The sequence below is a fragment of the Alphaproteobacteria bacterium genome, assembly GCA_016699305.1.
Classification (GTDB): Bacteria; Pseudomonadota; Alphaproteobacteria.
On the sequence record CP064970.1, the window covers coordinates 1,267,207 to 1,495,447 of the forward strand.

The 228,241-nt window shown below is 59.0% G+C and carries 214 protein-coding genes, 4 tRNA genes and 2 pseudogenes (2 of these 220 running past the window's edge); 92 read left to right on the forward strand and 128 right to left on the reverse strand.

Annotated features, from left to right (window positions below; all coding sequences use genetic code 11):
• From IPI58_05965 to IPI58_06050, 18 genes and pseudogenes are all read right to left on the reverse strand, one after another.
• A pseudogene (locus IPI58_05965) lies at nt 1-104 on the reverse strand (site-specific DNA-methyltransferase) (it extends 202 nt beyond the left edge of the window).
• Between the two features lie 117 nt (nt 105-221).
• Entirely contained in the window at nt 222-968 is a 747-nt protein-coding gene (locus tag IPI58_05970; protein QQR68401.1) for a hypothetical protein, read from the reverse strand.
• Between the two features lie 87 nt (nt 969-1,055).
• Complete coding sequence (locus tag IPI58_05975) at nt 1,056-2,279, reverse strand: site-specific DNA-methyltransferase (GenBank protein QQR70058.1); 1,224 nt, start codon at nt 2,277-2,279, stop codon at nt 1,056-1,058.
• A gap of 461 nt (nt 2,280-2,740) precedes the next feature.
• Nucleotides 2,741-3,196 (reverse strand): hypothetical protein, encoded by a 456-nt coding sequence (locus tag IPI58_05980; protein QQR68402.1) that lies wholly within the window; start codon nt 3,194-3,196, stop codon nt 2,741-2,743.
• On the reverse strand, nt 3,189-3,386 hold the full coding sequence (locus IPI58_05985; GenBank protein ID QQR70059.1) for a hypothetical protein: 198 nt from the start codon (nt 3,384-3,386) through the stop codon (nt 3,189-3,191). Before IPI58_05985 ends, IPI58_05980 begins: the two co-directional genes overlap by 8 nt.
• 5 nt (nt 3,387-3,391) lie before the next feature.
• Nucleotides 3,392-3,865 carry a hypothetical protein gene (locus tag IPI58_05990; GenBank protein ID QQR68403.1) on the reverse strand — a complete coding sequence of 158 codons (474 nt, stop codon included), beginning with the start codon at nt 3,863-3,865 and terminating at the stop codon, nt 3,392-3,394.
• Entirely contained in the window at nt 3,862-4,170 is a 309-nt protein-coding gene (locus IPI58_05995) for a hypothetical protein (protein ID QQR68404.1), read from the reverse strand. The genes IPI58_05990 and IPI58_05995 overlap by 4 nt, the downstream gene beginning before the upstream one ends.
• Complete coding sequence (locus IPI58_06000; protein ID QQR70060.1) at nt 4,170-6,326, reverse strand: AAA family ATPase; 2,157 nt, start codon at nt 6,324-6,326, stop codon at nt 4,170-4,172. The genes IPI58_05995 and IPI58_06000 overlap by 1 nt, the downstream gene beginning before the upstream one ends.
• The gene (locus IPI58_06005) at nt 6,323-7,075 is read right to left on the reverse strand and encodes a PD-(D/E)XK nuclease family protein (protein ID QQR68405.1); all 753 of its coding nucleotides are present in this window, start codon (nt 7,073-7,075) and stop codon (nt 6,323-6,325) included. The genes IPI58_06000 and IPI58_06005 overlap by 4 nt, the downstream gene beginning before the upstream one ends.
• A complete protein-coding gene (locus IPI58_06010) occupies nt 7,075-7,275 on the reverse strand; it encodes a hypothetical protein (GenBank protein ID QQR68406.1) in 201 nt (66 codons plus the stop codon). The genes IPI58_06005 and IPI58_06010 overlap by 1 nt, the downstream gene beginning before the upstream one ends.
• Nucleotides 7,272-8,933 carry a DEAD/DEAH box helicase gene (locus IPI58_06015; GenBank protein ID QQR68407.1) on the reverse strand — a complete coding sequence of 554 codons (1,662 nt, stop codon included), beginning with the start codon at nt 8,931-8,933 and terminating at the stop codon, nt 7,272-7,274. The genes IPI58_06010 and IPI58_06015 overlap by 4 nt, the downstream gene beginning before the upstream one ends.
• 8 nt (nt 8,934-8,941) lie before the next feature.
• On the reverse strand, nt 8,942-9,532 hold the full coding sequence (locus IPI58_06020; protein QQR68408.1) for a hypothetical protein: 591 nt from the start codon (nt 9,530-9,532) through the stop codon (nt 8,942-8,944).
• A 3-nt stretch (nt 9,533-9,535) separates the two neighbouring features.
• The gene (locus tag IPI58_06025; GenBank protein QQR68409.1) at nt 9,536-10,432 is read right to left on the reverse strand and encodes an ATP-binding protein; all 897 of its coding nucleotides are present in this window, start codon (nt 10,430-10,432) and stop codon (nt 9,536-9,538) included.
• Nucleotides 10,429-10,722, reverse strand: a complete 294-nt coding sequence (locus IPI58_06030) for a hypothetical protein (protein QQR68410.1) — start codon at nt 10,720-10,722, stop codon at nt 10,429-10,431. The genes IPI58_06025 and IPI58_06030 overlap by 4 nt, the downstream gene beginning before the upstream one ends.
• Nucleotides 10,719-10,895 carry a hypothetical protein gene (locus tag IPI58_06035; protein ID QQR68411.1) on the reverse strand — a complete coding sequence of 59 codons (177 nt, stop codon included), beginning with the start codon at nt 10,893-10,895 and terminating at the stop codon, nt 10,719-10,721. Before IPI58_06035 ends, IPI58_06030 begins: the two co-directional genes overlap by 4 nt.
• Nucleotides 10,888-11,109: a helix-turn-helix domain-containing protein gene (locus IPI58_06040; protein QQR68412.1), complete on the reverse strand. Its 222-nt coding sequence runs from the start codon at nt 11,107-11,109 to the stop codon at nt 10,888-10,890. The genes IPI58_06035 and IPI58_06040 overlap by 8 nt, the downstream gene beginning before the upstream one ends.
• Nucleotides 11,110-11,212: 103 nt before the next feature.
• A complete protein-coding gene (locus tag IPI58_06045; GenBank protein QQR68413.1) occupies nt 11,213-12,118 on the reverse strand; it encodes a hypothetical protein in 906 nt (301 codons plus the stop codon).
• Entirely contained in the window at nt 12,111-13,364 is a 1,254-nt protein-coding gene (locus tag IPI58_06050; GenBank protein QQR68414.1) for a hypothetical protein, read from the reverse strand. Before IPI58_06050 ends, IPI58_06045 begins: the two co-directional genes overlap by 8 nt.
• A gap of 141 nt (nt 13,365-13,505) precedes the next feature.
• Here IPI58_06050 and IPI58_06055 point away from each other — a divergent pair, with 141 nt between their 5' ends.
• Nucleotides 13,506-13,625 carry a hypothetical protein gene (locus IPI58_06055; protein ID QQR68415.1) on the forward strand — a complete coding sequence of 40 codons (120 nt, stop codon included), beginning with the start codon at nt 13,506-13,508 and terminating at the stop codon, nt 13,623-13,625.
• 104 nt (nt 13,626-13,729) lie between these two features.
• Here the strand turns inward: IPI58_06055 and IPI58_06060 are convergent, their stop codons facing one another.
• The 7 genes from IPI58_06060 to IPI58_06090 form a co-directional block, all read right to left on the reverse strand.
• Nucleotides 13,730-14,152 (reverse strand): hypothetical protein, encoded by a 423-nt coding sequence (locus IPI58_06060; GenBank protein QQR68416.1) that lies wholly within the window; start codon nt 14,150-14,152, stop codon nt 13,730-13,732.
• A complete protein-coding gene (locus IPI58_06065) occupies nt 14,149-15,642 on the reverse strand; it encodes a recombinase family protein (protein QQR68417.1) in 1,494 nt (497 codons plus the stop codon). Before IPI58_06065 ends, IPI58_06060 begins: the two co-directional genes overlap by 4 nt.
• Before the next feature lie 290 nt (nt 15,643-15,932).
• Complete coding sequence (locus IPI58_06070) at nt 15,933-16,130, reverse strand: hypothetical protein (protein QQR68418.1); 198 nt, start codon at nt 16,128-16,130, stop codon at nt 15,933-15,935.
• Between the two features lie 332 nt (nt 16,131-16,462).
• Nucleotides 16,463-16,556, reverse strand: a tRNA-Ser gene (locus tag IPI58_06075).
• A 514-nt stretch (nt 16,557-17,070) separates the two neighbouring features.
• On the reverse strand, nt 17,071-18,567 hold the full coding sequence (gene rfaE2 / locus IPI58_06080) for a D-glycero-beta-D-manno-heptose 1-phosphate adenylyltransferase (protein QQR68419.1): 1,497 nt from the start codon (nt 18,565-18,567) through the stop codon (nt 17,071-17,073).
• 74 nt (nt 18,568-18,641) lie between these two features.
• Nucleotides 18,642-19,436: a hypothetical protein gene (locus tag IPI58_06085; protein ID QQR68420.1), complete on the reverse strand. Its 795-nt coding sequence runs from the start codon at nt 19,434-19,436 to the stop codon at nt 18,642-18,644.
• 435 nt (nt 19,437-19,871) lie between these two features.
• Nucleotides 19,872-20,297 carry a hypothetical protein gene (locus tag IPI58_06090; GenBank protein QQR68421.1) on the reverse strand — a complete coding sequence of 142 codons (426 nt, stop codon included), beginning with the start codon at nt 20,295-20,297 and terminating at the stop codon, nt 19,872-19,874.
• 213 nt (nt 20,298-20,510) lie between these two features.
• Here IPI58_06090 and IPI58_06095 point away from each other — a divergent pair, with 213 nt between their 5' ends.
• Both IPI58_06095 and IPI58_06100 read left to right on the forward strand, forming a co-directional pair.
• Nucleotides 20,511-21,200, forward strand: coding sequence for a helix-turn-helix transcriptional regulator (locus IPI58_06095; GenBank protein QQR68422.1), 690 nt, complete (start codon nt 20,511-20,513; stop codon nt 21,198-21,200).
• Nucleotides 21,201-21,398: 198 nt separating this feature from the next.
• Nucleotides 21,399-22,271 (forward strand): L-histidine N(alpha)-methyltransferase, encoded by an 873-nt coding sequence (locus IPI58_06100; GenBank protein ID QQR68423.1) that lies wholly within the window; start codon nt 21,399-21,401, stop codon nt 22,269-22,271.
• 219 nt (nt 22,272-22,490) lie between these two features.
• Here IPI58_06100 and IPI58_06105 read toward each other — a convergent pair whose 3' ends face one another.
• Nucleotides 22,491-23,471, reverse strand: coding sequence for an acetyl-CoA carboxylase carboxyltransferase subunit alpha (locus IPI58_06105; GenBank protein ID QQR68424.1), 981 nt, complete (start codon nt 23,469-23,471; stop codon nt 22,491-22,493).
• A gap of 183 nt (nt 23,472-23,654) precedes the next feature.
• Between IPI58_06105 and IPI58_06110 the strand changes: the two genes are divergently transcribed.
• The 3 genes from IPI58_06110 to IPI58_06120 all read left to right on the forward strand — a co-directional run bounded on the left by IPI58_06110 (nt 23,655) and on the right by IPI58_06120 (nt 26,236).
• Nucleotides 23,655-23,731: transfer RNA gene (locus tag IPI58_06110), tRNA-Pro, on the forward strand.
• A 284-nt stretch (nt 23,732-24,015) separates the two neighbouring features.
• Nucleotides 24,016-24,465, forward strand: coding sequence for a cache domain-containing protein (locus IPI58_06115; protein ID QQR68425.1), 450 nt, complete (start codon nt 24,016-24,018; stop codon nt 24,463-24,465).
• An 82-nt stretch (nt 24,466-24,547) separates the two neighbouring features.
• Nucleotides 24,548-26,236, forward strand: coding sequence for a HAMP domain-containing protein (locus IPI58_06120; protein ID QQR68426.1), 1,689 nt, complete (start codon nt 24,548-24,550; stop codon nt 26,234-26,236).
• Nucleotides 26,237-26,320: 84 nt separating this feature from the next.
• On the opposite strand, the gene IPI58_06125 is transcribed toward IPI58_06120, so the two are convergent.
• The 4 genes from IPI58_06125 to secF form a co-directional block, all read right to left on the reverse strand.
• Nucleotides 26,321-28,009, reverse strand: coding sequence for a hypothetical protein (locus tag IPI58_06125; GenBank protein ID QQR68427.1), 1,689 nt, complete (start codon nt 28,007-28,009; stop codon nt 26,321-26,323).
• Nucleotides 28,010-28,136: 127 nt separating this feature from the next.
• The gene (locus IPI58_06130; protein QQR68428.1) at nt 28,137-28,715 is read right to left on the reverse strand and encodes a hypothetical protein; all 579 of its coding nucleotides are present in this window, start codon (nt 28,713-28,715) and stop codon (nt 28,137-28,139) included.
• A 72-nt stretch (nt 28,716-28,787) separates the two neighbouring features.
• Nucleotides 28,788-29,018: a twin-arginine translocase TatA/TatE family subunit gene (locus IPI58_06135; GenBank protein ID QQR68429.1), complete on the reverse strand. Its 231-nt coding sequence runs from the start codon at nt 29,016-29,018 to the stop codon at nt 28,788-28,790.
• A 5-nt stretch (nt 29,019-29,023) separates the two neighbouring features.
• Nucleotides 29,024-29,956 carry a protein translocase subunit SecF gene (secF, locus tag IPI58_06140; GenBank protein QQR68430.1) on the reverse strand — a complete coding sequence of 311 codons (933 nt, stop codon included), beginning with the start codon at nt 29,954-29,956 and terminating at the stop codon, nt 29,024-29,026.
• 78 nt (nt 29,957-30,034) lie between these two features.
• Here secF and IPI58_06145 point away from each other — a divergent pair.
• From IPI58_06145 to IPI58_06155, 3 genes and pseudogenes are all read left to right on the forward strand, one after another.
• A pseudogene (locus IPI58_06145) lies at nt 30,035-30,978 on the forward strand (methionyl-tRNA formyltransferase).
• 150 nt (nt 30,979-31,128) lie between these two features.
• On the forward strand, nt 31,129-32,532 hold the full coding sequence (locus IPI58_06150; GenBank protein QQR68431.1) for a bifunctional diguanylate cyclase/phosphodiesterase: 1,404 nt from the start codon (nt 31,129-31,131) through the stop codon (nt 32,530-32,532).
• 157 nt (nt 32,533-32,689) lie between these two features.
• Nucleotides 32,690-33,025, forward strand: a complete 336-nt coding sequence (locus tag IPI58_06155) for a hypothetical protein (protein QQR68432.1) — start codon at nt 32,690-32,692, stop codon at nt 33,023-33,025.
• Between the two features lie 66 nt (nt 33,026-33,091).
• On the opposite strand, the gene IPI58_06160 is transcribed toward IPI58_06155, so the two are convergent.
• Nucleotides 33,092-33,832: a class I SAM-dependent methyltransferase gene (locus tag IPI58_06160; GenBank protein ID QQR68433.1), complete on the reverse strand. Its 741-nt coding sequence runs from the start codon at nt 33,830-33,832 to the stop codon at nt 33,092-33,094.
• Nucleotides 33,833-34,133: 301 nt separating this feature from the next.
• Here IPI58_06160 and IPI58_06165 point away from each other — a divergent pair, with 301 nt between their 5' ends.
• From IPI58_06165 to ftsH, 4 genes are all read left to right on the forward strand, one after another.
• The gene (locus IPI58_06165) at nt 34,134-35,144 is read left to right on the forward strand and encodes a tetratricopeptide repeat protein (GenBank protein QQR68434.1); all 1,011 of its coding nucleotides are present in this window, start codon (nt 34,134-34,136) and stop codon (nt 35,142-35,144) included.
• Nucleotides 35,145-35,203: 59 nt separating this feature from the next.
• On the forward strand, nt 35,204-36,481 hold the full coding sequence (gene tilS, locus IPI58_06170) for a tRNA lysidine(34) synthetase TilS (protein QQR68435.1): 1,278 nt from the start codon (nt 35,204-35,206) through the stop codon (nt 36,479-36,481).
• Between the two features lie 51 nt (nt 36,482-36,532).
• A complete protein-coding gene (locus IPI58_06175) occupies nt 36,533-36,766 on the forward strand; it encodes a hypothetical protein (protein ID QQR68436.1) in 234 nt (77 codons plus the stop codon).
• A 134-nt stretch (nt 36,767-36,900) separates the two neighbouring features.
• Entirely contained in the window at nt 36,901-38,820 is a 1,920-nt protein-coding gene (ftsH, locus tag IPI58_06180) for an ATP-dependent zinc metalloprotease FtsH (protein QQR70061.1), read from the forward strand.
• A 691-nt stretch (nt 38,821-39,511) separates the two neighbouring features.
• Here the strand turns inward: ftsH and IPI58_06185 are convergent.
• From IPI58_06185 to IPI58_06200, 4 genes are read right to left on the reverse strand one after another with little or no spacing between them, the layout of a single operon-like run.
• Entirely contained in the window at nt 39,512-39,826 is a 315-nt protein-coding gene (locus tag IPI58_06185; protein ID QQR68437.1) for a 2Fe-2S iron-sulfur cluster binding domain-containing protein, read from the reverse strand.
• 44 nt (nt 39,827-39,870) lie between these two features.
• Nucleotides 39,871-40,545, reverse strand: a complete 675-nt coding sequence (locus tag IPI58_06190) for a hypothetical protein (GenBank protein QQR68438.1) — start codon at nt 40,543-40,545, stop codon at nt 39,871-39,873.
• Nucleotides 40,545-41,657 carry a cysteine desulfurase gene (locus tag IPI58_06195; GenBank protein QQR68439.1) on the reverse strand — a complete coding sequence of 371 codons (1,113 nt, stop codon included), beginning with the start codon at nt 41,655-41,657 and terminating at the stop codon, nt 40,545-40,547. Before IPI58_06195 ends, IPI58_06190 begins: the two co-directional genes overlap by 1 nt.
• Before the next feature lie 8 nt (nt 41,658-41,665).
• Nucleotides 41,666-42,115 carry an outer membrane protein assembly factor BamE gene (locus IPI58_06200; GenBank protein QQR68440.1) on the reverse strand — a complete coding sequence of 150 codons (450 nt, stop codon included), beginning with the start codon at nt 42,113-42,115 and terminating at the stop codon, nt 41,666-41,668.
• 139 nt (nt 42,116-42,254) lie between these two features.
• Here IPI58_06200 and IPI58_06205 point away from each other — a divergent pair, with 139 nt between their 5' ends.
• The 3 genes from IPI58_06205 to IPI58_06215 are packed head-to-tail and all read left to right on the forward strand — an operon-like array spanning nt 42,255 to nt 44,264.
• Entirely contained in the window at nt 42,255-42,791 is a 537-nt protein-coding gene (locus tag IPI58_06205) for a DUF177 domain-containing protein (GenBank protein QQR68441.1), read from the forward strand.
• 2 nt (nt 42,792-42,793) lie between these two features.
• Complete coding sequence (locus IPI58_06210) at nt 42,794-43,498, forward strand: SURF1 family protein (GenBank protein QQR68442.1); 705 nt, start codon at nt 42,794-42,796, stop codon at nt 43,496-43,498.
• Nucleotides 43,491-44,264 (forward strand): SDR family NAD(P)-dependent oxidoreductase, encoded by a 774-nt coding sequence (locus IPI58_06215; protein QQR68443.1) that lies wholly within the window; start codon nt 43,491-43,493, stop codon nt 44,262-44,264. Before IPI58_06210 ends, IPI58_06215 begins: the two co-directional genes overlap by 8 nt.
• 223 nt (nt 44,265-44,487) lie before the next feature.
• On the opposite strand, the gene IPI58_06220 is transcribed toward IPI58_06215, so the two are convergent.
• Nucleotides 44,488-45,123, reverse strand: a complete 636-nt coding sequence (locus IPI58_06220) for an HAD family hydrolase (GenBank protein QQR68444.1) — start codon at nt 45,121-45,123, stop codon at nt 44,488-44,490.
• A gap of 216 nt (nt 45,124-45,339) precedes the next feature.
• On the opposite strand from IPI58_06220, the gene IPI58_06225 reads away from it, so the two are divergent.
• Nucleotides 45,340-46,017, forward strand: coding sequence for a class I SAM-dependent methyltransferase (locus tag IPI58_06225; protein ID QQR68445.1), 678 nt, complete (start codon nt 45,340-45,342; stop codon nt 46,015-46,017).
• Nucleotides 46,018-46,099: 82 nt separating this feature from the next.
• Here IPI58_06225 and mutM read toward each other — a convergent pair whose 3' ends face one another.
• The 3 genes from mutM to IPI58_06240 form a co-directional block, all read right to left on the reverse strand.
• Nucleotides 46,100-46,915: a bifunctional DNA-formamidopyrimidine glycosylase/DNA-(apurinic or apyrimidinic site) lyase gene (mutM, locus tag IPI58_06230; protein QQR68446.1), complete on the reverse strand. Its 816-nt coding sequence runs from the start codon at nt 46,913-46,915 to the stop codon at nt 46,100-46,102.
• A 107-nt stretch (nt 46,916-47,022) separates the two neighbouring features.
• The gene (locus IPI58_06235; protein QQR70062.1) at nt 47,023-47,454 is read right to left on the reverse strand and encodes an NUDIX hydrolase; all 432 of its coding nucleotides are present in this window, start codon (nt 47,452-47,454) and stop codon (nt 47,023-47,025) included.
• Nucleotides 47,455-47,567: 113 nt separating this feature from the next.
• A complete protein-coding gene (locus IPI58_06240; protein ID QQR68447.1) occupies nt 47,568-47,714 on the reverse strand; it encodes a hypothetical protein in 147 nt (48 codons plus the stop codon).
• A gap of 167 nt (nt 47,715-47,881) precedes the next feature.
• Between IPI58_06240 and IPI58_06245 the strand changes: the two genes are divergently transcribed.
• Complete coding sequence (locus tag IPI58_06245; GenBank protein QQR68448.1) at nt 47,882-48,562, forward strand: histidine phosphatase family protein; 681 nt, start codon at nt 47,882-47,884, stop codon at nt 48,560-48,562.
• 160 nt (nt 48,563-48,722) lie between these two features.
• Here IPI58_06245 and infB read toward each other — a convergent pair whose 3' ends face one another.
• Genes infB through IPI58_06265 form a run of 4 tightly spaced genes read right to left on the reverse strand, consistent with a single transcriptional unit; the run spans nt 48,723 to nt 54,251 of the window.
• Nucleotides 48,723-51,401: a translation initiation factor IF-2 gene (infB, locus tag IPI58_06250; protein ID QQR68449.1), complete on the reverse strand. Its 2,679-nt coding sequence runs from the start codon at nt 51,399-51,401 to the stop codon at nt 48,723-48,725.
• Nucleotides 51,398-52,090, reverse strand: a complete 693-nt coding sequence (locus tag IPI58_06255) for a DUF448 domain-containing protein (GenBank protein ID QQR68450.1) — start codon at nt 52,088-52,090, stop codon at nt 51,398-51,400. The genes infB and IPI58_06255 overlap by 4 nt, the downstream gene beginning before the upstream one ends.
• Before the next feature lie 35 nt (nt 52,091-52,125).
• Entirely contained in the window at nt 52,126-53,637 is a 1,512-nt protein-coding gene (nusA, locus tag IPI58_06260) for a transcription termination/antitermination protein NusA (GenBank protein QQR68451.1), read from the reverse strand.
• Nucleotides 53,638-53,639: 2 nt separating this feature from the next.
• Complete coding sequence (locus IPI58_06265; GenBank protein QQR68452.1) at nt 53,640-54,251, reverse strand: ribosome maturation factor RimP; 612 nt, start codon at nt 54,249-54,251, stop codon at nt 53,640-53,642.
• A gap of 226 nt (nt 54,252-54,477) precedes the next feature.
• On the opposite strand from IPI58_06265, the gene IPI58_06270 reads away from it, so the two are divergent.
• From IPI58_06270 to IPI58_06280, 3 genes are all read left to right on the forward strand, one after another.
• A complete protein-coding gene (locus IPI58_06270) occupies nt 54,478-55,119 on the forward strand; it encodes a hypothetical protein (GenBank protein ID QQR68453.1) in 642 nt (213 codons plus the stop codon).
• A 180-nt stretch (nt 55,120-55,299) separates the two neighbouring features.
• A complete protein-coding gene (locus IPI58_06275) occupies nt 55,300-55,935 on the forward strand; it encodes a hypothetical protein (GenBank protein ID QQR68454.1) in 636 nt (211 codons plus the stop codon).
• Between the two features lie 122 nt (nt 55,936-56,057).
• Nucleotides 56,058-57,272: a hypothetical protein gene (locus IPI58_06280; protein QQR68455.1), complete on the forward strand. Its 1,215-nt coding sequence runs from the start codon at nt 56,058-56,060 to the stop codon at nt 57,270-57,272.
• 5 nt (nt 57,273-57,277) lie between these two features.
• On the opposite strand, the gene IPI58_06285 is transcribed toward IPI58_06280, so the two are convergent.
• From IPI58_06285 to IPI58_06370, 18 genes are all read right to left on the reverse strand, one after another.
• Nucleotides 57,278-57,856 carry an RDD family protein gene (locus tag IPI58_06285; protein ID QQR68456.1) on the reverse strand — a complete coding sequence of 193 codons (579 nt, stop codon included), beginning with the start codon at nt 57,854-57,856 and terminating at the stop codon, nt 57,278-57,280.
• Between the two features lie 160 nt (nt 57,857-58,016).
• The gene (locus tag IPI58_06290; GenBank protein ID QQR68457.1) at nt 58,017-58,583 is read right to left on the reverse strand and encodes an RDD family protein; all 567 of its coding nucleotides are present in this window, start codon (nt 58,581-58,583) and stop codon (nt 58,017-58,019) included.
• 35 nt (nt 58,584-58,618) lie between these two features.
• The gene (locus IPI58_06295) at nt 58,619-59,305 is read right to left on the reverse strand and encodes a phosphatase PAP2 family protein (GenBank protein QQR68458.1); all 687 of its coding nucleotides are present in this window, start codon (nt 59,303-59,305) and stop codon (nt 58,619-58,621) included.
• Nucleotides 59,302-61,011 carry a glycosyltransferase family 39 protein gene (locus IPI58_06300; GenBank protein ID QQR68459.1) on the reverse strand — a complete coding sequence of 570 codons (1,710 nt, stop codon included), beginning with the start codon at nt 61,009-61,011 and terminating at the stop codon, nt 59,302-59,304. Before IPI58_06300 ends, IPI58_06295 begins: the two co-directional genes overlap by 4 nt.
• Nucleotides 61,008-61,328, reverse strand: a complete 321-nt coding sequence (locus IPI58_06305) for a lipid-A-disaccharide synthase N-terminal domain-containing protein (protein ID QQR68460.1) — start codon at nt 61,326-61,328, stop codon at nt 61,008-61,010. The genes IPI58_06300 and IPI58_06305 overlap by 4 nt, the downstream gene beginning before the upstream one ends.
• A 7-nt stretch (nt 61,329-61,335) precedes the next feature.
• Complete coding sequence (locus IPI58_06310; GenBank protein ID QQR68461.1) at nt 61,336-62,121, reverse strand: class I SAM-dependent methyltransferase; 786 nt, start codon at nt 62,119-62,121, stop codon at nt 61,336-61,338.
• A 51-nt stretch (nt 62,122-62,172) separates the two neighbouring features.
• Complete coding sequence (locus IPI58_06315) at nt 62,173-62,760, reverse strand: uracil-DNA glycosylase (GenBank protein ID QQR70063.1); 588 nt, start codon at nt 62,758-62,760, stop codon at nt 62,173-62,175.
• Nucleotides 62,761-62,819: 59 nt separating this feature from the next.
• The gene (locus tag IPI58_06320; protein QQR68462.1) at nt 62,820-63,734 is read right to left on the reverse strand and encodes a glycosyltransferase family 9 protein; all 915 of its coding nucleotides are present in this window, start codon (nt 63,732-63,734) and stop codon (nt 62,820-62,822) included.
• Entirely contained in the window at nt 63,731-64,864 is a 1,134-nt protein-coding gene (locus IPI58_06325; protein ID QQR68463.1) for a glycosyltransferase family 4 protein, read from the reverse strand. Before IPI58_06325 ends, IPI58_06320 begins: the two co-directional genes overlap by 4 nt.
• Nucleotides 64,861-66,036 carry a lipid-A-disaccharide synthase gene (gene lpxB, locus IPI58_06330; protein ID QQR68464.1) on the reverse strand — a complete coding sequence of 392 codons (1,176 nt, stop codon included), beginning with the start codon at nt 66,034-66,036 and terminating at the stop codon, nt 64,861-64,863. Before lpxB ends, IPI58_06325 begins: the two co-directional genes overlap by 4 nt.
• A complete protein-coding gene (lpxI, locus tag IPI58_06335; GenBank protein ID QQR68465.1) occupies nt 66,033-66,869 on the reverse strand; it encodes a UDP-2,3-diacylglucosamine diphosphatase LpxI in 837 nt (278 codons plus the stop codon). The genes lpxB and lpxI overlap by 4 nt, the downstream gene beginning before the upstream one ends.
• Nucleotides 66,862-67,674 carry an acyl-ACP--UDP-N-acetylglucosamine O-acyltransferase gene (gene lpxA / locus IPI58_06340; protein QQR68466.1) on the reverse strand — a complete coding sequence of 271 codons (813 nt, stop codon included), beginning with the start codon at nt 67,672-67,674 and terminating at the stop codon, nt 66,862-66,864. The genes lpxI and lpxA overlap by 8 nt, the downstream gene beginning before the upstream one ends.
• 15 nt (nt 67,675-67,689) lie before the next feature.
• Complete coding sequence (fabZ, locus tag IPI58_06345; GenBank protein QQR70064.1) at nt 67,690-68,214, reverse strand: 3-hydroxyacyl-ACP dehydratase FabZ; 525 nt, start codon at nt 68,212-68,214, stop codon at nt 67,690-67,692.
• A complete protein-coding gene (locus IPI58_06350) occupies nt 68,177-68,905 on the reverse strand; it encodes an OmpH family outer membrane protein (protein QQR68467.1) in 729 nt (242 codons plus the stop codon). The genes fabZ and IPI58_06350 overlap by 38 nt, the downstream gene beginning before the upstream one ends.
• Nucleotides 68,906-69,123: 218 nt before the next feature.
• Nucleotides 69,124-71,418: an outer membrane protein assembly factor BamA gene (gene bamA / locus IPI58_06355; protein QQR68468.1), complete on the reverse strand. Its 2,295-nt coding sequence runs from the start codon at nt 71,416-71,418 to the stop codon at nt 69,124-69,126.
• A gap of 19 nt (nt 71,419-71,437) precedes the next feature.
• Entirely contained in the window at nt 71,438-72,619 is a 1,182-nt protein-coding gene (gene rseP / locus IPI58_06360; GenBank protein QQR68469.1) for an RIP metalloprotease RseP, read from the reverse strand.
• A 33-nt stretch (nt 72,620-72,652) separates the two neighbouring features.
• Nucleotides 72,653-73,834: a 1-deoxy-D-xylulose-5-phosphate reductoisomerase gene (locus IPI58_06365; protein QQR68470.1), complete on the reverse strand. Its 1,182-nt coding sequence runs from the start codon at nt 73,832-73,834 to the stop codon at nt 72,653-72,655.
• Between the two features lie 32 nt (nt 73,835-73,866).
• A complete protein-coding gene (locus IPI58_06370; protein QQR68471.1) occupies nt 73,867-74,643 on the reverse strand; it encodes a ComF family protein in 777 nt (258 codons plus the stop codon).
• Here IPI58_06370 and IPI58_06375 point away from each other — a divergent pair.
• Nucleotides 74,642-75,244 (forward strand): NUDIX domain-containing protein, encoded by a 603-nt coding sequence (locus IPI58_06375; protein ID QQR68472.1) that lies wholly within the window; start codon nt 74,642-74,644, stop codon nt 75,242-75,244. The two genes, IPI58_06370 and IPI58_06375, sit on opposite strands and share 2 nt — an antisense overlap.
• Nucleotides 75,245-75,457: 213 nt before the next feature.
• On the opposite strand, the gene IPI58_06380 is transcribed toward IPI58_06375, so the two are convergent.
• Nucleotides 75,458-76,078 (reverse strand): hypothetical protein, encoded by a 621-nt coding sequence (locus IPI58_06380; GenBank protein ID QQR68473.1) that lies wholly within the window; start codon nt 76,076-76,078, stop codon nt 75,458-75,460.
• Nucleotides 76,079-76,189: 111 nt separating this feature from the next.
• Entirely contained in the window at nt 76,190-76,822 is a 633-nt protein-coding gene (locus IPI58_06385; protein ID QQR68474.1) for a hypothetical protein, read from the reverse strand.
• Between the two features lie 346 nt (nt 76,823-77,168).
• Here IPI58_06385 and IPI58_06390 point away from each other — a divergent pair, with 346 nt between their 5' ends.
• The gene (locus IPI58_06390) at nt 77,169-77,657 is read left to right on the forward strand and encodes a hypothetical protein (GenBank protein ID QQR68475.1); all 489 of its coding nucleotides are present in this window, start codon (nt 77,169-77,171) and stop codon (nt 77,655-77,657) included.
• Here the strand turns inward: IPI58_06390 and IPI58_06395 are convergent.
• The 5 genes from IPI58_06395 to IPI58_06415 all read right to left on the reverse strand — a co-directional run bounded on the left by IPI58_06395 (nt 77,629) and on the right by IPI58_06415 (nt 82,803).
• Nucleotides 77,629-78,948 carry an isoprenylcysteine carboxyl methyltransferase gene (locus tag IPI58_06395; GenBank protein ID QQR68476.1) on the reverse strand — a complete coding sequence of 440 codons (1,320 nt, stop codon included), beginning with the start codon at nt 78,946-78,948 and terminating at the stop codon, nt 77,629-77,631. The genes IPI58_06390 and IPI58_06395 overlap by 29 nt on opposite strands.
• Nucleotides 78,948-80,045: a quinone-dependent dihydroorotate dehydrogenase gene (locus tag IPI58_06400; protein QQR70065.1), complete on the reverse strand. Its 1,098-nt coding sequence runs from the start codon at nt 80,043-80,045 to the stop codon at nt 78,948-78,950. The genes IPI58_06395 and IPI58_06400 overlap by 1 nt, the downstream gene beginning before the upstream one ends.
• 338 nt (nt 80,046-80,383) lie before the next feature.
• The gene (hemJ, locus tag IPI58_06405; GenBank protein QQR68477.1) at nt 80,384-80,809 is read right to left on the reverse strand and encodes a protoporphyrinogen oxidase HemJ; all 426 of its coding nucleotides are present in this window, start codon (nt 80,807-80,809) and stop codon (nt 80,384-80,386) included.
• Nucleotides 80,802-81,788 (reverse strand): ferrochelatase, encoded by a 987-nt coding sequence (gene hemH, locus IPI58_06410; GenBank protein ID QQR68478.1) that lies wholly within the window; start codon nt 81,786-81,788, stop codon nt 80,802-80,804. Before hemH ends, hemJ begins: the two co-directional genes overlap by 8 nt.
• Nucleotides 81,781-82,803, reverse strand: coding sequence for a uroporphyrinogen decarboxylase (locus tag IPI58_06415; GenBank protein QQR68479.1), 1,023 nt, complete (start codon nt 82,801-82,803; stop codon nt 81,781-81,783). The genes hemH and IPI58_06415 overlap by 8 nt, the downstream gene beginning before the upstream one ends.
• 342 nt (nt 82,804-83,145) lie before the next feature.
• Between IPI58_06415 and IPI58_06420 the strand changes: the two genes are divergently transcribed.
• The 4 genes from IPI58_06420 (at nt 83,146) to IPI58_06435 (ending at nt 85,725) form a co-directional block, all read left to right on the forward strand.
• Entirely contained in the window at nt 83,146-83,730 is a 585-nt protein-coding gene (locus IPI58_06420; GenBank protein ID QQR68480.1) for a dephospho-CoA kinase, read from the forward strand.
• Complete coding sequence (gene dnaQ / locus IPI58_06425; GenBank protein ID QQR68481.1) at nt 83,727-84,434, forward strand: DNA polymerase III subunit epsilon; 708 nt, start codon at nt 83,727-83,729, stop codon at nt 84,432-84,434. Before IPI58_06420 ends, dnaQ begins: the two co-directional genes overlap by 4 nt.
• 152 nt (nt 84,435-84,586) lie before the next feature.
• A complete protein-coding gene (locus IPI58_06430) occupies nt 84,587-84,979 on the forward strand; it encodes a hypothetical protein (protein QQR68482.1) in 393 nt (130 codons plus the stop codon).
• Between the two features lie 74 nt (nt 84,980-85,053).
• Nucleotides 85,054-85,725: a type IV secretion protein DotN gene (locus IPI58_06435; protein ID QQR68483.1), complete on the forward strand. Its 672-nt coding sequence runs from the start codon at nt 85,054-85,056 to the stop codon at nt 85,723-85,725.
• Between the two features lie 285 nt (nt 85,726-86,010).
• Here IPI58_06435 and IPI58_06440 read toward each other — a convergent pair whose 3' ends face one another.
• The 5 genes from IPI58_06440 to IPI58_06460 all read right to left on the reverse strand — a co-directional run bounded on the left by IPI58_06440 (nt 86,011) and on the right by IPI58_06460 (nt 93,701).
• Entirely contained in the window at nt 86,011-90,216 is a 4,206-nt protein-coding gene (locus IPI58_06440; protein QQR68484.1) for a hypothetical protein, read from the reverse strand.
• Nucleotides 90,217-90,286: 70 nt separating this feature from the next.
• Nucleotides 90,287-91,156, reverse strand: a complete 870-nt coding sequence (locus IPI58_06445; protein QQR68485.1) for a ChbG/HpnK family deacetylase — start codon at nt 91,154-91,156, stop codon at nt 90,287-90,289.
• 13 nt (nt 91,157-91,169) lie between these two features.
• On the reverse strand, nt 91,170-91,784 hold the full coding sequence (locus IPI58_06450) for a DedA family protein (GenBank protein ID QQR68486.1): 615 nt from the start codon (nt 91,782-91,784) through the stop codon (nt 91,170-91,172).
• 131 nt (nt 91,785-91,915) lie between these two features.
• Nucleotides 91,916-92,824 (reverse strand): peptidylprolyl isomerase, encoded by a 909-nt coding sequence (locus tag IPI58_06455; protein QQR68487.1) that lies wholly within the window; start codon nt 92,822-92,824, stop codon nt 91,916-91,918.
• A gap of 145 nt (nt 92,825-92,969) precedes the next feature.
• On the reverse strand, nt 92,970-93,701 hold the full coding sequence (locus tag IPI58_06460) for an N-acetylmuramoyl-L-alanine amidase (GenBank protein QQR68488.1): 732 nt from the start codon (nt 93,699-93,701) through the stop codon (nt 92,970-92,972).
• Nucleotides 93,702-93,864: 163 nt separating this feature from the next.
• Between IPI58_06460 and IPI58_06465 the strand changes: the two genes are divergently transcribed.
• Nucleotides 93,865-94,515, forward strand: a complete 651-nt coding sequence (locus tag IPI58_06465; GenBank protein QQR68489.1) for a hypothetical protein — start codon at nt 93,865-93,867, stop codon at nt 94,513-94,515.
• Nucleotides 94,516-94,631: 116 nt separating this feature from the next.
• Here IPI58_06465 and IPI58_06470 read toward each other — a convergent pair whose 3' ends face one another.
• Nucleotides 94,632-95,396 carry a hypothetical protein gene (locus tag IPI58_06470; GenBank protein ID QQR68490.1) on the reverse strand — a complete coding sequence of 255 codons (765 nt, stop codon included), beginning with the start codon at nt 95,394-95,396 and terminating at the stop codon, nt 94,632-94,634.
• A 353-nt stretch (nt 95,397-95,749) separates the two neighbouring features.
• Here IPI58_06470 and mnmG point away from each other — a divergent pair, with 353 nt between their 5' ends.
• A complete protein-coding gene (gene mnmG, locus IPI58_06475; protein ID QQR68491.1) occupies nt 95,750-97,606 on the forward strand; it encodes a tRNA uridine-5-carboxymethylaminomethyl(34) synthesis enzyme MnmG in 1,857 nt (618 codons plus the stop codon).
• 27 nt (nt 97,607-97,633) lie between these two features.
• Here mnmG and IPI58_06480 read toward each other — a convergent pair whose 3' ends face one another.
• The gene (locus IPI58_06480; GenBank protein QQR68492.1) at nt 97,634-98,932 is read right to left on the reverse strand and encodes a hypothetical protein; all 1,299 of its coding nucleotides are present in this window, start codon (nt 98,930-98,932) and stop codon (nt 97,634-97,636) included.
• Nucleotides 98,933-99,127: 195 nt separating this feature from the next.
• Between IPI58_06480 and rsmG the strand changes: the two genes are divergently transcribed.
• The 4 genes from rsmG to IPI58_06500 are packed head-to-tail and all read left to right on the forward strand — an operon-like array spanning nt 99,128 to nt 102,579.
• Entirely contained in the window at nt 99,128-99,721 is a 594-nt protein-coding gene (gene rsmG, locus IPI58_06485; protein ID QQR70066.1) for a 16S rRNA (guanine(527)-N(7))-methyltransferase RsmG, read from the forward strand.
• Nucleotides 99,714-100,538 (forward strand): ParA family protein, encoded by an 825-nt coding sequence (locus tag IPI58_06490; GenBank protein QQR68493.1) that lies wholly within the window; start codon nt 99,714-99,716, stop codon nt 100,536-100,538. The genes rsmG and IPI58_06490 overlap by 8 nt, the downstream gene beginning before the upstream one ends.
• Nucleotides 100,539-100,576: 38 nt before the next feature.
• Entirely contained in the window at nt 100,577-101,527 is a 951-nt protein-coding gene (locus tag IPI58_06495) for a ParB/RepB/Spo0J family partition protein (protein ID QQR68494.1), read from the forward strand.
• 14 nt (nt 101,528-101,541) lie between these two features.
• Complete coding sequence (locus IPI58_06500) at nt 101,542-102,579, forward strand: DNA polymerase III subunit delta (protein QQR68495.1); 1,038 nt, start codon at nt 101,542-101,544, stop codon at nt 102,577-102,579.
• A 154-nt stretch (nt 102,580-102,733) separates the two neighbouring features.
• On the opposite strand, the gene IPI58_06505 is transcribed toward IPI58_06500, so the two are convergent.
• Both IPI58_06505 and IPI58_06510 read right to left on the reverse strand, forming a co-directional pair.
• Nucleotides 102,734-103,108 carry a hypothetical protein gene (locus tag IPI58_06505; GenBank protein ID QQR68496.1) on the reverse strand — a complete coding sequence of 125 codons (375 nt, stop codon included), beginning with the start codon at nt 103,106-103,108 and terminating at the stop codon, nt 102,734-102,736.
• Between the two features lie 163 nt (nt 103,109-103,271).
• Nucleotides 103,272-103,349: transfer RNA gene (locus tag IPI58_06510), tRNA-Pro, on the reverse strand.
• Between the two features lie 160 nt (nt 103,350-103,509).
• Here IPI58_06510 and IPI58_06515 point away from each other — a divergent pair.
• Nucleotides 103,510-104,304, forward strand: coding sequence for a hypothetical protein (locus tag IPI58_06515; GenBank protein QQR68497.1), 795 nt, complete (start codon nt 103,510-103,512; stop codon nt 104,302-104,304).
• Nucleotides 104,305-104,317: 13 nt separating this feature from the next.
• On the opposite strand, the gene IPI58_06520 is transcribed toward IPI58_06515, so the two are convergent.
• The 3 genes from IPI58_06520 to IPI58_06530 all read right to left on the reverse strand — a co-directional run bounded on the left by IPI58_06520 (nt 104,318) and on the right by IPI58_06530 (nt 108,947).
• Nucleotides 104,318-104,803, reverse strand: coding sequence for a DUF192 domain-containing protein (locus IPI58_06520; GenBank protein QQR70067.1), 486 nt, complete (start codon nt 104,801-104,803; stop codon nt 104,318-104,320).
• Between the two features lie 89 nt (nt 104,804-104,892).
• The gene (locus IPI58_06525) at nt 104,893-107,238 is read right to left on the reverse strand and encodes an AAA family ATPase (GenBank protein ID QQR68498.1); all 2,346 of its coding nucleotides are present in this window, start codon (nt 107,236-107,238) and stop codon (nt 104,893-104,895) included.
• Entirely contained in the window at nt 107,235-108,947 is a 1,713-nt protein-coding gene (locus IPI58_06530; protein QQR68499.1) for a long-chain fatty acid--CoA ligase, read from the reverse strand. The genes IPI58_06525 and IPI58_06530 overlap by 4 nt, the downstream gene beginning before the upstream one ends.
• Before the next feature lie 106 nt (nt 108,948-109,053).
• On the opposite strand from IPI58_06530, the gene IPI58_06535 reads away from it, so the two are divergent.
• A complete protein-coding gene (locus IPI58_06535) occupies nt 109,054-109,749 on the forward strand; it encodes a cold shock domain-containing protein (protein QQR68500.1) in 696 nt (231 codons plus the stop codon).
• A gap of 156 nt (nt 109,750-109,905) precedes the next feature.
• On the opposite strand, the gene IPI58_06540 is transcribed toward IPI58_06535, so the two are convergent.
• The 3 genes from IPI58_06540 to ndk are packed head-to-tail and all read right to left on the reverse strand — an operon-like array spanning nt 109,906 to nt 112,189.
• Complete coding sequence (locus IPI58_06540) at nt 109,906-110,604, reverse strand: DNA replication protein (GenBank protein QQR68501.1); 699 nt, start codon at nt 110,602-110,604, stop codon at nt 109,906-109,908.
• Nucleotides 110,601-111,737: a DUF2066 domain-containing protein gene (locus IPI58_06545; GenBank protein QQR68502.1), complete on the reverse strand. Its 1,137-nt coding sequence runs from the start codon at nt 111,735-111,737 to the stop codon at nt 110,601-110,603. The genes IPI58_06540 and IPI58_06545 overlap by 4 nt, the downstream gene beginning before the upstream one ends.
• Before the next feature lie 29 nt (nt 111,738-111,766).
• A complete protein-coding gene (ndk, locus tag IPI58_06550; GenBank protein QQR68503.1) occupies nt 111,767-112,189 on the reverse strand; it encodes a nucleoside-diphosphate kinase in 423 nt (140 codons plus the stop codon).
• A 250-nt stretch (nt 112,190-112,439) separates the two neighbouring features.
• Here ndk and IPI58_06555 point away from each other — a divergent pair, with 250 nt between their 5' ends.
• From IPI58_06555 to IPI58_06570, 4 genes are all read left to right on the forward strand, one after another.
• Nucleotides 112,440-112,985, forward strand: a complete 546-nt coding sequence (locus IPI58_06555; GenBank protein ID QQR68504.1) for an NUDIX hydrolase — start codon at nt 112,440-112,442, stop codon at nt 112,983-112,985.
• A 149-nt stretch (nt 112,986-113,134) separates the two neighbouring features.
• Nucleotides 113,135-114,271, forward strand: a complete 1,137-nt coding sequence (locus IPI58_06560; GenBank protein ID QQR68505.1) for a D-alanyl-D-alanine carboxypeptidase — start codon at nt 113,135-113,137, stop codon at nt 114,269-114,271.
• 5 nt (nt 114,272-114,276) lie between these two features.
• The gene (locus IPI58_06565; GenBank protein ID QQR68506.1) at nt 114,277-114,930 is read left to right on the forward strand and encodes a dTMP kinase; all 654 of its coding nucleotides are present in this window, start codon (nt 114,277-114,279) and stop codon (nt 114,928-114,930) included.
• A complete protein-coding gene (locus IPI58_06570; protein ID QQR68507.1) occupies nt 114,927-115,970 on the forward strand; it encodes a DNA polymerase III subunit delta' in 1,044 nt (347 codons plus the stop codon). Before IPI58_06565 ends, IPI58_06570 begins: the two co-directional genes overlap by 4 nt.
• Here the strand turns inward: IPI58_06570 and IPI58_06575 are convergent.
• The 4 genes from IPI58_06575 to IPI58_06590 form a co-directional block, all read right to left on the reverse strand.
• Nucleotides 115,967-116,710 carry a hypothetical protein gene (locus IPI58_06575; GenBank protein QQR68508.1) on the reverse strand — a complete coding sequence of 248 codons (744 nt, stop codon included), beginning with the start codon at nt 116,708-116,710 and terminating at the stop codon, nt 115,967-115,969. The genes IPI58_06570 and IPI58_06575 overlap by 4 nt on opposite strands.
• Before the next feature lie 160 nt (nt 116,711-116,870).
• A tRNA-Leu gene (locus IPI58_06580) sits at nt 116,871-116,955 on the reverse strand.
• A gap of 248 nt (nt 116,956-117,203) precedes the next feature.
• Complete coding sequence (locus tag IPI58_06585; protein ID QQR68509.1) at nt 117,204-117,806, reverse strand: hypothetical protein; 603 nt, start codon at nt 117,804-117,806, stop codon at nt 117,204-117,206.
• 118 nt (nt 117,807-117,924) lie between these two features.
• Entirely contained in the window at nt 117,925-118,332 is a 408-nt protein-coding gene (locus IPI58_06590) for a hypothetical protein (GenBank protein ID QQR68510.1), read from the reverse strand.
• 174 nt (nt 118,333-118,506) lie between these two features.
• On the opposite strand from IPI58_06590, the gene IPI58_06595 reads away from it, so the two are divergent.
• The 10 genes from IPI58_06595 (at nt 118,507) to IPI58_06640 (ending at nt 130,136) form a co-directional block, all read left to right on the forward strand.
• The gene (locus IPI58_06595; GenBank protein ID QQR68511.1) at nt 118,507-119,175 is read left to right on the forward strand and encodes a helix-turn-helix domain-containing protein; all 669 of its coding nucleotides are present in this window, start codon (nt 118,507-118,509) and stop codon (nt 119,173-119,175) included.
• 1 nt (nt 119,176) lies between these two features.
• Nucleotides 119,177-119,878 (forward strand): hypothetical protein, encoded by a 702-nt coding sequence (locus tag IPI58_06600; GenBank protein QQR68512.1) that lies wholly within the window; start codon nt 119,177-119,179, stop codon nt 119,876-119,878.
• Nucleotides 119,879-119,992: 114 nt separating this feature from the next.
• Complete coding sequence (locus tag IPI58_06605; GenBank protein QQR68513.1) at nt 119,993-120,925, forward strand: DUF58 domain-containing protein; 933 nt, start codon at nt 119,993-119,995, stop codon at nt 120,923-120,925.
• The gene (locus IPI58_06610; GenBank protein QQR68514.1) at nt 120,925-123,567 is read left to right on the forward strand and encodes a DUF4159 domain-containing protein; all 2,643 of its coding nucleotides are present in this window, start codon (nt 120,925-120,927) and stop codon (nt 123,565-123,567) included. The genes IPI58_06605 and IPI58_06610 overlap by 1 nt, the downstream gene beginning before the upstream one ends.
• Nucleotides 123,564-125,633: a hypothetical protein gene (locus tag IPI58_06615; protein QQR68515.1), complete on the forward strand. Its 2,070-nt coding sequence runs from the start codon at nt 123,564-123,566 to the stop codon at nt 125,631-125,633. The genes IPI58_06610 and IPI58_06615 overlap by 4 nt, the downstream gene beginning before the upstream one ends.
• Nucleotides 125,634-125,843: 210 nt before the next feature.
• The gene (locus IPI58_06620; GenBank protein ID QQR68516.1) at nt 125,844-126,833 is read left to right on the forward strand and encodes a DUF2793 domain-containing protein; all 990 of its coding nucleotides are present in this window, start codon (nt 125,844-125,846) and stop codon (nt 126,831-126,833) included.
• Between the two features lies 1 nt (nt 126,834).
• Entirely contained in the window at nt 126,835-127,191 is a 357-nt protein-coding gene (locus IPI58_06625) for a hypothetical protein (GenBank protein ID QQR68517.1), read from the forward strand.
• 19 nt (nt 127,192-127,210) lie between these two features.
• Nucleotides 127,211-127,423 (forward strand): hypothetical protein, encoded by a 213-nt coding sequence (locus tag IPI58_06630; GenBank protein ID QQR68518.1) that lies wholly within the window; start codon nt 127,211-127,213, stop codon nt 127,421-127,423.
• Between the two features lie 141 nt (nt 127,424-127,564).
• Nucleotides 127,565-128,788 carry an ankyrin repeat domain-containing protein gene (locus IPI58_06635; GenBank protein QQR68519.1) on the forward strand — a complete coding sequence of 408 codons (1,224 nt, stop codon included), beginning with the start codon at nt 127,565-127,567 and terminating at the stop codon, nt 128,786-128,788.
• A gap of 217 nt (nt 128,789-129,005) precedes the next feature.
• Nucleotides 129,006-130,136 (forward strand): hypothetical protein, encoded by a 1,131-nt coding sequence (locus IPI58_06640; GenBank protein QQR68520.1) that lies wholly within the window; start codon nt 129,006-129,008, stop codon nt 130,134-130,136.
• Between the two features lie 17 nt (nt 130,137-130,153).
• On the opposite strand, the gene IPI58_06645 is transcribed toward IPI58_06640, so the two are convergent.
• Nucleotides 130,154-130,672 carry a DUF3576 domain-containing protein gene (locus IPI58_06645; GenBank protein ID QQR68521.1) on the reverse strand — a complete coding sequence of 173 codons (519 nt, stop codon included), beginning with the start codon at nt 130,670-130,672 and terminating at the stop codon, nt 130,154-130,156.
• Nucleotides 130,673-130,918: 246 nt separating this feature from the next.
• On the opposite strand from IPI58_06645, the gene IPI58_06650 reads away from it, so the two are divergent.
• Nucleotides 130,919-132,211: a porin gene (locus IPI58_06650; GenBank protein QQR68522.1), complete on the forward strand. Its 1,293-nt coding sequence runs from the start codon at nt 130,919-130,921 to the stop codon at nt 132,209-132,211.
• 503 nt (nt 132,212-132,714) lie between these two features.
• Nucleotides 132,715-133,632, forward strand: a complete 918-nt coding sequence (locus IPI58_06655) for a hypothetical protein (GenBank protein ID QQR68523.1) — start codon at nt 132,715-132,717, stop codon at nt 133,630-133,632.
• Here IPI58_06655 and prfB read toward each other — a convergent pair.
• Nucleotides 133,607-134,723, reverse strand: a protein-coding gene (gene prfB, locus IPI58_06660) for a peptide chain release factor 2 (protein QQR68524.1) whose coding sequence is annotated in 2 segments (ribosomal slippage) — nt 133,607-134,653 and nt 134,655-134,723 — 1,116 coding nt in all. Because the reading frame shifts where the segments join, the coding sequence is not laid out codon by codon here. The two genes, IPI58_06655 and prfB, sit on opposite strands and share 26 nt — an antisense overlap.
• 205 nt (nt 134,724-134,928) lie before the next feature.
• Between prfB and IPI58_06665 the strand changes: the two genes are divergently transcribed.
• A complete protein-coding gene (locus IPI58_06665) occupies nt 134,929-135,726 on the forward strand; it encodes a hypothetical protein (protein QQR68525.1) in 798 nt (265 codons plus the stop codon).
• A 19-nt stretch (nt 135,727-135,745) separates the two neighbouring features.
• On the opposite strand, the gene murJ is transcribed toward IPI58_06665, so the two are convergent.
• The gene (gene murJ, locus IPI58_06670) at nt 135,746-137,293 is read right to left on the reverse strand and encodes a murein biosynthesis integral membrane protein MurJ (protein ID QQR68526.1); all 1,548 of its coding nucleotides are present in this window, start codon (nt 137,291-137,293) and stop codon (nt 135,746-135,748) included.
• 251 nt (nt 137,294-137,544) lie between these two features.
• Entirely contained in the window at nt 137,545-138,135 is a 591-nt protein-coding gene (locus IPI58_06675; GenBank protein ID QQR68527.1) for a hypothetical protein, read from the reverse strand.
• Nucleotides 138,136-138,521: 386 nt separating this feature from the next.
• Here IPI58_06675 and IPI58_06680 point away from each other — a divergent pair, with 386 nt between their 5' ends.
• Entirely contained in the window at nt 138,522-139,772 is a 1,251-nt protein-coding gene (locus IPI58_06680) for a hypothetical protein (protein QQR68528.1), read from the forward strand.
• A 136-nt stretch (nt 139,773-139,908) separates the two neighbouring features.
• Here the strand turns inward: IPI58_06680 and IPI58_06685 are convergent, their stop codons facing one another.
• The 13 genes from IPI58_06685 to IPI58_06745 all read right to left on the reverse strand — a co-directional run bounded on the left by IPI58_06685 (nt 139,909) and on the right by IPI58_06745 (nt 153,672).
• The gene (locus IPI58_06685) at nt 139,909-141,519 is read right to left on the reverse strand and encodes a hypothetical protein (GenBank protein QQR68529.1); all 1,611 of its coding nucleotides are present in this window, start codon (nt 141,517-141,519) and stop codon (nt 139,909-139,911) included.
• Nucleotides 141,520-141,525: 6 nt separating this feature from the next.
• Entirely contained in the window at nt 141,526-142,323 is a 798-nt protein-coding gene (locus IPI58_06690) for a MinD/ParA family protein (GenBank protein ID QQR68530.1), read from the reverse strand.
• Nucleotides 142,320-143,294, reverse strand: a complete 975-nt coding sequence (locus IPI58_06695; GenBank protein QQR68531.1) for a hypothetical protein — start codon at nt 143,292-143,294, stop codon at nt 142,320-142,322. The genes IPI58_06690 and IPI58_06695 overlap by 4 nt, the downstream gene beginning before the upstream one ends.
• Nucleotides 143,295-143,312: 18 nt before the next feature.
• Nucleotides 143,313-145,412 (reverse strand): flagellar biosynthesis protein FlhA, encoded by a 2,100-nt coding sequence (flhA, locus tag IPI58_06700; protein QQR68532.1) that lies wholly within the window; start codon nt 145,410-145,412, stop codon nt 143,313-143,315.
• A 3-nt stretch (nt 145,413-145,415) separates the two neighbouring features.
• Nucleotides 145,416-146,765 (reverse strand): sigma-54-dependent Fis family transcriptional regulator, encoded by a 1,350-nt coding sequence (locus tag IPI58_06705; protein QQR68533.1) that lies wholly within the window; start codon nt 146,763-146,765, stop codon nt 145,416-145,418.
• A 17-nt stretch (nt 146,766-146,782) separates the two neighbouring features.
• Nucleotides 146,783-147,103 (reverse strand): flagellar motor switch protein FliN, encoded by a 321-nt coding sequence (gene fliN / locus IPI58_06710; GenBank protein ID QQR68534.1) that lies wholly within the window; start codon nt 147,101-147,103, stop codon nt 146,783-146,785.
• Nucleotides 147,104-147,118: 15 nt separating this feature from the next.
• The gene (locus IPI58_06715; GenBank protein ID QQR68535.1) at nt 147,119-147,808 is read right to left on the reverse strand and encodes a hypothetical protein; all 690 of its coding nucleotides are present in this window, start codon (nt 147,806-147,808) and stop codon (nt 147,119-147,121) included.
• 14 nt (nt 147,809-147,822) lie between these two features.
• Nucleotides 147,823-148,845: a flagellar motor switch protein FliG gene (fliG, locus tag IPI58_06720; GenBank protein QQR68536.1), complete on the reverse strand. Its 1,023-nt coding sequence runs from the start codon at nt 148,843-148,845 to the stop codon at nt 147,823-147,825.
• Between the two features lie 15 nt (nt 148,846-148,860).
• A complete protein-coding gene (gene fliF, locus IPI58_06725; protein QQR68537.1) occupies nt 148,861-150,540 on the reverse strand; it encodes a flagellar M-ring protein FliF in 1,680 nt (559 codons plus the stop codon).
• A 98-nt stretch (nt 150,541-150,638) separates the two neighbouring features.
• On the reverse strand, nt 150,639-151,208 hold the full coding sequence (locus tag IPI58_06730; GenBank protein ID QQR68538.1) for a hypothetical protein: 570 nt from the start codon (nt 151,206-151,208) through the stop codon (nt 150,639-150,641).
• 50 nt (nt 151,209-151,258) lie between these two features.
• Nucleotides 151,259-152,440: a DNA-protecting protein DprA gene (dprA, locus tag IPI58_06735; protein QQR68539.1), complete on the reverse strand. Its 1,182-nt coding sequence runs from the start codon at nt 152,438-152,440 to the stop codon at nt 151,259-151,261.
• Between the two features lie 10 nt (nt 152,441-152,450).
• Entirely contained in the window at nt 152,451-153,083 is a 633-nt protein-coding gene (gene plsY / locus IPI58_06740) for a glycerol-3-phosphate 1-O-acyltransferase PlsY (protein QQR68540.1), read from the reverse strand.
• 85 nt (nt 153,084-153,168) lie between these two features.
• Complete coding sequence (locus tag IPI58_06745; protein ID QQR68541.1) at nt 153,169-153,672, reverse strand: hypothetical protein; 504 nt, start codon at nt 153,670-153,672, stop codon at nt 153,169-153,171.
• Nucleotides 153,673-153,975: 303 nt separating this feature from the next.
• Here IPI58_06745 and IPI58_06750 point away from each other — a divergent pair, with 303 nt between their 5' ends.
• From IPI58_06750 to IPI58_06780, 7 genes are all read left to right on the forward strand, one after another.
• Nucleotides 153,976-154,713, forward strand: a complete 738-nt coding sequence (locus IPI58_06750; protein ID QQR70068.1) for an isoprenyl transferase — start codon at nt 153,976-153,978, stop codon at nt 154,711-154,713.
• Entirely contained in the window at nt 154,706-155,554 is an 849-nt protein-coding gene (locus tag IPI58_06755; GenBank protein QQR68542.1) for a phosphatidate cytidylyltransferase, read from the forward strand. The genes IPI58_06750 and IPI58_06755 overlap by 8 nt, the downstream gene beginning before the upstream one ends.
• Before the next feature lie 332 nt (nt 155,555-155,886).
• Nucleotides 155,887-156,924, forward strand: a complete 1,038-nt coding sequence (locus IPI58_06760; GenBank protein ID QQR68543.1) for a TcpQ domain-containing protein — start codon at nt 155,887-155,889, stop codon at nt 156,922-156,924.
• 5 nt (nt 156,925-156,929) lie between these two features.
• Nucleotides 156,930-158,501: a hypothetical protein gene (locus IPI58_06765; GenBank protein QQR68544.1), complete on the forward strand. Its 1,572-nt coding sequence runs from the start codon at nt 156,930-156,932 to the stop codon at nt 158,499-158,501.
• Nucleotides 158,501-159,766 (forward strand): type 4b pilus protein PilO2, encoded by a 1,266-nt coding sequence (pilO2, locus tag IPI58_06770; GenBank protein QQR68545.1) that lies wholly within the window; start codon nt 158,501-158,503, stop codon nt 159,764-159,766. Before IPI58_06765 ends, pilO2 begins: the two co-directional genes overlap by 1 nt.
• Nucleotides 159,756-160,607, forward strand: a complete 852-nt coding sequence (pilP, locus tag IPI58_06775; protein ID QQR68546.1) for a type IV pilus biogenesis protein PilP — start codon at nt 159,756-159,758, stop codon at nt 160,605-160,607. Before pilO2 ends, pilP begins: the two co-directional genes overlap by 11 nt.
• A gap of 322 nt (nt 160,608-160,929) precedes the next feature.
• Nucleotides 160,930-161,808 (forward strand): hypothetical protein, encoded by an 879-nt coding sequence (locus tag IPI58_06780; protein QQR68547.1) that lies wholly within the window; start codon nt 160,930-160,932, stop codon nt 161,806-161,808.
• Nucleotides 161,809-161,831: 23 nt separating this feature from the next.
• On the opposite strand, the gene IPI58_06785 is transcribed toward IPI58_06780, so the two are convergent.
• From IPI58_06785 to IPI58_06795, 3 genes are all read right to left on the reverse strand, one after another.
• A complete protein-coding gene (locus tag IPI58_06785) occupies nt 161,832-162,182 on the reverse strand; it encodes an IS1 family transposase (GenBank protein QQR68548.1) in 351 nt (116 codons plus the stop codon).
• Nucleotides 162,080-162,394, reverse strand: coding sequence for a hypothetical protein (locus IPI58_06790; GenBank protein QQR68549.1), 315 nt, complete (start codon nt 162,392-162,394; stop codon nt 162,080-162,082). Before IPI58_06790 ends, IPI58_06785 begins: the two co-directional genes overlap by 103 nt.
• A gap of 374 nt (nt 162,395-162,768) precedes the next feature.
• The gene (locus IPI58_06795) at nt 162,769-163,512 is read right to left on the reverse strand and encodes a hypothetical protein (protein QQR68550.1); all 744 of its coding nucleotides are present in this window, start codon (nt 163,510-163,512) and stop codon (nt 162,769-162,771) included.
• 647 nt (nt 163,513-164,159) lie between these two features.
• Here IPI58_06795 and pdhA point away from each other — a divergent pair.
• The 10 genes from pdhA to IPI58_06845 all read left to right on the forward strand — a co-directional run bounded on the left by pdhA (nt 164,160) and on the right by IPI58_06845 (nt 173,721).
• Nucleotides 164,160-165,182 carry a pyruvate dehydrogenase (acetyl-transferring) E1 component subunit alpha gene (gene pdhA / locus IPI58_06800; protein ID QQR68551.1) on the forward strand — a complete coding sequence of 341 codons (1,023 nt, stop codon included), beginning with the start codon at nt 164,160-164,162 and terminating at the stop codon, nt 165,180-165,182.
• Between the two features lie 37 nt (nt 165,183-165,219).
• Nucleotides 165,220-166,356, forward strand: a complete 1,137-nt coding sequence (locus IPI58_06805; GenBank protein QQR68552.1) for a pyruvate dehydrogenase complex E1 component subunit beta — start codon at nt 165,220-165,222, stop codon at nt 166,354-166,356.
• A 71-nt stretch (nt 166,357-166,427) separates the two neighbouring features.
• Complete coding sequence (locus IPI58_06810; GenBank protein ID QQR68553.1) at nt 166,428-167,606, forward strand: pentapeptide repeat-containing protein; 1,179 nt, start codon at nt 166,428-166,430, stop codon at nt 167,604-167,606.
• A gap of 53 nt (nt 167,607-167,659) precedes the next feature.
• Nucleotides 167,660-168,913 carry a pyruvate dehydrogenase complex dihydrolipoamide acetyltransferase gene (locus IPI58_06815; GenBank protein QQR68554.1) on the forward strand — a complete coding sequence of 418 codons (1,254 nt, stop codon included), beginning with the start codon at nt 167,660-167,662 and terminating at the stop codon, nt 168,911-168,913.
• A gap of 10 nt (nt 168,914-168,923) precedes the next feature.
• The gene (gene lpdA, locus IPI58_06820; GenBank protein ID QQR70069.1) at nt 168,924-170,318 is read left to right on the forward strand and encodes a dihydrolipoyl dehydrogenase; all 1,395 of its coding nucleotides are present in this window, start codon (nt 168,924-168,926) and stop codon (nt 170,316-170,318) included.
• Nucleotides 170,319-170,716: 398 nt separating this feature from the next.
• The gene (locus IPI58_06825; GenBank protein ID QQR68555.1) at nt 170,717-171,589 is read left to right on the forward strand and encodes a hypothetical protein; all 873 of its coding nucleotides are present in this window, start codon (nt 170,717-170,719) and stop codon (nt 171,587-171,589) included.
• 308 nt (nt 171,590-171,897) lie between these two features.
• On the forward strand, nt 171,898-172,440 hold the full coding sequence (locus IPI58_06830; GenBank protein ID QQR68556.1) for a hypothetical protein: 543 nt from the start codon (nt 171,898-171,900) through the stop codon (nt 172,438-172,440).
• Nucleotides 172,441-172,587: 147 nt separating this feature from the next.
• Complete coding sequence (locus IPI58_06835; GenBank protein ID QQR68557.1) at nt 172,588-172,848, forward strand: hypothetical protein; 261 nt, start codon at nt 172,588-172,590, stop codon at nt 172,846-172,848.
• 22 nt (nt 172,849-172,870) lie between these two features.
• Complete coding sequence (locus tag IPI58_06840; protein QQR68558.1) at nt 172,871-173,182, forward strand: transposase; 312 nt, start codon at nt 172,871-172,873, stop codon at nt 173,180-173,182.
• Nucleotides 173,179-173,721, forward strand: a complete 543-nt coding sequence (locus tag IPI58_06845) for an IS630 family transposase (protein QQR70070.1) — start codon at nt 173,179-173,181, stop codon at nt 173,719-173,721. The genes IPI58_06840 and IPI58_06845 overlap by 4 nt, the downstream gene beginning before the upstream one ends.
• 1,141 nt (nt 173,722-174,862) lie before the next feature.
• On the opposite strand, the gene IPI58_06850 is transcribed toward IPI58_06845, so the two are convergent.
• Together IPI58_06850 and IPI58_06855 are read right to left on the reverse strand one after the other, a co-directional pair.
• Entirely contained in the window at nt 174,863-177,571 is a 2,709-nt protein-coding gene (locus tag IPI58_06850) for a sensor histidine kinase KdpD (GenBank protein QQR68559.1), read from the reverse strand.
• Between the two features lie 39 nt (nt 177,572-177,610).
• Nucleotides 177,611-178,168: a hypothetical protein gene (locus tag IPI58_06855; GenBank protein ID QQR68560.1), complete on the reverse strand. Its 558-nt coding sequence runs from the start codon at nt 178,166-178,168 to the stop codon at nt 177,611-177,613.
• A gap of 184 nt (nt 178,169-178,352) precedes the next feature.
• Between IPI58_06855 and IPI58_06860 the strand changes: the two genes are divergently transcribed.
• Nucleotides 178,353-179,864 (forward strand): hypothetical protein, encoded by a 1,512-nt coding sequence (locus tag IPI58_06860; GenBank protein ID QQR68561.1) that lies wholly within the window; start codon nt 178,353-178,355, stop codon nt 179,862-179,864.
• Between the two features lie 12 nt (nt 179,865-179,876).
• Nucleotides 179,877-181,418 (forward strand): glycosyltransferase family protein, encoded by a 1,542-nt coding sequence (locus tag IPI58_06865; GenBank protein ID QQR68562.1) that lies wholly within the window; start codon nt 179,877-179,879, stop codon nt 181,416-181,418.
• Here the strand turns inward: IPI58_06865 and IPI58_06870 are convergent.
• Together IPI58_06870 and IPI58_06875 are read right to left on the reverse strand one after the other, a co-directional pair.
• Complete coding sequence (locus IPI58_06870; GenBank protein ID QQR68563.1) at nt 181,378-182,424, reverse strand: lytic murein transglycosylase; 1,047 nt, start codon at nt 182,422-182,424, stop codon at nt 181,378-181,380. The genes IPI58_06865 and IPI58_06870 overlap by 41 nt on opposite strands.
• A gap of 53 nt (nt 182,425-182,477) precedes the next feature.
• Complete coding sequence (locus tag IPI58_06875) at nt 182,478-183,344, reverse strand: diguanylate cyclase (protein QQR68564.1); 867 nt, start codon at nt 183,342-183,344, stop codon at nt 182,478-182,480.
• A gap of 77 nt (nt 183,345-183,421) precedes the next feature.
• On the opposite strand from IPI58_06875, the gene IPI58_06880 reads away from it, so the two are divergent.
• From IPI58_06880 to IPI58_06905, 6 genes are read left to right on the forward strand one after another with little or no spacing between them, the layout of a single operon-like run.
• The gene (locus tag IPI58_06880; protein ID QQR68565.1) at nt 183,422-184,177 is read left to right on the forward strand and encodes a methyltransferase domain-containing protein; all 756 of its coding nucleotides are present in this window, start codon (nt 183,422-183,424) and stop codon (nt 184,175-184,177) included.
• Nucleotides 184,174-184,908 (forward strand): type II secretion system protein, encoded by a 735-nt coding sequence (locus tag IPI58_06885; GenBank protein ID QQR68566.1) that lies wholly within the window; start codon nt 184,174-184,176, stop codon nt 184,906-184,908. The genes IPI58_06880 and IPI58_06885 overlap by 4 nt, the downstream gene beginning before the upstream one ends.
• 30 nt (nt 184,909-184,938) lie before the next feature.
• A complete protein-coding gene (locus IPI58_06890; protein ID QQR68567.1) occupies nt 184,939-186,069 on the forward strand; it encodes a type II/IV secretion system protein in 1,131 nt (376 codons plus the stop codon).
• Nucleotides 186,066-187,139, forward strand: a complete 1,074-nt coding sequence (locus IPI58_06895; GenBank protein QQR68568.1) for a type II secretion system F family protein — start codon at nt 186,066-186,068, stop codon at nt 187,137-187,139. Before IPI58_06890 ends, IPI58_06895 begins: the two co-directional genes overlap by 4 nt.
• Entirely contained in the window at nt 187,139-188,194 is a 1,056-nt protein-coding gene (locus IPI58_06900; protein ID QQR68569.1) for a hypothetical protein, read from the forward strand. The genes IPI58_06895 and IPI58_06900 overlap by 1 nt, the downstream gene beginning before the upstream one ends.
• Entirely contained in the window at nt 188,187-189,233 is a 1,047-nt protein-coding gene (locus tag IPI58_06905) for a PilT/PilU family type 4a pilus ATPase (GenBank protein ID QQR68570.1), read from the forward strand. Before IPI58_06900 ends, IPI58_06905 begins: the two co-directional genes overlap by 8 nt.
• A gap of 1 nt (nt 189,234) precedes the next feature.
• Here the strand turns inward: IPI58_06905 and sppA are convergent, their stop codons facing one another.
• A complete protein-coding gene (sppA, locus tag IPI58_06910) occupies nt 189,235-191,226 on the reverse strand; it encodes a signal peptide peptidase SppA (GenBank protein ID QQR68571.1) in 1,992 nt (663 codons plus the stop codon).
• A 143-nt stretch (nt 191,227-191,369) separates the two neighbouring features.
• Between sppA and IPI58_06915 the strand changes: the two genes are divergently transcribed.
• Together IPI58_06915 and IPI58_06920 are read left to right on the forward strand one after the other, a co-directional pair.
• Nucleotides 191,370-191,957: a DnaJ domain-containing protein gene (locus tag IPI58_06915; GenBank protein ID QQR68572.1), complete on the forward strand. Its 588-nt coding sequence runs from the start codon at nt 191,370-191,372 to the stop codon at nt 191,955-191,957.
• Nucleotides 191,954-192,928 carry an AAA family ATPase gene (locus tag IPI58_06920; GenBank protein QQR68573.1) on the forward strand — a complete coding sequence of 325 codons (975 nt, stop codon included), beginning with the start codon at nt 191,954-191,956 and terminating at the stop codon, nt 192,926-192,928. Before IPI58_06915 ends, IPI58_06920 begins: the two co-directional genes overlap by 4 nt.
• 10 nt (nt 192,929-192,938) lie before the next feature.
• Here the strand turns inward: IPI58_06920 and IPI58_06925 are convergent, their stop codons facing one another.
• The 5 genes from IPI58_06925 to IPI58_06945 all read right to left on the reverse strand — a co-directional run bounded on the left by IPI58_06925 (nt 192,939) and on the right by IPI58_06945 (nt 199,273).
• The gene (locus IPI58_06925) at nt 192,939-193,724 is read right to left on the reverse strand and encodes a hypothetical protein (protein ID QQR68574.1); all 786 of its coding nucleotides are present in this window, start codon (nt 193,722-193,724) and stop codon (nt 192,939-192,941) included.
• Nucleotides 193,693-195,804: a polysaccharide biosynthesis tyrosine autokinase gene (locus IPI58_06930; GenBank protein ID QQR68575.1), complete on the reverse strand. Its 2,112-nt coding sequence runs from the start codon at nt 195,802-195,804 to the stop codon at nt 193,693-193,695. Before IPI58_06930 ends, IPI58_06925 begins: the two co-directional genes overlap by 32 nt.
• A 274-nt stretch (nt 195,805-196,078) precedes the next feature.
• Entirely contained in the window at nt 196,079-196,750 is a 672-nt protein-coding gene (locus tag IPI58_06935; GenBank protein QQR68576.1) for a polysaccharide export protein, read from the reverse strand.
• A gap of 135 nt (nt 196,751-196,885) precedes the next feature.
• Nucleotides 196,886-198,220, reverse strand: a complete 1,335-nt coding sequence (locus tag IPI58_06940) for an outer membrane beta-barrel protein (GenBank protein QQR68577.1) — start codon at nt 198,218-198,220, stop codon at nt 196,886-196,888.
• A 228-nt stretch (nt 198,221-198,448) separates the two neighbouring features.
• Nucleotides 198,449-199,273: a carbonic anhydrase gene (locus IPI58_06945; protein QQR68578.1), complete on the reverse strand. Its 825-nt coding sequence runs from the start codon at nt 199,271-199,273 to the stop codon at nt 198,449-198,451.
• A gap of 169 nt (nt 199,274-199,442) precedes the next feature.
• Between IPI58_06945 and IPI58_06950 the strand changes: the two genes are divergently transcribed.
• The 4 genes from IPI58_06950 to IPI58_06965 all read left to right on the forward strand — a co-directional run bounded on the left by IPI58_06950 (nt 199,443) and on the right by IPI58_06965 (nt 204,250).
• Entirely contained in the window at nt 199,443-200,144 is a 702-nt protein-coding gene (locus tag IPI58_06950; protein QQR68579.1) for a glutathione S-transferase family protein, read from the forward strand.
• A gap of 61 nt (nt 200,145-200,205) precedes the next feature.
• Entirely contained in the window at nt 200,206-201,741 is a 1,536-nt protein-coding gene (locus tag IPI58_06955) for a leucyl aminopeptidase (protein QQR68580.1), read from the forward strand.
• A gap of 170 nt (nt 201,742-201,911) precedes the next feature.
• Nucleotides 201,912-203,324 carry a hypothetical protein gene (locus IPI58_06960; GenBank protein ID QQR68581.1) on the forward strand — a complete coding sequence of 471 codons (1,413 nt, stop codon included), beginning with the start codon at nt 201,912-201,914 and terminating at the stop codon, nt 203,322-203,324.
• Nucleotides 203,325-203,461: 137 nt separating this feature from the next.
• Entirely contained in the window at nt 203,462-204,250 is a 789-nt protein-coding gene (locus IPI58_06965) for an MBL fold metallo-hydrolase (GenBank protein QQR68582.1), read from the forward strand.
• Nucleotides 204,251-204,269: 19 nt separating this feature from the next.
• Here IPI58_06965 and IPI58_06970 read toward each other — a convergent pair whose 3' ends face one another.
• The 9 genes from IPI58_06970 to IPI58_07010 all read right to left on the reverse strand — a co-directional run bounded on the left by IPI58_06970 (nt 204,270) and on the right by IPI58_07010 (nt 212,695).
• Nucleotides 204,270-205,172: a succinylglutamate desuccinylase/aspartoacylase family protein gene (locus tag IPI58_06970; GenBank protein QQR68583.1), complete on the reverse strand. Its 903-nt coding sequence runs from the start codon at nt 205,170-205,172 to the stop codon at nt 204,270-204,272.
• Nucleotides 205,173-205,183: 11 nt separating this feature from the next.
• Nucleotides 205,184-205,918 carry a hypothetical protein gene (locus tag IPI58_06975; protein ID QQR68584.1) on the reverse strand — a complete coding sequence of 245 codons (735 nt, stop codon included), beginning with the start codon at nt 205,916-205,918 and terminating at the stop codon, nt 205,184-205,186.
• Nucleotides 205,919-206,198: 280 nt separating this feature from the next.
• On the reverse strand, nt 206,199-206,651 hold the full coding sequence (locus tag IPI58_06980) for a GNAT family N-acetyltransferase (protein QQR68585.1): 453 nt from the start codon (nt 206,649-206,651) through the stop codon (nt 206,199-206,201).
• Between the two features lie 14 nt (nt 206,652-206,665).
• Nucleotides 206,666-207,277: a Type 1 glutamine amidotransferase-like domain-containing protein gene (locus IPI58_06985; protein QQR68586.1), complete on the reverse strand. Its 612-nt coding sequence runs from the start codon at nt 207,275-207,277 to the stop codon at nt 206,666-206,668.
• Between the two features lie 42 nt (nt 207,278-207,319).
• A complete protein-coding gene (locus tag IPI58_06990; protein QQR68587.1) occupies nt 207,320-208,618 on the reverse strand; it encodes an FAD-dependent oxidoreductase in 1,299 nt (432 codons plus the stop codon).
• Nucleotides 208,615-209,478 (reverse strand): presqualene diphosphate synthase HpnD, encoded by an 864-nt coding sequence (hpnD, locus tag IPI58_06995; protein ID QQR68588.1) that lies wholly within the window; start codon nt 209,476-209,478, stop codon nt 208,615-208,617. The genes IPI58_06990 and hpnD overlap by 4 nt, the downstream gene beginning before the upstream one ends.
• The gene (gene hpnC / locus IPI58_07000) at nt 209,475-210,314 is read right to left on the reverse strand and encodes a squalene synthase HpnC (protein QQR68589.1); all 840 of its coding nucleotides are present in this window, start codon (nt 210,312-210,314) and stop codon (nt 209,475-209,477) included. Before hpnC ends, hpnD begins: the two co-directional genes overlap by 4 nt.
• Nucleotides 210,311-211,672 carry a glycosyltransferase gene (locus tag IPI58_07005; protein ID QQR68590.1) on the reverse strand — a complete coding sequence of 454 codons (1,362 nt, stop codon included), beginning with the start codon at nt 211,670-211,672 and terminating at the stop codon, nt 210,311-210,313. The genes hpnC and IPI58_07005 overlap by 4 nt, the downstream gene beginning before the upstream one ends.
• An 18-nt stretch (nt 211,673-211,690) precedes the next feature.
• The gene (locus IPI58_07010; protein ID QQR68591.1) at nt 211,691-212,695 is read right to left on the reverse strand and encodes an NAD-dependent epimerase/dehydratase family protein; all 1,005 of its coding nucleotides are present in this window, start codon (nt 212,693-212,695) and stop codon (nt 211,691-211,693) included.
• A gap of 125 nt (nt 212,696-212,820) precedes the next feature.
• On the opposite strand from IPI58_07010, the gene IPI58_07015 reads away from it, so the two are divergent.
• Complete coding sequence (locus IPI58_07015; protein ID QQR68592.1) at nt 212,821-218,178, forward strand: alpha-2-macroglobulin family protein; 5,358 nt, start codon at nt 212,821-212,823, stop codon at nt 218,176-218,178.
• Nucleotides 218,179-218,195: 17 nt separating this feature from the next.
• A complete protein-coding gene (locus IPI58_07020; protein QQR68593.1) occupies nt 218,196-219,053 on the forward strand; it encodes a hypothetical protein in 858 nt (285 codons plus the stop codon).
• Here IPI58_07020 and IPI58_07025 read toward each other — a convergent pair.
• A complete protein-coding gene (locus IPI58_07025; GenBank protein ID QQR68594.1) occupies nt 219,034-219,567 on the reverse strand; it encodes a methylated-DNA--[protein]-cysteine S-methyltransferase in 534 nt (177 codons plus the stop codon). The two genes, IPI58_07020 and IPI58_07025, sit on opposite strands and share 20 nt — an antisense overlap.
• Before the next feature lie 211 nt (nt 219,568-219,778).
• On the opposite strand from IPI58_07025, the gene IPI58_07030 reads away from it, so the two are divergent.
• From IPI58_07030 to IPI58_07055, 6 genes are all read left to right on the forward strand, one after another.
• On the forward strand, nt 219,779-221,812 hold the full coding sequence (locus IPI58_07030; protein QQR68595.1) for a HAMP domain-containing protein: 2,034 nt from the start codon (nt 219,779-219,781) through the stop codon (nt 221,810-221,812).
• Between the two features lie 172 nt (nt 221,813-221,984).
• Nucleotides 221,985-223,949, forward strand: coding sequence for a 1-deoxy-D-xylulose-5-phosphate synthase (gene dxs / locus IPI58_07035; GenBank protein QQR68596.1), 1,965 nt, complete (start codon nt 221,985-221,987; stop codon nt 223,947-223,949).
• A 43-nt stretch (nt 223,950-223,992) separates the two neighbouring features.
• The gene (locus tag IPI58_07040) at nt 223,993-224,679 is read left to right on the forward strand and encodes an ABC transporter substrate-binding protein (GenBank protein ID QQR68597.1); all 687 of its coding nucleotides are present in this window, start codon (nt 223,993-223,995) and stop codon (nt 224,677-224,679) included.
• Nucleotides 224,676-225,281, forward strand: a complete 606-nt coding sequence (locus IPI58_07045) for a DUF882 domain-containing protein (GenBank protein ID QQR68598.1) — start codon at nt 224,676-224,678, stop codon at nt 225,279-225,281. Before IPI58_07040 ends, IPI58_07045 begins: the two co-directional genes overlap by 4 nt.
• A 138-nt stretch (nt 225,282-225,419) precedes the next feature.
• On the forward strand, nt 225,420-226,361 hold the full coding sequence (locus IPI58_07050) for a hypothetical protein (protein ID QQR68599.1): 942 nt from the start codon (nt 225,420-225,422) through the stop codon (nt 226,359-226,361).
• Between the two features lie 212 nt (nt 226,362-226,573).
• On the forward strand, nt 226,574-227,152 hold the full coding sequence (locus tag IPI58_07055) for a hypothetical protein (GenBank protein QQR68600.1): 579 nt from the start codon (nt 226,574-226,576) through the stop codon (nt 227,150-227,152).
• 6 nt (nt 227,153-227,158) lie between these two features.
• Here IPI58_07055 and IPI58_07060 read toward each other — a convergent pair whose 3' ends face one another.
• Nucleotides 227,159-228,241: the 3' portion of an AsmA family protein gene (locus IPI58_07060; protein ID QQR68601.1), read on the reverse strand. It continues 828 nt past the right edge of the window; the window shows 1,083 of its 1,911 coding nt (coding positions 829-1,911); the start codon falls outside the window, past its right edge — the gene reads right to left on this strand; it ends in the stop codon at nt 227,159-227,161.

Sequence of the window (228,241 nt, forward strand, 5' to 3'; positions counted from 1 at the left end):
CTGCTGTTGCCAATCGCGCGTTCCACCAGCTCCACGGGCTTCATGGTCGGGTGCAGATCGTTGACGCGCTGCTTGTTCACGAACCACACATCGCCCTGGTCGCGCGGTCGACCAATTTGCCTTTGATCTTTTGCAGTTTGACGCAGCGTCCTTGCTCCTTCAGAACTTCATTCGCCATGCAGGCTTGAACAAAAATAGTGCCGCCGCGTGTTAGGGAATTATCAAAACCTTTCGAACCAATTGAAAGTTTCCTGCAACATTGATTCTAGCGAGTTTCCTTTCGTAAAGTTGTGATCTGAATTCGGAATGACGGCTCTGCAATTGTCTTTATGCCCAGCGCTATGCCAGGATTTACCGTCTATTTTATAAACTTCAAATTCCTCGCCCTCCGAAGCGCTTATGACTTTTACCGGACAGCCGATGCTTTCTGAAAGCGCGAGGCATTCATCTGTTTTGTAGCGGGTTCGGCCTTCTTTGGCCATTTCGAGACCCGCTACAACTTCATTTCCCCCAAAATTCAAAACACAGAAATCGTCATAGTCCTGACACTCCATGATCTTCCATAGCTCAGGAAGATTAAATGACGGATCCCACAAGGCAATGGCCGCGATGTTCTGCGGCTGCGCAACCATGATAGTCGGGCCACCATAGCTATGACCGGATAAATAGACCTTTTTATAGGAACGGCAGTGTTCTTTCAAAACGGACAGCAAGTAATGCGCGTGCGTTTGAAGCGTGCAGTCGCGCAATTTATGTTCTTGGCTTTGCAGGTTAAACCGGACGACGTCATATCCGCGCTCGACGAAGAAGCGGGTCGTTGCTTCGTGAAGATGCTCATTCATGGTGCCGCAGTAGCCATGCACAATGACGAAACACCTGTTGAGAGAATTCTTTTCTGCGAAGTCCGTTCTGCCATCAATTTCATACCCTTTTGCAGAAGTAAAACTCCATTCCTCAAATTTTCTCATCTCGTTCATCCTTTAGCGTCAACGAACCGTGCCTAAGCCGTGCACTTACGCTAATATGCTGCCAACCAATTGTAAAGGAAGTGCAATCTACGTCCTCTCATCTCGTGAAGAAGCCGAAGCCAGTTCCGCCTTCTTGCCGGTGAACTCTTCCCATCTTCGGACGATCACATCGCAGTATTTGGGATCAAGCTCGATCAGCCGCGCTTGCCGCCCAGCTTTCTCGCAAGCGATCAGCGTGGTGCCGGAGCCGCCGAAGCCATCCAGCACGATGTCGCGGCTCTTGCTGCTGTTGTGGATGGCGCGTTCCACCAGCTCGACCGGCTTCATAGTCGGGTGCAAATCGTTGACGCGCGGCTTGTTCATGAACCACACATCGCCCTGGTCGCGCGCGCCGCACCAGAAGTGATCCGTGCCTTGCTTCCAGCCATACAGGATCGGCTCGTATTGACGCTGATAATCGGCGCGGCCCAGGGTGAAGGTGTTCTTCGCCCAGATGACGAAAGTCGACCATTTGCCGCCCGCCGCGACGAACGCCTTTTGCAGCGTGTGCAACTCGCTCGAGGACATGCAGACATAGACCGCGCCCTTGCAGACCGTCAGCATATTCACACAGGCATCGTACAAAAACGCTTCAAAGCCTTCGCCGAGATTGTCGTTCAGGATGGCGCGATTATTCCCGCGCAGCTTGTCCTTGGCCGTGTTGGCATAATTCACGTTGTAGGGCGGGTCGGTGAACACCATGTCGGCCAGCGCGCCGTCGAGAACCTTTTCGACATTCGCCAGCACGGTGCTGTCGCCGCACAGCAGTCGATGATTGCCGAGAACATAAACATCGCCCGGCTTGGTGACGGGATTCTCCGGCGCTTCCGGCACCGCGTCCTCGTCCATGTTGCCAGATCCAGACTCGGGGTCGGCCAGCAAATCCGCCAATTCCTCGTCGGAAAAGCCGATAACGGGCAGATCGAAACTCTCTTTCTCCAGAGCGGCAAGCTCGGCACGCAACAAATCCTCGTCCCAGCCCGCATTGAGTGCCAGCTTATTGTCGGCGATGACATAGGCGCGTTTTTGCGTCTCGGTCAGATGATCCAGCACGACCACGGGGACTTGCGCAAGGCCGAGTTGCTTCGCCGCCTGCAGGCGACCATGGCCCGCGATGATGCCGGCATCCGTATCCACGAGGATCGGATTGAGGAACCCGAACTCCACGATGCTGGCCGCGATCTGGCTCACCTGTTCTGGCGAATGGGTGCGCGGGTTCCTGTCATAGGGGATAAGCTTTTCCACGGGCCAAACCTCGATGCGGTCAGCCATGCGTGTGTTCAAATCAGACATGCGGTCGCATCCGGCGGCAGATACAGCCAAACCATCCAATCAGAAACTCCCGTCTCGTAGGGAAGCGTGGCCATGTAACCGGATGGGCCGGTTACATGGGGCGGTTACAGGGCGCGGTTACATGGAAGAAAACCGCAAAACGCATGGGAAACACGCGGCTTTGGGCGCGATGCGGGGCGCATGTAACCGCCCGGCCTGTAACCCGTTTTTATCGCCTGACGCTAGCAAACTCGCGCGCTGGGCCCGCCCATATAGGTTTTCCGCCAGGAAGGACCCAAGATTTCAAATACCTAGCAGCACGAGCGAAGCTTTCTCACATTCACTCACACCATCTCACATAGGCAGAGGACCGGAACGCGCCCATCTCTTGCGAGCATGACGGGATTTTGCCTCAAATCGGCGTCTTTTGTCTGCATCAAAAATGTCTGCCAGACACTTTTCTATCCAGCCCGCACAAACACGCCGTCGCGTTCCAAGGCGATGAAGCGACGCCGCGCCCAATTTTTTGGGACGGGCTTGTTGTTCAATCGCCAAGCGATGACGCATAGGCCGTACAACCAACGCTCATGGACGGCGGCGCGGGCAAGCCCGACAGTGCCACAGATGCGCTTCCAGCGTTCGCCCTGGGCGCGCAGCCAGATGATCTTGGCGTCGATCGGATCAAGCCCGATCGTCCAGCCGAGAGTCTGCTCCATGCGGCTGATGGCGGCGGCGGACGGATACGGACGCTTGAAGCGCGGCGCCTCTTGCCCCACCAGATCGCCGAAATCGTGAACGATGCTGGGCCAGACGTTGAAATACCCCCGCACCGCGACAGGCGGCATGCCCTTGAGGATGTCGGCGGCCTCGGCCAGGCGTTCTTCCACCAGTAACGGCGTCCAACCTGTGTCAGTCATGGTGCTCTCCTTGGGGCTGCCGCTTGCCGTAAAGTTTTTCGCCAAGCTGGCGGATCAGTTCCCGTTCGGGCCATGACAGACGCTGGTCATCCGCCTTGACGACGAGGATGCCTTCGCTGTTCCAGCCCATTCGTTTGACGTCTTCCGGATCGGAGCGTTCCCCTCCAAACCCGCGCGGTGTCCATTTCATGCCCTTCATGCCGCACCGCCTTGTTGCCGTATGGCCCAGTAGAGCAAGGCCAGGGCATCGGCCTCGTTGTCGTCTTCGGGCGCGTGGCCGCGCGCCTTGATCGCGGCGATTACGGCGTCCTTGTCGGCGTTGCCTCTGCCCGCGATGAAGCGTTTGATCGTGCCGACCGGAACGCCCTCATAGGGGATGGCGTGGTGTTCGCACCATGCGGTCAGGTGCGCGAGAAACCCGCCATAGGCATGGGCGGCGTCCACGCCGACATGGCGACGCACCTCTTCAAAATACACGGCGTCAATCTGGCCGGAGACGCTCTTGGTTTCCGTGAGCCAATGCTTGAAGCGCAAATAGCGCATCCCCCCGCCCTCGAACCGGCGCGGCTTGAAATGTGCCGTCCCGCTGATGATCGAGCCGTATTCGTTTCGGAGCGCCCAGCCGGTCGCGGTGCCAAGGTCGAGGCAAAGGAGTGTCGGTGTGGTCATGGGCATCCTCCGGTCAGGGTGAAAGCGAAACCCTTTCGACCGAGGATGAGAGAGCCAACCAAAAGGTGGCTCTCTCTCCCGTAGGGAGAGAGAGGGTTTTCCGTGAATCTGGGAATTGGAGTAAGAGCTTGAAAAAGCTGGATGTTTGTCCAGATTTTCAGAATGCCATCCAGAATGCGCGTCATTCTGGAATTGCGATGCAAGCCCATGAGAACAAAGGTGTATTCCAGATTTCCAGAATGCAGGGCGTTCCAGAATTCTGTCATTCTGGCCAGAATGACAGAGATGTTTTTGACGAAAATCATCACCCGATGTCCTCCGGATAGACCCAGACGGAGGGATTTTCGACGGGCAAGATCGCCCCGTTTCCAGACTGCTTGGAATGTGTCGGCAAGAGCGATTTCATGGCGGGAGAAATCTCGCCCGTCGCCTGATCGACGACTTCCTCTCCGGTGGGGACTTCCATGCCTTCGACGCACATCACGCCGTATTTGCTCTTGACCGTTCCTTCCTTGTTGAACTTGATGTAGCCCTTGGTGGCCAGAACATCGATGCGATCGCGGATGGAGTGATTGCCGCCGAGACCGCCTTTGTTCTCGAAGGCTTGGCAGAACTGCGTTGGGGTATAGAGATTGCCCTTGCGGCCTTCGTCAAACAGCAATTGCAGGATGACGTCATGACGGCGGCGACGCTCGTTATCGAGCCGCTCGCCGTAATCCTTATTCACCAGACGCGCGGAATACTGTTCCATCTCGCGCCAACGACCGTCGATCTTATCGACCCATTTGGAAGGGACGCCTTCGCCGTTGCGCAACTCATAAATCAGCTGCCGAAGGCTCTGCTGCTCGTCGGAACGGAACAGAATGATGCCGGTGGTGTAAAAGCTGCGCAGGCTTCCAGCACCGCTCAAAGCCTGAAAAGGATCGTCCTCCAGCATCTTCTTGGTGATCTTCTTCGTATGGTGGGCGAGGATGACGCCTGCATCCGGATTGACCAGAAAGCGCAGCTTCTCCACGCGATCCTGCAAGAACGCGAGCATGGCCGTGTTGTCGTTCTCGCTGCCGTTCTCCCCGGCGTCGAACACATTGCGCAGCGGGTCGATGGCGATGACATCCAGCAGATTCGGATCGAAGAAGCGCGTGATGGCGTCGCGCACCATCTCAACGCCTTTATCGTCAAGCAGCATCCGCACCTGCGGCGTGACCACAAGATTCCGGCGGACGAGCGGCAAGAAATTGGGATCAATGCGCAGATTTCGCAACCGTTCACGCAGATAGTGGTAGCCGATCTCCGCTTGCAGATAGAAGATCTTAAGCGGCTTGGCTGGCTTCATGCCGAGAAACGGCAGTCCCGCAGCCATATGGGCCATCCAGCTTATCAGCAGATCGGTCTTGCCGACCTTGGGCGCGCCGCCGAACACCAGAAGCCCGCCCGGCGTAAGAATGCGCGGCCCGACGAGATCGTCCGGCATGGGGCTGTCGTCGTCCAGCAAATGCCCAACCGTGAAGGCCGGAAGCGCGGATGCTGGCGGAATCGTGATGCGATAGGCGGATGCCAGAAACGCTGGGACGTCCATCCCTTCAATGACGGCATCGGCCACGTCCCAGCCCTGGGGTTTGTCTTCGGGCGGGATCAGGATGGAAAGCGACGCCACGCCCAGCGTGCGTAGCTTGCCGATCACGGCATCGGCGTAACGCTTTCCGGCATCGTCGTTGTCCGGCCAGATACCGACCTGCTTGCCGATTAACGGCGACCAGTCGGTTTTATCCACGGGCGCGTTGGCCCCGTTCATGGACGTGGTGGCGCAAATGCCTTTACCGATTAGGGCTTCAGCGCATTTCTCGCCTTCGACCAGAACGACAGCAGGTGAACTCATTATGCCGGGTTGGTTATAGAGCGGGCGCGGTTCCGGGGCTTTGTGTTTGCGCGTTTTGACATTCCACGGACGAAACTCCTTTCCGTCCGGCGTGTCGTAGCGATAGACGCAGGCGATGAGATTGCCTTGGGCATCGTGGTAATCCCATTTGCCGGTGTACGGGCCAAGGTCGTCGGCTTCCTCTTGCGGTACAGTTTTCGGAACAGGACGCGCGGGCATGCCGAGCCATTCCTGCGCCGAGCACATGATCGCCGGGAATTGCGTCTGATGATCCCAGCCGTGAACAGCACCCCACAACGTAAGGATGTCGCCGCCGTCGCCCGTGGCGAAGTCGTGCCACATGCCGATCTTCGCGCCGGACAATTCCACACAAAGGCTGTCACCCTTGTTGCCTTGGACGTCGCCCACGGTGAATTTTCCGTTGCGGACTTTGCCCTGCGGCAACAGATGGAACAGCGCCTCGCGCAAACGCCCGTGCAACCGCTCCTTCAGATCGTCCATCGTCAGCCGCTCTTCGGGCTTTGGGCGGGTCTGCCCATGCAGATCATCCGGGGCGTCGTTGAAATCCTGCCACGCCCCCGTCATGCCGCCACCTGCCAACACCGTCCGCGATGCGGACAGAAGGTGCATTCGTAGTGGTCGTCGCTGGCGGCAATGCGCGGCAGTAATTCTCCGGCCTCGGTGGCGCGGATGACATTGACGCCGCGATCGCTGGCCTGTTGTGCTAAAGCTGCGTCGAACGGAACCAGCTCGTGATATATCTCCGCCGTGTCCTTGTTGACGGCGGTGAACAGTGCGGGGTTGGCGGAGATGCCAGGGACGCTGCCCTCCATATACGCCTGATAGGTGGCGACCTGCACGGCATAGACGGGCTTTGACTTCTTCAGGCCGTGTTTGACGGTGTCGCGCCACGATTTGGCGTTAAGCGACTTACATTCCCAAATGGCGGGAAAGCTCATGCCGAGATCGGCTGGTGCGGCGTTGATGATGCCGTCCACATGGCCGCGAATTCTGCCGCCTGCGACGGAAAAGCCGAAAGGCTTGCCATCCGGCTTCTGTGTGAACACGGTAAATCCGGCCTGACGCAGCCAATCGAGCGCAAGCGCCTCGAACACATGGCCGATCTCGAAGATGCGTAGCGTCTGGCCAGAGAAATCCTCGTCCTTGGGCGTCTTTGTATAATCGTATTGCAATGCGCGGGCGCAGGACACGCCAAGGCGGCTTGCGCCCAGATAATCGCGCTCCGGCTGTTGGACGCGTGCCGATTGGATTGCGGCGTCGATATACGCGTTGATCGTGTCCGCGATCGTCGGGCGGTGATTAAAATCCAACATCAGAACGGACATCCTTCCTGCGGCTTGAGGCGAAGGAGCGCGTCCTGATAGGCTGTGACGACGACTTCGATCAGCGTCAGAACCTGCGCGCGGCTGTAGGCGGACAAAGGCTTGTCCATGCCGATCTCGGCCACGCATTCGCCCAGCAAGGGCAAGACGGCGGCAAGCGCGGCCTCTTCATGGGGAAGCTTGTCGATCATGCATGGCCTCGTGCGGACTGGATGGCACGCTGGATGCCATCGCGGTTGAAGCGCGCCGTCATCAGGGCCGACGCCTTGTAACGGGTTATGCCGAAGTCGTTGCGATGGTCGGGCAGATATTGGAGCTGCTTATCCGTGGCGGGTTGATGTACCCAGGAGCGTGTCTTGTGCGCGGACTCGTCGGTTTCGTTCGCGTTGAGCCAATCATCCGCCGCCGCGAAACAGACGATGCGCTCACCCGCCGCCAGCAGCCTGGGCGGATGGTTTCTCATGCCGCCCACGGCGTGCCATTCGCCGTCCTTGAAGAACACGCCGCCCCAGGCGTTGAATCCCGTGGCGAGGAAGTATTTGTCGTTCTGTTGCAAGTCGACCCAGAGGAAGCTGGAGCGTTTGAGCAGATCGATCTCGGCCATGACGAAGCTGTTCTCCGCCAGTTCCTTCGTGGCGGCCTGCGCTTGCCATTCGTAGCCGCAAAGCGGGCATTCCTTGACGGCGGCGGGAACCTCCGCGCCGCATTCGGGACATTCCTTGAAGGGCGCATCGCCATCGCCGATCCGGTCGTCGAGATTGACGTCTTGCTCCAGCGACCCGTGCAACAGCGTGGACGTGCCGAAATCGAGGACGACGCAATCCTTCTTATGGATGTTCGGATGCTCGGCGGGATCGAGGGTACGCAGGCCGCGCCCGATCATCTGGATCATGGTGGATTTATACGAGCTGGGGCGTAGCAGCACGACGCAGGATGTCGGCGGGTGATCCCAGCCTTCCGTCAGCACCGCGACGTTGACGATGACTTGTGCGCGGCCTTCGGTATATTCGGCAAGGACGGCGCTGCGCTCGGCGTCCGACATTTGCCCATGGACGAAGACGGTGGGGATTCCTGCGGCGTTGAAACTGCCTGCCACGGCCTCCGCATGTTCAATGGTCGAGCAGAAGACGACGGTTTTGCGGCCTCCGGCTTTTTCATGCCAATGCTTGACGACAGCATCATTGATGGGGCGCGTGTTCATGATCGCGGCAACCGCACCCATGTCGTAATCGCTGGCCGTTTTCTTGACGTGGCGTAATTCGTCCTGCACACCCACATCCATGACGAAGCTGCGCGGCGGGACAAGATGGCCGGATGCGATCAGTTCTTTAACCGTGATCTGGTCGGCTACGTTCGAAAAGATCGGGCGCAACCCTTTCTTGTCGCCACGATTGGGCGTGGCGGTCATGCCCAGCAGCTTCAGGCTCGCATTCGCAGCCTTGGCGCGATCAATCACCCGCATATAGCTGTCGGCACGGGCGTGGTGCGCTTCGTCGATCACCAGCATGTCGATGGGCGGCATGGCCGAAAGGTTGTTCTCGCGGGAGAGCGTCTGCACCATGGCGAAGGTCACGTCCCCGCGCCATGATTTGACCGAAGCGTCGAACACGCCGGTGCCAAGGTCCGGATTGACGCGCCGGAACTTATCCTCGTTCTGGAACGTCAGCTCGTCGCGGTGCGCCAGCACACAAGCCTTGCCGGACGATGATTTGAACATCTCTCCGATGATCGCGGAGAGCATGATCGACTTTCCCGCGCCGGTGGGCGCGACGGCCAGCGTGTTGCCATGCCTGCGCAAAGCCTCCACGGCGCGGCTGACGAGTTCCCTTTGTCTCGGCCTGAGCAACATGCCGCACCTCACCGCGCCCAGGAGGGAAGATTGCTGGCGGGGGCAGCGGACTGCGCTTGCGGTGCGGAATGCTGTTGAGACTGCGGCGGCGCATAGGTCGTTTGGCCGGTGGGATAGCTTTTGTGATCCTTCGTGATCGCCGTCTTGATGACGTTCTTGTCATCGCCGCTGCGCGAATCCTTTTCCACATCGATGCGGGCGGTGAATTCGATGCCGTCCAGATCGCCGATGCCGTTGATACGGCGGGCGGCCATGGCCTGCGGGCTGTCGTCCTTGGCGGAAAACCCGCGCGCAGAATTGAGGATTGCTTTAACGAAGGAGCGCCCCATATTGGCGTAGGTCGGCCCCTTCGGGCTGTGCAGGCCGATCAGGCTCCAGACCTTGCGCCGCGCGAACGGCCCTTCGAGGACGACGAATTCGCAGTTGAGATAGACCGCGCCGCTGTCGCCGAGCGTGGCGTAACTACCCGTCCAGCCCTGGTCGGGATCGTTGTGTCCGCCTGGTTTGATCGTCATGCGCAGGCGGGCGATGGTGCCTCTGGGGATAAGGTCGAATGTTTGTTGGTCTTCGGCGCTGCCGAAATCTTTCCATACGGACATGGCTTATTCTCCCTGCGTGGATTGTTGGCCGGTTTGTTCAGGGGGGGCGTAGGTCAGGCGTTCCGGTGTGGGCTTTAACGCGCCAGCAATCTTCGCCATCAGCCTGCCGAGATGCGGTTCTTCGATCATGTCGAGGCGACCGGATCGATCTTTGGCCGGATATCCGAGCGGATTGAGCGTGTGGCAGACAAAGGCGCGGTACGGCGTGCCATCATCCGACTTCAGCTCGGCCCCCTCGCGCGCAGGCGCGCGCAACTCACACATCGTGATGACCTGATCGACGATCCCAGGCAGCTCTAGCTCCGTCTTCGAGCCTTCGATCTGCGGCTGGAAGAAGCGACGGTTGAAGTCGTCCAGCTTCTCGTCGAGGATGCCGACGAACCAGATGTTCTTACCGCGCGTATGCTGCAGATGCGTAAGCCAGCCGATCATCTCCTGGCCGTGAAGGCCGTATGCGCCGCGCGTGTCCGGCTTTCCGGTCTTGTCGCTGAAGGCTTGCGGCTGGCCCTTGCACCATTGGAAACAAAGGCGTCCGGCGACGGTAATGGAATCCACGAACACCGTGTCGTATTTGTTGAGCGCGGCGGGATCACCAAAGCGTTCGCACACGGCGTCATAGTGGGCTTGGCTGTATGGCTGATCCTCGCGCAGCGCCGGGTTCGGCCCGCCGATGAACACCGCGAAGTCACGGCATTCTTGCCATGTACGCGGGCGCACCGTGTCGCCAGCCCAGCCTTCGATGGCAAGGTCTCCGGCCTCAAGGTCGAAGAACAGCGTTTTTTCGGGCGGTAGCGTCCAGAGCAAGGACGTTTTACCGATGCCGGACTTGCCGAAGATGCAGCCCTTGATGCCGCGCTTTTCCGCCAACCGTTCGTCGGCGGAGATGATGGGGAACGTCATTGCGCGCCCCCGATCTTGCGCGTGACCGCCTCGACGATGTTGTCCCTGCCGAGCGCACCTTTTGCGCGGGCTTCTCTGTAAAGGCGTTGCAGGGCATAAAGTCCGTCCCGCAGCGCATCGATCTTCTCGTCGAGGGCTTGCGCGGCGAAGGCGATGTCGTCCAAGGTCGCGTGTTCGATCGGCTTGACGATGTCCGTCATATTCTCGCCAAGGGACGGGATATGAACGGTCTCCGGCACGTTACGCGCCAGAAAATCGTCGCCGAGAAGTTTTCCAATATTTTTGCTCATGTCTTTGCTCCTTTTTGGGTTTTCAGTCGCAGCGCGCCGCGCAGCCAGCGGCAGACCAATTCGGCCTTGGCCATCAATCGGCGCAGTTCGGTTTCATCCATCTCCAGCAACTGCCCGACGGGCGTGCCGAAGACGGCGTCGATGGAATCTTTCTGGGAACGGGGATCAGACATTCGCGCCTCCCTCGGCCTGGGCGGCGAGTTGGCGCATTGCGCCTTCGTCGTGCGTGGCTTCGTATGCCTCGACTTCGTCAAACCGATAGCGAATACGTCCGCCGATTTTTACGAAGTTCGGACCAACGCCAAGCCACCGCCAGCGCTCAAGAGTGCTTGGCGATAGCTTCCAGCGCTGGGCCAGTTCCTTAGCCTTAAGGAATGTTCCATTCATCGAGGCTTCTCCTTGGTTTGTTGCCGTTACCAAGGAGAATTTCGCAGGTGACTGGTGAGGGATTAGAGCCGGTGCTTGTTAGGAAACTGGTGAGGAATGCGTCCTAATTCACCAGAAGGCGGCATGTGCCACGCGGATTGCCGTATCCGATCAGGCTTTCCCATGTCTGGTGGCCGTTGAATAGGTTGGCGATGCGGCGGGTGCCTTCCACGCCGATGGCGCTCATCACTTCGGAGGTTTTAGCGGACATCTGGCCTTTTCTATAAAGCTCAATGAGATGCCGAACGAAGGCGCGCTGTAAATCGCCAGGAAAATGGTGTGTCGTGCCGTTCAACGTCACGGTGCGGTAATCTGCGGAATGGGTGAGCTGGCCGTTTTGGGCGGGCTGGTTGTTCCACATGCGCTCCAGCACGTCCGCGCTAAGAAGGCTCTTGTCCGGCTTGTCGCCCAGGCATGCGGCCATGGAAACGGCGCGGTGCGCGGCGATTTTCTCTGGGTTCTGCCGGTGAGGGGAGGTGAGGAGAATCATGCCCGTGTCGTCGGCGAGCGCCGCGATGCCGTTATCAACGACCTGCTTCGATGAAGCATAGCCACGGCACAGGTAAATGGGGCGGAGCTTCTTCGCCAGCCGTGCCGATCCGATTTTCCAGCATGTGTCGACGACGACGTCCTTGATTTTTTCGTTCGCGGCGACGCCGAGGGATTTTCGGGCGGCCTCAATCAGCCACGCTTGAGATGCCTGATATTGCATCACCTGCTTGGCATCGAATGAAACATGGCCAGCGTCTACGCAGTAGCCTTTGAAGGTGGTTGGATGAACGGGGATATCGTGAGGTTCGTCGCATTGTGGGCACAGGAGGCTGCTGACATTACCGGAATGCACAAGCGCCTTTTCCTTCACCAGCGCGTCAAACCATATTTGCCTGTCCTGCAGGGCGGCATCGGCGCGAGTGACGTGTTCGCCGTTTTCAAAGAGGTGGATCAGCCATTCATGACGGTCCTCAGGCATATTTCTTCAGTTCTTCCTCTTCGAATTCAGGATCGAGTTCGAGCGTTTGTTCCGGCGCAATATCCTCAAGGATTCCCCATTGCTTTAGATAGCCTTCGATCATCTGGCGATCGTCTTCCTTCAAGGATTTGAGGTCAGACCCGTCCTTCTTGAGCGAGATGTGTATGACCCGACCGTACCCGCCTTCTTTTTTTGGCCGAAAATGAAAACTCAACACGACATGGAGCAGCGTGTATTTGGCGCGTAACTTTCCGTCTTCATCGAAATAGGTGCGAATCGCATACATATCCGAACCCTTGCCCTGCGGCATGGTGTCCACCGTGACGATATGCTTGCAGGGCGCGCCGCAGGAGAGGTCGAGCTTCCGCACGCGCACAACGTCAATGTTGTCCTCAGGCTTCGTTCGCAGCATCGGAGCTATGGGGCGGGACTTGAATTTATCGATGGCGAAGCAGACAGGTTCGGTGGGAGTGAATTCGGCGGCATCCCGTTTCAGGATGGCTTTGGCGAAAGCCTGTCGAACCCGTTCGTGATTGTCCTTGCCGCCACCCACCACGGTGCATAGCTGCTTGGTCTGTGGGTCATACACGACAGCCGCGACAATCGCCTTCTTGGTGTTCACACGGTGGAGCTGCTTGTCCTTGACCTGGATGTCGCTGTTCGGGAAATCGTTCACATAGACGCTGATCTGGCGCGTGCCGTCCGAATAACGCTTGTAGACCTCGCCGCAGCATTCACGGCGGTCGTTGAAATTGTGGTGGATGATCTTGGCGACCTCGAAGGCGAATTCGTTCGCGTCGTCTTCGGTGATGTCGTCGAGCGCGCCGTCCATTTTGATGGCGCAGTGCTGCCACGATCTGCCTTCGGCCCTGAAATCGACGAACAGAAGCTCTTCCGCGATTTTGAACAGGTCGTTGTCTTCAAGAAAAACGGCCATGGCGCGGTGGTGGCTGTTTTCCATGGCCTTGAGCCTCTTTTCCATCTCCGCAGGCTTGTCGCTGGCGTTGATCAACGCCCTGATGCCACGGTCGCTGGCGACCACGTTGATGCGTTCGAGATGAGAGTGAAGCGGATCGTAATCGGATTTGGGAAGAGCGTTGATCGCCTCTTCGAGCGCGGAAGCGACGGCCTTGTCGTCCTGCGTCCAGTCAATCGGGGTAGCGAAGGGAACCTGATGGAAGTCGCAGTACTTCTTGAGCACCGCTTTCGGGATGTGGTTTACCACCGTCCTGATCGATACTGCCATGTCGATTTTCCTGCATGATCAGTTGCCTTATGATTATCGTTGCATTAATCTATCGTGTCAACGATCTTGCAATCATAGCGCGAGTTGAACCATGCCAAAAGGTGGCACGCGCGCCAGAGCGTTCAGGCCACCGGAGAATCCATGATAAAGGCGGGGATTGAGCCGGATGACCTGCTGGTCGTCGATGCCGGTCTTGAGCCAAAAAACGGCAGCATCGTGGTCGCAGAGGCGGATGGGGATTTAACTCAAGAGGTTGCATAAGACGAAGAGCGGGTTATCGCTCATGCCGGAAAATGACCCCTACCGCCCCATAAGAATTACCGCCGAAACAGGGTTGCGGATATGGAGCGTGGGAACCAAGGTTATCAAGGCCGTGGGGGCGTAAATCCAAACCAGCCACGTTGCTCTTGCCAAATTTCAGGAAAAGGCTTCAGAACGTCGGTGACCGTCATCATGCGCGGCTGCGTACCGTTCAGGATGGATTCCTTGATGTCGGGAGCCAGCAGGTTCACCCGCATCACCCGCGCCAGATAGGATTTGTTGACATCCAGCTTCTCGGCCAGCGCGTCCAGCGACGTGAATCCGCCGTCCTCATAACGCTCGCGCCATTTATAGGCACGAACCAACACCTTCAAAAGCGCGTTGTCCTGCCGTGGCTTTGCCTCGAAGACGGGGTCGTCGCCGTCCGGCGAGAGGATGAGCTTCCTGCCGCCGCGCCGTTTCACCGCGAAGGGAATATGAATGTTGATGACCCCGTTGCCCAGATGCTCCACGCGCTTTTGCATCATACGGTCTCCTTCTGTGGTTGCAGGGAGCGGATATGATTGACCAGCGAGCCGATGCCTCCGGCGCGGATGCGGATGTCCACGCTGTTTTTGGCGACGATCACCCCCTCGACCAGCAGCTTGACGATGCGCTCCTGTTCGCGTGGGAACAGCTCGTCCCATACCTGGTCGATGTCGGCAAAAGCATTGCGGATGTGGAACTCCTTGATGTTCGGATCATGCTCGCGCGCCTGTTCCCAGACCCGCACGATCATCTCCGGCGTCTTGAACAGCGCCTTAAGCTGACCGAAGACGATGCCTTCGATTTCACCGGCTGGGATGTTGCCGACCGGACAGGACATACAGGATTTCTTTATCGTCGCGTTCGGCGTGTAATAGCGGTACTGCTTGCCGTTCTTTCGGCAATGGGTCGGCGTCATGCTGGAGTCGCAGCCTGAGCAACGAATGACGCTCTTGAGCAACCCGGATGGCACATGGCGGTTTCTCGCCGTGCGCACCTTTGGATTGATCGACAGAATCTCCTGCGCTTTGTCCCAGATTGCCCGCTCGACGATTGGCTCGTGAAGCCCAGGGTAGTATTGCCCCTTATGGCCGATCTCGCCGATGTAAATATGGTTGCGGAGCAGCTTGTAGACCGAGCCTTTATCGAAGAAACGCCCCTCGCGCATGCGCCCGCTTTTCTGGCCCCGGTAGGTCTTGCCACGATATCCGGCTTTTCTGAGATCGAGCGTCAGGTCGGTGGTGGAGCCGATCTCCATGAATCGCTGAAAGATGAAGCGCACCACCTTTGCTTCAGCCTCGTTGACAAGCAGCTTGCGGTCGACCACGTCATACCCCATGGGCGGCACGCCGCCCATCCACATGCCCTTGCGTTTGGAAGCGGCCAGCTTGTCGCGGATGCGCTCGCCCGTGACCTCGCGCTCGAACTGCGCGAAGGACAGCAGGACGTTCAGCATCAGCCGTCCCATGGACGTGGTGGTGTTGAATTGCTGGGTGACGGAGACGAAGGAAACCGATTTGCGCTCGAACACCTCGACGAGCTTCGAGAAGTCTGTGAGCGAGCGCGTGAGGCGGTCGATCTTATAGACCACCACCACGTCGATCTTTCCGTCCTCGATGTCGCGCATCATGCGCTTGAGCGCGGGCCGCTCCAGACTTCCGCCGCTGAAGCCGCCGTCGTCGTAATTATCGGCGACCAGCGTCCAGCCTTCATGCCTCTGGGAGACCACGAAGGCTTCTCCCGCCTCGCGCTGGGCGTCGAGGCTGTTGAATTCCTGCTCCAGTCCTTCCTCGTGGGATTTTCTGGTATAGACCGCCGCGCGGATTTTGCGTTTCGCCTCAGGCACGGCGGTAGTCCTCCATGCGCTTGAGGCCGAAGAACACAAGGCCGTTCCAGCGCACGTCTGTAATCTTTCGGGCGATGGCCGAAAGGCTGGTGTAACGCTGGCCACGATATTCAAAACCGTCTTCCAGAACCGTGACGTGGTGTTCATGGCCTTGCCATTCGCGCATCAACCGCGTTCCGGTCACGGGGCGATGTACCTCCAGCCGCTTGCGCGCCTTGTCCGGTTTGTCGAGGTCGCGTTCGCAAAGCGCCGAGAGGCGTTTATCGACACGGCTGCCGTCCACGCCGTAGGCGACTTCCTGAATGCGATAGGCCAGCCGCTTCACGTAATACTGCTTATTGAAGTGCGGTGGGTCGGCGCGGAAGACGTCCTTCCAGAGCTTCTTCAATTCGGCGGTCTTCATGTTCGGCAGGGCCGCCACCTGCGCCAGCACATTGTTATTCATGGCATTTCTCCGTCTTTGGTACGGACACACACATGCTTCCGGCGGGCGGTAAGTCCAGTGGAATGTCTCCGGTGCGCGAAGAAAGTCCTTGTTTTTCCTTGGCCTTAAGGCGCAGAACGCCTGCGGCGAGAATGGCGGCAATCTCGTTTATGCGCTGTTCATCGGCGATATGTTCAACATCGTGTTCCATGCTGTCAGAATATTGCTGGGCGCTTTAACCAACAATCCGGCACACGTTGGAAAATGCCCGCATATCTATGAACGGACGTGACAAATCGGAGATGCGCGGCGTTGCCGGAATCCGCCAAACCGAAAATAAGCAATTACAGGCATTTCGCCGTGCATCTTTGGGGTGACGAGTCCACAGCCTGCAGAGAAAACTGGGGCGGAGAGAAAGCTTCTTCGGGCTATTTCAGGGATGGCGGCAAACGGGCGATGCCACACTTTGAGCGCAGAAAGCTGGCTAGGCGTGTGGTTTTTACGCTCCGGTGCGGGAAACGGAGAATTTCAAAAACAAGATAATGGCGGAGTGGGGGGGATTCGAACCCCCGGTACGGCTTTTCAACCGTACAACGGTTTAGCAAACCGCCGCCTTCAGCCGCTCGGCCACCACTCCTTACCTTTCACCTTCGCGCCTGACGGCTGAAGGCTTTACAATACTTGTCCGCCTGCGCGGACGGGGCAGCCGCTCGGCCACCACTCCTTACCTTTCACCTTCGCGCCTGACGGCTGAAGGCTTTACAATACTTGTCCGCCTGCGCGGACGGGGCAGCCGCTCGGCCACCACTCCTTACCTTTCACCTTCGCGCCTGACGGCTGAAGGCTTTACAATACTTGTCCGCCTGCGCGGACGGGGCAGCCGCTCGGCCACCACTCCTTACCTTTCACCTTCGCGCCTGACGGCTGAAGGCTTTACAATACTTGTCCGCCTGCGCGGACGGGGCAGCCGCTCGGCCACCACTCCTTACCTTTCACCTTCGCGCCTGACGGCTGAAGGCTTTACAATACTTGTCCGCCTGCGCGGACGGGGCAGCCTCGGGGGCTGCCATTTTCTACTCTGGACCTGCCCGCATGCAAGCGGGGCCAGAGCAACCAGATACCAGAAACCGGGGGGCAGATGAAGCAAAACTTCAAGGGCTGCCCGAAGTATTGGCTTTGGCGCGGGCGATCATCGATGTGGTGCTTTGGCCCTGCTTCAAATCGGCCAAAATCACTTGGCCGCCCCAGCCTTGGACGATATCGGCCCCCACGACCTTATCAATGGTATAATCCGAACCCTTGACCAGAACATCCGGACGCAACAGGCGGATAATCTCGAACGGCGTGTCCTGTTCAAAAATGACCACGCGATCGACATCGCGCATCGAGGCCAGCACCAAAGCGCGGGACAATTCGTTTTGCACCGGGCGGGTGGGGCCTTTCAGGCGGCGGGTCGAGGCATCGCTGTTCAACCCGATGAACAACCGGTCACAGGCCGCGCGCGCCTGGCCGATCAGCGACACATGCCCCGGATGCAGCAAGTCGAACACGCCATTGGTAAAGCCGACCTTCAGGCCCTGTTGCCGCCATTGCGCGGCCTGGGCCGCCGCTTGTTCCCAACTGAGGATTTTATCTTCGCGTCCCCGCACATCCTGGGCGCGCAGGTCTTGCAAAATCTCGGCCGTGGTGACCGTGGCGGTGCCGGCCTTGCCCACCACCAGCGAGGCGGCGCGATTGGCCAACAATGCCGCCCGCGCCAAAGGCGCGCCCGCCGCAAGAGCCAGGGCCAACACGGCATCCACCGTATCCCCGGCACCCGACACGTCGAAAACATCCCGCTTATAACCGGGCACATGCACCACTCCCGCCTCGTCGGCGACCAGCATGCCCTCGCCGCCCAAAGTGGCGACTACCGCCCCCACTTTGGCCTGAAGGCGCAAGGCCTTGGCCGCCGCCGCCGCCTGTTCGATATCAAACACCGGCAAACCGCTGGCCGCCGCCAACTCGCCGCGATTGGGCTTGAGCACATCGGCCCCGGCATAGGCCGACAGGTCCGAAAGCTTGCTATCAACAATGCACGGCGCGCGGTTGCCATGCGCGGCGGCGATCAGGGCCTGAGTGACCTGCGCCGTCATCAGCACGCCTTTGCCGTAATCGGCCGCCACCACGGCGCGACAACCATGGGCCATGTCTTGGACCGCATCGATCACCTTGGCGCAAATATCGGACGACAAGGCCCGCACATCCTCACCATCGGCGCGCAGCATTTGTTGAGCGCCCGCGATAAAGCGGGTCTTGGTGGTGGTGGCACGGGAGGCATCCTCGACCAGGCGAGTCGTGCTGCTGGGCCAGTTTGCGAACATGCGCTCCATCTCATAACCCGGCTCATCGGCACCGCGCACGCCAACCAAGGCGACATGGGCGCCCAATTCCGCCAAGTTGCGGGCTACATTGCCCGCCCCGCCAGGCATCGTGGTCTGATGCTGGATATGCAACACAGGCACCGGAGCCTCAGGCGAGACGCGACTGACCGAGCCGTAAATAAAGCGGTCCAACATCACATCGCCCACGCACAAGACGGCCAAGCCCCGCCAGGATTCAGCCAGTTGCTCCAATTCGGCCCGATCTTCGGATGCCAGCGCGATCATGTCTGATTACCTCTGCCGTCGATTGTCAGAATGATCTTGAATTAGCCCCACATGGTTGTCTAGAAGACCATTCATCAGGTCGGCTCATAGCAGGGTTGTTGGACCGCTTGCTTTTTGTTCAGCGGCACTCGGCCTAAACCGGCACTAGCCTCATGGACCGCTTGTCCAATCGCTTCTGCAACACGAAAAGGCACCACAGACGTATGAAGAATGATCTGAAGAATGGGCTTCCCCTGTGAAGGACCATGCACTGTTCGCACATCTCGTCTATCAAGGGGAGAGATGTAAATCTCAAACGCGCTGGCCGCTCTGGTTGTTCCATCCGGGCTGGATATTGCAGGATATCCATGCGGAATCTCTCGCATCCCCAGATCAAGACCAAACTTCTTCTGGAAAAAAGAACGTCTACGATGCAAGGGTTGTAGCTTGCAGGCTCCCTGAGCTAGGTCATAAGCCCTGCAAGTCATTACAAGCATCATTAGAGGGTTGCACTTTGTATGTCCTGATGACTGAAAAAACAGTCCAAATCTTTCTTTGAACGTCATTCTGTATAATGGTGTAGTCACGATCTCTAAATTTTCAAGAAAAACCTTTTTTACATCCAAGATTCTTTCTGCCAAAGCCGGCGTCTTCTCTAACGCAGAAGAATTACCCAAAAATTCTTGGATCATCTCTTGTGCTTCATTTAGGTCCGAGCAACCACATGTGTAACCGGCACTTATCTTCCCAACCATGCAGTCCGATAAGTCAGAGTTCCGAAGTGAGTACCTTTCTTCTTGTGTTGGCCAAAAAAAGAATTGTGATAAGCCTATAGAATTATTTTCGATCCAAAAAGATTGCTCTTTTTTATCTAGATTCACATCTGACATGATATCCCTCTGCCGAAAGAAAAATCTCTTCCCAGAATACTCGTCCACTGACGATCAGACAACAATGAAATAGCTGATGAGTAACACTGAACACCGTCTAATTTTGCCATTTCCACCAGCGTAACCTAATGCCATTCGGGCGCAGCTGTCTTGCTGAATGGCCCCAATTCGGCACGGCCTTCGGACGCCAGCGCGATCATGATTGATGGTCTCCCCTAGCATTCAATGATGGGCATCCTGCACGATGCCATATAGATTGGCTAGATAGGAAACAGGGCTCCACTTACCGCCCCATAATTTTAGAGGGCAATGGGTATTTTACAGACCAAAGCCACAGCTTTTATAAGCCGAGAACAAAATTATCGCCCACCACGGCACCTTATTGACACAGGCGCATCGGTGCCAGTTATCACTCGGTATGGGATGGGATAAGGGCTATCGCCGACGGGAAAAGAAATAGGCCATGGCGTCGAATCCTTGGTCGTTGGAAGCCGCCGGGACGGTCTGTTGAGGGGCGGATTCAGAGGCCGCCGCATCGCTCTCGCTCTCGCGCGCGATCCGCAACGCATCCATCAGCAGGCTACGCGCCCCCTCATAACGTTGACGCAGCATGTCCACATAAAGGCTGCGGGCCTCGCCCAGCTGTTTGTTGATATAGGGGTTGTCCTCGTGCAGGTACATGTCGGACCAGTGGTGCTGAACCGTCGTTTGCAGCACGCCGATCAATTCCGGCAAAGATTGTGTTGGCTGCCCTTGTTGACGCAAGACGCAGCGCAGGCGCTGTGCCACATTCCCATCTTGCGCTTCTACGAAACGCAAGAAAGCATCGACCGGCAATGCAGGCAACGCAACAGGACCCATGATGGGATCATGAGGAGCGTCCAGACGCCTGTGAGTAGCTTGTCTATTTTGCATGTGATCACCGCCTGAATTTGAAAGTAGCACTTGCATTTATAGATGGCAATTCTTAATAAATCGTTAAGACAGCGTATCGCCGGTTGAAACTGACAGAGGCCGTATCAAACACTTGCAAAAAACAGCGGTTTCATGGATCATGGTCGCCACCGAAAGATCATGATTACTGCGATGCAAATACGCGCCGCGCGCGCGATGCTGGACTGGAGCCGCGAGGATCTGGCCGAGAAGGCTGCCGTCTCGACCACGGCCCTGCGCTCCATTGAAATCGGCGCTTCCGAGCCGCGCGACAGCACATTGTTGCGTATCCGCGATGTTTTTGAGAAATCGGGCATCGATTTTCAATCCGACGGGGGCATCCGTCCCCGTCAGCATGAAATGCTGGCTTTTGAAGGCAGCGAAGGCGTGTGCCGTTTCTATGACTTGGTATATGAAACTATCTTACGCGAAGGTAAGGGCGAAATAGATGCCTGCGGTGCCATGGAAGAAACGGTTGTGCGTCTGATGGGCGATTACACGGATATTCATGTGCGCCGGATGGTGCATGTCGCGCATGTGATGCGTGTGCGACATTTGATCCGCGAGGGGGATTTCTGTGCACCGGGAAGCAGGTATTGTACCTATCGTTGGACTGCCCGCGACCAATACGAGCCGATACCATTTTATGTATTTAACGACAATCTGGCCATCATGTTGCTGAACGCCATGCCCAAGGCTAAGATATTCGTGTTACGCTCGGCCGCCGTGGCCAAAGCCTTTCGTCAGCAGTTTAAGATCATGTGGAATATGGCGCGCCCCATCCCCGGCATCCCAGAACCAGAGGGTGTGGCGGATTTTGGAGGGGAATGAGTCCGGCCCATTAGGCCTCACCAAAGAATGAGAGAATCCTGCATGTCCGTTGTCACCCCGTTCAAAATGCCTTTACCGCCCCCAATGAGCCAGGAAACCTTGGGATTCTGGCGTGACATTCATGATTGGTTCAAGGGACAAGCCGCAGGACATCTCATTCACTATTTATATAGCGATCCAATTCATGAAACTGACCCCGTGAGGGGAACACATTTCTTCGGCCGCTTTATGGCGCGACACACAAGTTATTACATTTATCCCAATGAAGTGGAGATGATCGCACGGCATGCCGCCGATATTTCGCGTATTGTGGGTGCGAATCCAAGCGTTATCGAGCTTGGTCCTGGTTCGGAATTGTCCGTCAGTCAAAAAACCCTGCCGCTTTTGCGCGTTTTGAATCCGGTATCGTATATCCCAGTTGATTGTGCGGAGTCCTATCTTGATGGCGCGGTCGTGACCGTACGCCGCATCTTGCCGGATATCAAAATTATGCCGGAATGCTGCAATTTCTACGATACTTATTTTGCCTTCGAGCATTTAGAAAACCCCCTGGGTTGTATGTGGTCGAGCACGATTTCCAATGCGCCGCTGGATGGAACTTTGCTGGCTCTGCCACGCGCCCATATCATCCATATGCTACGGTGCTTTCGGGTATTATTAGGGTCGAAATCCTGGCTGACTTTAACTGTGGATTCCAACCAGGATGAGGACTCCATCTTAGGGTCTTATGACTCTCAAGACCTGGCGGATTTCATGCAAAACCTAATTCATCTCATCATCCGCGATCTGCCCACGACCGGCCTGGACCCAAATTGTTTTGTGTATGAGCCGGTCTGGCATGCCGAGCATCATTTGTTGGCGCATACGCTGCGCGTCTTGAAGGACCATAGCTTCCTGATCGGCGCTCAGTCTTATTCCGTGCAAAAAGGCCAGAGTCTGTGCCTCGCCACATCTTTCAAATACCCTCTGTCCTTATTCTGCTCGATGGCGCGCGAGGCGGGATTTGAAAGCCGGGAGGTATTCCCGGACGATCAGAATCGCGTGTCTTTACATCTGTTGCGGGCCATCTAGCCGACGGACGCAAAGACCGGATTCGTGCGGGTGCTTATTCTAAACCGAAATGCCTTCGGCCAGTGCCGGTGATGGACTCCCGCCTTCGGGCGGGGGCATTCACACCACCTTCAACGAGAAACCAAAGAGGATGGCCAGGAACTCTCAAGGCCATGGCGTAGCGTGATGAAGTCTAAAGAGTGTGGGTTCTTGTTTGATGGTTCTGACTTCGGCTGATCATCACGAAGCCCTTGCAGGCAAGGCGCGACCCATTTGAATGAATTTCTCGCGGCGCTGGCAACGGAGGCCGGCACCATCTTTGTCGCCGATTTCGGCCAAAGCATTGGCAACGGCGTCACCCATGGCACTGATCGCCGCGCGCGGGTCACGATGCGCCCCACCCACCGGTTCAGGGACCACGGTGTCCACAAGCCCAAGGCCCTTCAGGTCTTGGGCCGTCAGCTTCAAGGCGGCAGCGGCCTCAGGGGCCTGGGCAGGACTGCGCCATAGAATCGAAGCGCAGCCTTCGGGCGAGATGACCGAATAGATGCTGTGCTCCATCATCAAAATGCGGTCGGCGGCGGCAATGGCGATAGCCCCGCCCGAACCGCCCTCGCCGATCACGCAAGCCACCAGCGGCGTGGTGATGTCCAGGCACACTTCGATGGAACGGGCGATGGCCTCGGCCTGGCCGCGCGCTTCGGCATCCACGCCGGGAAAAGCCCCCGCCGTATCCACGAAAGTGATGACTGGTAAATCAAAGCGTTCGGCCAGACGCATCAAGCGCTGTGCCTTGCGATAGCCTTCGGGCTTGGCCATGCCGAAATTGTGCCGCAACCTCGTTTCGGTATCATGACCTCTTTCTTGGCCCATCACGATGCAAGGATTGCCGCGAAAGCGGCCGATGCCGCCCACCAGGGCCGGATCGTCCCCAAACTGCCGGTCGCCCGCCAGAGGGACAAAACCGTCGATCAAAGCATGGATATAAGCCAAAGCATGGGGCCGCGCCGCGTGGCGCGCCACTTGAACCTTCTGAGCCGGGGTAAGCTTGGTATAAATCTGGCGCAATTGCCGGTCGATCTTGTTCTGCAAGCGTCCGACTTCCTCGCCGATATTCACCTGCCCATCGGCGGCCAGAGGACGCAGCTCCATCAGCTTGGCTTCAAGCTCGGCAATCGGCTTTTCAAAATCTAGAAAGACATGCGAGTTGGTCACGGTCATCGCCTTCTGGTCAACACGTCATCACTTGTCCGGTATCGTCTGGCGGGGATGCCCCGCCCTTGCGCTGCGCCGGGTCTTGAGGATAGCACAAACCACTCCCCGGCATGAACCCCCCTGCCCCATAAAAAAGAATCACGCGGGAATTGCTATCGGGGCCACTCCATGCCTATAAAGGCGCCGGGACGGAGTGTAGCTCAGCCTGGTAGAGCACTGCTTTCGGGAGGCAGGGGCCGGAGGTTCGAATCCTCTCACTCCGACCAGTCCCCAAACAAGCATTAAACAGCCATTTTTCCGGCCGGATATGGGGGCATGTCACAGGAATCAACCTGCGTCCAAGCCCTCGTTCCTCTTTGCCGTCTAAAATCATGGGGTAGCAAATCAACCCATTGAATTTAGATGTTCTCAATGAGCCGAGCACCATGATCTTTCAAGAAATTTTAACGCTTTTTAATTAGAGATAGATAGCGCGATAGGTGCGTTTGTCGCGCAAATCGTGGATGGGGCAAGGCCTCATCATGAGAATCCCCGAGAAAAGGAGGTCCCCATGCATCGATTATTGGCAACCGCACTGGTTATGTTGGGTTTGCTGGCCAGCACTTCCATGCCCGCAACGGCGGGGGAATTCGGAACCCGCGAAGAAGCACAAGCCATGACCGAAAAAGCCGCCGCCTTGCTCAAGGCCGAAGGCGACAAGGCGTTTCCCAAACTGCAAGACCCCAAAGGGGAATTTATAGATCGTGATCTATATGTCTTCGTTTTCGACTCGAAAGGCACTTTCCTGGTTCACGGTGCCAAGCAAGCCTTAGTGGGCAAAGAAGGTCTCCCCATCCGGGATCCGAATGGCTTTCCGATCATCGCCGAGTTCCTTAAGGTCAAGGACACAGCCTGGGTGGATTACCACTGGCTGCACCCCAAGACCAACAAGATCCAGCCTAAATCCGCCTATATCATCAACACGGGCACGTATTGGGTGGGCGTCGGCTATTACAAATAACCGACTCTGTCGCGTGGTCGCCGCCTTCGTGCGGCGACCATTCTTACCAAGATTTATGCGCACTTAGCCAGGAGAGCCGATCATGATCAAATTGGGAAATATGTCGATCGCCGTGAAGAGCCAGATAGCGCCGTTTATAGGCACCTTCGCCCTGATCATCATCGGCGCTTGCTTTTGGTTTGTAACGTCCCAGACATCCCAGGCGATTTCCCATACCAAGGATATCAGCTCCATCGGCACGACATTGAATGAAAGCCGTATCGCGCTCTATAAGGCGCACACAGCCTTATATAAAGCTTCGGATATGACTCTTAATAAACTTGACGAAGCCACGATCGCCAAGGTCACTCAATCGGCTTTGGACCATATTGTGATTTCCCAAGACCAATTGAAGATCGTGCAAAGCGCGAATATGCAGGGCATAGATCAAAAGGAAGTGGATACAGCCAAAGCCGCGTTGGTTTCGTATCAAAAGATGGCAAAAGACTTTAAGGATCTTGTCTCCACGGATGCGACGCTGGCCAGCATCATGCTGAACACCGCGCAGGGACGCTATGAATTGGTGGAGAAATCTTTGGGAAAACTGGAGTCCCAGATCGATGGATTGACAGATCTGGCCAACAAAGAACTGGCCCACGATCTGGAAAGCAGCAAATCTCTGGCAACCGTGGCCATTCTGGTCATTGTGCTGTTCAATATCACACTGGGCCAGTTGATCGGACGCGCCATTTCCCGTCCCATTCAAGCCATCACACGGGTGATGCAGGCTTTGGCCGCCCATGATACCAGCGTGACCGTGCCGCATCAGGACCGACGGGATGAGATCGGTGGCATGGCCCATGCCGTGCTGGTGTTCAAAGAAAGCATGATCCGCAGCGACGAGATGGCGGCCGAGACGGCGCGTCAGCAGGAAGAGAGGGCCAGACGCGCCGAGCATATGGCCCAATTGGCGCGGAATTTCGACTCGCATGCCGGGACATTGCTGGGCGAGGTGGGCAAGGCATCCGAACACATGCACAGCATCGCCGGAACCGTGGCCGATGCCGCGCGGCGTTCGGGCCAGCAAGCGGACTCGGTGGCCCATTCGGCGCAAAACGCTTCGGGCAACGTGCAGACGGTGGCGGCGGCGACCGAGGAATTGGCCAGCTCGAGCGCCGAGATCGGCCGCCAGGTCGAGCATTCCTCCACCATCGCCAATAAGGCGGTGCATCAGGCCGAACAGACCAGCGCCCATATGCGCGCCTTGGCCGATAACGCGGCGCGTATCGGCGCGGTCGTCCAGCTCATCAGCGAAATCGCCAGCCAGACAAATCTGCTGGCATTAAACGCCACCATCGAAGCGGCGCGAGCGGGCGAAGCCGGCAAGGGCTTTGCCGTCGTGGCCGGCGAGGTTAAGAGCTTGGCCGCCCAAACGGCCAAAGCCACGGAAGACATCACCAGCCAGGTCATGGGAATCCAAGATTCCACCAAGACCGCCGTTGATGCGATAGGCGCCATCAGCGGCACGATACAAGAGCTTAGTGCGATCTCGACGGCCATCGCCTCGGCGGTGGAAGAGCAAAACGCCGCGACGGGAGAAATTACCCGCAGCGTCGAAGAGGCGGCGCGCAGCACCAGCGATGTCTCGACCGACATAGCCCAAGTGCGCGGCATGGCCAGCGATACCGAAAAAGCCGCCAGCGACGTGCAAGACGCCTACCGCGTCCTGGCCCGCCATTCCGACGAACTGCGCCAAACCGTCAACACCTTCCTTGAAGGCGTGCGCACCTAGGCTAGGCCAAGATATTGCGGGGCGTCCACAAGGAATCCTAACGGCGTATTTCGACGCCAATCAACCCAGGGAAGGCGCGTTAGATTATGTGGCCGCCGGATTCTTGAGCGCAGCCAACCGCGCGCGCAAGATGTCGGGCACCGTTGGATAGGTGGGGCGTTGAGGCGGTTGTGGAGCCAGAATCGCAAAAGAGAGAAGCGGCGCAAAAAGGGGCGGCACCCATGCGGTGAGAACCCGCTCCATATCCTGGCCTGGACCTTGCGAAGCAGGCCCAGCGCCCATCATCGCCGTGCGCCAATTCGTCACTTCCTGCACGGCATCGCGGAATGCCGTAGGGATATCCCGGGGAGGCTGCTCCAGAAAATCTTCGGGAGAGTTCGCGCGAGGGGGCAAGCCCAGAACACGGCCTTGCGCCGGCAATTGCGGATAATGGCATCCCGCGCGACGGACAACATAGACCCGCGGTCTGGAGGTCGGCGAGCGTCCGGGCACACCCTTGGCAACAATATGCGATTCTGTATCCAGAACCTGTTGAGGCAATTCAGGAAGAATCAAACCGGCCTTGGCCATCCGATACACCAAGGCATCTTCAAGCGACTCACGCAGATCGGCGCTGAATATCTGTCCCAGCAACTGCCAGGCCACCAATGCCGATTTGGCCTTGACCGCCGGAGAGCAATTCGAACCCTCCTGCAGCTCGGGAGTCAGCACCATCTTCACCCAGTAATCATTGCAACGAGATTGAGGATTAAGAGACATCTTCGCCCGGCAATCCAGCACAGCCATATCCAATTGATCGCGCCGAGAATCCTGTTCAGGCAACAGATGCTGAATCTGCTTGACCGCCTTGTATGCCCCGTCCCACGCAGAAGTTTGGTTGCCATCATTGGGTGCAGGCAGGAATTCCGGAAGATCGACGCCGCTTATGGCCATCTGCTGCAAAGCCGATAGAACCCCGTCCACGCAATGGCCGATAATGCTGTCCGCCTTGCCCTGATGATCCTTGGTCCAATCCCTTGGCAGGGCTTGAGTTGCCGACACGGCCGATTGAGCCACGGCTTTCAAACACCTGATATGCGCGCCGCGCATAGGCTGAGTCGACCAAACGGGGGATTGATAGACTTGCGAAGAATCCTGCGGTACCTGCCCCGTTGGACTGGCCAGCGCATGCAAAGCCAGCGCCGCCAATTCCAAACGGCATGTTGCTCTGTTATCAAAGGTACTGGGAATGCCGTATCCTAGCCGCAGCAAGGCCCAGGCAACACCCAGAGGAAAGCCCGAGTCATCCTTGACCAGCAAGGCACCGTTGTCGCGGATAAAGCCCAAACATGATTTTTCGAAATCCCCGTAATAGGCTCGCCAATTCTTCGCATAAGAGATGATACGGGGAATATGATCCTCAACAATCGACCGGGCATTCGTATCGTTCAGCCCCGCGCGGAAAGCATCATCGCGCAATATGTCGCTCCAAGCTTGGCTGACGACCTCCATTTTTTCTCTCACACGAAAATGGGGGTCGCGCACGCTTTTTGCAGCCAGAGTCAAACTACGTACGATCAAGCCATAGGATTCGCAGATTTCCTCAGGATCGATCGACTCTCCGTCCCGCTTCATAACGTTCAAAAAGCCCGCCATCTGCTTGGCGCTCATATCCGCCATCTCGCCTAGGTCGTGATATCTCACGAACCGCAATATAGAACCCGGCAGATGTTGGCGGCTGTCCATATGATGGAAACGCCACAAATCCCATCCCATACGCATACGGCGTGTCATATGCACAGCCTTGCGCCAGGACGGCATCGGAAAGGAAAAATATGAGGGCATGAGGGTCTCCATAGGCCGGAACGGTGCGGGACCATAACATACGCGTCCCCGCATGTGAATCACTTGGGAATTCTGCTTAGGTTCGAAGAATGGCCGTCACAGACCGCTTGGCCAAAGCATCAGGGCGGCTGGCCGCGTGCTGCGTTTTTTGCGACCCACACGAACCAATTCGCGCTTCACGCCAATCCCGATGACGTTCCATCTGCATATAGAGTTCCGGGAAAGCCCGGGCATCCAATGGAATGGTCGTTAGATCACCGCTGTGACCGGGCAGCCGCCCCGCATCGGCAAGATTGTCAAAACTATCGCACAACATCTCCATGCGTTTTCCCCATACCGGCTGGTGCGGGTTCTGCGCCGCAGGAACACGGATATCTTCAAACAATTTCGACAGCAAATGATGGGCCGTCTCTGCAGATCGGGGGGCCACCACCAGCTCCACGACATTCAACACGCGCCGCAACTGGCCCGGGCTCATTTGGGCAAAGCTGTTGATGGGCTGTCTATCAAACCAGGAACCGAGCGTAGAAGGATCAGCGCTGCGCACAACCAATCGCTCCAGACGGCGTACGCGTCGCTGCGAGCTATCTAAGAATTCCGCCATATCCTTGACGTCAAGAACAAGGCACTGCATCCAGCGCAGTTGGGTGGCCATATCACATTCTCCCTTGGTATTTCATAACCAAGGTCAATACCATTCCGGCATGAAACTAATACTACGAAAGGATTACGCCCTGCCTTCAGGTCCCGATGGAGTGGGTGGCTCAGGGGGCTTTTTATCGGCCTCGCCCAAGGCGGCAGGCGGGTGTTTGGCGTGGGGGTCTTCGTCCAATCCCTTGCGGAAAGCCCGAATGCCTTTGGCCAGATCGCCGGCCACCTGCGGCAAACGTCCCGCGCCGAATAGAACCAGCACGACCACCAAAACAATCAGCCAATGCCACAGACTGAAGCCGCCCATGATCTCTAGGCCTCCTTGCCAGAAGGTGCCGCCTGCTGTCCCTTGGTCTGCAGATGCATGGGTTTCATGTAGAGCAGCAACGAACCGGCGACATAGATGGACGAGAACGTGCCCACCAACACGCCCCAGGTCATGGCAGCGGTGAAGTTGATCAGCGTGCTGCCGCCGAAGAACAATAGAGGCAACATGGCCACCAACACCGTGCCACTGGTCATGACGGTGCGAGAGAGGGTCTGGTTGACCGAGTCGTTGATGACCTTGGTCATATCATTGGTGCGCTGGCGGCGCATGATTTCACGCATACGGTCGAACACCACCACGGTGTCGTTGACCGAAAAACCGGCCAAAGTCAGCAGCGCGGCCACGGCGGTCAGATTGAACTCCAACCCGGTAATCGAATAGAGCCCCAAAGTGACCAGCACATCGTGGAACGTCGCCACCAAGGCCGCCACGCCGAACTGCCATTCAAAGCGCGTGGCCACATAAATACCGATGCCCAGCAGCGCAAGACCGATGGCGATCATGCCGCCGGTGAACAGCTCGTCCCCCACGCGCGGGCCGACCATCTCGACACGGCGATATTCATAATCCGCACCCAAAGACTCGCGCAGCTTGGCCACGGAGGCGTTTTGTTCGGCCTCGGCGCCCGGTTGGCGTTGCAGACGAATCAACACGTCCTTGTCCGTGCCGAATTGCTGCAATTCCACCGGCCCCATATTCAGGCCTTCCAGTTTCGAGCGCAATGCGCCCATATCGACGGCCTGGGCCGCGCGCGCCTCGACCAGAATACCGCCCTTAAAGTCGATGCCCAGGTTCAAGCCGTTCACGACCAAGCCCCCGATGGTGATCAACATCAGGAGGATCGTGACGCTAAAGCCGAAAAAGCGCAGACGCACAAAGTCGATCTTTGTGCCATAGGGGATCAGTGTAATAGACATGCCGAAAACCTAGCCTGTTTGAGGGGAGTGTGTCACGAGTCTTATGTTGGCGTTTACCTTATGGAGGGGTTTTTGGCAATGTCGCGTCTGAACGTGGTGTTCATGGGGTCTCCGGCCTTCGCCCGGCCCAGCTTGCAAGCCTTGCATGATGCGGGACACCGGTTAAGTCAGGTCTTTTGCCAACGCCCCAAGCCCGCCGGACGCGGCCAGGCGCTGCATCCTTGTCCCGTCCATGCACTGGCCGATGCCCTGGACATTCCCGTCAGCACCCCAAAAACGCTGCGCAAAGACGCGCAAGACCACATCAACGCTTTGGCCGCGCTGGCCCCCGATGTGATCGTGGTGGTGGCCTATGGCCTTATTCTGCCGCAAGCCGTGTTGGATATCCCGCGTCTGGGCTGTGTGAACGTGCATTTCTCATTGTTGCCGCGCGGGCGCGGGGCGGCACCGGTACAGTATGCGATCGGGGAGGGAGACGCCCAGACCGGCATATGCCTGATGCGTATGGATGCGGGGCTGGATACGGGCCCGGTCTATCGCCGCGAGGCCATCGACATCCCCCCGATGCGACATGTGGCAAGCTGTTGGAAGAACTGGGCGAGATGGGCGCGCGTATGCTGCCCCCTTTGCTGGACGACCTGGATGCCGGGCGCGTCCAAGCCGTGCCCCAGCCCGAAGAGGGCGTCACCTTGGCCCCGCGTTTGGAACGCGCCGATGGTCAGATTGATTGGCGTAAGCCCGCCTGTGTCTTAGAGCGTCAGATGCGCGCCTTCGATCCCTGGCCGGGAGCGTTCTTTGCCTGGCGCGGGGAAAACATCAAGCTGCTGGCCGCACGGGTGGACGCCCCCACCGATGCATCCCCCGGCACTTTGTTGGATAGTCAAGGCCGCATCGCCTGCGGCGATGGCACCAGTTTATGCCTGTTGCGCCTGCAACGCCCCGGCCGAGCCCCCATGAACGCCGCCGACTGCCTACGCGGCATGAAGCCCGAGGCCGGGGAATCTTGGATGATTTCAAAATGATATGCTGATTTTTCGTTAAACTAATCCTTGTCTCTGACATTTTATCTCTGATCAAAACATTTTGACTCAAGCTTTCGTTAAATTTGTTGCGTTACCATGATAACGAATCAGATCACCAGATACCATCGCGCAGGGGCGCGGAAGGGCGGCATGCCAATGCAGAGCAAAGACAAGCCGGGATCAACCCGTACTTTTTTCCATGCCACGGCACCGGGCATGGCGGATGTGCTGACTTGGCGGCCGGATCGACTGGCCATGAATCGGCGCGTCGCCGCCTTGATGACGGACCGCAGCCAAAATGGAGCGTATTTGGCGGTGGCCATCGACAATCTGACATTGATCAACGATGCCATCGGCATTCCCGCCACCAATGGCTTGATATTGCATGTCATCGAGCGACTTGAGCGCCTAGCTCCGGCCTCGGTGCCGGTGGCGCGGATCAGTGGCGACTCGTTTGGGTTGCTATTCCCAGGCATGGACGGCGTGGAACTGCGCCGTTTGGCAAGGCGTATTCTGTGTGATTTCGACAACAATCCCATTGAAACGCCCGATTGGCCGATGCATCTATCGTTGTCGATAGGCGGCGTGGTGTTCCCCACCATGGCGCGCGGAGCCGATGCGGTGATGATATGTGCCGAGCAGGCCGTGCGCGAGGCCAAGCGCCGGGGCCGCCATATCTATGTCCCGCATCGCCCTTCACATCAGCGTCAGCAAGCGCATCGGGATCTGTTGCGTATGGGCGAGGATGTCAAACGCGCATTGCAAGAATCTCGCCTGTGCCTGGCCTATCAGCCGGTCATGGACGCGGTAACGGGCAAACCACGTTTCTATGAGGTTTTGGTGCGCATGATAGGGCCAAATGGCCAGCCGATCGCGGCTGCCGATTTCATCCCGGCGGTCGAACGCATGGGCTTGGCAGGAGCCTTGGACCGGTTTGTCCTCGATATGGCCTTACAAGAGCTGTCTGCTTATCCCGAATTGGTGCTGTCGGTGAACGTCTCGGGCCTGACCGCCGCCCAAGCCGCATGGCCGCGCTATTTTAAGTCGCGGTTGGATCGCGCAGGTCGACGCAGTATTTTGCAACGTCTGATCATCGAAATTACCGAAACCGCCGCGGTAGCTGATATCAGTCAAACCGCCCGCTTCGCCACTGCCCTGAGCAATATGGGCGGGCGCGTGGCGCTGGACGATTTCGGCGCGGGATATACCTCCATCCGACACTTACGGACGCTGTCGGTGGCCATACTAAAACTGGATCGGGAATTGTTGACCCAGGTGGCCACCAACCCGGACCAGCAAACATTGGTGCGCATGTTAATCGGTCTGGCCCGAGGCATGGGAATGCAGACCGTGGCCGAAGGCATCGAAAACGAGGATACCATGGATTGGTTGCGCGCCGAGCGCGTGGATATGGGCCAAGGCTACTTCCTGGGTTGCCCCCTGCTGGGCCGACCCTGGCTGGCAGGTGGCGGTGTCGCCGCCGATATCATTCAGCCCAAAGCCGCCAGCAGCGATTCCATGCTGCATATTTGTACCCAAAGCGTGTACGCATAATTTCGGATCACATATCATGCGTGACCGTCGAAACTCGCCATGATCCCAATGGCATAGAATATAGTTGCGTTTATGTATTTAATTTCATGTCTTTTCTGTAAGAAAGAATAGTGAGCGAACGGAATTCATTCCGGTCATGTTTCTAGGAGAAAATCACATGGAAGAGCTGCATCTTATCTGCCCAACACACCAAAACCCCTCTGAAATGCCCACCGTGGCGGTAGTGTGGAACAGTGCCACGGGAGATGCATATTTCGCATGTGACATTGTTCATTCCGCTCCGCGACCATCCCATCCTGACGAAAATCATTTTGTTGTATCGATAAAGGAAAAGGATGCGACCTATATTGCGGTACGTCATGGTGGAATCACCATCAATTTCCCCGACAATATGATCAAGCTTCAGATGGGACTTGGTCCCAATGATGATTCCCGTACGGAAAAGCCGCAGGGCATTAAACGGAGACTTCCGCCACCTGGACTTTGTCTCTGACCACATTGTGCATCGGCGGCGGCATGGGATCGCCCTATGCGTCGAATGCGGGTAAACGTGGTCGCGTTACGTCACGGCCCGAATGCGGGTGGCGTAGAAACGCGTCACTTTCAGCCCTTTTTCAAGGGCATCGGCGCGCATCATCCACGGGCGGACCTCACGCATCATGATCTGTTTGGCGGCGGGAGTCAGATACAAGGTTTCCAGCTTGCGTGTCAGTTGACATAGGCCGGCGACGATCTCATGCCGATAGGCGGCGGTGACATCCTCGGCGATCCGCACGTTTAATGATCGACGTTCCATGGCGGCCTTCATCTGCGCCATGCTCCAAGGATGCGCGCCGCCTTCTTCCGCCGTCCAGGCCGCCAGGGCCGGGGACGCGGGATCATTGGCGGTGTATTCCAACATGGCCAAAGGCGCGTGCGCCTTCATGCATTGCGCCACGGCGTCCAAAAAGCGTTCCTTGTCGTGCAGGCGATACAGCAGCGGGCGCATCAACACCAGATCGACATGACGCGGCCAGGCAAAGCTTTCCGGATCATAGGCGGATATGTCGGCTTGGCGTTGCAGATTGCCGGCGCATGACAGCTCGGCTCCAACAAGAGCCAGTTCTTCATCGGATTCAAGACCATCGACATAGGATCCATAGGTGGTGGCGATATGACGGGCCAAGTCCCCCACCCCGGCGCTTAGGTCCAAAATCGTCTTGGTCTTATCCAAACCGAATGTCTTGATCCATTCGCGCATCATGAGGCCATCGGCGGGCTGGGTGACGTTTTCTCCCCATAAGGCGCTGAGCATATCCATGCGGCTGCCATCCCATAAAGTGGAATGATGTGTCTGAGCAGCTACGCCCACGACCTCAGCCCTCGGGACAGAAACCGAGGGAGTTGTGGCGCGCCGGCCTGCTCGACACCACCATGATGTCAACCGATCCAGAAGGTTCATTTTAGACAGGGACCTCTATCGAAAACGACTCGCGCGGACAGCGCCTTGGGTCTAGGCTAATCCTCGCTTTGCCCATCGTCATGCCATAATTGCGCTTTTTATGGGGTTGAGTGAAAATAGTCGACCGGTCCACCCTCATCCACATCGAGGCCGAAACAACATGCTTCTTTCTCAATCCCGTTCGCTCTGCCTGATGGCTGGCCTGGCTTTGGGCCTGTGGGCGTTCGCGCCTGCGGGGATGGCCGGGGCACAGGCGGTCGATACGTCTTTGCCGCCGATGATCCCCACGCCGCCCGCGACCTTGCCTGCCGGACAGGTGGGTGTGTCGGCGACGGATATGGAATCACGTTTTAGCCAATTGGAAGGCCTGGTGCGTGGCTTGACCAATCAGGCCGAGCAAAACCAATTCCAACTGACCCGCCTGCAACAGCAGATGCAGCAATTGGCCGATCAGGTCCAGCGCTTGACTCCGCCCATGGTCGGTGCCGATGGCGTGGCGGCGCGTCCGGGCGCGGGAACGCCCCAAACGGCGGCGCCGAGTACGCCGGCGGCGGCCTCGAATCGTCCGGCATCGCCCCGCGCGGCGGCGACGCCGCCTGCCGCTCCCCCTGACTTGGCCAAAGACGAAGAGACCGATATGGCAGGGCCTGTCCCCGCGCAAAGCGGTGCGCCGGGCGGCCAGCTGGGCACATTGAAATACGCGCCCGGTTCCAGCGAGGCGGTGGGCGCATCGCCGCCGGTCAAGGGTGTGTCCGCCGGACCGCCGCCCTTGGGAGCCAAGGAACAATACGACAAGGGCATGGCTCTGCTGCGTCAATCGCAGTACGACGAAGCCGCCGCCGCCTTCGATCAATTCCTGCGCGATAACCCCAAGCATGCTTTGGCCGACCAGGCCCGCTCTTGGCAGGCGGAAATCCAATATGTGCAAGGTCACTTCGACCAGGCCGCCGTGGCGTTCGCCGATGCCTATCAGAAGGCTCCCAAGAGTCCCAAGGCCGCAAATAACCTACTGAAACTGGCACTGTCTTTGTCTGCTCTAGGCAAAACCAAGGACGCGTGCGATACTTTCAGTGCGCTAACGGCACAAACTCCGGGTATGGACCCTGCTTTGCGTGCCCGCGCTCGGGAAGAGGCCAAACGTCTTAAATGCGGCAAAACGACAGCCCATTGAACGCGGATCAGCTTACCGCTTTCTTAGATCGACATTTTCCACCGAGCCGCGCGTGCCGGATGGCCGTTGGAGTTTCGGGCGGCGCGGACAGCATGGCTCTGCTGTTGTTGGTGCGCGCCTGGGCGGCGGCGCGTCCGGATACGGCGCGGGCTGGCATGATCGCCTTGACGGTCGATCATGCCCTGCGTCGCGGTTCGGCGGATGAGGCCGATCAAGTCGCGTCCTGGTGCGCGGCGATAGGCGTGGCGCATGAAATCCTAGTTTGGCACCATGATGAGCCGGTAGTCAGCCATGTTCAAGAACGCGCGCGCGCGGCGCGTTACCGCTTATTGACCGAGCGTTGCCAGGCCTTGGAGATTGACGCGCTGTTGGTTGCCCATCATGGCGACGATCAAGCGGAAACAGTTCTGATGCGCCTGTGCAAGGGCAGCGGCGTGGATGGCTTGGCGGGAATGAGCGATGACCAGACCCTATGGACGCGCCAAGCGCGACCCATTCGTCTGCTGCGGCCTTTGCTAAGCTATACCCATGCCGATTTGCTGGGTTATTGCAAGGCGCAGGGCCAGACTTGGATCGAAGACCCCTCCAATCATAATCCGCGTTTTGCCCGTTCAAGATTACGCGCCGCGCGCGAGGTGCTAGAAGCCGAAGGTCTCAGCAACGCCAATCTGTTGCGCCTGGCGCATCGGGCAGCCATCGCCGCGCGGTCGTTGGATCAGATCGCGCGGGCCGCGCTTGAAAAATATGCCGAAGTCACCCCTTTTGGGGAAGTCAGATTCCCATCGGACATTTTGCATCTGGCGACCGAGGAAGTTTCCTTGCGCATATTGGCCAAGGCCATAGATTGGGCCTCACGTCCTGAACGTCCCGTGCCGCGCGAGTCGCTCGAAGCTTTGCGTGACGATTTGATATCGCGCCGCGACAGTGCGCCCGATCGAACCTTGAGCGGCTGTTTGGTCCGTATGCGCCGAGGGTTTGTCGATTTGGCGCGTGAACCTGCGGCTATCGACGATCACGCCATTTTAGAACCTGGTGAACGTCTTTTATGGGACCGCCGTTTTCTGGTCACATATCCGGCAAAAACAGGACCGGAATCTTTAACGGTGAGGCCACTGGGGCAAATCAGCGCTGCCGTTTGGGATCGCGTGAGTATTATTCCACAGGACATGCCTGCCCCACGTAGCCGGGCCAGTTTGCCTGGCCTTTGGCGCGACACGCAATTGGTGGCTGTCCCGCAGATAGTTACGAGCATAGAATCGATATCGAGGATAAGGGGTCCCACGGCCCGTTTCCTATGGGATGCCGATCCTATGGACTTTGCCGATCCGGATGGATAATCAGAGAAAAAATTGATATAATCAGGGCCGTTACCCTCGAATGAGTCGACCATGACCACACCAAGTTCAAATCTTCCGCCTTGGCCGTCCTGGATGAAATGGGTGGTTCTTGGCGTTGCGGCCTTGATTCTAATCAATGTGCTGCAACATCCGGACGTGTGGCGCAGGTTGATGGACATGCTTGGCATCGAGATCACGGCGCAGCATGACGAAAACGTCTCGGCTTGGCGTCGGCAATTGGACCAAAACGCCCAGGGATGGGCACCCATTCGGCCCGCCGAATAAGCTCTATAACCCATTTGTCATGGGAAAAGATCGTCCGATAGGCCTTTATTTGGCTTTGGACTGGACTATTTTATACTCATCGCGGATAGTTTTCCGTCATCCCAGTACGAAGGAACCATGGCCCCGTGAACAATATGGCACGTAACCTGGCTTTGTGGCTTGTCATCGGCATCTTGCTGGCGGCGTTGTTCAACGCGTTCCAAAGCGGCGCACCCAGCGGCGTGGGCAGCATGCCCTTTAGCGATTTTGTCGCACGGGTCGAAGAAGGCAAAGTCACCGATGTCACCTTACGGGGCCGTTTGGTCGAGGGCCATTTTTCGGACGGCACCAAATTCGCCACTTTGGCGCCGGGCGATGCGGGGGTCACCGATCGCCTATTGGCCAAGAACGTCAAGGTGGCGGTACAGCCCGAGGAATCGGGGGCTTTCTTTAGCCTATTGCTGAATTGGCTGCCCATGCTGTTGCTGATCGGCGTGTGGATTTTCTTTATGCGCCAAATGCAATCGGGCAGCGGCAAGGCCATGGGCTTTGGCAAAAGCCGCGCGCGCATGCTGACCGAAAAGACGGGCCGCGTGACGTTTGAGGATGTCGCGGGCGTGGACGAGGCCAAGCAGGAACTGCAAGAAGTGGTGGATTTCTTAAAGGACCCGCAGAAGTTCCAACGCCTGGGCGGCAAGATTCCCAAAGGCGTGCTGTTGGTGGGGCCGCCCGGCACCGGTAAAACCTTGATCGCGCGGGCCGTGGCGGGCGAGGCCAATGTGCCGTTCTTCACCATCTCGGGGTCGGACTTTGTGGAAATGTTCGTGGGCGTGGGCGCGTCGCGCGTGCGGGATATGTTCGAACAGGGCAAGAAAAACGCGCCGTGTATCATCTTCATCGACGAGATCGACGCCGTGGGTCGCCATCGCGGCGCGGGCCTTGGCGGGGGCAATGACGAACGCGAACAGACATTGAATCAGTTGCTGGTGGAAATGGACGGTTTCGAGGCGAATGAGGGAGTCATCCTGATCGCCGCCACCAACCGTCCGGACGTGTTGGACCCGGCCTTGTTGCGGCCGGGGCGCTTTGACCGCCAGGTCGTCGTGTCCAATCCCGATATCGCGGGGCGTGAAAAGATTTTGCGCGTGCATATGCGCAAGGTGCCTTTGGATACGGATGTCGAGCCGCGCCTTATCGCACGCGGTACGCCCGGATTCTCCGGCGCGGATTTGGCCAATCTGGTCAACGAGGCCGCATTGCTGGCGGCACGCGCGGGGAAGACGGCGGTGGGCATGCCAGAATTCGAGGCGGCAAAAGACAAAGTGATGATGGGGGCCGAGCGTCGATCGATGGTGATGAGCGAAAAGGAAAAGCGCCTGACCGCCTATCACGAAGCCGGACATGCCTTGGTAGGCCTGAGCGTCCCGCGCAGCGATCCGCTGCATAAGGTCACCATTATTCCGCGTGGTCGAGCACTGGGCGTGACCATCAGCCTGCCCGAACAGGACCGCTACAGCTTTGCCAAGATCGAAATGGAATCGCGTTTGGCCGTGATGTTCGGCGGCAGACTGGCCGAAGAGATCGTCTTTGGCGCGGATGACGTGACCTCCGGTGCCAGCAACGACATTCAGCAGGCAACATCCCTGGCGCGGCGCATGATCACCGAATGGGGCATGTCATCACGTCTGGGCCGCGTGCGCTATAACGCCAATGAGCAAGAAATCTTCCTGGGTCACAGCGTGGCGCAGCAGCAGAACATCTCCGAGGCCACGGCTGAGTTGATCGATGCGGAAATTCGCCGCCTGATCGACGAGGCGGAAACCCGCGCGCGTGAAGTCTTGACCCGCCAGCGCGACGCCCTTGAACGCATCGCCTTGGGCCTTTTGGAATATGAAACCTTGAATGGCGAGGAAGTCCAAGCCCTGATGCGCGGCGACAAACTGGACCGCGACGGCGATGCCGAACGACTATCGCCGGTGCTGAGCGTCTCCACCGATGGCGGCCGCCGCAGTTCGGTTCCCGCCGCAGGGTGCGCCGCGACACAAGGCACTGCGCCGCTGCCTCAACAGATATAGGTATGAGCTCTTTTTAAAACTATAATGAAACCAATCCATATTTGGTAATGTTACGTAGTCAAATGAAATGCAGGGCAGCATATAGGGGTGCATGATGGAAACGGGGTACAGCCGCGAGCAATGGATATCGGCCAAGGATTTCTTTGGTGGCGGAAGAGGAAGGCCGGAACAGTCTGAACCGGTTCATTCGAAATCCACGGGCCAAAATCAAAGTGGCCCCATCCCGCCTTCAAGTGCCGCACCCGGCATAAAGGACATAATCGTCGATGCCCGACACGCCTTGGGTATTCCTGTCTGGGCTAACCCGAATCATAATCCGAATGTCTTATACCCTTATATAGTCAGCTTGAACTTGGCCGTCAGGAAACCTCTGTTGACGGGGCAGGTTACCGTCATGACGTATGAAATCACTTCGCCCGCTCCCTCGTCCACCAACCAGACACCGGGCGGATTGCAAAAGCCGTTTCCTCTGACATCCCGAAATATTGAGGGGTTGATCTGGTATATGGGGAACAGAGCATGGAATATAGCGGATGTAAAAATCGTCCGGGGAATCGGGTACACGGGAGTGAAGCCAGAAAAGACCTTTAGTGCGAATCCCGCCAGTATACGATCCCTGTTGAACGCTATTCGAAACGACCCCCAGAACGGCCCCATCTGCGCGCCATAGTTTCTTTGATAGGGCAGGGTCCTATCGCCCGTTTGCGATCTTGACCACCAGCCCGTCCATATCCTCGGTCACCACCACCTGACAGCCCAGGCGCGAGGTGGGGCCGGGATGCCAGGCCATGTCCAGCATATCCTGTTCGTCGTGACGCGCGCAGGGCAGGCGGTCATACCAAGACGGCTCGACCACCACATGGCAGGTGGCGCAGGCCAAGGCTCCGCCGCAGGCCCCTTCGATGGGCAGATCGAATTGCCGCGCGACTTGCAGCAAGGTCAGGCCCAAAGGCGCATCCACGGCGCGGCTTTGCCCTTGGGGCGTAATGAAGGTGATTTTCGGCATAGGAGGCAGTTTCCCACGAAACTAAACCGGCAAGGAAGAAAAGATCAGTCTTTGAGCGGGGGTGCTTCCTGGCTCGCGCCCGGCCCTTCGGTCACAAAGACGCGCTTTTGGCGGATTTGGGCCATGATGGCCTCCATTTGATCCAGTCGCGCCAGAATCTCGGTCGCGGCTTGCCATTCCTGGCGGCGTAAACGATCCAGCAAGGTCATCAATCCGTCTTCGAAGGTGCCGATGGCGCGCTGGGCCAGCAAGTCCAATTCTTGCGCGGTCATGGCCTCGGCCAATTCGGCTTGCAAAGGCAGGTCTTGGATGGTCACGGGAACATCATTGGCCGCCGGCTGCGGTCCTTCGGCCCTGGCCGTGTCCGCCGGATTCAGGCTCAGCCAATATCGGCCTCGGCTGAGCGGGTCTTTGAGAACCTGATAGGCTTCGTCCAGCGCCTCGCGGTGGCGGGCGGCTAGGCTGCGCTCGCCCAGGCCCTTGGCCGTAAAACGCTCGGCGGCCAAAATGCGACGCAGGGCCTCATAGCGGGTATCCAGGTTTTCCCGATCGACATCGACGCCGGCGGCAACGCCCAATCGCTCGTAATGAGTCGCGGCGCGCGGCGGCTGTAACGCGCCGCAGCGGCTGCAAAACATCACCCGCACATCCACACGGGCATGGCACAGCCAGCAAGGCTCCAGCCCGGGACGCGCGGTCAGGCCAATGACATTGGACATCAGGACGATGCCTTTCGGTGGCGTTGGATCAACAGGGTCTCTACTTCGACCAATCTATCAATATCCGCGGCGTTTGTCTTTGCCCCCAGGCTGATGCGGATGGCGCAACCGGCGAGGTCATCGGGCACTTGCATCGCGCGCAAGACATGGGACGGCGCCAATTTGCCGCTGGAGCAGGCGGCCCCCGCGCTGATGGCGATTCCTTCCAGGTCCAACGCCATGATCTGTGTCGCGCTGGGAAGACCCGGTATGGCCAGGCACGATGTATTGGGCAGGCGGGGTTGGCTATGGCCGAAAATCTGTATATCAGGCGCGACTTGGCGCAATCTTTGTTCCATGTCGTCGCGCAAACCGGCCAGATGGGCGCATGTCTGGGTCTGGGCGGCCGCCGCGCCGAATCCAGCGATCCCGATTAGATTTTCCGTGCCGGCCCGTTTGCGGCCTTCTTGGCCGCCGCCGCGCAAAAGAGGGGCAAACGCCATCTCCTCGCGCAGGATCACCAAGGCCCCCACGCCTTGCGGACCGCCCAATTTATGCGCGGATAGGCTCAGCATATCCGCGCCCAGCTCGGCCAGGTTCAGCCCCATGCGCCCGACGACTTGCACGGCATCGGTGTGGATCAGCGTGCCTGGCGATCGGTCGCGGATCATCCGCGCCGCCTGCGCCACCGGCTGCAACACACCGGTTTCGTTATTGGCCAGCATCACGGATACCAGCCCCGGCTTGTCGTGGGTCAGGGCATCGCTTAAGGACCCAAGATCCAATATTCCCGAAGGCACGACCGGCAACAAACGGGCCTCGCTTGCGCCGCGCAAGACGGAGTCATGCTCGATGGCGCTAACCCAGACGGGTCCTTGCGCCTGGGCCAAGGCCAGGGCGTTGGCCTCGGTCCCGCCCGAGGTAAAGACGATTTGTTCGGGCAAAGCGCCGATCAGCGCGGCCACCGCCGCCCTTGCCTCTTCGATCAGCCGACGCGCGGCCTTGCCCGGCGCATGGATCGAGGACGGATTGCCAAGCATCCCCATGGCCTGGGTCATGGCCTGCGCCGCCTGGGGGCATAAGGGCGCCGAGGCGTTGTGATCCAGATAAATCGGCGCGGGCCGGGCCGTCATCGACGGCCTTATCGCGTGTTGCTGGGCAAAGAGGGGCGTCCGATATTGCCCAAAAGCTGTTCCAGAACATTCATGTCGCGGCCATAAGTGGGGGTCTGACGGTCCACGGGCGAGACGGGCCGCGCGGCCTCGGCCCCCAAAGTCTGAACATCCTGCACCACGCCGCGATCGTCAAAGACCACGCGCACCACTTTTTGCTGCCGGATCTCGGGGTCCAGGAACGAGACTTGCTCGGTCACCTGGCCGATATAATACCAGGTCTTATCGTCGAATGTGGACACGGCCGAGGGCGTGCCCAAACGCGCGGCCACATCCTCGCGCGTGGTCTTGCCCGGCGCGATGGCGGCCAGATCGTCCGGGTCCACCATATGCCCCCGCTGATGAATCGCCGGTGCGCAGGCCCCCAGTGCCAGCACGGCACCCAGGACCAAGATTCGAAGATGATTGTTTCCGTTCATGGCTGGCGACTATAGCAGATCGGGCAGGGGTTTCGAAAGCGCGACGCGCCTTTGCGCCTTATTCGGGCATAGGGGGTGGATTTTGGCCTTCTCCTGCCCCAGTATGGGGCGCGTCAAAGCATGTGAAGGATCGATATCTGTGAACACACCCAAACCCGCCTTTGCGGTCCCTTATGAGTTTTCCCGTCCCTTGGATGTCGAATCCTTGGTCGAGGGCGAGCCTTTGGGGGGCCATTTTCAGGCCCATGCGGATGAATGCGCCGCTTTGGCCAAGCGGTTTGACGTGTTGGAAATCTCGGATTTCAAGGCCGAGCTGACGGTTTTGCGCCCCATGGGCGGACGGATCGAGATCACGGGCGTCTGGCAGGCCGATGTCGTGCAGGCTTGCGTGGTCACCTTAGAGCCGATCCCCGCGCATTTGGGCGGCAAGATCAAGGAATCCTTGGTGGGCGTGGCCTCGATCGCGGAGCTTGAGGAAAGCGAGGTCGGCTTGGACTCGCCCGAGCCTTTCGAAGGCAGCGTGATTGATCTGGGCGAGGTGTTGGCGCAGACTTTGGGCGTCAATCTGCCGCCTTATCCGCGCAAGGCTGGCGCGGTCTGGCAAGGCGGGACACAGGACGCCCCGCCTGAATCCTCCCATCCCCTATCGGATTTGGCGCGTCTGTTAAAGGAATAGAGATGAGCCGTTCCCCATTCTGGCACTGGTTCGATGCAGGGCTGTGGGGGCTGGCCTTTATCTGCGTCCTGGCCTTGGCCAGTATCCAGTTGAGCCAAGCGGGACGCTATGTCATGCCGCCCGAAGACCGCCAGAGATGGCAAGAACCGCCTTTGCGCCATTGGCCCGGCGGGTTGGAGGTCGGGGAATGGGCGGATTGGGTGGGCCGCCGTGTGCAGATGACGGGGTTTTACCGCTTTAACCGCGATTTCTTTTTAGGCGCGCAAATCCGCGACGGCATACCGGGCACGCATTTGATCACGCCGCTGATCCTGGGCGACGGCTCGGCCGTGCTGGTGGATCGAGGCTGGATTCCCGATGCGATGAAGGACCCTGCAAGGCGCGCCGCCCTGCCGCGCCCCTTGGGGCCGCAATTGGTGGAAGGCGTGTTGCGTTTGCCGCCCCAGGCCGCGCCGGATGCGCCACAAGGCGGGCGCGACAACCCGCACTGGCTCACCATCGACCGCACGGTGATGAAGGAATGGCTGTGCGGCTCGCCCACCGTGCCTTTGCTGGTCCAGCCCGCCACGCGCGTGGATGCCTATGGCCCCGAATTTCGGGCCTGGGTGCATATGGCGGTGGCGGGTGCGCTCTATGCCCTCGCTTTAGCCCTGATGGGCGTTCGTTTGTGGACGAATAGACGAAGAAAGAGACAAAGCCATGCGTGATCCGCGTCATATCGTCATCACCGGCGCGTCCAGCGGCATCGGGGCGGCCTTGGTCAAGGTCTATGCCGGACCGGGTGTCACCCTATCCCTGATCGGGCGCGACAAAGGCCGTTTAGAGACCGAGGCCGCCGCCGCCCGCATCGCCGGGGCCAGCGTGACCACAGGCTTGATCGACGTCACCGACGCCACGTCGATGGAGAATTGGCTGCATGAGCGCGACGCGGCCCAGCCGGTGGATCTGGTGATCGCCAATGCGGGAATCTCGGCCGGAACCGATGGCGGCCCCGAAGACGCGGCGCAAACCCGCCGCATCCTGGCCACCAATATGGACGGGGCCGTGAACACCGTCATGCCTTTGCTGCCCGCCATGCGCGCGCGAAAACGCGGTCAGGTGGCGTTGATGGCCTCTTTGGCGGGGTTTCGCGGTTTTGCCGGCGCGCCCGCCTATTGCGCCAGCAAGGCGGCGCTGCGCGTCTGGGGCGAAGCCTTGCGCGACGATCTGCACAAAGACGGCGTGGAGGTATGCGTGATCTGTCCCGGTTATGTGGCCACGAATATGACGCGGGTAAACAAGTTCCATATGCCCTGGAAGCTCTCGGCCCCGGGAACGGCGGCCCATATCCGCAAAGGCCTGGCGCGTAATGCGGCGCGTTTGGCCTTCCCTTTCCCGACTTACGCCATCGTCTGGGCCTTGGCCGCCTTACCCCCCGGCCTGACCGGCCCCGTGCTGCGCCGCTTGCCTAGAAAGGCTAAAAGCGAAGGCTGATTGAGAACAGCCTGTATGGGAATGAGAGTCTGCAATTCAGCATCAACGCAAAGGGCGGGAGTGACTCATGAAGAGAGGAAGGCTCACGACAAGTCATGCCATATTCATATGGAATCACCCTCCCAGCTTAGTCATACCCACGCATGCGGGTATCCATCACTTGTCATTCGAGCTATCGCTGAATCTCAGACCCTTCAACTTGTATAGAAATGATATGGCTTGACTATAAAAGCGATCGAATGAAGCTGCTTTTATTAAGGTCATCCACACCATCAAATTGATGCGCCTCCCAGCCAAAATCTATCGCTGCATCGACAATGTTTTGTTTATCGTCAAAGAAAATTGGTGGCCTTGAAGATTCCCCTATTTTTTGCATGACTCCGGCAAAGTAATTTCTATCAGGCTTGATATATCCTATTCGTGCCGAATGGAATATATCGGAAAAATACTGATTGAAACCGATCTGCTTCATTAAATAATCCGCTCTATAATGCTCTTGGTTCGTTGCGATGAGAAGCTGAACTTGACCGCACTCTTTTAATAGTTTGATCTTCTCGATCAATGAATCATTGACAGTGGAATCATTTTCCAACCAGTAATCTACTAACTCTGCAGCGGTTACAGGGCTTTTGACACTTGATAAGTATTCAGACAAGGCAAGCTTTAAGTCCATTTCACCAATAACGACTCTTTGTGTGAAAATGCCGAAAATAAAGTTTTGTGTGAAATGCTCTCGATCAATACCAAGATCATGCTCTATATTTTCATCCCAACACTTTCTGAGTTCTGGTCTTGCATGGTAACCATGAATAAGCACCCCATCGACATCAAAAAAGACCAATCGCTTATCGTTCATCATGCTCTCCTAAGTTTGCATTCATTCAATGACATAGCATGAACCGCGTGATCCCACGGGTCAAATTCTGGTGCTGTCCAAGATGGGGGGCCTTGCCTATCTTGGCCGAAAGCATGGGGGGTGTAGGAATGAGTCTCGTGATATCCCGGCCCTTGTCATCTATACTAGAATAACCGGCGCGCCGCGCATTCGGATGAACCAGGCATCGGGATCGTCGATATGAATTCTTCCCTTTCTTTCATTTCCCCACCCTTGCATGTCATGCGCCAGATATGTCTTTCCACATCATGCGCTCAAGAGATGGCGCTGGATGTGTATTGCCAAGCTCCATGGCCGGTACGGCTGTTCTTTTGGTTGCGACTGCGATTCCTGGCATGGTTGATGCGCCGCCATGAAATCCGGCGCGATGACACTCGGGTTTTGGATTTTGGCGGTGGCAGTGGCATATTCCTGCCGACGCTGGCGAACGCTTTTTCTTCAGTAACATTAATTGATCGGGATATTTCTAATGCTCGCACACTGGCGGATCGACTGATGCTAAAAAACGTCCACATGGTGGCCGCTGACATTGTGGCGCACGACTTTGGCGAGGCTCAATTCGACATTATCGTCGCCGCCGATGTCCTTGAACATTTTCGTGAACCACCCTTGGCCTTGATCCGACATTGGCTTAAGCCTGGCGGCCGACTATACACAAGCCTTCCAACCGAGACTTGGTTCTACGACCTGCTGCGCCGTCTGTTCGGCAAAACTAAACCGCCTGATCATTATCACAGCGCCGCCCAAGTTGAAGCATCCTTACGCCATGCTGGTTTCAAGAAAATTGGCGGGTTGTATCATCCCCTTGTCTGGCCCGTCCTTTCTCTCTTTCGCATAAGCGCATGGCAAGTACCGTAATGCCGTGCAACGCTAATTCTTAGGTCCCTACCACCTGCCGCAGAACTTATACATACAAGCCCATCGCGAAAAACCGTCGATTTTATGCGGCCTGACACTTCGTACAAAAAAAGGTCGAGCGGGCGGATTGGGTGAGGCGAGCGATGGGGGTGGCGCAGACGGGGCAGGGGCGATCCTTGCGATCATAGACGGCAAAGCCGTGCTGAAAATAGCCCAAGCTGCCATCGCTTTGCACATAATCGCGCAAGGATGAGCCGCCCGATTGGATGGCCTCGGTCAGCACCGCCCGCACGGCTTGCAACAGGTGGCGGGACTGGGTTGGCGTCATCTGGCCTGCAGACAAGGCCGGATGCAGCCGGGCGCGGAAAAGCGCCTCGCAGGCATAGATATTGCCGATCCCGGCCACACGGGATTGATCCAGCAAAAACGCTTTCAAGGATGTGCTGCGCCCCTTGGCCATCGCATGGAAACGCGCGGAGGTCAGGGCCGGGTCGAAAGGCTCGGGACCCATATTCTTTAACAAGTCATGCGATTCCAGCCGGTTTGTCGGGACCAAATCGATCATCCCAAAGCGACGGGGATCGTGGAAACGCAGCACCGCGCCCGAATCCAGATGAAAGATCACATGGTCATGGGTCCGCGCCGGTCCGTCTTGGACCAAGCGGCCCGACATGCCCAGATGCACCAACATCGTCCGGGCCGAATCCAAATCCACCAGCAAATATTTCCCGCGTCGTCGCAGTGCCGTGATGCGCGCGCCGCGTATCCTTGCCGCCAATCCCTGCGGCACCGGCCATCGCAAATCCCGCCGCTTCACCTGGACGCGCAAGATGCGTTGCCCCCGAATCGTGCGTTCCAGGCCCTGGCGGATGGTTTCAACTTCGGGTAGTTCGGGCATGATATGTTGGAGCCGTCTGGCATTTCCCTATGAGTTCGAAGAGAATCTTACAAACAAACCGCAAGGTCAATGAGGCCGAGAATTCGGATGTCCCGCCGGATGACAGGTTAGTCTGATGACGGGATCAGGCCTCTGCGCTTACATTCCTCAAGTGCCCATTTTGCATAGGCCATTAAGCTGGGTTGGTTGATAGCCATCGAGAAGGAGTCAAACTCAACCGCTTCAGCCTCGTAGCATCCGGTGATGGTCTTACGCTCATCATGCCAAAAGTAGATGTGGACGGCTTCGGTGTGATTTGTCCATCCTTCGGTCAATGTTCCAATAAAGAGCAGGTCGCTGGCGTGCATCACGCCTCCTGTTTCTTCATGGATTTCTCTTACCGCAGCTTCGATAGGTTCTTCGCCGTCTTCAACATGGCCGCCAAACAAATTCAGCCCACCGGGATTTGTTTTCCAATTCATGGGGCGTTGTTGCAGAAGAATCTTTCCGCCCGAAGTTAGAATGACAACATCGGCAAGATGCTTTTTAAAGGCGTCCAAGGGAGTCTTAGTAAGGTCTACGAGGCGAAGATCTTCCACGGCTTAACCTCCCCCGAAAAAGCACGACAGAGCCTCGTGGTGACACGCATGTCCAGCCTGGAGGCGCGGAGTCATCAAGCCAATTGACGCGCGACTTTCTCGACTTCGACGGCTTCGATGATATCGCCTTCTTTGACGTCATCGAAGTTCTCGAACGCCATGCCGCATTCAAAGCCTTCGCCTTCGCGCAGTATAACAAAGTTTCGGATCAATCCAGCCATATCTTTGGGGCAATCCTCCACGCCGCACGCCGCAACTCTAAGGAGATTGACGTCAATCAGATAGTGCTGTTTTCAATATGTTAGTTGCTGTATGCAAATAATATTGATATCTTTCGAATCTACGGCGTGAGATGGTCGCAGAAAATATCAACAAGAGGTTTAACCATATGAATACAAAAGAAACCCAAGAGGCCGCTTTCGTAGATGCTCAGCATCGTCTAGTCGCTGAGCTGCCAGATTCATTTTTCTATCTCCGTCACGGTAAGACAACTGATAATCAGGCAGAAATCATCAGCGGGGGAGAGCGCGATCACGAATCAATTCTTCTTCCTGAATCAATCGAAGAGGCCTCGCGTCTAGGTGCTACGATCGAGAATATGCGCGAATATATCGCCTTGATTTGCCACAGCCCCATGATAAGGGCGCGCGATACTGCCAGGTATATCAATGCCACAGCCAATATTCCTATGATCGAGATTCAAAAATTGCACGAATGGAAGGTAGGAAACTGTTCTGGGAGAAAGAATCAGGAATTCTCGGGGCCGTTGTCCAATTGGGAGTATGACCCGGATGGTGGCGAATCTCGGACCGTCTTTGCGACACGCGTGGCGGAAGGAATGGAAGAGTGTTGTCGATCTTTGAATCCATATCGAGCTCGGACCGCCGACAAACCAAGAAGTATGCTTGTCGTTGCTCATGCGGGTGTGTGGTGGGCTCTGAGGGAGTTATTGGGTCTTGAGCGTGATCAAATTCATAATTGCGTCCCAATACAGGTAGAGCGCGTTCCAAATCAGACCAACAACAAGGATGGGCTTCCTCGGTGGCAACATCGTGCCTTGTCCTTGTAAGTAGGCTATGCGCCTAGTGGCGTGAGAATCCGTATTCGCAGTATTTTTTCGGCAAAGGCGGCAGCGCGTTAGGGTACCCCCACTTCGTCAAGGCCTACATGGGCCGCGCGCGACTCATGCGTACGAAACAAGCCGCCCTTCCTCGAAGAAACAGCCGCCATCAAGCCAGTTGGCGAGCGACCTTCTCGACTTCGACGGCTTCGATGATATCGCCTTCTTTGACGTCATCGAAGTTCTCGAACGCCATGCCGCATTCAAAGCCTTCGCGCACTTCCTTCACTTCGTCCTTCTGACGCTTGAGGGTCTTAAGCGCGCCTTCGAAGACGACGATGGAATCGCGCAGCAGGCGCACCTTCGCGCCGCGACGGATGACGCCTTCGGTGACCTTACACCCGGCCACCTTGCCGACCTTGGTGATGTTGAACACCTGAAGAACCTGGGCATTGCCCACGATCTGCTCGCGCACCGTGGGAGCCAGCATATTGCCAAGCGCCGCGCGGATATCGTCAATGATCTCGTAGATGATCGAGTAATAGCGGATCTCGATGCCGTCGCGCCGCGCCATGTCGCGCGCCTGGGGATTGGCGCGGACGTTAAAGCCGATGATCAAGGCGCGCGAGGCGTTGGCCAAGGTCACATCCGACTCGCTGATGGCACCGACCGAAGAGTCCAGCACGCGCACGCGCACCTCTTCGCGGTCGGCCTGGGAGCCCAGACCTTCCAAGGCGGCCTTGATGGCCTCGACCGAGCCTTGCACGTCGCCCTTGACCACGATGGCCAATTCCTTGGCAGTGCCGGCCTTGAGGCCTTCGAGCATCTGTTGCAACGAGCCGCGCGTGGACGCCGACAACACGGCGGTCCGCTTGCGGCGTTGACGGAACTCGCAAATCTCGCGCGCCCGGCTTTCCGATTCGACCACCGATAGCGGATCGCCCGCCATGGGAGCGGCCTGCAAGCCCAAGATCTCGACCGGAGCCGAGGGACCGGCCGCCGGAGTCGTCTGGCCGTGGTCGTCGATCAGGGCGCGCACGCGGCCCCATTCGCTGCCCGCCACCACGATATCGCCCTGGCGCAGCGTGCCGCGCTGCACCAGCACCGTGGCCACCGCGCCGCGTCCGCGATCCAGTTTGGCCTCGATCACCGTGCCTTCGGCGGGACGATCGGGATTGGCCTTTAATTGCAGGATTTCGGCCTGCAGCAAGATGGCTTCGAGCAATTTATCAAGGCCCAGTTTGGTCTTGGCCGAGACTTCGCAATCCAATATCTCGCCGCCCATGGCCTCGACCTGCACTTCGTGTTGCAGCAGGGCTTGGCGCACGCGGTCGGGATTGGCCCCGGGCAGATCGCATTTGTTGATCGCCACGATCATGGGCACGCCCGCCGCCTTGGCGTGGCGAATGGCCTCGATCGTTTGCGGCATGACGCCGTCATCGGCGGCCACCACCAACACCACGACATCCGTGACATTGGCACCGCGCGCGCGCATTTCGGTAAAGGCGGCATGGCCGGGCGTGTCGATAAAGGTGATGCGCCCCGAAGGCGCGCCTTCGCGCGCGGGCAGAACGACCTGATAAGCGCCGATATGCTGGGTGATGCCCCCGGCCTCGCGGCTGGCGACATTGGCCTGACGCATCGCGTCGAGCAACGAGGTCTTGCCATGGTCCACATGGCCCATCACCGTCACCACGGGCGGGCGCGGCTGCAGATCGACCTGAACATCCTCGGGACCGGATAGGCCCAGCTCCACATCGGCGTCGGTAACGCGCTTGGGACGATGGCCGAATTCGGTGGCCACCAATTCGGCGGTGTCCGCGTCCAGGCTTTGCGTGATGGTGGCCATCACGCCCATCTTCATCAGCACCTTGATGACGGCGCTGCCGCGTTCGGCCATACGATTGGCCAATTCCTGCACGGTGATGACTTCGGGAATAATGACGTCGCGCGTGATGCGCGCGCTGTCCGAGACGGCGAATTGCCGACGGCCGCGTTCGCGGGCGCGGCGCAAGGCGGCAAAGCTGCGCCCTTCCACCTCGCCCTCGTCGCCCAAAGCCTTGGAAACCGTCAAGCGGCCATTGCGCTGACGTTGTTCTTCGCCCTTGCGCATGGTCGCGCCGCGTCCGGCGGTACGCGGCCCACGGCTGCCGCGTCGCGGCGCTTCTTCCTCGGAAGTGGCGGCCACGCTGCCCACGCCGCGCCGCACCAGGGCCGAAACCGCCCCGGCACCGCCGCGCGGTTCGCTGGTCGCCGCGCTGGTCGTCCCCGAACGCGAGCTGGTGGTCAAGGTGGTATTTTGATTCTGCCGGGCGCGCACCACGTCTTCTTGCTTGCGGCGCTCGACCTCGGCCTGCTTGGATTCGTCTTGGATTCGCTTGAGCTCGTCCATTTCGCGCTGGCGCAAGGTCTGCGCGTCAAGCTTGACGGCGGGCCGTTCCTCGGCAGTGCTGCTGGCCGCTTCGGTCGTGGCGGCGGCTTCGAGATGGGAGAGTTCCTCCTCGGCCGAGATTGCGTTGCTGCGCGCGCGGGCCGCGCCTTCCAAAATAGCGCCGCGCAAGGCGCGGATGCGGGCATCGCGCTCTTCTTGCGTCAAGGTGCGCGCGGCGGCAGAGGTCGCCACGCCCCTGGTCTTTGCGGGACCTTCGACGGGAGCCTTGGCTATGGGAGCTTCCGGCGCGACCTTTTCATTGCGCGCGCGGCGCACTTCCACTTTCACCGTATTGGAACGGCCATGCGAAAAGCTCTGCCGCACGACGGCAGCCGCCGGGGCCTTTTTCAGCTCCAGCGTTTTACGCTCGCCGAGGCTGAGAATCTTCTTCGGCTCTTGTGGTGTCGTTTCGTTCATGTCACGTCCGTAGTGTTAGGAGTACTTGTAGCACTGATTTCCCCCGCGAAGGAAGCCCCGCGCGGGGTGACGCCCAAGACGCCTTGTAAGCGCGTCAAATCTTTGCGGAGATTCTCGGTCAGGCGATGCGCCGTCAGGACCACATGCACCGCATGTTCCAGTCCCAAGGCCGAGGCCATATCCTCGCTTGTCAGGACGGAGCAGGGCTCATCGGAGATCCCCGCGCCGCGCGCCAATCGGCGGCTTTCGCCGGGGCTGGCTTCGGTCGCTTCCAACCAGACCACAGCCGTCTTGGCGCGGACTGATTTGCGTAAGGTCTCTTGCGCCTTGTCGAATCCGCAAGACACCAAGCCGGAGCGGCGCGCCAAACCCAGCAAGTCTTTGCAGCGTTGACGCAAGCGGTTCTCTAAAAGAGACAGCCAATCGGGGGGCAAAGGCTTGGCCTGGCCCTTACTGGCGCGTGCAAAGGGGCTGCGCTTGGCCGCCTGTTCCAGCACCTCGCGCTCGGCCGCCAGCCAGAACCCGCGACCGGGCAGACTTTCCTCGATATCGGCGGTGACGATGCCTTCGGGCGATAAGACGAAACGGATCAGACCCGCGCGTGGCTGCAACTGGCCGCTGACCAGGCAGCGACGCTCGGCGACGGAATCCTCCGTCGTTCTTGCATCGGGGCCTGTGCCGCGCCGCATGGTCTGTTCCCTCTCATCTTCCGGCCCGAACGGCGTTATGCCGTCGGTCCCGAGGCCGCGTCTGCGGCCTCGCCCGGGAACCAGTGTTCGCGCGCCTTCATAATGATGGCGTTGGCGGTGTCGGAATCGGGGGCCAGATCGCCCAGCGCCTCGATCAATTCGTCGCCGGCCAGATCGGCCAGATCGTCCAGCTTGCGGATGTTCTTTTCGCCCAGCTTGGCCGCCATCTCCAGCGAGATATGCGGGATATCCAACAAGGCGGCCTCCATGCCCATTTCGGCGCAGCGGTCGCGCAATTTCTGTTCGCGCTGGCTGAGCCATTCGCGGGCGCGGCTTTGCAGCTCGGCGGCGATGTCGGTGTCAAAGCCTTCGATCTCGGCCAATTCCTCGGTCACGGTCTGGTCGATCTGCTCGACGCGGGTGAAGCCTTCGGTGACCAACAGATGCGCGATCACATCGTCCACGCCCAAAGCCTCCATAAACAAGGTCGTGCGGATGCGGAACTCCTCTTGGCGACGTTCGGACTCTTCGGCCTCGGTCAGGATATCGATATCCCAGCCGGTCAGCATCGAGGCCAAACGCACATTCTGGCCACGTCGGCCGATGGCCAGGCTCAGCTGCTCGTCCGGCACCACCACGTCCATACGGTTCTTTTCCTCGTCCAGCACCACCTTGGCGACCTCGGCGGGGGCCAAGGCATTGACCACGAAAGTGGCCGGGTCCGAGGACCAGGGGATGATGTCGATCTTTTCGCCTTGCAACTCGCCCACCACCGCTTGGACGCGGCTGCCGCGCATACCCACGCACGCGCCGACGGGATCGATGCCCCCGTCATGGGAAATCACGGCGATCTTAGCGCGGCTGCCCGGGTCGCGAGCCACGGCCTTGATCTCGATGATGCCGTCATAGATTTCCGGCACTTCCTGAGAAAACAGCTTGGCCATGAACAGAGGATGGGTGCGCGATAGGAAGATTTGAGGCCCGCGTTGTTCGCTGCGCACGTCGTAGATATAGGCGCGCACGCGGTCGTTCAGCTTGAAATGCTCACGCGGCAAGGTCTCGTCGCGGCGCAAGACCGCCTCGGCCCGTCCCAGATCGACGGTGACATTGCCAAACTCCACGCGCTTGACGATGCCGTTCACGATCTCGCTGACGCGATCCTTGTATTCGGCGTATTGGCGGGCGCGTTCGGCCTCGCGGATTTTTTGCACGATGACTTGCTTGGCGATTTGCGCGGGAACGCGGCCAAATTCGAAAGGCGGCAATTCCTCGATAAAGACATCGCCCACTTTGGCGTCCGGATTGCGGCGCAAGGCTTCTTTCAGGGTCATCTGGGTGGCGTCGTTCTCCACCACTTCCACCACTTGCAGGCAGCGCCGCATCTGAATAAGACCGGTTTTGCGATCCACCAGGCCGCGAATGTCGTGCTCATGGCCATATTTGGCGCGGCCGATCTTTTGCACGGCCTCTTCGATCGCCAGGAACATTTCCTCGCGGTCGATACCCTTTTCGCGCGCGGCGGCGTCCACCACTTGAACCAGATCCATGATCAATGCTCTCCTTGTCCTGACTTTTGAGGTCCTGATTTTTTGGGTCCTGATTTCCCAGGCGCCGATTTTTTGGGCGCGGGTTCTTTAACCTCGGCCTGGATGGCCGGTTTCTTTGAAGGTCCCTTACCCGGTTTCGGCTTTGGCCCCAGATCGGGGTCCAGATGCGCCTTTTCGATGGCTTCCAACCCTATGCGAAGCAGGCCTTGAGGGCCGGCATCGACCAACACATCCTGCCCTTCGCGTCCGCGCAGAATGCCTTTCAGGCGGCGCGGCCATTGCGGATGCGGATACAAAGAGATAGCCACGAGCTGCCCGGCAAAGCGATCGTAGTCCTGTGGCTTGGTCAATGGACGCTCCAGACCGGGCGAGCCGACCTCCAGCACATAGCGCCCCGGCACCGGATCATCGACATCCAAGGCCGCCGACAGACCACGGCTGAGACGGGCGCATTCGCCGATCGAAATGGGCGTGCCGTCGCTGCGCTCGGCCATCACTTCCAGCACGGGCCGCGTTCCGCCCAACAGGCGCACACGCACCACGGCCAGGCCCATCGGACCTGCCGTTTGGATCGCCATCTTTTCCAGGCGCTGCGCGGTATCGTCGCGGGCCATGCCCTTAGTCTTTCGCCTCCGGCAACAAAAAAGGCGGGCCCGCAGGCCCACCTCCGAAACGCGGAAAAACTTGAACCAAGCTTTTCCGTATGGGGTGATCTCACTGAGGGTATATATAGACCGATGACATACCCGTTGCAACTCTTTGCTGCGGGCAATACTCTCTCAGATGCCTGTCCCGTTTTCGGGAGTCATCTCACCTTCTATCGACGGAAAGATTGGCCTCATGGACTGGGTTATCTTATCTCCTCAGCAATACATGACATACATTGCCTGCTGGGCTGTTTTTTGTCTGGTGGCGGTTGGTATTCTTGTGAAAGACCGGGCAAATCTCCGCATTGAATTAAGTCACTACCGACGGTTCCTTTTTATTCCTTGGAAGTTGCTGGTCTTCATTCCGGCCTTTCTATTTGTAACGTTTGCGGGCCGTTTTACCGATGACGAGACATGGGATGTTATGAGCGGCGGTGGAATGTCGTTGCTTACATTTCTGACCGCGCCTTGGGTATTGGGCTTGTTTTACCAGACGCTTAAAGGGTGGCGACCAAAGCGGTATATGGTTGTGGCCTTTGCGCTTTGTCTCTTTTCAAGCAGCTGGTTCTACGACATTTATTTGCTTTGGCGCGATGGCGAATATACCTCGCGCTGGTTCGGGAATTTGCTGTTATCACCGACGATCTATGTGGCAGCCGGACTGTTGTGGAATCTTGAAGTTGGGCCAAACGGCCGCGTTACCCTGTCGTTACTGCGAACAAACTGGCCGGAGCCACCTGTTAACCGAAATTTCTGGCCGCTTGTCTGGGTATCCATCCCGCTTGTTTTAGTTGCCGTGTTTGTTCTTACCGCCTATGTACGCTGGCATATTTAAGAGGAAAGAGGAGCGGTTCACCCCGTGTCTACTGATCCAGCTTAGGCAAGGGGACCGCACCGGCCAGGTTATAAGTCGGCGGCAACTGGCGACGCAGCACCAAGGTCAAAGCCAGCATGTCGTGTAGGCCCTGCTTACGCTTGGTCCAACAGCGCATCAGATAAACAGAGGAAGCCCCACATGCCCACGCCGCAGCCTCACCATATCAAAACCGTGGGAAGTAAGGTCGTCTATGCTGGGTTCAACCGGATTACAAATTACACCTTCGAATTCCCAAGCTTTGATGGGAAGAAGACTTTCCTGATGGATAAAGAGGTATTCGAGAGGAAAAACGCGGTTGCCGTCTTATTGTACGATCCCGTCATGGACGGCGTCGTTCTCGTCCAACAGTTTCGGCCAGGATGCTTTATCGCGCAGAATATTGCCTTTCCTTTGGAGATCCCTGCAGGCTTGATCGACACAAACGATGGTGATCTAGAAAAGATCGTGCGGAAAGAAGCCATCGAAGAGACCCATTACGACATTCAGGCCCTCATCAAGATTGGGTGCTTCTTTCCGGAGATCAGCTTCAGCTCTCGCATCATTCACTTATTCTGCGGGAAAATAGATGCCTCGAAAGCCCACATCAATGGTGGCCTACACGAGGAAAGCGAAGACATCAACATATCGCTTGTGCCTGTCGCGCAGCTAAAAAAGAGCATGGAGGAAGGGGAGTTGATGAATTCGCATACCCTGATCGCTGTGCAGTGGTTTTTCTTGAATCTTGGGAAGGTCCGCGAGTCCTTTTTAGCCTCTGACGGAGCCAAAACCCCATGATCGCCACCAGCATCAATGCCACGGGAATATGCCCTCACACCAACCACCTGACTTACATCTGCTTGGCTGCGGACTATACTTGATCATGATACATGAAACCCATGGAAGGTAAGGTAAGGCATATGACGATGCGAACGGATAACAAGCTGGTTTTGGCCGTTTTTTTCGGGGGGCCGGGGGTTGAGCATGATGTTAGCGTCCTGACGGGATTGCAGATTTTGGACGGCTTGGACCCCGCCCGCTATGACGCCTTTCCGGTTTATTGGGGCCTTGACGGCGTGTGGCGCATGGGCGACGCCTTGAGGGAGAGGCGCAACTATCTGCCCGATGCGGCTATGCGTCGCGCGCTTGATGAAGTCCGTCTTGCCCTGGGCAGGCCGCAGGCGCGTCCGTGTTTGGAATCGACGAGGCGTCATGTGCTGGGCGCTGGCCGACGCTATGAATTCGACCTGGCCATTCCGGCTTTTCATGGCGATCTGGGCGAAGGCGGGGCCTTTCAAGGCCTGTTGGATTGCGCGGGAATCCCTTATATCGGCTCTCCCGTCGCGCCATGCGCCGTGGCGCTGAACAAGATGATGGCCAAAACTCTTTTCAAGGGCCTGGGCGTTCCCACTTTGCCCGGACAGCTTATCCAGCGCCCCGCGCCCGAGCGCATGCAGGATATGCCCCAACTGGCGCAAAGCCTGTCCGTGCCCTATCCGGTATGCATCAAGCCCAATAATCTGGGCAGCAGCGTCGGCGTGACGCGCGCCCAGAACGCCCAACAAGCCCTGGCAGGGCTGCAACAGGTGTTCCGTCTGGACACGGCGGCCCTGATCGAACCCTTTGTCGAGGATTTGGTGGAATACAATCTGGCCGTGATGCGAGGCTCCGATGGACAGATCCTTTATTCGGCCATCGAACGCCCCTTGCGCGCCTCCGAGGTGCTGGACTTTAAGGATAAATATCTCTCGGGCGGCGATTTGGACAGCAAATTGGCCGCGCCGATGGATATGGGCATGGCCTCGGCCACGCGGGAATTCCATCCCAAAGCTCTGCCCGAAGATCAAGCGCAAACTTTGCGCATATGGGCCGGTCGCATCTTCGAAGGATTAGAGGCGCGCGGCACCATCCGCATCGACTTTATCGGCCATGCCGGCACAGGCGAGCTATGGGCCAATGAGGTCAATATCTGCCCCGGTTCCTTGGCCTATTATTTGTGGGAACAGGCCCAGCCCCGCTTGCTGTTGCGCGATCTTTTGACCCAGCTGGTCGAACAAGCGCGCATCGACGCCCGCCAAGCCCATCGTGTGACCGACCCGGCCCAAGCGGCCAGCGCCATCTTTCGCAGGAAATAGGGCGGTTAACCCCGTGTCTTCTGATCCAGCTTAGGTAAGGGGACCGTGCCGGCCAGGTTATAAGTCGGCGGCAACTGGCGACGCAGCACCAAGGTTGAAGCCAGGATGTCGTGCAGTCCCTGCTTACGCTTGGTCCAACAAACCATCAGATAGCCGATGCACAAGGTGATGTTCGATAAGGCCTTGGCGAAATGTCGTCCGGTGGCGCGACCAAACGAGATACGATTCCCGTTTTTATCCGTCACGATCAAGCGGCAGACCATCTTGCCCGGTGTCGCCTGGTATTTTGAAGATTCAAAGCCTGCACACAATAGCCAAATGAGTATTGTGGAGATAAAGACGGATGCCAAAAACACCAGCCCCAACACAGCAGGCTCATCCACCAGTTTTTTAAGCGAAGAGGGATCCGTAAGTCCTACGACAATCCCCATGACAAACCCTACCACGATGAATGCGATATAGATGAACGTGATATCCAAGAAACTAGCCAACACGCGCCACCAGAACCCGGCATAAGAAGTTGGAATACCGGCATAAGCGGTTGGAATAGGTGAGGTGGCAGGTTGGGGTAGGATTACCGACATAATGGAACGCCTTTCTGGTTGATAGGGTCATCTTTTAACAGGAATGATTACCTTGCGCAATTCTAAGATGCGGCAAAAAACGCGCAAAACGCTGCGTTAATAAACCAACGACCACCACGGTCCAAGTGGCCAGTGCCATCTTTCGCAGGAAATAGGGCGGTTAAACTCGGGGGGGTTGGTCCAGCGTGGGAGGGACAGAACCCGTCCTGCCATAGATCGGCGGCAACTGACGACGCAGAACCAAGGTCGAGGCCAGCATGTCGTGTAGGCCCTGTCGGCGCTGCGTCCAAAAGACCATCAGATAGCCGATGCACAAAATAATGCCCGAGAGAATCTTGGCGAAATGTCGTCCGGTGGCGCGACCAAACGAGATGCGATGCCCGTTTTCATCCGTCACGATCAAGCGGCAGATCATTTTCCCCGGCGTGGCTTGGAAATGCGAGCTTTCGAACCAGGCGAAATACAGCCAATAGACCACGGTGCCCAGCACGCTAAGGGCCATCAAACCCACGCTCATTCCCGCCATCGCCGGCAAGGCCGTCACCACATCGCCATGAGCGAGCGGGATCGGCCCAAGCGCGATCACGGCGCCCAACGGCCATTTCAAAACGCCAAAGGCGATATTGAGCAAGAAAGCGTCCAAAAAAATCGCCAAAGCGCGCCACCAAAACCCGGCATAAGAGGTTGGAATGGGTGAGGCGGCAGGCTGAGGCGTGATCACGGTCATAGCGGAAAGGCCCTTTCGGTTGGATAGGCTCGATCTTAGCGGGAATGATTGCCTTGCGCCATATCAAGACGCGGCAAAAGACGCGCAAAGCGCGGGGTTAATAAACCAACAGTCGCCACCGCCACCAAGGCCCCGGCAAACAGGTCGCTCAAATAATGGGCGTTCGTGATGATGCGGCTGGCGGCGATCACCAGCGCCAGGGCCAGACCGGCTCCGCGCCAAGGCCGGGACAGGAAAGGCAATAAAGCCAGCAGAAGGACAAAGACCGTGGTGGCATGTCCCGAGGGCATGGATTGCCACCGCGCCGACCCCGCAAAAGGCATGAAGACGAACATATCAAGGCCCATCTTCTCCGACAGGCTGGGGCGCGGTCGCCCGATCAGGCGTTTCAGGATTTGAGTAAGGATGCCCGAAATAGCGACACAGGAAAATATCCACGCGCAACCGATGGCGCCTTGCATCAAACGCGCATGCGCGCGCGGCCAATATGTGCTGCGGGCCAGACCCCAGCAGATCAGGCCCGACAGGCCACTGGACCACAAATACCAGCTGGACTCGCCCAGTTCCGTGACCACCCGAAAGCCCCGCTCGATTTCCGGATAGGCGTGCGCGAAGTCCTGCGCCGCCTGGGCCAAAGGGTGATCGACACAAAACATGCTGATCGGAATCAGCAACGCCAGAATCCCGGCGCACCCTGTCCAAACGCCAAGACGGCTTGTCATGGCACTTCCTCGTGAGGGCGACGCCATAATGTCAGGCTCACCGGTTTGCCGCGCCCATAATTAAAGCCGCTGACTTGGCCCACCTGCTCGGGCATCATGCCCGCCCGCGATTGGGTCGCCAGGCGAAAGGCTTCGACATCCTCGACAGGAACAAGGGCCAGGGCGCAGGGGAAAGACGTGAAGATATCCGCCGCCTGAGCCACCGAATCCGCCATACGGACGCGACCGTCCAAGGCAAAGGCCAGGCTGGGTTCGGCAAAGCTTTTCCCGCTGGAGACGACCATGCTGCCCGGACATGTCGGCTGCCTGGCCACCAGTTCGGCCACGCGCGGCGCGACCCACAGCATGTCCAAACGCGGCAGGGCCACACCCAACCAAAGCGGCCACATCACCAAACTGGCCAAGGTCAAGGACAGCACCGCCGCCACGGCGCGTTGCCGCATGGCCAGAATCGCGGCGGCCAAGGAGGCCATCAGCGCGACCAGGCCGGTCAAAATCTGGGGCAACAGCATCTGGTGGCCTTGCATCAGATAGGTCACCAAAACCATGGCCGCCGCGATCGTCAAACTGGCCCCGCCCCACAACGCCAAGACCGCCCCGTTCCAGGCTTTTTCGGATAGCCGAGGTTTGGCCCAGCGCCATCCTTCCACCGCCGCCGCGCCAGCCAGAACGGCCAAGGCCGGATAAAGCGGCAAGGTGTAATGCGCCAGCTTGGTCGCCGTCAGCTCGAAAACCAGCCAGCTGGGCAAGGCCCACGCCAAGCAAAAACGCACGGAAGGCTCGCGCCGACGCGCCCACACCCACGGCACCGCAAGCCACAACAACAGGGACATCGGCCAAAAGACGAACCAGGACAAAGCCAGATGGAACCCCGGAACCCCCATGCCCCAACCGCCAGGCTGTGTCAGCTTGGCCAGGAAGTCTTCGGTCATCGAAGACTTCAAGAATCCGCCCGCGCTGTTGGCATGCATCATCAGCACCCAAGGCACCGTCAACGCCGCCAACAGGGTTATCCCGACCACGGGCCGCAATCCGCGCATCCAAGCCCAGCGTCGCTCGGACAATCCCAAAGCCAAAAGCGTCAGGCCCAGGATCATCACGATCACCGGTCCCTTAATCACCACGCCTGCCGCCATGGCCAGCCAGAAGAGCAGTGCCAGAGGCCATGACGCCTTTTCGCCGCGATACAACCGCGCCAAGGCCAATTGGGCGGCAAGAACGCATGCCAGTAAGGCGGAATCCGTCTTGGCCAGATGCGCCTCCATGATCGGCAGCACCGAGGCGGCAAAGATCAACCCCGCCAGAAAGCCGGCACGCGCGCCGAATAATCGAACGCCCAGCAACACCGTCAGGACCACGCCCAGCAAGGCCCCCAACAGCGAGGGCAGACGGTAGGGCCACGTCTCTTCAAGATGGGGTCCGGCCAGCCCCGTGGCCACCGCCGCATTCACAAAAGCCGATTGCAGCCAATAGATGCCGGGCGGTTTATTGTGGCGAGGCTCGTCCAGAAAGCGAATATCGTCATAGCGATGGGTTTCGATCATCTGGCGGCTGGCTTGCATGAACCGCGCCTCGTCGCGGTCGATGGGCGGCAAAGCGGACAGGCCCGGCAAGAACAGCGCCAAGGCCACCAAGACCACCGCCGCCCAGCCGCGCCAAGACAGTCCCTCGGACTCGTTCACATACCAAGCCTTGGCGATTGTCATGGCGAGCCTCCCGTCACCGAGGCCGAATCTATGCGCGCGCGGCGTAACAGCGCCAGATTGCGCATATAGATCACAAGGCCCAGACCTTGCCCTGCGATGAACACCGGATCCTGACGATGGATGGCATAGGCCAACAGCACCGCTCCACCGCCCAGGCTGAAATACCAAAAGACATGCGGAATCACGCTGCGCCGGGCGCGTTCGCTGGCGATCCATTGCACCACAAAGCGCATCATGAACAAGGCCTGTCCTAAAAACCCCACCGCCACCCACCAGGTGGCGTGTCGCGCGATATAGGCGGCGATCTGCTCCATCATATCCGGCTCATTTCTTCAAATGGATCGGGGCCTGGCCCCGATGCAGCACGACAATCCCGCCCAACCAGCTTTGCCAGGATACATGCTCAAAACCCGCCTTTCCCATCTCTTGGGCCAGGGCTTGCGCGCCGGGAAAGGTGCGGATGCTTTGCGCCAAATATTCATAGGCCGGCCGATCCCCGGCCACCAGCGCGCCCAGCATCGGCATGGCACCAAAGGACCACATGTCATAGGCGCGCCGGAACCATCCGGGCGTGACATCCGGCCCAAATTCCAGGCAGAAAAAGCGTCCGCCGGGCCGCAGCACGCGGCGCATCTGCGCCAAAGCCTGAACGCGCCGCGTCACATTACGCAAGCCAAAGGCGATGGTCACCACATCCGCCGCGCCATCGGCCACGGGCAAGCATTCGGCGTCGCCCACCAAGCGCGTCACGCCCCGCATATGGCCGCGATCCAAGGCGCGGTCACGTCCGGCGGCCACCATGGCGGCGTTGCGGTCCACCAACACGGCACGCCCGCCGCCCGCTTGAACGAAACGCTCGGCCACGTCGCCGGTGCCGCCCGCTACATCCACAAGAACCTCGTGAGAGCGCGGCGCAATGGCCCCGATCAGGCGATCCTTCCACAGACGATGCAGCCCCAGCGACATCAGATCATTCATGCGGTCATAACTGTCCGCAACGGACGAGAACACCCGCTGCACCCCGGCATCCTTGGCCTGAGGCGCAAGACGATCAAAGCCGAACCAATGGGCGTCGTCTTCATCAGAGGGATGGGGGAATGGGGCTGACATGGCACCGACCTTACCCCAGAGCCGCGCGCCGCGCGACGGATTCTTGTAGGATTACCCCTGCGCCAGACGCCACGCGCTGGCGATGTCGGCGGCGATGGCCTCATAGGCTCCGGGAACGCCGCGCAAGGCGTAACTGGGGTGATAGGTCGCGATTAACGTGATGTCCGATCCCATGCGGCAGGGCTGGGGCTGGCCGCGACGGCCGCCGATATCCTCGCCATTGCCCGATAACGCCCATAGCGGCGTGCGGCCCAGGCTGACCACCACGCGCGGACGCAAGCCGGTTAGGGTGTCGCGCAGACGTTCCAGCTCGGGCGCGAAGGCGTCAAGGCACCAGGAGCTGCCCAGCGCCCCCCAGGATTCGGCCACGGCCAGGCCTTCATCCTTGGCGCGGCGGCGCGAGGTGAAGAAATGACCGATCTTGTTGTCGGGCGGGCGATAGCGAAACACATTCGCCACCAGGCAATGGGATCTATCGATGCCGCATTCGGCCAAGGCGCGATCTAGTAATTGGCCGCTGCGTCCGACAAAGGGCCGCCCCTGACGCACTTCGTCGGCACCGGGCGCTTCGCCCACCAGGGCCAGGCCGCTAAAGGGGGGCTTGGGCAGAGCATCGGGCACGAAGGGCAGATCGTTCATATCCAAACTTTTCCACAAGCTGGCCTGCGCGGGCGGCGCACGGCGAGGGCGGGGCGGCATCACGCCTTCTCCGCCGTCAGGGCGCGCACGGCCTGTTCCACCTCGTCCACCGACAAGGCCGTCAGATGTTCGCGTTTGAGCCAGGCGGCACCCGCGCCGCGCGGAGCCGAACGGGCGGGGTCGGTATGTCCCGACAACAGCAACAGGCTGGGCGCGCCGATGGCGGCGGCCAAATGCGCGGGGCCGGTGTCGTTGCCGATCACCGCGCGCGCGCCACGTGCCAATTCGGCCAATTGCGCCAAACTGGTGCGGCCACAGATATCAAGGGCGGAGGGGATCAATTTGATGATGCCTTGCACCGCCTCTTGATCGGCATTGGTGCCCACCAGAACCGATGTCCAGCCGCGCCCTTCGAACAAACGCCGCGCCAGGGCCGCATAACACCGCGACGGCCAGCGTTTGCGCGTCAGATGCGCCGAACAGCCGGGGATCAGCACCACATAATCCTGCGGCAAGGGAAACTCGTTCAAGCTTGCCTGGCACCAATCCCAATCCACCGCCTCGGACGCGGCCACGCCCGCCGCGCGCAATTGCCTTGCCCAAATATCGCGCACATGCAGCGCGGTGGCGTCCTTGACCGGGCGCGACCAGAAGGGACGGGGATGGGCAGGCAACAGATTGGCGTAACGCTGTGTGCGGGCCTTAGCCTGCAAATCATAGACGCGATCGGGAGCCAAAGCGCGCAACATGCGGCGCAGTTTCAGCCATTTCATCGGCGACCAGCGCGGATAGGGATCGACCATCACATCATCGAACCAAGGCATGGTCCGCGCGAATCCGGCAAAGGGGCGGCGCGTCAGCAGCACGATATGGGCATCCGCATGATGGCGGCGAATATCTTGGAAAGCCTGGGCCGCCATGACGATATCGCCCAGAGCCCCCAGGCGAATGACCAAGATGGTTTCACGGCTCATGACAATACCTCGGCATAAAGGGAAAGCGTATCGCGCACCATACGTTGTTCGTCGAAATCGCGCATCACATGCGCGCGCGCCGCCTCGGCCAAGGATTCGCGTCGCGGCGGAGACATGCACAAAGCCTCTTCGATCGCGCGGGCGATGGCGTCCTCGTCATCGGGCGAGACCAGCCAGCCCGTCGTGCCGGGAATCACCGTCTCGGGCAGGCCGCCGGTCTTGGCGGCGACCACCGGCACGCCCATGGCCTGGGCCTCGATCGACACGCGCCCCAGCCCCTCGGGCGCGCGGCTGGGACACACCACCACATCGGCCAGGCTATAGGCCGTGGGCATGTCGGCGCAAGGACCGGGCATCCGCACACGATCGGCCAGACCCAGATTCTGTACCATGCGTTCCAATTCCAGGCGATAACTGCCGCGCCCTTGATCGGGGCCCAGCAGCACCAATTGCACCCCCGCGCCGCTCATGCAGGCCAAAGCCTCAAGCGCCTTGGCCTGGCCCTTGACGGGCGATAGGCGACCGGGAAATAAGATCACGGGCCAACCCGGATGCAGATTCCATTTTGCGGCCAAGGCCGCGCGGCGTTCCATTGATATTTTGGCCGGATCGAAGGATTCCAAATCCACGCCGGGGGAGATCAGCCGCAACACGGATTCGGGCACGTCGTAATGGCGGCGCACATGATCGGCCACATAGCCCGAGATGGCGACCACGCGATCCCCCCTGGCCATCACCGCATTGTAGAACTGCTTGATCGGGCCTGAAAAAGAATAGGAAGCGTGAAACGTGGTCACAAACCTTGCGCCCGTGACCCGCGCCGCGATCCATGCGGACCAAGCCGGCGCACGGCTGCGCGCATGGATGATCTGCACCCCTTCGCGCCGCACCAGACGGACAAGACGCGCGGCATTAGCCAGAATAAGCGCAGGATTCTTGCTGTGGAACGGTCCGGTCACATGCCGCGCCCCGCTTGATTCAAGCGCGGCGACCATAGCGCCGCCCTTTGAGGCTACAAAAGCGCGATGTCCCGCCGCCACCAAGCCCTTGGCCACCTCGAAAGTGGTGCGTTCGACTCCGCCGATATTCAAGGCGGGCAGGACCTGAAGCACGGTCATGGGACGGTTCATGTCGTTTCCTTTGGCGCGATCCCCGCCACGCTTAGCACGGTCCGCGCCGCGCGCGCGCTGGGCATCATGGGACCCGCGCCCAACCATGCGGGCAAACGCGCGGCCACCTCGCGCTGACGCTGCCGCGCCGTGGGGTCCTCCAATAGCTGGGTCACCGCCGGGGCCAGCACATCGGGACGGCAATATTGCTGCAAGAATTCAGGGATCACCATGCGGTCTTCCATCAAATTCAGCAAGCTTGCATAGCGAATCTTGGTCACCATGCGAAAGATCATGGCCGAGAGGGGATTGACGCGATAGCCGATGATGCTGGGCACGCCCGCCATCGCCAATTCCACCGACACCGTGCCCGAGGCCGCAAGGGCCACATCGGCCGCCGCGAAGGCGTCGTATTTGGCCGTATCGCCCAGCAACAAAAGGGGATGCACCGGCCAGGATTGGGCCTCGTGCGCCACAAGTCCGGCAACGGAAGGCAAAGTGGGCACGACCACCGATAGGTCGGGAAAACGTCGCGCCAACGCATCCAATGTCTGGCCAAAGATAGGCGCCAAACGGCGAATCTCACCGGCGCGGCTGCCCGGCAAAACAACCAAAACCGGTTGTTCGGGCGTTATATGATGCGCCAGACGAAACCGCGCCCCGTCGCCCCGCGCCACGTCGGATTCGATGATGGGATGCCCCACAAAAGTCGTGGCCAGGCCCTCGCGCTCGAAATATGGCGGCTCGAAAGGCAGCAAGGTCAGCAGATGGTCCAATATCTTGGCCACCTTGCGCGCGCGGCCGGGACGCCAAGCCCAAACGCTGGGCGCGACATAATGAACCAAGGGAATGCCCCGGCCCTTAAGGCGCTTGGCCACGCGCAAACAAAAATCCGGGGCGTCGATGCCGATCACCGCCGCCGGACGCATCTGATGCGCCGCTTGCGCCGTTTGGCGAATGCGGCCAAGCAGGCGCGGTATATGGCGCAGGACCTCGACCAGGCCGAACACCGCCAATTCCTGCATCGGAAACAAAGGCTCTAGACCCTGGGCCATCATCCGCTCGCCGCCGACACCGGCAAATCGAGCGCTTCCCTGGGTTTGCTCGGTCAGAGCGGCCATCAGGCGCGCGCCGATCAGATCGCCCGAGGCCTCGCCCGCCATCAGAAAGAATAAGGGACCTTCCTGGCTCATCGGTCGATCTCCTGCGGAGCCAGTCCCAACAGAAACAGGCCCAGCCGATCCGCCAGCGCCACCGCTTCGCCACGGTCCAGCAGCAACGTGCCTTGGGCCTCGAGCGCCACGCCGCGCAATCCCGCATTTGCCGCATGTTGGATGGTGGCCGGTCCCGCCGAGGGCAAGTCAAAACGGCGATCCTGTTCGGGCTTGCACAATTTGACCAAGACGCCGCCCAGTCCGTCGCGCCGCAAACCGGCGCAACGTTCCAGCAAAGCGTCGGTGCCTTCGATGGCTTCCACGCCCAGCACCAAGCCTTGCTGCACGACCACGGATTGTCCGACATCCAGGCGGCCCAAGGCCCGCGCCACCGCCGTGGCGCGCTTCACATCGGCAAGAGCCGTCTCGTCCGGCGCATGCGCGCCCAAAACGCCTGATGGAGTCAGCAAATCGCCGTGAATCTCATGCGCCCCCAGCAAACGAAAGCCTTCGCGTTCGATCTCACGCGCCACCGCCGAAAGCAAGCCGTCATCGCCCAAAACGCCCAAGCCCACCCGCGCCAGACGCGCCAAGGTAAAGGCGTCGGGACGCAATTCGGTCAAGGACGGGCGGCGCACGCGGCCGATCAGAACGATCTCTTCCACCCCCTTGCTTCGCAAGGTGTCGCGGATATCGCCGGTGCGGTCCAGTGCGTGCCAGGCATAAGGCACGCCCCCCTCCACGGTCTCGTCATCCGTCTGGCCGCGCAAGGCCACCACGAAGACAGGACGGCCATATTGGGCGCAAGCCTGGATCAAACGGCGCGGCGCGGCGCCGCCGCCTGCGATGATCCCCAGAATTTTGTCAACCATGGTTGGTGCTACCCCGAGGCTGGCACAAAGCATTGCCGCTACGCTCGCGCATAAAGGCGACGACTTGGCCAACCAAGGGATGATCGGCAAAATCGCGTTCCACCGCCTCCAGCCTTTCGTTCATCGTGCCTTCGGGCGCGAAGAGCGCGCGATAGGCGCGGCGCAGCAAGGCGATATCCTCGCGCGCGAAATTTCGTCGTTCTAGCCCCACGATATTAAGGCCCGCCAGGGCCGCGCGTTCCCCCATGACCAAGCCAAAGGGGATCACATCGTTCTCGACCCCCGACATGCCGCCGATCATGGCATGCGCGCCGATGCGCACGAATTGACGCACCCCCGCATGGCCGCCCAGGATGACATGGTCGCCCACGCATACATGCCCGGCGATACTGGCGTTATTCGCCATGATCACATGATCGCCGACCTGGCAGTCATGCGCCACATGCGCCCCTATCATGAATAGGCCGTCCGATCCGATGCGCGTGACCATCCCGCCGCCTTCTGTGCCGGGATTCATCGTCACTTGCTCACGAATGCTGTTGCGCGGACCGATGATAAGCTCAGATTCCTCGCCGTGATATTTCAGGTCCTGCGGCGGCGTGCCCAGCGAAGCGAACGGCCAAACCACCGTGCCCTCGCCGATGCGCGTGCGTCCATGGATCACGACATGCGAAATCAAACGCACATTCGCGCCCAATTCGGCATGGGGACCGACGCAACAATAGGGACCGATTTCAACCCCCTCGCCCAGACGGGCGGCAGGGTCCACCACGGCGGTGGGATGAAGGGAAGCGGATTGTGTCACGTGAGCGGATCGCCTTTATAACGCATCGAGATTGGGGCCTTGGGCGTCATCGCCCGGCAGCATGGCCGTAAACACCGCCTCGGCGCATAACACGTCATCCACCATCACTTCGCTGCGGAAACGCCATACGGGGCCGCGCTGGCGCAATTTGCGCACACGAATGTATAACGTGTCGCCAGGAATGATCGGTTTACGGAAACGCGCCTCTTCAATGCTCATAAAATAGACGAAGTTACGGCGCTGGGCTTCGGGCAGATTGTCCACCACCAGCACGGCCGCCGTCTGAGCCATGGCCTCGATCACCAATACGCCGGGCATAATCGGTCGTCCCGGAAAGTGTCCCTGGAAGAACGGCTCGTTGATCGTCACGTTCTTGATGCCGGTGGCGCTTTCCCCCGGGACCACGTCGATCAGACGATCCACCAACAGCATCGGATACCGATGCGGTAGATATTTCATGATCGTGCCTATGCCCAGAGTGCGGCCTGTGGCCGCCTGCGGCTTAGGGTCGCGATGATGGGACGTTCCGGCCAATTTCATCATGAGGATTGCTTTCGTCGCGCTCGATTTGAGTGTTTGCCCCGCTACCGTCAAAGGACACTGTAACCTCAGGCAGTTTGCGGTTCAAACCTTCCAAGACCTGATCGGTCACGTCAATAGCCGGATCCGCCCATAAGGTGGATTGGCGCGGCAGAACCAACACAGCTTGGCGCCTATGGGCTACGTCCGACATCACCTCATGCAAGGCGGTGCGGACTTGGCCCATCGCCGAGGTAAAGGCCTGATTTAGCGAGCGCCTTCTGCCCTGAACATCGCGCTCGACCACACGGAAACGGTCGCGCAGGGCCTGGGCCTGGCGGTCGAATTCCTCGGGGCTAAGCGTGGCGCGTTGCGCCTTGAGGGTCTGTTCGTCCTCGCGCAGACGCTTTTCCTCGTCAGCGACTTCTTTTTGGTGGTGGTTACGTTGTGCATTGATCCGCGCCTGAGCGCTTTGGGCCGCCTTGGACTCGGCCATGATCTTTTGCACATCGACCACCAAATAAGCCGAAGACACGGCGGCAGAGGGCGGCGAACCGGCAGGGATGGGGGACGGGGCAGGCGCGGCATAAGCCAGCCCGACCAGAGCCACGCTCACAGCCAGAAAGCTCGAAAGAGCGACACGATAGGAAACACCGCTTTTTTTATGGCTTCCTTCTCCGACGGAGTCATGCCCGCGAAGGCGGGCATCCATCACCCGCCGATAACGCAAGCGTTGAATCGCAAACCCTTCCAAACCGCAGCGCGATCGGCTAGGGCAGGAGATGGACCCCCGCTTTCGCGAGAGTGACTGAGGATGAGGGGCAGTTCCACCATGGGAAATGCTGCGCCTTCTGGATTCAAAAGACGCGCCCAGACCTTCGCGCCCAAGCCAAAAAGCCCCTAGCCGGTATGTCAGGCCAGCCTTCATCATTACAGCCTTGTTCCAAAGCTGAAACGGAACCGTTCGACCTTGTCATAGGACTCGCGCTGGAACGGCTCGGCCCAATCGACGCGGATCGGTCCCAGCGGAGACTGCCACGACACGCCAAAGCCGACGCTGGCACGCAACGCCTCCGTCGCCATAAAGGTTTCCGAAGGCAACGCTTTGACATCCGCGCCGCCCAACGTGCCCATATCCGTGAACACATGGCCCTTAAAGCCCAGCTCCTCGGGCAGGCCGATGGGCAGTTCCAGCTCGGCGCTGCTGCGCACATAGCGCGTACCGCCCAAGGAGTCGTCGGCCCCGGCGGTCAAGTCGCGCGGCCCAACGCCGGCAAAGGCAAAACCGCGCAGATTGTCGCCGCCCAGGAAGAAGTGGTCGTTGATGCGCGTGCGCTGACCCAAACCATCCATCCATCCGCCTTCGCCCAGCAGGCTAAACACCCATTGCGGCGCGATGGGGTAGTACCAACTACCCGTCAGCTTACTGCGCAGATATTGCACGTCGCCGCCGGCCCCGGCCACATCGGTGGACAAACGCACGACATAACCATCCGTGGGTTTCAGCTTGCTATCGCGCTTATCCCAAGACAGCTCTTGGCCCAGGATCGAGCTGATCGTGGTGCCTTCCTGTTCCCGCACGAAGCGCGAGGCATCGGAAGGCACGTTGTTGATCTCGTCCGAGCTAAAGGTATAACTGAGCTTTTGACGCAAGCTCTCGGTGATAGGATAGCCAAGGCGCAGGCCAAAACCCGTGGAAGCTTCGTCATATGAGCTGCGATCCTGGTTGTCGCGGTTGACGCGGAACAGGTCCACGCCCGCCGCCAAATCGCGCTCCAGGAAATACGGCTCGGTAAAGCTGGCGTCATAGCTTTGGGTGCGGCCCGAAGCCGTCACGCCCAGACGCGCATCCTGACCGCGCCCTAGGAAATTGCGCTCGCGGATGCTGAAATCGCCCAGAATCCCGTCGGCGGTGGAATACCCCGCGCCGATCGACAACTCGCCCGTGGATTTTTCCTTGATCTCGGTCTTGAGCACCGTGCGGTCCGGCTGCGAGCCTTCCGCCGGGGTCACATTGACCGTCTCGAAAAAGCCGAGGTCCTTGACGCGCTGCTCGGAACGCTTCAGCAGGGACAAATTGAACGGATCGCCTTCGGCCAAGAGCATCTCGCGCCGCACCACCTTGTCCATGGTGCGCATGTTTCCTGCCACATCGATGCGCTCGACATAGACCTTAGGACCTTCGTTCAACACGAAGGTCATCGTGATTTCGCGCGTTTCGCGGTTGCGGTCCATGCGCGGCTCGACGCGCACAAAAGCATATTGTCGATCGCCCACCGCCGCCGATAATTTGGCGATACTGTCCTCGACCTGGCGCGAATCGTACCAATCGCCTTGGCGGACGGTGACGAATTCACGCAAGGACTCGCCGTCCAAGCCTTTAATCTGGCTTTCCAACTTGACGGGGCCGAAGCGATAGCGTTCGCCTTCCTCCATCGTGAAGGTGACCAGGAAATCCTCGCGGTCCTGGGTCAGCTCGGCCGTGGCCGAGGCGACGCGGAAATCGGCATAGCCTTCGCCCAGGTAAAAGCGGCGCAGCAATTCCTTGTCAAAGCCCGTGCGGTCCGGATCGTAAAAATCCGTGGCCGAGAGAAACCGCCACCAGCGCGTCTCGCGCGTGGCCATCTGCGACCGTAGTTCCGAATCGCTAAACGCCTTGTTGCCGACGAAGGCGATGCGCTGCACGCCCGTGCGGCTGCCTTCCTTGATCTCATAGACCAGATCGACGCGGTTTTGTTCCAACTTGACCACTTTGGGCGTGACCACCGCGCCAAAGCGCCCGTTGCGCTGATACAAATCCAACAAACGCTGCACATCCGATTGCACACGCGCGCGGGTCAACACGCCGCGCGCCTTCATCTGCACTTCTTTTTCCAGGTCTTCGGTCTTGAGGTGGTCGTTGCCCTCGAAAACCAGGCGGTTGACGATGGGGTTCTCCGTCACCGTGACGACCAATGTGTCGTTATCCATGGCCAAGGCGACATCGTTGAAAAGGCCGCTGGCGAACAGGGCCTTCAAGGATTGGTCCAGACGTTCGGGGCTGGCCTCGTCGCCCACGCCAAGGCTTAGATAGGACAAGACCGTCTGGCGTTCGATACGCTGCGCGTTGTCGATGCGGATCTGTTCGATCACCGCCGCGTTCAGCACGGCCGGAGTCCAGGCCGCCAGGGCCAGGGTCAGAAAGGCAACGCCCGCCCGCCCGCTCTTTAATGATGCGTTGCCCATGGATTCCCTTTGTCGCCTCTTACGAAAACAGCCCTTTGAGGAAACTGAACACGCGCAATTGGACGATATCGTTCCATGTGGCAAAGAGCATCAAAGCCAGAACGGTACCAAGGCCAATGCGGGCGGCGGCTTCTTGGACTCGTTCACCCAAGGGCCGACCACGCAGTTTCTCGCAGGCGTAGAATAGCAGGTGGCCCCCGTCGAGCAAGGGGATCGGAAATAAGTTCAACAGGCCCAGATTCAGCGACAACAACGCCACGAACCACAGCACATTCGCCAAACCCATTCGCGCGGTCTCGCCCGACATCTGGGCGATGCGTAAAGGTCCGCCCAAGACTTCCTTGGCGTCGCGCGCGCCTGAAATGGCCTGGCCCAGCGTGCGTAAGGTGGTCCAGGTCAGCTCCACCACTTCCTGACCGGCGGCACTGATCGACTCCATTCCGCCTAGTTTACGAAATTCCAATGTCGGGCTGATCACCCCCAGGCGGGGGCGGGCGGCAGCGGCCTGCTCATCCGGGGTCTTTTGATCGGTCTTGCCTGGTTCGGCCAAAGCGGCAGGGGCCGCGCTGCGTATGGGGGTGACCGTGATCTCGGTTTCGTTCCCTTCGCGCGCATAGCGCAAACGCACGGGCTGGCCATTGGCCAAGAGAATCTGACGCTGGATATCTTCGAACCGCTCAATGGCATAGCCATCGACCGACAGGATGCGATCTCCCTTCAAAAGCCCCGCTTGCTGCGCCGCGCCGCCTTCGACCAAGCCGCCGACCATGGGCGGGGTAAAGGGGCGGCCATAGGCCATGAACAAGCCCACCAGCACCACGAATGCGAAGATGTAATTCACCACCGGTCCCGCCGCGACGATGGCGGATTTTTGGCCCAAGGGCTTGGCGAAAAAGGCCTGGCCGCGCTGATCCGCGCTCATACTTGCTCCCGCCTTGGCGTCGGGCATGCTGGCCGGATCGGCATCACCAAAGAATTTCACATAACCGCCGATGGGAAACAGGGCCACGCGCCAGCGCGTGCCGTGCTTGTCCATGCGATGGAACAATTCGGGGCCAAAGCCGATGGAGAAGGTCTCGACCCGCACGCCGCAGCGACGCGCCACCCAGTAATGACCAAACTCATGCACGAACACCACGACCGTCAATATGGCCGCAAAGGGAACGCCATAATTCCAAATCAAAGAAAGCAGATCGGTCATGCGCGTATGTCTCCTGTCATATCCTGGTAAAGCCTAGGCCGCGCGTTTGCGGCCCAGATACTGCCGCGCATAGGCGCGGGCCTGGGTATCAACTTGGGCAAGTGTGTCCAAAGAATCAAGGGGCGGGGCCGCCACGCCGTCAAGAGTGGCCTCGACACAGGCCGTAATCCCCAGAAAATCCAGCTTTTCTTCCAGGAAACTTTGCACGGCCACCTCGTTGGCGGCGTTCATGATGGCCGGGGAAGTGCCGCCGCGACGCAGCGCCTCGCGCGCCAAGGGCAAGGCGGGAAAGGCTACCTCGTCGGGCGCTTCGAAGGTCAAGGTAGAGTGGCGCGCCAAGTCCAGGCCCGGCACAGGAACCGGAATGCGCCGGGGCCAGGCCAAGGCTACGGCGATGGGCGTGCGCATATCGGGACTGCCCAGCTGGGCCAAAGTGGAACCGTCGGCGTATTCGACCATGCTATGCACCACGGATTGCGGATGCACGACCACGTCGATCTTTTCGGACGGCATGTCGAACAGGAAATGCGCCTCGATCAATTCCAGGCCCTTATTCATCAATGTCGCGCTGTCGATGGAGATCTTCGCGCCCATGCTCCATGTCGGGTGTTTCAGGGCCTGGGCGGGGGTGACATGCTCCAGTCTGTCGCGGCTCCAGCCTCGGAAAGGACCGCCCGAACAGGTCAGGATCAGGCGTAGAATTTGATCGCGCTGGTCTGTGTCCAGGCACTGGAAAATCGCGCTGTGTTCGCTGTCCACCGGCAACAGATCGCCTCCGCCTTGGCGCATGGCGTCCAGCAGCAAGGGACCGGCGCAAACCAGGCATTCCTTATTGGCAAAGGCCACCCGCGCGCCGCGCCTTGCGGCGGCCATGGTCGCGTCCAAACCGGCCGCGCCCACGATGGCGGCCATGACGATGGGGGCCGGTCGCTGCGCCGCCTCGATCACCGCTTGGGGACCGGCCGCTGCCTCGATGCCGCTGCCGGAAAGAGCCTCGCGCAATTCGCCATAGGCCGATTCATCGGCCACCACGGCCAGGCGCGCTTTATGCTCGATGGCCAAACGCGCCAATTCCTTGGCCTTGCGATTGGCCACCAAGGCATCCACCGCATAGGAATCCGGATGACGCCCGATAACATCCAATGTCTGAACGCCGACCGAGCCGGTGGCCCCTAGAATAGTCACTCCTGCCGGAGAAGAAGAAATCCGGGTCATATTCTGAATGCTCCTGTATACGACGTTATGTTCTATGACGCAGGCACCACGCGGGCGGCGGTCAGCACCGTGACCTTGGCAGCGCCCGCGCGAAGCAACACGCGGGCCGCCTCGTCCACCGTGGCCCCTGTGGTCAGCACATCATCCACCAAAACAAGCGAAACTCCCACGATTTTATGGCGCAGATGGGGTGGCACCCAAAACGCGCCCCCGACATTGGCACGTCGCTGCACGCGGCTATGGCCTTTTTGGCTGGGAGTCATGCGACGGCGGCGCAACAGGCGGCTCCAAACCGGCCTATCCACCTGTTTTCCCACGGCTTGCGCCAACAACACCGACTGGTTATAGCGACGATGCCACAGGCGCGTCCAATGCAAGGGAACGGGGATCAAGGCATCCGCATCTTGGCACAAATCGCGCCCGGCACGCGCCATCCAGCCGCCCAAAAGCTCGGCCAATTCTGTCTGGTCGCCGTGCTTGAGCGCCAATATCAGGCCACGGCTGTGATCGTCATAGACCGTGGCGGCACGCGCCGCGACAAAATGCGGGGTGTGGGCCAGGCATCCGGCGCATAGGCAATCTTCCCCCATTTCATAGGGAAAGGGCAGACCGCATAAGGCGCAATGGGGCGCGGCGATCAGCTTGAGCCCGGCGGCGCAAGCGGGGCATAGTCCCCCCATGCGCTGCACCCGAGTCTCGCAATGGGGACATAAAGGCGGCAAGATGAAATCCAGCATCCCTAGGCCCAGATGACCTGGCCAGGCCCCTAGGAGAGTCAGTCCCTTTCGTACCAAGGATAAAACCGTCATGACCGATGAAACGCCTTTTCGCCATGTCGAAGTTCTCGAGAGAAACACAGCCTATCAAGGCTATATACGGGTCGAGCAGATGACATTGCGTCACAGCCTCAGCACCGGCGGCATGAGCCAACCCATGCGGCGCGAGGCGGTGCGGCTGGGTCGTTCGGTGGTCGTTCTGCCTTATGATCCCGTCCGCGATCTTGTGGTGATGATCGAAGAATTCCGCGCGCCGCCTTTTGTCGTCGGCGGTCCAGGCTGGATGCGCCAATTGCCGGCAGGGGCGGTCGAAGCGGGGGAGGAGATGGCCCATGCCGCCATGCGCGAATTGCATGAGGAGGCGGGGCTGGACGCGCGCGAGATGATCCCCATCGCCCAAATCTTCGAAAGCCCGGGCATATTGGACCTATGTTGCCATGTGTTTTGCGCCCTGGTGGAGGTCGCCGCCCCTGGACCCTTACCCACGCGCGGGATTGACGAGGAAGACATCACCGTCCTGGCCCTTCCTGCCGAACAAGTCATCGCCGATGCCCTGGAAGGCCGCATCCAACACGGCCCTTCTTTGGCCCCCTTGCTATGGTTGGCCATCAAACGCCCGTCTTTGCGGAAGTGACGCATGAGGGGAGGGAGGCTCACGACAAGCCATGCCGCGCTTTTTTGCTCACCCACCCCACAGCGAGTCATGCTCGCCCCCGCCTACGCGAGAGCAGGCTCCTGCGGGCATCCATCACCCGCCATTTACGCTAATATTGAATCTCAGACTCTTTTCTGAAGCAAAGCATCATCGCCCGGATAATCGGGAACAACGCCAGAGAGCCAAGGGCGGTTATCCGCGCAGGCGGAAAGTCCAAGCTACCTCGTTTTGAGACAGGCTGCACGCGCTGCGGGCCGCCGCTGCGCCGACCGGCATGGTCAAAGGCGCGCTGCGGTTGACGCTGATCGCCGCAAGACCGGTCGAAACGCTGCCGCTGACCTGCCGTTTGGTGGCGTTGGAATGTTCCTGCACCAGACGCGCGCACACATCGGCAGGCAGGCTCTTAAAGCGCAGCACATAACTGGCACCCAGCCCCTCCACCGTCACGCTGCCGCCACCGGCCCAAACGCCGGGCGCGCTGCGATGCCAGGGATGGTCGATCACGCCCTCGGACTTGCCCAGATCGCGTCGCCAGGCCTTAATAAAGGCCCCCGCTTGGTCCAGGGCCTGCGTCACTTGTGCCTCATTCCCCGATAGCCCCATTTGGCCATAGGGCGAACCACGCACGGCCTGAGGCAGGCTGACAAATTGTCGATCGGCCAATGTGAAATTCCGGTCCGATTGCACACCATCGGTGTACAGATACCATCCCCCGGCCAACACACCGCCCAGGATGATCAAAACGATCAACGCGCGCAGCAGATCGAACCCCGCATTGCGGTGGGCGGAACGGGAAAGATGCGGTCCAGACATGGCAGATATCCTTTATAAAGTTTCAAACGCTTGACAGTTCTGACCCCTTCAGTAAAAAGGCCGCCAACGGAAGATCCGAAGGCGGCCCTTTCCTATACCTTCACCAAGGCATTAGCCGCGTAGGCGAAATGTCCAGGTGACGTCATTAGTCGCCGCGTTGGCACACTGCCCGGCAGCTGTAGCAACCGTGACCGCCGTCGTCGCGTTCCTAAGATCAATACCCCCAACCTGCAACAAACCAATTTGCCCGGTTTGCTGGGATGAACGCGTGATCATGTTGATGCACGCTTCACGAGGAAGTCCGCCAAAGGTCACCGCAAACTCTTGGCCGCTTGCACCTTGAGCCACACAAACGGTTCCAGCACAGCCGCCAGCAGCAGTACCAGCTGACCATGGGTGATCAAGTAGGCTATCTACGACGCTTGATCCACTACGGCGCATCTCGACAGGAAACACCCCAGCTTGATTGAGCTGGAGCACGGTAGGTGAGCCGAAAGTTCCCTGATTTGCATACAGGCTGCGCACGTTCTGCACGATCTGCAGCAATTGCTGATTGCCTTTGCCCGCACGCCAGTTTTCATACACGGCAGCGGCGGCGGCCCAGATGCCACCGATGATGAGGCCCACGATGCCAAGAACGATGGCGGCTTCAACCAAGTTGAAGCCCGCCTCGCCACGACGGCGGCCTAGGTTGAGGGAAGTCTGCATAAGAAGATCTCCTTTCCAGATCGTTTGTTCGTCCACGACCAATAAAAGCCTCGTTGATGAGGGCTTCCTCACCTAAGCCTTGCCTCTTGCAAGGAGTGCCCAAGCGAGGGTGCCGGAGGTGTTTTCTGCACCCCCAGATTCGGTCCCTTAGTATAATCAAGCCATTGTCGCCCGCAAGGGGGATCTTATTGAATTTCAATCCGCATCCGCCAAGTATCGTCTATGTATCTGATTTGCACCACAGGTCTTTGGTATTCACAGATTGTTAAAGTTCCTTGTTTGTCATTTTCGTTTCAAGCCTTGGTGCTTTCGCTTGGGATGCGCGCGCGCATCGCCTATACTCGTCCGGCAAACCATCTATGGAATCAAAGCGCGGGACGTGATGAGCGAGACGGGTCACAAAGATTTTCTGCATTACGATGTGATGGTGGAAGAAGCGCTGCGCGCCGTGGTGCGCGAGGCCTTGGCCCGCGTGGCCAAGCACGGCCTGCCGGGCAAGCATCATTTCTATATGTCCTTCCGCACCGATTGGCCGGAAGTGGTGATGCCCGATCATCTGCGGGAGAAACACCCCCAGGAAATGACCATCGTCCTTCAGCACCAGTTTTATAACATGGTCGTGGGCGATGACGGCTTTTCCGTCACGCTAAGTTTCGGCGGCAAGCACGAGGAATTGTCCGTGCCGTTCGGCGCTATCACGGCCTTTGCCGATCCTTCGGTGAAATTCGCCTTACAATTCCAGGTGCGGCCCGCGCCGCAGGTCGTGGGGACAAAAGCCCCGCGCGGTGCGGCCAAGCCCAAAAGCGAAAAATCCGCCAAGCCCGAAAAGAGCGGCGAAGTCATCAGCCTGGATCAGTTCCGCCGGAAGTGACCCGCGCCGCCGCCGCCTTGTGCAGCCGCGCATAGCTAAGGGCCGGGATCAAACGCCCGACGAATGAAAACAGGCTGTGCCTGTCCATCCACAGGGCATAGCGCACATAGTCGTCATCGCGCGACAAATGACGTTCCTCGGTATAGGCGCGCAAGGCGTAAACGATATTCACGCCCAGCAATAATAGGCTGTGTCGTAAAGCCAATTCCGGATCGCCGCCCGCGACAAAGGGCACCGAGACCAGCCACCAAAAGGCGTTCTTGGACAGATAGGCCGGATGCTTGGTCCAGGCATAGGTGCCGTTGGTGACGATGCCGCGATGGGTGAGATTGGAGAAACGAATGCCAAAGGCAAAGGTGCTGGCGGCATAAACGGTGGTCAGCACCAATATCGCGCAGCCCCAGACCACGCGCATTTCCGGCCAAGGCGCAAGCCAACTATCCCAGACCAACGCATCGTGATAATCCAGATAGGGCTTGAACACGCCGTCAAAGAACGGCGCATAACAGGAAACCGCCACCGCCCAACCCAACAAGCTCGGCTCGACCGAGCGAATATGGCTGCGGAACAGCTGTAGGGCAAAGATGTATCCCACCGCCGCGACGCAAACCTCGGCGGTCATCATCAATTCGAAGATCAGCTTGTGGAATTGCGTGTATTCCGTGGGGCTTGCCGTTTGAAACAGTAGGGTCCACAGCCCGTTCATTCCACGCAGACTTTGCACAAACATCAAAGGCAAGAAGAACCCCTTGACCATCCAGCCCAGCAAATGGGTGCGCAAGATCGCCCGATCCGCGCTGCCCCAATTCAAGATTACAGCACGCCCCAAATGCCAATATGCGTCATGGGGATCGTCCATGCACATATCCGTATAGACGATATAGGCCAGCACGACCAAAAGGGTGCCAAGGCCCGCGATTCCCTGCAGCGCCCCGAAATACGGTTTGTAATAGGGTTGGTGATAGACCGGGAACAGCCAATACACGAAGCTCAGTGCCCCTAAGGTGAAGGCCAGGCCCACCAGCTTAAAGGCCAAACGCGCGCCATCGGGCATGCGCTGTGGGCGCGGCAGGCCCTGGCGCACCCATTCGCCAAGACCCGTCAGAAACCCACATGCCAAAAGGACCAGTAGGCAACTGGCAGCCTCGCCCAATCCCGCAATATTTCGATAATGACCGAATACAAAGAATCCCGCCGTCCAGACCGATACCCCCCAAGGCAACATCCACCAGCCGACGCAAGAACGTGGCTTGATGGGCGAACCGCTGGGTTTGGATGGGCTGGCTACCATCACCGTGCCTTGGTGGCGGCGACAACGGCGCGATGATCCGCGCCCACGGCATCTTGGATCGAGCCGTAACCATCCCGGCGCAACAGTTCCGCCACGTCATGCTTGATCTGGCCGACCAGCCCGGCGCCCTTATAGATCAGCGCGGTATAAAGCTGCACCAACGAAGCTCCGGCGCGAATCTTGGCATAGGCCTGCGCGCCGTTGCCCACGCCGCCCGCGCCGATCATCGGAACCTGGCCGTGGGTGAGTCTGTACATATCCGCCAAAAGCTGCGTGGAGGCGTCGAAGAGCGGCGCGCCGCTAAGGCCCCCCGGCTGATTGACCATAGAGGCCGGCAGCTCGGGAGAACGACTCACCGTGGTGTTGCTGACCACCAGCCCGTCTAGCCCTGTCGCCAAGGCGACATCGGCGATATCTTGACGGCCTTGTTCGTCCAAATCCGGGGATATCTTGACCAACAAAGGCGGTTGACGCACCGCGCTTGCGCGGGCCTCTTTCACGCGCGCGATGAGCGCAGCCAAATCCTGCTTATTCTGCAAGCCGCGTAGACCAGGCGTGTTGGGCGAAGAGATATTGACCACGACATAATCGGCCAGCGCCGCCACGGCCTTCATCCCCGCCACATAATCGGCGAAATCGCCATCGGGCGTCGCACCCTTGTTTTGCGAGATATTCGCTCCCACCAGGCCGGGAGTCACGCCGCGTTCACGAAAGGCATGCAGATTGGCGGTGAAGGCTTCCAGACCAATATTGTTGAAGCCGAGGTGGTTGATCAAGGCACGCTGGCGGGGCAAGCGAAAGATGCGCGGACGCGGATTGCCCTCTTGCGGACGCGGCGTCACCGTGCCGGCCTCGACAAAGCCAAACCCCATGCGCAGCAGCGGCAACAGGGCCTGGGCGTTTTTATCGAACCCGGCGGCCAGTCCCAGAAAATTCGGGAAATCCAGACCCCATAGACGCTGAGCCAAAGCGGGGTCGTCTTTGCCATGCGCCACCGGACCAAAACCGCATTGCAAGGCAGCGATGGTCACCTCATGCGCCGATTCGGGAGGCAAAAGATGCAAGGCAGAGACGATAAAGCGATTGACGATCGACATAGCCGGACACCCATTCCAAAGAAAGCCGTAAGACGCGCCTGTCACAGGCGCTTTGTTGTAATCCGGAGGATAGGGCTTTGTCACGTCCCGCGAGAAAGACTTTGTTTTCGTGGTTTTTGCGGTGCGGTATAGGGATATCACCGCCTTATCGTTCCGGGCAATACATATTATCATGTTATAATACAGTGTGTTATGTGATTTTTTGTACTTGTTCTATCTCACGAATGGGTCGTATATTGTGCGGTGCGGGATGGCGCGTTCTTGCCGTTTCGCAACGCTTTTGGCGTTTCCTCCCTGAACTGGCCGTGCCATATCCTGGCGCGGCCTTTTTTCATGCCTCAAAAAGGCTTCACGATCACCAAAATGACGATTCCGATCATCAGGACCGTCGGCGCTTCGTTGATGATGCGATAGAAACGCGCGGGGCGTGTGTTCACATCGCTTTCAAAATCACGCCGCCAGCTGGACAACATGCCGTGCAAAACCGTCAGCAGCAGCACCAAGGCGATCTTGGCCTGCATATGGCCTTGCTGTACCAGAGCGGGATTCAGATGCAGCAGCCATAGGCCAAAGACGTAACTGGCGATCATGGCCGGGTTCATGATGATGCGCAGCAGGCGGCGTTCCATGGTCTTGAAGGTCTCGGACTGAACCGAGCCTTTCTCGGCGGCGCAGTGATACACATACAAGCGCGGCAAATAGAACAAACCCGCCATCCAGGCGATGACGCTGATCACATGCAAGGCCTTGATCCATTCATACATGAACGGCGTCCTCCACCAATTGAGCCAATCCCGCGATGAAGGCGGGGGAAGTGCCGGGCGTGGGCACACGAATAAAGGCCGACGATCCGGCCTCTAAAGCCAAGTCGCGGCCTTCCATGTCCAACTCGACCAGGGTTTCCGAATGCTCGCTGACAAAGGCGATAGGCACCACAATCACCGGCGAGCCTTGGCTTCCCGCGCGGCGCAATTCCGATTCGGTCGAAGGTCCGATCCAGGCCAAAGGGCCGACCCGGCTTTGATAGCACAGCACGCTGTCGAGATTTGGAATATCGGCCAGGCTGTGCCGTAAGGCCGCCGCGGTGGACTCGCAATGCTTTGGATACGGATCTCCTGCCGCGACGATCTTTTCCGGCAGGCCATGCGCGCTGAACAAGATTCGCGCCGTCTGATGCCCCTTTGCGCGCAGTTCTTCCCACGCTTTGCGCACGCCTTGCGTGAGCGCCTCGATCAGGCCAGCTTGAGCGGGATAGGCGTCAACGGCTTGCGCGGGAATATTTCCAAGGCCGCAAAGCCGCGCGTGATGCGCCCAGTCGTCCAGGCTGGATTGCGTGGTGGTGGTGGAAAATTGCGGATAAAGCGGCAAAAGCACGATGCGTGAGGGCGCGAAATCTGCCACTTCACGGGCAGCTTGCGCCGCGCGTGGCGCGGCATGGCGCATGGCGATAAAGACGCGCACATCTTGCCGGGTTCTTTCGCGTAAGAGATTTTCAAGCGCTTGGGCCTGGGCCTGGGTTTGCGCCAGAATGGGCGAACCGCCACCAAGCTTGGCATAAATCTGCCGCGCCACCGGCGCGCGGCGCGCAGCGATCAGATGCGCCAGGGGAAGGCGCAACCAACCGGGCACGCGCAAGATGGCCGGATCCGAAAACAGGCTCAGCAAAAAAGGATGAACTTCGGCCAAATTGGCCGGACCGCCCAGATTGAACAGGATCACGGCCAGACGCTGCGTGTCAGCCATGCGCGCGCACCAAATCCACCAATTCGGCAACATGCTCGGGCGGGGTTTCCTTGATCACGCCATGGCCCAGATTGAAGACCATGGGTCCGCTGCCCAGATGTTCTAAAATGCGCTGCACGCCCTCGCGCAAGGCCGCGCCGCCTGCCAATAACGCCATCGGGTCCAGATTGCCCTGAACGGGTAGGCGCGTTTGCAGTTTATCGCGCGCAAAGGCCAGGGGCACGGACGAGTCCAAGCCCAAGGCCGTCACCCCAGTCTGGTCGGCATAAGATTCGATCATCAGCCCCGCTCCGCGCGGAAAGCCGATCACGGGCACATTCGGAAAGCGTACCCGCAGCATATCGGCGATTCGGCGCGTGGGCTGAATAACCCAAGCGTCAAAGTTTTCAGGCGGCACCAAACCGGCCCATGAGTCGAAGATTTGAACGATATCAGCCCCCGCCTCGATCTGCGCAATCAAGTAATTCGTGGTGGCCTCGACCAAGACATCCAGCAAAGACGCCAGACGCGCGGGGTTTGCATAGGCCTGGGACCGCGCTTGGCGAAATTCGTCCCCGCCTTTGCCTTGCAGCATGTAACAGGCCACCGTCCAGGGCGCGCCGGCAAAGCCGATCAAAGCCACGCCCGGATCTAGCTGTTCTTTCACCTGACGCACGGTTTGCATGATCGGCGCGGTGCGCTCGGCAAAACGCTGCGGATTAAAAACCGGCGGCAATTCTCCAAGTGGTTGAAGCAGGGGACCTTGCCCTTCGTGAAACTCCACCCGTCCGCCCAAGCCATGGGGCACCATCAAGATATCCGAAAATAAGATCGCAGCATCCAGGCCAAAGCGACGCACAGGCTGTAGGGTGACCTCGGTCGCTAAATCAGGCGTCAGGCACAGATCCATAAACCCGCCCGCTTTTTGACGCAGTTGCCGGTATTCAGGCAAATAGCGTCCTGCCTGACGCATCAGCCAGATCGGCACAGGGTGTGCGCTCTGCCCGCGCAAACTATCCAGAATTTTCTTTTCCATTTATTTATTTATAGATTGTAGGAGATAGTGGATCCCTGTGGATCCTGGGGACAAGGTCTTATCTACGCTCTTGTCCCAGCTTCATCAACACCTAGATTCCCGCTATGGGGCATATGCGGCCAAAGATGAAAACGGGATAGATTTATTTTATGCACGTTACTCACAGCGCGTATTCGTCCCCAGGCATGGAATCGGGAGAGAGCGAGACAGAGCGGGGATGAAATCGGCCCTATCGGGTTAAGGGCCTGGTTCTCAACAAGTCATGTGCAAGACTCAAGGTGAAAAATGGGGATAACTTCTGCGGCTCATCTCCGCCGAGCTTTGCCAAAAAGAGCGGGGCTTGTGATCATTGGCCTGACCGGCGGAATCGCGGCGGGAAAGAGCACGGTATGCGGCATGTTTCAAAGTCTTGGCATTCCGGTGCATGATTCGGATCGAGCTGTGCATGATCTTTTGTCGCCCAAAGGGGCCGCAACGGCCAAAATAGCCCGCGCCTTTCCCGACACGCGCTTGGCGCAAGGCGGGATCGACAGGGCCGCGCTGGGTCGTTTGGTGTTTTCCGACAAAGCGTCTCTGGCGCGGTTAGAGACCATCTTGCATCCCCTTGTCCAGAAGGAACAGGCGCGGTTCTTGCGCGACTGTCGGCGCAAAGGCCACCGCATGGCCGTGCTGGATATTCCCCTATTATTTGAAAGCCATTCGCAAGACCGCGTGCATCATGTGCTTTGCGCGCATGCGCCGATGGAGATTCGGCATCGACGCGCCTTGCGTCGTCCCGGCATGACGCCCCAGAAATTGGCCGCCATCCAGGCGCGTCAATGGTCCGATGCGCGGCGCATCAAAGCCAGCGACGCCGTCTTATCCACGCATGAGGGCCGCGCCAAGACCTTGCGCGAATTGAAGCGTCTTGTCAGTCTATGGGGATGAGAGAGATCATCTTTGATACCGAGACGACCGGCCTTGACCCGGCCCAAGGCCACCGCGTCATCGAGATCGGCTGCGTCGAATTGATCGACGGGCGCGAGACGGGCCAAACCTATCAAGCCTATCTCAACCCCGAACGCCCCGTGGATCCGGATGCCTCGGCGGTCAGCGGCCTGACGGATTCCTTCTTGCGCGACAAGCCGATTTTTTCGCAAATCGTGGACGAGTTCCTGGCCTTTATCGGTCAAGACCGTTTGGTGGCGCATAACGCCATGTTCGATTTGGGATTCGTGAATGCCGAGCTAAAGCGGCTGGGGATGGACACATTACCCGCCTCGCGCATGGTGGATACCTTGACCTTGGCGCGTCAGCGTTTCCCCGGTTCGCCCGCCAGCCTGGACGCCTTGTGCCGCCGCTTTGAGATCGATCTATCGGGCCGTGGCAAGCATGGCGCGTTGTTGGACGCCCAGCTTTTGGCCCGCGTTTATCGCCGCCTGGAACAACGCGACGACCAGATGAACATGATGGCGTCCTTGGATAGTTCCCAAGAAGGAACGGATGGACGAGCGCCCCGATCATGGACCGAGATGACGCATGGTGCGGCGCGATCCCCCCGGCCTCACCATCCCAGTGCCGAGGAAATCACCGCCCATGAAACTTTTCTCGATCAGATCAAAGACACGTTGTGGAGAAAAAAAGCGATTTAACATAGCCGGTTGTACGGATTTTCTTGTTAAGATATTTGAAAGAGAATATAATGATTCATGTATGAACGGGGTCGGAGAATTCGTGCGGCGAGGGGCGCCGACGGCCCGCCATCTTGGTAACCGCCCATCTCGTTAACCACAAGGAGAGTACGATGACCATGAAATCTGATGTCTTAAGCCAAAGCCTGACTCTGGCGGCAGTTGCGGTTGTTTTGACCGCAGCCATGCCTGACCTGTCATGGGCGCAGAATCTGAAGGGTTCGGTTAGCACGATTGAAGGAGGCATCACACGTCTGCCTGTCGTTGTCTCGGGCCTGATCTATATCCTGTCGGCGGTCTTCATTATGACGGGTGCCTTGGCACTGAAGAAGCATTCCGAAAACCCGGGTTCGACCCCGCTGTCTTCGGGTCTGACCAAAATGGGTCTGGGTGGCACATTGGCCGCCGTGCAGCCTGCCATCGGTTGGATTCAGAGCAGCTTGTCGACAAGCGGTACGGCCACCGGCATTGGTAAGATCCTGCCGCCCATCGGTGAGGGAAATTGATCCCGCAAAGATGAAGAGATGAGCGGTGTTCGCTAATAAGCAAGATTGGTGACATGGCAAGTCAAGGAGCATACATGTTGGGAGTCGGGCGCAAGCCTGACTCCCAATTCTTTCAAGGAACCCGCGCCGATTGGCAGACCCTGACGGGGGCTGTGATGGAGCGGGATGGGCATGTCTGTCAGGTTTGCGGCTTTGTCTCGCGCCGTTTTCAGAAAATTCGCCGCGTCGAGGGCGCAAAGGGCCGTGCCGCCGATTCGTGGATGACGATTTGTCCGCAATGCGATCAATGCCTATCACTGGAAAGCGTGGCGGGGATGCGTTCGGGGACCTTGATATGGCTGCCTGAAATTAGCCAGGTCGAACTGAATCATGTGACCCGCGCCCTGTTGACGGCGCGCACACATCCTTCGGCCTCTTCCGAATTGAAGGCTGCCGCGAAGGCGGGATACGACTCTCTTTTAACACGCCGTGGCGATGCCAAGCGACGATTGGGCACGGATGATCCGGCCATTCTGGCTTGCGTGATGATGGAAAATATGGACGATGCCGCCTATGCCGCGCGTGCGGCCAAGCTGGAGGGCGTGCGTTTATTGCCGTTGGAGCAGCGCCTGATCCAAACGCCGACCGGCCCACGAGATCAATATCCCGCTCTTTTGGCCTGGTGGCAGGACCGCGAAGGTCCCTTCGAGGGCTTCGCCCCGTCATCCTGGGCGGGTGCCTTGCAAGGCCGCGTCGGCAGCGCGTGACACAGCGCTTTTTCTTTCCTGTGTGAGATTTCTGTGATTCAGCGCCAGCGTGAATCACAGGTGATGGACTCCCGCCTTCGCGGGAGTGACTCCCGTGAGAAATGGAAATGACATTTCTACAAGCACTCGATGCGTTTTGTTGCTCTGCCCTCTGGGCGAGTCATGCCCGCGCAGGCGGGCATCCATCACCTACCCTTGCCGTTGGCGCTGGGGTTCAGATTGGGCATGAATGCACAACCGAAAATCCCCCATCCTTCTCAATAGCCTTGTGCCCCTGTGCGCGGTTTACGCGCTCTTGCGGCGTTCGGCCTCTGCGGTGACGACGGTGGCTTCGCGTAGGCGTGAGAGCGAGTCTTCCAGACGCACCAGCATGCCTGAGAGCGAAGCGGCAAACGCATCTTCATGCGACTGCAAGCTGGCGCGCGTTTGATCCAGGCGGCGTTCCAGGACTTGCGACATGTCGGACAATCGCGTGATGGCGTCTTCGCTGACATCGCGCGCCAGGCTGCGGCTGCTGTCGAAACGCAGTTCCAGGGCCTGCAAGCCGTCGATACCGGCCTTGATGTCGTTCAGTCGCGTTAGGCTGCCATTGATCTGTTCGCCAAATCCGGTCGAGGCGGCCTTGAATCCGGCGGCAAAGGCGCTGACATCCTCAAGCGCCACGCGCGCCTGATGACGCAGGCCTTCGCGCATGGACTCGAAATTCGACAATGTGCCGTTCAGCGCGCCCATCAACTGTTCGATGTTCTGCTGGATATTGCCACGCACGCTGTCGGTCTGTTGCTTGATTCCGGCGGTGGCCACCAGGATTTGGCCTTCGGCGCGCTGCGCGCTTTGCACCAGGGCTTGGGCCTGCGCATCGACATCGCCGCCCACGCGGCGCAATTCGTCGCGTACTTCGCCCGCCTTTTGCGCCAGACGCATCATGTTTTGCTGCATGCTTTGCGTTTCTTCGCCCAGACGCTCGCCCACTTGGCCCATGCCCGAGGCAACCAGATCGCGCACCCCCACGAATTTGTCGGACAAAGCGGTGATGGTGGCGTTGGCGTCTTGCGCCCCTTCGCCCAATTTGCCGCGCTCGGCCGCCAGACGGTCCAGCGCCTCGGTCAAGGAACCGATTTGGCCTTCCACGCCTTGACGCCATTGATCGAAGACCTGGTTGGATTGTTCGCTCATCTTGGCCAGACGCTCGACCTCTTCTTGAAGGCGGGTTGCTGCCGCCGCCGCCGAGCTGCCCAGCTGGGTTCCCATGCGTTCGGCCTCGGCCAAGGTCTGGCCGATGGATTCGCGCAGCCACCCGGAAGATTGCGCCGCCTGATCGAAGACCGAGCGCAGCGCGGTGGCGTGACGCTGGGCCAATTCCTCGACCTCGCTGGCGGCGCGGCCGCCGTCGTCGCGCAATATCTGCACCAGCTGTAGAGCCACGTTTTGCGTGGTGCCCAACCGCTCGGCCAAGCTGGCGACATGTTCGCCGGCTTGGATGCCGCTGACATCGATCTCGTTGATCGCGGTGCGCGACGCTTCGGCGCGCGCGCGGATATCGTCCATGCGTTCCAGAGCGCCCGCAACGGAATCCCGAACGCGGACGGCTGTATTGTCCAATTCGCTTTGCAGATTCTGCAAGACTTCGACCTTGTCGCGCAGATCATGTCCCAAACTGGCCAATGCGCCTTGCGAGGTTTGGGCCAGGCTTTGCACGTGTTCGGCCTCGGTCTGCGCCTTCTCGCGGTGCTCCACCAATTGCTGCTGCATCTCGGCCAAGCGCTGTGCGCCCGATTGCATATGCGTGATCCATGCCTCGCCCTGGTCGCGTGCCGAGCGGTGTATGCCGTCGAAAGCCTGCCCCAAATCTGACGCCGCGCGTAAGGTGGCGCGCAGACGATCCTCGATCTGGCCGATCTGACCCACAAGTTCGGCTTCGCGCGTGCCGCAGGATTCGCTGGCCAGACGCAAGGCCTCTTCGGCTTGGCGGGCGCGAAGCGCCAGTTGATTGGCTTGGGTTTGCGCCTGCGAGCCGGCATCGTTGATCATGGCCCCGATTTCGCGCGCCGAGCGGGTCACGCCGTCTTGCAGGTCGGACAGCTTGACGAAGGAGTCGCGCACGCCGCCCAGAACGTCGTTCAAGCGCATCTGCCAATCGCCCGCGCCGGTTTCGAGCGTCGCGCGATGCGAGTCGATCTCGCCAAGGGCCAGGCCCAAACGGTGCAGCACGCCGCCAAAGGATTCGCCGGCCTGATCGAGACCCATGACGTTGTGCGCCACTTCCTCGCGCATGGCGGCCAGGCGACTGAGCGTCTCGCCCAGGCTGGCGGTGATGCGCGACACCTTGTCCTCGGCCCCGTCCTGGGCTTGCAGATGCCGCAGCTGCAAAGTCTCGATCCCTGATAGCCACGCTTGCAGGCGTTCGTCGGCATGCTGCAACAGGTCGCGCAATTCTTGTTGGCGCGGTTCGAGTATGGAGAAGGAGTCGTGCAGACGCTGCCAGTCGGACAAGGCGGCATTGGCCCCGTCTTTGGCTTTGGAGCCGTCCTCGGTCAGACGATAGGCCAGATCGTTCAGCGCCTGGACATGGGTCACCATCTTGCCGTCGAAGCTGGACAGGCGCGCCAGAGTCTGGTCGGCCCCGCCCAAGCTTTGCGCCAAGGCGTCAAGGTCGGTGCGCAGATTTTGCGTGCGGATCTGCAGCGTGTCTTGCATCTTCTGACCGGTCACATTCACCGTTTGCGCGGCTTCGCGCATTTCCGTTTGCGCCTGACGCAGGCCTTCGAACAGCTGGGTCAGCTGAATTTGTGTCGTCGCGCCGACTTCGGTCAGATTGACCACGGCTTGGCGCGCATCGTCGGACCACGCCCCGGCCTGACGCCGCGCGGCGGTCAGCGACTCGCCCAGGCGTTCCGCCAATTGGTTGCACGACATATCGATCATGGCGCGTAAGGTGGCTAAGCTTTCCAACAAAGGCTGGAGCTTGTCGCTGGCCTGCTGCGCGCTGGTGCCGACATTCTCGCTGCCCTCGGTCAGGCGCACCAAGATAGATTCCAATGGCCCCAATTGCTTGTCCAGACCCTGCTGAGTCTGACGCAAGGAGTCGCCCGTGGACTGCAGTGTGGCGGCCAGGCGTTCCGCCGAACCGCCCAGCTGCGTGGCCAGTGCCTCGCCCTGGGTGTTGGCCTGGCGCACCGTATCGGCATAATGGCGCAAGGTTTCCGTGGTGCGCTGGGCCAGACCGCCCATGGCTTGTTCGATCTGGGTGCCCAGCTGGCCGACGCTGTCGGCGGCGCGCGCCACCAGGCTTTGCAGGCTTTCCTGACGGCGTTCGAATCCGTCTTCCACCTTGCCCAGCTGATCGCGCATCTGGGCCGCGACCTCGGCATAATCCGACAAGCGGCGCTGCAACTGACCGGCGGCGGTCAGGCTGCGTTCGCCAAAGGCTGAGACGGTGGATTCAAGACCCGCCAAGCGCTCGTCGAGATTGATGCCCAACGAGACAACCCGCTCGGCCACCTGGGCCTCGCTGCGCAAAAGGTTTTCGCCGATGTTCTCGACGGTTTGTGTGCTTTCGCTGAGGCGCGCGCCAAAGGTGGTGCCGACGCGCTCAAGCGTATCGGCCTGCGATTGCAGGGCCGACAGGCCGCGAGAGAGAATCTGTTCGATGGCCGATGATCGTTCGATGAATCCGCCCGCTCCCTGTTCGACGGTCTGTGTCGCTTCCTGGAGATGCCCGGCCACCGTGCGCGCGGCATTGAGCAAGGCGGCTTCGCGCATGCTGATGTTCTTGGCCATCTCGTTGCAGCGTTCGAGGCGCGAGTCCATAGTCTGCGCCAAGGCGGCGGTCACACGCTCGACATCGGTCGTGACACTTTGGCCGCGTTCGTGCAGACCGGTACTTAGCGCGTCCAAAGCGCCGAGCTGGCTTTGTAAGCGATGCTCGATATCGCCCAGCTGTGCCGCAGTATTCTGGGTGCGGATATCCATCTCGGCCACTACATCCAGCAATGATTTGCGACTGGTTTCTCCCAGCTGCGCGATATCCTTGACCTGGTGACGCAGGTGTTCGAGCGCCTCATGACTGCGTCGCTGACTGGCTTCGGCAATTTGTTCGAACAACTCTAGCTGCTGTTCGAGATTGTCCGTGAAAGCCCTCAGACGCTGTATGGCTTGGCCTTGGCCGCCCAGCACCACGTTCAGCTGACGGCGCAAAGGTTCGATGGCGTCGCGCACGTCATTGGCGCGCATGAAAAAGGCCAGAACCAGCCATACCATCGCCATCGGAGAGAGGATCAGGGATACCGCCGCCGAGAGAAAGGGCAAGGTCAAGGAAGACGAGGGCGCGCGCGCCACATAAATCGCCGCCAGGGCCAACCATAAGCCGCACAGGCCGACTGCCGTCCAACTCAACAGAGTATGGGTGTCTGGCTTGCTGGGTCGCGCCTGCGGTGTAGCGATGCGCACCTGCGAAGGAGAGCCGGGACGTGGGGGAAGGCCATTATTCATGGAGGTCATCCATTACGTTTTAGGAAAGACATCGAATTCCGCTACGTCACCGCCACGGAATCGCTGAACTCTAACATAATTTCTTCTTCCAACAGAAGCGGCTTAAGGTGATCTTTGATTCGTTGATTATCCGATTGAAATCATTACCGGATAAGAAACGATACTCGGTTTCCCGCCCTTCAAGATAGGGTTCGCTCAAGCCGCGCAAGGCAGGGTCCACCCGTCCAGGGTGAACATAAAGGATGGTTTGACCCAGTGGCGTGCGTAAGGCGCGGATCATGCGCTGAGGCATGGTTTTGGGTGTAACAAAGCCAACGGCGCGCAGCGCATCGTTGGTGGGCAAGTCATGACGATGCAGCATTCGCGCGAGACGGCGACCATATAAGGCGATCACCGCCGCGCGGGGCGTCATGGTGAAAACCTCGCGCCAGGGGGCCGCGCCGTGGCGAACATAAAGCGGCGTGGTGCGCGGCATGCGGGCCAGTTTGACCACATGGTCCCGGATCACGGGCAGTTGATGCACATGCTGATGGCCGTCGATGAAATCGGGCGGACCGTTTAGGCATTGGCAGATACGGTCGTATTGTCGGGCGATTTCAAGGGCGATCTCGTCCGCCATGGGGCGCAATTTGCCTGTTGCTGCCAAGCGCATGAGATGTTCGAGAGAGGGAAAAGATCCATTCGGGGCCAGGCGCGGCATGGGTCCCAAAGGCTTAAGGCCGGGTCCCGTCAGCGTCAGATGCACACCCATATCCACCTGCTGGCGCAGTGTCCGTAAGAAAGCCGCGCCCAGATTTAAGGCAGGACCAGGTGCCATGATGCTGACAGCCGTGAGACGTTCTTGCCGCACCAGATCGAGAATGGCCCCATTGATCCCCTCGGACAGGCCGAAATCATCGGCGCAGAGGATCAGGCGGCGGCAGGGGGTATCATCTGACATGGTCTGGCCGGGATCACGAAGAGGTGTCGTTGTCCGAGACTACGACACTGCTTGGCGCGAATTTCGCTACGATGCGTTTGACCACCCAGTGCAAGGCAACCATCATCGCCACTAATAACAGCATGCCGATCATGGCTTCCTCGACCACGTCACCCAGCAAGCCGCCCATTCCTTTGCCAAACAGATAGCCAATGGCCGAAAAGCTGCACGCCCAAATGAATGCGGCCAAGCAATTGACCCACGCAAACCGTTTCCAAGAAATATGGCTTAGCCCCATGGCGACCGAACTGACATTGCGCACGCCATAGATGAATCGATACGACAGGATGAACCAGATATCGTATTTTACCAGCCAGGCATTGGCATTATTGATCTTAGGCTGCAGACGCGGGAATCGCTGCAGAAGACGGCGGCCATAACGTCGTCCCAGAAAGAAGACCACCTGATCGCCGGCATAACTGCCCAGCCATGCGCTAAGGATCAAAAGCTCCAGGCTGATGAGGTCGCGTTCCGCCGCGACCCCGGCGAACAGGACGATGGTTTCGCCTTCAATGAAGGTCCAGCCGAAAATCAGCAAATAGACCAAGTCACCGTTGTTGCGAACCCAATCGACGAGAAAGTCCAGCATTCAGCCCCACATGACGGAATTCCGAAGTCTGCCGCGGATGCATGGACTCCGTTTCCAAGTTTCCAAGAAAACAGGCCGGCACCCAAGAAGGCACCGGCCTGTCTTACATATCATAATTACGCTTCAGACGCTTATGGTTTCTGGGCGGGAGCCGGAGGAGCCACGGGAGCCAGATCCGAGCCATCCTTTTGGAAACGGACGACCTTCATCTTCTCGCTCAGGCCGCGAATTTCCTTGCCGGCCATATCCTGGGCCAGATTTTGTTCGACTTGGGCGCGTACTTGGTCGAAGGGCGGGGCCTTGCGCGGACGACGGTCTTCGACCTTCAGGACATGCCAGCCGAATTGCGTCTTAACGGGCGCGGCCACCATCTCACCGACTTTAAGGGCAAAGGCCGCATCGGCGAATTCCTTAACCATGTCGGTTTGCACGAAATAGCCCACTTCGCCGCCACGGGCAGCCGAACCGGTGTCCGTCGATTTGTCCTTGGCCAGCTTAGCGAAATCCTCACCCGCTTTCAGCTTGGCCAGAACATCCTTGGCCTCTTCTTCGGTCTTGACCAGAATATGACGAGCCTTCACCTCGTCCTGGGCAGGCATCGCCTTGACGATCTCGTCATAACGCGCCTTGACGGCGGCCTCGGTCACCTGGGGTTTGACCTTACGGGCCAGCCATGCATTGGCGACCAGGCCTTCTTCGGCCTTCTTCAACTGAGCCTTGACTTCGGGATCGTTTTGCATGCCATCGGCATAGGCGGCCTTCAGAACCAGCATGCGCGACAGCATTTGGTCGCGCACTTCGCCGAAGACTTCCTCTGGCGAAAGCGATTTGGTCATCTCGGGCTTCAGGCTGTCGATTTCCTTTTGCACCTGCGAGCGATGGATCTCGATGCCTTCGCCGCGCGCGACGACGGGATCACTGCCTTTGGCGGATTCAGATGGCGCAGAGGCGGGGGCCTTGGCGGCGTTGGCGGCGACAGGCATAGCGGCCAGGGCCAGCAAAGCGCCTGTCAGGGCAAGAAGAGTACGTGTGTTGCGCATGAGAGGGTCGCTCCTTGTTGACATATATCGGAAATAAGGCCGATTCGCTGGCCACCGTGGCGGCACTGTGCCCAATCGGGTGAGTTGATTCAAGCCATAAGCTTGCGGCAAACTTATGGCGCATATTGTGTAGGATGCGGATTATTTATCCGCGCTGTGTCTGGCGTAGCAAAGCGCGCAGTCGGGCCCATGTATCGGCATCGCCAAGCCCCGTGATGGATTCAGGTCGATAATGGCGCTGAAAGGCAGCGATCACCGCACATGTGCGTGGATCGTCTTGGCCGCTGGATGGGCATTCATAGCCGTATTGCTGCAAGGCTTGTTGCCATAGGGCCATGTCTTGCGGTGGATCGGCGATATCTTGCGCGGTTATCTGAGGCCACAGACCCATATCTTGAAGCGCCAGAGCAGGCCAGTCGAACAATTCTCCTGGATCCCGCTTGCGCTGCGGGGCGATATCGCTGTGTCCCAAGACGTCTTCAGGGCGTATGTTGTGACGGGCCATGATCTGCGCGGCCAATGTCGTCAAAGACCGCATTTGCGCGACGGGGAACGGGCGATGACCCAACTCCGCCCCGGGATTGACCAACTCGATCCCGATGGAGGAGCTGTTGATGTCGCGCGCGCCGCGCCAATACGACTCACCCGCATGCCAGGCGCGTCGCCGCTCATCGACAAGCTGCCAGACCATACCGTCTTCCTCGATCACATAATGCGCGCTGACCTCGCTGTGGGGATCACATAGACGTTCGATCGCGGAATGTGCGTCAGCCATGCCCGTGTAATGGAGAATCAGCAGATTCGGCCTGAAGCCGGCGGCACGCGGACCGTGATTGGGGGAGGGTCGCCAGCGCGACTGTAAAAAAGTTGGGGACATCTTCCGAGATATTAACTAGATGTTAACTAATATATATGGTATAGCTTTGTTCGGCAACCACTAAATGTAGCGGAGCCAAGGTTAAGAGCATCTTAAACGGAACGATACCTATCGTTCGCTTGGATTAGAACCAAGTTCAACCACCCCTTGCAAGGAGGATTCCATGCGTTGGAGTGAGGGCGACATCAGCACCCTACGGGAACAATGGGGTAAGCTCAGTGCCAGTGAGATCGCGCGTTTGTTAGGCAGCGGGGTCAGCCGCAATGCCGTGATTGGCAAGGCCAATCGTCTCGGTCTCTCCGATGGTATCATGCCAATTATGCGCATACGCCCCAAATCGGCGTTATTGAGCGAGACCTATATCGACGATCCCCGTCGAAAAGTGGCAGCGAGTTTGATCAAGGGCCAGGGCATCACTCTGGCCAAGTCGCGCACGGACGTTGTCATTCGTTCGCAAGTGCCGACATTGCCTCTTGTAGCGCCCAAAGCCGCTGCGGTGGAAAATGCCAAGACTAAATCTGTGGCAGGTGGCAAGTCTTGGGCCAAGGCCATGCCGCCGAGCGGCACGAGCACGAGTGTGCAGCAAAGCTGTCGCTGGCCGATCGGCGATCCGCGCAGTCAGGAATTCCATTTCTGCGGTTGCGGAGTTCATCCGGGTCTGCCTTATTGCGCCGAGCATGCGCGTTTGGCTTATCAAGGCTCGTTTAACCGTCGCCGATTGATGGACACCAGCTCGATTGCTTCTCCGAGCGAGGCTTCCATGGTACGCCCCTATGGCGAGCCAGGCATCGCCGCCCGAGGGGAAGCGGCCTAAACAAATCTTCGGGCCACAAGACATCAAACGCCGGAGTGGCCCATGCGCGGCTCCGGCGTTTGTGTTGAGAGAAAGATTCGGTGCCTAGGGATTGAAGAGGTGGACAAGCCGCCTCATTATCTGACGTGTAGAGTGTGAATGAATATATAAGAATCTGATGGTATTAAAGGACTAGCAACGTTTACTCCTAATTTAATGCAACATGTAACTACGCCATTGGCATTGCAAGAGCTATGATACCCATTAGTATTAAGAGTGTAATAATCCCATATTTTACGAGCTGCAATATTATTAGTAATATGTGCATCTCCATTTTCAAGCGGTACTCCAAGTATATCATTTATTTTTAAACATAGTTCTTTTTTTATTCCAGGCAGAACAATAATAAGATCTCTACCTATGTTATTTATCCCAATATCAGAGGTCATTCCAACCCGCCATAATTCATTGGCTGTATGTATAAAATAATGCCTTAGTTCTTCTGGCACTCCTGTCAAATCAACATCCGGCGGCGGTTCTTTGAATAGAATACCGCCGCCATTCACATCAAAGACATGGCAAGATTTATCGGAGGGGGCCAGGGGATTTTCCGCATAACCGCTATCAACGGAATTGGCAAGACTGATTTGAGTATCCGGGCAACGCGACATCACTCTATCCACGCCGATTTGCAATTCATCGACATATCCGAGGATGGCCGTTGCTTGGGCTTTGATCTTAACCGCCGAAGTGTCGCCATTGAACGTGCCAAACCCTGCCGAAATAGCCATAGCCAAGACGGCCAGAATGGCCACCACCCACAGAATTGGCCCGATGGCTATGCCCGATTCAGGCCCTAATTCAGAGCCGATACCCGAAGCGGAAGGGATTTTAGCGTACACATAGAGCCTCTGTCGTGACCGGATTCGATTGGAGGTATTGAATCTACCGTACAAAAATCGGCTTTGTCCATCCAGGCGATTAACCCTGTATGGGAGTGACGCATAAAGAGAGAGAGGCTCACAACAAGCCATGCCGTATTTATATGAAAACCACCCTCTCGACGAGTCATGCTCGCGCATGCGGGCATCCATCACCTGTCATTCGCGCCTGTGCTGAATCGCAGACCCTTCAACCTGTATGGAATGGACCGAATCCCCTTGACGGTATCGCGTGACTGTATGTGTTGCCGCATGCGGCCATGTCACATAGTCTGACAAGGCTTGGTGGATAAGGGGCCGGATGGATAGGTGTGATGCGGTATGATGTGATTGTCATTGGTGGAGGGCATGCGGGATGCGAGGCTGCCGCCGCCGCCGCGCGTATGGGCGCGCGGACGCTGTTATTGACTCATAAACGCGAAACTTTGGGCGAAATGTCGTGCAACCCGGCCATTGGCGGGGTGGGCAAGGGGCATTTGGTGCGTGAGATCGACGCGCTGGACGGGTTGATGGGCCGCGCCGCCGATTTGGCGGGCATCCACTTTCGAGTCCTCAATGCCAGCCGCGGTCCCGCCGTGCATGGTCCCCGCGCTCAGGCGGATCGCAAGCTCTATCGCGAGGCCATTCAGGCTTTGTTGGCCGAGCAAGACGGTTTGGAGATTAAAGCAGAGGCCGCCGAGGATTTGGTGGCGGGAGAGGATGGCGGCGTCACGGGCGTGGTGACATCGGGCGGAAATACTTATTCCGCCGGAGCTATTGTCCTGACAACAGGAACATTCCTAAGAGGACTCATTCATCAAGGAGATGCCCAAACCCCTGCCGGGCGTATCGGAGAGGCCCCTTGCTTGGGATTGTCACCGGCTTTGGAGCGTTTGGGGTTCAAGCTGGGACGCTTAAAGACCGGCACCCCCGCGCGTCTGGATGGTCGCAGCATCGATACTTCGGTTCTAGAGCCGCAGCCGGGGGATGATCCGCCCCAGCCTTTTTCGCGCCTGACGGCCAGCATCACGAACCCGCAGCGCCTGTGCTGGATCACCCATACCACGCAGCAGGGGCATGAGCTGATCCGCGCCAATCTGCACCGTGCGCCCATGTATTCGGGACAGATCAAAGGCACCGGGCCACGTTATTGCCCCTCGATCGAGGATAAAGTGGTGCGCTTTGCTCAGCGCGACCAGCATCAAGTTTTCCTGGAGCCGGAAGGGCTGGATGACGACACCGTCTATCCCAACGGCATTTCCACCTCGCTGCCCATTGACGTGCAAGACGGCTTCATCCGCGCCATGCCGGGCTTGGCCCATGTAAAGGTCATTCGCTATGGCTATGCCATCGAATATGACCATATCGATCCGCGCGACTTGCGCCCCAGTTTGGAATCTCGCCAAGTCCCGCGCCTGTTCATGGCCGGACAAATCAACGGCACCACAGGCTATGAAGAGGCGGGCGGTCAGGGCCTGATGGCCGGAATCAACGCCGCGCGATGCGCCGGCGGGGGTGCGCCCTTGGTGCTGGATCGCAGCCAAGCCTATATCGGCGTGATGATCGATGATTTGGTCACGCGCGGGGTCACGGAACCCTATCGCATGTTCACCTCGCGCGCCGAATACCGCCTGAGTTTGCGCGCCGATAATGCCGATAAGCGTTTGACCGCTTTGGGCGAAGAGGCGGGCTGCATCGGTTCTGTGCGCCGCGCCGCCTTTGCCCAGCGTGAGGCGGCCTTGGCGGATGCCCAGCTTCGTTTGGATTCATGCATCGCCACGCCGCCCGTGATACAGGCGGCGGGTATTCCGGTGAATCAAGACGGCATGCGCCGCTGCGCGCGTGAATTGCTGACGCGCGAAGATGTGGGGCTGGCCGATCTGACGCGACTATGGCCGGAATTGGGCGGCCTGGCCCCCGATATCGCCGCCCAGATCGAGGCCGATGCGCGTTATGCCGGCTATATGACTCGCCAACAAGCCGATATTCACGCCTTCCAGCGTGACGAGGCCTTGAAGCTTCCCGATGACCTGGACTTGGATCAAGTCGGCGGTTTGTCCACGGAAATTCGCCAAAAGCTGCGCCATGTGCAGCCCGAAACCCTGGGCGCAGCCGCGCGTATCCCCGGAGTCACGCCCGCCGCCGTCATTGCCTTGTTGCGCCATGTGAAAAGAGCGACCACTGATGTCTGATGATGAAGCCACTGGCGGCGGACCATCTCACCCGTTTGTCAGTTTCGGACTAGACCTCAATCTATCTTCCAATCTTGCACGCGATGGCGCGTTGTCCGCTTTGATAAGGTCAGGGTTGAAGTAACGCGCCGCATCGACAATTCCCTGAGCGACCCTTTGTGTAAAGGGATCGGTAAAGACGCCCTGATCGAGTAGCTTATGAACCGCAGAAAAGATGGGGGCGGGGTTTTTGCCTCTAACGCTGGATACGGAATCGCATGCTTGGCAGAAGAAGCTATGTATCAAGGCGCTTTGTTCGCTTAGTGGTCTTCCTTGATTCGATTCTTGATCCCAGATTTTAATATCGTGTTGCAAGCCTTCGGAATTGAGTGAACGAGGCGCTTGTCCAAGAAGGCTTTCACCAAGACGTACTTTAACTTCGTAGACCGCTCCAAGTGCTTTATAAAAGTTTTCCGGCTCTTTCTTCGCCCACAAATCCTGCATGGCAGGGGCAAACCAATATTGGGGCAGGGTAAACAACATACCCATATATCTGCTATGTTGCTTGGCAAGAACGGCTTCTTCTCCAATTCCGGCTTTTTGCAAGCTGGCAATTGCCGCCATATCCGCGTCCATCTCTGCATAGTAACCGGCTATAACTGAGGGGGATTCGATCCCTATTTGATGAAGATGCCTCTTTTCATGAAGCTGGCCTACGAGAAAACAGGTGTTATCTGTAGGAAATTCTTCGAGAAGCTCAGGGGCCATTCTTGATAGATTTGCCCAATAGTTTTTCGGGGAAGTGTCCCGATCAAGTAGCGCAAAGGCCGCTACCTTAAGCCGATAGGACGTGACGGGGATTTTTTCGTTCCAAACCCCAGGAAACACATTTTTGCCGGCTCTTCCAATGTCATCATCACCAATATCAATCCACATGTACTCTTGGTTATGGGCATCAGTGAACCCATGATGCTTAATCAGCCAATAATGCCTCGCCAATGGCGGGCCGTTTGCATCTAAAAAATTGGTTTCTACGTGCCGATTTTGCAGAACAGAAGCACTGCGGTTTGCCACTATCTCAGCATCTTCATAGACGAAGACCCGTGAAGATTGAATGGAAAAGTTGCTGCCGTTATGGATTAAACCACGCTCGCGCATGGCTTTATATATGGCACCGGCCCTAACCTTGATTTGCTCTGGCGAGAGTTTTCCGGCTTTCAGAAGCTCTTCCGAATGAGGAAAAGATCTCAAATCAAAAATGGGTACGCGGTAGCGTAGGCCAGATGAGAACTCCTCTTCGCTTAATTTGCCATCGCGGATATTTTGCGCGGTCAGTTCGTATAGCATGTGGTGATCCCTATTTTTGTTATGATCTGGCTATGATATGCGACTTCCGTATGAAACCATATTCATTGGGCTCCGCAGATGCGCCAGATGATCCCTTGAATTCTTCTTCCTGAGCTGCCTAGAGTGTGGGCCGCTACATGTATGTGATGGAATGCTCTCGTGGATGATGATGCAGAAAAATCAGCCCGGCAATGGCTGCAATCCCGTCCCGATGTTTCACGTGAAACATGGGAGCGGCTGGAAGCCTATATCGCGCTGCTCCGTCAGTGGCAGCCGCGCATCAATTTGGTGGGGGCGTCCACTTTGCCGCATCTGTGGCATCGGCATGTGATGGACAGCGCCCAGCTTTACGACCTTTTGCCGCCCAAGACCCGCAGCCTGGCCGATATCGGCAGCGGGGCGGGGTTCCCGGGCATGGTCTTGGCCATCATGGGCGTGCCCAATGTCAATTTGATCGAGTCCGATCAGCGCAAGGGGGCGTTCTTGGCCGCCGTGGCCGCCGAGACTGGGGTTAAGATACACCTGCATATGCAACGGCTTGAGGAGATGCATCCCGATTTCCTGCCCGATGTGGTAACGGCGCGTGCATTGGCGCCTTTGCCCCGATTATTGGGCTGGTTGCCCGAGCCGTGGCGGCGGTCCTCGGTCCTTATATTGCCAAAGGGGCGGGATGCTGATAGAGAAATTGAGGAGGCAGGCCGGGAATGGCGCTTTGATCTGGGACGGACTCCCAGTCTGAGCGATCCGGATGCGACGATCTTGCGATTAACGGGGGTGCGACATGCCTGACAATAGGGAATCCGAGGCATTCGTCTCTTCACCCGTCTCTGTTCGCGTGATGGCCATTGCCAACCAGAAGGGGGGCGTGGGTAAGACCACCACCGCCATCAATCTGGCCACCGCTTTGGCCTCGACCGGGCAGCGCGTGTTGTTGATCGATCTGGACCCGCAGGGCAATGCCTCGACCGGCCTTGGCATCGAACGCGCCGCGCGCGGCACGGGCAGTTACGAAGTGTTGGCCCAGACGGCCAGTTTCGCCGATGCGGCCTTGGCCAGCCTGGTGCCGGGCTTGGACGTGATCGCCGCCAGCCCAGATTTGGCCGGGGCCGAGATCGAATTGGCAACCGAAGACCGCCGCGAATTCCGCTTGCGCGATGCCATCCAGGCCCAAGATTTGCCCTATGACGTGGTGCTGATCGATTGCCCGCCTTCCTTGGGATTGCTGACCTTGAACGCCTTGGTGGCGGCCAAGGACGTGTTGGTGCCTCTGCAATGCGAGTTCTATGCGCTGGAAGGTCTATCGGCCCTTACGCGCACCATTGAACGTGTCCGCGTCGCGTTTAATCCCGATCTGGATATCCAAGGCATCGTGCTGACCATGTTCGATCGCCGCAATATGCTCAGCGACAAGGTGGCCGCCGATGTGCGGGAGTTCTTTGGCGATAAGGTGTATGAGACGGTCATCCCGCGCAATGTGCGCGTCTCGGAGGCACCCTCGCATGGCAAGCCGGTGCTGATCTATGACCACCGATGCCCTGGCTCGATGGCCTATATGCTTTTGGCGCGTGAGATGCTGTCGCGCTCGGGGATAAAGCAGGCAGCGTAAGCATCGTTTCGTCTTAGTTATCAAATCAGGGGTCAAGAATGAGCGGCAGCGCAACAGCCAAATCGCCCAAAATAACCAAACCAGAAGGCGGCAGCGGACGCGCACCTTTGGGGCGCGGTCTATCGGCTTTGTTTGGCGAAGAGGGGGCGGCGGCTCCCGCTACGGCCGGGCGCGCCGGATCGCCGATTCAGGTGAACCTGACCAGGCTCAAACCCTCGCATGTGCAGCCACGGCATCATTTTGACGAGAAAGCCCTGGGCGAGCTGGCCGATTCCATCCGCGAGCGCGGCATCTTGCAGCCGCTGTTGGTGCGTCCCGCGCCGGGGGCTGTGGGGCATTACGAGATTTTGGCGGGCGAGCGTCGTTGGCGCGCGGCGCAATTGGCCGGACTGCACGAAGTCCCCGTGGTGGTGCGCGCCATGGAGGATGTGGCGGCGCTGGAAGCGGCGCTGATCGAGAATATCCAGCGCGAAGACCTGGAGCCTTTGGAAGAGGCCGAAGGCTATCGCCGCTTGATGCAGGAATATCAGCACACGCAAGAGACCATGGCCAAAGTGGTGGGCAAAAGCCGTCCACATATCGCCAATATGTTGCGCCTGTTGAACCTGCCCGAAGCCGTCAAGACCTATATGCGCGCGGGGTTGCTCAGCGCCGGTCACGCGCGCGCGCTGTTGGCGGCGGCGGATCCGGCGGCACTTGCCAAGCAGGTGGTCGATAAGGGCCTGAGCGTCCGGCAAACGGAAAGCCTGGCCCGTCGCTCGGCCGAGGGCAAAGGCGGCAAAGCCACCGGCAAAACCAAATCCACAAATAATGTGGATACGCAAGCCATCGAGAAGGAACTGGCAGGCTATCTGGGCCTGAAGGTCGAGATTAAAGGCCAAGGCGCGACCGGAAGCCTGACCTTGCACTACAAAACCCTGGATCAATTGGACGACGTCCTCAACCGCCTCAGCCGCCCTTTGCCTGCTGGTGGACCGGGGCGGAGGTAAGGGATAGCAGTGCGGTGAAAATCACCCCCGCCAATGCCGAATCCTTTCTTGCCAAGCCCAGTGTACCGGTGGTGGTGCTGTATGGCGTCGATCGTGGGCAGGTGATCGAACGCGCCACGCGCTTGGCGCGGCTTGTGGTCGAGGATATCGACGATCCGTTTTGTGTCAGTCGCTTTCCGGCCGAAGGGCTGGCCGATTCTCCGGCGCGGTTGATCGAGGAAGTCTCTAGCACGCCGATGATGGGCGGGCGGCGCTTGGTCTGGGTGCGCGATGCCGATGATAAGGCGGAGGTGCCTTTACGCCTGCTGCTCGATAAACCGCCCGGCGGCGATTGGATGCTGATTATCGAGGCGGGAAATCTGGAGGCCAAATCGCGCCTGCGCAAATTGGCCGAAACCGCGCCGATGGCGGCGGCGGTGGCTTGTTATGTCAGCGAAGGGGCCGATTTGCAGCGCCTGGTGGCAGGATGGCTGCGCGAGGCGGGACGCACCGCCAGCCGTGACGCGCTGGATTTGTTGATCCAGCGTCTGCCGCCCGACCGTCTGGCCCAGCGTCAGGAACTGGATAAAGTCCTGACATATATCGGCCCCGCGCCGCGTCTGGAGGCCGAGGATGTCGAAGCCTGTTTGCAAGACCAGGGAACGGCGCGATTGGACGAAGCCTGTCTGCTGGCCGCATCGGGACAGGTGGCGGCTTTGGATGCCGCCTTGCAGCGTCTGTTGACCAGTGAAGACAATCTTCCGACTTCTTTATTGCGCGCGGCGCAACGTCATCTGATCCGCTTACGCCAAGCGCAATTCGCCGTGCAATCGGGCGAGCCGGTCGATATGGCCATGAAGGCGTTAAGGCCCGAGGTGTTCTTTCGCCACAAGACGGCGTTCGCCGCGCAATTGCGCCTGTGGCCGACGCGTTTATTGGATGAGGCTCTGGCGCGTATGGTTCAGGCCGAGGCCGCGACGCGCTCAACCGGCGCGCCCGCCGATCTGATCGCCTGTCGCGCCCTGATGGATATCGCCCGCCGCGCCGCCGCTTTGAACACGCGTGCGATCTGAAGGAAGCGGTAAAATCGGCCTATTTTACGATGCAAATGCCGTTGCATGTGGTTTCGGTTGCTGCTGTTACAGGAAAAACGTCCAGGGCCCGCCCGCTCCGTTAGTGCGTAGCCCACCTTCGGTTATCCCATAGGACAGACGCGATCCTCGGGGGTCATCGGTGGTTCCCTGACACAGGTTCGTTGTGCTTCGTACACTGCATGCGCCACAACCTCCTGCATCCCCAGCGGTGGCAATAATATACGGCATAGGGTGTAATCACGCAGGTTTTTGCCGTCTCTTTCCTTGCGCTCGGCACGGGGGTGAAAGCAAGAGATTGCCATTCCGGTATGCCAAACCTGTCTACATACAACTGATGGGGGGGCGCTTCTTCGGTTTCTAGGAGGGCGAAGTTGCTTTGCTTGTCATCGGCCAATTTAGTCGTGCCGATTTGCTCTTTTTGACCGGGTTGCCCTGGCGTTTCAGCATAAGCGGCCAAAGGCCCTGTGAACAGTGCCAGCATAAAACCGATGATCGTCATCTTCAGCATAGCACCCGTTCCTTGTTAAGGCAGGAAGCAGAGCAGTTGGACATAACTCTATCTTCCACATCTTAGCAACCGCCTAAAAGCGAAAGCGCGGCCCCCTTTAAGAGCCGCGCTCTAGAGGCGTTCATAGCCCTTAGGTCCATAAAAGATGGCCATGAAAGAAAACTGGTCGGGGCGCCCGGATTCGAACCGGGGGCCTCCAGTACCCAAAACTGGCGCGCTAGCCAGACTGCGCCACGCCCCGACACGGCCACAATATACACACTGCATTCTCTCGCAACATCCTTTCCTTCTGGTGAAAGGGAAGCTTTGCATGAGCTTGGGTGAAAACGCGCCGAATCGTTGCTGTTGCACGACATTCCGAGCCATGTTATATCGCAATCGCACCATTAAGGAGTTGTGCAATGTCAGGAAATATAAGCGATGAGGATATGCGTTCGGCCGTTACGGTCCTACTGAAACCTAAAGTGATCCGCGATACATATGAGAACGGATATGAAAGAGAATCGGCCAGCGATCGGATGACTCGGGTTGTTCAGTTCCCTGGTCAGTTTGACCGGGCCACAACGCATCTGGCCCAAGTCGCGGAGGATATCCGCCAGCGTGAGATTCCTAGCAAGGCTTACCGTGACATGGATAAGCGTGACGACACATTGGTGTGTTGCCAACAACTCCTGAGGGACTGGATAAGAGCGGGCTCGGCTTATGGGATACCCCCATCCGCTTTGCATTTGGCCCTGGCCTATGCGGATTATCGGCACGCATGCCGGAATTTTGCAGAGAAAAATTATACAGATGAGGTCGCTGGCAGGAATGCCGAAGATATCCTTCGCCTCAATCCAAAACTTGGAGAAACGCTTCCCGAAGCGACCGCACGGCGATTGATCGCCGCGCATTTAAGCTATCGCGCCAATGAGTTAGGTCCCTTGACCTTACGCGCCATGGTCTGGGCCGAGCCCACGGCAATCTATGCCGTTGATCTGGCGCAAACGCATTGGAGAAAAGTTCAAGAAAAGGGAGATAGCACCATCATGTATTTCGGCGGCATGCGCATAACGTCTGTTCTTAACGCCGTGGCCGACAAATGGCCCGAGCTGGTCTCGCCCGATCAGGCACCCGATGCCGCCCAAGCCCGACAGAACGCGCGTCTGCGCATGGCAGAGCTTGCGCCGCAGATGCGCAGACACTGCGGTCTATAAATCCCGCGCGCGATCAGGGTTTGATCGGGGCTAAATTGGCTAGGGATTCGGGGGTTAGCCTGTCGCCTTCTTGAATGCCGAGTTTAGCGGCCAGGCCGCCTTTGATCTCCAGCACCGCCCGCACGGCGGGACCGCCGGAAGGACCGCGCGGATTAAGAGTTTCGGGCGCAGCTTCGCGTTCGATATAGATGATCGTGCCATTGGCATCGAAGAACAGCATATCCAGGGGAATCAAGGTGTTCTTCATCCACATCACCACCGATTGCGGCGGATCGTAGGTGAAAAGCATCCCCGCATCCTGTGCCAATTCAGTGCGGAACATCAGGCCGCGCGCTTTTTCCTCATCCGTGCGGACGATTTCGACCCGCAAGCTGTGCCGGCGCGTGCCGTCGGGGCTTTCCACGGTCAAAGACGGCATGGGCATAGAGGTATTTAAGGCGGTGGCCGGAACAGCCGTCACGGATCGCACCAAATTGGGCAAAAACAGGATCATGGCCATGCCTGCCACGGCGATGATCCAAAAAGCCCAGCGCGCCATATGCGAATCCGGGCGCGGCTTGATGCCGGTGGCGGATGCCTGTTCGGGTTTCATGCGGCCCTTTCCTCCTTGTTGTGTTTGGTTGATGTCTTCGATGCTGGAGGATCCACAAGTGCAACCATCCGGTCATAGTGATTTCTGTCTTCGTGCTTTATCAGCTCCAACACCAGCCTCATGATCTGAGGAGTTTCAGCAAGGATTGAGCTGTCATGCTCATCATAACCAATTTGGCTTTTGTGTGAATAAAGGTTGAGAAACCTCTCAATAATCGACTTTTTTCTCGTGTCAAAACCAGAGGATTTTATCCTGCTGTATAAAGCATTCCATTTTAAGTCATTTATATCCGGCATCCTGAATGCAAGAAAGTTTTCGAGTAAACGACGCGCTATATTCGGCATATGATAATTTGTTTCAAGATTTCCAACAGAATTATCAGCATGGGACATTATATATGTCTGTTTAAATAAGTAATGATATTCGGAATTATATTCTTTCAATAAGTTATCAAGCTCGTTTATTTTACTGATGCGAATACCATTCTCGATAGAGGCATCTATTTTATAGAATCCTACCTCTTTTTTATGCTTTTCTGCATACCGGAACCAGTCCTTAACACACTGAAAGAACTTGAAATTATGGGTTAATATAAAAAGCTGTTTTGCATCCTTCGTCCTGTTCTTGATATAGCCGAACGCGCTAAACATGGAAGCGTCATCCATGCTGCAGACTGGATCATCGATTACAACAATTCCTTCGGACAACTTGAATTTCTGGTCTTCCAGCGTTTTCAAAAAATGCAACAATGCGATGGCGGTCCTTTCCCCTTCGCTAAGGGCCGCTGCTGGCTTGTCACCGCGCATGATGGCATAGCCCGTTTCACCGTCACTGGTAGCAAAGCGGATTTCACTGTGGCCAAGATAATCTTTCAAGTCCGTGTTGATATCTTCCGCGGGCTTTTTGTGGTTGATGATTCCTTGCTCCAGCTCATTGATGGCCGTGCTGTCGACCTTGATTTTATCAGTTTGCGCCTTGTGTTCCTTCTCCATAACGTCAAGGGCGTCTTTTAATGTCTGGTACTCCGTAATGGCTCCGGCGACGAGAGCGGATTTTATGGCCTCCTTTGCAGCCATAATCTCTTGGCTAAAATTTCTGGTTTTATTGTTGTGCTTTGCAATGACGGCGTTCACGTCTTTGAGTTGTGCCGCACCATCATCTGTGGGGCTGATATCAAATGTACATGCCATGAATAGAGAGCCCTTTTTGTTTCCGAGGGCCTCCGTCAACTGACCAAGAAACGTGACACAAGCACCCTTCCATTCATTCAGCTTTTGACACGCCACATTATATTCGGTCTTCAAATCCTCATAGAATTTTTCCGGCGCAGGCAATTGCAATGCGCCCAACGTGTTGGCTATTTGCTCAATCGCCGCGCTCTTTGATGTAAGGGCGGAATCAAGCGCTTTGAACTCATCGTTGAAATGCCCCTCTAGGGCCGCAAGACGAGCGGCGGGTATAACTTGTTCACAAAATTTACATTTTTCTGACTTGTGGTCTTTGTGAAGCTGCAGACCTTCCTTGACCCATGCTGATGTTACGGAGTCATTCGCCAGAGATGCGATGGCCTGGGAAACAACCGTCGTTTGTAACAGCGTCTTTATCTCGGCTGTCAGCGCGTTCAGATCAGGCAATTCCAGAGAGACTGGAGAAATTTTTTCCTTTGCGGGAAGCGCGATAGTGGCTCTAAGCTCGCTAAGCTCTTTATCAGTTTTTATGCTTCGATTGGCCTGACCTACAGAGATAAGTTCATCACATTCTTTCCTGAAATTCGATTTATTGTAGGACTGAGTGCTGGAGATATTTAACCAACCGCGCATCCCCGTCGCTTTGTTAGTACAAAAATTATCCAGCTCTTTTTCTTTGTTGTCTTTTTCCCTCTTTTTGATCTCGGCATCCGCTTTCAACGTCGACAACGCTTCTTTTTTTCTCTCTAGTTCTCTTTGTTTCTCGATGTTTTCTTCCCCAATGAAAAAAATTGGTGTGGCGCCATTGGCAGCAAAAACATTTTTTTCGATAAAAGCGCGATTGAAGACACGAACCGATGGTGGGGCAGTATCTGTTGCGAGATTGGTGTTACTGATAATTCTGTCGTCATAGGTAATCGCAAATCCGTCGATGCCTTCTTCGCCGATTGATTGTCGTTTTTCAACCATGCGCAAGATGTCAGCCAATGTGGTTTTGCCAGAGCCATTCCAGCCATAGATCAGATTGTAATCGGCAAATTCCGGCAGCTCAGACGGCCACGAGAAATCATGGAAAGTGCGCGCCTTGATGCGGTTAAATTTGCTAATGCGCATTTTCGCCCCCGGTTCTTGATTGGTCGGACGAATACTCGTCATGCGGCCCTTTCCTCCTTGTTGTGTTTGGTTTTATCGGCGCGGGCGGCAAGCTCAGCCTCGACCAGGTCCTTGCGCGAGATCTTGCCGATCAAGGTCTTGGGCAAGGCGTCGCGAAACTCGATAAAGCGCGGCATTTCCCAAGGCGCCAGCGCGGATTGCAAGAAGTCATGCAGCGCGTCGCGGCCCAAGGCGGCCCCCGGACGCAACACGACCCAAGCCTTTAACTGCTGGCCGCGCAGCGCGTCGGGCAAGCCTGCCACCGCGCATTCGGCCACATCCGGATGGCGATAAATGGCTTCCTCCACCTGGCGCGGATAGACGTTGTAGCCGCCGATCAACGCCAAATCCTTGATGCGGTCCACAAGGAAAGTATAACCATCTTCGTCCTGATAGCCCACATCGCCGGTGCGCAGACGCGGGCCGTGAGGGGTCGGAATCAAAGCGCGCCGGGTTTCCTCGGGCTGGTTCCAATATCCTGCCATCACCTGTGGGCCGCGAATGCAGATTTCGCCCTTCTCGCCCGTCGGCAAGACGGTGATTCCGTCTTCCATATCTACGATCTCGATCACGGTGCCGGGCAAAGCCAGGCCGATCGAGCCGATCTTTCCCGAATCGCGCAAGGGATTGCAAGCCGCCACTGGAGCGGTTTCGGTGAGGCCGTAGCCTTCCACCAGGACGCAGCCGGTGAGTTGTTCAAAGCGCCGCTTCACCTCGCCCGGCAATCCGGCCCCGCCCGAGATGCACAGGCGAATCGAGGACAGATCGTATTCCGCCAAGCCGCGAAAGACATTGATGGCGGCATAGATGCTGGGCACGGCGGGGAACATCGTGGGCCGTAGGCGATGGATGGTTTCCACCGTCTCGCGCAGGTCAAAGCGCGGCAGTAGAATAATCTGCGCCCCCAATTTGACGCCCAGATTCATGACCACCGTCATGGCGAAGACATGGAACAGGGGCAACACGCCCAAGATTCGCTCTTGCCCCGGGCGGCAACCTTCGAACCAAGCGGCGCATTGGGCGGCGTTGACGGCGATATTGGCATGAGTCAGCGTCGCGGCCTTGGGCAAGCCCGTGGTGCCGCCGGTATATTGTAAGACGGCGGCGTCATGCACGGGGTCCAAAGGCACGGGACGGGGGGCATGGCCCTTTCCCATCAAGACCGATAGAGCCACGGCGCGTTTGTCATAAGGGCGACGCGCCACTTGCTGGCGTTTCACCCATGGGAACAAAAGATTGCGCGGAAAGGGCAGAGCCTTGGCGAAAGGACACATCACAATATGCCGTATATGGTTCTGGCCCAAAGCCAAGGCCGAACATAAACGGTCATAGATCGCGCGCAAATCCACGGTGATGACCAATTCGGCCCCGCTATCGGCCAGCTGATGCGCCAATTCGCGCTCGGCATAAAGCGGGTTCAGATTGACCACCACACCCCCCGCTTGCAGCACGGCGTAATAGGCCATCACCGAATAGGGCGTGTTGGGCAGCAACAAAGCGACGCGGGTTCCCTTGGCCACGCCATAAGCCTGCAACCCGCAGGCCATGCGTGCCACCTGGCGGGCCAATTGGGCGTAAGTCCATTCACGGCCAAAGAAATTCAAGGCTGGCCGAGCGCCGAAATCACGCGCCGCCGCCGTCAACAGCTCGCCCGCCGGGGCCGGCGTTAACGAGATTTCGGACGGCTCCATCCCTTCTGCCAGACCTGCCATTTTTTCCCTCTCCACTTTTCAACCGGGACATGGTACAAGATTATGCCGTCATCTGGCATCCGCCATGTGATGGGCCATCCCTAACGCAGCAGAAGGTTGTTGTCACTTGTCACGCTTCGCACAAGATCCGGCTATGCCCGCCGAAGAAGGCACTCAGGCTAAGGCCGTTGTCAAATGGTTCAGCCCTATCAAGGGTTTTGGATTCGTCTCCGTCACCGAAGAAGGGGGTGTTGCCGGCGACGGCAAGGACGCCTTCCTTCATGTCTCGGTCCTTAACCGCGCAGGCTTACAGCAGCTGCCGGAAGGCACTCAAATGCTGTGCACGGTCGGCCAGGGCGCCAAGGGTCCGCAGGTTCTGCGCATCCTGGAAGTTCTGGAAGGCTTGGCCCCCGTTCCCCCGTCTTCTGGGGATCGTGGTGACCGCGGTGATCGCGGCGACCGAGGTGATCGGGGCGACCGCGGCGGCTTCGGCGGTGGCGGTTTTGGCGGCGGCTTCGGCGGCGGCTTTGGTGGCGGTGGTGGCTTCGGCGGCCCTCGCTCCGGCGGCAGCGGCGGCGGTCGTCGTGGACCTCCCGTTGCAAGCGGGCCTGAGGTCGAAACGGCTGGCACCGTCAAATGGTTCAAGGCGGATAAGGGCTTTGGCTTTATCGCAGCCGAGGACGGCGACAAGGACATCTTTGTGCATAAGAGCGTCCTGACTCGCGCAGGGTTGCTGAGCCTGGAACCCGGCCAGCGTCTGATTGTTCGTGTGCAAACGACCTCCAAGGGTCGCGAAGCCACCTCGATCAGCGTCTCTGATTGATTTTTGAGGGGGCCTTTGGTCCCTTCGAAAAACGGTTTATTCCGGTCGTTCCTGAATGGGGGCGGCCGGAATTTCCGTTTCTAGGGTTTGTTTTCTTGGGCTCCTATTCCTGACAAGGCCCATCACGGTGCCTTCACACCGTCAGCGCCTATCTCATCAAGCGATGTCGCGCAGCACGTCCCGCGTCAGGGGCACGGTTAACTTGCGTTTTCCGGCTAGGCTGGCGGCGTCCAAGGCGGCGACCAAGCGCATCAATTCATGGCCGTCTCGCGGCAGGCGCGGCAGCAGGAAATCGGCCACGGACCGATCCAATTCCATTTGATGGTCACGGCATAATTTCAGCAGCAAGGCTGCCAAAAGATCGTCATCGGGCGGGGCCAAAACTGCCAAGGGCAAGGCCAACACGCGCGAGCGCAAATCCGGCAAGGCCACCCCCCATGTCACGGGCGCATGCGTATCCGTCAGCAACAAGCTGCCCCGGCATTCTTGCATGCTGTTCAGAACATGGAATAAGGCGCGTTCATGCTCGGCGCTTTCCGCCACGCGCGAAGCGTCTTCCAGCACCATCAGCCCCCATGGCCGCGCCCTGTCCTCCATCAATTTCGGCAAGTCGTCGCCGCGCAGCATGCGCCCGCCACCCGCGCGCGCCAGGGCGATATGCGCCAAATGGGTCTTGCCCGAACCAGACGCGCCGCACAGAGCCAAGGCTTGACGGTCGCCCCATTCCGGCCAACGCCCGATCCAGGCGGCGGCGGCGCTGTTGCTTGTCGTGACCAGGAAATCCTGAGCGCCAAAAGCGGTCAGAGGCGGCAAAGGCAGGGGCAACTGCCCGGCAGGAATAGATGCGCGGCTCACGGGGCGGACGCAGGGCTCTCACGCAGGGCCAGCACCCAATTGCCGTCGGCAAGGCGCGTCAAAGCCAGATCGCTTTGCCTCAACAGCACGGCCAATTGTTCGGGCGTGCCGCGAAAGGACAGGGCCAATCGCGCGCCATGGCGCGTTTGCACCAGCAATTCCCGCTTTTCCAGCGCCGAAGATAGACGCAAGCGGCGGTCAATTTCGGCCCAGACCGATAAATCCGGCGTCAGAGCCGTCACCATCAGAGTCTGAACGGGTCCTGCGGTATTCACGGCGGCCTGGCGTTTCCAGCTCTCGGTCAGATGATCCGCCACCATGCGCGCGCCGCGCATCAACAGCGCCTGAGGCGTTTCTCCTGGCTGTGGAGCCACGGTCATAGGCGGCAAATCCTGCGCGCCTTGCGCGTCGTAGCGGCGAATCTCGACCGTCGCGCCTTGGGGCGAGATAGGGTCGGACACCATGACGCGCACGGCACTGTCGGCGTTATAGCGGGTAGCTAGGCGCAAAATGGCCTGAGCATCGCCCGCCAAGGCTTCGTTGGACCCCAGCAAGGTGATGTCATTCACCCCGCCCGCAGGCAGCACGAAGGGCACCAAGCCCCGATTCTGCACCGCTGCCTCCCAGGCCTCGCGCCACGGGGTGCGATGTTCCCATAACACCGCTTGCTCGGCACTGACCACCAAAGGCAGGATCAAGACGGGTTTATGCGCGACCGTGGTCACGCCGCCCGCCCCCGTTCCCCCATTCATCACAAGGGCGCGAATGGCTGCCGGACGCAAACGCACGGTGAAGGTGCCGATATAACGCTTGGCCGAGCGTCGCTCGTTTTGCACTTCGAAACTGCTGACAAATTCATCCAGACGCTTATCGGCTCCGGGCGGCAATGCGGCCTTCTCATCGCCCAGGCGCTTTAGGACGGTCTCTAACGCTTGAATCTGCGCCTTGACCACCGCTTCGTCCCGCGCCTTGGCGGCGTTGTCCGAGGACACATCCACCATCACGTCGCGCGCGGTGAACAAATCCTCGTCCGAGGCGTTCGCCTCAGCCAAAGCCTGCCCGGCCACCGCCAAAAAAATGGCCAGGACGAAACCGATCCACGCGCGCGCAAAGGGGTTTCGAGTCCTGGCCATGTCGTTATCTCCAGCTGATGTGCTGGGCGTTAGCCTACAATCTCCATTCCCGCAAAGAAATAGCCAATCTCCCAAGCCGCCGTTTCGGCGGCATCCGAACCATGGCAGCTGTTGACGTCCAAGGATTCGCCATACAGGGCGCGTATCGTGCCCGGCGCGGCCCTGGCCGGGTCGGTCGCGCCCATCAATTCGCGGTAACGAAGGATGGCGTTTTCGCCTTCCAACACCTGCACCACCACCGGCGCGGCGCTCATCACGGCGCACAAGTCTTTATAGAACGGGCGTTCCTTATGGACCGCGTAAAAAGCCCCCGCCTGGGCCAGCGTGAGATGCAAACGCTTTTGCGCGATGATGCGAAGCCCCGCTTTTTCGATCAGCGCGTTCACATCGCCCGTCAGATTGCGTCCCGTGATATCGGGCTTAAGAATGGACAAGGTGCGTTCGATAGCCATCGGATATTCCTTTCAAGAAGGGCGCGTCGCATGACGCATGTTTCGCGCGACCTTATAGCCTTGACAGGCCTGCGGCGCAACACTTGCGGACATCTGTGCGTGGACAGTCTGAATGAGGGCGGTTATGATTTGTTATAGAAGCCAACAGACCACAGTGGAGGGTTGCCGCCGTCCTGAACCAGGCGGGGACGGGGCCAGAATTGTCACCGATTGAGGAAGATCCTGCGACGCAAGCACACGGAATATCAACATGAACAAACGAGGGCCTTTTGATGTTCACGCAGAGACCGTTGTTTACAAGAATGAACCTTGGCTGTCTGTTATAGAGTATAAATTACGCACTCTTTCAGGGCATGATGCGAGATTTTCGATAGTCAAAGCGAAGGCAAGCGCCTGTGTTTTGCCGATAGACGATCATGGAAATGTTTATTTCCTAAGAGAATACAGGTTCTTGATCGACAGATATATGTATAACTCCATTGGCGGATACGTCGATGACGGTGAAACGCCGGAAGATACCATCCGTAAGGAGTTGCAAGAAGAGGCCGGAATTATCGCCGGAACGCTTGAACGACTTCCTCAGTGGTTTGCCATCTATGATATTGTCGATAAGCCAAACCACTGTTTCATCGCACGGAACCTGTCATTCTGCGGCGCGTCGCCTGAAGAAACAGAAGATGCGAAACTGATTTCACTTCCTTTGGACGAAGCTTTGCAGTGGGTGAAAGAAGGAAAGATTGAAGCAGAAACCCTGTGCCTCCAGCTTTGCTGGATGAAATTGTTTGGGGGCAGCTAGGTTGCCGCTGTCCTGAACCAGGCGGGGCCGGAATCGTCACTGATTGAGGCTTGGCGCGTTTATCCTCTTGGCAAAAGGTGGCCCTGTGCCCTAAGAGGCATAGGGTCATCTTTGCTTGACCTGAACCCTAGGCTTTTCTGGAGGCCCCGATGCGCGCCCGCATGATCTTTGCTTTTGTTGTTCTTGCTTTCCTGGCCTTTGCCCAAGGCGGGGCCTTGGCCATGGAGACCACGGCGCGTCAGGCCATTTTGTTGGACGCGACCACTGGCACCGTGTTGCTGGACAAAAACGCCGATCAGCGCATGCCCACCTCCAGCATGAGCAAGATGCTGACCTTGTACGAGGTTTTCCAAACACTGCGCGAAGGCCGGTTGAAGTTGGACACGGCGCTTCCCGTCAGCGAGCGTGCCTGGCGTTTGCAAGGCTCGAAGATGTTCGTGGAACTGGGCGGTCAGGTGAAGGTAGAGGATTTGATCCGTGGCGTGGCCATCCAATCGGGCAATGACGCTTGCGTGGTGTTGGCCGAAGGCTTGGCGGGCAGCGAAGAGTCGTTCGCCGCGCGCATGAACCAAACCGCCCAAAAATTGGGCATGACGTCCAGCCATTTCGTCAACTCGACCGGATGGCCCGATCCTCAGCATTTTTCGACCGCGCGTGACTTGGCCAAACTGGGCGTGCATTTGATCAAGGACTTCCCCGATTATTACCCCCTGTTTGCCGAGACCAATTTCACCTATCACGGCATCAATCAGGGCAACCGTAACCCCTTATTGTACCGGAATATGGGCGTGGACGGCATTAAGACCGGCCATACCGAAGATGCCGGTTATGGGCTGACCGCCGCCGCCAAACGCGGCAATCGGCGTTTGGTTTTGGTGGTGAACGGCTTGTCCAGCATGCAGGCCCGCGCCGATGAAAGCGCCCGTCTGCTGGAATGGGGCTTTCATGAATTCAGCGTCTATGCCCTGTTGCGCGCGGGAGATCAGCTTGACCGCGCCCGCGTTTGGCAAGGCACCGACAAGGACATTCCCCTAACCTTGGGCGAGGATGTGATGCTGACCCTCAGCCGTCCGCAGCGCGCCGATATGAAGGCCATGATCCGCTTTGACGAGCCTGTGCCCGCGCCGATCACCAAAGGCGCGAAACTGGGCACATTGATCCTGACCGCGCCGGATATGGCCCCGATCGAGCGGCCCTTGCTGGCGGGGGCCGATGTGCCGCGCCTGGGCCTCATCGACCGGATGCTGGGCAGCTTGCGTCACCTGATTCTGGGCGAGAACGGCTGATCCCCATGACGACACAGGCGCATCCGGGACGCCTGATCACCTTCGAAGGGGGCGAAGGCACCGGCAAGACCACGCAGATTCGCCGTTTGGCCGAATATTGGCGCGGCCAGGGCCGCGTGGTTGTGACCACGCGCGAGCCGGGCGGCACGCAAGGGGCCGAACGGATTCGCGATTTGTTGGTCAAGGGCGTGCCGGGCCAGTGGGATGGGGTGAGCGAGGCGTTGTTGTTCTATGCCGCGCGGCACGATCATTGGCGGCGCGTCATCGCGCCCGCCTTGGAATCGGGTGCCGTGGTGCTGTGCGACCGTTTCGCCGATTCCACCATGGCCTATCAGGGCTATGGGCATAACATGGACCGCGACTGGATCGCCGCCTTGCACCGGTTGGTGATGCCCGATGCCAAAGTGGACCTGACCATCATCTTGGATCTCCCCGCCGAATTGGCCCTGGCCCGCTCTCGCGGTCCGGAACTTCTCGAAGATCGCTTCGAGCTTATGGAGATCGAATTTCATCAGCGTTTGCGCCAAGGTTATTTGGAAATCGCCCGTCAAAATCCCGCGCGCTGCGTGGTGCTTGACGCCAGCCCCGCGCTTGACGCTGTCGAGGCCGCTATTTGCGCGGTCGTGCACGCGCGCTGGCCCCAAGAGGGACTTGCATGACCTCTCCCGTTCCGCCACCCGCGCCGCGCGTCAACCCGAAACTGGTGGGACACACCCAGGCCCGCGCGGCCTTTTTGCAGGCTTGGCGCACGGGGCGCATGGCGCATGCCTGGATTCTGGCCGGACCGCCGGGCATCGGTAAGGCCAGCCTGGCCTTTGCCATGTCGCGCTTTGTGCTGGAAGGCGGCACGCGGGACGCGCTTGGCACCATGAGGGAACAAGACCCCGTCTTTCGTTTGGTCTCGGCGGGTTCGCATCCCGATCTTTTGACCATCGAACGCCCGATGGACGCGAAGGGCGAGCATCAAAAGGCCGAGATTCCCGTGGATTCCGTGCGGCAATTGGGTGATTTCCTGTCCAAGGCCACCTCACGCGCGGGGGGATGGCGCGTGGTGATCGTGGACGGGGCGCAGAGCCTGAATCGTCACGGTCAAAACGCCTTATTGAAAAACTTGGAAGAACCGCCTGGGCGCAGTCTGATCTTGCTGACCACCACCCATCCCCAATCCTTGCTGCCGACCATCCGTTCGCGCTGCCGCGTGCTGCCTCTATTGCCATTGACGCCTGCCGAGATGAACGAGGTATTGCGCGGCCAAACCGATGACTTATCGCCGTCCGATTTGTCCTTGATGACAGCCCTGGCGCAAGGCGCGCCGGGCCGTCTGCTGGCTTTGTTAGAGGCCGGGGGGCCGCCGCTCTATCACGAATTGATGGCCTGCCTGGCCGCGCCCGATCAGGCCAATCGCCGCCTGGCCCTGGCCGAACGCTGCTCGGGACGTGAAGGGCAAGAGGTGTTTTCTGTCTTAATGGAATGGCTGGCCGCATGGCTGGGGCGCTTGGTCATGGCACGTGTCCGCCAGCAACCGATGCTGTGCCTGGCCGATGAAGAAGCCGCCGCCGTGCAAACCCTGGCCGCTCAATCCACACAAACCCTGCTGGCCGTGGCCGAATCCCTACGCGCCCGCGCCCACGAAGCCCTGGGCATCAACCTGGACCGCAAGGCGGTGTTTTTGGGGGCTTTGGGGTTGGTTGCGTCTTAACGAGTCGGCGCACACAAACACAGGCGCGTTTTATGTTGAGGCCTCGGTGCGATGGGAATCACACATCCCCGGTCGATGATGTCTTTGCAATCCCGCAACACAGAGTGCAGCCCCTCTTGATTGACTTTAGACGCATCCTGATATTCGGGCAGGACTGCCCATAAGGCCACGCGCCTATCAGGGGCGTCATGGCTATCAGACGCAGAGGCTGCCAGTCCCAGATTTACATTGCCCATCCAGAATCGTGTCATCTTTTCCGGAATCATAAAGGGATAGGCCATATGATGGTCCCGAGGATGGCGCATAGGCACATGAGGTGGGCGGATAATCTGTCCGGCATTTTGGCGGAATTGCTCCAGAACCATCTCTGCCACGCAAGCCACTAGGCGCCGGTTACCACCGCGCACCTCGGCCAGAACCAGGGCCTGCGGGGGCGCATCTTTGCAAGGACTCTGATCTTCAAAGTAATCCAACCAAATGTCGGAGAACGGCGTGTTCTTTCTGGGTGGCTCTCCCGGGATCGTGACAAAGGCAACGATTTGGCGCTTGACGCCGGTATCGTACAGACCTTCCTCTAGACGCCTGATTTGATCGTCGCTGATGAGGTCATTCCCTAACCACTGTCGCAGTGTCTCTGGATCGGTTTCCTCCAGTGTTTCCTGATAGAAAAATTCCGTCGGTGCCCTTTTGCGTAAAGCAAAAGGGTGTATCTTCGATATCTTGGTGATACGTTGACTCATATGCGATTATTCCCGTGCTGGATAGTAGCTCCGGAGGGAATATCATGCTTCCGAATACCCATCATATCTTTTTTTGGTTTCTGGCTCGCTCCCCACAAAACGCGCCCGTTGCCAAGGTCGCTTCAACGTCTTGTGATGAATGCGCCATCATTAAAAACCATGGTGCGGGCAGCCGGAATCGAACCGGCACGCCTTGCGACTTCGGATTTTAAGTCCGATGCGTCTACCAGTTCCGCCATGCCCGCGAACAAGACAGCCTCATGCAAGGTCAACAGAATGTCAGAAAACGATTAAAACTTAAAGCCCACCGAGCGCAAGTCGGCTGTCCGATATACCCCATGTCAGTCCGCCCATGAAAGATCGCCATGCCCACCCGTTAACGGTTATGGGGAATCACCTTACGACCCCATAATTTTGAGAGGGTAAGGAGGAAGGAGGGCTTGGGCACAGGATAGGGGAAGCGCAGGTCGCCCTTGCATCGGCGGGCCTAGGCCTAGGCGGTGACGTTGATTTCCGGGCTCTGTGCCGGTTGTCCCAGGGCCAGGCGGCGCATTTGGTCGCGGGCTTGGAGGCATAGGGGGATCAGGTCTTGTTCGGGCGTGGCCATCAGGGCCTCGGCTCCGCCGAACCCGTCCAGCAATTCTTGCACGGCCTTGCCCAAGCGGCCTGTCGGCGTGATGGAGCAGGATGGGGAATCGGGCGTCTCGTCCTCGGGCGCGGCGTATAGGGCCAGCAGATAGAGGGCGCGGCTTTCCAGATAATGCATGCGCCGCGCCTCTAAAGAGGGGCTGGCATCGGGACCTTCGCGCAGCTCTTCCAGAATCTGAGCCATCACGGCGGCGCTGCTTTCGATTCGCGTGGTCATGTCCAATTTCATGCTGGACGGTAGTCCCAGTACGCCCAGCACGGAATCTAGTTCGGCGTCATCGTCATCGCGGGCCGCATCGTCAAAAGATGCGGGAACTTCCCGCGCCCGATCGCGCAAGATGCGCCCTCGGGTCGCCATCACCTCGGTCATCATGCCGTGCATATGGGCCAGCGCCGCGCGTCTCCAGGATTGCTCGGCGGCGTCCATGCGGGATTTCAAATAGCTCAATATCTCCCCTGACGCATCGCCGCGATCTCGTCCGGGGAAAGCCGCATCGCGCATAGTTGCGCCACATCCTCGCCATAGCGTTCTTCAAGCGTCGTCATGTCCATGATCGGGGATCCTTTCACGCCGATAAAGAGGAGAAGAATCTGTCGAACTGCGCCGCCTGGGTCAGGCCTACCTTCATCAAATCATTGACGGCGGCCAGCGCGTCATGCGCCTTGCGGTGGCGATTTTGCAAAATATCCACGTAATCCTGCCGTGCCTCGCCCAATTCACGGTTCACATAGGAATTCTCCAAACGCAAACGCAGATCTTCCCATGCCTGAGCGCGTTGGTTTTCGAGCAATGCGACCAAATCGCGCGCATCGCGGGGATGCTGATCGTAAGCCTGCATCGCTTGGCGCACCGATCGCGCCATATCCGCCGTCAACAGAGACAAAATAGTCTCGACATCCTGCTGCCCCTTTTCCTGCGTGTCTTCCTGGGGAAGGTCTCTCGCGCTAAGGGTTTGCGTGCTCTGGTCGCTCATCGCAAATGCTCCTGGTGCCACGGGTGTTGAATGGGTGGTTGCTCAACTCGTAGGACCATTTATACGGGGTAAAAGTTAATAAATGGTTAACGTAGGTGTATTTTTTTGTACTTATTTGCGTCAAGAGTTCGTGTTGAAACAGAACTCTTCTCATGTCTCATACGGTCTTGGCGCATGTTTTTATTCGGTGTTAATCTGCGTGCCATGTTAACGCCTACACAAATCAAGGCCGCAAGGGCCATGCTCGACCTATCCGTCAAAGATTTGGCGGACGCCGTGGATATGTCTGCTGCGGGGATTACGAAAATAGAAAAAGGACTGACAAAGCCTTACGCAAGTACAATCCAGAAGATACAAGAATATCTTGAAAGTCGTGATTTAGAGTTCATAGAAGATGACGGCGTCAAATTTCAAAGGAAGATTTATAGGACGTTGTGCGGTCAGGACAATTACATTAATTTAATTGATGATATTTACTATACTTTACGCGGAATCAAAGGTGAGTGCCTGTTTCTCTTTGCAGATGACCGTTTGTCGAGCGAAGTTGCGATCGAAGCCGAAAAGCGCTTGCGTTTCGCAGGGATACGAATGCGTAATATAATCAACGAGAACAATGATTTTCTGCGGTATCCCTTGAAAGAATATAAAGCCATTCCATCACTTTACTTTCGTCAATCCTTGATCGTAATATATGGTCGGAAAGTGGCGGTGACCATGCGCGACGAGTCTGATGTTATTATCCTGAGCGATAATAATTTGGCCGAAGCCATGCGTTCCGTCTTTGAGTTCTTTTGGGCCCATGGCACCGATGCCAAGAGCCCTAGCCAACTGGAGACTCGGTAACATGCGCATCAATGGAAGCTACAAGGTCGATGTCTATTCTGCGCCCCATTCTGGCGGTTGGAGGGCGGCGGATTTAGGTGGATCCTGGGGCCGGGCGCATATGAGGGGGGATAAAATCGAATCCATTATGATTTGGATGGCGGAACATTTCGATGATCGCGGACTAGATTTCGCGGATGGCTTGCCGCGTTTCAATCTCATGGACGAGGAAGGATGCGATGAAGCAACGGCCTTGTCCGAATGCCGTCGGCGTGGGGATGCTTGGCTTGAGGCTCATGCGTCGTTAATTCGGCATTATGGAATCAGAGTCTATCGCTGGGATGGCTGGCTTGGGCATACGGATTTTGCGCAAACACTGGATGGATTTACACAAGGCTACCAGAAAGACCCGATCTTTGCGGCTGCCGTGGATGCCGATATCGCGGCGTTTCGTGAACGTTGCCCAGGAAAGAATCCTGTTTTGGCCAGACGCTTTATTCTGGAAGAGTTGGCCGCCGGTGCCTTGATGGGCCGCGAACGTAGATCTATATCGCTCAATCCTGCGCGTGAGCTGGATTCGTTTGCCTATGCACGTTCGCTTGCCGGTGCGGGATTGCCTGATGGTCTAGCCAATCAGAAACATGCGACTTTTAAACTTCGCCTGCAGCGCAATGTAAAGCCTGCAATCTTATCTGCTCCTTATCTTATGAAGGCTGCTGCCTAGGCACCATTCCCCCATGCGTCTGGCGGTTCTGAAGGCCTAGGCCGGTTTTCCTTGTTTCTTGTCGGGGCATAGGCGGCTAGTCTGAGCTTCGTTTTTCGAAGGGGAAAGCGGTTCATGGGCCGGGCTGATCCGCAGCACAGCATGTCTTTTGCATCTCGGGTCGATCCTGCTTTGTCCTTGCAACGGCGGGCCGAGGCTTTGGCGGCCGGATTGATGCCGCTTTTGGTGCGCGCGCCTTTGGGCGCCCAGCATGCGGGGCCGGGGTTGCATGGACGGCGGCGCACGGGGCTGGGCGAGGCTTTTTGGCAATTCAGACGTTATGCGCCAGGCGATTCCGCGCGGGCGATCGATTGGCGACGCTCGGCGCGCGGGGATGCCTTGTTCGTGCGCGAGACCGAGCAAGAATCGGCTCAGACGGTGTGGCTGTGGTGCGATGCTTCCGGTTCGATGGGGTATCGCGGGACGCGCGCGGAGGAAACCAAGCATCGACGGGCGCGGCTGGTGTTGTTGGCCCTGGCTTTGCTGTTGCGCCGCGCGGGAGAGGGGGTGCGGATGTTGGATTCCCCCGCTATGTCCTGGACCCAGATGGCGCAAGACCAAGACATGGACAAAGGGCAGGCCGATCATTTCCCGCATATCGATGCCCTGCCCCGCCGGTCCATCCTGGTCTTAGCGACCGATGCCTTGCAAATACCCGACTTCTGGGCCGATTTGGCGCATCGGCTGCATCAGCGCGGCGCGCGCGTGGTGTTGTGGCGCGTGCGCGACCGCGACGAGATAGATTTCCCTTTTTCCGGCTGCCTGGAGATGAACGGCTTGGAAGGCGAAGGCCATTATGTGTTGCCCTCGGCCCAGGACATGCGTGCGGCCTATGGCGCGGCCCTGGCCACGCATGATGCGCGTCTGGACGCCATCGCCCATGCCGCGCATTGGAGCTTGGCGACCCATGTCACCGACCAACCCGCCGCCGATGCCTTGGTTGCCTTGGCGCAGATTCTGGGCAGTCGCCTCGACCCGGCCTTGGTGCCCGCACGGATGGGCGCGTGATGTCGGGCCTGGTATGGACAACTCCCTGGCTATTATGGGGACTGGCTTTGCTGCCGGGATTGATCTGGTGGCTGCGTCGCCATCCGCCCGCGCCGCGTCCATGCGATTTTCCCGCGATGCGTCTCTTGCTGGGCTTGGCCGTGCCGATCACGCCCCGGCGACGGACTCCGTGGTGGTTATTGGTATTGCGCGGCGGCTTGATCGGCATGCTTATTCTGGGCTTGGCGGGACCGGTGCGCCAGAGTTTCGCGCCGGTGCGGACTCCCCTGCTGCTGCTCATCGACAATGGTTGGGCCGTGGCGTCGTCATGGAACGAGCTGCGCGATAGGGCCGTTCAGGCGGCCTCGCGCGCTCAATACAGCAAAGCGGATGTCTATGTGCTGGCGACCGCGCCCGATGCGTCCGGACAATCTGTGCGCCTGATGGGGCCGATGCCTGCCGCGCAAGCGCAGCGGCAGATTGAAGCCTTGACGCCCCAGCCTTGGCCAACTTCTCGCACCCAGGCCGCGCAAGCGATGGCGGCGGTGCCGTCCGCCGCGCGGGCGATATGGTTCAGCGACGGCCTGGCAAGCTCGGGCGATCCGGCCTTGCGTCAAGCCTTGGACGCGCTGGCGGGATGGGAGGTGACGGCCCCGGCCCGTCGCGCCTTGCTGTTGCGGCCTGTGCAAACCACCGAGCGCGGCTTGCAGTGGAAAATTACGCGGGCGGGGCCGGAGGCGACCGAACGCGCGGTAACCATCCGCGCCATCGGCGTGGATGAAACGGAAATCGGTCGTCAGACCATCATCTTAGCTTCTGGAGACAATGCGGGCGGCGATGTGATGCCGCTGGATCCGATGGCGCTGCGTCAGGTGGCGCGGCTGGAGCTGGCGCAGGACATAGGGGCGGGCGGCGTCAGCCTGATGGATACCCAAGCGCGGCGCGGCCCTATCACCCTTCGCGCCGCCGCCGGACAGGAACAACCTTTGCTGCGCGGCGCGACCTATATTCGCCGCGCCTTGGCACCCGATTATGCCGTGCAAGAACAGGCGCAGATCGTGGATATGCAAGACTCGCCGCCGTCTTTGTTGATCTTGCCCGAAGGCGGCACCCCATCCGCCGACGAATTGCGGCAGTTGCGCGGCTATGTCGAAAAAGGCGGGGTCTTGGTCCGCTTTGCCGGTGGGCAGGCCTTCGATCCGCTTGATCCTTTATTGCCTGCCGTTCTCAGTCGTACGCCGTATCAGGCGCAAGGCGCGCTCGATTGGCAAGGCGCGTTGACGGTGAAAACGCCCGATGCGGATTCGCCCCTGGCGGGACTCCCCGTTTCGTCAGCCGATAAGATCGCCTGGGTCTTGCGCCCAGAGCCTTCCTTGCCGCCAAGCACGCAGGTCTGGGCGCGGTTGTCCGATGAAACGCCCTTGGTCCTGGCCCAGCCCATCGGCCAAGGATGGTTGATCCTGGTCACCGCGCGTATCGATTCCTTGGGCGGTCCCTTTGTCTTGTCGGAAAGCTTCGTCTTTTTGGTGCGGCATATGGCGCGACTGGCCCATGCGCCGCGCTTGGACCTGGCCACACCGCGCAAGTCTTTCGAGGAGGGAAGCTTGCCCGCGCATGAGGTGCTGAACGGCCTCGGTCGCCTGGCTCCGCCTGGGGAGGCCGTGCTGGCCTTGCCGGCGGGTGAGATATGGTCGCCTTCGCCCCAGCATCCGCCCGGATTTTATGGTCGTCCAGGCGACATGCAGGCGCGGAATTTGGGCGCGGTGTTGCCTGATTTGACGCCTTTATCCAATGCCCGAACCTGGCAACGGCAAGAGGATGGCCCGCAACCTTTAGGGGGATTCTTGTTGGCCTTGGCGGGATTGATGCTTGTGATCGATCTGGCACTTCTGGCGCGGCCCAGGGGCAAAAATCGGGCGGGGGCATGGTTGGCGTTGATTCTGATGGTCGCGCCCGGCGCGGCAGGGGCGACCTCGGTCGATCTGACGCGCGCCGATTTGGTGCTGGCCTATGTGATGACCGGCGATTCCTCCACGGACCGCCTCAGTGCCCAAGGATTGCGGGGCCTGGCCCGGGTTTTGGAGCAGCGCACCAGTCTGGTTCATGTCGCCGTCACGCCGGTGGCGTTGGATCGGGACGATCTGGCTTTGTATCCCCTGCTTTATTGGCCGCTTTCGGACGCGCAAGCACCGCTGGAGACGGACCAAGCGCGGCGTTTGGACGCCTATTGGCAACAGGGCGGGATGACTCTGTTCGATTTGCGCGGCCAGGACGGCGCACAGTTGAACCGCGTGTTATCGGCGCTGACTTTGCCGGCGCTTGAGCCTTTGCCCAGCGATCATGTGCTGACTCGCAGCTTTTATCTGATGAAGGAATTCCCCGGTAGGCGTCCCAGCACGGCCTTGTGGGTGTCCTTAGGCACCGAGCGGCAAGACGGTATCGGGGCTCTCGTGGTGGGTGATCAGGATTGGGCTTCGGCTTGGGCGGTGGATTCGAGTGGCCGTCCGATGGTGGATTTATCCCCCGGCGGAGAAGCGCAGCGCGAGATGGCCTACCGCTTTGGCGTCAATCTGGTGATGATGGCGCTGACAGGCCGCTATAAGACCGATCAGGTTCATTTGCCCTATATCCTGCGCCGCTTGAATCGCGAGCCGATGCCATGAACACGCTGACAAGCCTGGTATGGGATCCCGTTCTTCCCCTTGCGGTTATGGTGATACTTGCCGTGGCGTTGACGGCGGGTTTGGTCTGGGCATGGCGCATGCTTGCACCTGCGGCGCGGATATGCCGTGTGCTTGTGGCGGCGGCGCTGATTTTGGTTTTGGCGAATCCGCAACAAAGGGCGCAAACGCGCCGCCCCTTGCCCGATATCGCCCTTGTGGTGGTCGATGACAGCGCCAGCATGGCTCTTTCGGGCCGTATCGCGGGACGGGATGCGGTATTGGCGGCGTTGCAAGAAAAGCTATCTCATGCGCCCGAGATGGAATGGCGCGTGGTACGTGTGGCGGGCGAAAAGGAAACGCGCTTGGCCCCGGTTTTGGCCGAGGCTCTGGGCCAAGTGCCCAAGGATCGCCTGGCGGGGATCATGATCCTGACCGATGGCCAGATTCACGACTCTGCCGCCGAGCTTGCCGCTCTTGCGCCGCGCGGCCCGGTGCATGTCTTGATGATCGGCGAAAGGGACGAAAAAGATCGCCGCCTTGTCCTGTCACTCGATCCCGTCCAAGGGGTGGTGGGAGGCCAAGCCCATCTGCGTTTGCGTGTCGAGGACAGCCCTAAGGCGTTCTCGCGCGAGGCCCCGGTCACATTGTTCTGGCCCGATGGGCGGGTGCAAAGCCTGTCCGTGCCGGTGGGGCAGGATATGGACTTTCCTTGGCCGCTTGACCATGCGGGGACACAAAGCGTCGCGGCGCAGACTGTTGTCGTGGAAGGCGAAGTCGCTGCCAGCAACAATGCGGTTGCCGGACAGATGACGGCGGTGCGCGAAAGGATGCGGGTGCTGTTGGTCTCGGGCGTGCCCGATGCCGGGACGCGCGTGTGGCGCAATCTGATGAAAAGTGATCCGGCGGTGGATTTGGTGCATTTCACCCTGTTGCGACGTATGGCCTCGCAAGACCCCACACCGCCGCAGGACATGGCCTTGATCCCCTTTCCGGTGCATGAGCTTTTCGGGCGTCGCCTGGCGGATTTTGATTTGATGATCTTCGATCGTTTTGCGGCCCTCGATCTGCTGCCTACCGGCAGTTTGGCCCGCGTGGCCCAGCGTGTGCGGTCGGGCGGCGCCTTGTTGGTGACCATGGGGCCTGAGGAGGGCGAGGCCATGGAGCTATCCACCTCGCCCTTGGCCGATGTGTTGCCCTTATTGGCGCGGCAGGGATTGGGTGATGCGTTCCATCCCCGTTTGACGCCCGAGGGACGCCGCCATCCCGTGACCGCGTTTTTGGACGAAGACCCCGCCCCGTATGGACGCTGGCTGCGCCAGGTTTTGACCGCGCCCGGCCCCGTTCCTGGCCATGTCTTGCTGCAAGGCGCGCAGGATGCGCCTTTATTGGCCCTGGCCAGTCCCGGCCAAGGTCGGGTGGCGCAGTTGACCTCGGATCAAGTCTGGCTGTGGGCGCGCGGCTTTGAAGGCGGCGGACCCTATGGGGAGTTCATGCGCCGCTTGGTTCATTGGCTGTTGCGCGAGCCTGATCTTGAAGACACGCGGTTGACGGCTCGGCGTCAAGGCCAAGAGCTTATCGTCGAACGCCGCAGCGTCGATCCCGAAGCGGTGGAGGCGCAGATGATCGCGCCAGACGGCTCCAGTCAGACGCACGCCATGACTCCAGACGCCAAGGGGCTGGCGCAACTGCGTTTGCCTGCCGGACAAGACGGTCTATGGCAGGTGCGTGAAGGGACGCGCCATGCCTGGGCCTTGCCGACCTTGACGCGCGAAGGCTCGGCCCTGGTGGCCAGCGCCCAGGCATTGGCATCTCTGGTCAAGGCCAGCGGCGGCACGCTGCGCTGGTTGGGACGCGATCCGCGCTTATCGGATATTGCGGTGACTCGCGTGCCGCCTTCTTTCCGCACCGATGGCGGCGACGGCCTCGCTTTGGTCGCCCATGGGGCCTTTGTCGAGACGGGGGCTACCTCGCGCCCTGTGCTGGATCCGGCGGCCATGGCGGGTTTGATGGTCTTTTTCCTGCTATGGGCGTGGCGGCGCGAGGCGCGCAGAAAGAGCGAACATTAACGTACAAAAAACGAACATATAAAGAACTCAGCTTGACAGGCCCTTCGTCTTCTGATATGGACAATAGCGCGGGGATCATTGGGCCACATGCCCAACCCCGCCGAAATCTTCCTTTCCATTCGGATGTCATGTTCCCAAAGCCCGGCCCTGTATAGGCCGGGCTTTTTTTCGCGCATCCGCCCTATCCCCTCGATTGCGAAGGAGCCGTCCATGAGCCAATCGCCTCGTCTTGGTCTGCCCTATCTTGTGTCCGGGCAGGCGCAAAAGGAAGTCACGCATAACGATGCCTTAAACGGCTTGGATTTTCTGGTGCAGCTGAACGTTCTGGATCGAGACTTGAACACGCCCCCTGCCAGCCCTACTGAGGGCGACACCTATATCATCGGGCCATCCCCCACAGGAGCCTGGGCGGGTCAGGCGGGCAAGCTGGCCAGTTATTATGCCGGATGGCAAATCCGCACACCCGCCGAAGGCTGGCGCGCCTTTGTGCGCGACGAGGACCGTCTGGTCATCCATGACGGCACGGGCTGGGCGGGGTTTGTCCATGCGGCCAAGGCCGGTTCGGCCTCTGTGGTCGGGTATGGATTCGATAGCGATGCGGATACGGGGCTTTTCCGTCCCGCCGCCGACACGCTGGCCTTGGCCACGGCGGGGGCTGAACGCGTGCGGGTGACCAGCACGGGATCATGGCTATTGGGCCGGACCAGCGTTGGATTCAACGGCCTGGTTGAGGCGGAATATTCCAGCGCCACACGCAGCGGCATCGTGTGTAACGACACCGCCACCAGCGGCACGGGCACGGCCTTGGCCTTTCGCATGAATGGCGCGGCGGTGGGCTCCATAACCACCACGACGGGCGGCACCGCCTATAACACCACCTCCGACCGGCGTTTGAAGGACGCTATCGAAGATCTGCCCGATTGCGGGGCGTTGCTGGACTCTTTGCGTCCGCGCCAGTGGCGTTGGCGCTTTGGCGGCGAAACGGGGGCGGGATTCATCGCGCAGGAATTGGCCCAAATCTTGCCCCTGGCCGTCACCCCGGGCGATGACGGCGCGCCCGCCTTTGGCGATCCGGGTTTTCGCGCTTGGGCGGTCGATCTGTCGCGCCTGGTTCCGTATTTGGTGGCCGAAATCCAGTCTTTGCGCCGCCGCGTGGCGGCCCTCGAATCCCTTTCCTCACCCTCGACACAGGAGATATGACATGCGCTTTACCATCAGCAACGCCCTGGACACCGTCACCGCCGGCATCGGCGTGGGACAAAGCCTCTCGGGCGATCTGGCTCTTGGCGGGTTGCGCCTGGCCGCCATTCAGATGCCTGCCGCCTGGACGGCGGCCAGTTTGACATTCCAGGCCAGCGTGGATGGGGCCGTCTGGTCCAATCTCTATGACGCGGGCGGGGTGGAGCTGGCCATCAGCGCGGCCTCGAACCGTTTGATCCTGGCCGATCTGGCGCAATTTGCGGGGCTACCCTATTTGCGCGTGCGCTCGGGCACGGCGGCCTCGCCCGTCAATCAGGCGGCGGATCGTAGCCTTAATCTGATCTTGCGCAGCGTTTAATCCAGAAGGAGGACGATTCATGCCCGCATATATCGACCATTATTGGCGGTGCGCCCAGCTTCAGCCCTTGGCGCAGGCTTTGGCCGAACATGTCAACATTCTGGGACCGTTATTGGACGATCAAGGCTGCTGGTACGGGTCAGTCCGCGCCGAATACGCCTTGCCCCTGCCGCCCGATTGCGAAGACGCGACACCCGAAATTGCTCAGGCCGTTCTTGGTTTGTGGGCTTAGATATGGCTCGGTTTTGATATATCGAGCATGAGCCGGCACGAGGGGATATACAGCGTTAGTATCGATGTCGTGGGCGGAGGTTTCTGTATGTTTCTTGCATCCGCTTAATGACTTGGTAGCACTTTAAACGGTAGAACAGTCATGGCCAAATTCCAAAGCCAAATAGAGGATAGAATGATAAGCAAGGAGATGAAAGAAAAATATAGAATATATTTTATATATGCGCTGTCTTTGATTGGATCCATGACGTTTTTCGCGACATTCTTTGAGTATTTTACAGGACAATATAGTGAATTTGTCAGTACTTATGCTTTCCGTGAAGGTTGGCATGGCAGTGCGATAATGGAAGTATTTACATCAAGCTCCGTACGCTTTGTCTTGCGCCTATCTTATGTTATTTCCTTCATAGGTCTTTTCTTTTTACGGCGCTGGGGCGTCTATCTTTGTCTTATCGCATGGCTCGGACAGCTTTTGCCAAGCGCCCTATTCTCCCTTCTGCTCGGACACGGCATCGATCAGGGCCATATCTTTTCCTTTGTTTCCTTGCTTGCCTATCTTGCCGTCATCGCTCTTTGTTGGCCTGTCCTTAAACCAGGTCGCGCCTTTCGTTTTTGCGGCGGGGCTTTGCTTGCAGGATTACTTCTGCATACATGCTTCTTTGTGTATATTTTTACGTCTGCCCAAGCCGTTGCAGCCACGGACGACCCTGCTAGGCAGAATCAGCTTTGGCGCGCCGTTAATAATAGCGATACCGAGACGGTAAGATCTTTACTGGCCGACAAAGAATTCCATCCGAGGCTTGCAGGAAAAGGCTGTGGACCGAACGCGATATGCGATCTGATCAGTTATGCAGCTATGGCCAAAAAAGGCGATGTAGAAATCGTGCACATGCTACATCAAGCAGGATCGCCCATTGATCTGCCAGATGGTAGCAGTGGCGATACCCCTATCATTCGCGCAATGCTTTCTGGGCATATAGACATCGCCGAATATCTTGCCAAGGCTGGCATAGACCCGATGAAGGTGAACAGATTCGGCGTCTCAGCTTTTGTCGTGGCATCGGGGGTGGGATCGTCCGCCATTCTAGACGCTATGATAAAATCCGGTGCCCCGGTCAATTTTAGACAGAAACTTCCTGATATGATGGCAAAGGAAGGCAGAGAGGTTATCGATGGGGTGACACCGCTCATGGTTGCCGCCTTCAGTGGAGAAATTGATTTAATCGAATCGCTACTGAAGAATGGGGCCGATCCGTCGCTCGTCGATCAGAAGGGGCGCAACGCCTATTCGTACGCGATATTCGGGAAAAACCCTACGATCGAGCCAAAAATGAGAGAGCTTTCAAAACGCTATGCGTCTAATTAATAGAGGATTCTAGAAGTTTTCTTCAAAGAACGTAAGAACGCCACACTTGTTTCCCGTGCCACCGGATTGTGACGAAACGACACCCGAAATTGCTCAGGCCGTTCTTGGTTTGTGGGCGTGAAGGAGACGTGTGAAAAGCGGAGAGTGAAATTGACTTTCAGTCATTCAGCCGGTAGCTTCCGGCGAACAGTTCTGGAATCAAAAGGAGTTAGATGCAATGGCGCAACAAGAACCCCGCATGCCTACATCCCCCGCCGATACAAGCGCAGCTCCGGATATCTATGATGTGTTTACCTCTGTCTATGAGGATCTTTGTCAGGAAAGACGCCTCGACCAAATCACGCCCGATCGGGTCTGCGCCATAAGGGCCGTCAGTGGTGATGAAGATCCTTTTTGGCGCAAGCAGGCCCTTACGGCGATGGGGTGGGTTGCCGAAAAATTGCCCGGCCTTGTGGGGGAAAACTGGCCCATACATGCGGCATGGGCGGTGATGAATGATCCGATGTATAGTGTTCGCAAATCGGCGTGGGCGGTATTTGCCCCTGTTTTGTGTGCTGTTCCGCAGCAGGCGGTGGAGGATGTTCTGCCGCTCTGCTCGCATGAATCATTGCGCGAACATGTTTCGGCGTTCTGGGTCTTGGGTTCCATCTTGGAGTCTCGTCCCGAAATCTGCGTCTCGAATGCCGCCCTTCGTCAGATAATCGGCGTCAGCCCTGACGACGGGGATCAAGTTGTGTATGCCTCCGCAAAAAGGATGGGGGTGTTTTGTAAAACCTATGATGATCTTCATAGGGAGAACGAACCAAACCAGATCACACCGGATCAAATATCTACCATCGCGGCTGTGGTTCAACACCCGGATCCTTTCTGGCGAGAGCGCGCGGCTAACGCGATGGGACTGGTTGCGCAGGAATTGCCTAGCCTTACGGAAGAAAGCTGGCCCATTTCAATGGCCATGTTAGCAATGAACGATCCCGACCTAAATGTTCGCAAGATGGCAAGGAAAGCACTTGTGCCTGTTTTGGCGGGTGTGCCGTGGAAGAGGCGGACGGCGCAGCGGACTCTGGATGCTGTCATGCCATTCTTCTCCGATGAATCTCCGGATAAACGCGTTTTGGCGTACGGGGTTTTGGGCGTTATCTTGGGTTCTGTCCCCCAAATCTCCCCTTCGAACAGCTTACCCATTCATTCTATAATTGGGGCCGGTTTAGCCGATGACCTCTGCTCGGTACGTGAAGCTGCGGAATTATTGGAATACAACCTACAAGAATCGATGCGATCCGCAAAATCGCCATCGTATCCCTGCGGCTCCCGAAACCCATCTCCTTACGGGCCCTTATTTCGATAAGGCCTGTCAGGCTTTTTCTATTCCTTGATCTGCGCGATTTTCAAACGCCGCGCCCGGGTCAGGATGGTTTCTTCCAGCTTGGCGGCGGTCTCGGTGCCGGGGGTGGTGTCGGCCCATTGGCCGTCCGCCTCGCGCTTTTGCCGGAACACCGTGACCTTCAGCCCGTCGGCGCGCAGCTCGCGGCTGAGGATATAGACGCTGACCTTGACCCGCTCATCGGGGGCCTGGGCGGTGACATACCAATCGGTCAAGATGACGCCGCCAAAGGGATCGGCGGAAGCCAAAGGCATGAAGGACAATGTGTCCAAACTGGCGCGCCACAAATAGCCGTTGACCCCGATGCCCGAACCTTGGTCCTGCGCTTTGCGGTCGGTGCCGAATAAGGTGAAGCCACCCTCTTCGCTGACCACGCTGCCGTATTTTTTATAGTCCTCGGCCTGCTTGTCGGGATAGCTGGATTCGCCGCCCAACCCGCCGCATGCGGCCAGGGTCAGGCCCGCCAGGACAAAAATCAATGAAAGATAAAGAGTTTTCATGGGACGTCCGATTCTGGTCCGATTTGTTCTTTTACAGCAGAAAAACCAGGGCCTTGCAAGGATGTTCGGCATGAAACCATGTCACGCCATCTGTTGTTGATTTGCCACATGCTGTGACGATCCCAGGCGGAAGAGCATTTAAAACTTGAACTTTGGTCCAGGATTCCCAAAATGAACCTTGCGTCCAGGGCTCAGCCCCGCATGGACACAGTGACTTTGATCCAGCAGCAAACGGAGAGCATGCACATGCGTAAGATCCTTTTGGCTACAACAGCCCTCGTGGGCGTGGCCTTATACGGCGGCACCGCCGCCGCGCAGCAGCAGGGGCTGCAGGTGACCATGGGTGGTTACACGGAATTCCGCGCCGGATTCTTCGATGAATCCCGCCGGGCGACCAGTGGCACTCTCGTGAATGGCACCTCGCTGAACCCTCCCTACGCCCCCGGTGACGCCGTTCGCTACACGCGTGGCGGTACGGATTTCGACACCGAGTGGAAGCTCAATGTCGATGCTAAGGGCAAGTCGGCCGAATACAACGTCGAATACGGCGCGCATGTCGACCTGACCAACACCCCGTCGGCCACAGCCTTCAACAGCTTTGTCGCTCAAAACGGCACCATGGTCCACACCGACCAGGCTTATGTCTGGGTTTCGGGCAAGTGGGGCAAGGCTCTGATGGGTGATGAGCATGGCGCCAGCGACTTGTTCGTCACGGCTCCCACCGTCGGCACCGGCCAGACCGGCAACGGCGCGGTGTACACCAACTACCTGAACCCCGGTACGGTGTTTGCCATCTCTCCCAGCTACATTGACTCGGACGAGAACTCCACCAAGATCACCTACTACACCCCCAAGCTGGGCAACGACCAGCACAAGGTGCAGTTTGGTGCCAGCTATGCGCCCAACGCCTTTAACCGGGGCCAGCAGGTTTCGGTCTTCCGTAACCAGATCACCAATGGCAGCGGCAGCTCGCTGTTGCTCTCAGGTCCCGCTGGTGCGGTTCCTTACGAGAACATGTTGGAATTCGGTGGCAAGTATGAAGGCCAGTGGAGCAAGGTTGGCGTCTTGGCCAGCTTCCAGGTCATTGCCGCGGATGACAACAACAAGTACACCCTCAATGGCGTGAACACGGCCCGTGACTTCGTGGGCTATGGCTTGGGCGCTCAGGCGACCTATGCCGGCTTCACCCTGGGCGGCAGCTGGTATGATCCCGGTCGTTATATGACGATCGCTGGTCAGAACAAGGACCAGAGCTCATGGACCATTGGTGGTAAGTACGAGTATCAGAAGGCTGCGGTGGCTGTCAGCTACCTCAGCGGCGAAGGCTACGGCGGTGTGTTCCGCACCCTGCCGACCCCCGCCAACCCGCATGACAACTACGTCAAGAACTACCAGGCCGTGGGCGTGGGTGCTACCTACTCCTTGTTCCCGGGCTTCGTGACGGGTGTTGATGCTGTGTTCTTCGATCAAGACCACCGCGTCATCGGTCATGACAATGACGGTCATGTCGTCGTTCTGTCTCAGCGCGTGAACTTCTAACTGAAGCCCACGCTGTCTTAAAGACAGTACAAAAAACGGAAGGGCCGGTCCGAAAGGATCGGCCCTTTTGCTTGGGTTGATGGAAGGACGTCCTTCTTATATGACGCGCCATGCCGCTCCACACACCCCGCCGCTTACGCTGTCGCTGAACCGCAGACTCTTTTCTGAACCCCAGCGCCTTCGGCCAGGGCCGGAGATGGACTCCCGCTTTCGCGGGAGTGACGCATAAAGAGAGCGGTGGTCACAACGAGCCATGCCATATCCATTTTAAAAACAGCATCTTAGCGAGTCATGCCCGCCCCCGCCTTCGCGAGGGCAGGCTCCGGCGGGCATCCATCACCTGACATTCACGCCTGTGCTGAATCGCAGAGTTTCCCTCTCACAACGCCGGTGCTGCTTGATTGTCTCGGGGGGTGTTTCCAGGGGCCGATGAATTGAAAATATTTCTTTGCCTATAGTCACGATATACTCCCGTAACAGAATTTGTGTTCGAGGAGAGCTGTGTGTTTTTAAAGAACGTGCCCGTAGGCGTTTCAGATGATGGGTATTTGACCAAAGATGGAACAAAACTGGTGGTGTACCGTACTGGCGAAGTAAAAAATGGCGACCGTGATATCCTACTTCATGCCGGGAGCTTGGAAGCCGCCCAAGATCGCTATTATGATTATATTTTTCATATGTATAGGACCAATTGTGCGGATGTTTACTCATCCACTTCGGACTACATACATCGTGTCATGGATGGGCTGCATGAGAAACGCATATCCGCGTACCATATCAAAGCCCAGAACCCTTTATATGTGGCGGACACATGGGACGATGATCCTATTGGTAGCGGGGGATTGTCCATCTTGGGGCCATCTTGGCCGCATCTGTCACAGCCCATGAAGAGTTCATTTGAGAAAGCATTTCTCGGCTTTCGTAATCCCGTGTATGACGAGCATGTCTGCGGGTTGGAACGTAAGTCCATCAAATTTATGAGAAAACAAATTCAAGGTAATCCCACATACAAAGCGCTATTTGACGAGAGAATCGATTACATCACCAACTACCGCCACGATGACAAAGACGCCGCCCAAAATCGGGAAGTGGTCTGGATGTACATGACCCAGAATTTCCACACCTGTTGCCTAAAACACGGATTTGATAACCTTGTATATGAAAATACAAGCGAAGGTTCTCGGGGAGATCTGTCATTTGTGACGTTTCGTCCCGGGCAGTTGATTCCCACGGGCGAGTTCTATGCCTTTGCAGCCTCAATAGCCAGCCAGGCGATTGGTCATGGGGATTGTGAATGGCAAAGAAACGCCCAAGGAAGGACGATCGGGATTAGATGGAATAAGGATCATTCGCCGTGGCAGCGACATGCTCCAGGCGTCCCGCACCATCCTTCCCCTATTTCCCCTCCCCCGCGCCCTTGATGCGGTGGGACAGAGCGGCTTGTAGGAAGGTGTCGATATCGCCGTCTAGGACGGCGGCGGTCGCGCTGGTTTCCACGCCGGTGCGCACGTCTTTGACCATTTGATAGGGCTGCAGCACATAAGAGCGGATTTGGTGGCCCCAGCCGATCTCGGTTTTCTCGGCATCGCGCGCGGCGTCCACGGCTTCGCGTTTGGCCAGCTCCAATTCATACAGGCGCGCTTGCAGCATCTTCATGACTTTGGCGCGGTTTTTGTGTTGTGAGCGTTCCTGCTGACATGCCACCACGATGCCCGTCGGCAAATGGGTGACGCGCACGGCGCTGTCGGTCTTATTCACATGCTGACCGCCCGCGCCCGAGGCGCGATAGGTGTCGATGCGCAGGTCTTTATCCAGAATCTCGATATCGATGGCCTCGTCCACCACGGGGCTGACGGCGACGCTGGCAAAGCTGGTATGGCGGCGCGCGTTCGAATCATACGGGCTGATGCGCACCAGACGATGCACCCCCGCCTCGGTCTTGAGCCAGCCATAGGCGTTGCGGCCCTTGACCTCGATGGTGGCCGATTTGATGCCGGCTTCTTCGCCGGGGCTTTCGTCCAACACGCTGACGGCGCATTTATGGTCTTCCGCCCAGCGCATATACATGCGCAGCAACATTTGCGCCCAGTCTTGCGCCTCGGTGCCGCCTGCACCGGCATTGACCTCTAGGTAACAATCGTTCGGGTCCGCCTCGCCCGAAAGCAGGCTTTCCAATTCGCGCTGAGCCACCTTTTTTTGCAGGTTCAGCAATTGGTTTTCCGCCTCGGCCTGAAGCGCGGCTTCGCCTTCGGCCTCGGCCAGGGCGATCATTTCCAGGCTATCGTGGAATTCCTGATCCAAGGCGCGATAGCCTTCCAAGGCTTCGGACAGACGGGTGCGTTCGCGCATCAAATCTTGCGCGCGGCGCGAATCGTCCCATAGATGCGGGTCCTCGGCGGCGTCGTTCAGTTCAGCTAAGCGTTTTTGTGAGCGATCCCAGTCAAAGAGACCTCCTTAGCAGCTCAAGCGAAGCGCGGATGGCGCTATCGGCTGCTTCAAGTTCGGCGCGCATAGGCGGTTTTCCCCCGGAAAAAATTCCAAGGCCCCAGTTTTCCCTATTCCGCCGCGCGGCGCAAGCTTGCGCCACGCAATTGTGCACGGCCATAAATCGCTTTGACCGAGGCGACCAAGGGATTGAATGTTGCAAATATAAAACGTCCTTGCGTGTTCTAGCTTGCGACGGGTACTAAAAAGACCCAAGTAAGAAAGGACCACGGATGAGTAAGGCTCAGGAAGAAAGCGCGCGCGCCAGCTTGGCCGCTAGATTGGCTCAGGGTGCCATGCGCGGCGATCTAGACGCGATCAGAACCCTTCGGCAGCTTGACGTGCCGATGGTGCAGCCTTGTCATATCGTCGGCAAAGTCGCCGCGTTTCTTTCTCTCGGCCACACGGCCCAAGGGTTCCATCTACCGCCTCGAGACGCCATGCAAGATGTGCTGCGCGAGGCCTCCATCGGCACGCCGTTGCATCACGCGATCACTTCGGCCCAAGTCTGGATCAAGGCTGCCGCGCCGCGTTCTCGTGCGGCCTCCTCATCAAAGATTGTCCGATTGGCGGATTATCGCGCACTCTCTGCTGCGCAAGACACGTTTCGGGACAATATGGCGCAGGTCGTGATCCGTGCCCTTTCAGAAAAGGGCCATGACACGCGCCCTCTGGAAAGAGCCGTGATAGAGGGTACGGAAAGGCAGTTGTTCTTGGAGTCCGTGTGCGACGAAACCAAAAAACGGCAGATCGGATTCAATGCCAATATCCAAGCCCTACGAATCCAACACGCCAAGCAGATCATGGACGGATACGTCACGTGCAAAGTAGTCCCGTATGAGACTATGCAGGGCCAAGCCGCGCAGCTTCGCTTACGGCAAGAACAAGAAGCCAAATATATGTGTCAAGACATGACGAGCAGGCAATTGAGGCTGGAAGAGTCGTTCATCGCTCAACGACAAAAACAGGGTATCCCGCTCTCCCCCAATCAAAGACAGATTTCGGCCACGCGCTCGGATTTGCGGCTGTAGATTGGGAGTTTAAGGAGCCTCAACGCTTTCTCCATCGCCGCAAATCGGCCAGGCTGAACGCGCCCGCGCGCCATGTGATCAGCAGATAGGTCGCGCCGCCTGCGGCCAGCAAGGCGGTTAAGATGGCAGCTTGGACCAGTAAGCCACTTGACGGTAACAAGAAAGGCCGCGCGCCGCATGCCGCGCCATAGACCAGCCCTGACATGACAAACGTGGCAGCCGTCAGCACCACGCCGTTTTTCCGCAAACGCGCATCGGGACGTAGCCAGCCTCGGCCCCAGACGCGATGGGCCAACAGCCCCGCATTCAGCCAAGCTGCCAGGCTAGAGGCCAGGGCGATGCCCACATGCTGCAATACCGGCAACAGCAAGGCGGCCAAGACCATATTGGCCACCACGGCGAACAAGGCGCAGCGCACCGGTAGGCGCGTGTCTTGCCGCGCGAAGGCGTTGGCGGCCAGCAAGCGCACCAACACGGCGGCGGGCATGCCCAGCGCATAGGCGGCCAGCGCCGCCGAGGTGGCGGCGGTGTCGGCGGCGGTAAAGGCTCCGCGCTCGAATAAAACGCGCACGATCGGTTCGGCCGCCGCGATCAACCCGCCGGCGGCGGGCAAGGCCAGAAACAAAGAGGCCTCCATGCCGCGATTGGCCAGATGGCTGGCGGCGTGTTCGTCGCCACGGGCCAGATGTCCAGACAACAGGGGCAGCATGGCCGTGCCGGCGGCAATGCCGATGACGCCCATCGGCAATTGCGCCAAACGATCCGCGTAATACAGCGCCGAGACGATGCCCGCAGGCAGCAACGACGCCAGAATGGTCGAGACCAGGACATTGATCTGGATGGCGCCCGCTCCCAAGGCGCTGGGTGCGATTTGCTTGGCCAGATGCCGCAGGCGCGGAGTCCAGCGCGGCCAGGACCAGCGAAAGGACAGCTTCAAACGCCACACCACCCATAACAGCCAGGCCAGTTGCACCGCGCCCGACGCGGTCAGCCCGCATGTCAGCCACAATTCGGGCGCGCCGCCCAGGAGGATGGCCCCCAGAACCGCCAGGATCATGCAGATATTGAACAAAATAGGCGCGATGGCAGGCGCGGCGAAACGTCCATGCGCGTTCAGCACGCCGCTGAGCAGCGCTACCAGGGAAATTAACACCAGATAGGGAAAGGCGATCCGGCCCAGCGATACGGACAGGGCGAAACGGTCGGCCTCATCCGCAAATCCCGGCGCGATCACGCGGATCACCCAGGGCATGAAAAGAACCATGAGGACACTAAAGATCGTCAATACCAGGATCATCGCGCCCCAGACCTCTGTGATGAAGCTGCGTGCCGACTCTTCGCCCTGTCGCGCTCGTTCAGCGGTATAAAGCGGCACAAAGGCCGTGTTGAACGCGCCCTCGGCGAACAAGCTGCGGAACAGATTGGGCAGACGCTGCGCCACCACCACCGCATCGGCCACCGGCCCCGCGCCCAGTAGGCTTGCGGTCAACATATCGCGCACGAATCCCGCCACACGACTGGCCAATGTCAGTCCACCGATGGTGGAAAAGGCGCGGATGAAGCTCATGAGGATCCCTTAGAGGCGGCTTGGTTGGCTCTCGTGCAAAAGATATAGCCGATGAAGCCGGTGTCTTCACGATATTCCGTTTCTAAGCTTATAGATTCGCAATTCCATGCCTCATCACCGGCTATTCAGATCAAGCGCGAAGGACAGGTGATAGATGCCCGTCTGCGTGGGACTGACTCATGACGGGGGTATGTGGGAAAGAATCTCTTCGTTGTGAAAGTCACCCTCGCGAACGCGAAAGTGAGGGGCCATCATCCCCTTGGCTGATACTGCGAATGCGTGCCGCGACTGCCCATGCTGCCATAGCCTTGGTCGTTGTCCTCGCCCAGCTCGACGCTGGTGCTGGCGACAGTGCTGTCATCGTTGCAGCGAGACATGGTGGCGATCCAGCCTTGCGACACGGCCGGGGGTTTTCCGGCTTCCGCCAGCCAACGGTTTTGCAGCGTGTAGGCTTCGGCCTCTTTCGCGCTTGGGCAGGTATATTTCTTGCCGGAATAGAGCTGGGCGTGATGCACCAATTCATGCACCAGGAAGCTGACGGCGTAATGCGAACGGGGATCCCATAACCGGTCGTCGATCACCACCGTGCCGGGGATATAAGCCCCGCGTGTGCGGGATAATTGAGGTTCAGAGATACGCAGTAGGCTTGAAAACAGGCGATGATCCTTTACGACGCGCGGCACGACCGGCGCATTCACTCCCGTGCGCGCGGATACCCATTGCATCAGTTGCGAGACCGTTTGCGTATCCATCATCGATCCGGGATCGATGGCGGCCTTTGCGTTCGAAGCCGCGCCCAGCAAAGCGGCCACAACCGAAGTCAGGATCAGAAGACGACGCATCAGGATGTTCCGGCTCTTGTATTGATCAGATATAAGAAAGATACGATTAAATAATGAATAGAGGATTAAGCGCCATTTCGCGACGATTTATCTAAAATTTTATTGATTCAGAATACAATAAGTAATATATATAACTATATAATTTGGTTAATAATGCGTTTAATATGATATACTGAGAACTATATACTATAGACCAATACATCATATCGATTACGAATATTACATCATATGGAGCATGTCTTTTGTTAACGATCGAGTGGAGCGATGTGGGCGCATAACAAGCAGCTATATGAAAAATAATGGTTCTTATCCCCATCCCGGCGCGCGCTTGGCCGATGACGAGGCGCATGAACTTTCCTTTCACCTGACGATGAGGAGCTTTCCATATGTATCGTTTGCTTATCTGGCGCAGCGCTTTGCGTCCTTCCCTGAACTTATCTTTGACCGATGAAGGGTCCCTGGCTTCTTTGGTCAACTTCAGTCGCGCTTCGGCGGGGTGGCGCTTTAACGCGCAAGGCGTATTGGAACAGGTGGCGGCCGATCAACCGCGCCACGATACCGACCCAATCAGCCTGACCCCGCGTGGGTTGCTGGTCGAAGAGCAACGCACCAACAGCGTTCGCTCTTCCAACGCCAATGGCGCGTTGACAGGCGTGATAGGGTCGGGCGGGGCCTTGCCGACCAATTGGAGTTATGGGGCTTTGGCGGGGATCACCGTGACGGTGCTTGGCACTGGCAGCGAGGACGGGATTCCGTATGTCGATCTGGGCATATCCGGCTCGGCCACGGGCAGTGTGGTCATCGGCTATGAGGGCGGGAATATCATCGCGGCAGCCAGCGGCGAGACGTGGTCGTCCTCGGCCTATTATCGTTTAACCAGTGGCAGCTTGGCCAATATCGCCCTGATCCATCAATTGGTCGAACGCAACAGCGGCGGTAGTTTGCTGGTGACATCGGATGCGGCCCTTGCTCCCGGCAATGGTCCCTTGCGCACCCAGCGTTCGGGCGTGACTCGCCTGTTCAACCAAGCCAGCACGGCCTATAGCAACTCGCGTTTGTGGGTCTCATGTTCAGGGGCGGTCTCCTTGTCTTTGCGCATCGGATGCCCACAACAGGAGAAAGGCTCGCATGTGAGCAGCCCGATCATCACGGTATCCTCCATCGTGACCCGCGCCGCCGATTCCATGTCTGTATCCAGCCTTGCTGGATGGTTCCAGTCTGCGCATGGCACACTGCGCGTCGAGGCCGAACGCCCCGCCGAGGCCACGTCCTCTGGCGTGTTGGCAGAGTTCAACGATGGCACGGCGCAAAACCGTCTCTCTCTTTTGACTGGAAATAGTTATCAGGTCGGCGTGGTGACGGGGGGAACCAGCCAAGCCTTGATGGGAACGTACTCGCCGGTTGCATCCGGCGTGTTTGGCCTAGTGGGAGCCTGGAAGTCGAACGACTTTGCCGCCGCCTGCTCGACCAACGCCAGTACGGACACGGACAGCAGCGGGACAATGCCGACGGTGACCCAGTTGTATCTGGGCGCGCGCGGAACCAATGACACGGTGTTAAACGGCTGGCTACGCAAAGTTCAATATTGGCCGCGACGACTGGGCAATACGATCTTGCAGAAATGGGCGGCGCAATGACAGGCCAAGCTTTGCCATTTCTTTTGTGCCATCGGTCCGCCCCTTGACCGATCCATGCGGTCATAGTGACGTGGCGAAAGCATGATGCCGCGTGGAATGGGCTATGGTGGTGCGCATCGATCTCGTATGCCTAGGGTCAAGCCGTGATGCGCGCCGTGGGGGTCGGTTGTGCCGGACGACGCCAGGACAGCCAGCCATGGCCGTCGCCTTGAAAGCGCAAGCTGCCTGAAAGGCCCATGGCTTCTAGGGTGTTGGTCCAGGTTTGATGCAAATCGGCGCGTAGGGGATCGGGCAGGGAGTCGCGGCTGCGTACCACCAAATCCAGGCTTTGACGCGGGCGCGACAGGGCGTCCAATTGCATGCGGCCCAAAGCCGATAATTCGATCTCCATCACAAAGCGCGTGGGGCGGTTGGCGTTATCTTTGCCGCCTTCACCTTCGGGATGGGGGGGATCGCGGTGGACATATAGATTCATCATGCTCCATCCGGCGGCGTCTTGCAGCGGCAGGCTGTGTTGACGCCAGGGGCCTGTGCTTGGCTCTTGCATCATCTGGCCGGATGACATTTGGCGCATGGCGTCTTCGATATCTCGTAAGACGGCGGACGGGCCGGATCCGCCCATCTGTCGCAAGGAATCTTCGCTCAGCCATGGCGGCAGTCGCCCGCCGCCGACCGCTGATAACAGGAACAATAAAGAGCCGGGGCCTTGGGGCGAATCCATCTGTGGCAGACGGGCTTGCAGGCCGCTGGCCAAAGCGGGGTGCGAGGCGGCGGCGGCGGCAAGCAAACGCGGCCAATCGGCGCTGCCCATACGAGGGGCGCTGGTGGCGGGCGCTGTCTCTGTCTGCAGCAATACCTGCACGGACTCGCCCGGTTTTAAGGCTAGGGCTTTGTCCAGCACCAGCGCACCGCCGCCGGGCAAGGATAAAACCGCGCGTCCGCCAAGGGCGGCGCCTTGATAGGTCGCGGTCATGGCCGCGCCGGATACAGTTGGTAATCCATCGCCGTCCATGGGCGGGGCGGCGGTGTTGGCGTCCGGAACAGGCATCAAAATCACGCGCACCGCTTGCGCCGTCGCGGGGGTTGTGGGCGTTACGCCGGAAGAGGGGGGCATGCCGGGCAGGGTCGGGCTTCCCTCGGCCTTGGGCAGGCCCGGCACAGATTGACCGATGACGGGCGGCGCGGCGTTGCCGGATATCGGTAAAGATAAGGCGGCTGCGCCTTCGCCCATCACCGGCGACGCGGCAAGCGATCCGCTTATGTTGGACGTGGCGGCGGGCGGCGTATTTGTTCCCAGAACATCGGCCCAACCGATGGGCAGCAGAACGCCCGATAGATTTACACCTGCACGAGGGATGCCGATGCTGGGCACCGTGCCTGGGACGGTGACGTTTTCGGCAAGCATGGGAGGAAGGGCGGCTTTGCCCAGGGTTTGGCCGTTGCCTGCAAATATCTGCGCGCTTTGGCCATCCAAAGACAGGCGCAGCAACACGGAATCCGTGCCGGGCGGCAAGGGGCGCGACAGATCGCCCATAATCGCGCCCAAACTGGTCAAAAGCTGTGTCAGGCTTTGCGCCGGAATGCTGACGACTTGCGCGGGCAGAGGTAAAGGACGGGTGGCCGCTTGCAACGCCTGCTGCACGGCGGGCGGCAAGGACACCACGGCCATTTCGGCCAACATCGTGGGCAAAGTGGTGGGTGCGGCGGCGATCGTCGGCGGCAAGACGGTGGGCAGGGCGTCCACCATGCGCGTCTAGCCTTTTATGTGCGGCGCAAAGGCGCGGCGCAGTTGCAGGGCCAGGGCCTGGACATCCTTGGCCGCCTCGCAGCCTGAGAATCTCTCCAGAAGAGGCGATTGTGCGCGAATGGATTCGCGCACATGGGAATCGCGGCGGATGATCCCGGCCAGGCTTGGCGTATAGGACAAAAAGGACTCGCAGGTTCGCCGAAGCACCGCATGGGTCGCTTCGCCTTCGGCGACGCTGGCGGCCATGTTCACCACGACGCGCATATCGGCCTCGACATTCTCGGCGCGGGCCAGCTTGATAAAGGCATAGGCGTCGGTCAGGGCCGTCGGCTCGTCGGTGGTGACGACCAAACTGGCTTGCGCCATTCCGGCCATCAGGCGGACGGGCCGATCCACGCCCGCGCCCAAATCCAGGATGGTTACGTCGTAACGCCGCGACAATTCCTGCAATTCGCGGCGCAAAGCTACCAGTCGCGGAATCGGCAAGCTGGCCAGATTGCCCGAGCCCGAATGTCCGGCCAGAATGTCGAAGCCTCCGGCGGCATAGGGGAAAACGGCGTTTTCCAACGTCACCTTGTCGTCCAGCACCGCGCCCAAATCCTGTTGGGGGGCCAGGCCCAATTGGATATCGACATTGGCCAGGCCCAAATCGCCGTCGAATAACAGCACATCGGCCCCGCTTTGCGCCAAGGCATGGGACAAGGTGATGGACAGCCATGTCTTACCCACGCCGCCTTTGCCGCTGGCGACGGCCAAGATCACGCCATCGGAAATCGGGGGGGAGAGATGCAAGGAGTCGGTCATGATGGATCACTCTCTTCTCTGTCGTCGGGCCGCAACAGACATTGCGCCAGCTTGGCGGGGTCCAGGATATCCAAACTATCCGCGATATCGGGGCTGGCGCTGGCCTCGGCCAGGGCCAGATGCTCGGCGGCGGTCATCAAGCTGCCCAGGCGGCGCGTGAGGTCAAGGCGCGTGGTCATCATGCGCCGCGCGCCCAGCTTCAGCATGATCTGCGCCAGCTCGGCCGCCTCGTCGCGGTCCAGGCCGGCGGGCAGCACCAGAACCGGCTCGGCATGGCAGGTGCTGGCCAGGCGGCGCAGATGCTCCAGGTCGCGGCGGTGATAGGGGTTGCATCCGGCGGAATCGATCAAGACGGGTCCTTGCCCCTGGTGTTCCAGGGCGGCTTGGCGCAGATCATCGGCCTCGAAGGCCTCGGTCAGGGGGATATCCAGCAATTCCGAAAAGGACTCCCATTGCGCCCGCGCGCCCGCGCGTTCGTGGTCGGCATTGATCACCAAAGGCCGCTGTCCCGCCAACACGGCGCGGGTGGCCAGACGCGCGGTCATGGCGGTCTTGCCCGCGCCGGGCGGACCGATCAGAAGAATGGGCCGCAAGCCGGGAGAGGATTCAAGCGGAGCAAAACGTAACTGCGCGCGCAGCGCCGCCGCCAGCATCGGCGCGGGATCGCCAAAGCCCGAACGCGCGGCCTCCAACAACAATCTTTCCGACATAGCGGGCGGCAGACGATGTTGCGCCAGTTTCATGCCCAGCACGTCCAACGCATCGCCTTCGGCGCGGGCTGGAACTGGGGTCGCGCGCGCCAGATCGGGCGGACGCCAGGGCTGGACGCGGTCGCTTTCCAAGGCGGCGGTCACGCGCACGCCGTCGGCTTCCTCATGCGTGGCCACGATGATGGCGTCTTGTCCCAGCACGGTGCGCACTTGACCCAGGGCGTCTTGCAAGGTGGCGGCTTGGAAGCTTTTGAGGCGCATCTTGGTTTCCTCGCCCCGCTATACTTGGCCAAGGGTTTTAAGACGCGCGCGCGGATGGATCTCGTTTTGCGAGAGCACCACGGTGGACGGACGGAAACGCTCGATGATCGCGCGCACATAGGGGCGTAAGGGACCGCTGACCAACAAAACCGGCGACTCGCCCATCAACGCGTGACGATCAAAGACTTGGCGCACCGCGCCCATGAAGGCTTGCAAGCGCGAGGGCGGCAGGGCCAATTGTCGATCTTCTCCGTCGCCGATCAGGGCCTCGGACAGGTTCTGTTCCCACTCGCCCGATAAGGTCAGCAAGGGGATATAGCCGGCCTCGCCGGTATAGGTGTCGCATATCTGACGCGCCAGACGCGCGCGCACATGTTCGGTCAGGATGGTCAGGTTGCGGGTATGGCCGGCGGATTCGGATACCGCCTCGAGAATCGTCGGCAGGTCGCGGATCGAGACGCGCTCGGTCAGCAGGTTCTGCAAGACGCGCTGCAACGCGCCCAGCGAGATTTGCGAGGGGATGATGTCGGACACCAGTTTCTGATAGGGCTTGTCCATATCGTCCAACAGTCTTTGCACATCGGCATAGCCCAGCAGCTCGGCCATGTTGTCCTTGATGACCTCGGCGATATGGGTGGCGATCACCGTCGGCGGATCGACGACGGTATAGCCCTTGAACATCGCCTCTTCCCGATAGGTCGGATCGATCCACATGGCGGCCAGGCCGAAGATCGGCTCGGTGGTGGCCTCGCCGGGAAGGGCGATGGTCTCGCCCTTGTTCTCCATCGCCAAAAGCATGGCGGGACGCAATTCGCCGCGTCCGGCCTCTAGCTCCTTGACGCGCAGCGTGTAACTGCTGGGCTGAAGCTGCAGATTGTCTTGAATGCGCACGGCGGGCATCACAAAGCCCATATCCTGCGCCAATTGGCGGCGCAGGGCCTTGATCTGCTCGGTCATGCGCTGGCCCGGTTCACCGTTCACCAAGCCGAGAAGCCCATAGCCCAGCTCCAGACGGATCAGGTCGATGGCCAAAGCGCGGGAAATGGGTTCTTCGGCCACCGGCGGGGGCGCTTTTTCAGCGGTGGCGGCGGCATGGGCGGCGGCGGCGCTCTCTGCCCGCGCGCGTGGTAAGCTCCAGGCCATATAGCCGGTCAGGGCCGCCAGAGCCATGAAGGGGATCATCGGCATGCCCGGCAAGATGGCCATGGCACCCATCAAGAAACTGGTCAGGCCCAGCGCTTGGGGATACCCGCCCAGCTGACCGAACAGGGCCTTGTCGGTGCTGCCCGACACGCCCGCCTTCGAGACCAAAAGACCGGCCGAGATAGAGACCACAAGCGCGGGGATTTGCGTGACCAATCCATCGCCCACCGTCAGTCGGATATAGTTATTCGCGGCATCAAGAAAAGTCATATCCTTTTGGGCCATGCCAATCACCATGCCGCCCAGGCAATTGATGAAGGTGATGACAAGGCCCGCCACGGCGTCTCCACGCACGAATTTGGCGGCACCGTCCATGGAGCCAAAGAAACTGCTTTCGTCTTCTAGTTCCTTGCGTCGCTTACGCGCCTCGCCTTCCTCGATCATGCCGGCGGATAGATCCGCGTCGATGGCCATCTGTTTGCCGGGCATGGCGTCCAAGCTAAAGCGCGCCGCGACTTCGGCGATACGTCCCGAACCCTTGGTGATGACCACGAAATTCACGACCGTCAGAATGGCGAATACGATGATTCCGATGACGAAGTTGCCGCTCATGACGAATCCGGCGAAAGCCTCGATGACGTGGCCGGCAGCGGCGGTGCCTTCGTGCCCATGTCCCAAAACCAGGCGTGTCGAGGCCAGATTCAGGGCTAGACGCAATAGGGTGGCCAGCAATAGGACCGTGGGGAAAGAGCTGAACTCCAGCGGCTTTTGGATGAACAGCACGGTCATCATGATGATGACGGAGAAGGTCACTGATATGGCTAGGCCCATATCCAACAGCCATGTCGGCATGGGTAGGATCAAGATGACCAGGATGGTCACAAGACCCATCGCTAGCCAGATATCGGTACGCTTTAGCCAGTTGGGCGCGGCCTCGGCAGGCAGCAACTCGGTCAGGGGCGGCGGTGTGGCCATGGTCTAGGCCCTCGCCTCGTCCGCTTCGATGCCCGGCTGCGGCACGCTGATGCCTTCCGAGCTGTACTGACGCAGTTTATTGCGCAAAGTTCGAATAGAGATACCCAAAAGATTGGCGGTGTGGGTGCGGTTGCCCAGGCAATGGCTTAACGTGCCGATGATCAGATCGCGTTCGACATCGGCCACCTTGCGTCCGACCATGGACAGATCCTTCTTTTCCTCTGCTGATGCCGGATTGGGCGCGGCGGCGGGTGTCGAGCCGGGCATCATGATGGCCTCGGCCTGAATGTCGTCGCCGCGCGCCAACAGAACGGCGCGGTGCATGGTGTTCTCCAGCTCGCGCACATTGCCGCGCCAAGGATGGCGTTTTAAGGCTTCGGCCGCCCCCTCGCTGAGCGGCAAATCGGCCAGGCCGTTGCTCGCGGCGTATTTACGCGCGAAATAAGTGGCCAGAGGCACGATATCCGCCGGGCGTTCGCGCAAAGGCGGCAAAAGCAAGGTCATGACGTTCAGACGAAAGAACAAGTCTTCGCGGAACAGCCCGCCGCGCACTTGGGCTTCCAAATCGCGGTTGGACGTGGCCAGGATGCGGATATCCACCTTGACCGGTTGCGCCCCGCCAATGCGGTCGATCTCTCTCTCTTGCAAGGCGCGCAGTAGCTTGGCTTGCAAGCGCAAATCCATCTCGCTGATTTCGTCCAGCAGCAGCGTGCCGCCATTGGCCTCTTCGAATTTACCGAGCCGTCTTGCGACCGCACCGGTGAAGGCGCCTTTTTCATGGCCGAACAGCTCGGATTCCAGCAAGGCTTCGGGGATGGCGGCGCAATTGACCGAGACGAAAGGCCCCTTGGCGCGTTTGCTTTTTCGGTGGATGTGGCGGGCGATGACTTCTTTCCCTGTTCCGGATTCTCCGGTAATCAGGATCGAAGCGTCGCTGGGAGCCATACGCTCGGCCAGCAAGATGGCCGATTGCATGGCAGGGTCCTCGGCCACCAGAGTGTGGCTTTCCTCGGTCACCGCTTGCAGCATGGCCGCGATCAGCTCGGCATTGGGCGGTAGGGGCAGGTAATCTTTGGCTCCCGCTTTGATCGCGCGCACGGCGGTGGCCGAATCCACCCCGACGCCGCAGGCCACGACCGGCACATGGATACGTTCCGCCTTAAGTGCCGCGATGAAGGCCGAGACGTCCAAGCGCACGTCGCACAGAACCAGATCGGCCCCTTGGCCCGAGCGCAGCGCCGCCAACGCGCCGTCGATCCCCTCGATATGGGCGACGCGCGCACCGCGCCGATGGGCGATGCGGCCGGCTTCGGTGACCGGACCTTCCAATGTGCCGACGATCAGCAGACGCATGATCTTTTATCCCCTTTTTAGCTTTGATGATCGGCCTTGATGATTTCCGTCATGGTGATCCCTAGGCGGTCTTCCACCACCACGACCTCGCCGCGCGCCACCAATCGGTCATTCACATAGATGTCGATGGCCTCGCCGACCTTGCGATCCAATTCCACCACCGCGCCGCGTCCCAGTTTCAGCAACTGGTTGACGGGCATGATGGATTTGCCCAGCACGGCCGAGACCTCGACATTGATCTCGTAAACGGCGGAAAGTTCGCTGACGCTTGCGGTGCCTGCATTCGCCATAGGAACACCGGGTTTCAGCTCTTCCAGACTCAGGTCTTCTTCGGACATGACTTTTCGACTCCTTTAGACGGCAACGTCGGTTGTATTGCGCGAGGTTTCGGTCACGGTTGGCACCATCAACCCGGTGCCGGACGCACGATCGTTCAAGGCACGCGCGGCGGCCTTATCCATCTCGTTCCAGATTTGGCCGGTATCGCGTTCGATTCCTCCATCCGCCCATTCGATGCGGCAGTCGGTTTCGGCCAGGGCGGCATCGGCCAATAGGACCAGTTTGCCCGCATAGGCGGCCTGTTCGGCCAGGCGTTCGACGTTTAAGCGCAACTCGTCCAGGCGGCTGTCATGCACGCGCACCACCAGACGTGTTTCGCCGTGTCGCTCGGCCAGGCATTGCATGATCAAGGCCTCGATCTCGCCCGAGCCTTGGCGCGAGATGAAGTCGGGCAGAATCTTGCGCGCAATGGCCAGAACACAGTCGACGACGGCGGATTCCTGGCGCTTGCACGCCTCGATGGCGTCATCCAGCAGGCGGGCGATCGAGCGTTCCAGATGTGCCAACAGCACCGTCTGACGTTGTGCTGTGCCTTGGGAAGCTGCTTGCGCACCTTCGCGAAAGCCCTCGGCATACCCTTCCTCGCGCGCGGCTTGCACCTGCTCCAGCGTCACCGTCGGCTTGGCGCGCGCGGCACCGCCATCGAACGACGAGTCGAACGATCGGTCGAAAAGAAATTTCGTGCTGGAACTGTCTGCCGTCATGCTGATTTCCGTCCTTAGTAGATCATCTCTTCTTCGTCGTTGTTACGGGCGATGGCGATTTCGCCCTTGGCCGCCAGGTCCTTGGCCGCCTGAATGAGGCTGCCTTGCGCTTCGTCCACGTCGCGCAGACGCACCGGTCCCATGCTCTGTATCTCGTCGCGCAACATCTTGGCGGCGCGTTCAGACATGTTCGAGAAGAACAGGTCGCGCAGCGCCTCGTTTGCGCCCTTGAGAGCAGTGGGGAGTTTGCTCTTGTCGGCCATACGCAAGATCGCCTGGATGGCGGTCGGTGCCAGGCGGGACATATCGTCGAAGGTGAACATCAGCCCCTTAATGCGTTCGGCCGCGTCGCGGTTGCGTTCCTCCAGGGCGCTCAGGAACTTGGCCTCGTTGCTGCGGTCGAGATTATTAAAGATTTCCGCCATCACTTCATGCGCGTCGCGGCGGTTGGTGTGGGCCAGGTTGCTCATGAACTCGGTGCGCAAGGTGCGTTCGATATCGTCCAATACGTCTTTTTGCACCGCCTCCATGCGCAGCATGCGCATGATGACTTCCATGGCGAAGCTTTCGGGTAATTGCTGCAGCACCCGCGCGGCATGGTCGGGCTTGATGCGCGTCATGACCACGGCCACGGTTTGCGGATATTCGTTCTTCAGGTAGTTGGCTAGCAGCGCCTCGTTCACATTGGCCAACTTATCCCACATCGTGCGCCCGGCGGGGCCTCGAATGTCCTCCATGATGCTGTCCACGCGCTGGCGGTCCAACACCTTCATCAGCAGGCGTTCTGTGGATTCCAAACTTCCTACCAAAGCGCCAGACGAAGACATTTGATCGGCAAAGTCCACGAAGAGACGCTCGACCAGATTGGCGCTGATATTGCCCAAATTGGCCATCACTTGGGACAATTCCTTGATCTCGTCATCACCCATATGCTGGATCAAATGCGCGGCATGTTCCTCTCCCAGCGACAGGATGAAGGCGGCGGCCTTTTCGGCCCCCGTTAGTGATCGTATGTCTTCGCGTACGCGGACGGCCATGGCAGCGTGCTTCCCTTAGCTTTCCTGATAGATCCAGTTACGCAAGATGGCGACGGCCTCTTCCGGATGGCGATCGACGATCTCGCCCACCTTGCGCAGCGAGGACGCCTTGACCCTGCCTTCGACGCGGGAAATGTCAATCATCTGTTCCAACGCCGACCCTTCGCCGCCTTCGCCTTCTTGTCCAAGACCCCCGGGCGGCGCTAATTGCATGCGGCCCGATCCGTCGGCTAGCTGAGGTGCACCCGCTCCACCCATGGCACCGCCGCCGCCGCTGCCACCGGCTGGAGAAGGCAGTTCCTCGAGCAAGCGGCGCACTAAAGGGCGAACAACGGTGAAAAACACCAAGAAACCCAGCAAGGTCATGGCCAGCATTTCTGCCAGGTGCATCAAACGGCCCATTTCGCCTTGTGGAATCAGGCCCATGATCTTTTCTTCGGCGGTGCTGGCCCCCAGATCGCTATCGGTAAAGCGCAGATTAGCCACTTCCAGCACATCGCCGCGCTTTTGATCGAAATTGACCGCCGAGCGTACCAGGGCTTTGATCTGATCCAGCTCTTGCGCGCTACGTGCGCGCCAAGTCTCTTTGCCTGCGGCATCCTTTTCCATTACGCCGTCTACCACTACGGAAACCGACAAACGGCGCACCACGCCCGACTCGCGCGTATGGCTGCGCGTGGTGCGGCTGATCTCGTAATTGACGGTTTCTTCGCTGTGGTTTGTGCTGTTCGCGTTGCCTGCGCCCCCGTCTGCGGGTTTGGCGTTGGCGGGCAAATTGGTGCTGACCGATGTCGCGCCGCCCGCGCTGTCGCTGGTCGAGCCTTGCTCACTCGAGGTTTGGGTGGATCGCACGACCTGGCCGTCGGGGTCGTAGCTTTCGGTGCTGGTGGTCACGCGGTCAAAGTCCAGATCCGCCGAGACTTGGGCGCGGACCTTGCCAAAGCCGACCGTGCTGGCTAGCAGCTCTTCGATCTTGCGCTGAACGCCGCGCTCATAAGTGGCGCGTCGGTCATCATTGTTACTGGAATCGCCTGTGCCTTCCGTGGCGCCATCTTGGACGGAGGCCAGCAAGGTCCCCCGGTCATCCACCACCGCGACATGGTTGGGCGATAGACCCGGTACGGCGCTAGCCACCAATTGACGGATTGAGCCGACCTGTTCACGCGCGAGCGGATTTCTTAATTGCAAGAAGACGCTGGCGGTGGCTTCTTGTGACCCTTGGCCGAATAATTCGCGCCGTGGCAGAACCAGATGCACCCGCGCTTTGCTGACGGGGCCCAGCGTGCCCACGGTCCGCGCCAATTCGCCTTCCAGGGCGCGCAGATGGTTCAGGTTCTGGACAAAGCCGGTGACGCCGAAACTGTCCTTCTGGTCGAAGATTTCATAGCCGATTGATCCGCCCCGGGGCAGACCCAGTCCGGCCATCTGCATGCGCAATTTGCCCACCTGGTCCGAGGGCACGCGAATTTCGCTGCCGCCGGCATTGGCTTCATAGGGAATCTTCTGGGCGTCCAATTTGGCGACGATCGCCCCGCCATCGGCAGGGTCAAGGCCGCTATACAGCAAAGCCATGTCGGGCGATGACATGCGCGTCATCAAGAAGGCGAAGAAGGCGACCGTGGCCACGGCTGTGCCGCCGATCACGATCAGTCGCATCCCGCCCAACGAGCGCATGGTCTGGAATATGGCGTCCATCTTCATCTCCCCCTTCCCTGAAGTCATAGGGGGCAGCTGGTGAAGACTCCCTTAACACTGGGCATTTTTTGCCCATCCACAACGAAGATCGTTGAATATCAAAATGTTTTTGGTGGAATTGTGAAGGCGCCGATGCGGTATTTGGTCAGTTCGCAGCTGTTGCCCAAGCCGTCCGACTCGGCCACCAACCCCACGCCGCGCGCGTAATAGCGCGCGCGCCATTCCGTTCGGCGCTCATCCGTGATTTCCGAATCATCGAGCGAAAAATTTTCAAGGCGCATGACTTCTTGAGTTCCTAGGGCAGGAATTTCCATGATTTCGGGGGCCGCAGCCACGCTCATATCCTCGATTTTTTCGCCGGGCTTGGGGGACTGGGCCGCCACGGCCATGGCTTTGTCGGGGCTTTTGGTCGGCGCGACCCAGACGATGCCTTTGGAGTCGGCATAGTAATACATGCTTGCCAGATTCTTATTGTCGCCGATTTGTGTCGTCACGCTTAAATAGCTCAGCCCGTTGCGGATGGTGGGTTCTGTGCCCAATGTGACGGTCTTGGTGAACGGGTCTTCGCCTTTGGTCGTGCAACGATAGGTCCAGCGGCTTTCGACATGCAAGGGAAAGTAGGACTCGTTGATCGTGCGGGTTTGCGCATGGGCGACGGCACTCGTCATCAGGCTGCATGCCAATCCTGCTATGGCGGTGTGACTAAAACAAGACATCGTCATGAGGCGATCTTCTCCGAATGGGAAGACGGAGGCATGGAGTCCGAGCCTGTCTCGGGCGAAGACAGCAAATAGACCCTTTGGCCGGGTTCGCGCACGGCCAGGCCCGCCAGCTCCAGCTCTAACAAGGCGGTCAGCACGGCGGCTGGGTTCAGGTCGCAGGCGCGGATCAGATCGTCGATCTGCACGGGGCTTGGTCCCAACAAGCCGCCCAACAGCAGACGCGCCTCGGCCACGTCCACATCCGTGCAATGGCCTTCCGCTTCGCTTTGCTTAAGAGCTGAGGTCGAAATCTCGTTCAATTGACGGGGACGCGCGGCGTTCAGGACGTTTAAGATATCGGCGGCGTTTTCGACCAGATTGGCCCCTTGGCGCAATAGGCCGTTGCTGCCTTTGCAGCGCGGATCAAGCGGCGAGCCGGGCACGGCGAATATCTCGCGCCCCTGGTCCAAGGCGCGTTGGGCTGTGATTAAAGAGCCGGAGCGATCCGCCGCTTCCACCACCACGACGCCCAAAGACAGGCCCGAGATGATGCGGTTGCGGCGCGGGAATAAGCGGGCCTGAGGGTCGGTGTCGAGAGGCATTTCGCTGATGATGGCACCCGTTTGCGAGATCAGAGCGTGCAGATCGGCGTTTTCGGGCGGATAGATGACATTCGCGCCGCAGGCCATGACGGCGATGGTGCCGCTGACCAAGGCGGCGCGGTGCGCCGCCGCGTCCATGCCGCGCGCCAGCCCCGATACCACGATGATTCCCGCCGCGCCCAGGTCACGCGCCAATTGTCCCGCCATGCGCTGGCCATTCAGCGAGGCGTTGCGCGCGCCCACGATGGCCACGCAGCGTTGTTGCAGCAAGTGCCCGTGGCCCAGAACGGTCAATAAAGGCGGGGCGTCCTCGGTCGCGGCCAGACTTTCGGGGTAATCCGGCTCGTCCCAGGCGATCAGCTTGGCACCGCAGCGTTGATGGGCGTCGATCTCGGCTTGGGCCTTGGTCTTATCGAATGGCCGCAGCGGCGAGCCGCGTCCACCACGTCGTGCAAGATCGGGCAGGGCATCGAGTGCCGCCGCCGCGCTGCCATAGCGGCGCAACAGATTACGAAACGTAATCGGCCCCACGCCCTCGGTACGCGCCAGGCGCAACCAGTCGAGTCGCTGGGCATCGGTCAAGGGGCGTGTGGGCATGAGCTATCCTTTAGCGGCGCGTGGCAATGCGCGGCTCTTCGCCCCGCAGCAATCGGCGAATATTGTCGCGGTGTCGCCAGACAACCAATGTGACAATCAGCAGCACCCCCAACAAGATTGGGGCGGGCATGTCCAGCAAGACGGCACCTATTCCTGCAGCCGCCATCATCATCAACGCGGCCAGCGAGGAATAGCGCGTGGTAGCGGCCACGATCAGCCAGACGGCGGCGGCGATGCCGCCCATCAAAGGCGACCAGGCCAGGAAGACGCCCAGCGCCGTCGAGACGCCCTTGCCACCCTTGAATTTCAGCCAAACAGGAAACAGATGCCCCAACACAGCGCCTAAGCCAGCCAGAAAGGCCGTCCAACCTGGCGCGTGGGGCAGCAAGTCGGGCCAGGCCTGCGCCATGCCACTGGCCAGAATCACGGCAACCGCGCCCTTGGCGGCATCCAGCAGCAAGGTGGCCAGGGCCAAGCCCCGATGGCCGGTGCGCAACACATTGGTCGCGCCGATATTGCCCGAACCGATGCTGCGCAGGTCCGGCGTTCCCGCCGCGCGTGTCAGCACCAAGCCAAAAGGGACGCTGCCCAGCACATAGCCTAAACCCAGCGGCACCAGGGCAGACAGAAGAGATATGGACATGTATTCCTCAAATTACTTATGTGCGGGGCTAAGGCGCGTAGTATAAGGCGGAACGCGACGTTTGAGGACGATATTCCTCATCCCGTTATTCCGTTGCCGATGGGAAGTCCATATCCGGCAGACGACTGGCGGCACTGTAGGCGGCAGAGTTCTTGCATAAGGGGCAGATGCGGTTGTGTGGCCCGGTCGATTCGAAGCGCGTCAAGCACATCAGGCACACGCGCAGCAAGGTGGCGGCACCTTCGCGCGCGGCGATGGGTTGACGTCGCGCAGATGCAGCCACAGGCACGCCTACGCGGCGGCGTTCTTCTTTTTCGTCCGCTGTCAGTGGCTTGCGGCCGGGGGCAAAGCGGCGAGACAGTCCTAAACGCGCCGCACGGGTCATGACGGCAGGCGGGGAACGTCCCAGTTTCTTGGCGATTTCTTCCTTAGATTCCCCCAACATCCAAAGATTACGCAATTCCTCGTCCTGATCGGTCCAATTTACGGATTTTCCACACACCAACGTGGAGCTGGCGTCGTCCGAGCCTGATGCTTCTAACTTATCGGGGCCGGTGGCCTCATTATGTGTCAACGGGTTGCTCTCCATGCCTATTCCCCTTACAGACCACCCACGCCACCCCTGCTCCACTTCCGCAATCAGAAAGTTGACACGCGGACGGTGAAAGTTTTTGTTTGCAAGTAATATACATGCATCATAACTCGTTTTTTTTCCAAAGCTAGGGAAAAAGTGAGGCGATTGCGAGGCTTGGTCTTTTTTGAGTATGGTAACGGCGCTTAGATTCCAGCCTTGCGTTCTGCGGCTGGGATGATGAAGATGCGCCGGCCGTTGTGCTGAGAGAGTCATTGGGGGTCGCAGGGGGATGTGGGTATGTCGAATTGTGTCGCCTTGATGGTGGAAAGACCTGAAACGTCAGGACCGAAGGCGCCAGGGCCCACCCATGTGGCTATTATTATGGACGGCAACGGGCGTTGGGCGAAACAGCGCAATCTTCCTCGTACCGAAGGGCATCGTGAGGGAGCTAAGGCCGTGCGCCGCGCCATCGAGGCCTGCGTCGATCAAGATATTCGTTATCTGACGCTATATGCCTTTTCCAGCGAGAATTGGCGACGCCCGGCTTTCGAGGTCGATGCCTTGATGTCTCTGTTACGCCTGTATCTAGAGCGCGAGCGCGACGCGCTGCACAAAGAAGGCGTGCGGGTGCGGATCATCGGCGAACGTGAACGCTTTGCTCCCGATATCCAAAAAGCCATGGAACAGATTGAGGTTTTAACGCGTGGCAATCAGCGTCTGCACCTGACGATCGCCTTAAACTATGGCGGGCGGGGCGAGATTGTCGCTGCCGCCCAACATTTGGCCGGAGCTGTGGCTCAAGGCCGCCTGACGCTTGATCAGATTGACGAACAAGCCTTTTCGAAGGCGCTGTTCACGCATGATGTCCCCGATCCCGATTTGTTGATCCGCACCAGCGGCGAGCAGCGCATCAGCAATTTCCTGCTTTGGCAATTGGCTTATGCCGAGATGGTGTTTGTGGATACGTTGTGGCCGGATTTCGGCGCGGATGACTTGCGCGGCGCGGTCGAAAATTTCATGGGACGACAAAGGCGTTATGGAGGCGCGGGTGAGTGACCGTCGTCGCTGGGCCGATTTGCCGCGCCGTCTGATCTCGGCCGCCGTTCTGGCGGTGACGATGCTTGGCGCGCTGTGGGCGGGAACCCGGGTCTTGTCGCTCGTGGTGTATGGCATCACGCTGGTAACCATTTGGGAATGGCTGTTGCTGGTGACGCGCGCCGTTCCCACCGCGCGACAGAAAAAAAACAGCCGAAGCTTGGCCTTGGCGTTTTTGGCGGTGATGGCCGTGGCGCTTGGCGTTTACTGGGTGTATCTGCCTCAGATGGATGCGCATCGCTATTTCTTGACGTGGTTGGTGTCCTTGTTGGGGCTGTCGGCTTTGCCGGGCGTTTTGTCGCTATGTCGCCGTGACAGCACTTGGGCGGCACCTTGGCTGGGGGCGGGACTACCCTATATCGTGGGCGCTGGTCTGGGGATGATGGCGCTGATCGTGCATGCCACATCCTGGGCGACCTATTTGATCCTGGTGTCCATCGCCGCTGATTCGGGCGGTTATTTCGCCGGTCGCTGGATTGGCGGACCTAAGCTATGCCCTCAATTTAGCCCCAAGAAAACCTGGTCGGGCATGGTGGGCGCACTGATTCTTTCGGCTGTGACGGGCGGCGTTCTGGTGGCGGCTGGATTGGTGGAATTCGGTATGGGCTGGCCCCTCTCCACTTTGCTGGGTCTGGGTTTGGCTCTCGTGGCGCAGACGGGCGACATGCTCGAATCGCTCGCGAAGCGCCGATTCGGGGCCAAAGACGCGGGAACAGCGCTTCCTGGCCATGGTGGATTCTTAGATCGTGTCGATAGCCATTTATTGGTGGCGTGGATCGGCTTTGTTTCATGGGCCGTATAAGCGCACGGAATGTCCGAAATACCATTGGAAGATCAAAGGTTATTATATAACCGACATGAAATGCGTATATATTTTTATCCTTTAGCGACCTGTCACCTGATTGCAACAGCCATGCTCCTGCAGCGATGCGCGTGGAAGTCAAAGATTGCACAGGGCGGCCTTTATGACTAAGTTGAGGCGACTTCAGGTCGGGGATGCTGTCGGGTTCGCCACGGCCAAACATGAAGAGAAAGCGTTCAAAGCCTTGTCCCGACGGGCTAACGCAAACCGGTTGTCGCCGCACTGGCGTTGTCGCAGCACACAAATGACGACACCTTAGGGGTAGGATGAGAATGAGCATCGCAAAGCAATTTCACGGGAACGCCTGGCATCGTACGGCTCTGTCTGCCCTGGTTCTGGGCGGGACGTTGCTGTCTCCCATGATGGCCTCGGCAGGTTTCCAATGGGTCAGCCCGGCAGTGCCTGCGCCTGTCGTGCCTGTCGTTCCCGTAGCTCCGGTGGCCCAGGCCCCTGTGGTCGTGACGCCTGAGCCTATGGCTCCGGCCGCGGCTTATGCGCCTGCTCCGATGCCGCTTTCAGCGGCTCCGGTGGCGATGGCCCCGATCCCGGCCCAGGTCACGCAATTTGGCGATGGGCCTTTGGTCGTTCAGGCCCCGGCCTCCGCGCCAATCGTGGTGGGCGGTCCCGCCGCCAAGGCACCTGGCGTGGTTGAAGGATTTGGCGATCGCGTTCCTGTCTCGGTGGCGCTGCGTCAGATACTGCCTGCCGGTTATGCCTTCAGTATTGCTCCGACAGCCGATCCTGCAACGCCGATCACATGGCGTGGCGGCCGTCCATGGATGGATGTGCTGCAAGATGCTTTGGCTCCGGCTGGCTTGATCGCTCGGATCGACAGCAATGCGACCAGTCCGAATGTGGTGGTGGATCGACCGATCGCGGCGGCGAATGTCGTGCCGCCTGTTGCGGCCGCTCCGACCAGTTTGGCACCGATGTCCTCGGCCTCTGTTTCTCTGGCTCCTATGGCGGTTGCCGCTCCTGTTCAGATGGTTGCGGCTGAGCCTGCGGTTGTTCAGAAGATCCCTGCCGTCGAAACCCCGATGAATTGGGGCGTCACTCGTGGAGATACACTACGCAAAACGCTGGACCTGTGGTGCCAGCAGGCGAATGTGGAACTCAGCTGGCAGGCCGACTATGACTATCCGGTCAAGGCATCGGCCGGCTTTACGGGCACGTTCGAAGATGCGGTTAGCAAACTGATTTCAGGATTTGAGGATGCTCAGCCTGTGCCCTATGGTCGCTTCTACCGCGATCCGGGGTCGGGACATGCCGTCCTTGTGGTGCAAACCCGCGGTAATCATTACGGGAGCTGATGGACATGATCACGTCGAATCGCGTGCGCGGTATCGTTGCGCTTTCTCTGTCCATCCCGTTGGTGGTGGCCGGGTGTCGCACAGAAGAAATTCAAAAAACGATAGACGAGCGCGCAGCTGTTGCCGCTGAAGGAGTCGATCGCGCCCGCCAGCCGGCCCCTGCCTTGCGGCATCGTCCGCTGGAAGTCATTGACGCCGTATGGGCCGGTAATCAGTCGGTTTATATGCAGCATGGTCAGCCGCTTCCTTCTCGGTGGGAAGGTTCACGATCGGTCGCTTTGGTTTCTGCCGCTCCCATGGAGTTGCCGGAAATCATTGGTCAGATATCAGCCCAAACGGGTATCCCTTTGCGCATGATTGACGGCGCAGGTGAGACGGCCTCTAAGGGATCCGAGGCGGGTGACTCCAGCGGCGTTCGCCTGGCTTACGAGGGATCTCTCTCAGGTCTTTTGAACTATGTCAGCAGCCGCTTTGGCGTGTCATGGCGCTACGATGGCTCGGCGATCACGCTCTCGAAGTTTGAGACGCGCGTCTTCGTGATGGAGGCTATGCCCGGCAAGCAGACTTTCGAGGATGGTATCCAGGACGAAACAACGACGACCAGCAGTACCAGCACGGTCACGTCGTCGCTAGGCGGCACCAACACCCTCAAGCAAAATTCCAAGATGAAGGCCGATTTGGACTTCTGGCAGGATGTGGGTGAGACCCTCAACACCGTCATGGGTGGCGTGGGTAGCTATCGCGTGTCGCCGACCACGGGTACGGTGACGGTCGTGACGACGCCAGACCTGATGCGCATCGTCGCTCGCTATCTGGAAGAAGAGAACAAGCGCCTCTCGCGCCAGGTGGCCATCAATGTTGAAATCTATTCGGTCGAATTGGGATCGGATGAAGATTTCAACGCCAACTTCAGCACGGCTTTGAAGCGCCTCAGCGGTTTTGGAGCAAATTTCGTGGGGCCCAGCGCGGCGGCCATTACAGGGGCTAGCTCGTTGAATGTGGCGATCCTGAACCCGGACACGGTGGGTCAAGTGGGCGGCATCTTTAAGATGCTCTCGACCATGGGTAATGTGGCGCGTGTGGCGCAGTTCCCCATGACGACCCTCAACAACCGCACGGTATCTCGACGCATCGGACGCGACATCAGCTATCTGCAGTCTTCTCAATCGACCATCTCGGGAGATTTGCAGACGACGACTTTGACGCCGGGCGCGGTGCGTGATGGGTTCTCTCTGCAGCTGACCCCGCGTCTGCTGCCGGATGGACGCATTATGATGCAGTACTCGCTGAGCCTGATCGACCTGATCAAGATATCTTCGTTCAGCAGTTCCGACTCATCGATCCAGTTGCCTGAGACATCGAACCGTATCTTTGTCCAGCAAAGCAAGCTGCGCAGCGGATCGACGTTGCTTTTGGCGGGATATGATCAAGATACCTCGACCATGGTCAATCAGGGCGTGGGTGACCCGAACAACATCTTCTTGGGCGGGGATCAACGCAATCAGAAGTCTCGCTCGGTGATGTTCATTGCCATGACACCGCAAGAGCTGAGAGATCCTCGTGAGGAGAGCGATTGATGACCAACGGGGTCGTCAGTATTGGACGGCGCGACTACGCAGTTAATCTGTATTGGCAGATTAGCCCCAGTGGTCGCGTCCTTCAGTCGGCAAGGGAAGCCGCAAGGCAGTCTTCGCCGCCGACAGAATTTGTCGCCGTTCGAGCTGAAAATCGTTCTGGGCGCGTGCCACAATTTGGCTTGGGGCAAAATGCCTTGGGTCATCGTCAAGGTCTGCCCTCATTGGCAGGGACCTTGGCTGAGTCCTATCCAGGTTCGTGGGCCGGCGCATTCCGTTTGCGTGAGGGCATATGCGTTATCATTGTTCGCGAGGATCTCATCACCCCTGATGGCGATGCGATCTACGAGGATGAAAACGAAGCTCGGCAGCGTCTGATTCAGGAAGTCAATTTAGGCGGATTGCAAAGAGTTTATGCGCCTGAGGGATGGTCCATCCCTTCGATCGACTCGACACCTTTGGCCCTTTTGCTTCAGGGGCGCGCTGAATGCACTCTTAAGCCGGTTGAAGTTTCTCGGCAGGCTGTGGTGGCGACGGTCGTTGTGGCCTTATTGTTGGGCGGCGGCGTGGTCGCGTGGAACCTTTGGCAGGCCGAACAGCGCCGTGCCGATCAGGAACGTATGGCGCGTCAGGAGCAGGAATCCCAGCTTCAGAAAAAGAATTATAATGGATTGACGACGGAAGAGGTTTATCCGCCGTGGCCACGCACATGGGAAATGAGCCCACGTGCGACTGAATGGTTGCAGGCTTGCATGGATGCGCTAAGAACGCTTCCTGTCGGCGTTGCCGGATGGCAAGCGGGGGATATGTCCTGTGTCGATGGTGCCGCCAGTGTAACATGGACGCGTGCGGCAGGGCCGGCAGAATTGCCGCCGGGGGCAGAGCCTCCAACGATGTTGTCGAATCAGTGGCAAGGCACGGTTCCTGTGAAAATGCCGCCCGAGCGTGGTGCAGAGGAATTGTGGGGCAACAGGCAGGTACAACAGACATTCCTTAATCGGAATTGGGAATTGTCGGAACTGAGCTTGCAGCCGGATGATCCTGTGCCGCCGCCGAAAGTACCGGACGGCTATGTGGGCGAGCTGCCTCCACCACCGCCACCACCTGAATGGGTGAAATACAAGGTTGTCTTCAAGTTTATGGGGACGCCTTGGGCGAACATGCAAAGCTTTGTAGATGTGCCGGGGTTAGTTGTGAAGACTGTCAAAACAACATCCGGCTCCTGGACAATGGAGGGAATGATTTATGAGAAGCGCCATGAAAAATAACTCCCGCATGCTGTCCGTGATCGGAAGCGCCGCCACTGTGGCCGTTGCCCTGTTCGCTGCCCAGGCCATGGCTCAGCCTGTTGATCTGGCTCCGAATTCCAATGCGGCACCTTCGGTCCAGGTCCCGGCCGTTCCCCAAGCTCAGGCTCCTGGCGTGCAGCCCTCTATGGGCCAAGCTCCATCCGGAGCAATGCCCATGGGTCCAGCGCCAGTCCCGGTAGGACCGAATGCGGCAGCGCCTGGTGCGGTGCCTCCTGTCGATCCTTTGTCTCCGATGGGCGAAGGTCCGGTCATTCCGCCTTCCACCAAAGATGTTGTGACAGGACTTCAAGGCGCGAAGATTGTCTCTTTGGAAGACGTGACCAAAGCGCAGGATTCCTTGGCGCGGCTGCAGTTGCTGCTTGAGATTGAAGAGAAGTTGTTGCAGATCGAAAAAGTCCGTAATGATCGTAAAAAGGAAGCATCGGGTGGTGGTATTGCCGGCATGATTCCGGCCGCTACTCTGCAGATGGCCCCGCCTCCGGTTGTCGACCAGATGCCTGCTTCTTCCTCACGCGGCGCTGTCAAACGCTATCGCCCTTCGGATGACGAAGTCGATGATCCTGAGATGAAGGCCTATAAGGTTGATCAAATCACCGGCGTCGAAGGTCGTTATCAGGCGCTTATGTCTTCGGAAGATGGCAAGGTTATCCCGGTCCGTGCGGGTGATAAGCTGCCCGATGGCACGATGGTCCGTTCTGTGACCTTGCAAGGTGTGATGGTCAAGCATGGAAGAAAGACAGAGCTGCTGAGCGTGCAGACTTCATCCCGCTTGATCACGGGCGTTCGCAGCCAAGATTAAAACGCGGAAGAGGCCAAAGCTGAAGTTGATCGGCTTGTTGGCTCTCGGTCTTCCCATGTTGGTGACACGTTGTTGAGCTTTCATGCCCACCTCTAAAAGGTGGGCATGTTTGTTTTTGTCTGCCCATGATGGCCACGGCTTTTCTGATCTATCTGGTTGATCCCCGCGCAAACTTGACGTAGTTGTTTTCGGTACGAAGCATGATGCTGCCGACATGTCGGAATATATGGACGGTGTCTAGGCACTGCGTCCCTGTACAAGCTGCTTTTTAAGCAGTAAATTAAGGGCCTCGAATTACACCTAATCCTTGTAGAGATGCAATGTGTGCGCTGAACCCGCCCCCCCCTGCCGGGTATCGGCATTTAATTTAGGCTCTCAATCAGGCATAGCCATTGGCCCGATCCTGTTCATCGTGGCCCTTCTGGCCGTCATCGCCGCGGCCATTTCGGCGGGGTCGGATTCGTTCAGTGGCGATACTTCCGCAGTCAGCGCCAAGGCCAAAGCATCCGCCATTCTTGAATATGCGGACAGCGTTAAAATGGGCGTGGATAGGGTATTGGGAAGGGGCTGCACCGACACGCAAATCAGTTTTGAAAACCCTATCGTCAGCGGTTATACAAACGCGAATGCGCCCGCCGATAAATCCTGCCATGTCTTTGATCAAAATGGCGGCGGGATTATATGGAAGACCCCACAATCGAGCGCTCAGAGTCAGGCTGACTATGATACAGCTACATATGTAGGTAGGGTGACACTAGGTAATTACGGATTTGCTTCAATCTGTGTCATGGGCGTTGGCACTGGTGGGCGATACCCGCAAGGTGGTAATTCGAGTCATTTTCCCTGTTATTACGTTGATGGCAGTGCCAGCGCTGATTTGGTTATGTTTCTGCCTTGGCTGACTAAAGATGTATGTTTACAAATCAATAATATAACTGGGCTCAAAAATAAAAATGCGACAATGCCGCCAGCTGTATTAGGGCCAAATGGATTCCCACTATATGGATACAATGGTCATCAATACTTCGATGGAACTTATTATACTGGCCAAGGCAATAATGGCGGCATCCCAACTGATAGCGTGTACAGCAATCCGATTGAAAACCTCGGCGCGCTTCAGGGCTGTTTTGATAACACATCGAACATAAACCCCCCACCCGGTGGTGGGTACTACTATTTCCGCGTCCTTATAACGCGATGAATCGGTATTTATTTACGAGACATTTAACTAAAGATAGATAAGAACTGATTTTGTCGTAAGGCGTAGTTTTCCGGGATGAGGTAGTGAGCGAGGAGGCGCAGGGATTTATCGACCATGTGTCTGGCGCGAGAGGTAACCTTGGATCGGCGTCGGAAGCGGGCAAGGTAATGTCGGACGAGGCTGTTGTCCTGTTCGATGGGGAAGGTCAAGTCCTTGCCTGTGAATAGCTGGTCTTGGGGGATCAGACGGTGGAAGCCCTCCCCATCGTCGGTCATGAAGACTCTTCCCTGAACGCCACCGAGCTTGTCGAGGAGCCTTTGACAGGTCGCATCATCACGCCCACCCAGCTCCCAGGCCAAGCTTCGCCGTGCCACAGGATCATAGGCGCGCCAAACCCAAATCTTGTTTTTTCCCCATTGACATAGTGCCACATCTCGTCGATCTGCACGATCCCCTCGGACGGCTGAGCGGACGGCTCAGGAGTTGCCTCGGCCTCGGCGCGAAGCCACTTATAGACCGCCACATGGCTCACGCCCAACAGCCGCGCGATCATGTCCTGACTGGAGTTGCCCATCGCGTACAACAATACCGCTAGCGCCTTCATCGCCGCCGGCTTGCCGCGTGGCTTCGTGGCTGTGAAGTTGCATCCGCAGCCCTTGCACCGATAGCGTTGCAACCCCCGCACAAAACCGCTTTTGACGTGCTCCCAGCCGCCGCACTTCTTGCACACCAAACCGTCCATGATCGCCTCCTTCCAAGCGTAAGGCGGCAAGCTTAACATAAAAACTATCTTAGGTTAAGTGTCTCGGAAATAATATGGCCTGACTATATACATGATCGTATATGCAGCGAATTGGATTTCGCTTCGAAACCACAGATACCAAAGGAATGGAGACACTCGAACCCTATCGACCGGTTTGCGCGTTGGCAAAGGGTGGAATGAAAAGCCTTGTCCCGTTATCATCGGGAAATCAAGACTCTAACTAAGCCATTATTCGACTCAGTCCCATCATCACTCAAACAAAAAGCCAATTTTCCGGCCAGAGCAGGGACTGAATTTCCTATAGGATCATTACAAACCGAATACACGCCAGTAAAAGCGCTGCTGCCACAATCCCAAGAATCGATAGGCGGTTTCCCCCCCGGATTTGGGATCCCCAACATGTCGTTTATCTTCATGCAGACAGAGTTCTTCGGGCGGCCAACCAGTAAGACAAGTTCGGTGCCCCCCGCTCCCGTATCTGTGCCGACATTTAAAATGCGCCTGGTTGTTATTTTAAAACTCTGTGGATGCCAAGAATTCGCAACAGATGGAACAGTTGATGGATCAACGACCGCACCCGCTGGCATCAAGCGCGGGATAACGCCCCCGCCCTCTGGATTAAACACCTTGCAGTCGCTCTGCGTGCAATTGGGATTGGTGTGATCAATGATCGTGCCATTTGGGCGCTTGGATAAGCCTGACGTTTCTTCAAAAGACACGTGCGTATCTGTGAAGCCCTTTCCCAATACCCTATCCACAGCGAATTTCACTTCATCGGCATATTCAAGAAAGGCCGTTGCCTGTGCTTTGGCTTTGACGGCGGAGGTATCGCTATTGAACGAACCCGACCCCGCCGCAATGGCAGAGACCAAGACGGCTAGGATTGCCACGATGTACAGGATCGGGCCAATGGCTATACCGCGCTGATTGATTTGCCTCATGCTGTTGGCCTTGCCATACGGAAACGCAGCTCCCTCACGCGAGAAGACCGCCCCCCCCGTTACCCTGTGCGGTCATCGGCTTTCCAGCCTGTACCGCATCCCGACCCTAGCAATTCCATCCCGCCCCGTCATCCCTGATTCCCCCCGTTACCCTGTCAGAAATATCCTGGGGTGAATGCGCGACGCGCAGAGGGGCAAAGCCCCTCGCAGGGATGCAACGGGGCGGTGGCCCCTTGCCAAGGCGACAAGACACCCGGCAATGGGTGGATTGGCATACCTTGCACACGGTTTGTTTTTCAACCTGTGCATGAAACCTCACCCACCCCACCAGAACAACAAGGGCACGGTTAACCGCCTCCTTCCAAGAGTAAGGCGGCAAGCTTAACATGAAAACTATCTTAGGTTAAGTGTCTCTTCTTTTTATAGGGTCACATGATCCCCCGCTCTGCACATACAATCCTTCACCGAGTGTTAAATTCCATTGCTTTAGCTGGCATCAGGCTAAGTGCTTGTTGCTGCAGCGCAACTTAAGATAACTTTAACTCAAATGGCGTCAGAGATAAGAGCCACATGCATCAGCGGTCACCCGTCACATGACGGACGACAAGAAGGCCGCCGCATAAAATGGAACCAGGGAGGTACGACATATGCCAGCCGCCAGCAGACGGCCGATCCTTGTGTCCCCTAAGGCGTCCAAACGCGACGCCGGGGCGCAGATTTCCGCCCAGGAAGGTCAGCGCCTGTGGCGCGACATGGTGTTGATCCGCCGTTTCGAGGAAAAAGCCGGCCAGTTATACGGCATGGGGATGATCGGCGGTTTTTGCCATTTGTACATCGGTCAAGAGGCGGTGGTGGTGGGGATGCAATCCGTCCAAGCCCCGCAAGACAGCGTGATCACCTCGTACCGCGACCACGGCCATATGCTGGCCGCCGGGATGGAATCGAACGGCGTGATGGCCGAACTGACCGGACGCATCGGCGGCTATTCCAAGGGCAAGGGCGGCTCGATGCACATGTTCAGCGCCGAAAAGAGGTTCTACGGCGGACATGGCATCGTCGCGGCCCAGGTGCCCATCGGCGCGGGATTGGCCTTCGCCCATAAATACAAAAAAGACGGCGGCGTATGCGTCAGCTATTTTGGCGACGGCGCGGCCAATCAGGGGCAGGTATACGAGACGTTCAACATGGCGGCTTTGTGGAAACTGCCCATCGTCTTTGTCCTTGAAAACAACCGCTATGGCATGGGCACCAGCACGCAGCGCGCATCGGCGGGCGATTTGCATCGGCGCGGCGACGCCTATGGCATTCCGGGGCATCAGGTGGACGGCATGGACGTGTTGGCGGTGCGCAAGGCCGCGGCCAGCGCGTTGGAGCACGCGCGTTCAGGTCAAGGACCGGTGTTGCTGGAAATGCAAACCTATCGCTATCGCGGCCATTCGATGTCGGACCCGGGCAAGTATCGCAGCCGCGAGGAAGTCGAAAAAATCCGCGACGAACAGGATCCGATCGAACGCCTGCGCGCTTGGCTTCAGGCGCATCACAACGTGACGGACGAGACGTTCAAGACCATCGAGGCCGGGATTAAGGACGAGGTGGCCGAGGCGGCCCATTTCGCCCAGACCAGCCCCGAGCCGGATGAGCGCGAATTGTACACGGATGTCCTGGCCTGAACATAACGGGCCGAACAAAAAATAAGGAGGAACACGCATGAGCATGCTCGCCGCAACCGCCCTACAGACCTCTCCGGTCGTCCCCGTCATCCCCGCTTTGAATGCGGGGTTGGACGAAGCGCGTTTCCCCACGTCTTGCGGCCGGGCCGAGCTGGTCGTCAGCGCCGTTCCGGCTCCGGCGACGGTCGCGGGCGTGCGGAACCAATCGGTGCGCGACGCTTTGCGCGACGCGATGGCCGAAGAAATGCGCCGCGATCCCACGGTGTTCCTGATGGGCGAGGAAGTCGCCGAATATCAAGGCGCGTATAAAGTCAGCCAAGGCCTGTTGCAAGAATTTGGGGCCGAGCGCGTCATCGACACGCCCATCACCGAGATCGGCTTTGCTGGTCTGGGCGTGGGCGCGGCTTTTGGCGGATTGCGGCCCATCGTGGAATTCATGACTATGAATTTCGCCATGCAGGCCATCGACCACGTCATCAATTCGGCGGCCAAGACGCGCTATATGTCGGGCGGACAAATGGGCTGCCCCATCGTCTTTCGCGGTCCCAACGGCGCGGCGGCGCGCGTGGGCGCGCAGCATTCGCAAGACTTCGCGTCATGGTACGCGCAGGTTCCAGGTTTGATCGTGCTGGCGCCGTGGAATGCGGCGGATGCCAAGGGCTTGCTCAAGGCCGCGATCCGCGACCCCAATCCGGTGGTGTTCCTTGAAAACGAGTTGGTCTATGGCCAGAATTTCGATCTGCCTACGGACGAGGATTTCGTGTTGCCCATCGGCAAGGCCCATATCGAGCGCGAGGGGAAGGACGTGACCATCGTCGCCTATTCCATCATGGTCGGCAAAGCCTTGGAGGCGGCGCAGGCCCTGGCGGCGGAAGGCATCGAGGCCGAGGTCATCAATTTGCGCAGTCTGCGCCCGTTGGACACGGCGACTGTCATCGAAAGCGTCAAAAAGACCAATCGTTTGGTCACGGCGGAAGAAGGCTGGGCCACGGCCGGCATCGGCGCGGAAATCGCCGCAAGGCTGATGGAAGAGGCCTTCGATTGGCTGGACGCGCCGGTCGCGCGTGTTGCGGCCAAGGACGTGCCCTTGCCCTATGCCGCCAATCTGGAACGACTGGCCATCCCTCAGGCCCAGGATATCGCGGCGGCGGCCAAAAAGGTATGCTACCGCTGATCGTGTTGCTGTGGATGGCTCGAAGCAACTATTGAAACCTGACCTACGAATTCGAAACGGGAGGATGGCAAATGACTCTGGAATTCAAAAACCCGCGCAAAGCTTTGGGGTACGGGATATTGGCCTTGATGGCGTTCTCGCTGAATCTGATTTCCCCGGTCCAGGCACAAACGGTGGTGACTCCTGACCGAATCGAAGCTCCCGGCGTTCTCATCACTAATGACCGCATCGAAGCTCCCGGTGTGCTCATCACCAAAGATGGAATACGAACGCCAAATATGGTGGTTACACCCAACGGAATTGAGACGAAAGGGTCGGCAACCGGGCCAGTGCCCGAGACGGCAAATTCTGCGCCCAATCCATCGGTGTCCCGCACGGCTCAGCCCATGGGGAAAGAGCCGCTCTCCTATCCCCCGCAGTCAGTGTCCCAACAACTTTCTCCCGTTAACGTGGGAAGCTACACGAATTCAGAATTATCGGGCATGAACTTCAGCGGCCAGTATTTGGTGGAAGCGAGTTTCGTTAATGCCACGCTCGACGGCGCGTCATTCGTAGGCAGCAATCTGAGCCGCGCACGCTTTACCAATGCCGATTTGCGTGGTGCGGATTTGCGCGGGGCCCGGCTTGTCGGCGCGGTTTTAAGCAATGCGAATCTGAGCCAGGCCTTGCTTGCGGGCGCGGATTTGACGGGCGCTGATCTTACAAATGCCGACTTGTCTGGTGCCGATCTGCGTCAGGCTATTTTGGTCAATGCGCGGCTGAACAATGTGAACTTGAAAGGCGCGCTGTTGGAAGGATCCAACCGCCAATCCTGGCGCTCCGAAGACACGAAGGTCGTGGCGGATTCGACGACCATCGTTACCGCTTTGACGCGCCCACCGGTGGCTGGGGCTCCGGCACGGATTGACCTAAGCGTCAATTTCGACTTCAACTCGGACCGTCTCAACGTCGATTCAAGGCGTCAGGTGGCTGAAATGGCCAAGGCTTTACTGGATCCGAAATTGGCTTCGATGAAAATTTTGATTGAAGGCCACACCGACGATGTGGGGAGCGACGCTTATAATCTGGGTCTTTCAAAACGCCGTGCACATAGCGTGTTGTATGAATTGGCGCGGGCCTATGGAGTTGACCCAGAGCGTCTAAGCGTTGATGGTAAGGGTGAATCGGAACCTGTGGCCTCGAACGCCAGCGAATATGGCCGAGCCATGAACCGACGTGTGTCTTTGGTCGTTCTGGGGTCTGTCCGTTAAGATGAACGGCCACTTCCTCCTTCTGTCACTCTTTCTGATGACGAGCTGATCCGATGCCCATCTCCGTCTTGATGCCCAAATTGTCGCCCACGATGGCCGGGGCCGATCTGGCCCGTTGGCATAAGAAAGAGGGCGATCCCGTCAAGCCGGGCGAGTTGATCGCCGAGATCGAGACCGACAAGACGACCATGGAGGTCGAGGCGGTCGAAGGCGGACGCATGGGGCGGATTCTGGTGGAGGCGGGCACGCCCAAAGTCCCCATCAACACCGTCATCGCGGTCATTCTGGAAGAAGGCGAGGCCGATCTACCCGCCGGCTGGTCGCCCGAAGAGGCCCCGGCCAATGTGTCCTTTGCCGGCCCTGCGCCCGATTTGGCCAAACCCTTGCCCCCCATGGCGGGTGTCGCGGGTCCCGCACCCAAGGCTGTGGCCGAGGACTCGCGCATCATGATCAGCCCTCTGGCCAAGCGTATGGCCGAACAAGGAGGGATCGATCCGTCGCGCGTGGCCGGAACAGGGCCGCATGGCCGAATCGTAAAAAGCGATATCGAACTCGCCTTGGCCTCGGGCGGCCATTCGGCCCCGGCCATTCGGGCGACGGCGGCTTCCGCCCCAACGCCGGAGGGCGGATTTATCGCCATTCCCAATAACGGCATGCGCAAGGTGATCGCACGGCGTTTATGCGAATCCAAGCAGACGGTGCCGCATTTCTATCTGACCATGTCCTGCCGTTTGGACGCTTTGTTGGAATTGCGGCCCAAGATCACGGCCGCCTCGGGCGAAAAGGTATCGGTGAACGACGCCATCATCCGCGCCGTCGCCTTGGCCTTGGTTCAGGTCCCCGCCGCCAACGCCTCTTGGACCGAAGAATTCGTGATGCAATACAAGGACGCCGATATCGCGGTGGCGGTGGCCACGCCCGGCGGCCTCATCACCCCCATCATCAAAGCGGCGCAAACCAAATCCTTGGTACAAATCTCGCGCGAGATGAAAGACCTGGGGCTTCGCGCGCGCGCGGGTAAGCTGCGCCCCGATGAATATCAAGGCGGCGGCTTTTCCATCTCGAATCTGGGCATGTTCGGGGTCGAGGAATTCGCGGCCATCATCAACCCGCCCCAGGCCTGCATCTTGGCCGTGGGCCAGGGCGTGCGCCAGCCGGTGGTGAACGAGGATGGCAGCATCGGCGCGGCCACGATCATGAAATGCACATTATCGGTCGATCATCGCGTGGTTGATGGGGCCGTGGGGGCTGAGCTGCTCGGCGCGTTCAAGGCGTTGATCGAGGATCCCTTGCGCCTGCTGATCTGAACGGGAGGATATCTTGAGCGAATCTTATGATCTGGTGGTCATTGGCGGCGGACCTGGCGGCTATGTCGCGGCTATTCGCGCGGCACAATTGGGCCTGAAAACGGCTCTGATCGAGCGCGAGCATCTGGGCGGCGTGTGCCTGAACTGGGGCTGCATCCCGACCAAGGCCTTGCTGCGCACCAGCGAGATATGGACCAGTTTGCAGCATCTGGAAGAATTCGGCCTGTCGGTGACCAAGCCGTCCTTTGACCTTGGCAAGATCGTCGCCCGTTCGCGCAAGATCGCCGAGCAATTATCCGGCGGCATTCGCCATCTGCTGAAAAAGAACAAAGTGACGGTGATCGAGGGAACGGCGCGTTTATCCGGCCCCGGCAATGTGAAGATCGAGGGCAAATCCGCGCAAGAGATCGCCGCCAAGCATATCATCCTGGCCACCGGCGCAAGGGCGCGGGCTTTGCCGGGGATGGAGCCGGACGGCAAGCTGCTATGGACCGCGCGCGAGGCCATGACGCCCGATATTCTGCCCAGCCGCCTGTTGGTGATCGGCTCGGGAGCCATCGGCATCGAATTCGCCAGCTTCTATCGCGCTTTGGGGTGCGCCGTGACGGTGGCCGAGGCGGTGGATCGCATCTTGCCCGCCGAGGACGAGGAAATCTCGGCCCTGGCGCGCAAGGCGTTCGAAAAGCAGGGCATGACGATTCACACATCGGCCAAAATCCACAAACTGGACAAAGGCAAGAACGAGGTCGCCGCCACGATCGAAGTGGGCGGAAAGACAAGCACGGCGACCTATGACCGGGTGATCTTGGCGGTGGGGATTGTCGGCAATGTCGAGAATCTGGGCCTGGAAGGCACCAAGGTGAAGGTGGAAAAGACGCATATCGTCACCGATGGATTCGGCGCGACGGGCCAGCCGGGCGTCTATGCCATTGGGGACGTGGCCGGCGCGCCATGGCTGGCGCATAAGGCCAGCCATGAAGGCATCATATGCGTGGAAAAGATCGCCGGGGTTAAGGACGTGCATCCGCTGGATTCGTCCTCGATTCCAGGCTGCACCTATAGCCATCCGCAAATCGCCAGCATCGGTCTGTCCGAGGCCAAGGCCAAGGCGACAGGGCGCGAGATCAAAGTGGGCCGCTTCCCCTTGATCGGCAACGGCAAGGCCATCGCGCTGGGCGAATCCGAAGGCTTGGTCAAGACGATCTTCGATGCCAAGACCGGTGAATTTCTGGGGGCGCATTTGATCGGGCCGGAAGTGACCGAAATGGTCCAAGGCCTGGCCATCGCCCGCACGCTGGAAGCTACCGAAGCCGAATTGATGCACACGGTATTCCCGCATCCCACGGTCAGCGAAGCGATCCACGAATCCGTTCTATCGGCCTGGGGTCGCGCGATTCATTTCTAATCAAGTGGCCACTGTTCACAAAGGCCTATGAAGCGGCGTCAAACGCAGCGATTGAGATGAAGATTCTGCAACTCAGCATCAACTGGAATGACAAGTGATGGATGCTTGCCTGCGCGAGCATGACGTGTTGAGAGGTTCGTTTTCATATGAATAAGGCATGGCGTGTCATGCGCTTCCCTTCCCCTTTCGCGTGAGTCACCCTCGTGAAAACGAGAGTCCATCACCTGCTCTTGCTGAAAGTGCTGGATTCCAGAAAAGGCTGTGCGATGCCAGCAGTGCCGACGAACCAAGTTTCGCCATTTTTCCTATGCAATTAATCCGTCACTATGACCGAGTCATTCGGTCATAGTGACGTAGCGCAAGCGTGATGACACGCGAAACAACAAAAGGAGAAAATCATGGCAGATATTTTGAGTCCACGCATCATGGGCGGCGTGGAGCTACCGGTTATTCAGGGGGTCACCTTTATGGCGCCAGCGATTCCTGGAGCCTTGGCCATGGTGAATGCCGAGGCCTTGAAGCCAGAAAATATGAAGCGATATTTTGAAATGAAGGGTGATCTGGACGATATAGGTTCATGGCCGAGTTGCCTGGTCGAAGCTGTTATCAAAAAAAACATATGCGGTCCTATCAAGCCGGCCCCAATGCCTGTCATAGGCACTAACGGCATCGAGTTTGGAAAATTTGATGTTCCTTTGATGATCGCGCTGGGAGTGGAAAGAATAGCCGTGGTCGTCCCGTTTGGATGTAAAAAAGATGTCGGAGAGAAGCTGGGGGACAGCATCACATGGGTCAATGCAAATACTTCCAGCGCAAATCTTTTTGCCGATGAGGTGCGTGAGCTGCGAAGCGGGACATCGCCAAAGGAGGCCACCCATCTGAAACGACTCTCGGCCGCTGGAATGGCGCAGGAACCAACGGATGGCGAAGTCTATCGCATGTGGTTGGTGCAGACTCATGGCTTGCGCTGGCAAGACAAGAGTAATGATGTGGTGGCCAGGACTTGCCTGTTTTTTGGTGTCGCGGTGCCTTCTAAAGGTCATGAAGATGAAGGTGATCTCTATGGCGTTCGTCAGCAAGCGTGGGAAAATTGGTCCCAAGAAAACGCCGCGTTCTTGTCCTGGGCTCAGAGCAACTTACTGCCTGCTGGTCAGCCACGTTTCAACAGGAACCCCGCACCTTCGCGCGGCGTTTTGCCCGATTGGCCCGTTGCATCGCGGCCTGCCCTTGTAACGGAAACTCCGCCTGTGCCCGAGAACAAGCTGGGCTAATCACACGATCATGAAAGAGTGCGGCGCCGTGTGGATATCTACATGGTGCCGCCTCTATCTCTTGAAACCTGGTCCCTTGCTCATTTGCGTATCTACTTTGCTTTTTCTATGTCTATGATATAACAGGCTTTAACCCCCCCTATAAAGTCAAATAGCCATTTGGTAATGTTTTAGATCAAAGCCATATCCCGGCGACCATCTCCCCCGCTGGAATCCACGAAGAGCCACATTTTAAGAGATTGTTAAGATGTGAAAGATAGAGCTATGGTCAATTGACCTACTTCCTCTCGCAATAAGGAATGGACGCCATGCTGAAAAAGACGATCATCGGTTTTATGCTGGCCCTGTTCGCGGGGACAGTATCCGTACTTCCTGACGTTAGCCAAGCAGCGACATGTTCAAATCCAGAAACACCCGTGTTTGGATGTCCATGCCCTACAGTCGGCATGACAAAGATGAACGACGCTAGTACGGCAATACTTGCGTGCCTGAATGCTGGTGCCGCCGGTAATATCTGGCAGAACATGGGGCAAACAACCGTGGAAAACGGCGGTGGGAATTCCTACGTTGCGGAAGGCACGAACAAATGCCATCCGGACTATAAAGTTGCTTATACCGGATATATGGTGAAATCGGGATATACAATGGGGGGATCTAACGGGCCAGGATACACACGGGTTTTATCCGTGTCACAGTCTAGGTGTATATCCACAGAACAAAGCGTCAATGAAAGAGAAAAACCAATCGTTGATTTTCATAAATCCTGCACAGGAAATACATTACTTAAGCTAGGAGAAGGCTGTGGTGGGCATATATTCAGCGGGATACGTTGTGCGCTTTGTGTAAAGTAAGTTGGCAATACCGTTGATCACACGGGGTAACACCGGGGCGCGGCTCTCAAGGGGGCCGCGCTTTCACATTTTAAGAGATTGTTAAGACATGAAAGATAGAGCTATGATGAATTGACCTACTTCCTCTCGCGATAAGGAATGGACGCCATGCTGAAAAAGGCGATCATCGGTTTTATGCTGGCCCTGTTCGCAGGACCTCTCTCCGCTCATGCGGAAATGCCCGGACAGGCTTGCACCACCGCGCAAATCGGCACAACGAAAATGGCCGATGATAAGCAAAGCATCATTGCTTGCCTCGTAACGGGTAACGTCGCGCCAGAAAACGTCCAGGAATGGAAGTCTATGACGACTCCGAAAATTCCTGTTTGCGCTATAGTCATACCAGATAATTTCCATAACATTTTATGAGGGATTGGTGTATGTCTGAGACATGACCTACAGCGTTGATTTTCGGAAGAAGGTCGTGGCGTATGTACGAGGCGGCGGCGGCCAGCGTGAAGCGGCACGTCGTTTCGACATCAGCCTGTGGTGTGTTCGAGACTGGCTGGTGCGGTCCGATCTTGCACCCCGGCAGAAAGGTGTGCCGCGACGAAGAAAACTGGATAAAGAGGCCTTGCGCGCGCATGTGAGGGACTTTCCCGATGCGCTCATACGCGAACGGGCGGCGCATTTTGGCGTGTACGGCAATTCGGTGTGGATGGCTCTAAAAGCCATGAAGATCACGCATAAAAAAAGACACTGAAATACAAGGAGCGCGATCCGGAAAAGCGGATTGCCTATCTTCGCACCTTGCGCGAGATCATCGCCATGCGGGGCTCGCAGAACATCGTCTATGTCGATGAATCCGGCTTCGCTCCCGAAACCTGTCGTCGTTATGGCTGGACCAGGCAAGGACAGAAGGTTTATGGCGATCACTCGGGCCATCGCCGTCCGCGTACAAGTTTGATCGCGGCGCATCGCGGCAAAGATTTTCTTGCGCCGATGCTGTTTGAAGGAACAGCCGACGCCCAGCTTGTCAATCACTGGACGCGCGACATGCTCTGCAAAGAGTTGAACCCCAACTCAACCATCATCTGGGACAATGCGGCCTTCCACAAAAAGAAAGACCTGGCCGCCATCGCCACCCAATATGGCCATCACATCCTTTTCCTGCCGCCCTACAGTCCAGACTTCAATCCCATCGAGCGTGACTTCGCCAATATCAAAAAACGCCGACAATATGCTCTGCCTCTCACACCTCTCGATCAGATCGTCAAATGTTATGGAAATTATGTGGCTTGACTATAACAACCAGCTCCTGATGGGAGATGCGAGCGGGAAATTTAAATGTATGAAAATGAGTTGCAGAGTTGCCAGCAGCCAAGCCGCAGCCTCGACAATCAACTTCGTCTCAACTGCGATGTGCACGAACGACGAATTTCTACTGAATGGCGGCGGGCACACGCATCCCAATATGGGTGGGGGATGCCCGTATCACAGAATAGGGTATCTGCATACGTCAAGGCCCACACAGGATATGCGCGGGTGGAATGTAGACGGGTTTGGCATGTTGGAATGGCCGTCTATGGCTTTCACCTCCGTGCCGGGCGCAACGCCAGCGACGACCGAAGCTTGCACAATAGCCTATGCCACATGCTGCAGCTGGGTGCCTGTCAGTAACTAAACACGGCACAGGCTTTTAGGGAATGAGGCTGCTCATGAGGAATGCCATGATTGCTCTTGCGACGCTGCTGGTCGGTGTCAGTCTCGGTCTGCCGCAGCATGGGCCACACCGGGAGCGGCGTGTACCCAAGAGGGCGCGAACGCGAACAGCGATGGCTTTCTCACCTGTACCGGTGGGGTCTGGGTGTCGAATGCCGTCCTGATGGGTACGACATCCGCCACATGCGATTCTACGAAGGCCGGATATATCCGCTATACCGGCGGCCAATTTGAGGGCTGTAATGGAACGGGCTGGATTCAGTTGGCGAGTAGTTCAAAGCTGATGGTCTACTCTTCTGACGGAACAACGGTTGTAGGCAATTATCTTGGGACATTAAATGCAGCGGATATAAGTAGCGATACGTGCATATATACGCTTTATGCCAATGAGACCACTGGCGTGGTTAAGAAGTTGGACAGTTTCGAATGTAATATAAATGGAGCTAATGCTAATGTTTGGTTCTCTGGGGCAAATTGCACTGGAACGACGTACATCACAACTGGATCCTATTGGGGGTATTGCTGCACAGGAAGCGGTTACTGCACAACAAGCAAGTGTATGCCAGCAGCAGGAACCCCTTCCTCACATGCATATAACTCCTATAGACAGTCCGGCGGCACTTGCTCAAACGGCAGCAGCACGGCGAACAATAGCTTACCCACAAAACCTAATACTTGTGGCGACGGCCCTTGCCTCGTGAAATAAGATCCCTTACCGATTTCATGCAGGCCACGCTTTTGTGTTCGTCCGGTCTGTCATCACGTTCGGCGATGGCATGGCGGCGATGGGCAGACACAGGCGGATGCATGTGCCGTGCGAGTCTGGGCCAGATAATGCGGCGATGGTGCCGCCTTGGGACTCGATAAGGGCGCGGCAGATGGCCAGTCCCAATCCGGTGCCTTGTTGTCCATCTTCGGGTCGGGCCAGGCGTGTGAACATGGCAAAGATACGCTCGCGTTCGTTCTCGGGGATGCCGGGGCCTTCGTCCAATATATCCAGGCGAAGATGACCGGGGCCGTCCTCGGATGCGCGCAAGATGATGGGCGTGTCAGGCGGGGCGTAGAGGCAGGCATTCTCGATGATATGCTCTAGTGCCTTGACGGTTAAATCCGCATCTACCGCCAGAACGGGCAGATGCGCCGGAATATCCAAACGGATGGCGCGACCTTGGGTCATGTCGGATTGCTTCGACAGGGCGCTTGTAACCAGCGTGGCTAGGTCGTGGCGTCCGGCTTGGGGCGTCACCTGACCCGCCACCAGGGCCGCCATATCCTGGAAGTTTTGCGTGAAATGCGCGATGCGTTGCGCCTGGGCACATACGCCGTCCAGCAAGGTGCGGCGTGCCTCGTCGGCCAGAGTCGGCCACATGTCGCGCAATTGACCGGCCATGTCACGCAAGAATAGACAAGGGCGCATCAGGTCCTGGCCGATCGAGGCCAGCCAGGCGGCGTGCAGATGTTCGTTTTCGGCTTTGATATGCGCCCTGGCCGCCGCTTCGCTCAATGCCAGCCGCTCTAGCGCGCCGCCCGTTTGTTGCGCGATGGTGTCCAAGAGCTCCATACGGTGCGCGCGATCGATGTCATCGGTGGTGTCCAAGCCGTCGAATCGCGCGCCCAGAACACCAAAGATCACTTCGCCCGAACTGAGCGGCAGAAACAGCCAGGGCGCGCCGGGCAGGGTGTCGGAATCATGTCCCGCCGGTTGCCCATGTTGCCATGACCATTGCGCGGCGGCGGTCGATGCGGTGTCCAGCGCGCCCATCGCGGGCATGCTGGCGGTGCGTTGCAACATGCCATGCTGATGCAACAGGGCCACGCTGGGCGTTTGCAACAGCACATGGGCGTGATGCACGGCCATCCAGGCCACCGCCTGCGAATCCACCGCCATAGCCATGGAACGGCTGCAATCGCTTATCAATCCCGACTGACGCAAATGGCGACGGCGCTGGCTTGCCTGAGCGTGGAGATGCCGCGACATACGTCCGGCCAAGGCGCCGCCGAGCAGTAAGATCAACAAAGGCAGGACTTCGCCGCTTTGCAAGAGGCCGCTTTGATCGGCACCGCGCAAAAACGCCGCGTCCAGCAAGGCATAAGCCAACAGGGCCGCCACGATGGCCGGGGTCGTCCCCCAGCGCAGGCCGCCGCCGATGACGGCCAGCATCAGAAAAACCGGCGGCATGGCGTTGATGGCGTCGGTTCGAGGTGCGGCCTGTCCGGCCAGCCAAGCCAGCCCCGCCGCCCCCGCCACCGTCAGGCATGCGGCCAGGACGCGCGCCCCCAGATTGGTCAGGTCGGCGCGCGGACGATCACCGCGCTTTGTGGCCGTGCCGGCCACCAGCACATCGAATCCCTCTCCTTGCGCCACCAGACGATCGGCCAGGCTTGGCGATATGTGCCAGCCAATGCGCCGCCCACGGCCCAGAATGATGCGGCTGACATTATGCTCGCTGGCCGCCTCTAACAGAGTCTGCGCGATATTCTCGCCGGGCAAGATCAGGGTGCGTCCGCCCAATTGCTCGGCCAGACGCAAGGCGGCGGCCAGATGGCGACGGCCTTGGGTTTGCGATCCGCCGGGGCGTTCCACATGCACGGCCAACCAGGGCGCTTGCTGACGATCCGCCGAGCGTTTGGCGGCGCGGACCAGATTCTGTGCATCGGGCGTATCGTCCAGCGCCACCATCATGCGTTCGCGCGTGGGCCATATGCCGTCCACTTGGTGGGTTTGTCGCCAATCCAGCATTTGATCGTCCACGCGGTCGGCGGCGGCACGCAGCGCCAATTCACGCAAAGCGGTCAAATTACCCGGCGCGAAGAATCCGGCCAAGGCGCGCTGGGCGCGTTCGGGCGCATAGACCTTGCCCTCGGCCAGGCGTTTGAGCAAAGTCTCGGGCGGCAGGTCGATCAGCTCGATGGCGTCCGCCTGCTGCACGACGTGGTCGGGGATCGTTTCTTGCACCGGCGCGCCGGTGATGCGCGAGACCACATCGCTTTGGCTTTCCAAATGCTGGACGTTCAGCGTCGTCCAGACATCGATCCCGGCATCGCGCAGCTCTTCGATATCCTGCCAGCGTTTGGGATGGCGGCTGCCGGGCGCGTTGCTGTGCGCCAATTCGTCCACCAGGGCGACATGGGGGCGGCGCGCCAGCAATCCATCCAGATCCATCTCGCGCACGGCCACGCGCTGATGATACAAGACGCGCCGGGGCAAGATCTCCAGACCACGCAGCAAAGTCTCGGTTTCTGGACGGCCATGGGTTTCCACGATTCCCACCGCCACATCGACGCCCTCGCCACGCAAGGCTTGGGCGGCGCGTAGCATGGCATAGGTCTTGCCCACGCCCGGCGCGAATCCCATGAATATCTTCAGCTTGCCGCGCTGGGCGCGCGTCACTTCCTGCAGCAGGGCGTCGGGGTCTACTCCCTGGGACATCAGATCGGCGCGTCCGTCGTCATCCCGGCCTCTTTCGCTTTACGCTTCTGTGAGGGGTAGGCGCGTGGGGCCTTGGGCCGTGCGGCTCTCGGCCTGTTGACGATAGGCCTTGGTGCCAACCGCTTCCGCCGCCTTAGTCGAGGCCGTTTGATTCAAGGAATTTTGGATGCTTTGCATCCGATCCAGCCGAATATTTAATTGTTTTTCTTGCGCGGCGTCGCGCGCCTCGGGGTGCAGACTTTGGCCGATGCTCCACAGGCTTTCCGCCGCGTCCTGGGCGATGGCGCGCCACCGGTCGGCCTCGGCCTGGGCTTGCTGATGTTCACGGCGCATATCCGCCAATTGGCGGCGCAACTCGCGCACTTCTCGGCGCAAAGATTCGCATTCCAGAAAAATGACGCCGTGATCCGTGCTGCCGCCATAAAGCGGGGTTAGCTGCGCGCGCGCCGCGGCTGCGGCCAGGTCCGCGAAATTCAGTCCGGCCCGACCAAGCAAGGGGCGCGCCAAGCGCAAGGCCGCTTCGGCCTCGCCTTGTGCATCCGAATCCAGCATCGCCAGGATGCGCGGCAATCGCGCGCTTTCGTTTGTCTCGCTCACACCACAGATTCCTTCATGTCAAAAGGCCCCATGGCCGGATTTGCCACATTAGGGGACCTAGATTACCAGCCTCTTTGCCATGGCGCCAGTCGCCGCGCATGGATCTCGAACGGACCTTAACCGGCTATTAACGCTATCCGCCGCATAGGTGAAGGATCATTCGACCATTTGGGGAGATAAGGCCATGCTGACTTCAGCCGACACCATGGATATGGGATATCTTCCTGATCCCGTAACGTTAAGCTACGCCGCCGCGCTGCGTGGCGCAAGGCCGCGTTTGCCAGGTGAATCCTTTCATTACGCGGTTTTTGGCGCGGCTCACGCGCGCGCCATGGGGCTATTGGCGGCCAGCAATCCCGAGGGTGTCCTATGGAGCGTTGGCCCCGGGGCGGGCGCGGCCTTGGCACAGGAGAACCTGGCCAATTTACGCGGCCTGGATTGTCCCTTGGACGATGTGGCCGAGCGTTTGCGTACGGGCAAGCTGGAACTACCTTTGTTGGATTATGCCGTGCTGGACCTCAGCCAGAACGAGATGGATGTCTCGGTACTGGCCGAAGTCTTCGCGTCGATCACGTTTTTGCTGGCCCCTGGGGGCTTGTTGGCGCTGCGCTATACGCCCTTTGATCCCGACACATCGGCCGATGCGCCTTTGGAGGCGGTGGCCGGGCGTTTGGCCGTGGACGCCACCACGCCGCAAGCTCGGCTGGAGCTGTTGGCGGATATCGATGTTCTGGGCGGAACAAGAATGACGAACACCGCGCGCGTCGCATTGAACAAAGCTTTGGCCGACAAGAACGCGGATGCTTTTCTGGCGCGTTATGCCGCCTCGCCCAAGGCCGAGTCCTCGACCGCCGAGATCGCCGAAGGCTTGCGCGGCGTGGACCTGGTCTTTTTGGGCAATGCGGATGTTGCCGCCAATTATCTGGAGCTGACCGCTCCGGCGGCTATGCATCATGTTTTGGCGCGTCTGGCCACGCATCCGGCTTGTGAAATCGTCAAGGACATGGCCATGGGAACGCCGTTGCGCTGCGATTTGTGGTCGCGCCAGCCCCAGATGACGGCCAATCCCGTGCCGCGTTTCGGCGGATTCGCCTTTGGCGTTGTGCGACCGGTCGAGGATATTCCCGAAAGCCTGGTCTTTCCCGGCGGTCGCATCGACCTGTCTTCCGACATGTTCCGCCAGATGATCGCCGAGCTGGCCGCCGCCCCCATGACCATCGGCGATTACCTGCAACACAAGGGCATATCGGATGAGGAGGAGGTTAAGAATATCCTGAGCGTCCTACAAATTCTGATTGCCGTGGGCGTGGTCGAGCCGATGCGTGCGCCTTTCTCGGGCGTTCTACCCACGGATCCCTCATGGCCCAAATTGGAAGGTCCGTACAATATCCGTTTGCGCTCGATCAGCGGCGGCGGCATGCCGTTTCCGGTGGCCTCGATCGTGCGCGGCCGTCCCATTCTGTTGCCCGGCATCACCGCGACCATCCTGAAGGCCGTGGATCAAGGCGGCATCAGCGAGGCCGGGGCGCGTTTGTCGCAATTGATCGAAAAGCATGGCCTGGGTACGGACCCGTCTTTGGCTGCGCTGGATGCGGGTGACAATGAGGCTCGATTGACGGCGTCTTGGCGTTTGGTGGAGCGTTTCTGCAACGACGATCTGCCATTCCTTGTGACCTATGGCGTGTTGCAAGCCTGATCGGATGCGGATGTGAGCGCGAAACCATTCGACCGCGCTTTAGCTTTGCATCAGTCGGGGCAGTTGGACGCGGCGGAGAGGCTGTATCGCGAGATTCTGCAGACCGAGCCGCTGCATGCCCATGCCTTGCATCTTCTGGGCGTGTTGCTGCTGCAGCGTGGGCGGCATAACGAGGCTTTGGTCGCCATTGATGCGGCCTTGTTGGGCTTGCCCGGTCATGGGCCGGCGCATTATCACCGCGCCGTCGCCTTGCGCGGCTTGGGATGTGCGGACGAGGCCATGCGCAGTTGTCGCCACGCGCTTGAATTATCTCCCAGCCATGCCGATGCCCATGATCTGCTGGCGCAGATATTGCGCGCGCAAGGCCAGTTGACGGATGCTTTGGCGTCGCATCGTCAGGCTTTGGCCTTGGCGCCAAACAATGCGCATCTGCATATGAATTACGGCGTCGCCTTGGTCGTGGCCGGAGATTATCAAGAGGCCGAGGCCGCTTATCGCAGGGCGCTGAATCTGCATCCCGCTTCGGCGGAGACTCACAACAATCTGGGCAATCTGCTGCGCGGCCAAGGCGTGTTGGACCGGGCTGTTTGCCACTATGCCAAGGCGCTGGAGTTTGCGCCCGATTATCATGTAGCGGCGGTGAATAAGGGGCTGGCGCATCTGCTGCAAGGCGGATGGAACGAGGGCATGGCTTTGTTCGAGCGCCGTCCGGCACCGCCCTTTGCCCGGCATCTTGATCCCGCGCGGCGTTGGCGCGTGGGGCAGCCCATGCCCAAGCGATTATTGGTCTATGCCGAGCAGGGCTTTGGCGACAGCATTCAATTCGCGCGCTTTCTGCCGGGGCTGGTCGCGCAAGGGGTGCAGGTGCATCTGCGCGTCCAAGCCGCTGTGTTGCCCCTGATGGCAGGTCTAGGATGCCAGATGGATATGGCGGTGGATGATCCCGCTCTGCCGACCCCCGATCATGACGCGCATGCGCCGTTGATGAGTTTGCCTTATCTGTGCGGCATCAATCCCTATGTCTTACCTTCCATGCCGTCCTATCTTTGTCCCGATCCCGCGCGTGGCGCCGACTGGGAATCTCGTTTGCCTTTGGCTATGCCAGGACGACAACGCCTGGGGATTGTCTGGGCGGGCAGCACGGGCCATTTGAACGACCGCAACCGATCCTTGGATTTTGAGCGCCTAAAGCCGCTTCTTGATATGCCGGGAATTCAATGGGTGTCCTTGCAAAAAGATCGTCTGCCTTCTTGCGGCCTGCCCGAAGGGATGGCCGAGATAGGGACACAGTTGGGCGATTTCGCCGATACGGCCGCGGCGTTGCAGAACCTGGACGGGCTGGTCACCGTGGATACGGCCACCGCCCATTTGGCCGGGGCCTTGGGGCTTCGTGCCTATGTGCTGCTGCCTTTCATTCCCGATTGGCGCTGGGGTCTTGGCGGCGTCACGACGCCTTGGTATGCCAGCTTGACCTTGATACGTCAGCCAGCCTTGGGCGATTGGGACGAGGCGATCAATGCTTTGGTCGCGCGGCTTTCGAATGGGCCTGTTTAGTTTTCTTGTTTTTTGTGGCAGTGGATTTCACACCATTCCCCGCCCCGCTTAGATAATCCGACATCTCGCCCGCCGTCAGGGCGAAGGAGGTGGATCTGTTCCAGCGCATCAAGACACGGAAATTCGGATAAACCAACCAAGTACTCGTGCCGGGACCGTCGGGTTGGATCAGGCTGGCGCGTAGGCCTGCGGCTTGCGGTAAGGCACCGCCAGTGCTGGTCCGCACACCCAAACGCTGCCATTCGGCCAGGGTCTTTGTGCTTTCCAGACCAATCACGCCATGGGGCAGTTTCGCGGGAAGTTTGACGCGCCGGCCCCATCCTTGGCCCGGTTGCCAGCCTTCTGCGACCAGATAATTGGCGGCCGAGGCCAAGGCGTCGGGCGTGCTGCGCCAGATATCGCGGTGGCCATCGCCATCGCCGTCCACGGCGAAACGGATGAAGGTGGTGGGCATGAACTGCACCTGCCCCATCGCGCCTGCCCATGAGCCGGTCATTTGCAAAGGGTCCAGCCGTTCTTGCGCCGCCAGACGCAGGGCCTGCATCAGCTCTTGCCGGAAATAGGATGCGCGGCGCCCCTCATAAGCCAAGGTCGTCAACGCGCCGAATACGGGAAAACCGCCGGTGAGGCGTCCATAGCGCGTTTCGATTCCCCACAAAGCCACCACCACGCCGGCAGGGACACCCCAACGCTGGCTGACGGCGCGCAAGGTGGCCTGATGCGCGAGCATCTTTTGTTGACCCTGTTCTTTGAAGGCGGGAGTCAAAATGCGGCGCATATAGACGGATGTGGGCAGACGGCCTTCGGGTTGGGCCTGATCCAACTCGATCACGCGCGGCAAGGGGGCCGCCCCGCTTAGGGCCGTGGTCACCAAAAGCGGCGGCAGACCTTCGGCCAATGCCTGTTGTCGCAGCCCCGACAACCAGGAATCAAAGGGCGTTACCTCAATCTGGCCGCCGGTGGCGCTGGATTCTCGAGCCGAAGCGGGGGTTACCAAGGCGGCCATACACACTGCCAGAATTAGGCCCCATATCCACAAACTTGAACGCATGGCGCGGTCTATTCCGACATATGGGCGAGAATCTGATTACCACCGGCTTCCTTGGCGGCCTGCAGGGCCTGTTGCGCGGCTTGCAAGATGGCCTCGATCGAGGTGCCGGTTTGGGCGCTGGCCAAGCCGCCGACCAGGGTAATGCGCGCCACTTCGCCCGTGGCCATCGGCACCGGTTGGGCCTGTACGGCGATACGCACACGCTCCATCGCCTTGGCCGCTTCGGTCATGGCCGCACCCTTGAGCACCAACACGAATTCTAAGCTGTCCAGACGGTACATGTCGTCGAAAGAACGGACTTGCTGGCGGATCAGATTCGTGGTTTGAAGCAGGATGCGGTCGGCGGCTTCCTGGCCAAATGCCTTTTGAGCTTCGTCCATACCGTTCATCTCGATCACGGCCAGGCAAAAAGACGGTCCGCCGCGTTCAAAGCGTTTCTGTTCGCGCTCAATATCCTGCAAGAAGCCAAAACGCGATTTGACCCCTGTTAGGGGGTCCAGCCCCGCCGTGGCTTGGATCAGCTGCTTTTCCAGATGGCGCAAGGCGCGCAGCAATCCCGAGAATTCCTGAGTCAAATCGTCATAAGCGGGGCCAGCCATCTCGCCGCTGGCCTGGGTCGCCGTGGCTTTGTTGTGCAAGGCTTCGTAACGCTTCGCCACATCTTCGACCGGCGCGGAATCGAGAGCCATGCTGCTGGCCGATTGGCGTAGCCAATGCAAGAACACGCTGGGCGATTCGATGCGCGCGGCGGCAGGCGCGGTGGACGCCGATTCCAGATTCAAGGCCTTGCGGTGCCAATGGGCGAACCATGCCAAATGGTCTTCTAGGGCGGCATCCAGGCGGGATAAGAGTTGTTCGGGAGGCAGTGCAGTCATCGCGTTTCCCATCGTCATATGGTAGAGGGACGGCAGATTCGCCGCAGACAGTATAAACACGATATGATGTCTACGCCATGCATGCAGATGTCATCGAATGGGGCGCGTTCTACGCCAGCCCAACAGGCCGGGCCAGCCGGATGTTATTGGCGCGCGCCATAGCGCGGCTGTGGCCGGACGTGCCCGCTCCCGGTCAGCGCATGATGGGGCTGGGCTATGCCCTGCCATATCTGGATTCATGGCGCGCCGGTCCGGCCGAGCGGGTCTTGGCCTTTATGCCTGCCGGACAGGGCGTCACGGCCTGGCCGCAAGGATCTATGGGGAATCGTGGCAATGCCGCCTGTCTGGTGGATGAAAATCAGTTGCCCCTTGCCGATGCCAGCGTCGATCGAATCCTGGCGATCCATGCTTTGGAAGGCGCGGCCCAACCCCAGGCCATGTTGCAAGAATGCTGGCGGGTGCTGAGCGGTCAAGGAAGCCTGTTGTTGGTTGTTACCAATCGGCATGGGTTGTGGGCGCGGGCCGAGCAGTTGCCTTTTGGCCACGGCAGTCCTTATTCTTTGCATCAAGCCATGCACGCCTTGCAAGACGCCCTGCTGATCCCACGTCAGACATGCCATGCCTTGCACGCGCCGCCTGCCCTGATCGCTTCGTCTTTTTGGGAGGAGTTGGGCGCACGGGTGATTCCGGCTTTGGCGGGCATGATCTTGATCGAAGCCAGCAAGCAGACTTGGGTGCCAGCCCGCCGCGTTGGCTTACCGGCACGTCAAAGACTGCCTTTGGTTCCCGCGACTCTGCCTCATTCCTGTAGCGGACGGGATGGCGCGGCATGAGGCGTGGGCAAAAAGGCTTTATTTTGGCCGAGATGGCTTTGGCCGTGGTGATCGCCGGAACGATGCTGGCCGCCATCTTGCCGCTCGTCACTCAAGCGAGACGTGGTCAAGGCCAGACCCAGACTCGCGCCACGATGGAGCTTGTGACGCGGGCGGTGGCGGCCTATGCCGCCACGCATCATTGTCTGCCTTGTCCGGCTGTGCCGGGCGCAAGCGGCGCGGCTTTCGGCGCTTTGGGCACTCCTGCGGGCCAAGCCTGCGGGATATGTGCGGGTGCCGAGGGGCTCGTACCTTTTCAGGCTTTGGGTCTGCCTTTGGCGGCGGCTCGAGATGGTTGGGGAGTTTGGCTGACGATGCGCGTCGATCCGGCCTTGACGGGCGATATCTGCCGCGATCCCGCGCCCAAAGACGCCACGGCGCGGGTGCGCGTTAAAGATGGCGGCATGCAAGAGGCAGCATTGGTGTTGCTGAGCCATGGAGCCAACGGCTATGGCGCTTGGATCGCGGGGCCAAAGACTGCGGCGCAATCGGCCACGCGCCTGGGATTTCCGGCGCAGCTTGCTCCATGCGCGAATGGCGGCGACGAACGCTGCAACGCCGATGGCGATCGTGATTTTGTGGATGCGGATATCGCTTTAGGGAATAGTCGTTACGATGATGTATTAAGCTACTGGGGGCGCGACATTCTGCTCGGTTACGCGGGTGCGCCACCATGTCATACAGCTTGGTGACAAAAGAACTGTCATCTCGGGGGATCAAGGGTGGCTGGTGGAGCCAAATTGCCGGAACAGGATTGGGAATGGATCACCGCGCCGGGATTGGAGGATCCAGGATCGGGTTGGTCGGTCCCTGTGCTGGCCGAAGGATTGTTGCGCCGGGCCGTGCGTGAGGGCGCGTCGGATCTGCATGGCGAACCGGGAGCGCATGACGTGTCGATCCGTTTACGCTGTTCGGGCGAATTGACGGAGCTTAAACGCGTATCGCGCGATATCTGGCCCAGCTTGGTGCAGCGTTTGAAATTATTGGCGGGGCTCGATATCGCGGACCAAAGACGACCTCAAGACGGCGGATGGAGTCTGAACGTCGATCATCGAAGCATTGATATCCGCCTGTCCACCATGCCGACATTGCATGGAGAGGCGGTTGTGGCGCGTTTGCTGGAGCGCGACCGCGCCTTGTTGTCCCTGGATCAACTGGGGTTCAGCCCTCATGTCTTGCGAGCCTTGCGCCGAGTCTTGGCCCAGCCATGGGGACTGACGGTGTTCACAGGTCCCACAGGCAGCGGCAAAACGACCTCGCTTTACGCCTTGTTGCACGAATTGACGGGCGAGAATTTAAGCCTGCTGACTCTCGAAGACCCCATCGAATACCGCCTGGACGGCCTGCGTCAAACGGCCATCAACGAGGCGGCGGGGTTAAGCTTTGCCGTCGGATTGCGTGCCTTGTTGCGTCAGGACCCTGATGTGATCTTGATCGGTGAAATCCGCGACGGCGAAACCGCGCGTCTGGCCTTGCGCGCGGCGCTTTCGGGCAAACGTGTGCTGACGACCTTGCATGCGGGCGACACGCTGGGCGTCATGCCGCGCCTTTTAGAACTGGGATTGGAACGCAGCCTATTGGCGGGGGCGTTGTGCGGCGTGGTCAGTCAACGCCTGGTGCGCAAGCGCGGCGGTCAAGAACGCGTGGCGGTGGGCGAAGTGCTGGAGATCGACGAATCCTTGCGCGATTTGATCCTTGCGGGCGCGCCGCGCGCGGCGTGGCGGCAGGCTTTGGCCCGAATGGGCTTTGTGCATTTGGCCGAGGACGCCCAAATGCGGTTGACGGCGGGAGAGCTGGATCCCGACAGCCTGGCGCGTGTCTTGGATGTGACACCGCAAGAGGCGGCCGCATGAAACGCGCCGTGCCAAGGACGCGGCTTTCCCATGCCAGCGCCTTGCTGCTGTATCGGCATATGGACGAATCCTATCGCGCCGGTCTGCCTTTGACCGAGGCCTTGCAGGCTCTGGCCTTGGGCGATCATGGCGATCCGGTCTTGGCGGGTGCCGCGCGTCTATTGGCGACGGATGTGGCGGCGGGGCGTCCTTTGTCCGAGGCGGCGCGGCGTCATTCCCGGCTTTTCGATCCCCTGGATGCCGCCATCTTGGCCGCCGGCGAGGCGGGCGGCGCGATGGATGAATCGCTCTCCCAATTGGCGCAGGCGGCGCAAACCCGTCACGAACGGGAACGGCAATTGCGGCAAAGCTTGCGCTATCCCATCATCGCCGGGACTTTGACTCTTGCCGCTTGCGGCTTCTTGCTGCTGGTGGTGGTGCCTCAGGTCGAGACTTTTTTGGTCGGGCTGGGCGGTACCTTGCCATGGGCCACACGTCTTTTGTTGCAGGTAACGCAAGCCGCCCAGACGATTCTGCCCATATTATTGACGCTGACGATGTTTCTGGCGCTGGGATGGAAATTGGCCCCTCGACTGTGGCCGTCTCTGGCCATGGAACGCGATGGCTGGGCCTTGCGTGTGCCTGGATTGGGGATCGTGCTGCATCGTATGGCATGGGCGCGGGTCGCTCAAGCCTTGGCCCTGTTGTTGCGCAGCGGGTTCGGGGTGACCCAGGCACTGGACCTGGCGCGGGCCACGGCGGGCAATCGGGCCGTGGCGGCGCGTTTGGCCGTAGCGGGCGAGGATGTGCGCCATGGCGCGCCGCTTTCCCTGGCGTTGTCACGAGTCCGTGGCGCGCCAGCCCTTTTGGTCACCTTGGTGCGCAGTGGCGAGCAATCGGGGCGTTTGCCGCCGATGCTGACCCAGGCCGCGCGTTTGCAAGAACAAGACGCCCAGCACCGCACTCAACAATTGATCGGGATGATCGAGCCGAGCATGGTGTTGGTCCTTGGCGGCTTGTTGGCCTGGGTGGTCGCGGCGGTATGGGGGCCTCTTTACGGCCAGATGGCCATGATGGGCGGGGGAATGTGATGGCCCTGCGGCGCGGCTTTGTCTTGGTTGTGGGGGATGCGGGGGCGTGCTTGGTGCCCTTTCCAGGATGCCGTCTGTCCCCTTTGCGCGTGGCGGCGGATGCGCCCGCGACGCCGATTCTGGATATATTGCGCCGGTGGCCCCGTATGCCCGTCACCTTGATGGCGGATGGCTCGGATGTATTGCTATGCCGTCAGGACATTCCGCTTTTGCCCCGCGCCGAAAGAACCGCCGCCATCCAAGGACGCCTACGACTGATGTTCCCTCATGCCGCTCTGACGGGAGCTTTTCCCGTCGGGCCGATGCGGGCCGATGGCCAATCCTGGCTTTTGACGGGACTGACTGCGGGCGGCATGGCCCAGACATGGTTGAATCTCTTGCGTCAACATGGCGTGAACGTAGCGGCGCTGGCCGTGACACCGATCGAATGGGCGCGCATCGGGGCGCGTCTTGCGAAAAATTCAGGGGATGTTTTGGTCGCGGCGCGCTCCAGCGTGGGGGGCGGGATGCGCGTGGTGCTGGCCCGTGCCGGAGCGGCCCTGGCGAGTCGCATTCTGCCTGTGCCCGAGGACCCCGGCGCGGCCTTGCTTGAGCCAGTGCACGCCTTGGCTGAGGAATCGGCGCGTGGCGGTGGTCCTGCCCCGACCATTTTGGCTTTGCTGCCCGGTCAGACACCCGTTGCCCAGGCCGCTCAGCGATTGCGGTTGCCATGTCGTTTGTTTCCTGACGAAGTCTTTGCCGATTCTCTGTTGACTCCTTGGGTGCTAAGCCAGGGCGTTCTTTTGAATTTATGTCCAAAGATACAAAGTGCTGGCTGGCGGGGGGTGTGGGTGCGACGTGCGGCCTTATGGGGGGTGATCTTGGGGATTATCTTGGTTGCGGTTCTCATGTCTGAAAAAGATCACCAGAATCGGCCTGCTTTGCTTCCCGAAGTCAAAGAAGTCCCTGGCGTTCCCGCCCCGGAACAGGTTAGTATCCGCGGCATTATTAAATGGCCCGATGGGCGGGATTGGCGTTGGCCTTTGGATCAGGATGCACAAGATGATCATGAATGAAGAAACCGCGCGGCAATGTTTGGACGTGATCCTTGGCGAGGCCTTGGCACGTAAGGCCAGCGATGTGCATCTGGCATGCGGCCAGCCCCCTTTGGTGCGCGTGGATGGAGATATGGTCCGCCTGGAACAGCCGCCTTGCGATGCGCCGATGTTGGACGCCTTGATGGATGTGTTGCTTCAAGGAGGACCGCACCGCGAAGCTTGGGGCTCGGGCGCTGACTGCGACGCGGCCTTGACTTGGGCCAACAGGTTGCGTGTGCGCGTGAACGCCTATCGTACATTGGACGGAGCGTGCGCCGCGTTGCGGTTGATCCCTCTGGATGTGCCGGAATGGTCGTCTTTGGGGGTTCCGGAAAAGCTGATGACCTTGACGCAACGTCGCCAGGGCTTAATCTTGATCGCAGGTCCCACAGGCAGCGGCAAAAGCACGACATTGGCGGCTTTGGTTCAGCATCTTCATCAGACGCAAGCGGGCCATATCCTGACCATCGAGGATCCCATCGAATTCGTGCATGGCCCGGGGCGCGGCCTGATCAGCCAGCGCGAAGTGGGTTTGCATACGCCGGATTTCGCCTCGGCGCTGCGTATGGCTTTGCGCGAGACGCCCGATGTCATCGTGATTGGCGATATGCGCGACCGCACGACTTTCAGCCAAGCACTGCGTGCGGCTGAAACGGGGCATCTGGTGCTGGGGACGTTGCATGCGCCCAGCGCCGCCCGCACCGTGGATCGTATCTTGGATGCTTTCGAGGGGGCCGAGCGCTCCAGCGCCGCCTTGTCCCTGTCAGGCTGCCTATCGGCCATTTTGGTGCAACGTCTGGTGCGCCGCAAAGGCGGCGGTCGCGTGGCCTTGCACGAATTGTTGCTTGCTACCCCCGCTGTGCGCAGCATGATCCGGGATTCCCATGTGGCGCAATTGCCAGCCGCCATCGAGACGGGCCGCTCGGTGGGAATGCAAAGCATTGCGGAGGCCGCCGCGCGTCTGGTGGCCAACGGCACGCTGGACATGGCCACCGCCCAGATGGTGAACGGAGCTTAGTCTAACGCGCCAAGATTTCCGCAGGAACGGGCAAGCGCGCTTCATGGGGGCTCGGTGCGCGTAGCCATGGGCCCCAAGTTTTGACCATGGGGGCCAGGGATTGGCTGACACGACCGGCGGCGCCGATATCGGCGAAGAAGGCGTGCAGCAGACCCATGATCGCCTCGCGCAGATTCGGCTCGGGCGGCAGCAGGCGCACGGCCAATGGTGCGTCTTTAGGCATTCCTAGACGACGACGCGCCTCGACCATGGCGGTGTCCAACCCGCCCAGATGATCCACAAGACCCAATTCCTTGGCCTGCGCGCCCGTCCAGACGCGCCCGCCCGCCAGACGGCGCACGGCGTCGCGGTCCAGATGGCGGCCTTGGGCCACGCGGTCCAGGAAGCCTTGATAGATATCGTCCAAGGCGGCGTTCACCCGCTCATGCTCGCTTGGCGTATAGGGCGTGTTGTTGGACCACATGCCGACATTGCGCCCGTCCTGGATACGCCCCCATGTCACGTCCAATTTCTTCCACAAGCCTTCCAGCGCCATCTTGCCCGTCAGAACGCCGATCGAGCCGGTCAAGGTGCCCGGCTGGGCGATGATGACATCGGCGGCGCTGGCGATCCAATAGCCGCCCGAGGCCGCCGTCGCGCCCATCGACACGATCACCGTCTTGCCCGCCGCGCGCAGACGATCCACGCCGCGCCGGATGGTCTCGGACGCCGTGGCCGAGCCGCCGGGCGTATCCAGACGCAAGATGACCACGCGCAGATCGTCGTCCTCTTCGGCCATCCTTAAGGTTTCCACCATGTCGCGGGCAGCGATGCCGTCATTCGATCCGGTAGGATCAAAGCCTCCATGCGAGGATTCCGCCGTGATCATTCCCGTGCCATAGATCAAGGCCACGCGCGCGGGGCCGGGAGATTTAGGTTTCTTAGATTGGACATGAGCCAGATAACGCGACCAATCGATAGATTGGGCATGATCCTCGTCCGCATCCGCCGCCGCGCGTTCCGCTTCGTCTTCTTCCTGTTCGATCAGGCTGCGCGGAGCCTGCGGCGTGGTGCCCAGCATCATGTCCAGGCTTAAAGGTCCCGTGCGTTGCCAGGGCGTGATGGTATAGGGCGCGGGGGGACGCGGTCCCGCCATCTGCCAGGGCGGCATTTCGCCATCGGCCAAATCCAGGGCTTGCTCTAGTACCTGGTCGGCGTAAAGCTGGCCGTCGATTAGGCCGGCGCGCTGCGCCTCTTGCGCCAATAACGGGCCGGAATCGCGGGCCGCGATCACGGCGGACAGGGGCAGGCAGCGTCCCAAGGAAATGCCCGTCACGATCTGCCTTCCGACATCGCGCGCCAATGCGGTCATCATCTCGCCCTCGGCCTGGCCCATGGCGCGGTCGGTGACGCTGTTCATGGCGGATTTATAGGCTTCGCGCTTGTCGATCTGCGGCTCGACGCCGAAGCGGTCCAAGACCGCGCGGAAATAGGGAATCTCGATCAGCAAGCCCGCCAGTCCCACCGATCCCACCGGCTGCACATAGACCCGGCTGGCCTGGGTCGCCAGGAACAGATTACGGTCACCTGGCGAAGCCTCGCCGAAACTGGGGGCATAGGCCAGGGCGAATTTACCGCTGGCGCGGAAACGCTCAAGCGCCGTCGCGATTTCTTGGGCCTGGGCCAATCCCAATTGATGGTCGCCAAAGGTCACGACCAGTCCGCGCACCCGTTCATCCTTACGCGCGGCGTCCAGGGTGCGGACCACGTCGCGCAGGCGGCTGGGCGGACTGATGGCCATATCGCGCACCAGATTGACCAAGGGCGAATCCGGGGCATCTTCAACCAGCGGTTCGGCCAGGTCCAATGTCAGAACCATGCGTTCGGGCAAGGGCATGACGGGAACGGGCTTTTTGTTCAGCAGCACGATCCAGCCCAGAACGGAAACCAGCACCACGCCGCCGCCGATGACAGCCAAGAACCGTCCCAGAATGCGTCCTATCCTACCCAGCATGATGTTTGACCCCTGTTCCGGGAAACCAGAAGATAAACCATGACGCAACCTAAAGAATCCGGTTGGCGGCGTCCATGTTTTTGCGCAGAGGCGATTTGTCGGCTTGAGATTGTCCCATGGCCTTGGGCATACTGTAGGGCACCATGCCCAATATGCGCCAACGCCATGCCTATTTCAAAGCCGCCCGGGAATCCTTGCGTCCGGCAGGCGGGGCCGTGCGGGCCTGCGACCATCCCGGATGCGCGGCCCCCGCTGAACATCGCGCGCCCAAAAGCCGGGACTTAAAGGACTATTATTGGTTCTGCACGGAACATGCCCGCGCCTACAACACGCGCTGGGACTATTTCCAGGGCATGACGGCGGACGCCATCGACGCCTTTCGTTGTGCCGACCTGCTGGGACATCGTCCCACATGGCCTTTGGGCAGTTTGGGTGCCAAGCGGCGGGCCGCGCAAGAGGACGACGCCCGGCGCGCAAACGAGAAGAAGACAGCCACCGATCATCTGGCACGCCGTTTGCCGGCGGCGGGATTATCGGCCCTGGCGGTGATGGATCTGCAGCCGCCGGTGGGATTTGACGATATTCGCGAACGCTATCGCACATTGGTGCGGCGCTTTCATCCCGATCTGCGCGGCGAGGATAACGATTCCGAAAACCGCCTTAAGGCCGTCACCCAGGCCTATATGGTCCTCAAAGCCCTCTACCGCCCCAGTCAGGACGACAACGAATGAACAGCCCGGACCTTCGCTTGCCCGATCTTCGGTTATCCGTGCGCGAGGTCTTTGGCCTGGATGTTGATTGGACGGTGCCCGCTTTTTCCGCACCCGACGAACATGTGCCCGAGCGCGATGCCTGTTACCGCTTTGACCATGACACCACCTTGGCCATCTTGGCGGGATTTGCCCATAACCGGCGGGTGCTGATTCAAGGCCTGCACGGCACGGGTAAATCCACCCATATCGAACAAGTCGCCGCGCGTCTTAATTGGCCGTGCCTGCGCATCAATCTGGACAGCCATATCAGCCGTATGGACTTGCTGGGCAAAGACGCCATCGTGCTGCGCGAGGGAGTCCAAGTCACCGAATTCCGCGAGGGGATATTGCCTTGGGCCTTGCAACGCCCTTGCGCCTTGGTCTTTGACGAATACGATGCCGGGCGTCCGGATGTGATGTTTGTGATCCAGCGCGTATTGGAAGTGGAAGGCAAGCTGACCCTGTTGGATCAAAGCCGCGTGCTGCATCCGCATCCGGCTTTCCGCCTATTGGCCACGGCCAACACCGTGGGGCTGGGCGATGCATCGGGACTGTATCACGGCACACAGCCGATCAATCAGGGACAGATGGACCGTTGGAACATCGTGGCCAGCTTGAACTATCTGCCGCACGAGGCGGAAGTGGCCATCGTGTTGGCGCGGTTGCCGCATCTGGATACGCCCCAAGGTCGCGCGCGCGTGGCCGCCATGGTGCGCGTGGCCGCCATGACGCGGGTGGGGCTGGCGGCGGGGGACCTGTCCACCGTCATGTCGCCGCGTACGGTGATCACCTGGGCCGAGAACGCCGATATTTTCGGCGATCTGGCCCTAGCCTTTCGCCTGACCTTCCTGAATAAATGCGACGAAACCCAGCGCGCAACGGTGGCCGAATATTATCAACGCTGCCTTGATGTCGAACTGCCTGAAAGCGCCCTGACCAAGACGGCATGAATGACCCGCTTTAGGGCTGGCTGTGCATATCCGGTGCGGGTTTGGGTAATTTGGCGAACATGGCATCGAAACGCTGCACATCGCCGGGGCTTTCGGCTAAGGCCTGACGCAATTCGGGCAAGACCTGGGCCAATCGCGCGGCTAGGAACGTGCCGGCGGCCTCTTTGCGCCATGCCAGGCGTGCCTGAGCGGGCCATTCTTCCCAAGTTTCGGGGGAAAGCTGGTTACGTAACAAGGCCATCATCGTCATGCGCGATTTGGCCAAGATGGGTTCATGGGGGCCTGTGTCGAGCGACAAAGCCAATGCCTTGACCACGCCGGGCATCGGCGCGCCGGTGCGCAGACGCAAATAGGCCAAACGCATCCAGCCGAACGTGTCCACCGGGGTTAAACTCAGCGCATGTTGCTGAGCGGCCAGGGCGCTGGCGATTCCTTCCTGTCCGGCAGGCGTGGCAAGGCCAGCGCGTTCGGCGCGGATCAGATAGGCTTGCGCCAGATCGGTCTGTGCCCGCGCCGTATCTACCCATTGAGATTCCGGTTGTTCGCGGCTGGCGATGAGTTCGTCCAGTTCCTTATCATCCAGCGAACGGGCGTTTTGCAGCAGCATCTCTTGTCGCTGGGCATCGCCTTGCGCGCGCACGCCGTGGGTGACGCTGTGAGGCACCGCCAAAGTCAACAACAACAGGGCTGCGCCGCCCATCACAAAAGGCATCGCGCCCGTCACGGGGCGTGGGCTGCGCTGCCGCCCCACGGGGGCGAAGCCGTCAGTTCGTATAGTAATCACGGTAGCGGCCATAGGCGACGCCGAAATCGCTGTAGCTATAACGTGCATGCTGGGCCAGATCCACCTGGTTCAGCACCACGCCGGCCACATGCAGACCCAGGCTTTGCAATTGATGCGCGGCACCTGCCGCCATGTCGCGGGGCGTCTCGGCCCAACGTACCAACAGCAAGGTGCAATCCACCCAACGCGCCACCACGGCGGCATCGGCCAAAGCCAGGATCGGCGGCGTGTCCACGATCACCAGATCATATTTTTCGCCCATATGGCGGATCAAACGCTCCATCTGATGCGAGCCCAGCAGGTCTTGGGCATTGGGCGTCTCACCATGCGCGGCAATGAAATGCAGGCCCGATGACGTATCGACTTGGATCGCCTGCTCGACCGAGCGGGTGCCGGCCAGGACCTGGGCCAGATCGGCGGCTTCGCGGCCATTCTCCGAAGCCAGCAGCTTGGACACTTTGGGGCGGCGCATATCGGCGTCGATCAACAGCACCCGATTGCCCGACTTGGCCAGCACGCGACCCATGCTGACGCTGAAGGTGGTCTTCCCTTCGCCGGGCACGGCGCTGGTGATCATCACCGATTTGGGCGGTTGATCGACATTCGAGAAATGCACCGCCGTGCGCACGGTGCGCAAGGACTCGCCAAAGGTCGATAAAGGCTTGTCCAGCACATAGTCTTCAGGCGACTGGTCGCCGGCGCTGCCGCGCGTGCTGGGCACCAGACCCACGGCGGGCAGTCCCAATAAAGATTCGATCTGCTCGGCGTTGCGGAAGCCGCGATCGAAATACTCCACCAGCCAAGCCAGGCTCAGTCCCACGGCCATGCCCACCAGTAGGCCTAAGAGAGCAAACAAAGGCTTGGACGGGAAATCGGGCCGCACGGGCGGTTGCGCGCGCGCGATCAAGCGCGCATCGGCCATTTGCAGGTCCTGCTGTTCGCTGGTTTGTTTGAAACGGCCCAGGAAGCTTTCATACAAGGTGCGATTGGCATCGGCCTCGCGCTGCAATTGGCGCAAGGTGACCATCTGCCCCATGCTTTCACCGGTTGTTTTCTCGATCTTATCCATCTCGCTTTGCAGGCTATTTTCTTTGGCCTTGGCGATCTCAACTTCGTTGTGCAGGCCTTGGATGATCTTTTTTGCCTCTTCCGATATCTTGTGGCGCAAGTCGCCAAGCTCGGCCCTGGTATTCACGATCTTGGGATGGCGCTCACCATACCGGGATTCCAAGTCGGCCATTTTGCGTTGCACCTCGGATTCCTGTTCGCGTAAACGCTGAATCAGGGGCGAGGCAAGAACATCGCCTGAAGCCTCGATCGATCCCCGCGCACCGGTCATTGATTGCGCGCCGCGTAGACGGGCTTCTGCCTGGCTACGCTCGGCTCGCGCCTGGATCATCTGTGTATTGATCTGTCCCAATTGCTGTTGCAGCACGGTGCCTTGGGCCGCCTCGGTCAGATTGGCCTTTTGGCGAAAATCTTCGACGGCATGCTCGGCGGCTTCTACCTTGCCTCGCAGATCGTCCAAACGGCCCGATAGCCAGCCATTGGCGCGCTGCACGGCCTCGAACTTGGCCTCAAGCTGATCGACCAGATAGGCATCGGCAAAGGCGTTGGCTATGCGCGCGGCTTTTTCAGGGTCTTGCGAGCGAAAGCGGATGCGTATGCTGTAGCTGCGCGCTTCGTTGCGTACGTCAAGCGCCGCGCCGATATTGCGGGCGACCTCGTTGCGTATACGATCTTCACCTTGAGGGGACGCTACCAGGCCCAGCCAATGCAAAGGCATCATGGGCCAAGGCACCGCTCTGGCGGCGGAATTAAACTCGGGGTCCTCGATCAACTTTAGCTTATCGATCACTCGGTCGATCATGGTGCGCGAGGTGATGATGTCGATTTCGCTTCGCAGGGACGAGCTGTCCACCTGAAGATTGGATAGGACTTGCTCGGCATTCGTCACACGCTGCTGTCGGCTATCCAGCAGCACAACGGCCTCGCTCGAATACTGCGGCGGCAGGATAAAGGCCAAGATAGTGGCCAGCAGAATCATCACGGTGGTCGAGATGGCAACCAGGCGCCAGCGCCGCCGGGTCATGGCAACAAGGCCTTTCAATGTCACGGCCTTCATATCATCTACGGCTGCAGGTGTTAGGGGCTGCGCGCCCGCGATTATCTTGTCACCATTCTTCTTCCAGGAGGTCCCGGCGCTTACATCCACATTCTGCATTTGCTTTACCTTATTAGATCACGGGTGGTGTGGATCGCGACGACAGAGGGCGCGGACGCACAAAAGCCTGGATGTTCCCAAAGGCACGGCCTTAGAAAGGCCAGATGAGCCATGGGATAATCCCGCGGTTTGAATTGAGCGGTCAGAAGAACCGCTCGGGCACCCGGATCACGTCTCCAGGTAGGACGGTTTCATCCTCGCGCACGGACCTCTCGACTTTGTCGGCATCGTTCGCGCGCACGATCGTTATCTTACTGCCGTTGGCACGATAGGTATAGCCTCCGGCCAAGGCAACGGCATTCACGATGGTCATACGGTTGACAAACGGGTAGCTTCCCGGCTTGGTCACTTCTCCCAGGATATAGAACGGCCTGTAGTTTAGTACCTCCAGGCTGACCTGAGGATCGCGCAGGAATCCGCCGGACAACTTATCCTTGATGGCATTGGTCAGTCCGCCCAGGGTTTGGCCGACAGCGGGAATGTCTCCCACAAGCGGCATGATCAGATTGCCGGTGCTGCCGATTTCAAACTCGCCCGACAGATCGCTCTCGCCGAACACCACCACCTTGACCTTGTCACCCACGCCCAAGACATAATCGACAGTTGTATTGCCGGTCGCCGCCGTGGGGGACCCTGCCGGGATGGGCATTGTAGGTGTAGGCTCGCTAAGAGCGGCATTGGGTGTGGGCGGGCGCAGGGATTGCTGGGCCCATGCGGGACCGATGCCCCACAAGCTGGCCAACAACACAACAAATCCCGCAACGCGCGGCAAGGCTTGATGCAGCACGGCCTTCCCTTTCAATAAGTGGCACACGACTGGATGTTCATTCCGTCTTTTGTTCTAGCATAGAGTTCGTTTCTGAATCAACATACACAAATAGAATGTCTTCGTCTCAAACGAAACGGGGCAGCCAAAGGCTGCCCCGTCGTAAGATATTGATACGTTGCCTTACATCTGGGCGCCCAGGCGTACGCCGACCATGTGACGGTCGAAACGTGCGGTCGGGACATCCGAGTCGCGTGTGGCAAAGTCATAGTTAAGGTCGGCGTGGAAGTTGCGGTTAAAGAAGTACCGCGCCCCAGCGCCCACGCCCACAGTGTCGTCGGCGCGATCGGTGACGCCGCCTTCAAAGTCGTTGCGAGTGACCGACACGTTGCTCTCCAACAGCAGGTCACGCATCAGCTCATGCGTCACCGTGGCCGAACCGCCGGTGCTGAGGAAGCTGGAATAAGCCAGCGGGTTGGTGACGCCACCGGCCGTGGTTTCCTCGATGCTGCGCTCGACTTCGAAAGTCAACGAGGTCAGGCCGGTGATGTTCCAGGTGGCATCGCCGCCAAACTTGACCGCATCAACATCGCTGCTGGCGAAACGGCGGTAATCCTGAAGCATGTAACCGACATAGGCTTGACCGGTCACGATGCCGCCGAAATCCATCTCGCTACCGCCCACGACATCGAAGCCGTCGGAGTTGCGCAAGGGATTGAAGTCATAGTGACGGCTGTTCACCTTGCCCGCGACAAAGGGGCGGAAGTTGGGGCTGAACTCATACATCACCTTGCCGCCCAGCTCGTTCTGATCGCGGTTGCGGGTGGTTTGGACGATGCTGCCGCCCAAGGCCGGCGTGTCTTCATAGGCGTGACGCTTAAAGTCGTAATCGCCCGTCAGCTTCACGCTGCCAACGCCATGATATGCCGTCACGCCACCGCGATAGACGTGGAACTTGGTGGGCTCGGAACCCGCGACATCGTTGGGCGAGCTGCGGCTTTCCGACAGGTTCTGATAGCCCAGATTCAGCTTAATCCAGGTTTCGCGCATCACGTCGATGCGGCCCTTGGCGTCAAATACGCCGTTATAGAAGTTCTCGTCATCGTGTTCGGTGTACAGGCCGATATCGCCGATGGCCGACAAAGCCAAGGCATGCCGCGACCAATTCGAGAACAAGCCGACGCTGGGACGCAGGTTCCAGACAAAATCGCTCTTCTCGTTGGTGTCGGTGGCAAAGATATTGCTGTCATACCAGCCACCCGCCGTGACGGCCGGGAAGAACTGGAACGATCCTACGGGGATGGGTGTGGGGTCGAAATCGGGGCGCGGACGCTCAATCACCGACTGACCACGGATCGGATGAACGGGCGAAAACGGCGCGCGGACATTGACGGCACCATCGACCGGATACCGGCCGCTAAAGACGCCTTCTGGACCATAGGCCAAGGCCGTTCCGGACGCAGACATCACTGCGAGGGCTGCACCAACCCCCAAACTCACAGCGCGGATATTTTTCATGGCTTGGTCCTTTCTCTTCTCTACCCTTGTGTTTTTCGTTGTTCGTTTTCAAAGCTTAGGCACATACGGGATGCTCGACCACGCGCCGCGCTTAGCTCTTTATCTTCGCTCTTGTGCGATAATTCGGCGCATCTGTCTATATGCAAGGCCTCGCTGGAAACAGAAAATAGTCTTCATGGTTGATGTGTTGCTAGATTGCAACAATAATTAACCTTTGATTTAGTTAAATCATGCAGGGGAAGGTGCCTTCGGAAAATGAGGGCAATGTTCCAGATGCAGATCCGTGCGCTCGGGCATTGCGGCATAGGGCACGAAAGCGCCAGGCAGCTCTCCCTGTTTCGCTTTGGGGTTCGTCAAGAAGAGTTCCAGGCTGGGTTTGCGGAATACAGAGCTGCCGCTGTCAGGGCGATGTTCGTGTTCCCCCATATTCAACATCATGCCGAATAGATCCAATGTACCCGCCTTGATCCGCTCTTTAATGACTGGATGCGCGGCGATGTTTTTGATCGTGTCGTTCATCAAATAAATCGCCAGCCGTTCTTTGGCATCGCGCGAAGACGGTTCATGGTTCTTGCAGGCTTGGGCTTTATTCTCCGCAAAAAGCTCCATCATGCTGTGCATGATCGTGTCGCGGGGTACGCCTTGCATCATGAGGCGCTGAAAGCCACATAGGCCATGATGTTGCACGACGATGGATTTAAGGCTGGGAAAGCTTAAGGCGACCTCGATGCTCGACCATACGCTTAAATCTTGATGAGCATTCTGCGGGTTGACCACCAGGCCGCCCGCTGTGCGGATGCAAAACACCTGGCCCGGTTGGTCGGGCATGAAGCTCAATGTGCGCGAATCCGAGCATCCAATCAGACAATATTCTGGTTGTTGTCCATGGGCAACCAGACTCGGCAAACAGTTGTGTGTGTCTGCGTGGGGATGGCGGTGCACATAATGCTCGTCCACCACGGCATAAAAGCGATTAATAAAGACATCGCCTAGAACGTCCTTCGCGCGCGCACGCGTTTCATCGGCGCCCAAGGGCGCTTGGTTGATTGTCATGTGGCTGCTCCATAAGTTCCGTTTTTCCGTGATCCATGATGAAACTTATCGAAATACTTTCACAAGCTGATGATGATCTTTTAAAAAAAGAGTGTCGGGATGACTTGCGGCTTGCGATGTGATCCGCGATCATGGGGGCCTCTTATCTCTCATTCCCCATGCTGGTCCTATGTCCGAGGTTGTGTCCTATCATGTGCTGCATTTCCCCTTGGATCCCTCCAGTCGGCGCGTGCGCTTGGCTTTGGCGGAAAAAGGGCTGAATTTCGAGCTGACGACCGAGCCGCCATGGGAGCGGCGTCCGGCTCTGATGGCGTTGAATCCGGCGGGCGAGGTGCCGGTATTGCAGATCAAGCAGGCCGACAAGCCGGATGAATCGGTGGTTCTGTGCGGTGTCGATTCGATTTGCGAGTATATCGAAGAAACGGCGGGCGGCCCCTTGCTGCTGGGCAATACGGCCATCAAGCGCGCTGAAACACGCCGCTTGGTCGCTTGGTTCGATCGTAAATTCGCGGCCGAGGTCACCGATTGCCTGTTGGGCGAAAAAGCCTTGCGCGGTCTGCGCGGCCAGGGTGGACCGGACCCGGTCTTTTTGCGGGTCGGTTATGCGAATATCCATTATCACCTGGATTATATCGCCTGGCTGTGTGAAAGACGGCGCTGGTTGGCGGGCGAGGCGATCTCGATGGCGGATCTTGCCGCCGCCGCGCATCTATCGGCGCTGGATTATCTGGGCGATGTGCCTTGGGACGCGCATGCCGGCGCGCGTGAATGGTATGCGCGCCTTAAATCGCGTCCGGCCTTTCGACCTTTGCTGGGCGACCATGTGCCTGGAATCGCGGCGGCGGCGCATTATGCGGACCTGGATTTCTAGGACCGCGCTTGGGCTTGTGTTATAAAAGATTCCACAAACCACTGCGAAAGGGATTGTCGCCATGCTCAAGGTTTCCTTTGGTGCCGATACGCCCTCTGGCAAGGGCGGCGTGGTGGTGTTGACGGTGGCGGAGTCGCAGACTCTGGGGCCGCGCGGCAAAGATTACGACCGTAAAAGCCAGGGCTGGTTAAAGCGCGCCATCGAAAGCGCCGAATTCACCGGGAAAAAGGGCGAAACGCTGGTCCTGCCCGCGCCGTCCGGCTTGGGTTGGCAGCGTTTGGTGCTTTTGGGCATTGGCCGTCCGGCTGTCTTGGACGCGATGGTGGCAGAGTCCATCGGCGGCACTTTAACGGCGTGCCTGGATGCGACCCATGTCGAGACCGCCTCTTTGGTGATTGATATATCGGATAAAGCGGGACTGGAAGCGGGAGTCTTCTCGGCGCATCTGGCCTATGGGGCGCTCTTGCGCTCGTGGTCGTTCGATAAATACCGCACCAAGCGCAAGCCTCAAGAAGGCAAGAAACTGGCGCAGTTGAATGTGATGACTGTCCAGGCGCCTGCCGCCAAGCGCGCTTTCGCGCCGCTGATCGCGGTGGCCGAGGGCGTGTTCATGGCGCGCGGTTTGGTCTGTGAGCCGCCCAATGTGCTGGGACCGCAGGAATTGGCGCAAGAGGCGCTGACGCTTAAGAAGTTGGGCGTTGATGTCGAGGTTCTGGATGAAAAGGCTTTGCGTAAACTGGGTATGGGGGCGCTGCTGGGTGTTGGACAGGGCAGCGTGCGGCCTTCGTCTTTGGTCGTCATGCGCTGGAACGGGGCCAAATCCACGGGCGGGGGCAAGGCGGCAGCCAAAGCCGCCCGTCCCATCGCCTTGGTGGGTAAGGGGGTCTGCTTCGATAGCGGTGGCTTGTCGCTGAAGCCCGCCGAAAGCATGATGAGCATGAAATATGATATGGCCGGCGCTGCCGCCGTTATCGGCACCATGCGTGCCTTGGCCTCGCGCAACGCCAAGGTGGATGTGGTGGGCGTGACACCGCTTGTTGAAAACATGCCTTCGGGCAGCGCGCAGCGTCCGGATGACGTGGTGACCTCGCTTTCCGGCCAGACGATCGAGGTGCTTAACACCGATGCCGAGGGGCGTCTGATCCTGGCGGACGCCTTGTGGTACACGAAGGAACGTTTCAAGCCGCGCTATATGGTGAACTTGGCCACCTTAACCGGTGCCATCGTCATCTCGCTGGGACATGACTATGCCGGGTTGTTCAGCAACAGCGATATGTTGTCCAGCCAACTGATCGAAGCCGGTCGGGAAGTCGAAGAAAAACTGTGGCGCATGCCGTTGTCACCTGTCGGTGAAAGCTATGATAAGGAGATCGACTCCGATATCGCGGATATGAAGAACATTCAAACCACGCGCGGCGCGGCGGGCAGCGTGACCGCCGCCCAGTTCCTTCAGCGTTTCGTCTCAGACACGCCATGGGCGCATCTGGATGTTGCCGGCATGGTCTGGAGCAAGAAGGATATGGCGACTTGCGGCAAGGGTGCCACGGGTTATGGCGTGCGCTTGCTAAATCACTGGATCATGAAAAACTTCGAATGATCAATACTTTACAGCTATTATGGTGTGATAGCTGAATGAGGTACGGTTTTTTGCTGGGCAGGCTATTCATGCATATGTTATTCTTCTGCCCTCATCGAACTTTATCATCGTTTACCATAGGGCCTTGCTGACGACATCTTGGCCCAAGGACAACTCGAAAGGAGCGCGACATGACCCTAGGAGTTCAATTCGGACAAGGTGCGGACACAACCCAATGGTGGCTCGGATCCATTGACAAGACTGTCTTGCCCAATCCTCTTCCTGAATCGCCGGTCGCGGATGCGCTGACCTCGCCTGTGTACATGGGGCCATGGTCCAGCGCAGTGCTCGCTGGTGGCGAGGGATCAATCCTCGCCAATACAAATGGTAGCGGGGCGCACAGCTTCGATGTAACAGGTCAGTGGCGTACGGTTAAGAACGTCTCGGCCTATTCCAGCTCTGCCGAGACGGTTTCCTTCGATGGCTTTGTCCATGTCGATGTCCGGGTCGGACAAATCGGTCATCATGACAGCCATGTCTCGATCTATGCTGCCAAACGCGCCAATGTGATCACCGGTGCCGGGGACGACACCGTGGATATCTACACGGCGAACAATATCGGAAATGTCAGCGACTACCGCATCACGACGGGCAAAGGCGATGATGTCGTCGTCATTCATCCCTTCGATATCGCGGCGGCGCGGGTTTCTGATCCGGCCACTTACGGTGTCACCGGCGGTCCGGCCATGTTGCAGGTGTTCGATGGCAGCCAAAGCAATGTTTATGCCAATCTGGGCGATGGCAACGACACTTTCGTCGGATTGGCCAGCAAGGATTATGTCCAAGGCGGTCAATGCAACGATTTGTTGATCGGTAATGGCGGCGATGATCGCCTTGATGGCGGTTCGGATCGTGATTTCCTGTATGGCGGCGCGGGGAATGATTTCCTCAACGGCGGCACCAACAGCACGGGATGCTTTCCTCAACTTAGCCTGTTCTCGTTTTTTGCCCGTTCGTGCCATCATGGCAGCGCGTCAGTGCCGTTGGCGTACCTGAGTGCCGAAGCGGCCCAGGGCGGCGATGGCGATGACACCTTGGTCAGCGTGGGTCGCGGCAGCGGCTATGCCAGTGTCAATGACGGCAGCGATATTCTGACCGGCGGTGCGGGGGCGGACAAGTTCTTCTTCTCGGGCAAGTCGGGCAATGACGTGGTTGCCGACTTTGTTGCCGGCGCGGCGAATGCCGATCCATCAGCCAATGCGGGTGACCGCTTGCTTCTCGGTGGCATCAAATATGACAATATCGCCGAGACGGTTGTCAGCCATGGCAGCTCGCGTTTCACCTTTATGCACGTCAACTACGATGGCGGGCACGATGATCTTTTGGTTCTGAGGGATCAACCCTCCTGGTTCGGTTCGATCAAGGAGTCGTTGGTTCTGAAGGACTTCTTCACCAATAATGACGGCGTCATCAACACCGCCTATTACGACAACACCAGTCTGACGGCCACGCAGGTCAATGCGCTGGGTAGCGACTCGATCATCAACTTCAAGGCAGATGATCACACGCAGATCGCAGCGGTCTTAGGTAACCTGTACGCCTAAGACGATGGCGCGTTCGTCGAACGCATTCTTGATCCCCCGTTCAGGGAAACCTGGACGGGGGATTTTTTCATTTTTAGATCGCATTTTCTCGGTACGTTGTTACGCTGAGCGAATACGGCTAGGGACGATCAATGGTCATGAAGGTCACGATTCTGGGCTGCGGAGCGACAAGCGGCGTGCCGACCATCGGCGGGCATTGGGGTGCGTGTGACCCCGCCAACCCGCGCAATAGACGTTTGCGATCATCGATTCTCATGGAGGAAGGCGAAACACGCCTTCTGGTGGACACGTCGCCCGATTTGAGAGCGCAGTTATTGGCGGCGGAGGTGGGCGAGATATCCGCTGTCGTTTATACCCACGCCCATGCCGACCACGCGCATGGCATCAATGATCTGCGGACGCTGGCCCTGAATATGAAGCGCTCGATGCCGATTTGGGCAGATGCCATGACGATAGAGGATTTGCGCTTACGATTTGGCTATCTTTTTACGGCGATTTATAAGCTCGATGGGTCTCGCGCTCCGATTGTAGAGCCGCATGAGATTCGGCCGCCCCATGCGTTCGAGATCGACGGCATCCGCCTGATCCCTTATGTGCAAGACCATGGCCCAGGCCAGACCAGTTTGGGCTTTCGTGTCGGAGACTTTGCCTATTCGACGGATGTGGCCCGTATGGACGACGCATCTTTTGCGGCGTTGGCGGGGCTTGATACCTGGGTTGTCGATTGCATCGGCGAGAGGGCCGAGGTCATCAACCATTCTTGGCTTGAACAAACCCTGGGCTGGATCGATCGCCTGCGCCCGCGCCGCGCTTATCTGACCCATATGCATATTCATATGGATTATGCCGATCTCATGCGCCGCCTGCCTGCCGGCGTCGAGCCCGCCTATGACGGATTGGTGATCGAGATGGACGACGCAAGATAGATCGGCTTCTTTTGGGCCTCTAACTCAAGAGAACCTTTCCCAGATAGTACCACTCCTGCCCAATATGGGCGGCGGCTTTTGGCAGCAGGATCAATCCATCCTTTTGCGCTATCAATTCTTCTCCATCCTCGTATTGCGCGATCACTGTGCCGGCCGAGACAGATTCGAAATTCTTCCATGGACGCGAGAAAGAACCCTCTTTCGTTTTTCGTATCATCTGGCAAGCGCGGATAAGACGATTGGTCGGCGCTATAGGCAGGTCTAAGGAAACGGGGAATAATGTTGTTTGCTCGCAAAGCGCCAAACCGGCTAAGGCGCGACGAATGCACCCATCGGCGATGATGGGACTTTGTAAGCTTTGATGCTGTCCGCATTCGACGACGACGCCGATCTTGCCATGCGCATGGACGCAAGCCACCGAGTCGCCCTGATATTCTTGCGCCGAAAGCGGTCCATAGATATCAGGCCAGCCCGTGACGATCGTGGGGATGCCGATCATCTGCGCGAATTCGTGATCCGCCGCGCTGTCGTAATCCTGAAACACAAAGGGTCCGCATTCTTCAACGCCGTAAGAATGAAGATCCAACAGATAGTCGCATGACTGGACATAGGGCACCAAATTATTGGCCAGACGGTGCTCATAGCATGTGGGGTTGTCATGGTGCTGGAACACGCGATTCAAATTCATATCGACTTGACGCTGCATCAAGATTCGCGCTTGCGGGTTGCACACGGGAATAACTGTCAGCGCGCCACGGACTAGGCGAATTTCCCCACGATTAAGGCATGCGCATATGTCCAAGGCGGCGACGCTGCCGCAGGTTTCGTCGCCATGCACCCCGCCAAGAACCAGCAAATGCGGACCATCTTGTAAGGCGCGATAGACATGCGCCTTGATGACATCGGATAAATGATGGGTCATTTCTGCCTCCTTTAGGCGAGTGCTGCGTGGGTTTGAATCTTTTTCCAGGCATGGACAGGTCGCAGAACAAGGCCCTCCTCTGCCGAGCCATTTTTGCAAAGCGAGGTCGCGACATAACCAGAGTCAAGATAGCTCGATAGGGCCGGGAAGGTGCTGGCCGATAAGGGCAAAGGCAAGCATATTTCATCCTTGGCTTTGCCAAAAAGTGGCCTGTGCGTGAGTGAACGACGCGCGTTCAGCAACAACGCCCCATCCGATGGGTCAGTCGCCGTAGAGACCACCTGGAATCCAGCTTTCAGAAGATTTCTTAGACTGAAAGAATTGCTCAATTCGATCTCGGCGACAATCTCATGCCGTTCGAGTTTTGCAGCCTGACGGCACCGCTCATGCAAAAGCAAAGATTGCAGCCCCCATCCACGGAAATCTGGATGCACCAAGGCTCCAGATATGACGGCCAGGCGATTTTCGGGAACAGGCAAAGCCATATCCGTCATGCTTGTGGGATTGCCTGGATTTTTAGGAAGCTCCAATACCGCCTGGGCGACATGACGGGTTTGACCTGTGACCATCACGCCGAACATAAGGCCGTTATCCCCGCATAGATACTGACGGAAGCAGTCCTCTGTTTTAGGTATGATGTAGTTGGCATGTTGCTGCTGCTGCAATTCTTCATGGATTTGATCTTGCAGTTGCATCACATGATCAAGTTTCTCTTCGCCCAATTGGACGATGGTGAAGTCAGACATATAGGAAATCTCCAAAAAACGATGAATGTAGAATCCATGAGATGGCCGACAAAAGCCGGATATCCCATAGGGTCGATCGTCTTTGAAGGAAGGAAGCGAATGGACCTAAGATAGGCCGATCATTTGCGCACTAAAAACTAAGACGACGACCCGCCGATACGTCGTCGTGCCCCAAAAAAATCAGCACAGGTTGGAATAGAAAAGCACATTGTCCGTGACCTTATGGCTACTGGATCGATTGTATAGCGAACGTATTTTTCGCATCAAGAAAAAAATGGGGCTAGGGCGTCAGAATCTTTCGCATCTGCACAACAGGCCAGCGTCCGTCCGATGGCACGTTGGGGTTCCATATGAAGGCCTCCCAGCCGGTTTTCTTGTAAAAACCCACGGCATCGGCGGCGGCGTTGACGTACAAGCTGCGAATGCCGATACGCCGCGCTTCGTCTTCCACCAACTGACCCATCATGCGCCCATGGCCTTGGCGTTGATGGGAATGGGTGATCGCCACGCGCCGTATCGCGCCTGCGCCATCTTCCAATTCATCCAGACGCGCCACGCCGATGGGCTTGTCCTGCCATTTTAACAGCAAGGGATGGTGATGGGGCCGGTATTCATCCGGGTGCCGCGCATCATATTCAAGCGCGCCGCGCCCTATCCATAACTCCGTGCGCCGTATGTCGTGATAGGACTCCCAGTCCTGCGGGGTTGTCACATGGATCAACTGATAGGTCATAGATGGGACGTGTCCTATAAAATCTGGCTTTCATGTTCGACGATATGCAGCGCTTGATCGTCGCGCAAGGCGAAAGCGGGACGGTTTTGTTGATGCAGGCTCTGTTCGATCATCTGCGCCGTATCCCCATGTTTGGCGTTCCCTTTGTGCGGAATAAAGGCCCTATCAATTAACCCCAGGCCCTGATGGTCCGTAAGCTGTGCCTTTGCGGGATCGTCCATAGGACTGATAAAGCCGATATCGGGGCTGGCGACCACGCTGCCCGCGCTGGAGCCGATATATAAGCCGCCCGCATCCAGCATGTCGGTCACGGCTTGTTTGAAGCCGCACTCCTTCATGTGTTGGAGCAGGACAAATGAATTGCCGCCGCCCACATAGACGATATCGCATGGCGCTAGGGCGACACGCAGCTCGCTTGGGGAATAACGGGAAAGCTCGACCACATCGACGCCAAGTGCCAAGCTCTGGAACATCGGCCTAAGCGTTGAGTCGATATATGACGCATAATCCTTGTGCAGCGAAGCCGTGGGCACAAAGGCCACGCGCCGGCGACCTTGCAGCAGGGCCTGCACGCTAGGCTTATGAAAGACGGCATCAAAATCCGAGGCTAAAAGCAGGGAAATCATGGATTGGTTCTCTATGCTCCACCCTAATAAGTGACGCTCCCTTCAGAGCATCTTGGCCGCCTTCACCCCCGAACGCAGCGCGCCTTCGATGGTGGCGGGAAGGCCGGTATCGGTCCAGTCGCCGGCCAGCACCATATTGCGCCAGGCCGTGCGCGGCGGCGGACGCTTGGCCAATTGCTCGGGGGTGGCGGCAAAGGTCGCGCGTTTTTCCTTTAAGATGCGATAGGCGGGCAAGGCTAGGTCGGCAGGCAGCATCAGGCTGCGGACGATCTCGTCCCACAAGGTCGCGGCCAGGGTGGCGGCGGGTTGGTCCATATGATTTTGCGCGGCGCTGACGGTGACGGATATCACGCAGCTTTGCTCATCAGCCGTGCCGTCGGGGCGCAAGCAGGGTTTGACGGCGATCCATTCGCTTATTCCGCCCAAAACGCCGATCATGCCGCCGGATGCGGTCAGCGGCAGACGCGCATAGGGCCAATCCGCTTTGAAATGGGCGTTCAGGATAGGACGAAAGGCGTCGGGTAGGCGTAGACTGGGCAGCAATTCGGCCGCGCCCATGGCTGGCAGGGCCAGGATCAGATTGTCGCGCGGTCCCAACTCGATCGCCTCGCCCGAGGCAAACTCGATCCCCTCCACGCGTGTTGCGCCCAGACGCAACGCTTTGGCGCGGCGACCATAATGCACTGGCGTGGAACGCGCGGCCAAATACGCCAAGGCCGGGTCGATCAAGCAGGGCGAGAGTCCCTCACGCGCCAACATGGGACGGCAGAACCGCCCGCCGCGCAACACGGTCTCCATCAGCACGCGGCGCAGCAAGATGGCGGCCGCGTTTTCGGGTTCTGTGTTCAAGATGGCCACGGTCAAAGGCTGCCATAACGGCCTATAAAGCGGCGATCCGCCCAATACCTCGGCAATCAAGGCCGTGCGCGGTGCGCGCAGCAATCGGGCCATATCGGTCAGGTAATCCGCCGCATGCGTGCCGGGTATGCGTGCGTGGCGAATGAACAGCCACAACGGAAACGGCCCGTCATTCACGCGCAACCGCCACCTTGCGCCATCGGCAAGGTCCATGAAATCGAAGGCGGCCTGGGCGGCGATCTTGACATGCGCCTGTCCGCCGGTGCGGCGCATGAACGCCATCGCGGCGCGATTGCCCGAAAGCATCAGATGCGTGCCATTATCCAGGCGACAGCCCAGTTCGGCATCGTCATACGAGCGACAACGTCCGCCCGCTTGGGTGCCGCCTTCATGCACCACCACGGCGCAGCCCCGTGCCGATAACGTCACCGCCGCTGCCAGTCCGGACAGTCCCGCGCCAAGGATATGCGTGGTGCCTGTCATGAGAGCAACGCCCGCACCAACAAAAGCAGTTTGTCCCAGCGCGAGAGCCCCACACGGACGCGCGGCGCGTTCCAGCCACGTTTATGCATATGCTTTAAGATGAGCCGGTAATACGCGCCCATCAAACGGGCCGAGCGCATGCTGCGCGGCGCGCAATCGCGCATGGCGGCATCGGCGGCGAGGAAATGATCTCGGGCTTCTTGCGCCAGATCACGGCATGCGGCATCCAATCCCGGATGCGCCAATGCCTGTTCAGGCGTTGCGCATGTCACTTGGTGGGCATCCAGCAGGTCGCGGGGCATATATAACCGCCCTCGCGCGGCGTCCTCGTCCAGATCGCGCAGGATGTTGGTTTTTTGTAAGGCGCGGCCCAGATGATGCGCGACTTGAAGCGGAGCCTGGCCGTTTCCCGCGCCAAAAATCACGCCGCTGGCTCTTCCCACGGCGCTGGCCACACGGTCGCAATAAAGTTCCAAGGTTTCGCGGTCAGGGGCCAGGATGGGACCGGCGGCATCCATGGCCATGCCGTCCACGATGGCTATCAAGTCTTGCACGGCGACGCCGAAATCGACGACCACGCCGCGCAAGGCGGTCAGGATGATCGGCTCGCCAGGCTCCGCCGGAAGATTCTGAGCCAAGCCGCGCAGATGGCCGCGCCAGGCCTCCAGGGCTTGCATGGGGTCGTTCGTGGGAATGTCGCCATCGGCGATGTCGTCCACTTCGCGGCAAAAGGCGTAGAGCGCGAACATGGCCGCGCGTTGCCGTGGAGGAAGAAGCTTCATGCCCGCCGTAAAGGAGCTGTTCGCGGCGGCCACCTTGCTCTGCATGATCGCGTCAATCTGTTTTTGATCGGGCGTCATGGCAAACAAACCCTTGCGAAGCCGCGTATGATGGCGGCTATTTTCCGGGCCTTGTTCGGCTTGCCGGTTCCGGCCAAGGGGTCGCCCCGTCGCAACTGCGTCACCATCGCTTCGGCTAATGATACAATGACGGACGTATTGATCTTCATGCGGCGATCATCGACTGCCGGGGGCAGCGCGCATGCGGCGGCCATCAAGGGATCCATCTTGTCCAGCAACAGATTCAGCGCCCGACGCAGTGGCGGCGTGCATGACGTGCCTTTAAGCATCGAGATATCCGCGCCTGTGTCGGCCAATATGTCCAAAGGCAGATAGACACGGTCCATCTGTTGATAGTCCTTACCGCAATCTTGCACATGATTGATGATCTGAAGGGCCGCGCATAAGGCGTCCGACGGCGGCCAGGAGCTTGCTGCGGGGATGCCGTGCAGCTCCAACATATAGCGGCCTACAGGCGCGGCGGAATAGCGGCAGTAATCCATTAATTCCGCCCAATCGGCATAACGACTCTTCGTGGCGTCGCGGCGAAAGGCGATCAGCAATTCATGCGCATGGGCCGGATTGACGCCTGTTTGATCTAAGGACGCGCGTAGCGCCGCCGCCGAGGGCGATAGGGCGTCATCGGCCTTTCCATCCAGCACAGCGTCCATGATATTCAGGCGATCAATTTTGTCCTGCGCGATCAGATGGGGATTATCGGCGATGTCGTCGGCATTGCGTGCGAAATGGTAATAGGCACCGACCGGTCCGCGCAGGTCGCGCCGAATCAGATGGGCGACGGGAAAATTCTCGTCGCCGTTGCCTTTGCCGCTGGGTGTTTCGATCGCCTCGATCATATTTTGGTTTCACGCCCCTTCCATTTGACAGGCTGATTATTCCGATGCCGCCAGGCGGATTCAAGTGTGGCGGCCATAAAGACCGCGCTGGCCGCAGGCAGGCTCATCTCTCCCAATGGCAGGAAAGAAAAAGGCCCCATATCCGTGCCGAAATAACCTGGTGCGCCCCAGCGATAGGCGATGGCCGCGCCGATCCAAGCGGCCAGGCCGAGATATCCGGCCAACCCGACTCCCGATTGAATCAGGACGACCAGGACCAACAACGCCGCCAGCCCATAAACGAATGGCTCGGCATTGGTGGGCAAGGGGCGCTTCATCTCATGCAATTTGCGAAGGCCGAACCAGGTGCCGCCGAACAAGGCCGCGCCGACAAGAGTTGGGAGCCAACCGCCATCCAGCAGGAACAGCAAGGGGGGGGCCAGGCACAAAGCGGCCATGGCAAGCATGGCCAAAGCCAAATGTCCCCAAGAATAATGCAGCTGATCAAAGGCGCTGCGCGTGATCATGTTTCGTAACCCCGATAGGCTGTCGAAGCGACGCATGCTGGTGCTTCCCGCCGAATCCAGGGCCAATTGCAGGCGTCCGCCTTCGGCTTTCACCGCGAAGGCCAAAGCGCAATCGTCGATCAGCTCATGACCGATCAGGCTAAGGCCATGCAGCTTTTCCATCATCGCTCGTCGGATCAGCATGATGCCGCCCGCCGCGCCTGAGGCCTTATCGCCCGGGTCGTTGATGTGGTGGAAGGAATAGAGCAAACGGAAGAAGAACACATAGGCGGGCAGGATCAGGCGTTCCGCCCAATGCTCCACGGGGAACCGCACCAAACGCGAGACCAAATCCAGTTTCTTGTCCACCGCGGCGCGTACCAAGCGGCGAAGCCCCGATCCATCGGGCGCATGGGCAATATCGGCATCGGTGAACAAAATGAACTCTACATCAGGAAAAGCCTGCTGCACATAACGCCAGCCGGTTTCCATGGCCCAGGTCTTGCCGCGCCAGCCCGGCGGCAATGTAGGGGCCTGCACAACGGTCATGTGATCCTTAGCGCCCATTTCTTCGGCGGCTCGCAACGCAGTCTCGACTGTGCCGTCACCGCTGTGGTCATCGACCAGGACCACATGCCAGGGGCTGGGATAGTCTTGCGCCATCAGCGAGATCAAAGAATCATGGATCACGGCTTCCTCTTCGCGCGCCGGGATGATGACGGCCAGGGCCGGCCATGTCTGGGTCACATCGGGGGATTGCAGCTTGGACTGTTCCTCTCGCGCTTGGCGTTGATCAAGATCGCGCTGCGCGGAAAAGCGCAATAGGATGGCACCCCATCCCAAGACGGCCAGCATCGCGATTAAGATACCCATGGCTTTGTCACTCCCCTTCTAAAGACGGCCTTCGTGGCGGAACCAAGCCACGGCTTCGGCGATGGCGTGTGCTGCCGGACGATGATGATACCCCAATTCGCGTTGGGCGCGGTCACTGCTGAAATACATGTGATGCGCGGCCATGCGCAAACTGTCGCATGTCAGCATCGGTTCGGCCCCCGTCAGACGCCCGATTCCTTCCATCACCACCGCAACGGGCATCAAGGGCGCGCGCGGCAGGGGGATGGCGGTCATTTTTCGGCCAACGCTTAGCGCCACAAGGCGCAGAATTTCAGCCAAGGATAGATTCTCGCCGCCCAAGATATAACGTCGCCCGATTTTGCCCCGCTCCCAGGCCAAGAGATGGCCTTGTGCCACATCGTCCACATGGACGACATTAAGACCGGTATCGACATAAGCGGGCATCCGCCCTTTGGCGGCGTCCAAGATCATGCGGCCTGTGGGGGTAGGGCGCACATCGCCCGGCCCGATGGGGGTCGAAGGGTTGACGATCACCGCAGGCAGACCCTTTTCGGTCACCATATCGCGCACAACCGCCTCGGCCAGAAACTTGCTGCGCTTATAGGGGCCGATCATCCCCTCTAGCGTGCTGGGCGTGTCTTCATCCGCGACTTTGATATCGTCATGGGGCAGGCCCAACGTGGCCACCGAGCTGGTATAAACCACGCGATTGATCTTGTGGCGCAATGCCTGGGTCATCAGGCTGCGCGTTCCTTCGACATTGGCGGCCATCATGGCGGCGCGGGCCTTGGCATTGGGCACCCATAGTCGGTAATCGGCAGCGACATGAAACAAGGCGGTGCAGCCGGCCAAGGCCGTATCCAAACTGGCCGCATCTTCCAAGCTGCCCATGACGACTTCGGCGGCCAGGCCTTCCAAATTGCGCCGGGGGCTGTTGGGCCGCACCAAGACACGCACATCATGGCCCTTGGCGCACAGCGCCCGCGCCACGGCGGCCCCGACAAACCCTGTTGCCCCTGTGACCAATACCCGCTCAGGCATGATGGTTCTCACCTTAAAACGATTTAATCTGTGGGAAGACCCCCTGGCCAACCCGATGGATTTGAAGCAGACTAGCGCCTTGCGCCATCGGCGTACAGAGACGGCAGATGATAGGAGCGATTCCCATGAAAATGATGCGTGTGGGCTTGGCGGCTGTGCTGATGACGCTGGCCGTGATGGCCGCGCCGGTGGCTTCTTCTTGGGCGGCGGAAGCCACCAAGAATGTCGCTTTGGCGGCGACCTCGAATGCCTGGGACGAATCGCGCTTGGCCGAGATTCAGCAGATCGCCAGCTTGTATTATGAGCAAATCGGCGTCGTGAAAAAGCCCAGCACGATGATGCGCCAGGCCTCTTTGACCAAATCCGCCGATGCGGCGTCGCGTCAATCATGGTGGGAAGCTAGCAGTGAGATGGAGAATGCCATCCGTCACGGCGAGAATACTGCCGAATCGTGGCTGAATCTGGCTCAATTAAACAGCAAGCTGGGCGAAGACCGCACTGAGACTCTCGCGTCGGCTTGGCTGACCTATAAGCGAGCGGAGTCTAAGCCGCTTATTCAGGCCCAAGCCTTGGCGTTGATCGGAGATCGATTGGCGACGGCGGGCAAGAACGCCTTGGCGGTGATGGTGCTGGAAAAAAGCATATCCATGCGTCCGAACGCCGAATTGTCGGTGCGTGTCGAATTGCTGACGGGACGCCGCCTGGCCGTGGTGCGTTCCGAAACTCAGGCCGAGGACGACCGCCCCAGTTACTGCGCCGAATTCTCTTGGCCGTTGGTCGAGACAGGCACGGTGCGCTACGAGGATTATATTGAGATTACTCCGGCCACGCCCGTGGTCGCCCAGGCTCATGAAAAGACGTTGTGCTTAGAAGGTTTGCAGCACGGTCAAACCTATAAGGTCACCTGGCGCAAAGGGCTGCCTTCGGTGGGCGCGGCGCGGTTGATGGAGCCGGTGGATGCCAATGTCACGGTGGCGCATCGCCAGCCGCGCGTGGCCTTTACCAGTGGGGCCTTTGTGATGCCGCGCCACGACATGGCGGGCGTTCCCGTACAGACGGTAAATCTGGCCCGCGTCAAAATCGAGCTTTTGGCCTTTGACGAACGTTCCTTGGTGCCCGAATTGCGCGACAATATCCTGATGCGCGCCCTGACCGGCTATGAGACGAACGACATCGCATCCACGCGCGGCGAGCTTTTGTGGGAAGGCGAGATGGATATCGAAAATGTCACCGACCGCCAGGTGACCACATTGGTGCCGCTGAACGAAATCCTACAAAAACACGCCAAGGCTTCGCGCAATTACGCGCTCTATGCCCTGACCGTGGTGCCCAGTTTCGGACGCGAGGCGAAGGAACACTATCGTTCGCGCGCCACACAGTGGATCGTGCCGACGGATATCGGTCTGTCCAGTTTCACGGGACGCGATGGGATGGTCGTCTTTGCGCGTTCTTTGGCCAGCGCAAAGCCGCTGAATGCCGTTTCGCTGCGCCTGTTGGCGCAAAACAATCAGGTCTTGGCCGAGATGGCCACCGATGCCAATGGCCGGGCGACCTTTGCGCCGGGCCTGGTTCAAGGCAAGGGCGGCCGCCAACCTTTCGCCCTGGTGGCCCAAGGCGCGCAGGGCGATATGGCCTTGCTTCCCTTGAACCAACCGGCTTTCGATCTGGGTGATCGCGGCGTGGGCGGTCGGGCGAATCCCGGCCCCTTGGACGCTTTCGCCTATACGGATCGCGGCATCTATCGTCCGGGCGAGACCGTGCATTTGATGAGCCTGTTGCGCGACGACAAGGCCATGGCGGTGGTGGCGGGTCCGGCGGTCAGCTTTTGGATTTTCCGTCCCGATGGCACGCGCACGGCTCAACTGGCCGGGGTGCCTGCCGGTGGGCTTGGCGCGGCCAAGGCCGAATTGGATATCCCCATGGCCGCCCGCACGGGCCTATGGCGCGTCAGTGTGCGCGCCGGACGCGACGAGGATGCGCCCGAACTGGGATCGACCAGCTTCACGGTCGAGGATTTCGTGCCGCCGCGCATCGAGCTGCGCCTAAGCGCGTCAAAACCCGTCTTGTCTGCCGATGCGCCCGTGATCGTCAAGGCGCAGGCCGATTTCCTGTATGGCGCGCCCGGTGCGCGTTTGCCGGTCGAGGCGGCTTTGACCGTGCAACGCCGTGAGAAACCGTTTGAGGCTTGGGCAGATTACAGTTTCGGCCCGGCGCGCGAATCCTTCGATCCAAGACGTTTCCCGATCGAGGCCAAGGAAACCGACGATAAGGGCGAATCCGCCCTAACCATCGCCTGGCCCGCCGTTCCTGCCAATCCCTTGCCCTTGCAGGCTTTGGTCGAAGCGACCGTGATCGAGCCGGGCGGCCGCGCGACCAAACGCCGGATGATTCTGCCCATGCGTGACGCCGGTCCTAGCATCGGATTGCGTCCGGTGCAGCCGGGCGATCAAGGTCCGGCTATGCCAGGGCGCGAGTCTTTGTTCGAAGAAGGCAAGCCTGCGGCCTTTGATGTCGTGATGGTGGACCCAGAGGGCAAGGCGATGGTGGGGGATGTTTCCTATGCCATCATTCGTGAAAATCATTTGTACCAATGGTATCGCGCTTCGGCGAATTCGGATTGGGGTTACCGGATGGTCTCGCGCGATCATACGGTCAAGGCCGCCAAGCTGAGCAGCAAGGCCGATGGCCCGACTCGCATTGAGGCCACGTTAGAGCCGGGGTCCTATCGCTTAGAGGCGCGCACGGGCGACGGTTCGCGGCGTTCCTCGGCTTTGTTCCAAGTGGGCTGGGATACCCTATCGCTGGGACAGAACGACACGCCCGACTCGTTGCAAGTCGCCGTGAAGGAAAAAACCGCCAAGATTGGCGAGACGGTCGAGGTTGCGATCAAAGCGCCGTTCGCGGGTGAGGTGCAGGTGAATGTGCTGCGCGACGGCATCGTCGAGACCAAGACCATGCATCTGCCTGCCGAGGGCGTGACGGCCAAATTGACAGTCACCGAAGCCTGGGGCACCGGTGCTTATGTCACCGCCACGGCTTTTCGTCCTGGTACGGGCGCGCCGCGCGGGCCGGGCCGGGCGATTGGCTTGGCTTGGGTGGGGGTTGACCCCGCCTTGCGTACCCTAAACATCAGCTTAGGCGCTTTGGCCGAGGTGACGCCGCGTCAGTCCGTCGATGTGCCCATCACGGTGACGGGTGCCGATCAAGAGGCTTATGTGACCTTGGCCGCCGTGGATGAGGGCGTCTTGCAGTTGACGGATTTCGTCACGCCCTCTCCGGACGATTATTATTATGGCAAACGTCGCCTAGGGGTAGATCTGCGCGACTTGTATGGTCATCTGATTGCGCCTCAGGCGGGTGTGCAGGGCAAATTGCGAGTCGGCGGCGACGCGGCCTCGCGTTTCCTGCCCGGTTTGCCGGATAAGTGGATCAAGCCTTTGGCCCTGTTCCAAGGCCCCGTGCGTCTGGACGCCCAAGGCCGCGCGACGGTCAAACTGAACCTGCCGGACTTCAATGGCAGCGTTCGCCTGATGGCGGTGGCCTGGGACGCCAGCCGCGTGGGCCATGTGCAAGGCAAGATATTGGTGCGCGACCAGGTGGTGGTGACGGCTTCGCCGCCGCGCTTCATGGCCCTTGACGATAAGGCCGAGATGACACTTTCGGCGCATAATGTGGGCGATAAGCCCCAAGTCCTGAACATGACTCTGGCCACAAGCGGGGCCTTGGCCCTGGTCGATCCGGCCAAGGCGTCGATCCGGCTGAGCTTGGCACCCGCGCAAAGAGTGTCGCAGCGCATCGCCTTGCAGGGTCGTCAGGTCGGTGGCGGACAAGTGACCTTGACGGTCAAGCCCGAGAACGGTGCCGAGCGGCAAAGCGTGTGGCCCTTGACGGTGCGCGCGGCGCAACCGCCCCAGACCATGCGTAAGATCACGATCTTGCCGCCGGGCGAAACCTGGACGTTGGATACCAGCCTTACCAAGGATTTGGTGCCAGGGACGGCCCAGGTTTCGGCGCGGATATCCACGGTGCCGGATTTGGGTGTGGCCGCTTTGCTGCGTGATCTGTCGCGTTATCCCTATGGCTGCTTGGAACAACTGACCAGCGTGGCGATGCCTTTGTTGTACGCCAACGAGCTGGCCGTGCGTTGGGGCGTGGATGACAGCGACGCCGCCTTGCAAGGTCGCCTGGAGCGGACGGCGCGGGACGTGATGGATCTGCAGCGCGGCAGTGGCGCGTTCAACCTGTGGCCGGCGGGGAGCGAGGCTCCGGACTGGATTGGGGCCTATGCGCTGGACTTCCTGATGCGCGCGAGAGAGAAGGGGCATGGCGTGCCCGAATTCACCATCGAGCGCGGCATAGCCAATCTACGCCGTCAAACCATCAGCGCCGATTATCGGACCGAACAGCTCTCGGATCGGGTCTTTGACCTGTATGTGATGGCGCGGGCGGGCGCGGTGGATGCGGGGCTTTTGCGCTATGTGCATGATACCTATCTGCCGCAGATAACCTCGCCGATGGCCTTGGCTCAGTTGGGGGCGTCTTTGGCACGTCTTGGTGACGCGCCGCGCGCGGATGCGGCCTTTGCCGCCGCCGCCAAGGCTTTGGCTGAAAGACCTGCGCCGCCTGTGGGGTCCCGACCGATCATAACCGGTTATGACAGCGAGTTGCGCGATCGCGCTGCGGTACTGACACTGGCCGCCGAAGCGGGGCGTCCGGCGACCGAATTGATGGAGATGGGCGAACAATTGGCCACGCGACTGTCAGGCCAAAACTTCCTGACCACGCAAGAGCAAAGCTGGGTGGTGCGCGCCGCCTTGGCGTTGATCCGCCAGCAAGGCAGCGCCACCGAAGCCAAATTGGAGCAAGACGGCAAGCCCAGCTCTTTGGCGGATGTAGCCGCTAGCCTCGATCGGGTGGATCCGTCGCGGCTGCAAGCGGGCATCAAGTTGCGTAATGCCGATGCCAAGCCTTTGTATCGCGCGTTGACGGTCTTTGGCGTGCCGACGGCAGCTTTGCCCGAAGCCAAGCAAGGGCTGAGCATCCAGCGCCAATACAAGACCCAAGACGGCCAGGACGTCAATCTGGCTAAGCTTCGCCAAAACGATCTGATCGTGGTGATCTTAAAGGTCACGCCGACCCAAGCGATTGGTTCCAATCAACAGGCTCCCTTGCTGGTCGTCGATTTGCTGCCTGCGGGTTTGGAAATCGAGAAGGCTTTGGATGGGAATGGTCGTGTGGGCTTGTCTTGGCTGCCGCCCTTGGTGCAAACGCAGCATGTCCAAGCGCGGGATGACCGTTTTGTCGCCGCCTTCGATTTTACCGGGCCTGGTAATCCGCAAACGGATTCTTGGTCCTTGGCCTATCTGGCAAGGGCGGTAACGCCAGGCCAATATGTCGTGCCCGCGCCGATGGTCGAGAATATGGCCAATCCCGCGCATATGGGACGCGGCGTGCCGGGCCGCCTGACCGTCGAGGCGCGCTGATCATGAAGGATGCGGTGATGACCGAGCCATCGGATGCCCCTGAAAATGCAGGGACCGACTCGTCGGATCTGCTCTGGCGCAGCCGCCTGAGCGTGGCGGTGCCGGTGCTGGCGGTGGTGCCGGCTTTGGCCGTGTTCGCGGCGGTGTTGGTGGCCAGTTTGGGGTTGCGCACCGCGCTTGGCGATGGCTTGGCACGTCAAGCCCGCTTGGTCGTGGAGATGGCGGCTCCCGGGCATGAGGCGGTCTTGGCGCGGCGGATGGAAGACGCCTTGCGCGCGCGCCAGCCCGGTGTGCAGGTTTTCGTGCGCGCCTTGCCGATTGCCGAGGCCGGGGCGGTGGATGATCCCATGCCCGCCGCCTTGCAACGCGCCCTGATGGATTTGTCCGCAGGCGATGAAAAGAACGCCGCCGTGCTGGAAGGTATGGCCGCCAGTGCCACATCTTGCGGTTTGGCACGTTCGGCATCGGGCGCGGCGGGCGCGGCGATTTGTACGCCTGCGGCGGCATTGTTGGCACCGGCCGAACAATTGGTGCTGCATGGATTCGCGGTTCTGGTGGCCGTGGCCGGCTTGGCCTATCTGACGGCGATGGTCTGGCTCCGTCGTCTGACCCGCCCGCTTGCGCGATGGGTGGGGGCCGTGCGCGCCCTCGCTGCGGGAGACACCGCCCCCACGCCGCCCTTGGGTGCGCGGGAATGGGCCGATTGGGATCGTGATCTTGAGGTCTTGCGCGTCATCGTGGCGCGCGACGAGGAACGTCAGGCCGAACACAGCCGCGCCGCGCGTGTCGCCGCGCCGCAGGATCTGGGTGAAAAGCCTGTGGCCACCGAATCCTCCCCGTCTGTATCCCCCATGTTCAAGTTTCGTCGATCGTGACGCCTTCGGACGCCAGCAAGCGGCGTTTCATGGGCAGGCCCCCGGCATAGCCGCCAATGCCGCCATGCCCCGCGATGACCCGGTGACAGGGCACGATTAAGGCAATCGGGTTGCGACCCACCGCCTGGCCCACGGCGCGCGCCGCCTGGGGCCGCCCCAACCGCCGCGCGATCTCGCCATAAGAGACGGTCTGCCCGTGGGGAATCTTCAACAATAAGCGCCATATCTGCGTCTGAAACTGTGTGCCGCATAACAGCAGGGGGATTGCCTGATATGCGCCGGTCTCCAGGGCCGAATGATGGGCGGCAGGCACAACGCCTTCGACCCATTCGGTCGCGGACCATGCACCCCGCCACTGCCGCGCCCGTGCCTTAGCCTGCACCTGCGACACCAAATCCAGCCGCGCCAGCCGGCCCTCATCCGTCCATGCCGTCAGTGCGCCGCCCACGGGGCAAGATGTCCAAGCCAACGTCAAGCGATGCGGCGGAGGGCGTTGTGTTCGAGCGACCATCATGAATTCTTGTCGCGTTTTCTTGCAGTTGGCGCAAGAGTGAGAAGACATTCGCTCCGGCATTTATCCTTTTTTATGTTCGTTATGGAGAATGAATAATGCGACAACATATTGTTAATACATATGGGTATATACACTTGTATGGGCATGTTGTTGGATGCAGGTCCTATATTTGCCTATTCAAGCCGTTCATTGACTCCAGGAGGAACCCCGGATGCGCAGCTTTCTCAGCAATTTGTCCATATCCCGTAAATTGACGCTGCTTTCGTTCCTGTTCCTGGGCCCGATTGCCCTGTTGGGGTGGTTGCTGATCGAACAATCCAATAAGGACATCAACTTTGCCGAGAAGGAACGCGCGGGCAATTTGTATCTGCAACAAAGTGTTTGGCCCATTCTGGACGGGCTTGTGGCCACCAGCGCCACATCTGGCGCGGGGCTGACGGAATCCTATGCCAAGGGCGCTGAAAAATTCCCCGCCTTGCGCGCCCAGTGGGACGAGGCCATGGAATCCGGACCGATGGCGGATGATTTGGCCAAAGTCATGACCTCATTACAAGGCGCACAGCCGCAGATGGAATCGATTCTGGCGGGTATCGCCGCCGCTCGAGTCTTGGGCCTTAGGATCGCCGAGAAGTCCAATCTGACGCTCGACCCGGATATCGACTCGTATTACGCGCAGGACTTATTGACGGTCAAATTGCCGGACTTAGTGGATCGCGCCGGAGCCATCGTACGCCTGGCACAGGATTATGTGGGGCGTCCTCAACTCAGCACCAAAGAGAAAGCGGATTTCCTGATCCTGGCCGGGCTGTTGAGCGCGGCGGTGGATGGCATGAAGGGCGACGTGAACTCGGCCATCGGCGGCAATCCAGACGGATTGCTGAAGGATGAGATCCTGCCCGCCATGACGGCCCTGGCCGAGTCCATGGACAGCATGCAAAAGACCGTCGGCGAATTGGGCGCGCATTTCGCCGAGGCCAACCCCAAATCGGCGGATATTAAGCCGCTAGAAAAAGAGCTGATCCAAGCCATGGATAAAACCCGCGCTTTGTATCAGGTTTCCGCCGCCTCGCTTGACCGTTTGCTGCGCGTGCGCATCACTGGGTTCAAGAATAAACTGCATACCTCCTTGGCCATCACATTCGTGATCGTCTTGTTGGCTTGGGGATTCTCGCGCGTGATGGCGCGTTCGATCGTCAGAAATGTCGGACAGCTCAGCCATGGCATCGACGACCTGGCGCAAGGCCATGATACCCATATTCCCTTTTTAGACAGGACGGATGAACTGTCCCATTTGGCGCGTTCCTTAGAGAATTTCCGCAGCAAAACCATCGAACGCACGCAGCGCGAGGCCCAAGCCCGTCAGGCCGAGGCGCGCGCCGCCGAATTGCGCGCCATCAAGAATCTATCGTCCGAGCTTGAAACCGCCATCGGCGAAGTCGTGCATCACTTGGGCGAATCCGCCCATGTGATCAAAGAAAACACGGGGATTGTCATTGGGCGGGCGCAGCATGCCTTGCAGCAGGCAGGAACGGTTGGTCAAGGCACGACGAGCGCCGCTCAAAATATGGAGACGGTGGCCAGCGCCGCCGTCGAGCTGCAAGCCGCGATCGGTGAGATTTCAGGTAATGTCCATACGGCCAAGGATGTCGCCGAACAGGCGTTGGAAACCGCCCAAAACACCCGCATGGGCGTGACTCATTTGGCTGAGATGGCGCATGAGATCGGCGCGGTGGTCACACTGATCAATAATATTGCCAATCAAACCAACCTATTGGCTTTGAACGCCACGATCGAAGCGGCGCGGGCGGGCGAAGCAGGCAAGGGGTTTGCCGTAGTGGCAGGCGAAGTGAAGAGCTTGGCGACCCAGACCTCTCAGGCCACCGAAGGAATCACGCGCCAAGTGGGGGCCATCCAAGAGGCTTCTAAAGAAACCTCGCAGGCGATCACTCATATTGTTGAAACTGTCGCGCGCATCAGCCATATCGCCACGGCCATTGCGGCCGCCATCGAGGAGCAATCGGCGGCCACGGGCGAAATTAGTCGTTCGATCCAATCCGCATCTGACAGCACCCAGGGTATGGCCCAGAGCGTCGATCAACTCGGTCAAATTGCACATGACACCGTGGACGCCTCGAATGCTATGCATGGCAGCACCGAGCAATTATCGCACCAGACGGATGTGCTGAAAGACAGCCTCGACCGCTTTATCAAGCGCTTACAAGGAATGGCGCTGCAAACGAGCTGATTAACCTTATTCGAACCGCCATTTACCAATATTCCGCAGCAGGACGGCTTGTGCTTCCTGATGGATTCCTTGTTCGAAAGCATTGTTTCTGATAGGGGTGACCATTGCCCTCGGTCATGGAATCGCCCCAGACCGTCGGCACACTGCATCAGTCTAAAGAACGAGGATCATCGTGACCACGGTTCCCTATCGCCCCGAAACGCCCCTGCTGGACCAGGTCGATCTGCCTTCCGATCTGCGCCGTTTGCCGCCCGATCAATTGAAGCAGTTGGCGGACGAGCTGCGCGCCGAAACCATCGCCGCCGTCTCGGTGACAGGTGGCCATTTGGGCGCGGGGCTGGGCGTGGTGGAACTGACCGTCGCCTTGCATTATGTGTTCGACACTCCCGCCGATCGGCTGATCTGGGATGTCGGGCATCAGGCCTATCCGCACAAGATATTGACCGGACGGCGCGACCGCATCCGCACCTTGCGCCAAGGCGGGGGGCTTTCGGGCTTTACCAAGCGCAGCGAAAGTGAATTCGATCCCTTCGGCGCGGCGCACAGCTCGACTTCGATCTCGGCGGGGCTGGGCATGGCGGTGGCCAGGGATTTGTCCGGTGGCAAGAACCATGTGATTTGCGTCATCGGCGACGGTTCGATGAGCGCGGGCATGGCCTATGAGGCGATGAACAACGCGGGGGCCAGCGGCAGCAAGTTAATCGTGATCTTGAACGACAACGACATGTCGATCGCGCCGCCCGTGGGCGCGATGAGCGCCTATCTGGCGCGGCTTGTGTCCTCGAAGTCTTATCGCGGTTTGCGGCATTTTGTGCGCAGTTTGGCCAAGAAACTGCCTCGGTCTTTGGCCATCATGACCAAGCGCGCCGAGAGCTATGCGCGCGGTGTGGTGACCGGCGGCACCTTATTCGAGGAGTTGGGGTTCTATTACGTCGGCCCCATCGACGGCCATAATCTGGAACATCTGTTGCCGATTTTGGAGAATGTGCGCGACGCCAAAGAAGACATGCCCGTTCTGGTCCATGTCGTCACCCGCAAGGGCCACGGCTATCTACCGGCGGAAACCTCCAGCGACAAGCTGCACGCCGTGGCGCGTTTCGATGTCGTCACCGGCGCGCAGACCAAGAGCAAGGCCACCGCGCCCACATATACCAAGGTCTTTTCGGACGTCTTGGTTCAATTGGCGGAAAAAGACCCGCGTATCGTGGCCGTCAGCGCCGCCATGCCTTCGGGCACCGGGCTTGACGCCTTCGCCAAGCGTTTCCCCGAGCGGTGCTTCGACGTGGGCATTGCCGAGCAGCATGCGGTGACCTTTTGCGCGGGATTGGCCAGCGAGGGCTATCGTCCCTTCGCCGCCATCTATTCCACATTCTTGCAGCGCGCCTTTGACCAGGTGGTGCATGACGTGGCGATTCAAAAACTGCCCGTGCGCTTTATGATCGACCGTGCCGGACTGGTGGGGGCCGATGGCTGCACCCATGCCGGTTCCTTTGATCTGGCCTATCTGACCTGCCTGCCCAATATGGTGGTGATGGCTCCGGCGGATGAGGTGGAATTGTTGCATATGGTAACCACCTCGGCAGCCTATGACGACGGCCCCAGCGCCGTGCGTTATCCGCGCGGCGAAGGTCTGGGGCTGGCTATGCCCGAGCAGGGCCAGGTGCTGCCCATCGGCAAGGGCCGTGTGATACGGCAAGGCAACAAGATCGCTTTGCTAAGCTTGGGGACGCGCTTGGCCGAGGCCGTCAAAGCCGCCGAGCATCTGGACGCCATGGGCCTGTCCACCACGGTGGCCGATGCGCGTTTCGCCAAGCCCTTAGATGAAGACCTGATCCGCCGTTTGGCGCGCGAACACGAAGTGCTGGTGACGATCGAGGAAGGATCGCAGGGTGGCTTTGGCGCGCATGTGCTGCATTTATTGGCGCGTGAAGGCTTGCTTGATGGCGGCTTGAAGGTGCGCACGATGACCTTGCCCGACCTGTTCCAGGACCATGAAACGCCCGCTCGCCAGTATGAAGAGGCGCATCTGACCGCTGCCGATATGGTTGAATTGGCCAGTCAGGCCATGGGTCTTGGTCATAACTCGGTCACGATCGAGCTGCACAATCGCCCGGGCGTTCCTGCCGCTCATGGATGAGTCGGTCGGGAACATGTCGCCATCTGTCACAGGAGGACGCATCGTGATCGCACCGCGCGGATTGGGGATTTTAGGGCTTGTTTTGGCTGTTCTGGCTATGCCGGGCATGGCTTCCGCCCAGGCGGCGACCGTGAACAAGGCGGCCTCCATCGCCGCGAAATCGGCCGATTCCGAACCGCGCTTTGCCGGATGGGATTCGGTGACACGTCTGCACAAGGCGCTGCAAAGCATCACGGCCAAGGGTGCCACGACCAGTTATGACAAGCGCGTGGCGGTTCTGGGGCCTGTGGTGCGTACCGTCTTTGATATGACCTCTATGACGCGCCTGGTCATGGGGCCGGCCTGGCAAAGCGCCAATCCAGCGCAGCGCACGCAACTGCGCAACGCCTTTGAGGATTTCACCATTGCCAATTATGCGCGGCGTTTCTCCTTTCAGGGCGATGTGCGCTTTGAGGAAATCGGCCAGCGCGAACCACCCGCCCGTGACGAAGCTCTTTTGATGACCCGCCTGTTGCCTCCGGGCGACCGCAATATCCGTTTGGATTATCGCATGCGTTTGGATCCGGCGGCCAAGGCCTGGAAGATCATGGACGTTTTCGTCGATGGCACCATCAGCGAAGCGGCCACCCGGCGCGGCGAGTTCGGCTCGGTCTATCGCTCGGCCGGGATCGACGGGTTGCTTAAGATGATCCAAGACAAAACCCAACAATTGGCTCAGGCGGGATCGTGATTTTGCCAGGGCAAGGATGGGCGCGCCGGATAGGCGCGGCCTTTTTGCTGATGCTGTGCGCGGCTTGTTCGGGCGGCGCGCCTGGGGGACGGGTGGCCACGCCCTCGCGCGCTTTTAATGACGCGCCCGCGCGGCAGATTGTTCTGGTGCATCGAAGCGGCGAAAAACTGGACGTGACCTATTGGCGGCGCGGCTCCGGCTATGACGGCAAGGCCATGGACGCCATCTCGCGCATGCTGCGCGATCATAAGGCGGATCAGACAGCGCGCATCGCGCCGGAATTGGTGGATTACATGGCGGCCTTGGTCTATCGCCTGGGCCTGCCGCCCGAGACCGCCATCGAGGTTCTTTCCGGTTATCGCAGTCCTGCGACCAATGCGGCCTTGGCGCGCGGCAATGGGCGCGTGGCGCGGGAAAGCTGGCATATGAACGGCATGGCCGTCGATATCCGCATACCGGGACTGACAGGCCGCGCCACCGCCGAAATCGCCAAAACCCTGCAACGGGGCGGGGCCGCCTGGTATGACGATAGCGACCATATCCATTTGGATGTCGGCCCCATCCGCACCTGGAACGCCCAAACAGGCCGCGCATCGGGGTGATCTTAGACGGACAGCGAGGTTCTTATCGGCCATACAAACCCCGGCCTCGCAGCATTAACCATAACTGTGCGTTTTTTCTTTCATGCCTGCGTGCTAATGGTCCTTCCAGATTCGATATCCAAGCTTTGGGAGAATGTCATGCCAAACACCATGCCCGGCCACCAAGACCGCACAATTCTAGATATCGCTGAACAAGCTATGAAGGACGCCGATTATAACACGCTTTCACAGTGCATGGATGGCTTGCGCCAGAATCTACGTGCAAACCCCTATTTATTAGAGCCGCTTATTGCCCTGGCCGATCACGTTTCAAAACAACAAGAATTCATACCGCATGCCCTCGCCGCCTATCGTGATGCCGCGCGTTATGCCGCCTCTGGCAGTGATCTGGAGCAGCAGGCCGTGGCTGGCTTCGTCAGGCATGCGGACGCCATTCCTGATGTTGTGGAGTGCATCAACGCCTACATTAATGCCGCGCGTTATGCCGCCTCTGGCAGTGATCTGGAGCAGCAGGCCGTGGCCGGCATACTCAGGCATGCGGATGCCATTCCCAATGTTGAGGAGCGCATCAACGCCTACAGTAATGCCGCGCGTTATGCCGCCTCTGGCAGTGATCTGGAGCAGCAGGCCGTGGCCGGCATACTCAGGCATGCGGACGACATTTCCGATACTTCGCTGCGCCTCGGAGCTTACCGGTGTGCCGCCGCATTCGCCGCCCCCTGTAGTGATCTGGAGCAGCAGGCCGTGGTTGGCTTCGTCAGGAACGCGGACGACATTCCCGATACTTCGCGGCGCCTCGAAGCTTACCGATATGCCGCAAGTTATGCCGCCTCTGGCAGTGATCTGGAGCAGCAGGCCGTGGCTGGCTTCGTCAGGCATGCGGACGCCATCACCAATGTTGAGGAACGCATCCACGCCTACCGTTATGCCGTGTATGAGGCGGGTCGCGACAGTGCGCTGTGGCAGACAGCAACAGCAGGCATGGAGAGGAGGGCGACGGCTGCAACTACAAAAAGCGGACCAACAATGCCGACTAGGAAAAACGTTAGACGTTTTATGAATAAGGTGTGCCGCTTATGAATAAGGTGATGCCGCCCCGGCCATGACGTCAAGGCCATGGACGCCATCTCGCATCGGGGTGATCTAGCCAAACGCCGCCGCCCTGGCACCCACAAAAGAGCTTACGAGAATACCGTCCCCGCAAGAGGGTGAGACAATCTGCCATCTGGTCAAGATCTGCGCATTCTGATGCTCTGGGCGCGCATAGGGCATCAGAGTGATTGGGAACGAGCATGTTTCAAAAAGAAGAAGGTCCCGCGCCGATCATATGGGATTCGGGCGCGTTGTGGCGGGGGCGTTTGGCTCGTGGAGCCATGGTCCTTGCCGCCATGGCATCGGGCGCTTTGCTGCCTTCTTTATGGCCGCAGATCAGTTTGCGCATGGATCCGGTTGCTCCCGCCGCCAAGGCCGCCGCGCTTCAGGTCGAGAATCTGGCGCTTCCCGCCGAAAGCTTGGCCGATCCGCGCCTGGAGCATGCCGTGGCCGCGCTGCCCCCTATGACGCCGCAGTCTCGGCCGTCTGCCAATCCTGCCCGCTCGATGGGAACATCCGCGCCTCGTGGATTAACGGTGCATGTGGCGGATGAAGAGGAACCCGAATCCATCGCGGCTGAATCCGCCGATTGGACCCAGATGCTCCATCAAGCCATCAAGATGGATCAAGCCCATGACCGGGCCGGGGCGTTATCGCTGTATCTCCAGGTCTTGGCCACGGCCGAGAATCCCGATGCGCCAGGACTTGATGATATCCGCGCCCGCGCCCAGCATTTACGCGATCTATTGGAATCGACGCCCAGCTCCGCCACTCAATAACCTTAGTTACAGCCCCAGTTTTTGCAGCAAGTCTTTGCCCTTTTGCAAGACGCCTTTGACATCCTCGCGCGTTAGGCTGGGCATGGCGGGATATTGGGGATTTTCCAATGCCACCACGCACGGATTGCGGCCATCTGCGCCGCGCGTATCGGCGACCAGCGGGACACGCCCCGAAGTCGGTCCAAGCCCGCCGCTTAGAAACGCGCCGATGGCCTTTTGCGCCAGGCCCTTGGGATCGGGCTCGACATAAGGCTTGGCCAAGGGGCCGCTGACATTGACCGACACGGCCAATTTGTTCAGCGCATCATTGCCGTCAAAGCGCGGAGAGACGACCAGATTGATCTTCTCATCCCCCAAACGCACCACGCCCGACCCAGCCAGCGTGACTTGCGGGGTCTTGGCCAATAGCGCCTTGATCTGCGCGTTGCCCTGCTGCAGATCGGCGCGCGCCACCAGGCAACGCAAATCTTGAGGCCCGGTAAAATTCTGTCCAGGTGCCAGGGCGGCCAGCAAACTGGACACCGCAGGTCCCGCCTCCTTGACGATCACGGTGCCTTGATCGACCACCAGGCTGATACTGCCCTGGGCCGTTTGCGCCAGTTGATGCAAGCTGACGCCGCGCCCTTGCAGGTCCATATCCAGATGCGCCATGGCGCGCACGGCAGGCGGTGTCTGGCCCAGCGCCTTGGAAAGCGCCTCAAGGTCCAGATTGTCCGACTTCAAACGCAGGCTTGCCGATGGATCGCCGCCCCCTTGTGCCGTCACGCGCCCCGTATAGGCACTGCCCGCATGGGTAAAGCTGAGAGGATCCAGGCTAATCTGCCCCCCCTGCCACCGCAGCTTGGCGCGGATATTCGACAGCTGCTGATCGCCGCTTTCCAAGCGCGCGAGATCAAAATCTAAATCGACATTGGCTGGCGCGTCACCCAGCGCAGCCAGAGGCAAGGTCGCATTGGAGAACATCCGTCCCTGATCGTCGCCACTTGGCGCGGGAGTCTTCTGCGAAGCCGCACCCCCCCCCGCCGCCACGGGAGCCATCACCACCAAAAGATCCTGAGGCCGCAGATTCTGAGAAGATAACGCGCCGCG

What these genes read in the sequence shown, in the direction of transcription:
- IPI58_05970 (QQR68401.1), bottom strand. Translation starts at nt 968, where the DNA reads ATGAGAAAATTTGAGGAATGGAGTTTTACTTCTGCAAAAGGGTATGAA.
- IPI58_05975 (QQR70058.1), bottom strand. Translation starts at nt 2,279, where the DNA reads ATGGCTGACCGCATCGAGGTTTGGCCCGTGGAAAAGCTTATCCCCTAT.
- IPI58_05980 (QQR68402.1), bottom strand. Translation starts at nt 3,196, where the DNA reads ATGACTGACACAGGTTGGACGCCGTTACTGGTGGAAGAACGCCTGGCC.
- IPI58_05985 (QQR70059.1), bottom strand. Translation starts at nt 3,386, where the DNA reads ATGAAATGGACACCGCGCGGGTTTGGAGGGGAACGCTCCGATCCGGAA.
- IPI58_05990 (QQR68403.1), bottom strand. Translation starts at nt 3,865, where the DNA reads ATGACCACACCGACACTCCTTTGCCTCGACCTTGGCACCGCGACCGGC.
- IPI58_05995 (QQR68404.1), bottom strand. Translation starts at nt 4,170, where the DNA reads ATGATTTTCGTCAAAAACATCTCTGTCATTCTGGCCAGAATGACAGAA.
- IPI58_06000 (QQR70060.1), bottom strand. Translation starts at nt 6,326, where the DNA reads ATGACGGGGGCGTGGCAGGATTTCAACGACGCCCCGGATGATCTGCAT.
- IPI58_06005 (QQR68405.1), bottom strand. Translation starts at nt 7,075, where the DNA reads ATGTTGGATTTTAATCACCGCCCGACGATCGCGGACACGATCAACGCG.
- IPI58_06010 (QQR68406.1), bottom strand. Translation starts at nt 7,275, where the DNA reads ATGATCGACAAGCTTCCCCATGAAGAGGCCGCGCTTGCCGCCGTCTTG.
- IPI58_06015 (QQR68407.1), bottom strand. Translation starts at nt 8,933, where the DNA reads ATGTTGCTCAGGCCGAGACAAAGGGAACTCGTCAGCCGCGCCGTGGAG.
- IPI58_06020 (QQR68408.1), bottom strand. Translation starts at nt 9,532, where the DNA reads ATGTCCGTATGGAAAGATTTCGGCAGCGCCGAAGACCAACAAACATTC.
- IPI58_06025 (QQR68409.1), bottom strand. Translation starts at nt 10,432, where the DNA reads ATGACGTTCCCCATCATCTCCGCCGACGAACGGTTGGCGGAAAAGCGC.
- IPI58_06030 (QQR68410.1), bottom strand. Translation starts at nt 10,722, where the DNA reads ATGAGCAAAAATATTGGAAAACTTCTCGGCGACGATTTTCTGGCGCGT.
- IPI58_06035 (QQR68411.1), bottom strand. Translation starts at nt 10,895, where the DNA reads ATGTCTGATCCCCGTTCCCAGAAAGATTCCATCGACGCCGTCTTCGGC.
- IPI58_06040 (QQR68412.1), bottom strand. Translation starts at nt 11,109, where the DNA reads ATGAATGGAACATTCCTTAAGGCTAAGGAACTGGCCCAGCGCTGGAAG.
- IPI58_06045 (QQR68413.1), bottom strand. Translation starts at nt 12,118, where the DNA reads ATGCCTGAGGACCGTCATGAATGGCTGATCCACCTCTTTGAAAACGGC.
- IPI58_06050 (QQR68414.1), bottom strand. Translation starts at nt 13,364, where the DNA reads ATGGCAGTATCGATCAGGACGGTGGTAAACCACATCCCGAAAGCGGTG.
- IPI58_06055 (QQR68415.1), top strand. Translation starts at nt 13,506, where the DNA reads ATGATAAAGGCGGGGATTGAGCCGGATGACCTGCTGGTCGTCGATGCC.
- IPI58_06060 (QQR68416.1), bottom strand. Translation starts at nt 14,152, where the DNA reads ATGATGCAAAAGCGCGTGGAGCATCTGGGCAACGGGGTCATCAACATT.
- IPI58_06065 (QQR68417.1), bottom strand. Translation starts at nt 15,642, where the DNA reads ATGAACACCACGTCACGGTTCTGGAAGACGGTTTTGAATATCGTGGCC.
- IPI58_06070 (QQR68418.1), bottom strand. Translation starts at nt 16,130, where the DNA reads ATGGAACACGATGTTGAACATATCGCCGATGAACAGCGCATAAACGAG.
- rfaE2 (QQR68419.1), bottom strand. Translation starts at nt 18,567, where the DNA reads ATGATCGCGCTGGCATCCGAAGATCGGGCCGAATTGGAGCAACTGGCT.
- IPI58_06085 (QQR68420.1), bottom strand. Translation starts at nt 19,436, where the DNA reads ATGTCAGATGTGAATCTAGATAAAAAAGAGCAATCTTTTTGGATCGAA.
- IPI58_06090 (QQR68421.1), bottom strand. Translation starts at nt 20,297, where the DNA reads ATGGGTCCTGTTGCGTTGCCTGCATTGCCGGTCGATGCTTTCTTGCGT.
- IPI58_06095 (QQR68422.1), top strand. Translation starts at nt 20,511, where the DNA reads ATGATTACTGCGATGCAAATACGCGCCGCGCGCGCGATGCTGGACTGG.
- IPI58_06105 (QQR68424.1), bottom strand. Translation starts at nt 23,471, where the DNA reads ATGACCGTGACCAACTCGCATGTCTTTCTAGATTTTGAAAAGCCGATT.
- IPI58_06115 (QQR68425.1), top strand. Translation starts at nt 24,016, where the DNA reads ATGCATCGATTATTGGCAACCGCACTGGTTATGTTGGGTTTGCTGGCC.
- IPI58_06120 (QQR68426.1), top strand. Translation starts at nt 24,548, where the DNA reads ATGATCAAATTGGGAAATATGTCGATCGCCGTGAAGAGCCAGATAGCG.
- IPI58_06125 (QQR68427.1), bottom strand. Translation starts at nt 28,009, where the DNA reads ATGACACGCCGTATGCGTATGGGATGGGATTTGTGGCGTTTCCATCAT.
- IPI58_06130 (QQR68428.1), bottom strand. Translation starts at nt 28,715, where the DNA reads ATGGCCACCCAACTGCGCTGGATGCAGTGCCTTGTTCTTGACGTCAAG.
- IPI58_06135 (QQR68429.1), bottom strand. Translation starts at nt 29,018, where the DNA reads ATGGGCGGCTTCAGTCTGTGGCATTGGCTGATTGTTTTGGTGGTCGTG.
- secF (QQR68430.1), bottom strand. Translation starts at nt 29,956, where the DNA reads ATGTCTATTACACTGATCCCCTATGGCACAAAGATCGACTTTGTGCGT.
- IPI58_06150 (QQR68431.1), top strand. Translation starts at nt 31,129, where the DNA reads ATGCCAATGCAGAGCAAAGACAAGCCGGGATCAACCCGTACTTTTTTC.
- IPI58_06155 (QQR68432.1), top strand. Translation starts at nt 32,690, where the DNA reads ATGGAAGAGCTGCATCTTATCTGCCCAACACACCAAAACCCCTCTGAA.
- IPI58_06160 (QQR68433.1), bottom strand. Translation starts at nt 33,832, where the DNA reads ATGGATATGCTCAGCGCCTTATGGGGAGAAAACGTCACCCAGCCCGCC.
- IPI58_06165 (QQR68434.1), top strand. Translation starts at nt 34,134, where the DNA reads ATGCTTCTTTCTCAATCCCGTTCGCTCTGCCTGATGGCTGGCCTGGCT.
- tilS (QQR68435.1), top strand. Translation starts at nt 35,204, where the DNA reads ATGGCCGTTGGAGTTTCGGGCGGCGCGGACAGCATGGCTCTGCTGTTG.
- IPI58_06175 (QQR68436.1), top strand. Translation starts at nt 36,533, where the DNA reads ATGACCACACCAAGTTCAAATCTTCCGCCTTGGCCGTCCTGGATGAAA.
- ftsH (QQR70061.1), top strand. Translation starts at nt 36,901, where the DNA reads ATGGCACGTAACCTGGCTTTGTGGCTTGTCATCGGCATCTTGCTGGCG.
- IPI58_06185 (QQR68437.1), bottom strand. Translation starts at nt 39,826, where the DNA reads ATGCCGAAAATCACCTTCATTACGCCCCAAGGGCAAAGCCGCGCCGTG.
- IPI58_06190 (QQR68438.1), bottom strand. Translation starts at nt 40,545, where the DNA reads ATGTCCAATGTCATTGGCCTGACCGCGCGTCCCGGGCTGGAGCCTTGC.
- IPI58_06195 (QQR68439.1), bottom strand. Translation starts at nt 41,657, where the DNA reads ATGACGGCCCGGCCCGCGCCGATTTATCTGGATCACAACGCCTCGGCG.
- IPI58_06200 (QQR68440.1), bottom strand. Translation starts at nt 42,115, where the DNA reads ATGAACGGAAACAATCATCTTCGAATCTTGGTCCTGGGTGCCGTGCTG.
- IPI58_06210 (QQR68442.1), top strand. Translation starts at nt 42,794, where the DNA reads ATGAGCCGTTCCCCATTCTGGCACTGGTTCGATGCAGGGCTGTGGGGG.
- IPI58_06215 (QQR68443.1), top strand. Translation starts at nt 43,491, where the DNA reads ATGCGTGATCCGCGTCATATCGTCATCACCGGCGCGTCCAGCGGCATC.
- IPI58_06220 (QQR68444.1), bottom strand. Translation starts at nt 45,123, where the DNA reads ATGATGAACGATAAGCGATTGGTCTTTTTTGATGTCGATGGGGTGCTT.
- IPI58_06225 (QQR68445.1), top strand. Translation starts at nt 45,340, where the DNA reads ATGAATTCTTCCCTTTCTTTCATTTCCCCACCCTTGCATGTCATGCGC.
- mutM (QQR68446.1), bottom strand. Translation starts at nt 46,915, where the DNA reads ATGCCCGAACTACCCGAAGTTGAAACCATCCGCCAGGGCCTGGAACGC.
- IPI58_06240 (QQR68447.1), bottom strand. Translation starts at nt 47,714, where the DNA reads ATGGCTGGATTGATCCGAAACTTTGTTATACTGCGCGAAGGCGAAGGC.
- IPI58_06245 (QQR68448.1), top strand. Translation starts at nt 47,882, where the DNA reads ATGAATACAAAAGAAACCCAAGAGGCCGCTTTCGTAGATGCTCAGCAT.
- infB (QQR68449.1), bottom strand. Translation starts at nt 51,401, where the DNA reads ATGAACGAAACGACACCACAAGAGCCGAAGAAGATTCTCAGCCTCGGC.
- IPI58_06255 (QQR68450.1), bottom strand. Translation starts at nt 52,090, where the DNA reads ATGCGGCGCGGCACAGGCCCCGATGCAAGAACGACGGAGGATTCCGTC.
- nusA (QQR68451.1), bottom strand. Translation starts at nt 53,637, where the DNA reads ATGGATCTGGTTCAAGTGGTGGACGCCGCCGCGCGCGAAAAGGGTATC.
- IPI58_06265 (QQR68452.1), bottom strand. Translation starts at nt 54,251, where the DNA reads ATGGCCCGCGACGATACCGCGCAGCGCCTGGAAAAGATGGCGATCCAA.
- IPI58_06270 (QQR68453.1), top strand. Translation starts at nt 54,478, where the DNA reads ATGGACTGGGTTATCTTATCTCCTCAGCAATACATGACATACATTGCC.
- IPI58_06275 (QQR68454.1), top strand. Translation starts at nt 55,300, where the DNA reads ATGCCCACGCCGCAGCCTCACCATATCAAAACCGTGGGAAGTAAGGTC.
- IPI58_06280 (QQR68455.1), top strand. Translation starts at nt 56,058, where the DNA reads ATGACGATGCGAACGGATAACAAGCTGGTTTTGGCCGTTTTTTTCGGG.
- IPI58_06285 (QQR68456.1), bottom strand. Translation starts at nt 57,856, where the DNA reads ATGTCGGTAATCCTACCCCAACCTGCCACCTCACCTATTCCAACCGCT.
- IPI58_06290 (QQR68457.1), bottom strand. Translation starts at nt 58,583, where the DNA reads ATGACCGTGATCACGCCTCAGCCTGCCGCCTCACCCATTCCAACCTCT.
- IPI58_06295 (QQR68458.1), bottom strand. Translation starts at nt 59,305, where the DNA reads ATGACAAGCCGTCTTGGCGTTTGGACAGGGTGCGCCGGGATTCTGGCG.
- IPI58_06300 (QQR68459.1), bottom strand. Translation starts at nt 61,011, where the DNA reads ATGACAATCGCCAAGGCTTGGTATGTGAACGAGTCCGAGGGACTGTCT.
- IPI58_06305 (QQR68460.1), bottom strand. Translation starts at nt 61,328, where the DNA reads ATGATGGAGCAGATCGCCGCCTATATCGCGCGACACGCCACCTGGTGG.
- IPI58_06310 (QQR68461.1), bottom strand. Translation starts at nt 62,121, where the DNA reads ATGTCAGCCCCATTCCCCCATCCCTCTGATGAAGACGACGCCCATTGG.
- IPI58_06315 (QQR70063.1), bottom strand. Translation starts at nt 62,760, where the DNA reads ATGAACGATCTGCCCTTCGTGCCCGATGCTCTGCCCAAGCCCCCCTTT.
- IPI58_06320 (QQR68462.1), bottom strand. Translation starts at nt 63,734, where the DNA reads ATGAGCCGTGAAACCATCTTGGTCATTCGCCTGGGGGCTCTGGGCGAT.
- IPI58_06325 (QQR68463.1), bottom strand. Translation starts at nt 64,864, where the DNA reads ATGAACCGTCCCATGACCGTGCTTCAGGTCCTGCCCGCCTTGAATATC.
- lpxB (QQR68464.1), bottom strand. Translation starts at nt 66,036, where the DNA reads ATGAGCCAGGAAGGTCCCTTATTCTTTCTGATGGCGGGCGAGGCCTCG.
- lpxI (QQR68465.1), bottom strand. Translation starts at nt 66,869, where the DNA reads ATGGTTGACAAAATTCTGGGGATCATCGCAGGCGGCGGCGCCGCGCCG.
- fabZ (QQR70064.1), bottom strand. Translation starts at nt 68,214, where the DNA reads ATGAAATTGGCCGGAACGTCCCATCATCGCGACCCTAAGCCGCAGGCG.
- IPI58_06350 (QQR68467.1), bottom strand. Translation starts at nt 68,905, where the DNA reads ATGGATGCCCGCCTTCGCGGGCATGACTCCGTCGGAGAAGGAAGCCAT.
- bamA (QQR68468.1), bottom strand. Translation starts at nt 71,418, where the DNA reads ATGGGCAACGCATCATTAAAGAGCGGGCGGGCGGGCGTTGCCTTTCTG.
- rseP (QQR68469.1), bottom strand. Translation starts at nt 72,619, where the DNA reads ATGACCGATCTGCTTTCTTTGATTTGGAATTATGGCGTTCCCTTTGCG.
- IPI58_06365 (QQR68470.1), bottom strand. Translation starts at nt 73,834, where the DNA reads ATGACCCGGATTTCTTCTTCTCCGGCAGGAGTGACTATTCTAGGGGCC.
- IPI58_06375 (QQR68472.1), top strand. Translation starts at nt 74,642, where the DNA reads ATGACCGATGAAACGCCTTTTCGCCATGTCGAAGTTCTCGAGAGAAAC.
- IPI58_06370 (QQR68471.1), bottom strand. Translation starts at nt 74,643, where the DNA reads ATGACGGTTTTATCCTTGGTACGAAAGGGACTGACTCTCCTAGGGGCC.
- IPI58_06380 (QQR68473.1), bottom strand. Translation starts at nt 76,078, where the DNA reads ATGTCTGGACCGCATCTTTCCCGTTCCGCCCACCGCAATGCGGGGTTC.
- IPI58_06390 (QQR68475.1), top strand. Translation starts at nt 77,169, where the DNA reads ATGAGCGAGACGGGTCACAAAGATTTTCTGCATTACGATGTGATGGTG.
- IPI58_06395 (QQR68476.1), bottom strand. Translation starts at nt 78,948, where the DNA reads ATGGTAGCCAGCCCATCCAAACCCAGCGGTTCGCCCATCAAGCCACGT.
- IPI58_06400 (QQR70065.1), bottom strand. Translation starts at nt 80,045, where the DNA reads ATGTCGATCGTCAATCGCTTTATCGTCTCTGCCTTGCATCTTTTGCCT.
- hemJ (QQR68477.1), bottom strand. Translation starts at nt 80,809, where the DNA reads ATGTATGAATGGATCAAGGCCTTGCATGTGATCAGCGTCATCGCCTGG.
- hemH (QQR68478.1), bottom strand. Translation starts at nt 81,788, where the DNA reads ATGGCTGACACGCAGCGTCTGGCCGTGATCCTGTTCAATCTGGGCGGT.
- IPI58_06415 (QQR68479.1), bottom strand. Translation starts at nt 82,803, where the DNA reads ATGGAAAAGAAAATTCTGGATAGTTTGCGCGGGCAGAGCGCACACCCT.
- dnaQ (QQR68481.1), top strand. Translation starts at nt 83,727, where the DNA reads ATGAGAGAGATCATCTTTGATACCGAGACGACCGGCCTTGACCCGGCC.
- IPI58_06430 (QQR68482.1), top strand. Translation starts at nt 84,587, where the DNA reads ATGACCATGAAATCTGATGTCTTAAGCCAAAGCCTGACTCTGGCGGCA.
- IPI58_06435 (QQR68483.1), top strand. Translation starts at nt 85,054, where the DNA reads ATGTTGGGAGTCGGGCGCAAGCCTGACTCCCAATTCTTTCAAGGAACC.
- IPI58_06440 (QQR68484.1), bottom strand. Translation starts at nt 90,216, where the DNA reads ATGAATAATGGCCTTCCCCCACGTCCCGGCTCTCCTTCGCAGGTGCGC.
- IPI58_06445 (QQR68485.1), bottom strand. Translation starts at nt 91,156, where the DNA reads ATGTCAGATGATACCCCCTGCCGCCGCCTGATCCTCTGCGCCGATGAT.
- IPI58_06450 (QQR68486.1), bottom strand. Translation starts at nt 91,784, where the DNA reads ATGCTGGACTTTCTCGTCGATTGGGTTCGCAACAACGGTGACTTGGTC.
- IPI58_06455 (QQR68487.1), bottom strand. Translation starts at nt 92,824, where the DNA reads ATGCGCAACACACGTACTCTTCTTGCCCTGACAGGCGCTTTGCTGGCC.
- IPI58_06460 (QQR68488.1), bottom strand. Translation starts at nt 93,701, where the DNA reads ATGTCCCCAACTTTTTTACAGTCGCGCTGGCGACCCTCCCCCAATCAC.
- IPI58_06465 (QQR68489.1), top strand. Translation starts at nt 93,865, where the DNA reads ATGCGTTGGAGTGAGGGCGACATCAGCACCCTACGGGAACAATGGGGT.
- mnmG (QQR68491.1), top strand. Translation starts at nt 95,750, where the DNA reads ATGCGGTATGATGTGATTGTCATTGGTGGAGGGCATGCGGGATGCGAG.
- IPI58_06480 (QQR68492.1), bottom strand. Translation starts at nt 98,932, where the DNA reads ATGCTATACGAACTGACCGCGCAAAATATCCGCGATGGCAAATTAAGC.
- IPI58_06490 (QQR68493.1), top strand. Translation starts at nt 99,714, where the DNA reads ATGCCTGACAATAGGGAATCCGAGGCATTCGTCTCTTCACCCGTCTCT.
- IPI58_06495 (QQR68494.1), top strand. Translation starts at nt 100,577, where the DNA reads ATGAGCGGCAGCGCAACAGCCAAATCGCCCAAAATAACCAAACCAGAA.
- IPI58_06505 (QQR68496.1), bottom strand. Translation starts at nt 103,108, where the DNA reads ATGCTGAAGATGACGATCATCGGTTTTATGCTGGCACTGTTCACAGGG.
- IPI58_06515 (QQR68497.1), top strand. Translation starts at nt 103,510, where the DNA reads ATGTCAGGAAATATAAGCGATGAGGATATGCGTTCGGCCGTTACGGTC.
- IPI58_06520 (QQR70067.1), bottom strand. Translation starts at nt 104,803, where the DNA reads ATGGCCATGATCCTGTTTTTGCCCAATTTGGTGCGATCCGTGACGGCT.
- IPI58_06525 (QQR68498.1), bottom strand. Translation starts at nt 107,238, where the DNA reads ATGACGAGTATTCGTCCGACCAATCAAGAACCGGGGGCGAAAATGCGC.
- IPI58_06530 (QQR68499.1), bottom strand. Translation starts at nt 108,947, where the DNA reads ATGGCAGGTCTGGCAGAAGGGATGGAGCCGTCCGAAATCTCGTTAACG.
- IPI58_06545 (QQR68502.1), bottom strand. Translation starts at nt 111,737, where the DNA reads ATGGCCAGGACTCGAAACCCCTTTGCGCGCGCGTGGATCGGTTTCGTC.
- ndk (QQR68503.1), bottom strand. Translation starts at nt 112,189, where the DNA reads ATGGCTATCGAACGCACCTTGTCCATTCTTAAGCCCGATATCACGGGA.
- IPI58_06555 (QQR68504.1), top strand. Translation starts at nt 112,440, where the DNA reads ATGAACAAACGAGGGCCTTTTGATGTTCACGCAGAGACCGTTGTTTAC.
- IPI58_06560 (QQR68505.1), top strand. Translation starts at nt 113,135, where the DNA reads ATGCGCGCCCGCATGATCTTTGCTTTTGTTGTTCTTGCTTTCCTGGCC.
- IPI58_06565 (QQR68506.1), top strand. Translation starts at nt 114,277, where the DNA reads ATGACGACACAGGCGCATCCGGGACGCCTGATCACCTTCGAAGGGGGC.
- IPI58_06570 (QQR68507.1), top strand. Translation starts at nt 114,927, where the DNA reads ATGACCTCTCCCGTTCCGCCACCCGCGCCGCGCGTCAACCCGAAACTG.
- IPI58_06575 (QQR68508.1), bottom strand. Translation starts at nt 116,710, where the DNA reads ATGAGTCAACGTATCACCAAGATATCGAAGATACACCCTTTTGCTTTA.
- IPI58_06590 (QQR68510.1), bottom strand. Translation starts at nt 118,332, where the DNA reads ATGAGCGACCAGAGCACGCAAACCCTTAGCGCGAGAGACCTTCCCCAG.
- IPI58_06595 (QQR68511.1), top strand. Translation starts at nt 118,507, where the DNA reads ATGTTTTTATTCGGTGTTAATCTGCGTGCCATGTTAACGCCTACACAA.
- IPI58_06600 (QQR68512.1), top strand. Translation starts at nt 119,177, where the DNA reads ATGCGCATCAATGGAAGCTACAAGGTCGATGTCTATTCTGCGCCCCAT.
- IPI58_06605 (QQR68513.1), top strand. Translation starts at nt 119,993, where the DNA reads ATGGGCCGGGCTGATCCGCAGCACAGCATGTCTTTTGCATCTCGGGTC.
- IPI58_06610 (QQR68514.1), top strand. Translation starts at nt 120,925, where the DNA reads ATGTCGGGCCTGGTATGGACAACTCCCTGGCTATTATGGGGACTGGCT.
- IPI58_06615 (QQR68515.1), top strand. Translation starts at nt 123,564, where the DNA reads ATGAACACGCTGACAAGCCTGGTATGGGATCCCGTTCTTCCCCTTGCG.
- IPI58_06620 (QQR68516.1), top strand. Translation starts at nt 125,844, where the DNA reads ATGAGCCAATCGCCTCGTCTTGGTCTGCCCTATCTTGTGTCCGGGCAG.
- IPI58_06625 (QQR68517.1), top strand. Translation starts at nt 126,835, where the DNA reads ATGCGCTTTACCATCAGCAACGCCCTGGACACCGTCACCGCCGGCATC.
- IPI58_06630 (QQR68518.1), top strand. Translation starts at nt 127,211, where the DNA reads ATGCCCGCATATATCGACCATTATTGGCGGTGCGCCCAGCTTCAGCCC.
- IPI58_06635 (QQR68519.1), top strand. Translation starts at nt 127,565, where the DNA reads ATGGCCAAATTCCAAAGCCAAATAGAGGATAGAATGATAAGCAAGGAG.
- IPI58_06640 (QQR68520.1), top strand. Translation starts at nt 129,006, where the DNA reads ATGGCGCAACAAGAACCCCGCATGCCTACATCCCCCGCCGATACAAGC.
- IPI58_06645 (QQR68521.1), bottom strand. Translation starts at nt 130,672, where the DNA reads ATGAAAACTCTTTATCTTTCATTGATTTTTGTCCTGGCGGGCCTGACC.
- IPI58_06650 (QQR68522.1), top strand. Translation starts at nt 130,919, where the DNA reads ATGCGTAAGATCCTTTTGGCTACAACAGCCCTCGTGGGCGTGGCCTTA.
- IPI58_06665 (QQR68525.1), top strand. Translation starts at nt 134,929, where the DNA reads ATGAGTAAGGCTCAGGAAGAAAGCGCGCGCGCCAGCTTGGCCGCTAGA.
- murJ (QQR68526.1), bottom strand. Translation starts at nt 137,293, where the DNA reads ATGAGCTTCATCCGCGCCTTTTCCACCATCGGTGGACTGACATTGGCC.
- IPI58_06675 (QQR68527.1), bottom strand. Translation starts at nt 138,135, where the DNA reads ATGCGTCGTCTTCTGATCCTGACTTCGGTTGTGGCCGCTTTGCTGGGC.
- IPI58_06680 (QQR68528.1), top strand. Translation starts at nt 138,522, where the DNA reads ATGTATCGTTTGCTTATCTGGCGCAGCGCTTTGCGTCCTTCCCTGAAC.
- IPI58_06685 (QQR68529.1), bottom strand. Translation starts at nt 141,519, where the DNA reads ATGGTGGACGCCCTGCCCACCGTCTTGCCGCCGACGATCGCCGCCGCA.
- IPI58_06690 (QQR68530.1), bottom strand. Translation starts at nt 142,323, where the DNA reads ATGACCGACTCCTTGCATCTCTCCCCCCCGATTTCCGATGGCGTGATC.
- IPI58_06695 (QQR68531.1), bottom strand. Translation starts at nt 143,294, where the DNA reads ATGCGCCTCAAAAGCTTCCAAGCCGCCACCTTGCAAGACGCCCTGGGT.
- flhA (QQR68532.1), bottom strand. Translation starts at nt 145,412, where the DNA reads ATGGCCACACCGCCGCCCCTGACCGAGTTGCTGCCTGCCGAGGCCGCG.
- IPI58_06705 (QQR68533.1), bottom strand. Translation starts at nt 146,765, where the DNA reads ATGCGTCTGCTGATCGTCGGCACATTGGAAGGTCCGGTCACCGAAGCC.
- fliN (QQR68534.1), bottom strand. Translation starts at nt 147,103, where the DNA reads ATGTCCGAAGAAGACCTGAGTCTGGAAGAGCTGAAACCCGGTGTTCCT.
- IPI58_06715 (QQR68535.1), bottom strand. Translation starts at nt 147,808, where the DNA reads ATGACGGCAGACAGTTCCAGCACGAAATTTCTTTTCGACCGATCGTTC.
- fliG (QQR68536.1), bottom strand. Translation starts at nt 148,845, where the DNA reads ATGGCCGTCCGCGTACGCGAAGACATACGATCACTAACGGGGGCCGAA.
- fliF (QQR68537.1), bottom strand. Translation starts at nt 150,540, where the DNA reads ATGGACGCCATATTCCAGACCATGCGCTCGTTGGGCGGGATGCGACTG.
- IPI58_06730 (QQR68538.1), bottom strand. Translation starts at nt 151,208, where the DNA reads ATGACGAGTGCCGTCGCCCATGCGCAAACCCGCACGATCAACGAGTCC.
- dprA (QQR68539.1), bottom strand. Translation starts at nt 152,440, where the DNA reads ATGCCCACACGCCCCTTGACCGATGCCCAGCGACTCGACTGGTTGCGC.
- plsY (QQR68540.1), bottom strand. Translation starts at nt 153,083, where the DNA reads ATGTCCATATCTCTTCTGTCTGCCCTGGTGCCGCTGGGTTTAGGCTAT.
- IPI58_06745 (QQR68541.1), bottom strand. Translation starts at nt 153,672, where the DNA reads ATGGAGAGCAACCCGTTGACACATAATGAGGCCACCGGCCCCGATAAG.
- IPI58_06750 (QQR70068.1), top strand. Translation starts at nt 153,976, where the DNA reads ATGGTGGAAAGACCTGAAACGTCAGGACCGAAGGCGCCAGGGCCCACC.
- IPI58_06760 (QQR68543.1), top strand. Translation starts at nt 155,887, where the DNA reads ATGAGCATCGCAAAGCAATTTCACGGGAACGCCTGGCATCGTACGGCT.
- IPI58_06765 (QQR68544.1), top strand. Translation starts at nt 156,930, where the DNA reads ATGATCACGTCGAATCGCGTGCGCGGTATCGTTGCGCTTTCTCTGTCC.
- pilO2 (QQR68545.1), top strand. Translation starts at nt 158,501, where the DNA reads ATGACCAACGGGGTCGTCAGTATTGGACGGCGCGACTACGCAGTTAAT.
- pilP (QQR68546.1), top strand. Translation starts at nt 159,756, where the DNA reads ATGAAAAATAACTCCCGCATGCTGTCCGTGATCGGAAGCGCCGCCACT.
- IPI58_06795 (QQR68550.1), bottom strand. Translation starts at nt 163,512, where the DNA reads ATGAGGCAAATCAATCAGCGCGGTATAGCCATTGGCCCGATCCTGTAC.
- pdhA (QQR68551.1), top strand. Translation starts at nt 164,160, where the DNA reads ATGCCAGCCGCCAGCAGACGGCCGATCCTTGTGTCCCCTAAGGCGTCC.
- IPI58_06805 (QQR68552.1), top strand. Translation starts at nt 165,220, where the DNA reads ATGAGCATGCTCGCCGCAACCGCCCTACAGACCTCTCCGGTCGTCCCC.
- IPI58_06810 (QQR68553.1), top strand. Translation starts at nt 166,428, where the DNA reads ATGACTCTGGAATTCAAAAACCCGCGCAAAGCTTTGGGGTACGGGATA.
- IPI58_06815 (QQR68554.1), top strand. Translation starts at nt 167,660, where the DNA reads ATGCCCATCTCCGTCTTGATGCCCAAATTGTCGCCCACGATGGCCGGG.
- IPI58_06825 (QQR68555.1), top strand. Translation starts at nt 170,717, where the DNA reads ATGGCAGATATTTTGAGTCCACGCATCATGGGCGGCGTGGAGCTACCG.
- IPI58_06830 (QQR68556.1), top strand. Translation starts at nt 171,898, where the DNA reads ATGCTGAAAAAGACGATCATCGGTTTTATGCTGGCCCTGTTCGCGGGG.
- IPI58_06835 (QQR68557.1), top strand. Translation starts at nt 172,588, where the DNA reads ATGCTGAAAAAGGCGATCATCGGTTTTATGCTGGCCCTGTTCGCAGGA.
- IPI58_06840 (QQR68558.1), top strand. Translation starts at nt 172,871, where the DNA reads ATGACCTACAGCGTTGATTTTCGGAAGAAGGTCGTGGCGTATGTACGA.
- IPI58_06850 (QQR68559.1), bottom strand. Translation starts at nt 177,571, where the DNA reads ATGTCCCAGGGAGTAGACCCCGACGCCCTGCTGCAGGAAGTGACGCGC.
- IPI58_06860 (QQR68561.1), top strand. Translation starts at nt 178,353, where the DNA reads ATGCTGACTTCAGCCGACACCATGGATATGGGATATCTTCCTGATCCC.
- IPI58_06870 (QQR68563.1), bottom strand. Translation starts at nt 182,424, where the DNA reads ATGGCCGCCTTGGTAACCCCCGCTTCGGCTCGAGAATCCAGCGCCACC.
- IPI58_06875 (QQR68564.1), bottom strand. Translation starts at nt 183,344, where the DNA reads ATGACTGCACTGCCTCCCGAACAACTCTTATCCCGCCTGGATGCCGCC.
- IPI58_06880 (QQR68565.1), top strand. Translation starts at nt 183,422, where the DNA reads ATGCATGCAGATGTCATCGAATGGGGCGCGTTCTACGCCAGCCCAACA.
- IPI58_06885 (QQR68566.1), top strand. Translation starts at nt 184,174, where the DNA reads ATGAGGCGTGGGCAAAAAGGCTTTATTTTGGCCGAGATGGCTTTGGCC.
- IPI58_06895 (QQR68568.1), top strand. Translation starts at nt 186,066, where the DNA reads ATGAAACGCGCCGTGCCAAGGACGCGGCTTTCCCATGCCAGCGCCTTG.
- IPI58_06900 (QQR68569.1), top strand. Translation starts at nt 187,139, where the DNA reads ATGGCCCTGCGGCGCGGCTTTGTCTTGGTTGTGGGGGATGCGGGGGCG.
- IPI58_06905 (QQR68570.1), top strand. Translation starts at nt 188,187, where the DNA reads ATGAATGAAGAAACCGCGCGGCAATGTTTGGACGTGATCCTTGGCGAG.
- sppA (QQR68571.1), bottom strand. Translation starts at nt 191,226, where the DNA reads ATGCTGGGTAGGATAGGACGCATTCTGGGACGGTTCTTGGCTGTCATC.
- IPI58_06915 (QQR68572.1), top strand. Translation starts at nt 191,370, where the DNA reads ATGCCCAATATGCGCCAACGCCATGCCTATTTCAAAGCCGCCCGGGAA.
- IPI58_06920 (QQR68573.1), top strand. Translation starts at nt 191,954, where the DNA reads ATGAACAGCCCGGACCTTCGCTTGCCCGATCTTCGGTTATCCGTGCGC.
- IPI58_06925 (QQR68574.1), bottom strand. Translation starts at nt 193,724, where the DNA reads ATGGCCGCTACCGTGATTACTATACGAACTGACGGCTTCGCCCCCGTG.
- IPI58_06930 (QQR68575.1), bottom strand. Translation starts at nt 195,804, where the DNA reads ATGACCCGGCGGCGCTGGCGCCTGGTTGCCATCTCGACCACCGTGATG.
- IPI58_06940 (QQR68577.1), bottom strand. Translation starts at nt 198,220, where the DNA reads ATGAAAAATATCCGCGCTGTGAGTTTGGGGGTTGGTGCAGCCCTCGCA.
- IPI58_06945 (QQR68578.1), bottom strand. Translation starts at nt 199,273, where the DNA reads ATGACAATCAACCAAGCGCCCTTGGGCGCCGATGAAACGCGTGCGCGC.
- IPI58_06950 (QQR68579.1), top strand. Translation starts at nt 199,443, where the DNA reads ATGTCCGAGGTTGTGTCCTATCATGTGCTGCATTTCCCCTTGGATCCC.
- IPI58_06955 (QQR68580.1), top strand. Translation starts at nt 200,206, where the DNA reads ATGCTCAAGGTTTCCTTTGGTGCCGATACGCCCTCTGGCAAGGGCGGC.
- IPI58_06960 (QQR68581.1), top strand. Translation starts at nt 201,912, where the DNA reads ATGACCCTAGGAGTTCAATTCGGACAAGGTGCGGACACAACCCAATGG.
- IPI58_06965 (QQR68582.1), top strand. Translation starts at nt 203,462, where the DNA reads ATGAAGGTCACGATTCTGGGCTGCGGAGCGACAAGCGGCGTGCCGACC.
- IPI58_06970 (QQR68583.1), bottom strand. Translation starts at nt 205,172, where the DNA reads ATGACCCATCATTTATCCGATGTCATCAAGGCGCATGTCTATCGCGCC.
- IPI58_06975 (QQR68584.1), bottom strand. Translation starts at nt 205,918, where the DNA reads ATGTCTGACTTCACCATCGTCCAATTGGGCGAAGAGAAACTTGATCAT.
- IPI58_06980 (QQR68585.1), bottom strand. Translation starts at nt 206,651, where the DNA reads ATGACCTATCAGTTGATCCATGTGACAACCCCGCAGGACTGGGAGTCC.
- IPI58_06985 (QQR68586.1), bottom strand. Translation starts at nt 207,277, where the DNA reads ATGATTTCCCTGCTTTTAGCCTCGGATTTTGATGCCGTCTTTCATAAG.
- IPI58_06990 (QQR68587.1), bottom strand. Translation starts at nt 208,618, where the DNA reads ATGACAGGCACCACGCATATCCTTGGCGCGGGACTGTCCGGACTGGCA.
- hpnD (QQR68588.1), bottom strand. Translation starts at nt 209,478, where the DNA reads ATGACGCCCGATCAAAAACAGATTGACGCGATCATGCAGAGCAAGGTG.
- hpnC (QQR68589.1), bottom strand. Translation starts at nt 210,314, where the DNA reads ATGATCGAGGCGATCGAAACACCCAGCGGCAAAGGCAACGGCGACGAG.
- IPI58_07005 (QQR68590.1), bottom strand. Translation starts at nt 211,672, where the DNA reads ATGGGTATCTTAATCGCGATGCTGGCCGTCTTGGGATGGGGTGCCATC.
- IPI58_07010 (QQR68591.1), bottom strand. Translation starts at nt 212,695, where the DNA reads ATGCCTGAGCGGGTATTGGTCACAGGGGCAACAGGGTTTGTCGGGGCC.
- IPI58_07015 (QQR68592.1), top strand. Translation starts at nt 212,821, where the DNA reads ATGAAAATGATGCGTGTGGGCTTGGCGGCTGTGCTGATGACGCTGGCC.
- IPI58_07020 (QQR68593.1), top strand. Translation starts at nt 218,196, where the DNA reads ATGACCGAGCCATCGGATGCCCCTGAAAATGCAGGGACCGACTCGTCG.
- IPI58_07025 (QQR68594.1), bottom strand. Translation starts at nt 219,567, where the DNA reads ATGATGGTCGCTCGAACACAACGCCCTCCGCCGCATCGCTTGACGTTG.
- IPI58_07030 (QQR68595.1), top strand. Translation starts at nt 219,779, where the DNA reads ATGCGCAGCTTTCTCAGCAATTTGTCCATATCCCGTAAATTGACGCTG.
- IPI58_07050 (QQR68599.1), top strand. Translation starts at nt 225,420, where the DNA reads ATGCCAAACACCATGCCCGGCCACCAAGACCGCACAATTCTAGATATC.
- IPI58_07055 (QQR68600.1), top strand. Translation starts at nt 226,574, where the DNA reads ATGTTTCAAAAAGAAGAAGGTCCCGCGCCGATCATATGGGATTCGGGC.